This is a genomic window from Cruoricaptor ignavus, from assembly GCF_900141665.1.
Taxonomy (GTDB): Bacteria; Bacteroidota; Bacteroidia; order Flavobacteriales; family Weeksellaceae; genus Cruoricaptor; species Cruoricaptor ignavus.
Genome location: NZ_FQYI01000002.1, coordinates 114,305 through 344,990, shown reverse-complemented (window position 1 = coordinate 344,990; position 230,686 = coordinate 114,305). Strand labels below are relative to the sequence as shown.

Annotated in this window: 203 protein-coding genes, 2 tRNA genes and 1 pseudogene (2 of these 206 cut by a window edge); 115 read left to right on the top strand and 91 right to left on the bottom strand. The window is 46.0% G+C overall.

Translation table 11 applies throughout. The features are described 5' to 3' along the window. The 3 genes from purD to BUB43_RS03995 form a co-directional block, all read left to right on the top strand. Positions 1–475, top strand: the final stretch of a protein-coding gene (gene purD / locus BUB43_RS04005; RefSeq protein WP_073178536.1) for a phosphoribosylamine--glycine ligase. Its footprint begins 764 nt before the window's first position; only the last 475 of its 1,239 coding nucleotides appear in the window; its start codon lies beyond the left edge, outside the window; it ends in the stop codon at positions 473–475. A gap of 31 nt (positions 476–506) precedes the next feature. Then, complete coding sequence (gene guaA / locus BUB43_RS04000; RefSeq protein ID WP_073178534.1) at positions 507–2,036, top strand: glutamine-hydrolyzing GMP synthase; 1,530 nt, start codon at positions 507–509, stop codon at positions 2,034–2,036. A gap of 69 nt (positions 2,037–2,105) precedes the next feature. Further along, positions 2,106–3,065 (top strand): L,D-transpeptidase, encoded by a 960-nt coding sequence (locus tag BUB43_RS03995; RefSeq protein WP_083541135.1) that lies wholly within the window; start codon positions 2,106–2,108, stop codon positions 3,063–3,065. Here BUB43_RS03995 and BUB43_RS11070 read toward each other — a convergent pair whose 3' ends face one another. The 4 genes from BUB43_RS11070 to BUB43_RS03975 all read right to left on the bottom strand — a co-directional run bounded on the left by BUB43_RS11070 (position 3,066) and on the right by BUB43_RS03975 (position 5,356). Next, entirely contained in the window at positions 3,066–3,422 is a 357-nt protein-coding gene (locus BUB43_RS11070) for a hypothetical protein (protein ID WP_143154023.1), read from the bottom strand. 116 nt (positions 3,423–3,538) lie between these two features. Beyond that, complete coding sequence (gene ahcY, locus BUB43_RS03985; protein WP_073178530.1) at positions 3,539–4,852, bottom strand: adenosylhomocysteinase; 1,314 nt, start codon at positions 4,850–4,852, stop codon at positions 3,539–3,541. A 1-nt stretch (position 4,853) separates the two neighbouring features. Next, a complete protein-coding gene (locus tag BUB43_RS03980) occupies positions 4,854–5,123 on the bottom strand; it encodes a Txe/YoeB family addiction module toxin (RefSeq protein WP_073178528.1) in 270 nt (89 codons plus the stop codon). Beyond that, on the bottom strand, positions 5,120–5,356 hold the full coding sequence (locus BUB43_RS03975; protein WP_073178526.1) for a DUF2683 family protein: 237 nt from the start codon (positions 5,354–5,356) through the stop codon (positions 5,120–5,122). Before BUB43_RS03975 ends, BUB43_RS03980 begins: the two co-directional genes overlap by 4 nt. 46 nt (positions 5,357–5,402) lie before the next feature. On the opposite strand from BUB43_RS03975, the gene BUB43_RS03970 reads away from it, so the two are divergent. Further along, positions 5,403–6,011: a 4'-phosphopantetheinyl transferase superfamily protein gene (locus BUB43_RS03970; protein ID WP_073178525.1), complete on the top strand. Its 609-nt coding sequence runs from the start codon at positions 5,403–5,405 to the stop codon at positions 6,009–6,011. On the opposite strand, the gene BUB43_RS03965 is transcribed toward BUB43_RS03970, so the two are convergent. The 9 genes from BUB43_RS03965 to BUB43_RS03925 form a co-directional block, all read right to left on the bottom strand. Further along, positions 6,000–8,252 carry an FUSC family protein gene (locus BUB43_RS03965; protein ID WP_260200459.1) on the bottom strand — a complete coding sequence of 751 codons (2,253 nt, stop codon included), beginning with the start codon at positions 8,250–8,252 and terminating at the stop codon, positions 6,000–6,002. The genes BUB43_RS03970 and BUB43_RS03965 overlap by 12 nt on opposite strands. A 2-nt stretch (positions 8,253–8,254) precedes the next feature. After that, positions 8,255–9,439, bottom strand: coding sequence for a hypothetical protein (locus BUB43_RS03960; RefSeq protein ID WP_073178523.1), 1,185 nt, complete (start codon positions 9,437–9,439; stop codon positions 8,255–8,257). Continuing rightward, positions 9,432–10,268, bottom strand: coding sequence for a type 1 glutamine amidotransferase (locus BUB43_RS03955; RefSeq protein WP_073178521.1), 837 nt, complete (start codon positions 10,266–10,268; stop codon positions 9,432–9,434). Before BUB43_RS03955 ends, BUB43_RS03960 begins: the two co-directional genes overlap by 8 nt. Continuing rightward, on the bottom strand, positions 10,265–11,392 hold the full coding sequence (locus BUB43_RS03950) for a carboxylate-amine ligase (RefSeq protein WP_073178519.1): 1,128 nt from the start codon (positions 11,390–11,392) through the stop codon (positions 10,265–10,267). The genes BUB43_RS03955 and BUB43_RS03950 overlap by 4 nt, the downstream gene beginning before the upstream one ends. A 75-nt stretch (positions 11,393–11,467) precedes the next feature. Next, positions 11,468–12,472, bottom strand: coding sequence for an ATP-grasp domain-containing protein (locus tag BUB43_RS03945; RefSeq protein ID WP_073178517.1), 1,005 nt, complete (start codon positions 12,470–12,472; stop codon positions 11,468–11,470). Positions 12,473–12,495: 23 nt separating this feature from the next. Beyond that, positions 12,496–13,206 carry an alpha/beta hydrolase-fold protein gene (locus BUB43_RS03940; RefSeq protein ID WP_073178516.1) on the bottom strand — a complete coding sequence of 237 codons (711 nt, stop codon included), beginning with the start codon at positions 13,204–13,206 and terminating at the stop codon, positions 12,496–12,498. 15 nt (positions 13,207–13,221) lie between these two features. After that, entirely contained in the window at positions 13,222–14,433 is a 1,212-nt protein-coding gene (locus BUB43_RS03935) for an ATP-grasp domain-containing protein (RefSeq protein WP_073178514.1), read from the bottom strand. A 143-nt stretch (positions 14,434–14,576) separates the two neighbouring features. Further along, positions 14,577–15,992, bottom strand: coding sequence for a M17 family metallopeptidase (locus tag BUB43_RS03930; protein WP_073178512.1), 1,416 nt, complete (start codon positions 15,990–15,992; stop codon positions 14,577–14,579). A 5-nt stretch (positions 15,993–15,997) separates the two neighbouring features. Continuing rightward, the gene (locus BUB43_RS03925; protein WP_073178510.1) at positions 15,998–17,122 is read right to left on the bottom strand and encodes an alpha/beta hydrolase; all 1,125 of its coding nucleotides are present in this window, start codon (positions 17,120–17,122) and stop codon (positions 15,998–16,000) included. 138 nt (positions 17,123–17,260) lie between these two features. On the opposite strand from BUB43_RS03925, the gene BUB43_RS03920 reads away from it, so the two are divergent. From BUB43_RS03920 to odhB, 9 genes are all read left to right on the top strand, one after another. Continuing rightward, on the top strand, positions 17,261–17,518 hold the full coding sequence (locus BUB43_RS03920; protein ID WP_073178509.1) for a DUF4160 domain-containing protein: 258 nt from the start codon (positions 17,261–17,263) through the stop codon (positions 17,516–17,518). 6 nt (positions 17,519–17,524) lie between these two features. Beyond that, positions 17,525–17,761, top strand: coding sequence for a DUF2442 domain-containing protein (locus tag BUB43_RS03915; RefSeq protein ID WP_073178507.1), 237 nt, complete (start codon positions 17,525–17,527; stop codon positions 17,759–17,761). A gap of 252 nt (positions 17,762–18,013) precedes the next feature. Further along, a complete protein-coding gene (locus BUB43_RS03910) occupies positions 18,014–19,657 on the top strand; it encodes an FAD-binding protein (protein ID WP_073178624.1) in 1,644 nt (547 codons plus the stop codon). A 271-nt stretch (positions 19,658–19,928) separates the two neighbouring features. Continuing rightward, positions 19,929–21,902 (top strand): 1,4-alpha-glucan branching protein GlgB, encoded by a 1,974-nt coding sequence (gene glgB / locus BUB43_RS03905; RefSeq protein WP_073178505.1) that lies wholly within the window; start codon positions 19,929–19,931, stop codon positions 21,900–21,902. Between the two features lie 4 nt (positions 21,903–21,906). Next, positions 21,907–23,313 carry a glycogen synthase gene (locus BUB43_RS03900; RefSeq protein ID WP_073178503.1) on the top strand — a complete coding sequence of 469 codons (1,407 nt, stop codon included), beginning with the start codon at positions 21,907–21,909 and terminating at the stop codon, positions 23,311–23,313. A gap of 21 nt (positions 23,314–23,334) precedes the next feature. Continuing rightward, on the top strand, positions 23,335–24,606 hold the full coding sequence (locus tag BUB43_RS03895) for a glucose-1-phosphate adenylyltransferase (protein ID WP_073178501.1): 1,272 nt from the start codon (positions 23,335–23,337) through the stop codon (positions 24,604–24,606). 59 nt (positions 24,607–24,665) lie between these two features. Continuing rightward, positions 24,666–25,703: an SRPBCC family protein gene (locus tag BUB43_RS03890; RefSeq protein ID WP_073178499.1), complete on the top strand. Its 1,038-nt coding sequence runs from the start codon at positions 24,666–24,668 to the stop codon at positions 25,701–25,703. 94 nt (positions 25,704–25,797) lie between these two features. Continuing rightward, entirely contained in the window at positions 25,798–28,623 is a 2,826-nt protein-coding gene (locus tag BUB43_RS03885; RefSeq protein ID WP_073178498.1) for a 2-oxoglutarate dehydrogenase E1 component, read from the top strand. Between the two features lie 29 nt (positions 28,624–28,652). Then, positions 28,653–29,915: a 2-oxoglutarate dehydrogenase complex dihydrolipoyllysine-residue succinyltransferase gene (gene odhB / locus BUB43_RS03880; protein ID WP_073178496.1), complete on the top strand. Its 1,263-nt coding sequence runs from the start codon at positions 28,653–28,655 to the stop codon at positions 29,913–29,915. Between the two features lie 54 nt (positions 29,916–29,969). Here odhB and BUB43_RS03875 read toward each other — a convergent pair whose 3' ends face one another. Next, on the bottom strand, positions 29,970–31,346 hold the full coding sequence (locus BUB43_RS03875; RefSeq protein ID WP_083541134.1) for an alpha-amylase family glycosyl hydrolase: 1,377 nt from the start codon (positions 31,344–31,346) through the stop codon (positions 29,970–29,972). Positions 31,347–31,408: 62 nt separating this feature from the next. Between BUB43_RS03875 and BUB43_RS03870 the strand changes: the two genes are divergently transcribed. Further along, complete coding sequence (locus BUB43_RS03870) at positions 31,409–32,188, top strand: glycosyltransferase family 32 protein (protein WP_073178494.1); 780 nt, start codon at positions 31,409–31,411, stop codon at positions 32,186–32,188. Here BUB43_RS03870 and BUB43_RS03865 read toward each other — a convergent pair. Both BUB43_RS03865 and BUB43_RS03860 read right to left on the bottom strand, forming a co-directional pair. Next, positions 32,185–33,144, bottom strand: a complete 960-nt coding sequence (locus BUB43_RS03865) for a glycosyltransferase family 2 protein (RefSeq protein ID WP_073178492.1) — start codon at positions 33,142–33,144, stop codon at positions 32,185–32,187. The genes BUB43_RS03870 and BUB43_RS03865 overlap by 4 nt on opposite strands. Continuing rightward, positions 33,141–34,016, bottom strand: a complete 876-nt coding sequence (locus BUB43_RS03860) for a lysophospholipid acyltransferase family protein (RefSeq protein WP_073178490.1) — start codon at positions 34,014–34,016, stop codon at positions 33,141–33,143. Before BUB43_RS03860 ends, BUB43_RS03865 begins: the two co-directional genes overlap by 4 nt. Before the next feature lie 62 nt (positions 34,017–34,078). Between BUB43_RS03860 and BUB43_RS03855 the strand changes: the two genes are divergently transcribed. Next, positions 34,079–34,654 (top strand): thioredoxin family protein, encoded by a 576-nt coding sequence (locus BUB43_RS03855; protein ID WP_073178489.1) that lies wholly within the window; start codon positions 34,079–34,081, stop codon positions 34,652–34,654. Between the two features lie 46 nt (positions 34,655–34,700). Here BUB43_RS03855 and BUB43_RS03850 read toward each other — a convergent pair whose 3' ends face one another. The 4 genes from BUB43_RS03850 to BUB43_RS03835 form a co-directional block, all read right to left on the bottom strand. Next, positions 34,701–35,597, bottom strand: coding sequence for a CorA family divalent cation transporter (locus tag BUB43_RS03850; protein ID WP_073178620.1), 897 nt, complete (start codon positions 35,595–35,597; stop codon positions 34,701–34,703). 88 nt (positions 35,598–35,685) lie between these two features. Continuing rightward, positions 35,686–35,892 (bottom strand): hypothetical protein, encoded by a 207-nt coding sequence (locus BUB43_RS03845; RefSeq protein ID WP_073178487.1) that lies wholly within the window; start codon positions 35,890–35,892, stop codon positions 35,686–35,688. A gap of 15 nt (positions 35,893–35,907) precedes the next feature. Beyond that, a complete protein-coding gene (pruA, locus tag BUB43_RS03840; RefSeq protein ID WP_073178485.1) occupies positions 35,908–37,533 on the bottom strand; it encodes an L-glutamate gamma-semialdehyde dehydrogenase in 1,626 nt (541 codons plus the stop codon). 72 nt (positions 37,534–37,605) lie between these two features. Beyond that, positions 37,606–38,085 carry a YdcF family protein gene (locus BUB43_RS03835; RefSeq protein WP_073178484.1) on the bottom strand — a complete coding sequence of 160 codons (480 nt, stop codon included), beginning with the start codon at positions 38,083–38,085 and terminating at the stop codon, positions 37,606–37,608. Between the two features lie 67 nt (positions 38,086–38,152). Here BUB43_RS03835 and xth point away from each other — a divergent pair, with 67 nt between their 5' ends. After that, positions 38,153–38,929, top strand: coding sequence for an exodeoxyribonuclease III (xth, locus tag BUB43_RS03830; protein WP_073178482.1), 777 nt, complete (start codon positions 38,153–38,155; stop codon positions 38,927–38,929). On the opposite strand, the gene BUB43_RS03825 is transcribed toward xth, so the two are convergent. The 6 genes from BUB43_RS03825 to BUB43_RS03800 form a co-directional block, all read right to left on the bottom strand. Then, entirely contained in the window at positions 38,926–39,300 is a 375-nt protein-coding gene (locus BUB43_RS03825) for a hypothetical protein (protein ID WP_073178480.1), read from the bottom strand. The two genes, xth and BUB43_RS03825, sit on opposite strands and share 4 nt — an antisense overlap. Before the next feature lie 2 nt (positions 39,301–39,302). Continuing rightward, complete coding sequence (locus BUB43_RS03820; protein WP_073178478.1) at positions 39,303–40,493, bottom strand: alanine dehydrogenase; 1,191 nt, start codon at positions 40,491–40,493, stop codon at positions 39,303–39,305. A 102-nt stretch (positions 40,494–40,595) separates the two neighbouring features. Then, positions 40,596–41,003: a tRNA (adenosine(37)-N6)-threonylcarbamoyltransferase complex ATPase subunit type 1 TsaE gene (gene tsaE / locus BUB43_RS03815; RefSeq protein WP_073178476.1), complete on the bottom strand. Its 408-nt coding sequence runs from the start codon at positions 41,001–41,003 to the stop codon at positions 40,596–40,598. Continuing rightward, positions 40,993–41,670 carry a DedA family protein gene (locus BUB43_RS03810; RefSeq protein ID WP_073178474.1) on the bottom strand — a complete coding sequence of 226 codons (678 nt, stop codon included), beginning with the start codon at positions 41,668–41,670 and terminating at the stop codon, positions 40,993–40,995. The genes tsaE and BUB43_RS03810 overlap by 11 nt, the downstream gene beginning before the upstream one ends. A 91-nt stretch (positions 41,671–41,761) precedes the next feature. Further along, the gene (gene prfB, locus BUB43_RS03805; RefSeq protein WP_073178472.1) at positions 41,762–42,874 is read right to left on the bottom strand and encodes a peptide chain release factor 2; all 1,113 of its coding nucleotides are present in this window, start codon (positions 42,872–42,874) and stop codon (positions 41,762–41,764) included. Positions 42,875–42,959: 85 nt separating this feature from the next. Next, the gene (locus BUB43_RS03800) at positions 42,960–43,613 is read right to left on the bottom strand and encodes a M949_RS01915 family surface polysaccharide biosynthesis protein (RefSeq protein ID WP_073178470.1); all 654 of its coding nucleotides are present in this window, start codon (positions 43,611–43,613) and stop codon (positions 42,960–42,962) included. A gap of 139 nt (positions 43,614–43,752) precedes the next feature. On the opposite strand from BUB43_RS03800, the gene gyrB reads away from it, so the two are divergent. The 3 genes from gyrB (at position 43,753) to BUB43_RS03785 (ending at position 47,023) form a co-directional block, all read left to right on the top strand. After that, positions 43,753–45,687, top strand: coding sequence for a DNA topoisomerase (ATP-hydrolyzing) subunit B (gyrB, locus tag BUB43_RS03795; protein WP_073178469.1), 1,935 nt, complete (start codon positions 43,753–43,755; stop codon positions 45,685–45,687). Positions 45,688–45,773: 86 nt separating this feature from the next. Further along, positions 45,774–46,199: a DUF5684 domain-containing protein gene (locus tag BUB43_RS03790; protein ID WP_073178467.1), complete on the top strand. Its 426-nt coding sequence runs from the start codon at positions 45,774–45,776 to the stop codon at positions 46,197–46,199. Between the two features lie 74 nt (positions 46,200–46,273). After that, complete coding sequence (locus BUB43_RS03785; RefSeq protein WP_073178466.1) at positions 46,274–47,023, top strand: RsiV family protein; 750 nt, start codon at positions 46,274–46,276, stop codon at positions 47,021–47,023. A gap of 32 nt (positions 47,024–47,055) precedes the next feature. On the opposite strand, the gene BUB43_RS03780 is transcribed toward BUB43_RS03785, so the two are convergent. After that, complete coding sequence (locus BUB43_RS03780) at positions 47,056–47,454, bottom strand: cupin domain-containing protein (RefSeq protein ID WP_073178464.1); 399 nt, start codon at positions 47,452–47,454, stop codon at positions 47,056–47,058. A 93-nt stretch (positions 47,455–47,547) separates the two neighbouring features. After that, positions 47,548–49,239 carry a gamma-glutamyltransferase gene (gene ggt, locus BUB43_RS03775; protein WP_073178462.1) on the bottom strand — a complete coding sequence of 564 codons (1,692 nt, stop codon included), beginning with the start codon at positions 49,237–49,239 and terminating at the stop codon, positions 47,548–47,550. Between the two features lie 86 nt (positions 49,240–49,325). On the opposite strand from ggt, the gene BUB43_RS03770 reads away from it, so the two are divergent. Genes BUB43_RS03770 through BUB43_RS03760 form a run of 3 tightly spaced genes read left to right on the top strand, consistent with a single transcriptional unit; the run spans position 49,326 to position 52,891 of the window. Continuing rightward, positions 49,326–50,525, top strand: coding sequence for an MFS transporter (locus BUB43_RS03770; RefSeq protein ID WP_073178460.1), 1,200 nt, complete (start codon positions 49,326–49,328; stop codon positions 50,523–50,525). 48 nt (positions 50,526–50,573) lie between these two features. After that, complete coding sequence (locus tag BUB43_RS03765; protein WP_073178458.1) at positions 50,574–51,533, top strand: NAD-dependent epimerase/dehydratase family protein; 960 nt, start codon at positions 50,574–50,576, stop codon at positions 51,531–51,533. A gap of 11 nt (positions 51,534–51,544) precedes the next feature. Then, positions 51,545–52,891 carry a DEAD/DEAH box helicase gene (locus BUB43_RS03760; protein WP_073178456.1) on the top strand — a complete coding sequence of 449 codons (1,347 nt, stop codon included), beginning with the start codon at positions 51,545–51,547 and terminating at the stop codon, positions 52,889–52,891. A gap of 45 nt (positions 52,892–52,936) precedes the next feature. Here BUB43_RS03760 and BUB43_RS03755 read toward each other — a convergent pair whose 3' ends face one another. From BUB43_RS03755 to BUB43_RS03745, 3 genes are all read right to left on the bottom strand, one after another. After that, the gene (locus BUB43_RS03755; protein WP_073178454.1) at positions 52,937–53,119 is read right to left on the bottom strand and encodes a hypothetical protein; all 183 of its coding nucleotides are present in this window, start codon (positions 53,117–53,119) and stop codon (positions 52,937–52,939) included. Between the two features lie 121 nt (positions 53,120–53,240). Next, positions 53,241–53,576 (bottom strand): hypothetical protein, encoded by a 336-nt coding sequence (locus BUB43_RS03750; protein WP_073178453.1) that lies wholly within the window; start codon positions 53,574–53,576, stop codon positions 53,241–53,243. 59 nt (positions 53,577–53,635) lie between these two features. After that, positions 53,636–53,959: a translation initiation factor gene (locus tag BUB43_RS03745; protein WP_073178619.1), complete on the bottom strand. Its 324-nt coding sequence runs from the start codon at positions 53,957–53,959 to the stop codon at positions 53,636–53,638. 97 nt (positions 53,960–54,056) lie between these two features. On the opposite strand from BUB43_RS03745, the gene gpmI reads away from it, so the two are divergent. From gpmI to BUB43_RS03700, 9 genes are all read left to right on the top strand, one after another. Further along, positions 54,057–55,583, top strand: coding sequence for a 2,3-bisphosphoglycerate-independent phosphoglycerate mutase (gene gpmI, locus BUB43_RS03740; RefSeq protein ID WP_073178451.1), 1,527 nt, complete (start codon positions 54,057–54,059; stop codon positions 55,581–55,583). Between the two features lie 136 nt (positions 55,584–55,719). Further along, the gene (locus BUB43_RS03735) at positions 55,720–56,151 is read left to right on the top strand and encodes a BT0820 family HAD-type phosphatase (protein WP_073178449.1); all 432 of its coding nucleotides are present in this window, start codon (positions 55,720–55,722) and stop codon (positions 56,149–56,151) included. 66 nt (positions 56,152–56,217) lie between these two features. Beyond that, complete coding sequence (gene map, locus BUB43_RS03730; protein ID WP_073178446.1) at positions 56,218–57,027, top strand: type I methionyl aminopeptidase; 810 nt, start codon at positions 56,218–56,220, stop codon at positions 57,025–57,027. Then, positions 57,027–57,503, top strand: coding sequence for an IS200/IS605 family transposase (gene tnpA, locus BUB43_RS03725; protein ID WP_073178444.1), 477 nt, complete (start codon positions 57,027–57,029; stop codon positions 57,501–57,503). Before map ends, tnpA begins: the two co-directional genes overlap by 1 nt. A gap of 194 nt (positions 57,504–57,697) precedes the next feature. Beyond that, entirely contained in the window at positions 57,698–58,474 is a 777-nt protein-coding gene (locus BUB43_RS03720) for a class I SAM-dependent methyltransferase (RefSeq protein WP_073178443.1), read from the top strand. A 27-nt stretch (positions 58,475–58,501) separates the two neighbouring features. After that, positions 58,502–59,377, top strand: coding sequence for a GTPase Era (gene era / locus BUB43_RS03715; RefSeq protein ID WP_073178617.1), 876 nt, complete (start codon positions 58,502–58,504; stop codon positions 59,375–59,377). Between the two features lie 52 nt (positions 59,378–59,429). Beyond that, positions 59,430–59,924 carry a hypothetical protein gene (locus BUB43_RS03710; protein ID WP_073178441.1) on the top strand — a complete coding sequence of 165 codons (495 nt, stop codon included), beginning with the start codon at positions 59,430–59,432 and terminating at the stop codon, positions 59,922–59,924. A 76-nt stretch (positions 59,925–60,000) separates the two neighbouring features. Continuing rightward, entirely contained in the window at positions 60,001–60,429 is a 429-nt protein-coding gene (locus BUB43_RS03705) for a DoxX family protein (RefSeq protein ID WP_073178439.1), read from the top strand. Next, the gene (locus tag BUB43_RS03700) at positions 60,363–62,342 is read left to right on the top strand and encodes an alpha/beta hydrolase family protein (RefSeq protein ID WP_083541133.1); all 1,980 of its coding nucleotides are present in this window, start codon (positions 60,363–60,365) and stop codon (positions 62,340–62,342) included. Before BUB43_RS03705 ends, BUB43_RS03700 begins: the two co-directional genes overlap by 67 nt. On the opposite strand, the gene BUB43_RS03695 is transcribed toward BUB43_RS03700, so the two are convergent. The 3 genes from BUB43_RS03695 to alaS are packed head-to-tail and all read right to left on the bottom strand — an operon-like array spanning position 62,343 to position 70,025. After that, positions 62,343–64,892 (bottom strand): FtsK/SpoIIIE family DNA translocase, encoded by a 2,550-nt coding sequence (locus BUB43_RS03695; RefSeq protein ID WP_073178437.1) that lies wholly within the window; start codon positions 64,890–64,892, stop codon positions 62,343–62,345. Positions 64,893–64,929: 37 nt separating this feature from the next. Beyond that, positions 64,930–67,347: a hypothetical protein gene (locus tag BUB43_RS03690; RefSeq protein WP_073178435.1), complete on the bottom strand. Its 2,418-nt coding sequence runs from the start codon at positions 67,345–67,347 to the stop codon at positions 64,930–64,932. A 20-nt stretch (positions 67,348–67,367) separates the two neighbouring features. Continuing rightward, the gene (alaS, locus tag BUB43_RS03685; RefSeq protein ID WP_073178433.1) at positions 67,368–70,025 is read right to left on the bottom strand and encodes an alanine--tRNA ligase; all 2,658 of its coding nucleotides are present in this window, start codon (positions 70,023–70,025) and stop codon (positions 67,368–67,370) included. Between the two features lie 260 nt (positions 70,026–70,285). Between alaS and BUB43_RS03680 the strand changes: the two genes are divergently transcribed. From BUB43_RS03680 to BUB43_RS03665, 4 genes are read left to right on the top strand one after another with little or no spacing between them, the layout of a single operon-like run. Then, positions 70,286–71,641, top strand: coding sequence for an ankyrin repeat domain-containing protein (locus tag BUB43_RS03680; protein ID WP_159430225.1), 1,356 nt, complete (start codon positions 70,286–70,288; stop codon positions 71,639–71,641). Next, complete coding sequence (locus BUB43_RS03675) at positions 71,642–72,115, top strand: DUF2271 domain-containing protein (protein ID WP_073178429.1); 474 nt, start codon at positions 71,642–71,644, stop codon at positions 72,113–72,115. Next, a complete protein-coding gene (locus tag BUB43_RS03670) occupies positions 72,116–74,281 on the top strand; it encodes a PepSY domain-containing protein (protein WP_073178427.1) in 2,166 nt (721 codons plus the stop codon). A 28-nt stretch (positions 74,282–74,309) separates the two neighbouring features. Beyond that, entirely contained in the window at positions 74,310–75,266 is a 957-nt protein-coding gene (locus BUB43_RS03665; protein ID WP_083541141.1) for an FAD:protein FMN transferase, read from the top strand. Here the strand turns inward: BUB43_RS03665 and BUB43_RS03660 are convergent. From BUB43_RS03660 to porQ, 5 genes are all read right to left on the bottom strand, one after another. Continuing rightward, the gene (locus tag BUB43_RS03660; RefSeq protein ID WP_073178423.1) at positions 75,259–75,750 is read right to left on the bottom strand and encodes a hypothetical protein; all 492 of its coding nucleotides are present in this window, start codon (positions 75,748–75,750) and stop codon (positions 75,259–75,261) included. The genes BUB43_RS03665 and BUB43_RS03660 overlap by 8 nt on opposite strands. A gap of 5 nt (positions 75,751–75,755) precedes the next feature. After that, complete coding sequence (locus tag BUB43_RS03655) at positions 75,756–76,061, bottom strand: phage holin family protein (protein WP_073178422.1); 306 nt, start codon at positions 76,059–76,061, stop codon at positions 75,756–75,758. Positions 76,062–76,137: 76 nt separating this feature from the next. Beyond that, positions 76,138–76,617 (bottom strand): YtxH domain-containing protein, encoded by a 480-nt coding sequence (locus BUB43_RS03650; protein ID WP_073178420.1) that lies wholly within the window; start codon positions 76,615–76,617, stop codon positions 76,138–76,140. A gap of 92 nt (positions 76,618–76,709) precedes the next feature. Further along, complete coding sequence (cmk, locus tag BUB43_RS03645; RefSeq protein WP_073178419.1) at positions 76,710–77,378, bottom strand: (d)CMP kinase; 669 nt, start codon at positions 77,376–77,378, stop codon at positions 76,710–76,712. Positions 77,379–77,380: 2 nt separating this feature from the next. Further along, the gene (porQ, locus tag BUB43_RS03640; RefSeq protein ID WP_073178417.1) at positions 77,381–78,376 is read right to left on the bottom strand and encodes a type IX secretion system protein PorQ; all 996 of its coding nucleotides are present in this window, start codon (positions 78,374–78,376) and stop codon (positions 77,381–77,383) included. Between the two features lie 109 nt (positions 78,377–78,485). Between porQ and pyrH the strand changes: the two genes are divergently transcribed. Then, positions 78,486–79,193 carry a UMP kinase gene (gene pyrH / locus BUB43_RS03635; protein ID WP_073178415.1) on the top strand — a complete coding sequence of 236 codons (708 nt, stop codon included), beginning with the start codon at positions 78,486–78,488 and terminating at the stop codon, positions 79,191–79,193. A gap of 100 nt (positions 79,194–79,293) precedes the next feature. After that, positions 79,294–79,848 carry a ribosome recycling factor gene (gene frr, locus BUB43_RS03630; RefSeq protein ID WP_073178414.1) on the top strand — a complete coding sequence of 185 codons (555 nt, stop codon included), beginning with the start codon at positions 79,294–79,296 and terminating at the stop codon, positions 79,846–79,848. Positions 79,849–79,897: 49 nt separating this feature from the next. On the opposite strand, the gene BUB43_RS03625 is transcribed toward frr, so the two are convergent. Continuing rightward, positions 79,898–81,349 (bottom strand): LptF/LptG family permease, encoded by a 1,452-nt coding sequence (locus BUB43_RS03625; protein ID WP_073178412.1) that lies wholly within the window; start codon positions 81,347–81,349, stop codon positions 79,898–79,900. 67 nt (positions 81,350–81,416) lie between these two features. Then, positions 81,417–82,064, bottom strand: coding sequence for an outer membrane lipoprotein periplasmic chaperone LolA1 (locus BUB43_RS03620; RefSeq protein ID WP_073178615.1), 648 nt, complete (start codon positions 82,062–82,064; stop codon positions 81,417–81,419). An 89-nt stretch (positions 82,065–82,153) separates the two neighbouring features. Between BUB43_RS03620 and BUB43_RS03615 the strand changes: the two genes are divergently transcribed. Beyond that, a complete protein-coding gene (locus tag BUB43_RS03615) occupies positions 82,154–82,804 on the top strand; it encodes a protein-L-isoaspartate(D-aspartate) O-methyltransferase (RefSeq protein ID WP_073178410.1) in 651 nt (216 codons plus the stop codon). Between the two features lie 2 nt (positions 82,805–82,806). On the opposite strand, the gene aroB is transcribed toward BUB43_RS03615, so the two are convergent. Further along, positions 82,807–83,844, bottom strand: coding sequence for a 3-dehydroquinate synthase (aroB, locus tag BUB43_RS03610; protein WP_073178613.1), 1,038 nt, complete (start codon positions 83,842–83,844; stop codon positions 82,807–82,809). A gap of 82 nt (positions 83,845–83,926) precedes the next feature. Here aroB and BUB43_RS03605 point away from each other — a divergent pair, with 82 nt between their 5' ends. The 6 genes from BUB43_RS03605 to BUB43_RS03580 all read left to right on the top strand — a co-directional run bounded on the left by BUB43_RS03605 (position 83,927) and on the right by BUB43_RS03580 (position 94,528). Then, on the top strand, positions 83,927–85,180 hold the full coding sequence (locus tag BUB43_RS03605) for a proline dehydrogenase family protein (protein WP_073178408.1): 1,254 nt from the start codon (positions 83,927–83,929) through the stop codon (positions 85,178–85,180). Between the two features lie 21 nt (positions 85,181–85,201). Next, a complete protein-coding gene (gene priA, locus BUB43_RS03600; protein WP_073178406.1) occupies positions 85,202–87,646 on the top strand; it encodes a replication restart helicase PriA in 2,445 nt (814 codons plus the stop codon). Positions 87,647–87,757: 111 nt separating this feature from the next. Continuing rightward, positions 87,758–89,206: a D-alanyl-D-alanine carboxypeptidase/D-alanyl-D-alanine endopeptidase gene (gene dacB, locus BUB43_RS03595; protein WP_073178405.1), complete on the top strand. Its 1,449-nt coding sequence runs from the start codon at positions 87,758–87,760 to the stop codon at positions 89,204–89,206. 76 nt (positions 89,207–89,282) lie between these two features. Beyond that, positions 89,283–91,175 carry a M1 family metallopeptidase gene (locus BUB43_RS03590; RefSeq protein ID WP_159430224.1) on the top strand — a complete coding sequence of 631 codons (1,893 nt, stop codon included), beginning with the start codon at positions 89,283–89,285 and terminating at the stop codon, positions 91,173–91,175. A gap of 2 nt (positions 91,176–91,177) precedes the next feature. Then, the gene (rsmG, locus tag BUB43_RS03585) at positions 91,178–91,813 is read left to right on the top strand and encodes a 16S rRNA (guanine(527)-N(7))-methyltransferase RsmG (protein WP_073178403.1); all 636 of its coding nucleotides are present in this window, start codon (positions 91,178–91,180) and stop codon (positions 91,811–91,813) included. A 39-nt stretch (positions 91,814–91,852) separates the two neighbouring features. Beyond that, a complete protein-coding gene (locus BUB43_RS03580) occupies positions 91,853–94,528 on the top strand; it encodes a PD-(D/E)XK nuclease family protein (protein ID WP_073178401.1) in 2,676 nt (891 codons plus the stop codon). Between the two features lie 46 nt (positions 94,529–94,574). Here BUB43_RS03580 and BUB43_RS03575 read toward each other — a convergent pair whose 3' ends face one another. The 7 genes from BUB43_RS03575 to BUB43_RS03545 form a co-directional block, all read right to left on the bottom strand. Further along, positions 94,575–94,826, bottom strand: coding sequence for a DUF6952 family protein (locus BUB43_RS03575; protein WP_073178399.1), 252 nt, complete (start codon positions 94,824–94,826; stop codon positions 94,575–94,577). Between the two features lies 1 nt (position 94,827). Continuing rightward, positions 94,828–95,136: a thioredoxin family protein gene (locus BUB43_RS03570; protein ID WP_073178398.1), complete on the bottom strand. Its 309-nt coding sequence runs from the start codon at positions 95,134–95,136 to the stop codon at positions 94,828–94,830. A 4-nt stretch (positions 95,137–95,140) separates the two neighbouring features. Next, positions 95,141–95,773 carry a peroxiredoxin gene (locus tag BUB43_RS03565; protein ID WP_073178396.1) on the bottom strand — a complete coding sequence of 211 codons (633 nt, stop codon included), beginning with the start codon at positions 95,771–95,773 and terminating at the stop codon, positions 95,141–95,143. Positions 95,774–95,898: 125 nt separating this feature from the next. Continuing rightward, entirely contained in the window at positions 95,899–96,291 is a 393-nt protein-coding gene (locus tag BUB43_RS03560; protein WP_073178609.1) for a DUF2141 domain-containing protein, read from the bottom strand. A gap of 85 nt (positions 96,292–96,376) precedes the next feature. Further along, positions 96,377–97,189: an enoyl-ACP reductase FabI gene (locus BUB43_RS03555; protein ID WP_073178394.1), complete on the bottom strand. Its 813-nt coding sequence runs from the start codon at positions 97,187–97,189 to the stop codon at positions 96,377–96,379. Positions 97,190–97,240: 51 nt separating this feature from the next. Continuing rightward, a complete protein-coding gene (locus BUB43_RS03550; RefSeq protein WP_073178393.1) occupies positions 97,241–98,083 on the bottom strand; it encodes an isoaspartyl peptidase/L-asparaginase in 843 nt (280 codons plus the stop codon). Positions 98,084–98,087: 4 nt separating this feature from the next. Beyond that, on the bottom strand, positions 98,088–98,969 hold the full coding sequence (locus BUB43_RS03545) for a cyanophycinase (RefSeq protein ID WP_073178391.1): 882 nt from the start codon (positions 98,967–98,969) through the stop codon (positions 98,088–98,090). Positions 98,970–99,169: 200 nt separating this feature from the next. On the opposite strand from BUB43_RS03545, the gene cphA reads away from it, so the two are divergent. The 3 genes from cphA to galE all read left to right on the top strand — a co-directional run bounded on the left by cphA (position 99,170) and on the right by galE (position 104,126). Beyond that, complete coding sequence (gene cphA, locus BUB43_RS03540) at positions 99,170–101,797, top strand: cyanophycin synthetase (protein WP_073178389.1); 2,628 nt, start codon at positions 99,170–99,172, stop codon at positions 101,795–101,797. 155 nt (positions 101,798–101,952) lie between these two features. Beyond that, a complete protein-coding gene (locus BUB43_RS03535) occupies positions 101,953–103,077 on the top strand; it encodes a DegT/DnrJ/EryC1/StrS family aminotransferase (RefSeq protein WP_073178387.1) in 1,125 nt (374 codons plus the stop codon). A 32-nt stretch (positions 103,078–103,109) separates the two neighbouring features. Then, positions 103,110–104,126, top strand: a complete 1,017-nt coding sequence (gene galE, locus BUB43_RS03530) for a UDP-glucose 4-epimerase GalE (RefSeq protein ID WP_073178385.1) — start codon at positions 103,110–103,112, stop codon at positions 104,124–104,126. Positions 104,127–104,171: 45 nt separating this feature from the next. Here the strand turns inward: galE and BUB43_RS03525 are convergent, their stop codons facing one another. The 4 genes from BUB43_RS03525 to pnuC all read right to left on the bottom strand — a co-directional run bounded on the left by BUB43_RS03525 (position 104,172) and on the right by pnuC (position 109,399). Continuing rightward, complete coding sequence (locus tag BUB43_RS03525; RefSeq protein ID WP_073178383.1) at positions 104,172–106,694, bottom strand: TonB-dependent receptor domain-containing protein; 2,523 nt, start codon at positions 106,692–106,694, stop codon at positions 104,172–104,174. Between the two features lie 193 nt (positions 106,695–106,887). Beyond that, on the bottom strand, positions 106,888–107,931 hold the full coding sequence (gene mltG, locus BUB43_RS03520; RefSeq protein WP_073178381.1) for an endolytic transglycosylase MltG: 1,044 nt from the start codon (positions 107,929–107,931) through the stop codon (positions 106,888–106,890). A gap of 3 nt (positions 107,932–107,934) precedes the next feature. Continuing rightward, the gene (gene dapF, locus BUB43_RS03515; protein WP_073178380.1) at positions 107,935–108,708 is read right to left on the bottom strand and encodes a diaminopimelate epimerase; all 774 of its coding nucleotides are present in this window, start codon (positions 108,706–108,708) and stop codon (positions 107,935–107,937) included. Between the two features lie 10 nt (positions 108,709–108,718). Then, positions 108,719–109,399, bottom strand: a complete 681-nt coding sequence (gene pnuC / locus BUB43_RS03510; RefSeq protein WP_073178378.1) for a nicotinamide riboside transporter PnuC — start codon at positions 109,397–109,399, stop codon at positions 108,719–108,721. 118 nt (positions 109,400–109,517) lie between these two features. Between pnuC and BUB43_RS03505 the strand changes: the two genes are divergently transcribed. The 15 genes and pseudogenes from BUB43_RS03505 (at position 109,518) to BUB43_RS03430 (ending at position 127,524) form a co-directional block, all read left to right on the top strand. Next, positions 109,518–111,176, top strand: a complete 1,659-nt coding sequence (locus tag BUB43_RS03505) for an amino acid permease (protein ID WP_073178376.1) — start codon at positions 109,518–109,520, stop codon at positions 111,174–111,176. 175 nt (positions 111,177–111,351) lie between these two features. Further along, positions 111,352–112,725, top strand: coding sequence for an oxygen-independent coproporphyrinogen III oxidase (gene hemN, locus BUB43_RS03500; protein WP_073178375.1), 1,374 nt, complete (start codon positions 111,352–111,354; stop codon positions 112,723–112,725). A 207-nt stretch (positions 112,726–112,932) separates the two neighbouring features. Beyond that, a complete protein-coding gene (gene secD / locus BUB43_RS03495; protein WP_073178373.1) occupies positions 112,933–115,845 on the top strand; it encodes a protein translocase subunit SecD in 2,913 nt (970 codons plus the stop codon). 78 nt (positions 115,846–115,923) lie between these two features. Then, positions 115,924–116,508: a bifunctional nuclease family protein gene (locus BUB43_RS03490; protein WP_073178371.1), complete on the top strand. Its 585-nt coding sequence runs from the start codon at positions 115,924–115,926 to the stop codon at positions 116,506–116,508. Continuing rightward, positions 116,508–117,768, top strand: a pseudogene (locus BUB43_RS03485) (MFS transporter). Before BUB43_RS03490 ends, BUB43_RS03485 begins: the two are co-directional and overlap by 1 nt. A 63-nt stretch (positions 117,769–117,831) precedes the next feature. Continuing rightward, positions 117,832–119,016, top strand: a complete 1,185-nt coding sequence (locus tag BUB43_RS03480; protein ID WP_073178369.1) for a thiolase family protein — start codon at positions 117,832–117,834, stop codon at positions 119,014–119,016. 95 nt (positions 119,017–119,111) lie between these two features. Then, a complete protein-coding gene (locus BUB43_RS03475; protein WP_073178367.1) occupies positions 119,112–120,464 on the top strand; it encodes an MFS transporter in 1,353 nt (450 codons plus the stop codon). 54 nt (positions 120,465–120,518) lie between these two features. Next, a complete protein-coding gene (locus BUB43_RS03470; RefSeq protein ID WP_073178365.1) occupies positions 120,519–121,442 on the top strand; it encodes a mevalonate kinase family protein in 924 nt (307 codons plus the stop codon). Between the two features lie 28 nt (positions 121,443–121,470). Continuing rightward, positions 121,471–122,370 carry a UbiA family prenyltransferase gene (locus BUB43_RS03465; protein WP_073178363.1) on the top strand — a complete coding sequence of 300 codons (900 nt, stop codon included), beginning with the start codon at positions 121,471–121,473 and terminating at the stop codon, positions 122,368–122,370. Positions 122,371–122,395: 25 nt separating this feature from the next. Further along, complete coding sequence (locus BUB43_RS03460; protein ID WP_073178361.1) at positions 122,396–123,622, top strand: TCR/Tet family MFS transporter; 1,227 nt, start codon at positions 122,396–122,398, stop codon at positions 123,620–123,622. Positions 123,623–124,013: 391 nt separating this feature from the next. Continuing rightward, positions 124,014–124,358, top strand: a complete 345-nt coding sequence (locus BUB43_RS03450) for a Sec-independent protein translocase subunit TatA/TatB (RefSeq protein ID WP_073178357.1) — start codon at positions 124,014–124,016, stop codon at positions 124,356–124,358. Positions 124,359–124,362: 4 nt separating this feature from the next. Further along, entirely contained in the window at positions 124,363–124,926 is a 564-nt protein-coding gene (locus BUB43_RS03445; RefSeq protein ID WP_073178355.1) for a phosphatase PAP2 family protein, read from the top strand. 17 nt (positions 124,927–124,943) lie between these two features. Continuing rightward, positions 124,944–125,516 (top strand): NlpC/P60 family protein, encoded by a 573-nt coding sequence (locus tag BUB43_RS03440; protein WP_260200457.1) that lies wholly within the window; start codon positions 124,944–124,946, stop codon positions 125,514–125,516. Between the two features lie 34 nt (positions 125,517–125,550). Next, on the top strand, positions 125,551–126,363 hold the full coding sequence (locus BUB43_RS03435) for a 2,3,4,5-tetrahydropyridine-2,6-dicarboxylate N-succinyltransferase (RefSeq protein WP_073178353.1): 813 nt from the start codon (positions 125,551–125,553) through the stop codon (positions 126,361–126,363). Positions 126,364–126,426: 63 nt separating this feature from the next. After that, complete coding sequence (locus BUB43_RS03430) at positions 126,427–127,524, top strand: glycosyltransferase family 4 protein (protein ID WP_073178351.1); 1,098 nt, start codon at positions 126,427–126,429, stop codon at positions 127,522–127,524. 50 nt (positions 127,525–127,574) lie between these two features. On the opposite strand, the gene rplT is transcribed toward BUB43_RS03430, so the two are convergent. The 6 genes from rplT to BUB43_RS03400 form a co-directional block, all read right to left on the bottom strand. Then, positions 127,575–127,919, bottom strand: coding sequence for a 50S ribosomal protein L20 (rplT, locus tag BUB43_RS03425; RefSeq protein ID WP_073178350.1), 345 nt, complete (start codon positions 127,917–127,919; stop codon positions 127,575–127,577). A 112-nt stretch (positions 127,920–128,031) separates the two neighbouring features. Beyond that, positions 128,032–128,229: a 50S ribosomal protein L35 gene (rpmI, locus tag BUB43_RS03420; protein ID WP_073178605.1), complete on the bottom strand. Its 198-nt coding sequence runs from the start codon at positions 128,227–128,229 to the stop codon at positions 128,032–128,034. Positions 128,230–128,359: 130 nt separating this feature from the next. Beyond that, positions 128,360–128,890, bottom strand: coding sequence for a translation initiation factor IF-3 (infC, locus tag BUB43_RS03415; protein ID WP_073178348.1), 531 nt, complete (start codon positions 128,888–128,890; stop codon positions 128,360–128,362). A gap of 54 nt (positions 128,891–128,944) precedes the next feature. Beyond that, the gene (gene thrS, locus BUB43_RS03410; RefSeq protein ID WP_073178346.1) at positions 128,945–130,882 is read right to left on the bottom strand and encodes a threonine--tRNA ligase; all 1,938 of its coding nucleotides are present in this window, start codon (positions 130,880–130,882) and stop codon (positions 128,945–128,947) included. 77 nt (positions 130,883–130,959) lie between these two features. Further along, complete coding sequence (locus BUB43_RS03405; RefSeq protein ID WP_073178345.1) at positions 130,960–131,367, bottom strand: BlaI/MecI/CopY family transcriptional regulator; 408 nt, start codon at positions 131,365–131,367, stop codon at positions 130,960–130,962. A gap of 3 nt (positions 131,368–131,370) precedes the next feature. Continuing rightward, positions 131,371–131,937 carry a phosphatase PAP2 family protein gene (locus tag BUB43_RS03400; RefSeq protein WP_260200455.1) on the bottom strand — a complete coding sequence of 189 codons (567 nt, stop codon included), beginning with the start codon at positions 131,935–131,937 and terminating at the stop codon, positions 131,371–131,373. A gap of 141 nt (positions 131,938–132,078) precedes the next feature. Here BUB43_RS03400 and pdhA point away from each other — a divergent pair, with 141 nt between their 5' ends. The 12 genes from pdhA (at position 132,079) to BUB43_RS03335 (ending at position 142,808) form a co-directional block, all read left to right on the top strand. Further along, complete coding sequence (pdhA, locus tag BUB43_RS03395; RefSeq protein ID WP_073178342.1) at positions 132,079–133,083, top strand: pyruvate dehydrogenase (acetyl-transferring) E1 component subunit alpha; 1,005 nt, start codon at positions 132,079–132,081, stop codon at positions 133,081–133,083. A gap of 137 nt (positions 133,084–133,220) precedes the next feature. Next, positions 133,221–134,942: a 2-oxo acid dehydrogenase subunit E2 gene (locus BUB43_RS03390; RefSeq protein WP_073178340.1), complete on the top strand. Its 1,722-nt coding sequence runs from the start codon at positions 133,221–133,223 to the stop codon at positions 134,940–134,942. A gap of 105 nt (positions 134,943–135,047) precedes the next feature. Then, positions 135,048–135,713, top strand: coding sequence for an ABC transporter ATP-binding protein (locus BUB43_RS03385; protein WP_073178604.1), 666 nt, complete (start codon positions 135,048–135,050; stop codon positions 135,711–135,713). Positions 135,714–135,720: 7 nt separating this feature from the next. Beyond that, entirely contained in the window at positions 135,721–136,398 is a 678-nt protein-coding gene (radC, locus tag BUB43_RS03380; RefSeq protein WP_073178338.1) for a RadC family protein, read from the top strand. Further along, positions 136,395–137,264: a hypothetical protein gene (locus BUB43_RS03375; protein WP_073178336.1), complete on the top strand. Its 870-nt coding sequence runs from the start codon at positions 136,395–136,397 to the stop codon at positions 137,262–137,264. The genes radC and BUB43_RS03375 overlap by 4 nt, the downstream gene beginning before the upstream one ends. Positions 137,265–137,300: 36 nt before the next feature. Beyond that, a complete protein-coding gene (locus BUB43_RS03370; protein WP_073178334.1) occupies positions 137,301–137,828 on the top strand; it encodes a DUF7935 family protein in 528 nt (175 codons plus the stop codon). Next, on the top strand, positions 137,829–138,434 hold the full coding sequence (locus BUB43_RS03365) for an inorganic pyrophosphatase (protein ID WP_073178333.1): 606 nt from the start codon (positions 137,829–137,831) through the stop codon (positions 138,432–138,434). A gap of 85 nt (positions 138,435–138,519) precedes the next feature. Next, positions 138,520–139,602: a DNA polymerase III subunit gamma/tau gene (gene dnaX / locus BUB43_RS03360; protein WP_073178331.1), complete on the top strand. Its 1,083-nt coding sequence runs from the start codon at positions 138,520–138,522 to the stop codon at positions 139,600–139,602. 200 nt (positions 139,603–139,802) lie between these two features. Next, positions 139,803–140,204 (top strand): hypothetical protein, encoded by a 402-nt coding sequence (locus BUB43_RS03350; RefSeq protein WP_143154021.1) that lies wholly within the window; start codon positions 139,803–139,805, stop codon positions 140,202–140,204. A gap of 14 nt (positions 140,205–140,218) precedes the next feature. Continuing rightward, positions 140,219–141,298, top strand: a complete 1,080-nt coding sequence (locus BUB43_RS03345) for a chorismate mutase (RefSeq protein WP_073178326.1) — start codon at positions 140,219–140,221, stop codon at positions 141,296–141,298. Position 141,299: 1 nt separating this feature from the next. Then, the gene (gene rsgA, locus BUB43_RS03340; RefSeq protein WP_073178324.1) at positions 141,300–142,226 is read left to right on the top strand and encodes a ribosome small subunit-dependent GTPase A; all 927 of its coding nucleotides are present in this window, start codon (positions 141,300–141,302) and stop codon (positions 142,224–142,226) included. A gap of 162 nt (positions 142,227–142,388) precedes the next feature. Next, positions 142,389–142,808, top strand: coding sequence for a nucleoside-diphosphate kinase (locus tag BUB43_RS03335; RefSeq protein ID WP_073178322.1), 420 nt, complete (start codon positions 142,389–142,391; stop codon positions 142,806–142,808). 59 nt (positions 142,809–142,867) lie between these two features. Here the strand turns inward: BUB43_RS03335 and rpe are convergent, their stop codons facing one another. From rpe to BUB43_RS03315, 4 genes are read right to left on the bottom strand one after another with little or no spacing between them, the layout of a single operon-like run. Further along, positions 142,868–143,518 (bottom strand): ribulose-phosphate 3-epimerase, encoded by a 651-nt coding sequence (rpe, locus tag BUB43_RS03330; protein ID WP_073178321.1) that lies wholly within the window; start codon positions 143,516–143,518, stop codon positions 142,868–142,870. Continuing rightward, positions 143,515–144,594 carry a M28 family peptidase gene (locus tag BUB43_RS03325; protein WP_073178319.1) on the bottom strand — a complete coding sequence of 360 codons (1,080 nt, stop codon included), beginning with the start codon at positions 144,592–144,594 and terminating at the stop codon, positions 143,515–143,517. The genes rpe and BUB43_RS03325 overlap by 4 nt, the downstream gene beginning before the upstream one ends. Before the next feature lie 15 nt (positions 144,595–144,609). After that, positions 144,610–146,073 (bottom strand): AAA family ATPase, encoded by a 1,464-nt coding sequence (locus tag BUB43_RS03320; protein ID WP_073178317.1) that lies wholly within the window; start codon positions 146,071–146,073, stop codon positions 144,610–144,612. 21 nt (positions 146,074–146,094) lie between these two features. Next, the gene (locus BUB43_RS03315) at positions 146,095–147,219 is read right to left on the bottom strand and encodes a vWA domain-containing protein (protein ID WP_073178602.1); all 1,125 of its coding nucleotides are present in this window, start codon (positions 147,217–147,219) and stop codon (positions 146,095–146,097) included. 91 nt (positions 147,220–147,310) lie between these two features. Here BUB43_RS03315 and BUB43_RS03310 point away from each other — a divergent pair, with 91 nt between their 5' ends. Then, positions 147,311–148,033: a DUF4294 domain-containing protein gene (locus BUB43_RS03310; RefSeq protein WP_260200454.1), complete on the top strand. Its 723-nt coding sequence runs from the start codon at positions 147,311–147,313 to the stop codon at positions 148,031–148,033. Between the two features lie 9 nt (positions 148,034–148,042). Here the strand turns inward: BUB43_RS03310 and BUB43_RS03305 are convergent, their stop codons facing one another. After that, entirely contained in the window at positions 148,043–148,459 is a 417-nt protein-coding gene (locus tag BUB43_RS03305) for an NUDIX domain-containing protein (RefSeq protein WP_073178314.1), read from the bottom strand. A gap of 75 nt (positions 148,460–148,534) precedes the next feature. Continuing rightward, positions 148,535–149,218, bottom strand: a complete 684-nt coding sequence (gene mnmD, locus BUB43_RS03300; protein ID WP_073178312.1) for a tRNA (5-methylaminomethyl-2-thiouridine)(34)-methyltransferase MnmC2 — start codon at positions 149,216–149,218, stop codon at positions 148,535–148,537. Positions 149,219–149,271: 53 nt separating this feature from the next. Between mnmD and BUB43_RS03295 the strand changes: the two genes are divergently transcribed. Both BUB43_RS03295 and BUB43_RS03290 read left to right on the top strand, forming a co-directional pair. After that, a complete protein-coding gene (locus tag BUB43_RS03295; RefSeq protein ID WP_073178310.1) occupies positions 149,272–150,333 on the top strand; it encodes a branched-chain amino acid aminotransferase in 1,062 nt (353 codons plus the stop codon). 160 nt (positions 150,334–150,493) lie between these two features. Further along, entirely contained in the window at positions 150,494–151,555 is a 1,062-nt protein-coding gene (locus BUB43_RS03290; RefSeq protein ID WP_395858362.1) for a peptidylprolyl isomerase, read from the top strand. Between the two features lie 67 nt (positions 151,556–151,622). Here the strand turns inward: BUB43_RS03290 and BUB43_RS03285 are convergent, their stop codons facing one another. The 4 genes from BUB43_RS03285 to BUB43_RS03270 form a co-directional block, all read right to left on the bottom strand. Further along, entirely contained in the window at positions 151,623–152,867 is a 1,245-nt protein-coding gene (locus tag BUB43_RS03285; RefSeq protein ID WP_073178306.1) for a DUF1015 domain-containing protein, read from the bottom strand. A gap of 4 nt (positions 152,868–152,871) precedes the next feature. Beyond that, a complete protein-coding gene (locus tag BUB43_RS03280; RefSeq protein WP_073178304.1) occupies positions 152,872–153,834 on the bottom strand; it encodes a D-2-hydroxyacid dehydrogenase in 963 nt (320 codons plus the stop codon). A gap of 36 nt (positions 153,835–153,870) precedes the next feature. Further along, complete coding sequence (serC, locus tag BUB43_RS03275; protein ID WP_073178302.1) at positions 153,871–154,932, bottom strand: 3-phosphoserine/phosphohydroxythreonine transaminase; 1,062 nt, start codon at positions 154,930–154,932, stop codon at positions 153,871–153,873. A gap of 73 nt (positions 154,933–155,005) precedes the next feature. After that, a complete protein-coding gene (locus tag BUB43_RS03270; RefSeq protein WP_073178301.1) occupies positions 155,006–155,356 on the bottom strand; it encodes a 4Fe-4S binding protein in 351 nt (116 codons plus the stop codon). Positions 155,357–155,417: 61 nt separating this feature from the next. Here BUB43_RS03270 and BUB43_RS03265 point away from each other — a divergent pair, with 61 nt between their 5' ends. Then, positions 155,418–156,455, top strand: coding sequence for an acyl-CoA reductase (locus BUB43_RS03265; RefSeq protein WP_073178299.1), 1,038 nt, complete (start codon positions 155,418–155,420; stop codon positions 156,453–156,455). On the opposite strand, the gene BUB43_RS03260 is transcribed toward BUB43_RS03265, so the two are convergent. After that, positions 156,452–156,766: a DUF4286 family protein gene (locus BUB43_RS03260; protein ID WP_073178297.1), complete on the bottom strand. Its 315-nt coding sequence runs from the start codon at positions 156,764–156,766 to the stop codon at positions 156,452–156,454. The genes BUB43_RS03265 and BUB43_RS03260 overlap by 4 nt on opposite strands. A gap of 195 nt (positions 156,767–156,961) precedes the next feature. On the opposite strand from BUB43_RS03260, the gene gyrA reads away from it, so the two are divergent. Further along, entirely contained in the window at positions 156,962–159,619 is a 2,658-nt protein-coding gene (gene gyrA / locus BUB43_RS03255) for a DNA gyrase subunit A (protein ID WP_073178295.1), read from the top strand. An 18-nt stretch (positions 159,620–159,637) separates the two neighbouring features. Further along, entirely contained in the window at positions 159,638–161,008 is a 1,371-nt protein-coding gene (locus BUB43_RS03250; protein ID WP_073178293.1) for a tetratricopeptide repeat protein, read from the top strand. Positions 161,009–161,145: 137 nt separating this feature from the next. On the opposite strand, the gene dnaK is transcribed toward BUB43_RS03250, so the two are convergent. Then, a complete protein-coding gene (gene dnaK, locus BUB43_RS03245) occupies positions 161,146–163,047 on the bottom strand; it encodes a molecular chaperone DnaK (RefSeq protein WP_073178291.1) in 1,902 nt (633 codons plus the stop codon). Between the two features lie 241 nt (positions 163,048–163,288). Then, positions 163,289–163,507 carry a hypothetical protein gene (locus BUB43_RS03240; protein ID WP_073178289.1) on the bottom strand — a complete coding sequence of 73 codons (219 nt, stop codon included), beginning with the start codon at positions 163,505–163,507 and terminating at the stop codon, positions 163,289–163,291. A 313-nt stretch (positions 163,508–163,820) separates the two neighbouring features. Between BUB43_RS03240 and BUB43_RS03235 the strand changes: the two genes are divergently transcribed. The 4 genes from BUB43_RS03235 (at position 163,821) to BUB43_RS03220 (ending at position 166,745) form a co-directional block, all read left to right on the top strand. Beyond that, positions 163,821–164,300, top strand: coding sequence for a glycosyltransferase family protein (locus BUB43_RS03235; RefSeq protein WP_143154020.1), 480 nt, complete (start codon positions 163,821–163,823; stop codon positions 164,298–164,300). A 110-nt stretch (positions 164,301–164,410) separates the two neighbouring features. Continuing rightward, positions 164,411–165,262: a polyphosphate kinase 2 gene (ppk2, locus tag BUB43_RS03230; RefSeq protein WP_073178286.1), complete on the top strand. Its 852-nt coding sequence runs from the start codon at positions 164,411–164,413 to the stop codon at positions 165,260–165,262. A gap of 17 nt (positions 165,263–165,279) precedes the next feature. Further along, positions 165,280–166,083, top strand: a complete 804-nt coding sequence (gene ppk2 / locus BUB43_RS03225; RefSeq protein ID WP_073178284.1) for a polyphosphate kinase 2 — start codon at positions 165,280–165,282, stop codon at positions 166,081–166,083. A 50-nt stretch (positions 166,084–166,133) separates the two neighbouring features. Next, positions 166,134–166,745, top strand: a complete 612-nt coding sequence (locus tag BUB43_RS03220) for an HAD family hydrolase (RefSeq protein ID WP_073178282.1) — start codon at positions 166,134–166,136, stop codon at positions 166,743–166,745. Here the strand turns inward: BUB43_RS03220 and asnA are convergent. The 3 genes from asnA to uvrA form a co-directional block, all read right to left on the bottom strand. Then, positions 166,742–167,752: an aspartate--ammonia ligase gene (asnA, locus tag BUB43_RS03215; protein ID WP_073178280.1), complete on the bottom strand. Its 1,011-nt coding sequence runs from the start codon at positions 167,750–167,752 to the stop codon at positions 166,742–166,744. The two genes, BUB43_RS03220 and asnA, sit on opposite strands and share 4 nt — an antisense overlap. Positions 167,753–167,771: 19 nt before the next feature. Then, a complete protein-coding gene (ccsB, locus tag BUB43_RS03210) occupies positions 167,772–170,999 on the bottom strand; it encodes a c-type cytochrome biogenesis protein CcsB (protein WP_073178278.1) in 3,228 nt (1,075 codons plus the stop codon). A gap of 636 nt (positions 171,000–171,635) precedes the next feature. After that, positions 171,636–174,428, bottom strand: a complete 2,793-nt coding sequence (uvrA, locus tag BUB43_RS03205; RefSeq protein ID WP_073178277.1) for an excinuclease ABC subunit UvrA — start codon at positions 174,426–174,428, stop codon at positions 171,636–171,638. A 131-nt stretch (positions 174,429–174,559) separates the two neighbouring features. On the opposite strand from uvrA, the gene BUB43_RS03200 reads away from it, so the two are divergent. Further along, positions 174,560–175,252: a class I SAM-dependent methyltransferase gene (locus tag BUB43_RS03200; protein ID WP_073178600.1), complete on the top strand. Its 693-nt coding sequence runs from the start codon at positions 174,560–174,562 to the stop codon at positions 175,250–175,252. Positions 175,253–175,258: 6 nt separating this feature from the next. On the opposite strand, the gene fsa is transcribed toward BUB43_RS03200, so the two are convergent. The 3 genes from fsa to BUB43_RS03185 form a co-directional block, all read right to left on the bottom strand. Further along, positions 175,259–175,915 carry a fructose-6-phosphate aldolase gene (fsa, locus tag BUB43_RS03195; RefSeq protein ID WP_073178275.1) on the bottom strand — a complete coding sequence of 219 codons (657 nt, stop codon included), beginning with the start codon at positions 175,913–175,915 and terminating at the stop codon, positions 175,259–175,261. A 23-nt stretch (positions 175,916–175,938) separates the two neighbouring features. Continuing rightward, positions 175,939–176,598 carry a very short patch repair endonuclease gene (locus BUB43_RS03190; protein ID WP_073178273.1) on the bottom strand — a complete coding sequence of 220 codons (660 nt, stop codon included), beginning with the start codon at positions 176,596–176,598 and terminating at the stop codon, positions 175,939–175,941. A 182-nt stretch (positions 176,599–176,780) separates the two neighbouring features. Continuing rightward, positions 176,781–178,055, bottom strand: coding sequence for a replication-associated recombination protein A (locus BUB43_RS03185; RefSeq protein WP_395858360.1), 1,275 nt, complete (start codon positions 178,053–178,055; stop codon positions 176,781–176,783). Between the two features lie 160 nt (positions 178,056–178,215). Here BUB43_RS03185 and yidD point away from each other — a divergent pair, with 160 nt between their 5' ends. Both yidD and lgt read left to right on the top strand, forming a co-directional pair. Continuing rightward, the gene (yidD, locus tag BUB43_RS03180) at positions 178,216–178,446 is read left to right on the top strand and encodes a membrane protein insertion efficiency factor YidD (RefSeq protein ID WP_260200463.1); all 231 of its coding nucleotides are present in this window, start codon (positions 178,216–178,218) and stop codon (positions 178,444–178,446) included. Positions 178,447–178,864: 418 nt separating this feature from the next. Next, positions 178,865–179,755 carry a prolipoprotein diacylglyceryl transferase gene (gene lgt / locus BUB43_RS03175; protein WP_073178598.1) on the top strand — a complete coding sequence of 297 codons (891 nt, stop codon included), beginning with the start codon at positions 178,865–178,867 and terminating at the stop codon, positions 179,753–179,755. Positions 179,756–179,760: 5 nt separating this feature from the next. On the opposite strand, the gene pepE is transcribed toward lgt, so the two are convergent. Further along, complete coding sequence (gene pepE, locus BUB43_RS03170) at positions 179,761–180,453, bottom strand: dipeptidase PepE (protein ID WP_073178267.1); 693 nt, start codon at positions 180,451–180,453, stop codon at positions 179,761–179,763. A gap of 35 nt (positions 180,454–180,488) precedes the next feature. After that, positions 180,489–180,911 (bottom strand): acyl-CoA thioesterase, encoded by a 423-nt coding sequence (locus BUB43_RS03165; RefSeq protein ID WP_073178265.1) that lies wholly within the window; start codon positions 180,909–180,911, stop codon positions 180,489–180,491. Between the two features lie 133 nt (positions 180,912–181,044). Here BUB43_RS03165 and dnaA point away from each other — a divergent pair, with 133 nt between their 5' ends. The 6 genes from dnaA (at position 181,045) to BUB43_RS03135 (ending at position 186,681) form a co-directional block, all read left to right on the top strand. Further along, positions 181,045–182,493 carry a chromosomal replication initiator protein DnaA gene (gene dnaA, locus BUB43_RS03160; protein WP_073178264.1) on the top strand — a complete coding sequence of 483 codons (1,449 nt, stop codon included), beginning with the start codon at positions 181,045–181,047 and terminating at the stop codon, positions 182,491–182,493. A gap of 36 nt (positions 182,494–182,529) precedes the next feature. Next, positions 182,530–182,961, top strand: coding sequence for a low molecular weight protein-tyrosine-phosphatase (locus BUB43_RS03155; protein WP_073178262.1), 432 nt, complete (start codon positions 182,530–182,532; stop codon positions 182,959–182,961). 1 nt (position 182,962) lies between these two features. Beyond that, positions 182,963–183,661, top strand: coding sequence for an SAM-dependent methyltransferase (locus BUB43_RS03150; RefSeq protein WP_073178260.1), 699 nt, complete (start codon positions 182,963–182,965; stop codon positions 183,659–183,661). 48 nt (positions 183,662–183,709) lie between these two features. Further along, positions 183,710–184,087, top strand: a complete 378-nt coding sequence (locus tag BUB43_RS03145) for a hypothetical protein (RefSeq protein WP_073178258.1) — start codon at positions 183,710–183,712, stop codon at positions 184,085–184,087. A gap of 81 nt (positions 184,088–184,168) precedes the next feature. Further along, the gene (gene dacB / locus BUB43_RS03140; protein WP_073178257.1) at positions 184,169–185,527 is read left to right on the top strand and encodes a D-alanyl-D-alanine carboxypeptidase/D-alanyl-D-alanine endopeptidase; all 1,359 of its coding nucleotides are present in this window, start codon (positions 184,169–184,171) and stop codon (positions 185,525–185,527) included. After that, positions 185,524–186,681, top strand: coding sequence for a sensor histidine kinase (locus BUB43_RS03135; RefSeq protein ID WP_073178255.1), 1,158 nt, complete (start codon positions 185,524–185,526; stop codon positions 186,679–186,681). The genes dacB (BUB43_RS03140) and BUB43_RS03135 overlap by 4 nt, the downstream gene beginning before the upstream one ends. 50 nt (positions 186,682–186,731) lie before the next feature. On the opposite strand, the gene BUB43_RS03130 is transcribed toward BUB43_RS03135, so the two are convergent. From BUB43_RS03130 to BUB43_RS03120, 3 genes are read right to left on the bottom strand one after another with little or no spacing between them, the layout of a single operon-like run. After that, complete coding sequence (locus BUB43_RS03130; RefSeq protein WP_073178253.1) at positions 186,732–188,417, bottom strand: M1 family metallopeptidase; 1,686 nt, start codon at positions 188,415–188,417, stop codon at positions 186,732–186,734. 15 nt (positions 188,418–188,432) lie between these two features. After that, entirely contained in the window at positions 188,433–189,272 is an 840-nt protein-coding gene (gene tatC, locus BUB43_RS03125; protein WP_185113759.1) for a twin-arginine translocase subunit TatC, read from the bottom strand. A gap of 29 nt (positions 189,273–189,301) precedes the next feature. Further along, positions 189,302–190,261 (bottom strand): KpsF/GutQ family sugar-phosphate isomerase, encoded by a 960-nt coding sequence (locus BUB43_RS03120; protein ID WP_073178251.1) that lies wholly within the window; start codon positions 190,259–190,261, stop codon positions 189,302–189,304. Between the two features lie 110 nt (positions 190,262–190,371). Between BUB43_RS03120 and recQ the strand changes: the two genes are divergently transcribed. The 5 genes from recQ to BUB43_RS03095 all read left to right on the top strand — a co-directional run bounded on the left by recQ (position 190,372) and on the right by BUB43_RS03095 (position 198,677). Beyond that, a complete protein-coding gene (gene recQ / locus BUB43_RS03115; RefSeq protein WP_073178249.1) occupies positions 190,372–192,564 on the top strand; it encodes a DNA helicase RecQ in 2,193 nt (730 codons plus the stop codon). A gap of 3 nt (positions 192,565–192,567) precedes the next feature. Continuing rightward, positions 192,568–193,638 (top strand): glycosyltransferase, encoded by a 1,071-nt coding sequence (locus BUB43_RS03110; RefSeq protein WP_073178248.1) that lies wholly within the window; start codon positions 192,568–192,570, stop codon positions 193,636–193,638. A 69-nt stretch (positions 193,639–193,707) separates the two neighbouring features. Beyond that, complete coding sequence (lpdA, locus tag BUB43_RS03105; protein ID WP_073178246.1) at positions 193,708–195,111, top strand: dihydrolipoyl dehydrogenase; 1,404 nt, start codon at positions 193,708–193,710, stop codon at positions 195,109–195,111. Between the two features lie 69 nt (positions 195,112–195,180). Further along, positions 195,181–196,005 carry a CvfB family protein gene (locus BUB43_RS03100; RefSeq protein ID WP_073178244.1) on the top strand — a complete coding sequence of 275 codons (825 nt, stop codon included), beginning with the start codon at positions 195,181–195,183 and terminating at the stop codon, positions 196,003–196,005. 86 nt (positions 196,006–196,091) lie between these two features. Continuing rightward, a complete protein-coding gene (locus BUB43_RS03095; protein WP_073178242.1) occupies positions 196,092–198,677 on the top strand; it encodes a T9SS-dependent M36 family metallopeptidase in 2,586 nt (861 codons plus the stop codon). A gap of 818 nt (positions 198,678–199,495) precedes the next feature. Here the strand turns inward: BUB43_RS03095 and BUB43_RS03090 are convergent. The 5 genes from BUB43_RS03090 to BUB43_RS03070 all read right to left on the bottom strand — a co-directional run bounded on the left by BUB43_RS03090 (position 199,496) and on the right by BUB43_RS03070 (position 205,585). Beyond that, complete coding sequence (locus BUB43_RS03090; RefSeq protein WP_073178240.1) at positions 199,496–202,459, bottom strand: type III restriction-modification system endonuclease; 2,964 nt, start codon at positions 202,457–202,459, stop codon at positions 199,496–199,498. Between the two features lie 2 nt (positions 202,460–202,461). Further along, positions 202,462–204,402, bottom strand: a complete 1,941-nt coding sequence (locus BUB43_RS03085) for a site-specific DNA-methyltransferase (protein ID WP_073178238.1) — start codon at positions 204,400–204,402, stop codon at positions 202,462–202,464. 66 nt (positions 204,403–204,468) lie between these two features. Continuing rightward, a complete protein-coding gene (locus BUB43_RS03080; protein WP_073178236.1) occupies positions 204,469–204,756 on the bottom strand; it encodes a hypothetical protein in 288 nt (95 codons plus the stop codon). 250 nt (positions 204,757–205,006) lie between these two features. Next, positions 205,007–205,078 (bottom strand) — tRNA-Arg (locus BUB43_RS03075). Positions 205,079–205,111: 33 nt separating this feature from the next. Then, the gene (locus tag BUB43_RS03070; RefSeq protein ID WP_073178234.1) at positions 205,112–205,585 is read right to left on the bottom strand and encodes a 23S rRNA (pseudouridine(1915)-N(3))-methyltransferase RlmH; all 474 of its coding nucleotides are present in this window, start codon (positions 205,583–205,585) and stop codon (positions 205,112–205,114) included. Positions 205,586–205,752: 167 nt separating this feature from the next. Here BUB43_RS03070 and BUB43_RS03065 point away from each other — a divergent pair, with 167 nt between their 5' ends. Then, the gene (locus BUB43_RS03065) at positions 205,753–206,550 is read left to right on the top strand and encodes a YihY/virulence factor BrkB family protein (protein ID WP_260200452.1); all 798 of its coding nucleotides are present in this window, start codon (positions 205,753–205,755) and stop codon (positions 206,548–206,550) included. Here BUB43_RS03065 and nhaA read toward each other — a convergent pair. Genes nhaA through BUB43_RS03050 form a run of 3 tightly spaced genes read right to left on the bottom strand, consistent with a single transcriptional unit; the run spans position 206,534 to position 211,295 of the window. Then, complete coding sequence (gene nhaA / locus BUB43_RS03060) at positions 206,534–207,700, bottom strand: Na+/H+ antiporter NhaA (protein WP_073178231.1); 1,167 nt, start codon at positions 207,698–207,700, stop codon at positions 206,534–206,536. The genes BUB43_RS03065 and nhaA overlap by 17 nt on opposite strands. 14 nt (positions 207,701–207,714) lie before the next feature. Next, positions 207,715–209,934, bottom strand: coding sequence for a RelA/SpoT family protein (locus BUB43_RS03055; RefSeq protein WP_073178229.1), 2,220 nt, complete (start codon positions 209,932–209,934; stop codon positions 207,715–207,717). Positions 209,935–209,954: 20 nt separating this feature from the next. Further along, positions 209,955–211,295, bottom strand: coding sequence for a DcaP family trimeric outer membrane transporter (locus BUB43_RS03050; protein ID WP_143154019.1), 1,341 nt, complete (start codon positions 211,293–211,295; stop codon positions 209,955–209,957). A 210-nt stretch (positions 211,296–211,505) separates the two neighbouring features. Between BUB43_RS03050 and BUB43_RS03045 the strand changes: the two genes are divergently transcribed. The 16 genes from BUB43_RS03045 to BUB43_RS02970 all read left to right on the top strand — a co-directional run. Then, a complete protein-coding gene (locus tag BUB43_RS03045; protein ID WP_073178225.1) occupies positions 211,506–212,390 on the top strand; it encodes an aspartate carbamoyltransferase catalytic subunit in 885 nt (294 codons plus the stop codon). 86 nt (positions 212,391–212,476) lie between these two features. Then, positions 212,477–213,589 (top strand): carbamoyl phosphate synthase small subunit, encoded by a 1,113-nt coding sequence (locus tag BUB43_RS03040; protein WP_073178594.1) that lies wholly within the window; start codon positions 212,477–212,479, stop codon positions 213,587–213,589. Then, positions 213,582–213,932 (top strand): four helix bundle protein, encoded by a 351-nt coding sequence (locus BUB43_RS03035; RefSeq protein WP_073178223.1) that lies wholly within the window; start codon positions 213,582–213,584, stop codon positions 213,930–213,932. Before BUB43_RS03040 ends, BUB43_RS03035 begins: the two co-directional genes overlap by 8 nt. Before the next feature lie 32 nt (positions 213,933–213,964). Further along, on the top strand, positions 213,965–217,168 hold the full coding sequence (carB, locus tag BUB43_RS03030) for a carbamoyl-phosphate synthase large subunit (RefSeq protein WP_073178221.1): 3,204 nt from the start codon (positions 213,965–213,967) through the stop codon (positions 217,166–217,168). Positions 217,169–217,322: 154 nt separating this feature from the next. After that, positions 217,323–218,168: a PstS family phosphate ABC transporter substrate-binding protein gene (locus BUB43_RS03025; RefSeq protein WP_073178219.1), complete on the top strand. Its 846-nt coding sequence runs from the start codon at positions 217,323–217,325 to the stop codon at positions 218,166–218,168. A gap of 2 nt (positions 218,169–218,170) precedes the next feature. Beyond that, complete coding sequence (pstC, locus tag BUB43_RS03020) at positions 218,171–219,064, top strand: phosphate ABC transporter permease subunit PstC (RefSeq protein ID WP_073178217.1); 894 nt, start codon at positions 218,171–218,173, stop codon at positions 219,062–219,064. After that, on the top strand, positions 219,065–219,910 hold the full coding sequence (gene pstA, locus BUB43_RS03015; protein WP_073178215.1) for a phosphate ABC transporter permease PstA: 846 nt from the start codon (positions 219,065–219,067) through the stop codon (positions 219,908–219,910). Further along, entirely contained in the window at positions 219,900–220,658 is a 759-nt protein-coding gene (gene pstB / locus BUB43_RS03010) for a phosphate ABC transporter ATP-binding protein PstB (RefSeq protein WP_073178214.1), read from the top strand. The genes pstA and pstB overlap by 11 nt, the downstream gene beginning before the upstream one ends. A gap of 184 nt (positions 220,659–220,842) precedes the next feature. Continuing rightward, complete coding sequence (locus tag BUB43_RS03005; RefSeq protein WP_073178592.1) at positions 220,843–222,069, top strand: efflux RND transporter periplasmic adaptor subunit; 1,227 nt, start codon at positions 220,843–220,845, stop codon at positions 222,067–222,069. An 18-nt stretch (positions 222,070–222,087) separates the two neighbouring features. Further along, a complete protein-coding gene (locus BUB43_RS03000) occupies positions 222,088–225,231 on the top strand; it encodes an efflux RND transporter permease subunit (RefSeq protein ID WP_073178212.1) in 3,144 nt (1,047 codons plus the stop codon). A gap of 63 nt (positions 225,232–225,294) precedes the next feature. Beyond that, on the top strand, positions 225,295–226,665 hold the full coding sequence (locus BUB43_RS02995; protein WP_395858359.1) for an efflux transporter outer membrane subunit: 1,371 nt from the start codon (positions 225,295–225,297) through the stop codon (positions 226,663–226,665). Positions 226,666–226,708: 43 nt separating this feature from the next. Beyond that, positions 226,709–226,782, top strand: a tRNA-Ala gene (locus tag BUB43_RS02990). A gap of 168 nt (positions 226,783–226,950) precedes the next feature. Further along, the gene (purC, locus tag BUB43_RS02985; protein ID WP_073178590.1) at positions 226,951–227,655 is read left to right on the top strand and encodes a phosphoribosylaminoimidazolesuccinocarboxamide synthase; all 705 of its coding nucleotides are present in this window, start codon (positions 226,951–226,953) and stop codon (positions 227,653–227,655) included. Positions 227,656–227,661: 6 nt separating this feature from the next. Further along, positions 227,662–229,158: an amidophosphoribosyltransferase gene (purF, locus tag BUB43_RS02980; protein WP_073178208.1), complete on the top strand. Its 1,497-nt coding sequence runs from the start codon at positions 227,662–227,664 to the stop codon at positions 229,156–229,158. 230 nt (positions 229,159–229,388) lie between these two features. Further along, positions 229,389–229,709 carry a GNAT family N-acetyltransferase gene (locus BUB43_RS02975; protein WP_083541139.1) on the top strand — a complete coding sequence of 107 codons (321 nt, stop codon included), beginning with the start codon at positions 229,389–229,391 and terminating at the stop codon, positions 229,707–229,709. A 231-nt stretch (positions 229,710–229,940) separates the two neighbouring features. Further along, a protein-coding gene (locus BUB43_RS02970) for a carbonic anhydrase family protein (RefSeq protein WP_073178204.1) crosses the window boundary here: on the top strand, positions 229,941–230,686 show its 5' portion. It continues 4 nt past the right edge of the window; 746 of the gene's 750 nt are visible here — the first part of the coding sequence; the start codon lies at positions 229,941–229,943; its stop codon lies off the right edge, out of view.

Sequence of the window (230,686 nt, the reverse complement as noted above, 5' to 3'; positions counted from 1 at the left end):
AAAGTCCGAGCGTCTTGATTTTCAGGGTTTTATATTTTTTGGTTTGATGGTTACAGCAAGTGGCTGCCATTTGTTGGAATACAATATGCGCCTTGGCGATCCGGAAACCCAGGTGCTACTGGCGCTGATGGAGAACAATCTGCTGGATGTAATAGAGGATTGCCTCGCTGGTAAAGATCCTGGGCTAAGGTTTTCAAATGAGAAAGCTGTGTGCCTGGTAATGTGCTCCGGAGGATATCCGCAAACCATCGAGACGGGTTTTGAAATCACCGGACTGGAGAAAGTGCAGCACAGCCAGGTTCTTTTCGCAGGGGCAGAGTCTGTGCTTGGGCGTCAGTATACTACCGGCGGCCGCGTGCTCAACTTGGTAGCCACCGCTGAAAACTTTGATGAGGCAAGAAAGAAAGTCTATGCTGATGCGCTGCCGGTGCATTTTGATTATGCATTTTACCGTGAGGATATAGCTAAATTTTAACCCATCAAAAATTTATAAAAAAATATCGAAAATGACCGGCGGAATTATCATTCTGGATTTTGGCTCGCAGTATAACCAATTGATTGGCAGGAGGATACGCGAAATGCAGGTGTATGCGGAAATCTTGCCGTTCAGTACGCCGCTTCCTGAAATCCTTGCCAAAAAACCTGCCGGCATCATACTTTCCGGCGGACCGAGTTCGGTGAATTCTGCGGAAGCCCATTTAATTGAAAAAGAAATTTTCGAAGCAGGAATTCCCGTGCTTGGCATTTGCTACGGAATGCAGCTGACCGCCCATTTGCTCGGCGGAAAAGTGGCAAAAGGTGAGAAGGGGGAATACGGCCGCTCAACTTTGATCATCGAAAAATACTGCAGAATTTTTGAAGGATTGCCGGAAAATCCTACCGTTTGGATGAGCCATTTTGACGAGGTGGAAAGCGTGCCGGAAGGTTTTGAAGTGAATGCAAAATCCGGCGTGATTGCCGCGATTTCCAACGAGGCAAAGAAAATTTACGCCATACAGTTTCATCCGGAAGTTACGCACACAGAGTTTGGTGATAAGATACTTGCCAATTTTGTCTTCGGCGTTTGCGATGCGGAAAGGAATTGGCAATTAACGAATTACATCGAAAAAACCATCGAGGAAATCCGTGAGAAAGTTGGAGAGAACAAGGTAATTCTCGGGCTTTCCGGCGGAGTGGATTCTTCGGTTGCTGCGGTGCTCATCCACCGCGCCATCGGAAATCAGCTGCAGTGCATCTTCGTTGATACTGGGCTTTTGCGGAAAGACGAGGCGAAGAAAGTGATGGAAAATTACGGCAGCCATTTCGATATGAATATCGATTTGGTGGATGCTAAGGAAAGATTTTTAGGAAAATTAAAAGGAGTTTCTGAGCCGGAAGAAAAACGCAAAATCATAGGGCGGGAATTTGTTGCCGTTTTTGATGAGGAAGCCAAAAAATTCAGCGATGCCAAATTTTTAGCGCAGGGAACAATTTACCCAGATGTCATTGAATCTCAATCTGTTAAAGGGCCTTCTGCTGTCATAAAATCTCATCACAATGTCGGTGGTTTACCGGAGGAAATGAATCTTCAGTTGCTGGAGCCTTTGCGCGAACTCTTCAAGGATGAGGTGCGAAAAGTGGGGGAGGAGCTCGGCATTCCACATCACCTGGTTTACCGCCATCCGTTTCCTGGCCCTGGTTTAGGCATCAGGATTTTGGGCGAGGTGGATGCCGAAAAGGTGCGCATTCTTCAGGAGGCGGACGATATTTTCATCGAAGAACTTTACCACGACGAACTTTATGAAAAAGTTTCGCAGGCTTTCGTGGTGCTGCTTCCCGTGAAATCTGTAGGTGTGATGGGCGATGAACGCACTTACGAATACACCGCCGTTCTTCGCGCTGCCAACACGATTGACTTTATGACGGCAACCTGGAGCCATCTGCCTTATGAATTTCTCGAGAAAGTTTCCGGCAGAATTATCAACGAAGTGAAGGGCATCAACCGTGTGGCGTACGATATTTCGAGCAAGCCACCTGCAACAATTGAGTGGGAATAAATTTTCGCATAAGCCTTTCACAAAGCCTTTTTTGGTATCATTCTTGCCATTAATCCGAAAAATTTCATAATGATTTTAAGGAGGAATGTTTTGGCGGTTGCTCTAATGGCAGCCGCAGTTTTCAGTACGGTTCAGTGTAAGAAGGATGGCGTAAATTCCGATGGAAAATCTCAGACTGAAAATATTGAAAAAGGCGAAGATTTCAGCAGTTTGGAAAAAGCGAGGGAGGGAATGCAGTATTCAATTTTCGTTTTTCCTGATGGGAAAAAGGATTCTGCTATGAAGGCTTTCCAGGCGCAATTTGATACGCTTCAGCAATATAACATACTGGCAATCAATAGGTTGGATAAAAAGCACATTTCCAATGCTGATACTTTGGTGGTGCCCAATAAATTCGAGCAGGATTTCCGCGCATATTCACCGTTTCCGTTTAAAATGGAAATTCTTCGGGATGTTCCGAAATTCGTGGTTTTCTCTTATCCTGTGCAGGCTTTCGCCGTTTACGAAAAGGGCGATTTGAAAAAATGGGGGCCTACAAGTTTGGGCAGGAAAGATAAGCCGACGACTGCAGGGCTGCATTTTACCAACTGGAAAAAGGAGCTGCACCAATCCACGGTGAAGGATGAGTGGATGCTGCCATACAATTTTAATATTGAGAATGAGGAAGGCATCGGCTGGCACGAATACGATTTGCCGGGCTATCCTGCATCGCATTCGTGCTTAAGGTTGCTGCATAATGATGCTGTTTGGATGTACGATTTCGCGGAACAATGGATTTTGGATAAGGATGGCAATACGCCGATTGCAAAGGGTACACCGGTTTTGGTTTACGGCGATTACAATTGGGACGGCCCGAAAATCTGGAAGCAGCTGGCGAAAAATCCGAAGATTACGAATATTTCTGAGCAGGATTTAGCGGCGCAGATTCAGCCGTACAAAGCGGAAATTCTGAAGGAGCAGGAGAATAGGGCAACCGTTATCAAAACCACGCCAGAAAGCGAAATTGAAGGTAAGATGCCTGCAAAGTAATCAGATTTTTTCCACCGATTTTAATGCAAAACCGCGGAGCAAGTCCATCTGCGGTTTTGCTTTTTTCTGTCCGTACCTTGCGGCAAGATAAACGCCTAAAATCAGCAGCAGCGTTCCGAAAGATGCCGGCAAAGCCCATTCATACTCATTGGATTTGATTTGCTTGCCTACGAACCAAAGCGTGATGAACACCATCCAAAGCACGGCAAATGCGAAATACAGAAACATAAAGAAAGTCCACACTGCAGCGCTTGGCCCGAAAATTCCGTTCTCAGGTGTTCCTTCAGGATTTGTTCGTAATCTTTCGGCGCAATGCTGGTTTCTATCGTAAATCTTGGCCTTTTCTGATACGGTCAATATTCGTTTCGCGGATTGAATTTTCCATAAGGCTTTGGTTTTCAACAAATTTAAAATAAAAGTTGCCGGCTTTTTCAGGCGGCAACTTATTTGTTTTCGTTCAAATTAAGGCTTGGTTAATACCTATAATACTCAGGTTTGAAAGGCCCTTCCACTTCCACGCCAATGTATTTTGCCTGTTCCGGTGAAAGCGTTTCCAGCTCCACACCTATTTTGTTCAGGTGCAGCATCGCCACTTTTTCATCCAGTTTTTTCGGCAGCACATACACCTTGTTTTCGTAGGCTTCGGAATTTGTCCAAAGTTCAATCTGCGCCAGAGTTTGGTTCGAGAAGGAATTACTCATCACAAAACTTGGGTGCCCTGTTGCACAGCCCAAATTCACAAGGCGGCCTTCAGCCAGGATGATGATGTCGTTGCCTTCCACATTGTAGATGTCAACCTGCGGTTTTACTTCGGTTTTTGTGTGGCCGTAGTTGTCATTCAGCCACTTCATATCGATTTCATTATCAAAGTGCCCGATGTTGCACACAATCGTTTTATCCTTCATTCTTTGGAAATGCTCACCACGAACGATGTTGAAATTTCCAGTGGTTGTAATTACGATATCCGCATTATCCACCACGGTTTCCAGGCGTTTCACTTCGTAACCTTCCATTGCAGCCTGCAAGGCACAGATTGGGTCGATTTCAGTAACAGTTACTATTGAGCCTGCACCACGGAAAGATGCTGCCGTTCCTTTGCCCACATCACCGTAGCCGCAAACTACCACGCGTTTTCCGGCGAGCATCACATCGGTAGCACGGCGGATTGCATCCACTGCAGATTCGCGGCAACCGTATTTGTTGTCGAATTTCGATTTCGTTACCGAATCGTTTACATTAATCGCTGGCACAAGCAGCGTTCCGTTCAGCATCCTTTCGTAAAGCCTGTGCACACCTGTTGTCGTCTCTTCGGAAAGCCCGCGGATTTCCTTTGCCAGTTCAGGATATCGGTCGAAAACCATATTCGTCAAATCTCCGCCGTCATCCAAGATCATATTTAGCGGCTTGCGCTCTTCGCCGAAAAAAAGCGTCTGCTCTATGCACCAGTCGAATTCTTCTTCCGTCATACCTTTCCAGGCATACACTGGGATTCCTGCCGCTGCGATGGCTGCCGCAGCGTGATCCTGCGTGGAAAAAATGTTGCAGGATGACCAGGTAACTTCCGCACCCAGAGCCACCAGCGTTTCGATGAGCACGGCGGTTTGGATGGTCATATGCAGGCAGCCTGCGATTCTGGCGCCTTTCAGCGGCTGCTGTGGCCCGTATTCTTCACGGATGGCCATTAGCCCTGGCATTTCCGCTTCTGCTAGTTCGATTTCCTTCCGGCCCCATTCTGCCAGCGAAATATCCTTCACTTTGTAAGGGATGTATTGCGTAAGTGTTTCCATTTTAGTTTGTATAATGTCCTTTTATTGATAAAATTTCAATCGTATCGTTTTTTATTTTGTAAACAAGCCGGTATTCCTTATTAATTCTTCTCGACCCAAATCCTGACAGATTATTTTTCAAGGGCTCGGGTTTTCCTATTCCGGAGAAAGGCGTTTCGGAAATGCTTGATATTAAATCAAAAATTTTTTTGTAAAGTTTTTTATTGCCCGAATCTTTATAGAATTTCAGCTCATCAAGAGCTTCTTGTGAGAATTCAATATGAAAACTCATAATTCCAGAAATTCCTTTAATTCATCCAGCGTCATTTTCACGCCTTTTCCTTCACGAATTTCTTTTTCGCCCTGAAGAATTTTCTCAGCAAATTCCTTGGAATACTCCACCGAATCTTCTGCAACCACGGTTTCGTTACCATTTTTGCTGAAGCGGATGTTCATCCTGTTCAGGAATTCTTCCAGAAAAGTTTCGTCCTTTTTATCGATATTGATGTGGTAAACCGTTTGCATTTCCACAGATTTTTGCAAATTTACAACTTATTTCCGCTAATAAAAAATGGCATTTTTCAGAGAGTTTTCGCACCATCATTCCAGAATTTTTGTATGGAAGTTTGATGAGAATGATACATTGCCGCCTGATTTAATCGAGCCGGAAAATTTTTACCGCTTTGAAAATTATAAGGAAAAAAAACTTTCCGAAGTGCTGATGGTGCGCCAGCTTCTGCAAAATTTTCTGCCCGGAGAAAAAATTTTTTATCAAAATGATGAGCCCTTTCTTCAAAGCGGAAAGTTTCAGATTTCCATCAGCCATTCTTTTCCGTTTGCTGCTTTGGCTATTTCTGAGCGGAAAATCGGGATAGATTTGGAAAGCTTTAAACCAAAAATCATCAGGGTGAAGGATAAGTTTGTTCAGCGGGAAGAACGGCAGTTTATCCCTGAAGATCAATCAGTTGAATACCTTACCGTGGTTTGGTCTGTGAAGGAAAGCCTGTACAAAATGCACCACTCCAAACATTGGTCTTTGAAGAAGCACTACGAAGTTCGGCCGTTTGCTTTTTCGGATGATATGCAGATTTCTTGCCGTGTACACGATGCAGATTTTTCCGATGAATATTCCGCCAAGGTTTGGGTTTTTGATAATGTGGTTTTAAGCCTAACCTTTTGATTCATAGTAAGTTAGCAGTACTTTCCGTTGTTCTTTCGCTGTGTTATATATCAGCGTTAGCACTTCACGGATGTGTTTCAGCCGTGTAAGTTTCGTGGTGCGGTGGATGTTCCTATGGTCATCAATATCGTTCTTTGCAATTTCCGTTTTGCGCTTTTTCAGCAGCATTTCAACTTCATCCGCTGGCTCAGAAGTTGGAATATGTTCATCCTCAAAACCTTGATTTTCAATGAGTTGGATTGTCCGGTTCAGTTCCGCTGAAATTTTTCTGTTCCAGGCTTCCGCATCAATTTCGTGATAATCTTCCGGATTTTCATACTGCGAAAGCGAAGCGATGTAAGCCGTGAGAAGGTGTGCCGTGGTTACAAACTGGTGCAGCGTTTCCATTTTTTCCTGCCGATTTTTCGGCTCGGAAATCATCCCGCGAAAACTGTCCGATAGGTTTGCCAAATCTATCACCGCATTTTTCCGCTTCATCCGGAAATCTTGTTCTGCAGGCTTGTTCCCGAGAAATCTGCCAATTACGATTTGGAAATAATCACGGTTGCTTTTCGCGGCGCTCAGCATCAAATCCGTGCTTCGCCCGGCTTCCCAAATCGGCAGAACGAAGTACGAAACCGCCGCTGCAATGGCTGCGCCAATTGCTGTATCGAAAATTCTGTCGGAGAAAATGGCATTCACATTTCCAGGGTTGAGAAAATCGAACGACATAAAGACATACACCGTCATAAAAAACACCGCCCAATCGTATCTCGTGCGCAAAAGCGTGTAGCAGAGGATCATCGCGAAAAATAAGATGCCGAGCCGAACTTCCGTGCCGAAAGGCATCATCAGAAAAATGTAGGCTGCCAGCGCACCAAGCACCGTGCCGAAAAGCCGCTTGAAATTCCGCTGTTTCGTGGTGGCAAAGTTTGGACGCATAATGGCAATCACCGTAATCATAATCCAGTAGGCGTGGCCAAGCGGAAAAAAGCTGAGCCGCGAAATGAAGTACGCAATCAAAAGTGCGGTGGTGAGCCTTACAGCGTGGCGGAAGTTCTTGGATTTCAGCGAGATATTAGTCCGTAAAACTTTCGTGTTCAGCTTTTCCTGCTGTGGTAAAAATTTCTCATAATCCAGGCCTGTGGAAAGCGTTTTTGCTGAAGACAAATCCTGGGTGTAAATCGTGTAAATATTGTTTACCGATTCTGTTAACTCATTGATTCTCTGCAAGATTTGGCGAAGAACCATAAAGTTTTCCAGGTTTTCAGAATTCATCTCCTGGCTTCGGATTTCGAAATATTCTTCGTACAGCAGCTGCAGTTCGTCATCCAGGTTTGTGCGGCGGTGCGCCTTGCTTCCGCTCTGCAAAGCCAGCCCAATATTGCTGATTTCATCGGCAAGCATCAGCAGAAATGAATGAATCTGGTTCAGAATGGGTTTATTGCCGAAATATTCGTGAATTTGCCGGTAATCGTTTTCTGAGGTGATGAGTTTCTCGTGCAGGTCAATGGAATTTAGGAAAAGCATCATCAGTTGGCGGCTGGTGGTGGTAGCTTCCCGCACGATTTGCCGCGTTTTATACACGGTTTCGCGCGTATCTTCCTGATGATTTTTTATCCTGATGCTTCGCTGGATCGTCTCATCCGTCAATTTTTTTATGTCGGCATTTTTTCGGTAGAATTGAGCCTTAAGTCTCAGATAATCAGCAAGTTCCGTGTAATTTTCCCCAATCATCTGATAAATGAGTTTGTACGGCTGAACCCTCATCAAAATCAAAAAAATGATGAGAAACCAGATGCCGCCAAGAAAGAAGATGATGAGGTTTTTGCTGACCGGATCTGTGAGGAAATGCCCATCGATAAAGATGCTCATCACAACCAGGGACATTCCGCCAACTGCAGAAAAACGGTTGCCGTAAATTCCCAAAATGCCGAAGAATAGGCCGAATACGATGATTTCCAGCGTTACCAGAATGGGATACGGCCGGAAAACCGTAGTGATGGAGGCTACGATGGCGAAGCAGAAAATAGCCATTATCAGCATATTTCTGCGGCGGATGAACGGCCCGGGCTGATCCACATTGGCTACGAAACTTGTGGCCAAAGGGAAGAGGAACCACGCTTTCAGCAGGCCTACCTGATACAAAAAAATGGCGGGAAGCAGCACTGCAAAGGCAATGCGTACGCCACTGTACAAATATTGGCTTGTGAGAAATTTACGAAATTCCGACTGGTAATTCAAGCGCGGTTTTTCCTGCAAATTTAATCTTTCGGGAAGAATGCGATGGAGCTGCCCGTCCAGATTTCCGGTTTGCGGTTGAAATCCACATTTGCAAATTCCGACTTGGTCATCCGCACAAGATTCGTCATAAAAGTTGGCTCTTCGCCATCCTTCCAGATGTAGAGCATCCGGATTTCCGCCTTGGAAAATTCTCCGTTCACATCTTCGAAAACCGGCTCAAACTGCACCTTCCGCTGCATTATCCAGCTGGCCCTGTCACTGATTTTTTCAAGGTCGTTTTTCGTAGGGTGAAGGTTTACGCCTTGCCCTGCAAAAGAAAACAGTGGCTTCAGAACGAAGTGGCTAAGTTCTTCATTTTCAGGGAAATCCGAAAGATAGAAACTTTGCGGGATGTACTGGTGCCGCAGTTTTGGCAGGATGAATTTCGAAATCTTGAAAAACCAATTAGGGTGCGTAATCCACTCTGCATCCACATCGTCGCAGAAATTGAATTCCGTTTCTAAGTCATTGATTTTCAGTAGTTCATCGAAAATTATGCGGTTATAGATCCGCTTGATTTTCACGAGTTCTCCGCGCTCGTTTTCATAGAAAATTTCCTTGCCGCGTTTTTTCACCCTGGTAAGGCACACGGTTTTTATGCCCAGGATTTTTTCCGTGAAAACGAAGTCTATCCTCGTTTTCTGCTTTTCCGGGAAAATTTCCAGCAGCACCACATTTTCAGGATTTTCATCGCCTATGATGAGTTCCCGCAAAACCTCGCGGTATTCTTCCGGCGTCCAAAATTTGTGGAAATCATTGGTGAAGGGATACACCTCATTCATCGCCAAACGGTAAAAATACTGATAACCGAAAAGCGACGGAAAAGCCTGAAGCTCAATAAGTTGCGGTACCAATTCGCCGCCTTCGTTTTTGCAAATCCCAAAATCTATGGCGATAAAATGCGGCTGCGTGCCATCGTTCGGTACTCTGCAATTTTCCGGGATGGCCTTCTGCAGTTCGCTTTCCGGAATTTCACGGATTTGTGCGATGATGCTTTCGCAAGCCTCAGTAATTTTCCCGAAAAATTCTTTCGGCAGGAAAACAGGCGTTTCTGAAATTTTAAATTCCGGCGAAAAACCGGCATTTTCCTGGATGATGCCCATCATTTCCTGAAACTTTTGCGGCGAATATTCCGAGTTGAAGCGCGCTCTGTATTCTTTAATCATCGGTGCAAATTAAATCGTAAATTCTCATCTGGTGCGCTGCCATCCACAAAAATGCCGGCAGTATTTGGCTCCTCGTCAGCGAAATTTTATCTTCGTCAGCCAGCTGCTTTATTGTATCGATGTACTTCTGTTCGCCATAATCCCGTATCATCGCATCGCGGTTTTTCTCTTCTTCCAGATTGCGCAGCATCCCATCAGGATTGGCCTCCGGATGAAACTGCGTCCCGAATATTTCCGGCGAATAGCGTATCGCCATCACTGCTCTTTCCAGCTCAATATGCGGCCTCTCCTTTTCTATCGCCACTATTTTCATCCCGAGTTTTTCAAGCCTTTCATGATCTGGTTGGATGAATTGGTACTGCCTGGAATCCACGCCATAGAACGGCTCGTTCAGCTTGTGGAAAAGGAATTCCTTTTCGCCGGCCTCCGTTTTGTGGATGGGCATCACGCCGAAGGAGTAGGATTTCCGGCGGTTTACCGTGCCCAGCTTCCAATGGATGGCCGCCAGCTGAAACGAATGGCATATCAGGAAGAGGTATTTCTTGTCGCAGTTTTTTTTGTTAAAATTCCAGACGCCGTCCAGAAAATCCGTCCACTTCTGTTCCCAGCTGTGGCCTTCTCTTTCTGGTGTTCCCGGTCCGCCGGAAGAGATGAAGATGTCGTAATCTTCAACCTTCGGTATCTCGTCCTTCTGCCTTACATCGAAGGTCTCTATGCTTACGCTGCCAGCATTGTTCCGGAAATTTTCACATATTTCTAAGATGTTTGGGAAGCCCTGGTTTTCCTTCCCGTTGTTCATATCGAGTACAGCGATTCTGATTTCTTTCATTCTGCAAAATCGTAAGTGTTCGTGTGCGTAATGCCGTATTCCGTTTCCGCAATCATATAATCTACCACCTTGGCAAGGTCGCCGGTTTCTTCGTAGATTTTCAGCTGCCTGTCTGCACCGGTGCCGTTCTTCATTATTTCCCACACATATTCCACGGCTTCCCGGCTTCCCAGCTCATCCAGCTGATCGTCTATCAGTCTCAGCAATTCTTCCAGGTGCTTTTCTAGCGGGTAGATTTCCTTGGTTTCAAAGTTAATGAATTCTGCTTCGGCGCCCATTTTTGCAGCCCGCCATTTATTTTCGGTGATGTTCATCTTGCGGATTATCGGAAGGGATTTTCCTTCGGCGTGAAGCTGGCAGGTTTTGGCAACCAGTGCCTGCATTATTGCGGCTATGCACACCGTTTCCTCTATTTTCAGTGGCATATCGCAGATGCGGAATTCTATGGTAGGGTAGAAGGGGTGCACCCTGAGGTCCCACCAGATTTTCTTCGCGTTGTCTATCGTGCCGGCCTTTACCAGCAGGTCTATGTATTCCAGGTAATCTTCGTTGGTGTCGAAATATTCCGGAATTCCAGTTCTTGGGAATTTGGTGAAGATGTGGTGGCGGTAAGATTTGAAGCCGGTTTTCCGCCCAATCCAAAACGGTGAGTTGGTGGAAAGTGCGTAGATCAGCGGCAGAAATGTGCGTATTTCATTTTGGATTTTAATGCCATCCTTTGGGTTTGGCAATCCGATGTGGACATGCAGCCCGAAAATCAGGTTAGAGCGTGCTACATCGCCAAGGTCGCTCACGATTTTCGTGTAGCGCTCACCAGCCGTAATGTTGATTTCACGCCAGTGCGAAAACGGATGCGTCCCTCCGCCGGAAACTCTCAGGCCTTGCTCGTGCGCTGTGTGCACAAGCTTTGTACGCAGGTCGGTCAGTTCCTGCCTTGCTTGCGAAATGTCTTTGCAGATGCAGGTTTCCATCTCTATTACGGATTCGTGCATCTCGTTTTTTAGGTTTTCCTTGATGACGCAGCTTCCGCTGTCCAAAATCTTTGAAACATGCGATACCAAATCACGGGTTTCTTTGTCGATGATTTGGTATTCTTCTTCGATACCGATGGTAAATTTGCTCATCGCACAATGTTTTTGGGATTAGATAAAATAATGATAATCAGTAAGTTAAGGAATTTTAAAGGATAAAAATTTCACCTACTTTTTCTTAGCCTTAACATCAACCTCAACCTTAACCTTGTCCTCATCTTTCTCACTCATCGAATCCCGAACGAATTCTCCCCAGTCGATTTTTATTTTCCCTGGCTCAAATTCTCTCGCCTTTTCGATGGCAAGCTTTGCGGCGTGCTCTACAACCCACTGGAAATTTTCTTCGCCCACGGAATTCCGATCTGCATCTGGTGCAGGGTTGCAGAAATCGATGGCGTACGGTATACCGTCCCTTACCGCAAATTCCACCGTGTTGAAATCGTATCCCAATGCCTTGTTGATTTTCAGGGTATAATCCTCGATGGTTTTCAGCAGTTTCTTCCTTGCTTCGCCCTCGGTTTTGTGCGTGGTGGCGTACCTGAGATGGTGCGGGTTTCTCGGCTCGTACGGCATTATGTGCACATATTTTCTGCCGAGGCAGTACACGCGGTAATAATCTTCAAATTCAATATTTTCCTGAAGCATCATCACCAAAGTATGAGATTTCGAGTGCGCATCGAAAAGCTCATCCGCATTATGCACTTTGTACACATCACGCCAGCCACCGCCATCGTGCGGCTTCATAAATGCCGGGAAGCCCACATAATCGAAGATGTAATCCCAATCGTGCGGGAAGTACATATTGCGGAACGAGGTTTCCTTCGTGTTCGCCGGCCTTTCATAGGTTGGCAGGATTACGGTTTTCGGCAATGGAATCCCGATTTTGGTCATCAGGGCATTGTTGAAAAACTTCTCATCTGCAGACCACCAGAAAGGATTGTTGATGATGCAGGTGCCGTTCATTGCTGCGTTTTTCAGGTAGGCACGGTAGAAGGGCACATCCTGAGAAATCCTGTCGATAATTACGGCGTAATCCGTTGCAGCACCCTGTTCCACGCGGTGTATCATCACAGGCTCAGCCACAAATTCACCGTTGCCCAGCTCGTTTACTTTGTCGATAAATGCCCACGGAAAGGTGTCTTCCATTCCGAAAAGGATGCCGATTTTTTTCATATCATTTGTTTTTTGTTAATTTGTTAAAAAAGCGCCGCCACATATTCCGGCAAAGCCAGTCGCCAAAGAGGCCAGTCGTGCCTTATCCATTTTTTCTCGTCATACCAATGGTTGATGCCTTTGCTGCGGAGGATTCCTGCCATTTCCCTCGTTGGTTCCAGGCAGATGTCCCAGTCTGACGTGGAAAGCACGATGTGCATATGCTTGTATTTCCAAGCTTCATCGTTTTTCACGAATTCATTGGGGCAGTTCATATAAACCAGCGCATCATCATAGCCATCCATAAAGCTTCGAATGTTGAACGCGCCGGAAAGGCAGAACAGGTGCGAAACCATCCCTGGAAAACGAAAGGCAAAATCTGCGGCGTGATACCCGCCGAAACTTGCGCCGGCAACTGCAATGCGCGAAACGCCGTGCGTATGCATCAGGTAGGGCACATATTCTTGCGCGAGAAACTGTATCCAAAGCTCGTGGTTCCGGATTTTCTTCCAGGCAGGAATTGTGCGGTCGTAAAAGCTCAGTTTGTCAATGGTTTGCACATTGAAGAGTTTCAGCCGTCCGTTTTCCGTCCAGTGATGCAGGCTTCCGTTCAGCCCGAAATCCCTATTCTGCAAAAACGAACCTTGGGAAGTTGGGAACATCAGGACTGGGAAACCATAGTGGCCTGTAATTTCCACCTGAACATTTAGCCCAAGCTTGTGAGAGTAATAATCTGTAAATTCTATTTTTGGCATACCTGATTTTTAGGGTTAGGTTCTTCCGCCGGTTTTCGCCGGCATCACGCTAAGTGTGGATTGCGAAATTTTCGCCGCGGCATCATCCATTGATTTTGCCAAATCTTCATCATTTGCCGCCTGATGAACGATGACAAAATGATAATCCAGCTCAATGGTTTTCAAAATATTATCCTGGGAAAACCGGGAATAATCCTGCTTCTGCTGCGATGAAAGCGCCACGGTAAGCCCTGCCGGTTTTGGCTTTGGCTTTTTCAGTTTGTACCTTTCGCCGTGCAGCACGGCTTGTTCAATTCGCGCCCATTCTGCCCAGATGTTCACTTCCGTAGCCGCTTCCACCATATCGGCAATGTGTGCGCCGCCAACTCTGGACGAAGTTTCCAAGAAATACCACTCGCCGTTTTCTTTATTTCGGATGAATTCCGTGTGTGCGGCGCCGTGCTTCAGCCCGAAGGCTTTTAGAACTTTGGCGTTAAGTTTTTCCAGCGCCTTGTATTCATCGGTTTTTTTGTCTAAAGTCCTCGTCTGGAAGATTCCGCCGTTGTGCGAAACCTGCATCGGTGGCTCGCCGTACTGCGAAGCGCACAGGAAAGCCACGCGGTTTTTGTAAACCAGAGAATCCGTGTGGAAAACATCGCCCGGTTTGAAGGCTTCCAGCAGGAAGAGGTGCCTCTGGTTGCCCAGCTCGTTGATTGCCTGCCAAAGTTCCTCTTTGGAATGGATTTTCCGGATGCCCATCGCAGAAGCTTCTGAGCGTGGTTTCAGAACCCAGGGTGCAGGGATTTTCTCGGCAAAATCATTCACCGCATCATCGTTGAAAACGGCGGTAAATTCCGGCACAGGTATGCCTTCGTCCAGCGCCTTCATCCGCATTGCCAGTTTATCGCGGAAGTTCCGGTGCGTGCTCTGTCCCATCCCAGAAATGCGGAAAACTTCCCGAAGTTTCGCGGCTTTTTCCACATCATAATCATCCAGCGCAATGATGGCTTCCACCTTTTCCCGCCGAAGCAAATGCGCAAAACCTTCCACCAAATGCTGTAGATTCCACTTCCACGGCTCGGTTTCCTCCATATAAAACACATCTGCGATGGCGTGCCAAGGCCAAGGCTTTTCGCGCAAATGTGCGGAAGTGATGAGCAAAATCCTGTCGCCATTTTTGGCGAATTCGGTGATGAAATCACTGCCTTTGAAGGAACAGGCCAAACAAACGATGGTTTTTGTTTCCATTGCACTGATTTTAATTTTCTGTTAGAATTTCAGCAAGGAATAAAGTTTTAAATTAATTTTCATTAAACAAAAACTTTCATTCTATGAGAAAGCCGAAATATCCGTCAATGTTAAGAAATTAAAATCAGATAGAAAAATATTTTTTAAGGTTTTTTAAGAAAATTTAACAGAAGCTGCACGCCGTAGCCTGTAGCCGCTTTTTCTTTGGCGTAGTCCACTTTGCCAAAGGCCATCCCTGCAATATCGAGATGTGCCCACTTAGCGCCATTTTCCACGAAATGCTGCAGGAATTTCCCGGCAACTATGGCATCGCCAATTGGTTTCATCGAGATGTTCCGAAGGTCTGCCACATCAGATTTTATTTCCTCGTCCCAAATTTCCCAAAGCGGTAGCTGCCAAAGCCTTTGCCCGGTTTCTTCGCCGCTTTGCATCAGGCTTTTTATCAAATCATCATCGTTGCCCATTATTGCGGCGCAGGTTTCGCCGAACATTCTCACGGTGCTTCCCGTCAAAGTCGCCACATCGATGATGCAGTCCGTTTCATAGTTTTTGGTTAGGTAAGCCAGTCCGTCAGCCAGCGTCATTCTGCCTTCGGCATCGGTGTTCAGCACCTCTATCGTTTTGCCGTTGTACGCCGCCACGACATCTGATGGAAGGTAGGCGTTTTCCGAAATTGCATTGTCGGTGATTGGAAGGATGGCGATGATTTTCACCGGGAGTTTCATTTCTGCGGCAGCGATCAAGGTGCCGAGAACTGCGGTGGCGCCGCCCAAATCACTTTTCATATAGTGCATATTTTCCGGGTTTTTCAGCGAGATTCCGCCGGTATCGAAAAGCACGCATTTTCCCACAAGTCCCACGGTTTTTTCTGGATATTCGCCCTGATATTCCAGAATCGTGAAGGCGCCCTCTTCCTTGCTTCCCTGATTGACCGCCAAAAATGCACCAAGGCCTCTGGCTGCGCAGGTTTCGGAATTGTAGGCCGTGTATTTTATGCCGTATTTTTCTGAAATATTTTTAATGAATTCGGAAATTTGCGGCACCTTTTTAAAATTCGCAGGCTTGTTTAGCCAATCCATCGCTGCAAACTGGCCTTCGCAAATTGCATTGATTTCCGTGGATATTTCAGCAATTTTTTCGTCGGAAAAATTTTTCAGATTTAATGAAAAACCTTCCTTCCAGAATGGATGGCTTCTCTCAAATGGATAATGATAGGTTCCCAGGAAAAGCCCTCTGGCAAAGGATTTCAGGTTTTCTTCGGTAAAATTTTTCGCCTGAATTTCCGTTGGTTTTTCAGTGAATTTCTTCCTGTTTTGCCAGGAAAATTTTTTTGCCGATTTCTGCAAATCTGCATCGTGCGGAATGCTTTCGCCAAAGCCTAAGAGAAAAACGCTTTGCCCATTTTCATTAATGACAATAAATTCTTCGCCCTTTTTTCCGGAGAAGAATTGTTCCGATAAATTAGGGAAATCTGCCTGAAATTCTTGCCAGGTTTTTTCGGTGAACAGCTTTATAATCTGCTGATAATCAGTGTTTTGTGAATTTGAAATTTTTATCATACTATTTATTTTTGGTGCTCTGTTGCTGCGCTTTCCGCCAAATTTTTCGGGTCTTCCAAGGAATCAAAGTAGAGCCATTCCACCGCTGCAGGAAATTCCTGAGACCAGTAAAATTCGTTGTGCTTGCCCTGCGGATTGATGCTTACCTTTACATCCAGTTTGAAGAAATTTTTGTATTCCCACTGGTGCATCGTTTTCACGAAACGCTTTATCCGTGCCACCATTCTGCTGCCTTCCTTTTCTCCACCGTAGATGTACATTTTTAAATCAAACGGCTTGCGGAAGCCAACCATCGGGAAATTGTTGCGCGGCTCCACCCATAATGACGGCGAGAAGATCATCAGCTTGCTGTAAACTTCCGGGTACAGGAAGCCGCTGTAAATGCTAATGAGGCCGCCCAGCGAACTGCCGCCAATTCCCGTGAATTCCCGCTCTTTCAATGTGCGGAAGTTGGCATCTACAAAGGGTTTCAGCGTATCAGTAATGAAGCGGATGTAGCGCTTGCCTTCCGAGCCATTGCTCACCGCATCGTTATCGAAAATATACTCGCTGATTCTCGCTTCCTTGCCATGGTCCACCGCTATCACGATGATATCGCCGCGGCCATATTCCGCCAGGATGGAAAGTTTCTTATCAATTTCCCAGTTGCCATACGGCGAGCCTTCGTTGAAAAGGTTCTGCGCATCGTGCAGGTAAAGCACGGGGTACCTTTTTTCGGTTTCGTAATAATTGTGCGGGAGCAGCGCCCAAACTTTCCGCGTCCTATCAAGCTGCGGCATATAGAATTCTTCGGAAATTACTTCGCAAATCGGGAAAAATTCCTGCTTGAAAGGGCCCCAGTTGTACCGCCAGTTTTCCACCAAATCTTGCCGGAAGCCCTCTGTTTTCCGGCATTTTCGGTTGGAGGTTATTTTTCCTTCGGTATCCAGTTCCACATTTTCCCAGCCACCTCTGGAATATTTGTACTCTATTTTTTCGGGTAAATTTTCGTCGGGAACTTCGATTTTATAGCGGCCATCCGCAATTTGCAAAAGTTGGTAGGCCGGCAATCTTGGTTGCCAATCGCAGAAATTTCCGGTGATGAAAACCGGCCTGCTATCACCAGGCAAAGTCGTCAGTTCAAAAATCATAAAAGCAAAAGTAAAAAGGCAAAAGTAACAAGAGCCAAGTAAAAAGGCAAAAGTAAAAAATGCAGATTCCTGCCACGCTGAAACTCTTCAAGCGCGCAAGAGTTTTAAAGTTTTCCCTAACTTTGAAAACAAAATTTTATGCCCGAAATCTCCCGATTTTACGGAATTATCATTCAGATGTTTTTTAAGGACCACAATCCGCCGCATTTCCACGTATCTTATGGTGAGTACCGTGCAATAGTTTCCATAGAAACAGGTTTGGTGGAAGGGAAAATGCCTGCAAGAGCTTTGAAAATGGTTTTCGAATGGCTCGAAATTCATAAAGATGAACTACTGCAAAATTGGGAACTTGCACAGAATGGCCAGCTGCCGAACTCGATTGAACCCTTAAATTAATGAGAAATGCTTTGGATTACAGCAGCCGATTACCGAAATGATTTTAAAATCAACCTCACTTTTTCGGATGGCAAAAGCGGAATCGTGGATTTTGAAAATCTTTTGGACGAGAAGATTTTCCTCCCTTTGAAAAATCCTGGTGAATTTAAAAACTTCCGCCTGAACTCTTGGACTTTGGAATGGGAAAACGGCGCCGATTTTTCTCCGGAATTTCTCTATTCGAAAATGATTGAAAATCATTAATTTATCAATCTATAATGCTGAACCTCTCCAAGCGTTCTTTAAACTTTTGTCAAAAATTTCAAACTTTAATAAAGTCAAACTTTGCGGATTTAAACAAAAAGTTTTTGCGCTATTGCGTGAAATTTCTGTTTTTTAACCTCAATCTAAACCTTAACCTCAGCTCATCTTCTTAACCCTTTTTTATGAAATTTTTCAGATTTCCTTAAGGAAGTTTTGCGCAGTCTTTGCATTCCATTGGGCAAATATTTTAATATGAAAACACACAATGTGGATTTCCTGGTAGCAGGATCTGGTGGCGGCGGAATGACGGCCGCACTGAAAGCGCACAGCCTTGGGCTGGATGTGCTTATCGTGGAAAAGGCGCCGCACTACGGCGGTTCTACGGCGATGAGCGGTGGCGGAATTTGGGCGCCGAACAACTATGTGCTAAGGGAGCACGGCATATACGACGAGCCGGAAAGCGTGGTAACCTATATGAAGGAAGTGACGGAAGGAAAGGTGGCGGAGCCGAAAATCCGTGCCTATGTGCAGAAAGGCCCAGAAATGTTCGATTTTTTCCGGAAGGCCTCCACGCACCTCCGCTGGATTTATTCCGAAGGCTATAGCGATTACCACCCGGAATTTCCAGGCGGTCGCCCTGAAGGCCGCTCCATAGAAGCCGAGCCGCTGGATTTTAACGAACTTGGCGAAGATAAATATCTGGTGCAGCCATCGGACATCACGATGCCTGGCGGAATCTACCTTACCGCGCTGGAATTCAAAAATATGACGATGGCGCTGCGCACGAGAAAAGGCCTGCAGACAAGTTTTAAGGCGATGGGCAGAACGATAGCCGATGCCGTAACCAAAAAGGATATGAGGGCACTGGGCTACTCAGTAATCGGGCGGCTGAAACTGGCGCTGAATGAAAGGAATATACCGCTATGGCTAAATTCTCCTGTGAAGGAACTTGTAGTGGAAAATGACAGAGTGGTAGGCGCCATCGTGGAAAAAGACGGAGAAGAGGTAAAAGTGCTGGCCAAAAACGGCGTACTTTTCGCAACGGGCGGTTTTGACCACAACAGGAAAATGCGCCGCGAAAATTTCCCGGAAGAAGCGCAGCGAGACCTTAGCCTTGGTTCAAAACATAACACGGGTGACGGTATTCAGATGGGGCAGGAACTCGGCGCAAAGCTCGGCTTTATGGATGATGCGTGGTGGATGCCTGCCATTCAGCTGCCGAACGGAACGCTGTTCACGCTGGTTTCCGAAAGGGCAATTCCGCGAAGCATCATCGTTGGTAAAGATGGTAAGCGTTTCACGAACGAAGCTTCACCGTATGTGAATTTCGTTCACGATCAGATTGAATCCGGAAACGAAGTGGTTTACCAAATCCTCGACCAAACCGCTGTGAACCGCTATATGTACGGCGCAAAACCACCGCTGCTGCCATTCTCTGAAGACTGGTACAAAACCGGACTGGTGACGAAAGCTGATACGCTGGCTGAACTTGCGGAAAAAATCGGCATCGATAGAGATGGTTTCGTACAAGAGGTACAGGATTATAACCGCGATGCTGAAACCGGAAAAGATACGAAGTTTGGCAAGGGTGAAAGCGCTTATGATCGCTATTATGGTGACCCTACCTTGCAGAATCCTGTGATGGATGAAATCAGCAAGGCGCCTTTCTACGCGGTGAAAGTGGTGATCGGTGACCTTGGTACGAAGGGTGGCTTGGATACCAATGAATTTGCGCAAGTCATTAAGGAAAACGGCGAGGTAATCCCTGGCTTTTACGCTACCGGAAACACGATGGCAAGTGTGATGGGATACGATTATGCAGGTGCCGGTGCAACGATTGGCCCTTCTATGATATTCGGTTATATCGCCGCAGAGCACGCCGCAAAGCAGAACTAAAGTTTTAGTTGAAAGTTTATTTGATTTGTGTCACGGCTATGAAACCGTGACACAGTTTTTTTAGCTAAAAGTTGGAAGTAAAAATTAATTTTAAAACGGTGACATTAAGAAAGACAACTCTGTGTCGCAGTGTTTTTTTTACTATTTTAGAAATAAACTTCCGTGTCTCTGGGTTTAATTAAATTTTTGCAATTAAAAATTTCACAAAAAAACAACGCGCCGCATTGCCCATCAAAGCACAATATTTCTTAATTTTATCCAAAATTCCGCTATGCCTACCGTTCTGCCTCTCACGCGATTTACTGAGCTGGATGTATTCCTTTTCCGGCAGGGCAGGCATTACAAGCTTTACGACAAATTTGGTTCTCACGATGCCGAAATCGATGGGCAGAAAGGCACATACTTCGCAGTTTGGGCGCCCAATGCAAAGGAAGTTTCCGTGATTGGAGATTTCAACGGGTGGCATTCTGAGATGCACAAGCTTTCTCCGCGGTGGGACAGTTCCGGAATCTGGGAGGGCTTCATCCCAAATCTTTCCTGGGGCGAAAAGTACAAATACGCTGTGCGTGCGCAGAACGGCGTGCTGCTGGAAAAGAGTGACCCATATGCCGTGAGTTTTGAGCAGGGCATTCAGGCGGCCTCGCTCATTTCTACAACTTATTTTGACTGGGATGATGATGAGTGGATGAAAAACCGTCATCACCGAAATTCTCTCAGCGCACCTATTTCCGTTTACGAAGTGCACCTCGGTTCGTGGATGCGCGGAACGGACGACCCTGAGCGGTTTTTCAGTTATCGGGAAATCGCCGAAAGGCTTGTGCCGTATGTGAAGAAAATGGGTTTTACGCACATCGAGCTGATGCCAGTGATGGAGCACCCGTACGAACCAAGCTGGGGCTACCAGATTACCGGTTTTTTCGCCGCCAATTCGCGCTTTGGTTCCCCGCAGGATTTGATGTTCTTGATTGATGAATTCCACAAAAACGAAATCGGCGTGATACTGGATTGGGTGCCGTCGCACTTTCCGGGCGATGCCAATGGGCTGCACTTCTTCGATGGCTCATACCTTTACGAGCATCCGGATAAGCGGCGCGGTTTCCATCCGGAATGGAATTCCCACATCTTTGATTACGGCAGGAATGAAGTAAAATCCTTCCTGATTTCCAACGCGCTTTTCTGGCTGGAACGCTACCACGCTGACGGACTAAGGGTGGATGCAGTAACATCAATGCTGTACCTGGACTACGCAAGGAACGATGGTGAGTGGGAACCGAACATTTTTGGCGGGAATGTCAATCTGGAAGCCGAACGCTTCCTGCAGGAATTCAACACGGCGGTTTACAAAGATTTTCCCGATACGATGACGATTGCGGAAGAAAGTTCGGATTTCCCGAAATTAACAAAACCTGTGCACGATGGAGGCGTAGGTTTCGGGATGAAATGGATGATGGGCTGGATGCACGACACGCTGAAATACTTCAAGCTGGACCCGCTTTTCCGAAAGGACCACCATCACAAGCTGACCTTCCCCACGATGTATGTGTACAACGAAAACTATATGATGCCGCTGAGCCACGATGAGGTGGTGCACGGCAAGGCAAGCCTGATATACAAAATGCCGGGCGATGAATGGCAGAAATTCGCCAACCTGAGGGCGCTCTTCGTATATATGTACACAATGCCCGGCGCAAAGCTACTGTTTATGGGCGATGAATTTGCGCAGACTTCGGAGTGGAAATTTGCAAGCAGCCTGGATTGGCACCTTCTGCAATACCCGATACACAGGCACTTGCAGCAATTTGTAAAGAGGCTGAACCACCTGTATTCAGAAGAAAAGGCGCTGTATGAAAACCAGTTTAACCATTTCGGATTCGAATGGGTGGAGGCGGATGATGCAGCGAATTCAATCTACATCTACCTGAGGAAAGGCAGGCGGAAATCCGATGAAATGATGGTGGTACTGAATTTAACGCCGAGAACTTTCGATTACAAAATCGGGATCGAGAGGCTGAGGAAATGGAAGGTGATTCTGAACAGCGACGATGTGGAATTTTCGGGAAGCGGCGTAAAGGCTGAGATTAAAGAAATTAAACAAGAAGAATGGATGCGCCGAAAAAAATCTCTGCTGATGACTTTGCCGCCTTTATCAGGGCTGATTTTGAAGCAGGTTTTTAGTTTGGAAAAATTTAAACAAAAAAGATTACGCCAACTGAAAAATATAATTAAACCAAAAAACACAAAATAAAGCGATGAGAATTTTTCACCTTTCGATGGAATGCTATCCCGTAGCGAAAGTGGGCGGCTTAGCCGATGTGGTGGGCGCTCTGCCGAAATATCAGAACAAGAAGGATGGCGTGGAAGCCAGCGTGGTGATGCCGTGGTACAACAGACCTTTCGTTTGGGAAAATGAGTTTGATGTGGTGTTCGATGGCTTCATCCATCAGAGCCACAATATGTATCAGGTGCAGGTTTTCAGGGAAAGGCACCGCACCTTAGGCTTCGACCTTTATCTTGTGAAAATTCCCGGGCTTCTGGACAGGGAGAAACCGTATGGCTACTGGGATGAGCAGCAGCAGTTTCTGGCGTTTCAGCACGGCGCATTGCACTGGCTTTCCGCGATGCAGATTCGGCCGGATGTTCTGCATTGCCACGATTATCACACAGGCCTTGTGCCTTTTATGATTGAATATTGTGGAGAATTTTCCTTCCTGAAAGGCGTGAAAACCATCGGCACAATTCACAATGGTGAGTATCAGGGCTGGATGGATTGGAGAATGGCGAACTTTATGCCGTGGTTTGACGGGTATAAATGGGGCCTGCTGGATTGGCACGGGAAAATAAATCCGCTGGCTGCGATGATAAAGTGCTGCAACGCTTTCAACGCGGTTTCCGGCGGCTATATGCAGGAACTTTACCACAACTTCCAAAGCCTGGAGCCTTTGGTATGGCAGGAATCTCAGAAGGCTTTCGGGATTATCAACGGGATTGATACGGAGGTCTGGAACACTGAAACCGACGGCTTTTTGGAATTTAATTTCAGCAAGGAAAATTTCAAGGAAGGCAAAAGGCTGAACAAGCAGGCGCTTTGCCGGGAATATAACCTTCGTGAAGATTTACCGCTAATTGCCTTCATAGGAAGATTTGCCGGAGAAAAAGGTGCCGACCTTCTGCCAGAGATTGCGCAGCGTATCATCCGCGAAACGGAAGGCGGCGTAAATGTGATGATACTGGGTTCCGGAAATACGGAGATTGAAAACCACCTGAGATGGATGGACGGCGTTTTCGTGAATTTCGCTGTGGACCTGGGCTACAAGGAATTCCTGTCGCACCGCATTTACGCTTCGGCAGATTTCCTGCTGATGCCTTCCAGGGTGGAGCCTTGCGGCCTGAACCAAATGTATGCAATGCGATACGGCACAATTCCGGTGGTATCTTACACCGGCGGTTTACGCGATACGGTGCAGGATGTAACTTCCGGCGGTGCAGGCATCAATTTCACTAATGCTGGTGTGGATGATGCGGTGCACGCTTTGCACAGGGCGCGCGAAATTTACTACCATCACGATTATATGGACGGCCTGATCCGCACGAATATGAATTTTGATTTTTCCTGGGATAAATCTGCGGAAAATTACCTATCTTTATACCAATATTAATAACAACCAAATCTTACGAATATGAGCTATAAAGTTATATCAATTGTGCTGGGTGGCGGCCGTGGCACCCGCCTTTCGCCGCTTACCTTTACCCGCTCCAAGCCTGCAGTACCGATTGCAGGGAAATATAGACTGGTGGACATCCCGATTTCCAACTGCCTGAATTCCGGCTTCAATCAGATACTCGTTCTCACACAGTTCAACTCCGCTTCGCTGAATTCGCACATCAAAAATTCTTATCATTTTGATATTTTCAGCAAAGGCTTTGTGGACATCCTTGCCGCAGAGCAGAATATGGAGAGCGACCAGTGGTACCAAGGCACTGCCGATGCCGTGCGCCAGAGCATGAAGCACCTGCAGAAATATGACTATGATTACATTCTGATCCTCTCCGGAGACCAGCTTTACCAGATGGATTTTTGCAAGATGGTGGATTTCCATGTGAAAAACAATGCGGATATCTCCATCGCCACCATACCCGTAAATGCTAAAGACGCCACTGGCTTCGGAATATTGAAATCTGATGAGGAAAGCCACATCACCTCATTTACGGAAAAACCTTCCGCTGAAATTCTCGGCGATTGGTCCTCGGATGTTCCACTTGCGATGAAGCAGCAGGGCAGGGAATATCTTGCCTCTATGGGCATCTATGTCTTCAGCAAAGATGTGCTGAAAAGGCTATTTTCGGAAGATCCCGGCGATGATTTTGGTAAAGACCTGATCCCCAACGCCATAGAAAACGGCTATAATGTGGTAAGCTTTCAGTATGATGGCTACTGGACGGATATCGGTACTATTGAATCCTTTTTTGAGGCGAATATGGATCTCACCACGGAGCTCCCGAAATTCAATCTGTTCTCCACCAATCCTATCTACACCCGTTCGAGGATGCTGCCGCCTTCCAAGATCAACGGTTCGTATGTAAGCAAGGCAGTAATCGCTGACGGATGCATCATCCTTGCCGATAAGATCGAAAATTCCGTGATCGGAAACCGCGCCCGCGTCGACAAGGGCAGCACAGTCATCAACTCTTATATGATGGGCTCCGATTTTTATGAAGACGCCCGGCAGCTTGCCGAAAATGAGATGCAGGGCACCCATAACATCGGCATTGGCAAATACTGCTATATAGAGCGCGCAATTCTTGATAAAAACTGCCGAATTGGCAACAATGTACGCATCATTGGCGGCAGGCACCTTGCGGATGGTGATTTTGAAACCCATTCTATAAAGGACGGCATCGTGGTGGTGAAGAAAAATGCAATAATTCCTGACGGTACGCATATCGGTTAAAATCAACATTCAAACCGCAGGCCCAGGTGGCCTGCGCTTTTTTTATGTAAATTTGCCGCATGCGCTGGTTTCGCTTTTTCCTGCTGCTCGCTGGCCTGCTTGTCGGTCTTTACGCGCTGTCAATGTATTATTTCGTGGACGATAGTACGACTTTTGAGGTGGATTCCGATGTGAGATACGCCCCCGAAAAAGTTTTCCCCCAGTTCAGCAATCTGCAGAACTTCGCCGTATGGAATGAGGCCTTTTTCGGCAAGGAAAATCAATCCCTGGAATTCTACTACCCGTATGCCGGCAAGGATGCCTCTATGAGCTGGCAAGGAAGAAACGGCGAGGGGGGAGAGATCTTTATCCGAAATCTTCGCCGGGATACGATGATCAGCTATCAACTATATAAAAGTGGGGATAAATTCCCTTATCTGATAAACCTGCGCTTTAAGAATGCGGCAGAAAATTCAACCAAAATCCACTGGACGATACACACCCCGCATAAACCCCTGATGTTCCGCGCAGCCAACCTTTTCCCTGAAGATGAAATAGCAGAAGGCATCCGCAGCAGCGTGGCGAAACTTGAAAATATATTGGGCAACAAGGTGGACAGGGAGGCGCAGCTGGAAACTATAAAATACGACTCGCTGATGATTGAGGATGCCCGCGCCCAGCTGCTGGTAGGCGTAAATGTGACCAGCGTAAACCGCGGAGACGCCCTTCAGAAAAACCTGGTCGTTACGCACGGAAAGGTTCAGAACTTTGTCACCGGTGATCTGCGGAAGGGGAATGACGAGTTTGGCTACCCGGTGATGATCACCGACCCGGAAAGCTACAGGGAGCGGGAGGTATCCTACTACTACGGCATTCCGGTTTCTAAAAAGCAGAATATCACGGATAATAATTTCAGCTACCGGAAAGTGGCGCAAGGGAGGGTGTATGCCATTTTCTACGAGGGGAAATTTTCCGGAAGAAGCGCGCCCATCCGCAAGCTCCTTGAAAGAGCCAGGAAAGATTCCATGCGCGCGGGAAGCCTTAGAACGACCTTCCTGCAGCCCCCCGCGGAAGGCGCACCTTTAAGAATAAAATTAGAGCTGGAGGCGGCCCGCTGAGGTATATAGAACGCAAAAGTTTTTTATGGATTTATATGCGGCATCAGCTTATTTTTGTTAAATTTGTGAAATTTCATTTACCACTTAAAAGATAATGGACAAGTATTCATTTCTGAATGCAGCGCATTCCCAGCTGATCGCCGATTTGTATGATCAGTACTTAAAATATCCGGATTCCGTAGAGCCTTCCTGGAAGGCATTTTTCCAGGGCTTTGATTTTGCGAGAGAAAACTACGGTGAAAATTTTTTCGACGAAGAAACAACCCATCCTCAGGCTGAAGTACCGGCTAAGGCCCAGCAGGTGCAGCAAATGGCGCAGGCGGTGCAGAGCGGGGAGGTGCCAGAAGATATCCGCAAGGAATTTAATGTAATGAACCTCATCGATGCCTACAGAAGACGCGGGCATCTCTTTACCAAGACAAATCCCGTACGCGAGCGGCGCAGCTACGAGCCTACCCTGGATGTTGAAAATTTCGGGCTTAGCCAGCAGGATTTGAACAAAAAATTCTCCTGCGCTACAGAAACCGGCATGCCCGGCCCGGCTACGCTTCAGGAAATCATTAACCATCTTCAGGAGATCTATTGCGACTCCATCGGTGTGGAGTATATGCACATCCGCCATGTGGAGGAGGTTGAATTCATCCGCCAGTGGCTGCAGCAAAACGAAAACCACCCGGAACTTTCTGCGGAGGAGAAAACAGATATCCTCCACAAGCTCAACCAGGCGGTGGCATTTGAAAACTTCCTTCATACAAAGTTCGTAGGCCAGAAACGCTTCTCCCTGGAGGGAGGCGAAACCCTGATCCCCGCGCTGGACCAGCTGATCACGAGAAGCTCCCAGCACGGCGTGGATGAGGTGGTGCTCGGTATGGCACACCGCGGCCGCCTGAATGTGCTTGCCAATATTTTTGGTAAATCTTACAAACAGATTTTCTCAGAATTTGAAGGTAAAGAATTTGAAGAGGATGTATTCTCCGGCGATGTGAAATACCACCTGGGCTCCAGCCGCATCGTGGAGATGGCATCCGGAGAAGAGGTGGCTATTAACCTTACCCCAAACCCGTCTCACCTGGAGACGGTGGCGTCTTTGGTGGAAGGCATCAGCCGCGCGAAAGTGGATCATAAATATCACGATTTCTCAAAAGTCCTCCCCGTGATCATCCACGGGGACGGTGCCGCAGCAGCCCAGGGCATCGTGTATGAGGTTGCGCAGATGATGACGCTGGAAGGCTACAAAACGGGCGGCAGCATCCATATCGTGATTAATAACCAGGTGTCTTTTACCACAAATTATTTGGACGCACGCTCCTCCACCTACTGCACGGATGTGGCAAAGGTGACGGATTCTCCCATTATGCATGTGAATGCGGACGATGTGGAAGCGGTGGTGCACGCGATGCATTTCGCGGCAGATTTCCGTGCCAAGTTCGGAAAGGATGTCTACATCGACCTTCTTGGCTACAGAAAGTACGGACATAACGAGGGTGATGAGCCGAGATTCACGCAGCCACATCTCTACAAAATCATAGCGAAGCACCCCAATCCGAGGGAAATTTATAAGGAAAAACTCCTGAAGGACGAGATCGTTTCCAACGAAGTTCTAAAGAAGATGGAGAGCGATTTTAAAGCTTTGCTGAATGAAGATTTTGATGCCTCCAAAGAAATTGAGAGAAACAGGATTGACACCTTTATGGGAGATGACTGGAAGGATTTTGTCTATTCAAAATCTGGCGATGTTTTGAAAAAAGTGGACACCGGCTACGATCTTGAAAAGCTGAAAGAACTCGCCGTGGAGATGTCCACACTACCGTCCGATAAAAAATTTATCAATAAAATCACCCGCCTGTTCGACAACCGCCTGAAGATGATAAAGGAAAATACCCTCGACTGGGCACTGGGCGAGTGGCTTGCTTATGCAACGCTTTTGAAAGAAAACCACGGGGTAAGGATTTCCGGTGAAGATGTAGAGCGCGGAACATTCTCCCACCGCCACGCCGTACTAAAAACCGAGGATGCAGAGGAGGAATACATCCCGCTGCGCCATATTTCCGACAGCCAGTTCGATATCTACAACTCCCTGCTTTCTGAATATGGCGTTCTCGGTTTCGATTATGGCTATGCTATGGCATCGCCGAATACGCTCACGATTTGGGAGGCGCAGTTCGGGGATTTTGCCAATGGCGCACAAATCATCATAGACCAGTATCTCGTAGCCGCAGAAGAAAAGTGGCGCGTGCAGAACGGCATCGTGTTGCTGCTGCCTCACGGTGCGGAAGGGCAAGGGGCGGAACACTCCTCCGCAAGGCTGGAGCGTTTCCTAACGCTGTGTGCGAATGACAACATTATCGTGGGAAACTTCACGACGCCGGCGAACCTTTTCCACGCCTTCCGGCGCCAGCTGAAGTGGGGCTTCAGGAAGCCGCTGGTAGTAATGTCTCCAAAATCTTTGCTGAGACACCCGCGCGTGATTTCTACTTTCGAAGATCTCGCCAACGGAGAATTCCAGACCATTATTGATGATGAAAATGCCAATTCAGATAAAGTTGAAAAGCTGGTATTCTGCTCTGGGAAGCTTTATTATGAACTCCTTGCCAAAAAAGAGGAGCTTGGTGCAGAGAATGTTGCCCTTGTGAGAATGGAGCAGCTTTATCCGCTGGATATGGAGAAAATTCAGCAGATTTTTGATAAATATTCATCAAGAAAAGAGCTCATCTGGGCTCAGGAAGAACCAGAAAATATGGGTGCGTGGAGCTATATCCTGCGCAACTTCCGCGACGCCGGCTTCAAGGTATTTGCAGCGCCGGCCAGCGGGGTTCCGGCTCCGGGCAGCCACAAGCGGTTCGAATTTAATCAGAAAAATATCATTAACGGAGTTTTCGGCGAGGCTGGAGATTCTGATACAGAAATCATTGAAAAATAAAATCCAACCAAAAAAATAATTCGAAAGATATGGCAGTTTTAGAAATGAAAGTTCCTTCGCCGGGTGAATCCATCACGGAGGTGGAGATTGCTACCTGGCTCGTGCAGGATGGCGATTATGTAGAAAAAGATCAACCGATAGCGGAGGTAGATTCCGATAAAGCGACCCTGGAGCTCCCGGCTGAGGAGAGCGGGTTGATTACACTGAAGGCTGAAGAGGGGGACACCGTAGCCGTAGGCCAGGTGGTGTGCCTCATCGATATGGATGCGGCAAAGCCTTCCGGGGGCTCTGAACCGGAAAAAGAAGAGCCTAAGGCGGATGAAAAACCGGCCGAGCAGCCAAAAACTGAATCTCCTAAGCAAGGAGAAAAGCCTGCGCCGGCAGAGCAGCCTACCCCTGCAACCTATGCCACCGGTACACCTTCACCGGCAGCTAAGAAAATCCTGGATGAAAAGGGCATCGATCCTGCGAGCGTATCCGGGACGGGCCGGGATGGCAGAATTACGAAGGCTGATGCTACAGAGGCCTCTGTACCAGCTATGGGTTCTGTATCTTCTACCTCAGGATCGCGGAGTGTGCAGACAAAAAAACTTTCAGTGCTGCGCCGCAAACTTGCGGAACGCCTAGTTTCTGTAAAGAATGAAACTGCGATGCTTACCACTTTCAACGAGGTGGATATGTCTGAAATTTTCCGTCTAAGAAAGGAATTTAAAGATGAATTCTCTGCAAAACACGGGGTAGGCCTCGGCTTTATGTCCTTTTTCACCAAGGCAGTAACCAGGGCACTTGAGCTTTTCCCTGATGTAAATGCTTCCATTGATGGAGATTATAAAACTAACTACGATTTTGCGGACATTTCCATCGCGGTATCCGGCCCGAAGGGGCTAATGGTGCCGGTTCTTCGCAACGCTGAAAATATGACATTCCGCGGAGTGGAGGCAACGATAAAGGAGCTTTCCACGAAAGTTCGCGACGGGAAGATAACAGTGGATGAAATGACAGGCGGTACTTTTACTATCACCAACGGCGGCGTGTTTGGCTCAATGATGTCCACACCGATTATTAACCCGCCGCAGTCCGCCATCCTCGGTATGCACAACATCATCCAGCGCCCTGTAGCCGTAGATGGCAAGGTGGAAATTCGCCCGATGATGTATGTGGCACTCTCTTACGACCACAGGATCATCGACGGTAAGGAGTCGGTAGGCTTCCTCGTGGCAGTGAAAGAAGCCGTAGAAAATCCGGTGGAGCACCTGATGAACGGCGATGCCAGAAGAGCTCTGGAGCTTTAAATATCTCTATCGGCAAATGATGAATCCCGCAAAACGCGGGATTTTTTGTTTAAACTAATCTCGGGAGTTGTGAAGTACCAAATATTCCCAGGGAGCCAATTTTAGTTGGAAACTTGAGGGTAGGGCAACTATTTTGTTTGTAAATAAATTGGTATAAGTTCCCTTATCAAAATCAGTTTCAAAAATGAAATCCTGAGGTTTATCGCTGAAATTGATGAAAACCAGCACCTTGTCGCCATATTTTTCACGAACAAATGCAACCGACTGCTCCATATGATTACTTTTTATCCGCTCCATTTTTCCGCCAAAACTCCCATTCCAAAGTGCCCGGTTTTTATGTTTGAGTGCGAAAAGTTTAGTATAAATCTCCTCAAATCTATGCTTTTTCCAATCGATTGGGTCCTTTTCAAAAAACTTCAACGATCGGCTCAGCCCGGCTTCCTGCCCGCTGTACACCATCGGGATGCCGTCAAAAGTGGCTGCCAAAACTATAGCAGCCTCCAGCCCATTACCGAAATTAGACTGCATTGTGCCTTCCCAGGAGTTTTTGTCGTGGTTGTCAGTAAATGTCATCCGCATGCCTTCTTTCGGGAAAATCGCAAGATGCTCAGCGAAATAGCCCTCCGTCATCGGCGTCACAGATGATTTGTTTTTAATAACCTGGTGCATCTTATCGTAAAGTTCCCAGGCGTAGGTAGCATCGAAAGCCTTGCGGTGCAGGTCGCGGTCTGAAGCTTCAGCCAGCATAAAGACCGGCTTGATCTCTTCCAGCTCAGCGCGGGCATTTTCCCAGAAATCCAGCGGAACGAATGCCGCCACATCGCAGCGGAAGCCATCGACATCAAAATTTTTAACCCAAAACTTCATCGCGTCGGTCATATATCGGCGCAGCTCCGGATTTGAATAATCAAACTCAATAATATCATCGTAGTCCCGCCACGGCGTTGGCTGAAAGTTTCCCTCCCGATTTTTATGGTACCACTCGGGATGCGCCTTCACCAGCGGGTTGTCCCACGCGCTGTGGTTGGCAACCCAGTCTATAATCACGAACATGCCCTGCTGGTGGATTGCCTTTACCAAATCTCTGAAGTCTTTTTCAGTACCAAACTCAGGATTGATTTCGAGATAATTTTTTACGGAATAATAACTCCCGAGCGAGCCTTTTCGGTTGACCTCCCCAATGGGATTTACGGGCATCAGCCAAATGATATCAATGCCCATTTTCTTTAGCCGGGGCAGTTCTTTTTCTACAGCTTTAAAATTTCCTTCCTTGGAAAACTGCCTCACATTCAGTTCATATATCGTGGCATTTTTAGTCCAATCCGCATTTTTTATTGTCACATAATCTTGCGGCGTGTACCGCGATTGTGTATCTTGCGCAGAAAAACTGGTGGCTGCCATCATTAAAACAGATAAAATCACGGTTCTCATCGTGAATAGTTTTTACCAAAAGTAAGGAAAAGCCCGCCGCTGAGCAAATTTAATAATACCAAATGATACCAAAAAAAATCCACTACTGCTGGTTTGGGAAAAACCCAAAAACCGAAATGGCAGAGCACTGCATCGCTTCCTGGAGGCGCATCCACCCGGATTTTGAAATTATTGAATGGAATGAGGACAATTCCCCGCTGGAGGATAATGCCTATGTGCGGGATGCCTTCGGGCAGGGCAAGTGGGCCTTTGTGTCGGACTATGTGCGAAGCGCGGTGATGTACGAGCACGGCGGCGTCTATATGGATACCGATATGGAGCTGAAGATGCCTCTGGATGAATTTCTGAACGACGAAGCGGTGTGCGGTTTCGAGGTGAAGGGCGTGCCTTATTCCGCGTTCTGGATGGCGGAGCCAGGGCACAAGCTTGCCAAGGATTTTAAAGAATACTACGACCGGCAGGAAGGTTTTGAGGAAAGAATCAATACCGATATTTTTTCAGAAATGCTTGAGAATGAATATGGAGCGGACCGGATGAAGGATGAGATTCAGCACCTGAAGCACGGTGTTACGCTGTATCCGTCCGTTTATTTTTCGCAGGATTTACCGAAAAATTATGTAAGCCATTATTTCAGCGGCTCGTGGTTTGGAGGCGATGAGGCGAACACGCACAAGAATATGGTGAATGTATATGGCTTGCTCGATCGGCTTACAAAGCATCCCGGTGCGAAAAAGGCGGCAGAGGCTGTATTTAATGAGCACAAAATTATTGATCCTAAGGAAGTGCTGGCTCTTTTTCCACGGGGTATAATTGAGGATTATCTAAAGGAATCAGCTGTTTAAAAGATTTTTTTTAAAATTACTTTTTCCTCATAATAATTTTTAATCTGATGCTTTCCGCGTCGGCGCCAAGTTTCTGGCGCTGCCGCGTAGAAAGCGAGGTGCGCGCGCACGATAGCCCATGTATGAGCAAATCCCAAGGTAAATAAAAAGAAGATGCCTGCCATCCCATCCAGGCATAACCTTATGAAAATCAGTGGGATAAGCTGCGGAAAGGCTAGGTTTTTGAGCATCATTGAGAGATTGTTCCTGAAATTCAGAAAAGTTTTCTGCGGATTTTGCTTGGATAGCGTGCCTGCCCCAAGGTGATACACTGTGGAATGACCGCAGTAGAATATTTTTCTGCCGGAATTTTTCAAACGCCAGCATAGATCAATTTCTTCCTGATGAGCAAAAAACCGCTCATCAAAGCCTTCCTGCTCAAAAAAATCTTTGCTGCGGATGAACATTGCGCAGCCCGATGCCCAGAATATTTCGGCATCATCATCGTATTGTCCGCGGTCTGTTTCAGTTTTATTAAATATCCTGCCCCGGCAATACGGATAAGCAAATTTATCTATAAACCCGCCAGCCGCTCCAGCAAATTCAAATTTTTTACGATTATTGAAATCTAAAATTTTTGGCTGAATTGCTGCGATTTTCTCATTTTGCTTAAATAAATTCAATACTGGCTCTACCCATCCAGGAGTTACTTCTACATCATTGTTGAGAAGGCAGAAGATTTCGGCGTCAATTTGTTTCAGCCCTAAATTGTATCCTTCCGCGAAGCCATAATTCTTGTCGAGTTGAATATGGCGGATACCAGGAAAATTTTTTTCTAAAAACTTGGCAGTGCCATCGTCCGAGGCATTGTCGATCACACAGACTTCCGCTCCGGATGAGTGTTCAATCACACCTGGCAGAAATTTTTCGAGATAATGTTTTCCTTTCCAACTGAGAATTGCGATGGCTAGTTTCATTCTTCGTAGATTTTTATCGCGTCTGCATATTTCCATTTTCTGTGGGACCAAAGGTAATTTTCCGGCCTTTTTCGGATGGTATTTTCCAGAAGCTTATGGAATTTCCGTACGACTTCCATTGGCATAAACTGCTCATTTTCAGGGTATATTCTGTAATAATTTACCTGATAGTAGCCGCGTTTTACTTTTTTTACATCACAATAAATGAAGGCAAGATCCCGCCTCGTCGCCAGTTTATCATAACCCGTGAAAACCGGCGTTTTTTGATTGAGAAATTTCAGTCCGTACCTTACATCGTCCACATAGGGCGACTGATCCGCCACGAACATATAGGCGCTGTTGCCGTCATTCGGGGCGGAGAGCATCTGCCTGATAACCTCTTTAGCCTCCAAGGCCTTGTTATTGAATCTGTTACGGATTTTCTTTATTTCATCTTCCCAAAAATCGCTTTGCATTTTGCGGTATACAGGGTGGCAGTTTTCCTGAGGGATGATGGTCGCCAGCGCGTTCAGCCACTCCCAATTGAAAAGGTGGCCGCAGAGCAGCACTACATTTTTGCCCTCAGTTTTCGCTTCGTGGAAAAGATCCCGGTTGAGATGCTGAACCCTTACCCGAAGCTCATGGTCGCTTACAGTTAATGCCTTTGCGGTTTCCACAATATAATCAGCAAAATTTTTGTAAAATGCTTTGGCAATAGCGCTTATCTCCTCATCTGATTTATTGGGGAATGAATTTCTTAAATTTTCATAAACAACCTTTTTGCGGTAGCCGACCACGCGATACATTAGCCAATAGATGATATCCGAAAAACGGTAGAGAATCATCATCGGCAATTTCGAAAGCTGGTAAAGCAGTGCGAGCAAAATTTTCATAAAAAACAAAATTACCAAAATTACTGCACGGTTTTTGCCCTAAATTATTTTTTTTAAAATATATGAAAAAGACAATTTTGAATCTTGCTGTTTTTGGGGCGCTAAGCTTCACATCACTTGCGTGCAGCCAGACAAACGGAGCCAAGGAAAACGAAGCAAAAAGTCCACAGGTGGAGGATTCTGCTGCAATAAAGGCTGAGCGGAAAAGGAAACTCCAGGAAGAGAAAGCGGCGCTGCCCAAGCCTTATAACCCTGATGAAAATGCTGAACAGCGCATCGCCGAGCTTATAGCGCAGGCGAAAAAGGAAAACAAAAATATTATGATTCAGGCCGGAGGCAACTGGTGCATCTGGTGCCTTCGTTTTAATAATTTTTTGCAAACCACCCCGGATCTCAAACAGATTGTGGATGAAAATTACCTGTATTATCACCTCAACTATTCTCCGGAAAATAAAAACGAGAAAATTTTTGAAAAATATGGCGACCCCGGGAAGAAATTCGGCTACCCTGTATTTGTGGTTTTGGACAAAAACGGAAAGCAAATTCACACCCAAAGCAGCGAAGCCTTCGAGGAGGGAGACGGCTACAGCGTGGCGAAAGTCAAAGAATTTTTAGAGGTATGGAAACCTCGGGATTGAGGTAACATCACTTCAAAAACCTTTGTATCTGCAGAGGTTTTTTATTTCAAAACTTCTTTCGGCGCAGGTAAATATTGGTAACGATTACGATAAGCAGCATAAGGCCGAGAGCGTAAAAATATCCGTATTTGAGGTGAAGCTCTGGCATAAAATCAAAATTCATCCCATAGACGCCAGCGATGAAAGTAAGCGGAAGGAAGTATGCGGAGTATATCGCCAGTACCTTCATCACCTGGTTCGCCTTCTGGTCTGTAAGGGCGAGGAACATCGAAATAAGGTTCGTTACCTGCGCATTGAGATGGTCAAAATCTGTTACCACATCTTTGTACTTGTCCCTCAGGTCTGTGTACTGGCCTTTTGTAATATTTAGTTTTCTAAAGTTCACCATCCATTCGGAGGAGGCGTTCAGCACCCGGGCATTAAGGGAAGCGCGCCGCTTAGCCTTGTAAAGTTTACGAATTTGTTTAGAAGAATCAGGATTTTTTGTGAAAATCTCATTTTCCATTTTATCCAGCTGTGCAGTCAGTCTTTTGGATTCTTGGTCAAAAGTATCCAGAATTTCGAGCGCCAGCGCCAGAGCAACTTCGTCAGCGGATTTCAGGCCCTCTTTTTTTATTAATTTTTTAACCTTTGGAATGGTGGGCGTGTGCAGCCGATGGATGGTGATCATCGTATCTTCCAAAAGGAAAATCCCCAGCTTTGTGCTTACATCCCCAATGGTGTTCAGGGAGTTGCGCTCTTCTGTGGTGTTTTCTCTGGTAAGGAAAAATTTCACTCTGCCGGACTCCTCGAATTTCGGGAGGTGCGTAGGGTCGGTGGTATCCTCCAGAAGCAGCTCATCAATCCCGAAAGTTTTAGAAAGATGGTCCAAATCTTCCTGCAGCGGTGCTTCCACATCAAACCAGTGAAAATTATCGCCTTCAAAAATTTTTTGTATCGCCATTTTTTTCTCAAAAATTCTCAAAAATAAAAAATGATGAGGCATAAAAAATGCCTGCTCCAGTGGCAGGCAAATTTACATTTCTAAAATATTACTGCTGGGCAGCCTCGTGCACAGTAGCGCTGTCGCTAGCGGCAGGCGCCGTAGTACCGCCGGATACAGCAGCATCATCCAGCGGGGTATTCCGCATATGATCGGCGCTGAGATCGCGTTTTTCCTCGTTGCGTTCTTCCTTCGTGCCGGTGCAGCTCACTGCAGAGAGCGTCAGCACGGCCATTGCAAAAATCAGTTTTTTCATCGTTTTAATTTTAATTTAGCCTAAATATGGATATTTATAATTTCTCGCAGGAACGAAGGTTTCTTTTATGGAACGCACTGAAACCCAGCGTATTAGGTTCATTTTAGAACCAGCCTTGTCGTTCGTTCCAGATGCTCTTGCGCCGCCGAAAGGCTGCTGCCCAACCACTGCACCAGTCGGCTTATCGTTGATGTAGAAGTTGCCCGCCGCATTTTCCAAGGCCTTGTACGCTTCATCGATGATGTATCTGTCTTGCGCGAAAATCGAGCCAGTCAAAGAATACGGCGAAGTTTCGTCCACAAGTTTCAGCGTTTCCTCCCACTTTTCATCGTCGAAAATGTAGATGGATAGGATAGGGCCAAAGATTTCTTCGCAGAAGGATTCGTACTTCGGATTTTCGGTGAGAATCACGGTAGGCTCCACAAACCAACCCTTAGAATCATCGCATCTTCCGCCGAAAAGAATTTCCGCATCGCTGCTTTCCTTCGCCCTTTCGATGTAGCCTTTGCACTTTTCGAAAGAATTTTTGTCGATTACCGCATTCACAAAATTGCTCGGGTCTTCCGGCGAACCCATCTTCACGGTTTTCAGCTGGGCCTCCATCGAAGCCTTCACTTCATCCCAAATCGATTTCGAGATGTAAGCCCGGGAAGCCGCGGAACATTTCTGGCCCTGATATTCAAAAGCGCCACGCACCAAGTTGGCTGCCACAGCTTCAGGAATTGCAGTTTTGTGCGCCACTACGAAATCTTTTCCGCCGGTTTCACCCACAATTCTCGGGTAAGTTTTGTAGTTGTGAATATTATCACCAATCAGCTTCCACATCCCTTGGAAAACGCTTGTAGAGCCGGTGAAGTGCAGCCCTGCAAAATCCGGATGGGCAAGGATTTTCTCGGAAGTTTCTTTCCCGTCGGTGAAAATCATATTGATAACGCCGTCCGGCAAGCCGGCTTCACGGAAGAGCTGCATAATGATGTGTGCGGAGTAAATCTGCTTCTCGCTCGGCTTCCACACCACCACATTTCCCATCATAGCCATACAGCTAGGCAGGTTTCCGGAAATCGCGGTAAAGTTGAACGGCGTTACGGCGAAGCAGAAACCTTCCAAAGGCCGGTATTCTACACGGTTCCAGATGCCGTGGTCTGATACGGGCTGCTCGCTGTACATTTCCGTCATAAATTCCACATTGTAGCGCAGGAAGTCGATAAATTCACAAGCCGAATCAATCTCCGCCTGATGCACATTTTTGGATTGGCCAATCATCGTGGCAGCGTTCAGCCTGTCTCTGTAAGGGCCTGCCGCCAATTCTGCCGCCTTCAGGAAGATGGAGGCTCTCTGCTCCCAAGGCAGCGCGTTCCACTTCGGTTTTGCGGCAAGTGCTGCTTCTATCGCTGCATCCACATCGCTCATATCGCCTTTGAAATAGGAACCGAAATCGTGTTGGTGATCCTGCGGAGATTGCAGGCGCACCTTGTTTGCCGTGGTTACATCTTTTCCGCCTATTACCATCGGAATTTCCGGCTTCTCGTTCCACATTTGGCGGTAGGTAGCCAGGAGGCTTTCTACCTCTGCAGAGCCAGGCTCATACGAACGGACAGGCTCATTGTAAGCGTAAGGAACCTGCGAAATCGCTTTCGTCATATCTTGAAAATTTTTATTGCTAAATGATTTTCACAAATTTAATGATTTGCCACCAACTTTCAAACCACGCCTTCAATTTGCCATACGAAAATTTTCCAGGAAAAGCGAAAAAGTCCACGCCGCTCTTTCCCTATGCTCCTCAGAAGTTACGATTACAGGGTTCGGCAGGTTTTTCTTCTTGATGATTTTCGATGAATAATGCGCATTGCCAAAAGTGCTTTTTGCGCTGGTTTCCGCAAATATTTTTTCAGCGGGAATGCCTTTCTGCACGAGGTAATTCTTCATCACCACCGCTTCTTCGAACTTATTCTGCACAGCGCCACCAGTGGTGATGATGGCCACGGTTTTTTCCGGGTTGTAAATTTTCAGCGCCTTATCCAGCCGGTATTTCATCAGTACGGATGGCGTTCCGTCTGCATTGGCAGGGAAGCCCAAAATTATCAGCGTTTCCTTATCGGTCTCGCTTTGCTCGTCCGGAATTCCGCCCCTGCAATTCAGCGTGGCGAAAATCAGCAAAGCGAAAAGTGCAGATTTCAGTATGAAATTTTTCATCCGCTAAATTTAACAAAAGTCCGGCAGATTTTTCTTTCGAAAAAAATATTGTCATTATTTTTGGCTGATGAAAATCGCGACTTATAATGTAAACGGAGTCAATGGAAGATTGCCCGTTTTGCTGAAATGGCTCGCCGAAACGCAGCCAGATGTGGTGTGCCTGCAGGAACTGAAAGCGCCGCAGGAAAAATTTCCGCTATCGGCGATAAATGAAGCGGGGTACGATGCCATTTGGCACGGACAAAAATCCTGGAACGGCGTGGCAGTTTTGGCGAAGCAAGGCATTGGGATGGAAGAGCGAAGGCGCGGCTTGGACGGCGATGACGATGATTTGCAAAGCCGGTACCTCGAAGTGATGGTGCGGGAAACAGTCATCGGCTGCATATATCTTCCGAACGGAAACCCTGCACCCGGACCAAAGTTCGATTATAAAATGCGATGGTTCGAGCGGCTTGCCGCACATTCCGAAATGCTCATCACATCAGGGAAGCCTGCAATGCTCGTCGGCGATTTCAATGTGATGCCTACGGAAAAAGATGTTTACAAGCCGGAAAAATGGGTGGATGATGCGCTGTTTCGCCCGGAAGTTCGCGCCGCTTTTTTTGATTTAGTTAATCAGGGTTGGACGGATGCTTTGCGGCACCTTTATCCGGACGAAACCATCTACACTTTTTGGGATTATTTCCGGCAGGCCTTTCAACGGAATGCAGGTTTACGCATCGACCATTTTTTGCTCAGTGAAGATCTGGTGCCGAAACTAAAGGAGGTTCAGGTGGATAAATTCGTGAGAGGGTGGGAGAAAACCAGCGATCACGCACCGGTTTGGATTGAGTTGGAGGATTAATTCACTTTCCGCAAGCTCAGCACTTTCACGCTTTCCTTACATTTTTCGAAAGTTATCTGCAGGCGTGGATTTTTTTTTGGATAAGTAAGGAAGTAATCCGGGCACGGCTCCTCCTGGGCGTGGCTTTTACCGAAATCCACAGAACCTTTCGTTATGATGCTGTCCTTCAGGAATTTCTCATCAATTTGCATCTTCTGCATTGCGTTTTTTGCCTCATCTGAGTAGTGAAAGTTTTTTTTGCTCAAAGTTTCCGCAATCACGCGGCTTTCCGGCAGGTATCCAGAGCATTTTGCCCCCTTCTGATTCAAAATGAAAAATACGATGATAAGGCCGGGGATGAAGCCCATTAAAAAAAATCTTAACTTTCTCACAATTAAAACAGTAGCAGGTGGATATCGTGGTAGGGCAGCCCGAATTTATCGCAAATCATCTTCTTTACATGCCTGCCCTTGTACATATATAGGCTCTGCTTCATCTCATTGCTTTTCAGCAAATAGTTTTCGAAACCGCCTTCCTCGTCGTAATTGAGAATGTAGGAAAGGAAAAAGTTTGAAATAGCCTTCGTGGTGGTTCTCGGGATTCTCGAAGTGAGGTTCGGCACCGCGCAGTGGATTATGCCGTGTTTTACAACATACGGATCCTCCAGCGTTGTGAGTTCGGAGGTTTCAATTACCTTTCCGTTGTCAATCGTAAGGTCAATGATTACGCTGCCCTTTTTCATCTTAAGCACCATATCCTCGGTTACCAAAGGGGCAGCGCAGAATCTCGGCAGGCAGCCAATCACTACATCAGCGCGGCGCAGGCTTTTCTGAAGTTCTTTCGGGTCGATGATGGATGTCGGCACCCTGCTGTCTACAAGCGTGTGCAGCCGGCGAAGTTTGGAGAGTGAATTATCAAAAATCCTCACGCTTGCCCCAAGGCCGATAGCTGCTTTTGTGGCAAATTCCCCCACAATTCCAGCCCCTATGATCACAACCTCAGTCGGACGAACGCCCGTGATTCCGCTGAGCATCAGCCCGTTGGAGAGTGCCAGGAGCTCCGCAGCATATAGCACGGAGGCAGTTCCCGCAATTTCGCCGATGAGCCTCACGAGCGAGCGCTGGCCGTACTCATCTAAAATGAATTCAAAGGCAATGGCATTTACCTTTTTCTCCGCGAGTTTTTCGAAATAGGCCTTGTCCCGAAGGTTGATTTGCAAAGCAGAAATCAGGTAGCTGTGTGCCTTCAGCAAATCAATCTCGTCTTCAGTTGGTGGATTTATTTTTAAAACCAAATCCTGAGCGAAGGCTTCTGCGGCGTCTTTCGTGATTTTTGCGCCGGCTTCTGCATACTGCAAATCTGTGAAAAACGAGCCTTTTCCTGCGCCACTTTCTATGATGATATCGTGGCCTGCATCCGTCAGTACCTGCACGGCATCCGGCGTGATACAGGTTCTGCGCTCGTTCAGGCAGGTTTCCTTAGGGATGCCGATGCTGAATTTTTTCGATTTCCGCACTACTTCCAGAACTTCTTCCTTCGGAAGCAAATCCTGCTCGGAAAATGGCGTGAATATCGTTTGAGACATTTTTTATTGTTGATGATTGATAAGTGATAAGAGATTTTTCCCAATAAAATTTAAGCAGCAAAATTAGTGTTATTCGATCAATGCTCGGTTATGTTTTATCAATTATTTAAAAGTGATTTTCCTAAGGCTTCCATCATTATCGATCGTCATTTCGTGGCGGGGATAATTTTCGAGTTCGCCCTCGAAAACTTCTGGCCATTCAATGATGCAGAGCGCGCCGCTTTCCAAGTATTCTTCAATGCCAATGTCGAAAACTTCGGCCGCGTTTTTCAGGCGGTAAAGGTCGAAATGAAAAACCTTGCCCTGTGGCGTTTCGTATTCGTTCACGATAGAGTAGGTGGACGATGTTACTTCATCCGTGCTGCCCAGCGCTTTCAGCAGATTTTGCGTGAAGGTGGTTTTGCCGGCACCCAGGTTTCCTTTCAGAAGCAGCAGTGGATGCTTTATTTTTGCCGCTACTTCTCGGGAGATCTTCTCCCAATCGGCCTGGTGCTGTGTCTTAAACTCCATTCGGCTCATCCTTTTTACCAAAGAAAAATTTGACAATCACGGGTAGGGTAGTAATGGCTACGATGATGATGATGATCATCTCCAGGTGAGACTTCAGGTCGATCCCGAATTGAGTTAGGAAAAGTTTATCAAGGTAGTGCCCTGCAAAAACCATTGTGAATGACCACAGAATGGCACCTATCAGGTTATCACGGAGGAATTTGTTTTTATCCATCTGGACAATCCCGGCTACCACTGGCACGAAAGTCCGGATGATGGGGAGGAAGCGGGCGGCAATTACTGCAAGCGCTCCGTTTTTATCAAAGAAATCTTGTGCTTGGTAGAGGTGCTTTTTTTTGAAAAGGAAGGTGTCTTCCTTTTTGAAAAGCGCCGGTCCTGTTTTGCGGCCGAACCAATAGCCCAGTTCGTTGCCTACAAAGGCTGCAAATGCTACACAGCTGGCAAAGATCGAAGTATCGAGGAGGTCGTTGCCGGTGCTCCCGAAGGTTGCGTCAATCATTTCGTGCGCATAGATTCCCGCTACAAACAGTAGTGAATCTCCGGGGAGGAAAAAGCCTACCAGCAAGCCGGTTTCGGCAAAAACGATGAAAAGCACCATCCAAAAGCCGCCCAGCTTTATGTAAAATTCCGGATTCAGCAGGTCTTTCCAACTCTCAAAATGCTCCATAAAATTCAAATTCCGACAAAAATAAGTAAATAGTTAAAAAGTGAAAGTCAAAATATAAAATTATTTCCAGTTTTCAACTTTTCACTTTTAATTATAAATCGAGGTCCTCCTCACTCACCGCAGTACCATCTGCCATTAGAAATGCTTTCAGGAAGGGCGTAATGTTCCCGTTCATCACCGCATCCACATCGCTTGTTTCGTGGCCGCTGCGCACATCTTTCACCAACTTGTATGGGTGCATCACATAGTTTCGGATTTGGCTGCCCCATTCTATTTTCATCTTATTCGCCTCTATTTCGTTGCGCGCCTTCATCCGCTCTTCCAGCTCCATTTCGTAAAGTCGCGATTTCAAAAGTTGCAATGCTTTTTCCTTGTTCTGAAGCTGCGAACGCGATTCCGAATTTTCGATGATGATGCCAGTAGGTGCGTGGCGTAGCCTTACCGCAGTTTCCACCTTGTTCACATTCTGCCCGCCGGCTCCTGAAGAGCGCATCGTTTCGAAGGAAATATCCGCAGGATTGATGGTGATTTCAATCGTGTCGTCCACCAAAGGATAAACATAAACGGAAACGAAACTTGTGTGGCGCTTCGCATTTGAATCGAAGGGCGAAATGCGCACCAGCCTGTGCACGCCGTTTTCACCTTTCAGGTAGCCGAAGGCATATTCACCCTCAATCTCCAGCGTTACGGTTTTCACGCCTGCCACATCGCCTTCTTGAAAGTTCAGCTCGCGCACTTTGTAGCCCTGTTTATCGGCCCACATGGTGTACATCCGCATCAGCATTCCTGCCCAGTCGCAGCTTTCCGTTCCGCCGGCACCAGCAGTGATCTGCAGCACCGCAGAAAGCTCATCGCCTTCGTTGGAAAGCATATTTTTAAACTCCAGATTTTCGATTTTTTCGATAAGGTCCGGAAACTGGGCCTCCAGTTCTGCCGCAGAATCTTCATCTTCTTTTGCAAATTCCGCAAGGACCTGCAAATCTTCAAACATCGTGTGGATTTCGCTGTAATCTTCCACCCATTTCTTTTTGGAACGCAGCTGTTTCAGAAACACCTCCGCTTCCTTGGCATTGTCCCAAAAACCGGGCGCTGCCGTTTTTTCGTCATCGTTCGCAATCTCAATTGTCTTGCGCTCAATCTGCAAAAATTTATGTAAATCTTCGATGCGCGTTTTCGCATCCTTCAGTTGCTCCGCCGTAATCATTCGGCAAAAATAAGAATTTGCGGAAGAGCCAGGTAAAAGTAAAAGAGCCAAGTAGAAAATAAACTCTAAAAGGAAAATCAACAGCCTAATCAGCTTGCAGGTTTTCCACCTGAAATTCGTGCCACATCTGCTCGAAGTAAGATTTGAAGTGTGCTGGCGCATTTTGCAGCGCAGCATTCATTTTAAAACCTTCATGGCGCTCGTCTTCGCTGAGTGCAGTTTTGCCGGAAAGCTCGTATTTCACGCCGTTTTCAAACATCAGTATTTTTAAATCCACCGGATCCATACCGCCACGGCAACCGTTTTTGTAGGCAAGCCAAACTTCCGTTTCGTTGTTTTTATCAAAATCGGAAAACTGAAAAGATTCCGGCAGAAATTCAAGCGCTTTTGCCAGTGAGCAATTCGTAACTTCATCCTGAACGCTCCACAATTGTTGCACTTTATCGCCATTCTTCAAGAATTCATAAGCAAAAATATCGCCGCTTTCTTCCGTATATTGTGAGGAAAAAATCACGAAGTGCTCACCGTCCGAAGATAGCCAGGCTCTTGCTTCCACTAGATCCCCTTCAAATTTTATCTCTGCCGGGATTTGCTCTTTCGCAATTTTTTCTACCTTGCTTGTTTCCGCATCAGTTTGCGCCGCAGTTTCATCGGTATTATCTGTCTGATTTAGGTTCGGTTTCTCGTTTTGGCAAGCCAAAAGTACCAGTATCATCAGCAGGCTCAGAAGTTTTTTCATAATTAAAATTTTGGCTAAAGTTATTCAATTTCGATGACTCGGTTTTTCGGAAATCATCATACAAAATCCAAAGATTTTTACGATATTTGCTAATCTTTTTGGCGAAAAAAAATGAAAATTCGCCCAAATAAAATTTGATATGAGCGAAAAGAAATATACGGCGAGCAGCATACAATCGCTGGAAGGGATGGAGCATGTGAGGATGCGCCCTTCGATGTACATTGGTGATGTGGGTGCCCGCGGTTTGCACCACCTGGTTTACGAAGTGGTGGACAACTCGATTGACGAGGCCTTGGCTGGCTACTGCGATGAAATTACGGTGACGATAAAGGAGGGCAATGGTATAGAGGTGACGGATAATGGCCGCGGAATTCCGGTGGATTATCACGAGAAGGAGCAGAAATCTGCGCTGGAAGTGGTGATGACGAAGATTGGTGCCGGCGGAAAATTCGACAAGGACTCTTACAAAGTTTCCGGAGGCTTGCACGGTGTGGGCGTCTCCTGCGTGAATGCGCTATCTACCGAGATGGTTACCACCGTTTACCGAGACGGGAAAATTTACCAGCAAAGCTATTCCGAAGGCAAGGCTAAAACCGATGTGCAGGAAATAGGGCAGAGCGAAAAGCGCGGCACAAGGCAGTTTTTTCAGCCGGATGAGAAAATCTTTACCGAGCTGGAATACAACTATGATACCTTGGCAAACAGGCTCCGCGAACTTTCGTACCTGAACAAAGGCATCAAAATCTTGCTGACGGATGAACGCACGAAAAATGAGGACGGCAGCTTCCGCCACGATGAATTCTATTCGGAAGGCGGCCTGAAGGAATTCGTGGAATATATCGATGGCAACCGCGAAAGCATTATGCAGAATGTCATCTTTATGGAAGGCGAGCGCGATAACATCCCTGTGGAAGTGGCGATGCGCTACAACACCTCTTTCAACGAAAACCTGCACTCTTATGTCAATAACATCAATACGCACGAAGGCGGAACGCATCTGGCAGGCTTCCGCAGGGCTTTGACGAGAACGCTGAAAAGGTATGCCGATGAAAAGGGCATCCCGCAGAAAGAAAAAGTTGAGATTACGGGTGACGATTTCCGCGAAGGATTAACGGCGGTGATTTCCGTGAAGGTGATGGAGCCGCAGTTTGAAGGCCAAACGAAAACAAAGCTGGGCAACTCGGAAGTTTCCGGCGCTGTAGATAAAATCGTAGGCGAAATGCTGAGCAACTTCCTGGAAGAAAATCCTGGCGAAGCCAACCAAATCGTGCAGAAAGTGGTGCTGGCAGCCAAAGCACGGCAGGCCGCGAAAAAAGCAAGGGAGCTGGTGCAGAGAAAATCGCCGATGGGTGGTGCAGGCTTGCCGGGAAAACTTTCGGACTGCTCTTCCAAGGATCCTGAAATTTCGGAAATATTCCTTGTGGAAGGTGATTCTGCAGGTGGAACTGCAAAGCAGGGCAGAGACCGGCATTTTCAGGCGATACTTCCACTTCGCGGAAAAATTCTGAATGTGGAAAAATCTATGTTACATAAGGTTTACGAAAACGACGAGATAAAAAATATCTACACAGCACTCGGCGTTTCGGTTGGTACGGAAGAAGATTCTAAAGCATTGAACCTGAGTAAGTTACGCTATCATAAAATCGTGATTATGACGGATGCTGATATCGATGGCTCGCATATTTCCACCCTGATTCTCACCTTTTTCTTCCGCTATATGAAGGAACTCATCGAGCAGGGCTATGTTTACATCGCTCAGCCGCCGCTTTACCTTCTGAAGAAGGGCAACAAAAAAGTATATGCCTACAACGAAAAAGAGCGCGAGGAAAAAACGCTGGAAATGGCGGATGATGGGAAAGGCGTGGAAGTGCAGAGGTACAAGGGTCTTGGTGAGATGAACCCTGAGCAGCTTTGGGAAACTACGCTGAACCCGGAGAACAGAATTCTAAAACAGGTGACGATTGAAAGCCTGGCGGAAGCAGACAATATCTTCTCAATGCTGATGGGCGATGAAGTGCCGCCAAGACGGGAATTCATTGAGCGTAATGCTGTGTATGCCAACATTGATGTATGAGGATTTAAAATAAATTTAACAAAAGCTGCCGTTCTCAATTGGCGGCTTTTTTTAATTTTGAACACTAATCAATTAATTACAAAATTATGTTGACACTACTTCAGTACTCATCGCCCAATTACTATGGGGATGGTCCGGGCGCAATGTTTGGCGTTGGCGGTATGCTTTTCGGAATTCTGAGCTATCTGCTGTGCGCTTACTCGCTGTACAAGCTGTACAAGCAGGCTGGCGAAGAAAATGCCTGGTTTGCATTTATCCCGATTCTAATGTTCATCCCGCTTATTAAAATTGCGAAAAAACCATTGTGGTGGATTTTGCTAACGCTGATACCGCTTGTGAATATTGTAATCACAGTAATCCTGTATATGCGCTTGTCTCAGGCTTTCGGCAAATCTTCGGCCTACGCTATCGGCATTATTTTGCTGCCTTTCATCTTTTTGCCGATGCTGGCCTTCGGAAACCCGGTTTACAATCCTGCCGCTGTTCCGGATGAAACCGGAAGTTCATTCTAAAATTTTTTTGAAAAAATAATTTGACCGTCCTGAAATGGACGGTTTTTTGTTTTAAGAAAAAAAATTGCAACAGAATGAAAAAAATGTATTTGTGGAGCGCTATTTTGGTAATGCTAATTTCTTGTGAAAATAAAGGCAGCTCAAAGATTCATAATGAAAAGCTCACTAAAGATGTTGCTGATATTATTTACGATTCCGTGCGTTTTCAGAAAAATGAAAATGTTGGCGACATCAAAACGGAATTCAATCATAAGCTTTTGGTTTTCAAAGATTTAGATGAAAGTGTTTTGGAAGAAATATACGGGACCTCGGAAGGATATACCAAGGAAGAGCTTGAGAAAAAGCTGGCGGGAATGCAGCGTAGATTCGTGCAGGAAATGGAAAATTATGAAAGTCCTGCCGGGCAAACCCTCTCTAGCATCAAAGAAATGGATTTAGTGAACGAAATTAATAACTACTTGATTATCAGGCAGAAATCTTATACTTATGAAGGAGGTGCCCACGGGATGTCATTTATAGAATATAAAGTTATAGATTCACAGAAAAATTCCATTCTGAAGCTGCACGATGCTGTGGACGAAAACGATGAAAACTGGAATAAAATTCTTCTTATAATGCTGGATGGCAGAGCATCGGAGCTTTTTGATCCAGAGGATTTGAAGCCAAGTGAGAATTTTTATTTTGACAAAGATAGGATCATTTTCGTATATAATCAGTATGAAATCGCGCCATATTCTTCAGGAATCATAGAAATTTCAGTACCATTTTCAGAGATTTCTGATAAACTTAAACCGCAGTTTAAACGGCGTCTTGGGATTGATTAAAAAAAATGCCGCAACTATGCGGCATTCTATTTTTATTCAGTGGTATCGCCTTCGAAATCGTCGTCTTCGTCGCGCTCTGCATCGGCCTTCGTAGCGTGCACCACCTTATCCTTATGGTGCGGCGGCGAATAAATCGTGTACATTTTGAGCTCATCATCGCCGGTGTTAATCACATTGTGCTGAGAACCAGCAGGAATGATAATCGCCGAGCCGTCCTTCACCTCGTACTCATTACCGTCGATAATGCATTTACCAGTACCAGCTTCAAAGCGGAAAAACTGGTCATTCTCAGGGTGCGTTTCCATCCCGATTTCCTCGCCCTTTTTCAGCGTCATCAGCACAAGCTGAGAATGCTTCGCAGTGTAGATTACTTTTCTAAAATTCTCATTATCAAGCGTTTGCTGCTCGATGTTTCCGTGAAATCCTTTCATGTCGTTCAATTTTTTACGAGTACAAAGTTACGGATTAAATGTCTCAGTTCAAATTTTCAAGGCGAAATTCTAAAAAATTAGAAATAGAATAAATTAAGGTTCCACCGCCACCGAGTCGTCGCCTCGCCCATCAGCTACTGCAGTAATGCTGCCCCCTTCATCCAGCAAAATCAGCTCCACTCTTCCAATATTTTCCCTTGTCTGAAATATGTAGCCTTTTGCTTTCAGTGAATCGGCAACGATCTTGGGGAAATTCTTTTCCACGGAGACCTCTTCCGGAAGCCACTGATGGTGAAATTTAGGCTGATTCACCGCCTGATTTGGAGACAGTTTAAAATCAATCACATTCACAATAGTCTGGAAAACTGAGGTCGGTATCGTAGTACCGCCCGGCGTGCCTACCACCATATACGGTTTTTCATTTTTCAGGATTACGGTAGGCGCCATCGAAGAGAGCATCCGTTTCCCTGGCGCTATTTTGTTCGCCTCCCCGCCCACCGCACCGAACATATTCGGCACGCCCGGCTTTATCGAGAAATCATCCATCTCATTGTTCAGGAAAAATCCTGCCCCGCGCACCACTACTTTACTCCCATAGAGCCCGTTTAGCGTGGTGGTGATGGATGCCGCATTACCTTCCTTATCAAGAATGGAAATATGCGTAGTTTCTTTGGATTCCTTTACCGGCTGAATGATTTTTCCCACGGCGGCGCTGGCCGTCGCGTGGCTGGCATCAAAACTTTTCCAACGGTTTCTCAGGTATTCTTCCGAAATCAGGTAGTCCGTTCTATCGGTGATGAATTTCGGGTCCCCCATATATTCCGCACGGTCGGCATAGGCACGCCGCTCCGCCTCCACCATGATCTGAACCGCCTCGGGGGAATTAGCCTGATAATTTTCTAAATTTTCAAACGAAGCCATACCGAGCATCTGCGCCAGCAGCGGCCCCCCGCTGGATGGGAGCGGCATCGATACTACCTGATGACCTTTATAACTGAATTCCAAAGGTTTACGCTCTTCCACTTTGTAATTCCGCAAATCTTTCATCGTGAGGATGCCTTTGCCACGCTGCATCTCCAGAGCGATGAGCTTGGCGGTTTCACCCTCATAGAAGCCTTTCTCCCCGTCGCGCTGGATTCTCTTCAGTGTTTCCGCCAATTCTTTCTGAATTAATAAATCGCCAGCCTTCCAATCTTCTTCCTTCAGGAAGGCCATCGGCTTTTCCTTGTTATATTTTTGAAATTCCGGTTTCAGCGCGTTCAGCAATCCTGCCTCCTGTTTTGTGATGGCAAATCCCTGTTCTGCCAAATCAATCGCCGGCTGAATCAGCGTTTCCATCGGAAGTTTGCAGTGCTTCATCGTAGCGAAAAAACCAGCCACAGAACCTGGAACCCCCACAGCCAGATGTCCGTTCTGAGATTTTTCCGTGTTGGCATTTCCCTTCCTGTCGAGGTACATATCGCGAGATGCTTTGGCCGGCGCTGTTTCCCGGAAATCGAGGGCGAATTTTTCACCGTTGTTTTTCACGCCAACTAAAAAACCGCCGCCACCGATATTTCCAGCCTGAGGGTAAACCACCGCCAAAGCATATTGCGTGGCAACCGCCGCATCAAAAGCGTTTCCACCCATTGCCAAAATTTTTGCACCGGCTTCGCTTGCCAAAGGATGCGCAGAAACTACCACGCCTTTGTTCTGTACGCGAATTTCCTTCTGGAAGGAATAATCTGTAAACTGTGCCTTTATAGAAACTGCCGCGAGGACGGCGGCGAAATATAGCCTTTTCATAAAATTCTTTTGGTAAAAATAATAAAACCTATCCAACCGCGGCTAAATACCTTGATAAGGCTTAAATTTGCAATCATTTATATTAAATGTCGAAAGAGAAAAAGATACTCCCGTTTGTAAGTTTACTCGTGGTGATACTCATCTCGGCAAACCTTCGCGCGCCCATTACCTGCGTAGGTCCGGTGTTGGACGATATCAGTACCTCGCTAGGGCTTTCCGCTTTTCAGGGGAGCCTGCTTACCTCCATCCCGCTGCTAATGTTTGCGGCATTTTCCATCCCTGTGAGCCGGGTTTCTGCGGGTAGCGCGCTACGGCTGATGCTTCTTTTCTCCGTATTGCTGATGATTTTCGGTCTGCTGCTAAGGGTGCAGGGGACCACAGCCGCTCTTTTTGCGGGGTCCGTGCTGGTGGGGTTCGGCATATGCGTGGGCAATGTACTGCTGCCGCCCTATATCCGGAATAATTTTCAGAATAAAGTAGGGCTGCTCACGGGAGTATTCTCTGTCTCTATGGCAATATTCGCAGCTGCCGGGGCGGGCTTCAGTAGGGCGATAGGGGAGAAGACGGGCTACGGCTGGCGAGGCGCGCTAGGTTTTTGGGCGGTGATTTCTGTTTTTGCCGCAGCCGTTGTCATCATCGACTTTATAGTCAATAAAAAAACGGCAGATTTGGGAAAGCCAGGCTTCATTTCTCAAAAAATTAATGTTTACCAATCCCCCACCGCGTGGTACATCAGCGTGTTTATGGGTTTGCAGTCTTTGGTTTACTACTGCGCGGTTGCCTACCTCCCGAAGATTTCCATAGGCTACGGTATACCTCCGGAACATTCGGGTTATCTTGTAGCGGTTATGCAGGTGATTTCTTTGCCCTTCACTTTTTATGCACCGATTCTGGCGGGGAAAGCAAGGAGTCTTAAACCGATGATATTCTTCGTAAGTATTTTTATGGCTGCGGGCGTCTTATTGCTGCTGCTATTTCAGGGGCGCTTTATCTTTCTGGCGGCTGCGTTCATCGGGCTAAGCACTGGCACATCCTTCAGCCTCGCCATTCTATTGTTTTCGCTGAAGAGCCGCAGTATGGCGGCTACCATCCGTATGTCCGGGATGGCACAATCGCTGGGGTACCTGGTAGCCTCCGCCGGGCCGCCGCTTTTTGCAGCATTCCGCAACGGGCAGAGCTGGCTCTATTCCTATCTTTTCCTCCTTTTCACCATTGGCCTTATCGCTTTTTTTGGCTTTAAAGCTGCCAGCGGTAAGTTTATAGATGACGAAGCGGTAAAGAAATAATTTCCATTTTGCTTATTTTTGTTAAAAATTCATTATTTCAGGAAGTAAATGTCAGAAGAAAAAATTCTCATCACAGGTGCATTAGGACAGATTGGAACGGAACTCACGGAAAAACTCGTTGAGATTTACGGCCGGGAGAATGTGATTGCTTCAGATTTGGCAGAGCCTGCAGAAAACATTTCTTCCGCCGGATTTTATCAAAAACTGGATGTAACGGATTTTCAATTTTTAGAGCAATTTATTAAAGATAATGCAATTACCACGGTTTATCATTTGGCATCGCTGCTTTCTGGCACATCGGAAATGCGGCCCCTTTTTGCGTGGAAGTTGAATTTGGAGCCCCTGCTTCATCTTTGCGAATTGGCTAAGGATGGGCATTTGCAGAAAATCTTCTGGCCATCTTCCATCGCAGTTTTTGGCAAAGGTTTGCCGAAGGAAAATGTAGGGCAGGATGTGGTTTTAAATCCGTCCACAGTTTACGGAATTTCTAAGCTTGCTGGCGAAAAATGGTGCGAATATTATTTTGAGAAATTCGGTGTGGATGTGCGTTCCATCCGCTATCCCGGCTTGATTTCTTGGAAAGCGCCAGCAGGCGGCGGAACTACAGATTATGCCGTGGAAATTTTTTACGAAGCCGTAAAAAACGGCCGCTACACAAGCTTCATCGCAGAAGATACCGCAATGCCGATGCTGTATATGGACGACGCAATAAATGCCACCGTGAAGCTGATGCAAGCACCGAAGGAAAGCCTGAGCGTGCGCACTTCCTACAACTTGGGCGGCCTATCTTTTACGCCGAAACAACTTGCAGAAGAAATTCGAAGGGAAATCCCTGATTTTCAGATTAATTACGAGCCGGATTTTCGTCAGCAGATTGCGGAATCCTGGCCTGCATCCATTGATGATTCCGTTGCGAAAAAAGACTGGAACTTATCGTATGATTACGATATTTCTTCAATGACGAAAGATATGCTGAAAAATCTTCGGATAAAATTAGGCAAAAATTAATTTTTGATAAAATTCGTTTTGTGACTTTCGCTGATTTTGATTTGCCAGTAAAAATCCTCGATGCTCTCGCCGATTTGGAACTTTTCGAGCCTACGCCAATTCAGCAGAAAAGTTTCAAGCCCATCCTTTCCGGAAGGGATGTGATGGGCATCGCGCAAACCGGTACCGGTAAAACTTTGGCGTATCTTCTGCCGGTTTTAAAGCAGTGGAAATTCAGCAAAAGCGGAAATCCTACGGTTTTAATTCTTGTACCAACTCGTGAATTGGCGGTGCAGATTGAAGATGTGCTGAAATCTTTGGCGGTGAACCTAACTGCCAGGATTACAGCGGTTTACGGTGGGAAAAATATCAACACGCAAAAATTACTTTTCGACGAAGGCTGCGATATTCTGATCGGAACACCGGGCAGGGTGATGGATTTGGCGATTGACAATGCCGTTTCGCTGAAGGAAGTGCAGAAACTCATCATTGATGAATTTGACGAAATGCTGAACCTTGGCTTCAGGCCTCAGCTTACGCATATTTTTGAGATGATGAAAACGCGGCGGCAAAACATCCTGTTTTCAGCGACGATGACGGAAGCAGTGGATGAAATGCTGGGCGAGTATTTCGCATCGCCGGTTGAAATTTCCCTGGCAAAATCCGGAACGCCGCTGGAAAAAATCGAGCAAAAGGCAATTCTTGCTGAAAATTTTAACACGAAAATTAATCTGCTGAAATTTCTTCTGGATGAAAATCCTGAGATGAAAAAGGTGCTGATTTTTGCGAATAATAAGAAGCACGCCGATTTGCTTTTTACAAAAATTGATGAATGGCAGCCTGAGCAGTGCGATGTAATTCATTCCAATAAATCTCAAAACTATAGGCTTCGTGCATTGCAAAAGTTTCAGAATCAGGAGGTTAGGGTTTTAATCACGACGGATGTGATGGCCCGAGGATTGGATATTTCGGAAATTTCGGATGTCGTCAATTTTGAAGTGCCAGAAATCCCTGAGCAGTACATCCATCGTATCGGAAGAACGGGCCGTGCCGATAAGGATGGCAGGGCGCTGACCTTCTTCACCAAGAAAGAAGAGCTACCGCTGCTGGAAATTGAAATGCTGATGAACAGGGAAATTGAGAAATCGGCATTTCCTGCTGGGGTGAAAATTGACCCGAAAAAAATCGAAAGCGAGAAGGATGAAGTGCGGATGAAAATTCCGAACCGTGTGGAGCTTCAGGAAAACAGCGGTGCCTTCCACGAAAAAAAGGCGAAAAACCTGAAGGTGAATTTAGGTGGGCCATCGAAAAGAAAGCCAAAATATAACGGATCCAACCGTGCCCAGCAGAAAGCAAAATCCAGAAGAAAAGGCAAATAAAAAATCCCGAAATTTTCGGGATTAAAAACTGTTAATGAGAACGGCTTAGCCAAGCATACCTTCAGCCTTGCCTTTGATATCCGTACCTAGCTTGGTTATATTATCTTTTGCCGTATTTAGGGTATCGTTGACTTGTTTCTTCTTCTCTGGGGAAGATTTTTTGTACTGATAGTAAGCCAATGCACCCATACCAATTAGCGCGAGAAGTCCATTTCTTTTGTTGCCCATAATTTTTAAATTTAAGTTAATTGTAGTTTTCTGATAGAAAAATCTATGCCAAAAATCTATTCTGCAATTCTAAAAATATGTTAAAAAAAGCCAGGCTTACCTGGCTTTCAATATTAAAATATTAGTTCGTAGCTTTGTTGATCTCAGCCTCTGCATCAATAGCCGCTTTCTTCGTATCAGCTTTTGCATCTTCTGCCCAATCTTTGGTTTTTTCCCAAGCGTCGGAAACCGCATCCTTAGTATCCTCCCACGCATCGCCTATTGCTTTCTTTGCACGCTCAAACCAATCTTCCTGATTCGGTTCCTCGTTTCTGGCTCTTTTTTCGCGGATATAATCTTTAGCTCTTTCAGAGTACTCTTCAGCGGTCCATTTTACATCATTTGCAGTATTTCTCACTGCATTCTCTGCGTTGTTTACTCCCCTTTCCAATTCATTGTTAAGATTCGTGTTGTCCATAATAATTTATTTAATTGGTTTTATATTATTTTGAATACAAATTTCGAGCCTAAATATGTTCATCCGCCCACTCTTTTCGTTTTATAGCCCATTTCCTGGAGGATCGCCCTAATTTTATCGCGGTTATCACCCTGGATGATGATGCTGCCATCCTTTTCAGAGCCGCCGATTCCCAGCTTGGTTTTAATGCTTTTCGAAATTTTCTTAATTTCATCATCCGGCCCTTCAAATCCTTCGATGATGGTCACCGGTTTTCCGTTTCTGCCCTTTTTTTCGTAACGGCAAACCAGCGGTTCATTCTGCACAAATTTTTCTTCCGGCATTTCGAAATCCTGCTCAATGTGGTCAGGGAAAAGGTTCTTCAGTTGGTCCCGTAAATCCATTTTTCGGTTAAAAACTGTAAATTTAGCAACTTTCATTTTATTGCTGAATTTTTGAAAATTTCAGCAGAACGGCGTAAATTTGTAGAAAACTAATCTTATGTCAAAAAAAGCACTGCTGGCCATTCTGGATGGCTGGGGCCTTGGCACGGTTCCGGAAGTTTCTGCAATCGCTCAGGCCAAAACACCCTTCATCGATTCCTGCCTGGAAAAATTCCCGAACTCCAAACTGCAGGCAAGCGGAATAGCCGTAGGCTTGCCGGAAGGACAGATGGGAAATTCTGAAGTTGGGCATATGAACCTTGGTGCAGGAAGGGTAGTTTACCAAAATCTTGTCAAGCTGAATATGGCCGTTCAGGATGGAACGCTGGGCAACGAGCCGGTAATCCGCAACGCTTATGAAACGGTGAAGAATGAAGGCGTAAAGCTGCATTTCATCGGCTTGGTTTCTGATGGCGGTGTGCATTCCCACATCAATCATTTAAAAGGCCTGCTTTCCGCCGCCGCAGAATTTGGGCTGAAGGACAATGTTTTCGTGCACGCCTTTACGGACGGCAGAGATTGCGATCCGCTTTCTGGAAAGGCTTTCATCGAAGATTTGCAAAATCATTGTGTGGCAACCACAGGGAAAATTGCGAGCATTGTGGGAAGGTATTATGCGATGGACCGGGACAGAAGGTGGGAGCGCGTGAAGCTGGCGTACGATGCCATGGTAAATGCGGTGGGCGAATTTTCAGATAATGCTTTGCAGGCGGTGCAAAACTCTTACGATCAGGAAGTTACGGATGAATTCATCAGGCCGATAGTTTTAACGGAAAATAATCTTCCGGTTGCAAAAATTGAAAACGGCGATGTGGTGATTTGCTTTAATTTCCGTACAGACCGTGGCAGGGAAATTACGGAAGCCCTTACGCAGCGGGATTTTCCTGAATTTGGGATGCATACATTGCAGCTACATTATGTGACGCTAACCAATTATGACAAGGATTTCCACGGTGTGCAGGTGGTTTTTGATGATGAAATTCTGCCAGAAACTCTGGGCGAAGTGCTGGAAGGTGCTGGCAGAACGCAAATCCGTGTGGCTGAGACGGAGAAGTATCCACATGTTACATTCTTCTTTTCCGGCGGAAGAGAAAATGAGTTTTCAGGCGAGAAAAGAATCCTTTGCCCAAGCCCTAAAGATGTGCCAACCTACGATTTCAAACCGGAAATGTCGGCATACGATATCACCGAAAAAATTATTCCGGAAATTGAAAATGAAACCGCGGATTTCATCTGTCTGAATTTTGCAAATACCGATATGGTAGGGCATACCGGCGTTTTTGAAGCGGCGGTAAAAGCGGCGGAAACCGTGGATAGCTGCATCGAAAAAGTGGCAACGGCTGCCTACAATCACGGCTATGCGGTGTTCATCCTGGCAGACCACGGCAATTCTGATGTGATGATAAATCCCGATGGCACGCCCAATACGCAGCACTCCACAAACCTGGTGCCGCTGATTGTGATGGATAAAGACCGCACCTGGAAAGTGCAGGACGGAAAACTGGGCGATATGGCGCCAACCATCCTTACTGCTATGGGCATCGAAATTCCGGAAATAATGACGGGCGATGTGCTGATAAGTTGAGTTTAAATAGTTCAAGGTTTAAGGTTCAATACTGTTCAGATTGCTCAGGTTGTTTGATTTGTTTAAGTTGTTTAAACTTTAAACCTTAAACCTTGAATTTTAACCGTTTGCTTATCTTTGCAGATAATTTTCAGAAATGAGAAGCAATAAAAAGCTGGCGATTGATTTTGACGGAACGATTGTGGAAGATGCCTATCCAGGAATTGGCAAGGTGAAAACCTTCGCTTTCGAAACCCTGAAAAAGCTGCAGAGCGAAGGCTATAGGCTTATTCTCTGGACTTTCCGTGAAGGCAAAACTTTGGAGGAAGCCGTGGAATTCTGCCGGAAAAATGGCGTGGAATTCTACGCCGTGAATTCAAGTTTTGAAGGTGAGATTTTCGACCACAGCTGCCAGAGCCGGAAAATTGATGCAGACCTTTTCATAGACGATAGAAACCTGGGCGGTTTTCCTGGCTGGGGCGAAGTTTACAACATCATTAATGAGCGCATCGAATTTAGGGTTGAAGGCCGCGAAGTGCTGCCCTATTCCAAAATGAAGAAGGAAAAAAAGCGCGGACTTTTCTGGTAAATTTTCATCTAAAATCTTTCAGTTCAGGCTCGGAAATCGAGTCTGAAATTTTTATATTACAGCCGAATGATTATATTAAAAACCCTTGACGAACTTCGTTTAATGCGGGAATCTGCACAGCTGGTTTCCAAAACTTTAGGGGTGATTGCCAAGGAAATAAAGCCTGGCGTTACCACCAATCATCTCGATAAAATAGGTGCGGAATTTATTTACGATAATGGCGGCGTCCCGGGATTTCTCGGGCTATACGGCTTCCCGAAAAACCTTTGCATCTCGCCAAATGCAGAAGTGGTGCACGGCATCCCGAATGATAAACCGCTGGAAGAAGGCGATATACTTTCGGTAGATTGCGGCGTTCTGATGAACGGCTATTATGGCGACCACGCGTATTCCTTTGAAGTAGGCGAAGTAAAACCGGAAGTAAAGCAGCTGCTGAAAATCACGAAAGAATCCCTGTACAAAGGCATTGAGCAATGCGTGCGCGGAAAAAGGGTGGGGGATATTTCCAACGCCATCCAGACTTACTGCGAAGCGCACGGTTACGGCGTTGTGCGGGAACTGGTAGGCCACGGTCTCGGAAAGAAGATGCACGAAGATCCGCAGGTTCCAAACTATGGGAGGAGGGGCAGCGGAAAGGTGCTGAAAGATGGAGTTGCGCTGGCGATAGAGCCGATGATAAACCTGGGCACACACCGCGTGAAATGGCATAAGGACGGATGGACGGTGACTTCTGCGGACAATAGTCCTTCGGCGCATTTTGAGCACAATGTGTGCATCATTCAGGGCAGGCCGGTTTTGCTGTCCACCTTCAAATATGTGCACGAAGCGCTGGGCATCGAAAGCGATGAAGAGGCACCGTACACGATGGAGTTTTGATGGAAGCTTCCAATTCTGTAGGGACATTTTCTCAGGTTTATCTGCATTTTATTTTTGCGGTAAAATTCCGTGACGGTTTATTGTTGAAAACTTTTCAGGATGAAGTTTACAGGTATATTGCTGGAATTGTTCAGAACAACGGTCACAAACTGATTTCTGTAGGTGGAATGCCTGATCATATACATATTTTAGTTGGGATGAAACCTAATCAATCGGTTGCAGATTTAGTGAATAAAATCAAATCAAATTCGTCAAAATTCATCAATGAGAAGAGGTTTTTGCCGGTAAGATTTGAATGGCAGAGAGGGTATGGCGTATTTTCTTACAGCCGTTCGCAATTGAATCAAGTTGTTCATTACATTCAAAATCAGGAAGCGCACCACAAGAAGAAATCATTTCGTGCAGAGTATGTGGAATTTTTAGAAAAATTTCAAGTGGAATTCGATGAGAGGTTTTTGTTTAATGAGTTAGTTTGACGCAGAGCCGAAGGCTCGAAATATATGTAGAAATTGTGCGGAATTTTTAGTGAGCGCTGAAAGCGCGACATTTTAAACTATACCAGTGCTTCGCACCTTTTTCTTTCAGGGCTTGTCCATTCTACTCTACAAATATTTCAGCGCTTCGCGCTTTTTATTTAAACAAAATCCCTGCAATTTCCGATTTTTGCAGGATGAATTTCACCAAATTTCTGCTAAACAAAATTCCGAGACCGTGGCTCATACGGATCAGTGTGTGGCTGCGGCCATTGGTTTATCAGTTTTTCAAAGGCGATAAATTTTTTGACCCTATTGACGGCAGAAGTTACCGCAAGTTTCTTCCTTATGGCTACGGAAAGCAGCGCCAAAATGCGCTTTCGCCCGGAACTTTGTCGCTGGAAAGGCACCGGCAAATGTGGCTGTATCTGCAGCGTGAAACCGATTTTTTTACCCAAAATTACAAAGTGCTGCACATCGCACCGGAGCAGGAATTTCTTCGGCGGTTCCGGAAAATGAAAAACCTGGATTACATCTCGGCAGACCTTCTCTCACCGATTGTGGATGTGAAGGCAGATATCCTGAATTTACCCTTCGCAAACAACACCTTTGATGTGATTTTCTGCAACCATGTGCTGGAACATATTGAAGATGATGCGAAGGCTATGCAGGAACTTTTCCGCGTGATGAAGCCCGGTGGCTGGGGAATTTTTCAGGTGCCGATGAAAAATTCACTGGAAAAAACTTACGAAGATTTCACAATCACCGAGCCGAAAGAGCGGCAGAAGCATTTCGGGCAGTACGATCATGTGCGGTGGTACGGGATGGATTATTTCGAAAGGCTGAGAAATGCAGGCTTTGAAGCGGATGCCGTTTATTATTCACAAAAATTTTCTGATGAAGACATCCGAAGGTTCGGGCTGATGAAAAATGAAATTTTGCCCGTGGTGAAAAAGCCTGTGGAAAGTTTGTAATATCTTTGCAGAACTGAAAAAATGCCGATGCATAAAGCTGGATTTGTAAACATCGTAGGGAAACCGAATGCCGGAAAATCGACGCTGCTGAACAGACTGATGGGCGAAAAGCTGGCCATTGTAACGCAGAAGGCGCAGACAACCAGGCACAGAATTTTCGGAATCTACAACGAAGATGATGTGCAGATTGTGTTTTCGGATACGCCTGGCGTTCTGAACCCGAAATATGAGCTGCAGGAAAGGATGATGGATTTCGTGAAGGATTCTCTGCAGGATGCCGATGTTTTCCTGTTCATCGTGGATATTTCGGACAAAGCGGAACCCTCGCAGTTTCTCATCGAAAAACTCAACAAAATACCGGTGCCGGTCTTGATTTTAATCAACAAAATCGACCTTTCCAATCAGGAAAATCTGGAAAAGGCGATGGAATTCTGGCACGCACAAATCCCGAAAGCTGAAATCCTGCCGATTTCTGCCACAGAAGGTTTCAACACGGATGTTATTTTGCCGAAACTTATTTCCTTAATGCCGGAAAATCCGCCGTATTATGACAAAGATCAATTTACAGACAAGCCAGAAAGATTTTTCGTAAATGAAACAATCCGGGAAAAAATCTTGCTGAATTACGAAAAGGAAATCCCATATTCTGTGGAAGTGGTGACGGAACAATTCAAAGAGCACGAGAATGTAATCGTCATAGAATCAATCATTTATGTAGAGCGGGAATCTCAGAAGGGAATTTTAATCGGGCATAAAGGCGAAGCCATAAAAAAAGTGGGAACGGAAGCGCGTGAAGATTTGGAGAAATTTTTCGCCAAGAAAATTCACCTGAATCTTTTTGTAAAAGTGAAAAAAGACTGGCGCAAGAACGAACGCGATCTGAAGAATTTTGGGTACAGATAAAAGAAGTAAAGAGGCAAAAGTAAAAAGTTAGGCTGACCACAAATCACAAAATATGAACGAGTTTTTAGAATCCGAATTTCTTAGGGCAGATCAACTGATAGCGCAGGATTTGATTGAGGAAGCGAAGTCTGTGCTGATAAATATTTTGGCGGAAGACCCGAATTTTGGCAAGGCGCATAATCACCTGGGCTGGATTTTCGAGCGAAAGGAAAATAATCCGCAAAAAGCGGAAATGCATTACAAAATTGCGATTGAAACGGCGCCGGACTATGGTGCGGGCTACATCAATTATGCAATTTTGCTTAGCGGACAAAAGCGCACTCAGGAATTGCGCGATTTGCTGCAACGCGCTGAAAATATACCGGGTGTGAACCGCAGCAGTTTGGCGAGAGAGTGGGCGTATTTTTATGAAGAAACTCAGGATTTTGACAATGCGATTGCGAAGTACAAAGAGTACGCACTGACGCTTTACAACAACGCCGAAATCGAAAAAGCTAAGGCTGCCATCGAGCGCTGCAAAACGAAAAAAGAAATTTTAGGGCTGTGAAAAAGTTCCATCACAGTTGTTTCAAACTTTCACTCACTTTGTAAATTTCATTATTTTTGGATGAAAATCTGTGGGTATGAATTTTTTATTTTCCACGAATCGCAATGCCACGGCTGTTGATACGGTGCTGCTTTTGATGCGCCTATTCATCGGCGTTGCAATGATGACGCACGGTTTGCCAAAACTCGAGCAACTGATGGCAGGAAATACCGCCAATTTCCCTTCAATTTTCGGTTTGAGCATTCAGGTTAGCATGATTCTCGCCATTCTTGCGGAAGTAGGCTGCTCACTTTTCCTGATTTTAGGCCTGTTTTCGCGGCCTTCCGCCTTGATACTGTTTTTCACAATGGCTGTGGCAGCGTTTGCCATTCATAGCGCCGATTCGTTTGACATCAAGGAAAAAGCCCTGCTTTATCTCGCAATTTACGCCGTGCTGCTGTGTCTTGGTCCCGGAAGATTTTCCATAGATCAGCTTATTTCAGGCAGAAAAAAATCCGGCTGGTAAAGTTCATTTGGTACCGCGATTCTCAAAGCCTGCTCGTGAAGAAAATTCCGGCTAACCGTGCGCCATTGATTAATCAGGACAAAGAATTGCCCAAAGGCCCGATAGTTTCGGTTTCGGACGGGAAAGTTTCGCAGAACAGAACTTATGCAGACCTGCTGAAAAATCCGCAAGATGAAGCGAATTTTGAAAATTTAGCAAAATCTGAAATTCATAAAGTAGATTTGAATGGTAATTCTACACTGCTGAAAAATGCCGATCTGTATCTCGGCACAAGTTTTTCACCGGATGGTAATTACCTGATGCTCACCACTTTACAGCGGCCGTTTTCTTACATCGTGCCTTATTCAAGATATCCGATGACAAGCACGGTGTACGATTCAAAGGGCAATTTAGTAAAGGTGGTGAATGAAGTGCCGCTGAACGAAACGATGCCGAAAGGTTTTTCTTCCGTGCGAACCGGGAAGCGCAGTTTTTCCTGGCGTGATGATATGCCGGCTAATTTAGTTTTCGCGGAAGCTTTGGATGGCGGCGATCAGAATAAGCCTGCAGAATTTCGAGATGAAATTTTCCTGTGGGAAGCACCGTTCAGCGCTGCGCCGAAATCTTTCTTCAAAACGAGGCAGAGATTTAGCGGCGTAGATTGGTCAAACGCTGAATATGCCGTGGTTTCCGAAAGCTGGTACGATACGAGGAACACGAAATCATTTCTGGTAAACCTGAAAAACGGTACTTCACGAATCATCCAAGACCGCAATTATCAGGACATTTACAGCGATCCGGGAAGATTTAACGAGATCAAAAATCATTTTGGTAGAAATGTGATTGACATTAAAAACGGCAAAGCGCATTTGATAGGGCAGGGCTATAAAAAAGACGGGCAGGAACCTTTCATCGATGAAGTAGATGTGGCAAGCTTGCAGAAAAAGCGGCTTTACACCTTCAAAAATCAGAATGTGAAAGAGTCAATTATTGACATACTGGATATTCAGAAGGGCGAAATTCTGGTTTCGCAGCAATCCGCAACGCAATACCCGAACACTTTTAGGAAAAATATCAAAACCGGAAAAGCGGCGGCGGTTACCAATTTTGCCAATCCGTTCGAAAGCCTGAACAAAGTGCATAAGGAAGTGATAAAATATAAGCGGAACGATGGTGTAGAGCTTTCGGGAACGCTTTATCTGCCGGCAAACTACGATAGAAAAAATAAGCGCGAAAAACTTCCGCTATTAATCTGGGCGTACCCTACGGAATTTAAGGATAAAAATACAGCGGGACAAAGCCGCAAGAACGCGAACGATTTTACATTCCCGTCCTACGGTTCCTTTATTTACTGGGTTTCCAAGGGCTACGCTGTGCTGGATGATGCGTCTTTCCCCATCATCGGTGAAGGCAATGCTGAGCCGAACGATACCTTCCTTCCACAGCTGATTGCCAATGGAAGAGCGGCGATAGATGCGGTGGACAAATTAGGCTATATTGACAGAAATCGCGTGGCAGTAGGTGGGCATTCGTACGGTGCTTTTATGACGGCTAATCTTCTTACGCACTCCGATGATTATGCCTGCGGAATCGCAAGAAGCGGCGCCTACAACAGAACGCTAACGCCGTTCGGATTCCAAAGTGAGCAGCGCAATTACTGGGATGTTCCGCAGGTTTACAATACGATGTCGCCGTTTATGAACGCCGAAAAAATGAAGAAGCCAATGCTGCTGATTCACGGCGATGCGGATAATAATTCGGGAACTTTCACGATGCAGACGGAACGCTACTTTCAGGCGCTGAAAAATTTGGGTGCTCCGGTCAGAATGGTTCTTCTGCCGAAGGAATCCCACGGTTATCAGGCAAAGGAAAGCATCCTGCACACACTTTGGGAGCAGGAGCAGTTTTTGGATAAATGCCTGAAGAAGAAATAATTACTTCAAAGTTTCGAGATAATTTTCAAGCGCGTTAAGGTCCGTGATTAAAACCTCACGGGCTTTTGCGCCGTTGAAACTTCCTACAATTCCGCTGGCTTCCAGCTGATCGATGATGCGGCCTGCGCGGTTGTAACCCAATTTCAGCTGGCGCTGCAGCATAGATGTGGAACCTTGCTGCGTACCCACGATAATTCGCGCTGCTTCCTCAAAAAGCGCATCCCTTTCGTTCGGGTCAAAACTTCCTGCCGTAGTTTCTTCTCCTGGAACCTCCGGCAGAATGAACGCCGAAGGATAGCCTTTCTGCGCACCGATGAAATCCACGATGCGTTCCACTTCAGGCGTATCCACGAAAGCGCACTGCAGCCTCGTAATTTCGTTGCCGTTGAAATACAGCATATCGCCTTTTCCGATGAGCTGATCTGCACCCGGTGAATCGATAATCGTTCTAGAATCCACGCTGGAAATTACTCGGAAAGCTGCTCTGGCAGGAAAGTTAGCCTTAATCATCCCGGTAATCACATTCACAGAAGGCCGCTGCGTTGCCACGATTAAGTGAATTCCTACAGCCCTTGCCAATTGTGCCAAGCGAGCAATCGGGTGCTCTACTTCCTTGCCCGCCGTCATTATCAAATCGGCAAATTCATCCACCACCAAAACGATGTAAGGCAAGTAGCGGTGGCCGTTTTCCGGATTGAGTTTGCGCTCGGTAAATTTCCGGTTATATTCCTTCAGGTTTCGGCAGAAGGCGTTTTTCAGCAGTTCGTAGCGCTGGTCCATTTCCACACAAAGTGAATTCAGCGTGTTTATAACTTTCTGATTATCAGTGATTATCGCATCTTCAGCATCAGGAAGTTTCGCAAGATAGTGCCGCTCGATTTTTGAATAAAGCGTAAGTTCCACTTTTTTCGGATCAATCATTACGAATTTCAGTTCGCTCGGATGTTTTTTGTACAGCAGGGAAGTGAGTATCGCATTGATTCCTACGGATTTACCCATACCTGTAGTACCAGCCATCAGAAGGTGCGGCATCTTGGCAAGGTCTGCCATAAAGATGTCGTTGGAAATCGTTTTCCCGAAAACTACCGGCAAATCCATTTCGGTATTTTGGAATTTTTGTGAAGAAATCACAGAGCGCATCGAAACCATCGTAGGATTTTGGCGCGGCACTTCAATCCCGATGGTTCCTTTTCCTGGCATCGGTGCGATGATTCTGATGCCTAATGCCGAAAGGTTCAGCGCAATATCATCCTGCAATTTCTTGATGGCCGAAACACGGATTCCTGCCTCTGGAACGATTTCGTAAAGCGTAACTGTAGGCCCGATGGTTGCCTTGATTTGTGCGATGCCCACATTGAAATTCTTCAGCAGGCTGATAATCCGCTCCTTATTTTCTTCAAGTTCGTCCTTATTGATGTGGATTTCTTCGTTGCCGTAATCTTTCAGCAAATCAATCGGCGGCATTTGGAAATTTCCGAGTTCCAAAGTATGGTCGTAAAGCCCGTGCTTTTCCACAAGCTCTTTCGATTTTATGTCGATTTCATCGGCATCATCCTTGGTTTCCGCCACTTCTACATTGATTTCAATGTCGTCCAGATTGTTTTTCGGTGAAGAATTTCTGGAAGAAACCGCAGGCTTTATCTCACCGCCAAAACCGTTCAGGTTCAGCGTAATAGCTGAGCTATCGCCTTCATTTTCAGAAAGTTCCGAAGGGAAATCATCGGAAGAATTTCCTGTGGCAAAGGAAGTTCTGTTCGGTGTTTGTATCGTCTCAAAACCTTGCGGTTTTTCATCGTTGGAAATTTCCTGCTTAGAATTTAGGCTAATTTCAATTTGCTCAAAAGTTGGATTTTCTTTCTTAACTTCTTGATTTTCAGTTTTTTCCAAGTGTTGAATTTCGTTGCCATCGTGAAGCATATCCTTCATCTCTTCATCCGAAATGAAATCTTCTTCGGAATCAGGTTTTTGGCTCTGAAGTTTTTGCGAAATGCCCTGCCACCTAGCTTTAATCGCAGATGGTCTCATATTGAATTCCAAAATAAAATACAGCGCGATGCTTGCCAAAAGTACCATCCACAAACCAAACCAGCCAATTGCAGAGCGCAGGAAATCCATAATCTGAAAACCGTACACGCCGCTGAGAACGCCTTCGCCTTTGGTGATGGCACCCATAAAAATCGGCAGCCAGCAAATGAAAAACAGCGAATGGCCTATGGTTTTCCACGGCTTGAAATACCGCTTTTTCAGCACGATGGTTCCCACCATAATAAAGAGGAAAGGGATGATGTACGCTGCGATGCCCAGGCTTTCGAAGATAAAAACATTGCCAAGCCAATCGCCAACTTTCCCGAAAAGGTTGCTGGATTTTACGCTTTTATCCAAGATTCTTCCTGCCTGGCTTTGGTCAGCACGCCAGGACAAAAGGTAGGAAGTGAAGGCAATCACCAGCACCGCCGAGAGGAAGAGCAGGAAAAGGCCAAGGCTGATACGCCATTTGCTAAGAGATTTGGTGGTTTTCGGGTTTTTTATCTGTTGTTCAGTGTTTGTCATTCTCACAAAATGCTTTAGCGCAGTAATGCCAACGCCTCTAATAACCTAAAAATTTCAATTTGAACTGCACGGCAAAGTTCTCGGAAAATTTATCCGTTTGATAATGACCAAGCCTGTAGAAAAAGCCCAGATTAAACCGTGTGCTGAGGAAGCCCACCCATTCCAAGCCAACTTCCTGGTATAGCTTATTCATTTTTTCAAATTCAAAATCGTGATATTCCGGGTGCTTCATATCGCCGATTGTCCCGCGGTAGATCAGGTTGAAATTGGAAGTATTTCTGCCGAAGCTTTTGAAATACCACGGAATCTCGTGCTGAAAATAGTAGCCGGCAAGCTTATCGTTGTAATATTTCCCAGATTCCATCGTCGCAAAACCAAGGTAGGAAGTGAGGTTGAACTTAAATTTGTCTGGCTTTCCGGAACCCAGGCCATTCATTTGGAAATTATGCCAAATCGGCACATCGCCGGTAGACATCCCGCCAAAAAGTCTTATGCCCGTAGTCCCGATCTTAGTCTTGAAACTATGGTTGGTCATCAGGTCGATTCTTGTATAGCTCAAATCGCCGCCCAAGATTTTCTGCCCGATTTCAATGTTGAAATAATATTCCGGATTGTCCGATGAATAGGTGTATTTTCCGGAAGGCGTCATGATGTTCTTGGAGTTTGGCGCGTATTTCAGCGTGAATTTCAGCGCGGTGTTATCAAATTTATTTCCAAGATTGTTGAATTCATACGGAAATTCCGCGCGCTCTTTATCGTGGCGCACCGCAATTCTCGCCGAAAGGCTGTTCAGCAAATCGTTTTCGTACGAAATCTTGAAACCGCGGTAGTTGTAAAATCGGTCGTTGTTAAAGGAAATTCCGCCATTTAAAAGCTGCATCCGGAAATTCCAGAATTCCTCGCTGAATTTTCCCGCCGTAGAAACATCGTCATAAATTTCCGCGCGGAAAATCGAGTTTTTTTCCAGCGTAGTACGGAAATCTGCTCCCACACCATATTTAAAGCCGCGGTCTTTGAAGCCGTAGGCTATGTACGCATCCGGCGAAATGTAGCGGTGGAATTTCTCGTTGAGTTTAGCGCCAATGCCAAGCCTGAAGCCTTCATAAAGATTGTAGCCGGCAAGTTTCGCCAAATCAAAATCCACGATGCCAAGCCTGTATCTTCCGCGAAGCAAATCCGTAAGAATCCGGCTTCTCGATTCTATTTTATATTGCTTGCTCAGTGTTTCTGCAGCATCGTAAGCCATTGATTCTCTTTCAGTTAAAGGCTCCGTTCTGTATTGCTCCAGCAGTGTGCCGTCGGAGTTTTTAACTTCCACCGTGTAGCCTTTGAATTCGTTTTCCCTTTCCGCAGGAATTGGCGTTTCAAAGTCGTAATTCTTCACCGTGAGGTAAGCGTAAACGCCGAATTTCTTGTTCGGATTATTGTATTTTTTTTCATCGTTCAGGTCAATGCCAAATGCACGCATTTTAGCGTATTCCTGTTCTAGAAACCATTTCCCGTTAATTGGTTTCCAGATGCTCACCATCGTTCCTTCGCTTTTTACTTTGGAATTGGTCTCGATTTTTTTCAGCGCAAAGGTTTCCGCATCCACATAAATGTAGCCGTTAAACCGGCGGCTTTCTCTCGCTTCCTTATAATCTGTGTGGCGGAATCTTATCACGAAATTTTTCCTGCCGTCTATTTCAATCGAATCCGTCAGGAAAAATCTGTAAAGGCTGCGGTTTTCTTCGCGAATTTCCTTGGGCTGCTCTGTTCTATTGCTTCGCGCCATTATCAGTTCGTAAATCGGCTCCTGGAAGCCCGAAACTTTGTTATCAATAATATTAATTTTTTCGCCGCGCTTTTGCGAGTAAAGATATTCCTTCGCCCTTTCCCAAATGAAGAGCTGGCTTTCTGCCGACATCTTCATAATCTGCACAGAATCAAAGCGGTTCGCTTTTTTCGGCTCAGGTTTTTTCGGCAAATCTTTCAGCGAATCCAGCTTGATGTCCACCTGTTTTTGGTAAGCCTTGATGCTGTCCTCATCATAATCAAAGCTGAGTTTTTCGTAAGATTTAAAGGTGTAAGAATCCAGGCTGTTCGGCGAATTCTGCGCATAGTTTTCGTTCACTTTTTTCAGGATTGCCAAAGCTCTCGGGTCGCTTTTATCCTGCAGCACGATGCCCTTGATGCCCTTGGTTCCTTCGCTCGTTCTTGCCAGCGCAATTTCCATCATCTTGTCCGTCAGGGCTTCGTCCTCATCGTAGCCTTTCGCAGAGATATCCACCTTTTTGCACTTCGTGCGGAAGTTCGCCACGCCGTTTTCGTCAGTGGTTGCCAGCAGCGTTCTGCCACATTTTATCTGTGCGCCAGCTATCGGCTTTGCCGTGCCGGTTTCCCTCACCACGATTTTGGATTGCGCAGAAATTGCCGCAAAAATCAGAAGGAATAGGAGGATGCTTATTTTTTTCATATTTGTCGAAAGTTCTTTTGTTAAATGTTCTGCGCCTTTTTAACCGCCGCATCTATGCCCTGCAGATTTTTTCCGCCAGCAGTTGCAAAACCGGGATTTCCACCGCCACCACCATTAATTTCCTTTGCCAAATCTTTTACGATGCTGCCTGCATTGAATTGATTTTCAATGTCTTGCGAAACACCCACCGTTATCATCGGCTTATCATTGGCATCAGAAATTATCACGATTACAGATTTCGGAATTTCTTTTTTCAGCTGAAAAACGATGTCCTTCACGCTTGCTGCATCCAGTGAAGTTTTTTTCACGAGAAGTTGGTGCGAATTTTTTTCGGTAAATTCATTCTTCCAGTTTTCGGTTTCACCTTTTGCCGAAGCCTTTTTCAGCGTTTCTATCTCAGCTTTCAACGCTGCATTTTCGTTGATTAATTTTTCGACAGATCTTGCCAAATCCTTCGTTTTCAAAAGTTGCGAAAGCCCGGCAAACTGATTTTCCAGATTTTTAAAATATTCCAGAGATTTATCGCCGGAAATTGCTTCAATCCTGCGGATTCCTGCCGCCGCAGAAGATTCCGAAGAAATCCTGAAATGCCCGATTTCACCGGTGCTTTTGGCGTGCGTACCGCCGCAAAGTTCGCGCGAAGTGCCGAATTGAATCATCCTGACATTATCGCCATACTTCTCGCCGAAAAGTGCCATCGCACCTTTGTCCAGCGCTTCCTGAATCGGTATATTTCTGAACTCTTCCAGCGGAATATTCTGCCGGATTTTCTCGTTCACTTTCTGCTCCACCAAGGCAAGTTCTTCATCCGTCATTTTCGCGAAATGCGAGAAATCGAATCGAAGATAATCCGGTCCAACGAATGAGCCTTTCTGTTCCACATGGGTGCCCAAAACTTCGCGCAAAGCTTCGTGCAGAAGGTGCGTCACGGAATGGTTGCCCTGCGTATTGCGCCGTTCATCGGCATTTACCTTGGCGTAGAAAACTGCGCCGGCATCTTTCGGCAGCTCATTTATCAGGGAATATATCAGGTTGTTTTCCTTTTTTGTATCCAGGATTTCCAGCACTTCGTCGGATTTTTCCCAATTGAAAATTTCCGGGTTGGAAATGTCAAAACCTTTGGCATAGCTTGGGATCAGCACGCCTTTATCGCCGATTTGGCCGCCGCCTTCAGCATAGAAGGGCGTTTCGCTCAGCACGATTTGGAAAAACTCACCGTCCTTATTTTCAATTTTCCGGTATCTGGTGATGTAGGTTGGCGTCGCCGTCTTATCGTAACCTACAAAGCTTTCTGGCTTTTCTTCCAGAACCACCCAATCGTAAATTTTCTGCGCGGAAGATTTCTTCGAGCGATCTTTCTGCTTCTGCATTTCCTCTTCAAAACCAGCCTCATCCACGCTTAGATTTTTTTCTTCAGCGATGATTCTCGACAAATCCGCTGGGAAACCATAGGTGTCGTAAAGCTCGAAAACTTCTGCACCTGCCAATGTTTTTTCGTTTCGGGAAATCGTGTCATTTACAATAGCATCCAATCGGGAAAGCCCGTGTTCAATGGTGCGAAGGAACGCATTTTCTTCTTCCCTGATAACTTCTGTTACCAAATTTTCCTGCTTGAAAATTTCTGGGAAAAATTCTCCCATCTGATTTTTAAGAACGCTAACTAATTGATGCAGAAAGGCTTCCTTCATCCCGAGAAAACGGTAGGCATAGGAAATGGCGCGGCGAAGAATCCTGCGGATTACATAGCCTGCACCGCTGTTGGAAGGCAGCTGTCCATCGGCAATTGCAAAGGAAACCGCCCTGATGTGATCCACCACCACACGGATTGCAATGTCCCTCTCATCATCCATTTTGCCTTCATATTTCCTGCCGGAAATTTCTTCCACTTTGGCAATTAGCGGTGTGAAGACATCGGTATCGTAATTGGAGGATTTCTGCTGAAGCGCCATACAGAGCCGCTCAAAGCCCATCCCTGTATCCACATTCTGCTTCGGCAGTTTTTCCAGCGAGCCATCAGCCTTCCGGTTGAATTCCATAAAAACCAGGTTCCAGATTTCCACAACCTGTGGATGATCCTGGTTCACCAAATCTTTGCCGGGAATTTGCGCTTTCTCCGCATCAGAACGAAGGTCGATGTGAATTTCGGAGCAAGGTCCGCAAGGTCCGCTTTCACCCATTTCCCAGAAATTATCCTTCTTATTTCCGTTCAAAATCCGGTCTTCCGATATGTGCTTTTTCCAGAAATTATACGCATCATTATCTCTTTCCAAATTTTCCGAGGCATCGCCTTCAAAAATTGTAACGAACAGATTTTCAGGCTTTAAGCCGTAAACTTCCGTGAGAAGTTCCCACGCAAAAGCGATAGCCTCTTCCTTAAAATAATCGCCGAAGGACCAGTTGCCCAGCATTTCAAACATTGTGTGGTGGTAGGTATCCCTGCCCACATCATCCAGGTCGTTATGCTTTCCGGAAACGCGAAGGCATTTCTGTGTATCGGCAATCCTTGGAGATTTGGGTTCACGGTAGCCAAGGAAGTAATCCTTAAACTGCGTCATCCCTGAATTTGAAAACATCAAAGTTGGGTCGTCCTTCAGCACAATGGGAGCGGAAGGTACTATTTGGTGCTGCTTGCTTTCGAAGAATTCTAAAAACTTTCGGCGTATTTCGTTTGAAGTCATTATGGTATGCTAATCCGCAAATTTAATGAATTGAACTTTATTTTGCTGTCAATTTTTACTCAACAATTTTTAATTATAAATAAATGCTCTTTTTTGTTTGGAAAAAAATATAATTGTGTAGCTTTGCACTAATTATAATTAATCTAAATAAAATGAAACTATGGTTTCGGGCAGCTTTCTTGATGTTTGCTTCATCAGTAGGGGCTCAGAATAAGCTTTTAGACCAAAATTTCTGGAAGTCTAATCCAGATTTAGCTTCAGTGAAAGCAGTTATTAATGAAGGCAATTCGCCCTCGGAGTTATCAGATAACGGCTTCGATCCGGTAGCGGTTTCCGCGATGAATGGCGCAGCACCGGAGGTTGTGATTTTTCTGATGAGCCAGCCCGGCAACTCTGTGGATAAGATCCTGCATCATAATGCAAACTACCTGCATTGGCTCGCATTCTCCGGAAACACGCCTGCGGTGGAAGAAGCAATCCGTAAGGGTGCGGATATCCGCCTTGTAGATTCGCACGGGCTTACGCCGCTTGGCTTTGGGCTTACGGGCAGGGCAGAGGAAGCCATTGCCGAAGCCTTCTTCAAGGCTGGATACAAGCCTGCGGAAAGGGAGGAAAACGGAGCCACACTACTGATGCTGGCGGTGGCCAATGATAAAAATTTTAAGAAAACCGATTACCTGCTTTCAAAAGGCTTGAGCCTCAATGATAAAGACCATAGCGGAGCCACGGTGTTTGATTATGCAGCGCGGAGCGGTGATGTAGAATTTTTAAAAAAATTGCTGAAGAAGGGAGCAAAGCCAACAGAACACGCCATACTTTATGCAGCCGCAGGGACAAGGGCTGCGCCTGTGTCTGAAGAAGTTTTTAAGTTTTTGATTAATGATCTGAAACTTAATCCGAAAATGGCCGATAGCGATGGTAATACCGCTCTCCATTTGATTGCTTCAAAAAAAGGATCTCTGGATGCTGTGAAGTTCCTCGTTTCCAAAGGTCTAAGCCTTGATTTGCCAAATACCGCCGGAGATACGCCCGTGATATTGGCAGGCCGTGCAACCGATGCATCCGTCGCCGGGTATTTTTTTGAAAATGCCCAAAACATCAATAACCAGAGTAAAAATGGCACAACGGTGCTGCTGAATGCCGCAGCCAAAGCTTCTCCCGAAGTTCTTGAGCTTGCCCTCAGTAAAGGTGCCGATGTAAAGGCAGCCGACAACCAGGGGAAAAACGCGCTCTATTATCTTATCAATTCTTACAGCAGCAAGACTGCCGGCGATTTTGACAAGAAATTAAAAATACTTCAAAAAGCGGGACTTAACTTGGCCGCGGTACAAGGAGATGGAAGTAATGCGTACCACATCGCCATCGCGAAGAATGACCCTGCACTTTTGGGAAAAGTCAGCACTTTCGAGGCGGATATTAACCAAAAAAATAAGGAAGGTTATACGCCGCTACACCGTGCTGCAATGCTTTCCGCGGATGATACACTGATGAAATCTCTCCTGACAATGGGCGCCGATAAGTCCGCCCAGACAGAATTCGGAGAAACTCCTTACGAACTCGCTGCCGAGAACGAATCTCTTAAAAAAAACAATGTTAATCTGAATTTTTTAAAATAAATGAAACATTTTGCAAGAATTAGCTTCCTTTTTTTGTTAATTTCGGGTATCTCGGTATCCGCCCAAAAATATCGCTGCCTCATCCAGATGACGAACTACAGCGGCGAAGGCGCGTATATTGTGGCATCTGTAGTGGATGCTAAAGGCAATTACCGCAAAACACTCGCCGTGCTGGGACCTGAAAAAAAATGGTATAAAAACCTGAAAGAGTGGAATAAGGCGCAGAAGGTGAAACCTGAGCAGCTGAGCGCGATCACAGGCGCATCGGTATCAGGCGGGGACCGCGCGGTGAAAACTTTTGACATCCCGGATTCCTGGCTGAACAAGGGCTACAGGCTGCGTTTTGAAACCGCTGTGGAAGACCGGGAATACCACGCCATAGATGCTGAAATCCCGCTGGCTACCGAGGCCATAAGTACGAAAACGGAGGGCAAGGGCTACATCCGTTATGTGAAACTTTCCCGAATTCAGTAGGTGACGAAGAAAATCTGGCGCATCTCGCATCTACTGCTGGCGGTATTTTCGTCAGCTTTTTTGCTCGTGATTTCCGTGACCGGGGCAATACTTGCTGCAGATTCAGCTTGGCAGCGGATTAGAAGCGGCGCGGAAAGTTCTACAGAGGAGCCGCTTTCAGAAGTAATAGCACGGCTTCAGGAAAAATATCCCGACATTTTGGAGCTGAAAAGAAGTGATGCTGGATATACTGAGCTGCAGATTTTCGATGAGGAGGGAAATGAAGAGCGCTTTAATATAAACCCGAAAACAGGAGAAAAAATATCAGAATCCGGAGGAGAGACGCACTTCATTAGCCAAGTAAAAACGCTGCACCGATCCTTCTTCCTCCACGAAACCGGCAGAGCCATCGCCGGTATTTTTGCGTTCTTGCTGGTGCTTATAATCATCTCTGGCAGTGTACTTTTGGCGAAGCGCAATGGCGGCTGGCTGAAACCTATTTCCAAAATAAGGACAGAATTCCCTGCGCAGTTTTTACACATTCTTGCTTCCCGTATTTTTAGTATCCCACTGCTTATTTCCGCAGTTTCCGGCACTGTTCTCTGCCTATTCCGCTTTAACCTGATTCCCGAATCGGAGGTGCGGGTATCAAAAAACCCTGAAGCTGGCTCACCTGTTTCCGTAGCCGAATTTCCAGTTTTGAGAAAAATAAAACTAGGGGAGGTGCAGAAAATCCAGTTCCCGCTGGACGCGGAGGATCCCGAGGAGCATTTTAAAATCATACTCCCAGAGAAGATGTTGCTGCTCAGCCCGCGCACGGGCACCGTCCTTGAAGAGCACAGGGAACCCTTCCGAAAAAATGTTGAGGTTTTTCTAAAGATACTGCATACCGGCAATAGCAGCGCAGCCTGGTCTGTTGTTTTAGGCTTGGCATCGCTTGGAATTCCAATTTTCATTTGGTCCGGTTTTGCAATTTGGTACCGGCGCAGCTGGAAGAAAATTAAAAACGAGTTTGAGCCGTCCGTGGCGGAAATTATCATTTTAGTGGGATCTGAAAACGGGACAACATTTCAGTTTGCCCAAAAAATACATCAGCAGTTTGCCTCTAAAAAAATTAAATCAACAGTTTTAAATCTGGATGATTACGCAGAGTTCACAGCTGCGAAACATTTACTTATTTTCACAGCCACTTCCGGCGACGGCGAGGCTCCACAGAATGCGCTAAAGTTTAAAGACCGGCTGGAGCAAATCAACCAAAACCATAAAATTTTAGTTTCCGTGGTAGGCTTCGGCTCTGCATCTTACCCAAAATTTTGCGGATATGCTGAGAGCGTTTTTGGTTGGATTAAAGGCGCACATTGGGCCCAGCTGCTTCCGTTGTATAAAATTAATGAGAAAAACTATACGGAATTTTCAAAATGGGCGCAATATTGGGCTGAGCAGTCCGGTATTCCGCTTGCCCATGCCGCAGAGTATTATCGATTTGAAAATCAGAAAGTTGAGAGCTTTATGATTACAGAAAATATTCTTATTGACGAAAAGAATTCTACACATTGCATACGCTTCAAGCCTACTGCAGCATTCCGCTCTGGAGATTTGCTAGGCATTTACCCTCAGGGCAAAGAGCGGTTCTACTCCTTAGGAAGCAGCCAATCCGGGGATGCGCAGATTTTGGTAAAACATTACAAGGATGGTATAGGTTCCGGCTTACTTTGCGGCCTCCGTGCCGGTGATTATTTTTCAGGGAAAATTCTGGAAAACAAGAATTTCCGCCTCGATCCCGCCGTACCGGAAGTGGTGATGATTGCCAACGGCACGGGAGCAGCCCCTTTCCTTGGTATGCTGAATGAATCTAGCCCCCATCAAGAAATAAGCATCCTATGCGGTTTTCGTTTTGAAAGCGAGCTTTCCGAATTAATGAAAAGCCTGCCGCGTAGATTTTCAAATGTCAAAATGTCCGAAGTGGCAATATCTCGGGGCGGCAATCCGCGCCGCGTTACCGACCTGATGAATCAAAATTCTTTGATGCTTAGGCGGGTTCTTGAATCTGGCGGCGTCGTAATGCTTTGTGGCAGCCTTGCTATGTACCGCGATTCCGTGGAAGTAATGAAAGGAATATTGGAAAGTACGGGAAAAGATTTTGAATTTTATAAAAATGCTGGCCAAATTGTTTCCGACTGCTATTAAATTTAAGCTGATTTTTCTCCTCGGACTTATGATAAAAGTCCAGTTTGCTTTCGCTCAGGTTGTTTCCAAAGAAACATTGCAGCTTATGGGCAGCCATTTTGAAATTACGGTGGTAGAAAAAGATACTTCGGCGGCCAACTTGGCAATAGCCGCTGCCATTGCAGAGATCGCCCGCATCGAAAACCAGATTTCTGAATGGCGGCAGGGCACGGAAATCTCTGAGGTCAACCGTATGGCAGGCATCGCTCCGGTGCGGGTTTCGCAGGAGGTTTTTGAACTGACAAAAAGGGCGGTTTTTTTCTCAAAAATTTCGAATGGAGCCTTTGATATCAGCACTGCTGCAATGGATAAGGTTTGGAAATTTGACGGGAGTATGGAGAAACTCCCCGACGAGCGCATGATTAAAAATTCCGTAAAGAATGTGGATTATAGAAATATCATTCTGGATAGTGCTAATTCTACCATTTTCTTAAAAAAAATTGGGATGAAAATCGGTTTCGGCGCTACCGGAAAATCTTACGCTGCAGACCGTGCCCGAAATCTACTGAAGCGGATGGGCGTACCTGGAGGAATTATAAATGCCTCTGGCGATATAGCGGCGTGGGGCTCCCAGCCGAATGGTTCTCCGTGGAGCATAGGGCTCCAGAATCCTGCAAAGAACCGAAAGGTCATCAGGGTTTTCAGAGCGAATGATCTGTCCATCGCTACTTCCGGAGATTATGAAAAATTCGTAGAGTTTTCCGGGGTAAGGTATTCTCATATCATCAACCCAAAGACAGGCTGGCCGGCGAAGGGTATGGTGAGCGTTACGGTTGTAGGCCCCAGTACGGAATTTGCTAACGGCCTTTCCACTTCAGCGATGGTGCTGGGTAAGAAGGCCGGTAGCAGTTTGATCCGAAAGTATCCGGAATATTCCGCAATTTTGATTGACGAAAAAGGCAGAATTTCCAGCGTAAATAGGAAAGAAAAGGAAAAACTTAGATAAGTTTTTCCACGCTGTTCACACTTTTATTCTTCTGATACTCTTCTAGTTTGTCCAGAAGCACCTTGGCGATTTTCGGGCCGAAGTATACCAGTATGATGCCCATTATCCGGTTTTTAAAGCCTCTGCTTTTAATGATTTTCTTCGTGGCAAAACCCGCGATTGCCAGCGCCCCAAGTTTTAGTAGATTCTGTTTTGTCACTTCTTTAGTACCTGTGTTATCAAATTTTATTATCGAATTGGTCTGCGCCTTGCCTGTCACCGTATCCCCGATATGCTGCATAAGCGGCTTGGTCTGTACAGTCAGTTTTTCACCTTCCGGCGTCATCTCCTTCGTAAGGTACTGATCAGAAGCACCTCTCGTCATCACGCTGAGGCTCTGCTTGGTGTCTTTAAAAGTTATAAGATCCTGAAGATCGTCAATTTCCTTTTTCAGGAGGGCTTTTTTCTGGCGTAGTTCCTTTATGTTATTATATTTCACTGCCATAGCGTTTAATTTATAGCTTTAATGATTTTATTCGCAACCGCATTTCGGATGGCTTTATTCAGTGCGAATAGCAGAAGAATGATGAGCAGATAAATTCCGGCAAGTATTAGAAAACCATATGCAAAATTGCCTACCCAATAGCCTAGCGCAAAGCCGAGGCCTATGTTCAGGATAATGATAAAAAACAACCCGAAAAACGCAGCCGTAGCCAAAATGAGTGCCCAGCCGGCCACGGAAGACCCTTTGTCGATGCCTTCCATTTTCAAAAGTTCAAGCCTTTTGGAACCGTACTGCTTCAATAAATCCAGCATAGTTTCAAATTTTTGTAAAGTTAAAAAAAAAGGAACTTATGAACTAAGTTCCTTTAAAATATTTGGAAGAAAAATTTTAGAAGTTGTTTTTCACATCATCTTTCGCATCCTTAGCAGCATCCGCAAGTGCGTTGCCAGCCTCCTGTGCTTCGCGTTTTGCGTCTGCAAATTTGTCTTCAGCTTTATCTTTCACATCCTCAGCCGCATTTTTTACATCCTCTTTTACATTGCCGTATGCGTCTTTCGCTCTGTCTGCAAGGCCCTCAGCTTTATCCTTAGCCTCTCCGTAAGCGTTCTCAGCTCTGTCTTTCAGGTCGTCCGCGGCGTCTTCCACCTTATCTTTAGCGTTTTCGTAGCTATCTTTTACATTTCCAGCAAAATCGTTGTACTTATCAGCCGCTTGGTCTGCAAGATCCTCAGCCTTGTCGGCGATTTTTCTTCTTGTTTCAGAACCTTCTTCCGGAGCATAAAGAATTCCAAGAATTACACCTGCTGCAGCACCTGTAAGAAGTCCCGCAAGAAATCCTCCCGCCTTGTTGTTTTTTTGATGTCTCATTGTTCTATAATTTTAGGTTGTTATTGATGAATCAATTGCAATGATGATGCCATTTTAATTGATATTGTGTTAAATTTACTTTAAAAATTCTTTTAAACCAAATGTGAAATGATAAGCTCTGCCGTCTCCTCGCGCGTCAGTCCGGTATTATCTATTTCGATGGCATCCGGGGCTTTTATCAATGGCGCTGTATTACGCTCGCTGTCCAGCTTATCACGAAGGAGGAGATTTTGCTGTACTTCCTCTAGGGTTACATCGGCGCCGCCCGCCTGCAGCTCCAGATAGCGCCTCCTGGTACGCTCGGGGATGCTTGCCGTCATAAAAAATTTGTAGTCTGCATCTGGTAGCACCACGGTTCCGATGTCTCTGCCGTCCAGTATCACGCCGCCACCTTCAGCGATTTCGCGCTGAAGACCCAAAAGGAAACTGCGGATCGCGGGTTCTTTGGCCACAAGGCTTACCCAAGCTGATATTCGCGGCTCCCGGATCTCTCTGCTTACATCCCGCCCGTTGAGGTATAGATGCAGACCATCCCCAATTTTTGTAAGTTTTAAATGTATTTGAGCTAAATTTTCCGTTAATGCCAAAATATCCAGCTCGCCATTAGCAAGGTGCTGCTGCAATCCATACAGCGTAATGCCGCGGTAGAGCGCGCCGGTATCTAGGTGGAGCAGCCCGAGCCGCTGGGCTACAATTTTTGAAATGGAGCTTTTCCCGGTGGAGGAGTAGCCGTCTATGGCGATGACAGGTTTCTTTTTCATTGTTAATAATGTCTGCTGCCGGAGACATCCAGCATTAAACCAAAAAAGTTCATATTCGCAGCGTTGTGGTAGCGGACATGGGCATAGTCGAACCTGAAGCCGGCGATACGCACCCCGAACCCCGCAGAGATGCCCGCAAATGAGCGCTGGTCCTCCACCGCAAGTTCATTTCCGCGCTTAGGATTATATCCGAAGCGCATATTGAAGCCTGATTTCGGGAAGAGTTCTGCTCCAATGGAGAAATGATCTGCCAGCTTTCTGCCGAAACCTACTTTTTTCCCGTTTACATCGTACTCCGAGGAGGTATCGAATTTCTGTAAATCGTGCGCGGTAACGGTGATTGCCGCAGGAAACTCCGGGAGAATTTGCGTATACCCAAGATCCACACGCAGGGGGAGGCGCTCCCGCTTCCCGTCATAAGTTTTAAACTGATAGCCAAAATTCCTCGCTACAAGGGATATGGAGGATTGCCATTCCTTCACGCTGTAGGTGATGGCGCCGGTGCCCGCCACCGCCATAGATGTGTAGTTGTCGATTTTTGAAGTTATAAAATTTACGCTTCCGCCAATCGTCCAATCCTCCTCAAACTGATAAGCGTAGCCGATACCAGCCAGGGCATCACTGGCGGAAAATTCTCCCAGGGTATTGCCAAATTCGTCCGTGCGCGCCATCCGGCCGTAGTCCAGATAGCGCACCTGAGCAGAGATCAGGTGGCCCTGCTCCAGATCTCGCACGAAGGCTGCCGTACCATAGCTGGAACCGGCGAGGTAGGAGCCGTAGTTCATCGAGACTCTGCCATGCATTTCCAGGTTCATCAGCGAGGGATTTACTGCTGCAAAATTCACATCGTAATCCCTCACCGAGACCGCGTCCCCGCCCAGCGCAGCCTGCCTCGGAGAAACCGCGATGCCAAGGAAGGGGAATACGCGCTCGCCGGACTGAGCAAGCAGCAGGGCAGGCATTAAGACTGAAAAAAGCAGAAACGCGTTTCTGATCATTTTAAATATTCCAGGGCTACAAAATTAATTTTTTTAAACTTAAACAGCAGCACGGAATTGCTTAGATTTTTTACCTTAAATCATTATATTTGCACGAAAATCTGGAACGATGAAATACAAACGGATCCTTCTGAAACTTAGTGGTGAGGCCCTAATGGGCGAGCAGCAGTACGGCATCGATGATGCCAGGCTGAACGAGTATGCCCAGGAAATAAAGGCGGTGGTGGATGAGGGATGCGAGGTGGCAATCGTCATCGGCGGAGGGAATATTTTCCGCGGGCTTGCAGCTGCTGCCAGAGGTATGGACAGGGTGCAGGGCGACTATATGGGGATGCTGGCAACGGTAATAAACAGTATGGCGCTGCAGGGTGCGCTGGAAGATTTAGGCGTAAAAACCAGGCTGCAGTCCGCCATAGAGATGGATAAGGTGGCAGAACCCTTCATCAAAAGAAGGGCCGTGCGCCACCTGGAGAAGGGCAGGGTGGTGATCTTCGGCGCAGGCACCGGGAATCCCTATTTTACCACTGATACCGCGGCTACGCTCCGCGCCATAGAGATAGGTGCGGATGTGATCCTGAAGGGTACGCGTGTGGACGGCATCTACGACAGCGATCCGGAGAAGAATGCCTCCGCGATACGCTACCAGCTACTGAAGTTCAGCGAGGTTTTTGAAAAGAATCTGAAAGTAATGGATATGACGGCCTTTACGCTTAGCCACGAAAATAACCTGCCGATCATCGTTTTCGATATGAACAAAAAAGGCAATCTTCTCCGTGTGGTGCAGGGCGAGGATGTGGGAACTTTGGTTAACGGATGAGGTGATTTTTGATCGGGAATCATCGATTTTTATCAATTGTCAGTACTTTTGGTCTTTTTAGCCGAAATCATTTATCAGTAATCATTTATCAATTATAGCAATGGAAGATTTAGAACTTATAACGGACAGCGTGAAGCAGGAGATGGAAGCAGCGATGAAGCACTTGGAACACGCATTCCAGAAGATACGCGCAGGCAGGGCTTCCTCCGCAATGGTGCAGGATGTGATGGTGGAATACTACGGCGCGCCGACCCCGCTGAACCAGGTTGCGAATGTATCCGTACCGGATGCGATGACGCTATCCATACAGCCGTGGGACAGATCGGCGATCAACGCGATCGAGAAGGCGATTATCATTTCGAATCTAGGATTTGCACCGAGCAACAACGGCGATACCATTATCCTGAATGTGCCGCCTTTGACGGAAGAACGCAGGCGGGAGCTGGCTAAACAGGCAAAAGCAGAAACGGAGCAAACGAAGGTGACGGTACGCAACGCCCGCCAGGAAGGTATGAAGGAACTGAAAAAGCTGGATGGCGTGTCCGAAGACACAATAAAGGATGTAGAGGCTGAAATTCAGGAGCTTACGGATAAATATGTGAAACTTGCCGACGATCAGTATAAGGTAAAGGAGGCAGAAATTATGAAAGTCTGATTTAGGACAAAAACAATTTTCAATCCCGGGGCTGCCGGGATTTTTTATTTTACTGATATCTTTCGTGCTCGGGCTTCTTCCGGAATCTGCTCACCAATGGCTTGAAAACATCTTTGTATTTTTCTGCATCGAACAGTGGGGAATCTGCAAGAGCATTCCGCATCAGCCACACGGCAAATGGGAAAAGCACGAGGTTCGGCAGCCACGCCGCCAGATACGGATCCATCCTGCCCTTCCAGGAGAGGTTTTCAATCGTTAAATTCATCACATAAAAAATGATGAAGATAATGATGGCGATGACTACGGGAAGCCCCATTCCGCCCTTGCGGATGATGCTGCCAAGGCTGGAACCGATGATGAAAAAAATAATACAGGTGAGGGAATAGGCAATGATCCTCTGCTGATAAATAATGATCCTGTTGCGGCTTTTTGTAAGATCATAAATCTGCTGGCTCTGGGCTTTATGCTCTTTTTTCAGGTTTTCTATTTTCCGGTACGCGGAGAGGAGCGCGTCCAGCCTTTGCTGCCCCGTTATTTTTTGGAGATCAAACTGAGCTTTTGCAAGTTTTCCTTCATTGGCTGAGTCGGCAGGCACAGTGTAGATGCCGGTGTAGGACGCCAGATTATTGTTGAGGGAATTAAAAACCTGCTGGTTTTCTTTATTTTTTTCCGCCACAGTTCCGGAAATTTCGCGATAGGTCTGGAAACGGTAATCATTGGTGATTTGTTCCTTTTCCAAAGCCTTGTCCAGCAGTGCGCTTACATCAAAATAATAAATCAGCGTATCAAATTTCACTGCCTGGTTGGGCTGGCGGGTCCGCTGGCTGAAATTCAGATTTTTTTGCTGATCTTCGTAAACATAGCCGCTGAAGAGAAATAATTTTAGAAAGTTAGGATTTTCTGCGGGCACAAACTTTCCGTTCCTGGCAATGATGGTCTGCTGATCCTCGTAGCTTGGCGCGCTCTTGTGAAGAAAAATCCCGTCAATGTTCTCTCCGTTTTCCCCGGAGATTTTATCAAATCTGATCATAGAGCCGGGAATCTGGCCGATGAACTGCCCCGGCGAAAAATTCAGTGCCGGTTTGGTAGCTGCAATGTTGTAGAGCATATTCCTCGCCTTGCGCTGAAAATCCGGGGTTACATTATTTTGGAAATAAAACAGCAACCCCGCAAGCATTATTGATACAAAAAAAAGCGGTGCCATCACCCTTGCGAGTGAAACCCCAGCCGCCTTCATTGCCGCAAGTTCGTAGCGCTCACCGAAATCTCCGAATGCCATAATGGATGCCAGCAAGATGGTAAGCGGCAAAACCATGGATACTACGCTGGCGCTGAGGTAATAGAATAGGCGGACAAGCTCCCAGGTCGTGAGCCCCTTGCCTGTAAGCGCAGCCATCTGCGTCCAGATAATATTGACGATGAAGATGAAAAAAAGGACGCTGAAAATAAAAAGAAACGGCCCGAAAAAGGTCTTGATGATGTAGCGGTCCAGAATTTTCATAAAGGCAAAAATAATCAAAAAATGCCGCAAAACGCTGCGGCAGTGGGTAGTAATATTTTTTTAATATTTAAAGCTCAGTAATGATATAATTTTTATACTTACTCTTGTCAAAACTAAAGGTGCCGGCAGGCGCTGTAAAATTCGCCTTATACTCCTTCACCGCCAGCGTATGCACCTGATTATCAGAAGAAAATTGTTCAATTTTAATAAGCAGGTTGGTGCGGGGGTTTACGAAGAGATCCACATAGCTTATCCCGTTATTCTTTACGGGTGTCAGGCGGATGAGTTCCGTATATTGTCCGTTTACTGGCAGGCTGCCCAAATATTTGGTATTGTAATCCTTTTTATAAGATTTCAAGTATTTGGTAGGGTTCAGTGTTTGCTCCTTCCCATCGGCCTTTGCTATCGTTATTTCTTTATCCTCCGCGCTGATGTTGTAGATCTTGCTCCCGTCATATATCTGCTCCACGCCGGCAATTTTTAGCCGGTACTTATTTGGAGCCGAAATAAATGTCCCCTCCTGGCTACGCGTCACTTTTTTGCCCTCGCCGCTGCCATAAACAAATCTGAAGTAAGAATTTTTACTGCTGTCGTAGTTTCTGGCAACGGATTCCAGCAGTGATTTCGACTTGCTGTCTGCCTTCTGAGCCTGTGCCACCATTGGGAAAGCAACTACACTCAGCACTAAAAGATTCTTTGTAAAAGCTAATCTCATTTCAGGTAGTTTTTCCATATTTTAAATCATTGTTTAACAAATAATATGCCCCGCTTGGTTTTCTTGCAAAAATCCGATAATTTTGTAAAATGCGAGATTCGTTTGTGCATAAAGGGAAGCGGAAGATCCTCACAGAATACCTGAGGGATAAGGTGGGGATTACCGATGAGGGCGTACTTTCCGCTATTAATGCAGTGCCCCGCCATCTCTTTATGGAAAGCATTTTCGAGGATTTTGCCTATGAAGACCGCGCTTTCCCCATCGCGGCTCATCAGACAATTTCGCACCCGTCCACAGTGGCGGAGCAAACGGAGCTGCTGGAGGTGTCCCCGCAGGAGAAGGTGCTGGAAATCGGCACAGGCAGCGGGTACCAGACGGCTGTGCTGGTGGCTATGAATGCCAATGTATTCACGGTAGAAAGGCAGAAGGCACTCTTCGATTTCTCCCACCTCAAGCTGAGAGAAATAAATTTAAGGCCAAAATTCCAGGCGTTCGGAGATGGATTTGCAGGCCTTCCCACATTTGCACCTTTTGACAAAATTCTCGTGACCTGCGGTGCGGAAGTCCTGCCCACAGAACTCATCAAACAGCTGAAAATTGGTGGGAAAATGGTAATCCCCATCGGGAAAGCAGAGGAGCAGATCCTGTGCAGATTCAGCAAAATCTCCGAGAAAGAGCTGGTGCGGGAGGAGTTTGGCGCCTACAAATTCGTGCCGATGCTCAGTGATACCAACCAGTAAAATTAAATCACCCTGAGGAAATTCAGCGCTTTTTCTACCTGAGCATCGTCTGCCGTTACATCGTATCTGCAGCTGCCTATGCCGTCAATCAGGGAGAAACTGATTCGTCTGTCCCTGTTCTTTTTGTCATTCTGCATCAGGCGGATGAGGTCGGAGTTTTCACAAAGGGACAGATCCGGAACCGGGAAAAATTTAAGGATATTTTCAGAAACTTCATCCATCTCCGGAGTGTTTATCAGTCCTAAGTTTTCCGCCATTTTTGCCTCTGCCATCATCCCTGCCGCCACCGCCTCGCCGTGCGCCAGCGGCGTGCCGGCTGCCAGGAAAACGCTCTCCACCGCGTGCCCGATGGTGTGCCCAAAGTTCAGAATTTTCCGGATGTTTTTTTCCTGAAAATCCTGCGCTGCGATAGAGTTTTTTATCTCCATCGATCGCCTGATCAGTGGCGAAAGCGTTTCAGAATTTATGGTTTCTATTTCAATGAGCTCCTGCCAGTGGCATCGGTCGGCGATCAACCCGTGCTTCAGCATTTCTGCAAAACCGCTGCGCAGCTCGCGAAATTCCAGAGTTTTAAGAAATTCAGGATATAAAAAAACGGCTTTCGGGAGTGCGAATGTGCCAACCAGGTTTTTTACCGACCAATGATCGATGCCCGTTTTGCCGCCCAGTGCCGCATCGCACATCGCAAGCAGGGTGGTAGGTATGTGGATAAACGGGATGCCGCGCTTGTACACCGATGCCGCGAAGCCTCCCAGATCCGTAATCACCCCGCCCCCGAGATTGACGAGTAGCGAGTGCCTATCCGCCCGAAATTCCGTAAGAATTTCCCAGAGCTGTATGGCGGTGCCTATGTTTTTTGATCCCTCTCCGCTTTCAATTTCTATAATCTCGTACGGCGTGTCGGTCTCCAGACTGGCAAGAAGCAGCGGCAGGCAGTGCTGGTGCGTGTTTTCGTCCGTGAGGAAAAAAAGTTTTGTAAAATTTTTTTCTGAAAGAAATTCATTCAGGGCACGGAAATCTTTGTCCAGCTTCTGCAGCATCGCTTTTTTGTGCAAAATTAAACCAAAAAGCCTTTTAATATCCCGCCCAGTTGCGTAAATTTGTGAATTATTTTTTAAAATTATGTCCGTTTTTACTGATACTGAGATTGCATTCAAAAATAAATCTACCGCGGAACTAAGGAAATCGCAGCTGCTATTTGGCTCGCTGAAGTCGCCGTTTCTCGCCTATGCAGGTTCCCGATTTCTGAATTTTGCAGTAGAAAAAAATCTGCCTTTTGCCGAAGAAATTGTTAAAAATACACTTTTTGCCCAGTTTGTGGGCGGTGTAGATAGGGAGGAAAGCCGCGAGGTGGTGAAGGAACTCTTCCGCAACCATATCGGAAGTATTTTCGATTATTCCAAAGAAGGCATAGAAAAGGAGGAGGATTTTGATGAAACCCTTGCAGAAATTATCCAAAATATAAAATTTGCGGAGGGGAATCCTGCGGTACCCTTTGTGGTTTTTAAGCCGAGCGGCTTCGGCAGGATAGAAATTTTTGATAAAACTGCCCACAGCCCTGAAAAACTTTCCGCGGAAGAGAAAGCAGAGTGGGAGCGCGTAGTGCACCGCTTCGATAAAGCCTGCGCGGAGGCTCAGCAGCGCGATGTGCGCATAATGGTGGATGCGGAAGAAACCTGGCTTCAGGATGCTGCCGACGACCTTACCAATGAGATGATGGCGAAATACAACCGTGAAAAAGCTATCGTATGGAATACCGTGCAGATGTACCGCACCGGGAGGCAGGAATATCTGGAGGAAGATCTGCAAAGAGCGAAGGAGAAAAATTATTTCCTCGGCTATAAATTTGTCCGCGGCGCCTACATGGAAAAGGAGCGCGCGAGGGCTGCCGCGCTGGGTTATCCGGATCCGATACAGCCGGATAAGGCTGCCACGGATGCGAATTATAACTCAGCAGTTGATTTTGTGCTGAAAAATTTAAACAGGGTATCGGCCTTCTTCGGCTCCCATAATGAGTATTCTATGGAGCTGGTTATGCGGAAAATGACAGAGGCAGGCCTAGCCAATGATGACGAGCGGATGCATTTCGGGCAGCTTTACGGGATGAGCGATAATATCACATATTTCCTCGGAGCTAAAAATTACAATGCGGCAAAATATCTACCTTATGGCAGCGTAAAGGAAGTGGTACCGTATCTGGTGCGCCGCGCCATGGAAAACACTTCCGTAGCAGGGCAGACGGGGCGAGAGCTGAGCCTGATCCGCAAGGAGCTGAAACGCCGCGGCGCAGGAGACTACCGCAAAAGGATAGCCCTCGGTATTGCCGGGATCGCAGCTCTCTCGCTGCTGGTAAGCGACCGGAAAAAGAATTCCTGACCATCTGGAATCTGATAAAAATTGAATTTTGCTGAAATCATCCTGCCGCTGAATCTCGAGGGCACATTTACCTACGAAATTCCATCTGCGCTAAAGGCTGCGGTTTTGCCGGGAATGCGCGTGCTGGTGCCATTTCGAGGCAGAAAGGTGTACACGGGGGTGGTTTTCAGCGTGCACGGAAATCCTCCCGAAAATTTCAAACCGAAGGAAATCATCAGCGTTCTGGATTCCGCACCGATCCTGCCGCCGGAGCAACTTAAATTTTGGGAGTGGCTGGCAGATTATTACCTGAGCAATCTGGGGGAAATCTATCGGTTTGCATTTCCTGCCTCTCTAAAGCTGGAAAGCGAAACTTACCTGAAACTGAAGCCGGGTGCTGAAATTGATTATGCACTTCTAGATAGCAATGAAATCTATCTCCTCCAGGCACTGGAAGTAAGGCAAATGGTGAATCTTTCTGATATTGAGGCTTTTATCCCGAAGAAAGAAATCATTAAAACCATCAATTCCCTTATTGACCTGGAATATATCGAGGTGGATGAGAAAATCGCTGAGCGTTACCAGCCGAAGGAAGTGGCTTATATCGGTATTAAAAATTTACACGAAATAAAATCCCAAATCCCCGAGATCCTGCTCAGCCTGAAGCGTTCGCCCAGGCAGCAGGATTTATTTTTAAAAATCCTTGAATTCCAGACTGCTACCAACGCGCCAGCAAGGAAATCAGAAATTTTTGCAGAAGGAAATTTTGGCAATGCCCATCTTAAGGGCTTGATAGACAAAGGCTTGGCTGAGGAGTTTTACCTGGTGCAAGACAGAATAAATTCATATACCGGCGAGCTGGAGGCAGCGGAAATGCTGAGTGCCGCCCAGCAGGAAGTTTTGATGAAAATTGATGAATCATTTTCTTTGGGTAAAAATGTATTGCTTCACGGGGTGACTTCTTCAGGGAAAACACATTTATACCTAAAAAAAATTGAAGATTGCATCCATAGCGGCAAAACAGCATTACTCCTGGTTCCGGAAATCAGTCTTACCAAGCAAATATCGTCTCGCCTAGAGAAGAAATTCGGGAGCGCCCTAGCGTACTATCACTCGAAACTCTCCGATTTTGAGAAAATTGAAATTTGGAAAAAAATAAGGCATAATGATGTGAAATTGTTAATCGGAACTAGGCAATCATTATTTCTTCCTTTTCAAAATTTAGGGCTTATTATTGTAGATGAAGAACACGACGCAAGCTACCGGCCCAGGGATGTTTCTCCAAACTTTCACGCGCGGGATGCCGCGCTTGTATTGGCAGATTTGTATCGCGCTAGGGCAATTCTCGGAAGTGCTACACCTTCTGTGGAAAGCTACTATGCAGCGCAGATGGGAAAGCTGGAATATATTTTTCTCGGACAAAGATTTGGAGGTACTGCGGAGCCGAAGGTTCAGCTTATTGATTTTAAACAAGCGCTGGATACCAAGGCCGTAAGGGGGGATTTTTCAGAAAAATTGCTGGGCGCATTAGCGGAGAAAATTTCCGAGAAGAAGCAAAGCATCGTACTGCACAACCGCCGCGGCTTCGCCACTGTGGTGGAGTGTGCGCAATGCGGCTATGTGGCGTATTGCAGCAATTGCGATGTGGTGATGGCGTACCACAAAGAGGCGAACGAAATGAAATGCCACTACTGCGGACAGCGGGCGGCGAAGCCGGTGCAGTGCCCGAAATGCCTTTCTGAACAGCTTTTGGCGCGTGGAGTAGGCGTGGAGCAGATTCAGGAGAAACTCATAAAAATATTTCCCGAAGCAAGCGTGGAGCGAATGGATGTGGACAGTATGCGAAAGAAATTTGCCTACGAAAAACTTTACGAGAAAATCAGTACGGGCGAGGCGGATATTATCGTAGGCACACAGATGATAACCAAGGGACTGGATTTCGCCAATATCGACCTGGTGGGCATTCCCAGGGCAGATCACCTGCTGTATGTGCAGAACTTCCGGGCGGAGGAGCGCGCCTACCAGCTCATAACTCAGGCGGCGGGCAGGGCAGGTAGAAAGTCCGGAAAGGGGGAGGTTTTGATACAGACCTACAACCCCCAGCATTCGGTTTTCCGGCTGATTATGGAGAATAATTATTCAGAGATTTATAATTATTTCCTGACCGAACGGAAGAATTATCATTATCCTCCTTTTACGAAAATGATAATGATAGAACTGAAACACAGAAAGGAAGAAAAAAATGACCGTGCTGCTAAATTTCTTGGCTCAGTGCTAAGGAATTATCTGCCAGATGAAAGCGTTCTCGGCCCGGAGAAGGCACCGATTCCAAAAATCAATACGCTTTACCATAATCAAATCTTGCTGAAGCTGCCGCGCGGGAGAAGGTTTCATATGTACAGAAAAATGCTGCGGCGGGCTTTGGCAGAATTTCGGGAAGTTACTGCCTATCAGAGTATAAAGCTTTCACTTACTGTGGATTATTAACAAAATTTAACGCATTTTTAAAAAATCTTACCATATCCTTGAAAGATGTTTTAAACATTTGTTTATAATTTTGCTTCGTAAAAAGTCGCAGATGCGGTTACTTTAAATAAAATGAATTTTAAAAATAAATTACTCGGCGCGGCGGTGGCATTCTGCAATTTTGCCATTGCGCAAACCTCTGCGCCTACCGCGGTTTTTTACCCGCAAATGTACGCGAACCAGTCAGTCACAACTTCTGAGAAAATATCTTCTGATTTTTCCGCAAAGCAAAGGCTGGACCAGGTGATCGACAGGATGATGACCGATCCCGTACTTCGCAATGCAGACTGGGGCTATGTGGTTTATAATCCGAAGACTAAAAAAATAATATCTTCCTTCAATGAAAATGCTGCCTTCATCCCTGCATCTACTACTAAACTCCTTACCACGGATGCGGCAATGGCGCTCCTGGGGCCAAAATTTTCCTGGACCACCCAGCTGGAGTATTCCGGGGAGATAGACGAGCAAGGAGTCCTGAACGGAAATCTCTACATCGTGGGCAGCGGGGATCCTTCGCTGGGCACCGGCAAGGCGGGGGCATCCACATATGGCTCCGTGGCTACGGATTTTAAATATGCCATCCAGGAACGCGGCATACGGCGGGTGAATGGCGATATCATTTTGCAAACGGCGGTATATAAGGACAGCAAACTTTCCACACTCCCGGAAAACATCGTGTGGAGAGAGCTGCCGAAATATTACCTTCCTGCCGGAAGCACGAAAGATGTAAATCCACAAAGCGAGCGCTTGGTAGCTACAAAGGCTCTGGGGCAAAGTAAGCAGCGCTATTTTTATGTTTCGCCGTACACCGGCAAGATGGCATTTACGGATGAATATTCGGGGGGTAGCCTTTCTACCAATATAGCGCAGCCGCCTGCTTACCTTGGCAATTCGCTGAAGGCCTCCCTTGTGAAGAGCGGCATCCCTGTCTCTGGGGCGGTAAGCGTTAAAATAATTGACGCATCGCCGGAGCCTCGGAAAATTATCACGGCATACCGGTCGCCGCTTCTTGCAGATATCGTATACGACACCAATCAGCGTAGCGACAATGCCCTCGCCGAGGCCCTGATGCGGATGGTGGGCTTCCAGAAATATGGTGACCATACCTCGGAAAGCGGCAGAGCGGCAGTGGACAAGCACCTGCAGGAAGTAAATTTTGATAAAAACGGCTTCAATTATGCTGACGGCAGCGGGCTTTCCCGCAGCAATTATGTAACGCCGATGGCGCAGGTGAAATTCCTCACCGAAATTATGGAGAAGCCATATTACCAAGATTTCTACGCCTCACTACCCATTGGCGGGCAGACAGGTACTTTAAAAAGCTGGTTTAAGGACTACAACAATGGAAGGATTTTCGCCAAAACCGGCACGCTGAACAGGGTAAAAGCACTGGCAGGCTACATTCAGACATACCAGAACGAGACTTTAGTATTTTCTATGCTGATAAATAATTATTCAGGATCGGTGGACCAACTGAAAATCAGGATGCAGCAGCTGCTGGAGCCAGCCACAGAATTATAAAAACTATCGTCATAAATTTCAAAGCCTTTTCGGATTTTCCGGAAAGGTTTTTTATTTTTGGATGAATATTTTAAAGATGATGAAAAATAAATCATTTGCGCTTCTCGCCCTATTGCACTCTGCATTTCTACTGTCTCAAAACTCTTATCAGGTGCGCTCAGCGCTGAATAACATTAACCCTAATACCGAAAACTACGACCTGACCTACCAGCGGCTGGAGCTCGAGCTAGATCCTGAAATTCAAAAGGTGGCAGGGAAGGTTACCATGCATTTTGTGCCAAATCAGGAAACGACTTCGCTTTATTTCGACCTTGCTGATAAGCTCAAGGTTTCCCGGGTGAGCTATCACGGGCAGGCCTTGGAGTTTGCCCAGCTAAGCAGCAAGGAACTCAAAATCACCCTTCCGCAAACTCTGAAAGCTGGGGTGCAGGACTCTCTTTCGGTGGAATATTCCGGCGCGCCGGATAGCCGCAGCCGCGCTTTTGTAACTACCAGAACGCCCGCCGGAGCCCCCGTGCTTTACACCCTTTCGGAGCCGTACGGAGCGAGGGAATGGTTCCCCACCAAGCAAAGTATGAATGACAAGATAGACAGGTTTGATATAAAAATAATCACCGATGCAAAATACAGCGTAGCCTCCAACGGCAGGCTGGTTTCGGAAAATATCCTGCCTGATGGGAAAAAACTGACATTCTGGCGCACGGAATATCCTACTGCGGCTTACCTCATAGCCCTCGGCATCAGCAATTATGAGAAATTTTATGACAGCATCGGGCTCCAGCCGGCATTTCCATTTGTAAATTACCTCTATCCGCATACGGCGCAGAACTCCAGCGTACTTGCTTCCATAGCCTGGACGAAACCTGCTATGGTCTTATTTGAAAATCACTTCGGGCTGTACCCCTTCCGAAAGGAAAAATACGGCCATATGCAGTTCAGCGAGCGGGGCACCTGTATGGAGCACCAGACGATGTCCTCCATGAGCAGCTGGGAGCTGACCACCATAGCCCACGAGCTTGCCCACCAGTGGTTTGGCGACAAAATTACTTGTGCCAGCTGGAATGACATCTGGCTGAACGAGGGCTTCGCAACCTTTGGCGAACACCTGGTGAATGAAAAGCTCCTAATGTCGCCTGCTGATTTTAAGGCTTACCTGAAGAACCGGATCAGCTACATTACGGCGTACCCGGGGGGCAGCGTGTATGTTGCAGATGAGAATCTTAACAATGAGGGCGCGATATTCAGCGGGCGGCTGAGCTATGCAAAAGGCGGCTTTGTAGTAAGGATGCTGAAGTGGGTGTTGGGTGAGGATGAATTTTACAGAGCAATAAAAAATTATCTGGAGGATCCCGATCTTGCTTACAGCTACGCGAAAACCTCCGATCTTGCAGCTTCCCTGAAAAAATCTACCGGGCAGGATTTTACCGAGTTTTTCAATGACTGGATCTACGGCGAAGGCTACCCGATGTACAACATTAGCTGGAATCAGGTGCAGAGTAAATTTTTCTTGAATGTGAAGCAGGCACAGAGCCATCCGTCGGTTTCTTTCTTCGAAATGCCGCTGCCCGTGCGCGTTGCCGGAGCAAATGGTGAGCTGGTAGATTTGGTGTTGGACAATAAAATGAACGATGAAACCTTCATCCGCGACATTGATTTTCCTATACAGTCAGTTACATTTAATTATGATTATCAAATACTTGAAAAAAATTCTGTAGTGAAGAAGGATGCGCAGCTACAGGCAGATGCGACACGGATCCCTCAACTGAAAATTTACCCAAATCCTGCAGTTTCTAAAATATCTGTGAGCGGAATTTCCGGTTGGGAATTTTATCAGATTTTAAATACAGAAGGGAAGGTTTTAAAAAGCGGCAAAGTATCTACTGATCAGCCGATTAGCGTTACGGAACTTTCTCCTGGACTTTACTTTTTAAATGTAAACGGGCAGAATTTTAAATTTATAAAAAAATAGAAATGTCCGCTGCGCTAATTGAAAAATACTTCCCCGAACTTACTCCGCAGCAGAAGCTGCAATACGAGCAGCTACAGCCTCTTTACCTTGAATGGAATGAAAAAATTAATGTAATCTCGCGGAAGGACACCGATTCGCTTTACGAAAAACACATTCTGCACTCGCTCGGTATCGCAAAAGTGCTGCAGTTTGCGCCGGGCACCCGTGTGCTGGATGTGGGTACGGGCGGCGGTTTCCCGGGCATTCCCCTCGCGATTTTATTTCCTGAATCACACTTTACGCTCATTGATTCTATCGGAAAAAAAATTTCAGTAGTAAATGCTGTAGCGGAAGCTATTGGTCTTCAGAATGTAACGGCAATACACGGCCGTGCAGAAAAGTTGCAGGGAAAATTTCATTTCGTAGTGAGCCGAGCGGTCACCCAGATGCCGGAGTTTCTACGGTGGCTTCGGGGGAAGTTTGAAAAGGAACACTTTAATGCGAAGCAAAACGGCGTGCTGTACCTGAAGGGTGGCGATCTGGCGGAGGAGCTTGCCGGTCTCCGCTGCGAGATCTACAGCTTGAAAAGCTTTTTTGAGGAAGATTTTTTTGAAACGAAAAAAGTAGTTTACCTCTCGAAAGACAATTTTAAATCTTAATATTTCCGGCTTTTTTAGCCCGACAGCCCCTTATCTCAAATGAAATTTCTGAATAAAATTATAGATACACTTCTCGCTGAAGCTACTGATCTATCTAGCCTCAGCATCGTCCTGCCAGGGAAAAGACCGGTGATTTTCATAAAAAAAATCCTGGCAGAGAAGGAATATTCCGGTATTCTTCCAGATTTTTACACCATTTCTGAACTGGTGCTGCAGATGTCCGGATTGCAGGAAATCAGCGGGGCGCCGCTTTGGCTTTACGCTTACCGTGTGTACAGCTCCCTTTTTTCTGATGAAGAATTCGGGGATTTTATCAAATGGTTTCCCACGCTGCAGAAGGATTGGGACGATATGATGAAATTTTACGGTAATGATGAGGCGGTTCTCGCGCGGATGCTGGATGAGGAACGCATAAAAAACTGGGGAGAGAATCTGGGCGATGAAAACTCCCCGCGGCGGCGCAATCTGGATTTCTGGAAACGGATGTCTTTGTTTCTCCCAGAACTAAAAAAACGGCTTCTCCTCGATAGTCTCGCCACGGCGGGTATGCAGAGTGTGGCGGCAAAAGAAAACATTCCGGAATTTCTTGAAAATTCTGAAAAAAAATTTATATTCTGCGGTTTTAATGCGCTTACGCCATTTGAGGAAAAACTGATCAGGGGAGTGCTGCAGCGAGACCGCGGAAAATGTTTCTTCCAGGGCGACCGCTACTATCTGGATGATGAGCGGCAGGAGGCGGGTGCCTTTCTGCGGGAGTACCGCGGGTGGAGCGAGTTTAATACCCACCGCCCCTTCAGGTGGGCTGAGGATGATTTCCGGAGGGAAAAAAGCATTAAAACTTTTGAAGTTTCCGGAAGTGTTCCGCAAACGAAAATCCTTCCGGATATTTTCAAAGAAATTCCAGCGGATGAGCATTCTCAGACTGCGGTGGTACTGCTGGACGAAAACCTTCTGCCTGCGTGCCTGGACGCCCTGAGCGCACAGCCAGCAGTAAACATAACGATGGGGTTCCCGGTGAAAAATCTAGCATTCAGCATAGGGATTAAAAAATTATTCTACATCCAGAAGCAGCTGGCAAAAGGGAAAGGGAATTATTATTATTCCGATGTGCTTTCGGTGCTTGAAATTATGCCTAAATCTATTGAAGATCAGCAGATTATCTCAAAGTTTCAGGCAGAAATCAAGGAAAAAAACATAGTCTATCTCTCGCCATCAAAAATGTCGGGGATGCTTTCCGGGCTGTCATATTACCAATTATTCCTCCCTCCGGAGAGTGTCGCAAATTATCTGGAAGAGCTTCTGAACTTCTGTACTGTGGCAAAAGAAAGTGTTGCAGATGATGTGATTTATGAAAATATTTCGCACTTCGAGAAAGCTTTCCGCACCATAGGCAATCAGCTGAAAGTTTTTGGTATTTCTCTGGATATCAGCACATTAGAAGTTGTTGTAAATCAGATAATTAACACGGAAACTATCGACTTTGAGGGGGAGCCGCTGGATGGCCTTCAGATAATGGGGCTGCTGGAGACGCGACTTTTGAACTTCAAGAATATCATCCTGCTTTCGGTGAACGAAGGCAAGCTCCCTCTAGGGAATACGCAGAATACCTATCTACCGTTTGATGTCCGGAAGAGCTTCAATTTGCACACTTTCCTGGAAAACGACAGCATCTATGCTTATCATTTTTACAGATTGTTGCAGGATTCTGAGCGCGTTTTCCTGCTTTACAACGGGCTTTCTTCCGGTTTGAATACAGGCGAGAAAAGCCGATTTATAACTCAACTAGAGCTGGAAAGCCCACATAAAATTGAGCATATTGTGATCGACAACCCTACAGAGCCGTCTGCGGATGAAGTTATTTCAATTCATAAAACCCCGGCAGTTCTCGCGCAGCTTGATCTTTGGAAAGAGAGAATCTCGTCATCACACATCAGCCAATACCTCTACGACCCTGTCCAGTTTTATTTGGAACAAATTCTTGGCGCGAAGGAGCCGGAGGAAATCGAGGAAGAAGTTTCACAAAAAAATTACGGTAATCTCGTACATTATTCGCTCGAGTTTCTTTACAAAGTAATGTTGAACAAAGTGCTGAGTGCTGCAGATTTTGAAGCCGCCCTAGCAGCAGTTCCAGAAGCATTGGACCATGCTATGAAAAGGCTGAAGCATCAGCAGGAATATTATGAAACAGGCATCAACTACATTCATATGCAGATCGCGCGGGAGGTAGTTCTGTCGATACTGCATTATGATAAATCGCTGGTTGAAAATGGTCACTCGCTGGAAATCTTAGATGTAGAAAAGGCTTTCAGTAATCTTCCGTATGTACTGCCCGGTGGTACAGATGTGAAATTTAAAGGTTTCATCGATCGCATCGACCGGCTGGACGGGCAATTGAGAATCATTGACTATAAAACTGCGCCTGCATCCGAATTGACAATAAATGTAAAAGATAATTCTCTCCAAAAATACAAACACCGGCAGGCAATTCAGCTTTCTATTTACCTCTATTTCGCTGAACAATCGCCAGAATTCGCAGGGAAAGATGTGCAGGCAGGTATCTGGAGTTTTGCGCAGATAAAGCGCGGAATGCAGCCACTGTGCCTTTCCGTTTCAAATTCAGAAGCGATGAGGCTGATTGCTGCGGTAATTGAGGAAATTCTGAATCCTGAAGTATTTTTTGGCGAAACGGTAAAAGAAGAAATGGAAACAGAATAAAAAAAGTCCGCAATTTTTTGCGGACTTTTCATTTTCAATTATCAGATTACTGCTTATCGATGCTTCCCATCACTTTTTGGGCAAAGCCGTTCAGCGCATCCTTTTCGGCAACGCCGTTGGCAACGCTGCCGTGCACTTCCAGCGCACCACAGATGTTGGTAATCATCTCGCCAACTACTGTCAAATCTTCGTCGCTCGTTCCGCGAAATTCGCAAAAAGATTCCAAAACTTCCAGCGTTTTTTCCAAATCTTCCGCAGAATGATTTTGGTAAAACTGTCGTATTTGCGGTAGCTTCATCTTACTTTATTTTTTCAAAAAGTTCATTTAAGCTTGCCTGCTGGTTCGTCTGAACCTGATCCACAAGCTGCCCGTTCGTAAAGGCAGCAAAAGTAGGCAGGTTATCCACGGTTGCAAGCTTGCGGCTTTCCGGCATTTTCTCGGCATCCACATAGTAGAAAGCCACGCCTTCGTTTTCGCTCGCCAGTTTTTTGAACTTCGGTTTCATAATTCTGCAGTTGCCGCACCACGAAGCGCCGTACTGAACCATCACCTTTTCGTGCTGATTTACAAGCTCTTGCAGATTATCTTCGCTTAATTCGGTAAACATAATCTTAGTGTTTTGAAAGGTATTCCGCCGTTGAATTTCTGTTAGCGCTCATTGCATCCTTGCCTTCTTCCCAGTTTGCCGGGCAAACTTCGCCGTGCTTTTGTACATGAGTGTAAGCGTCGACGAGGCGTAGATATTCCTGAACATTTCTTCCAAGCGGCATATCGTTTACAGATTCGTGGAAAATTTTTCCATCCTCATCCACAAGGTAAGTTGCTCTGTAGGCTACATTTCCACCGGTAAAAATTTCGTTGCCGTCATCATCATACTCAAAATCCTGATCTAGAATGCCCAGGATTCCGGCAAGTTGGCGGTGCGTATCAGCAAGGATAGGGTAGGTTACGCCCTCAATTCCGCCGTTGTCTTTAGGCGTGTTTAGCCACGCAAAGTGCACTTCGTTCGTATCGCAGGATGCGCCGATTACCTTGGTATTTCTCTTCTCAAATTCGCCCAAGGCTTCCTGGAAAGCGTGAAGCTCAGTAGGGCAAACGAAAGTAAAATCCTTCGGATACCAGAACAGAAGCACCTTTTGCTTGTTCTTCGTAGCCTCTTCAAAAATGTTGATTCTCAGATCATCACCCATTTCGGACATTGCGTCCACAGTTACATTGGGAAACTGTCTTCCAACTAATGACATAATATATTGTTTAAAAATTTTCCTCTACAAATTTACGGCATTTCCATGAAAAATGCTAATTTAAATTAATTAAAAATAATGGAGCAGAAATTAACCTGCTTTAATTTTTTTTAATTTTCTGAATGTCAATAATTTAGCAGAGTAATATTAATGCTCTTATCTTGGATAAGCGTAAATTTTGTTTGAGTGAATGTTGGCGGGCTCAATTTAGGTTTCACATTATTCGAAAAACCGAAGCCCTCTTTCGGGATTCCTATCATATTTGTATCCGCCTTGCCATTGCTGTTTTCGTCCTGGTAAACGGCAACTGCATAGTTTCCCGCCGGCAGGTCGCGGAATGTATAGGAAAGCGTGGAGGCGCTCCCTACTTTTACCTTTTCCCCGATATAGACTTTATCCGGCTTCAGGAATCCTTCCGCCTTATTATAAATACCAATTTCCACCTTGCCTTTGCCTGCTTTCAGGTTGGAAATATTTACAGTGAGAGAATGTTGAGCAGCCGCGGTACCTGCTATCAATATCGGAGCTGAAAAAATTAACTTCTTAAAAATATTCATCGGATCTAAAATTTTTCCCCAATGAATTTCAATATTCACGCCAAAATTAATTTTCCCCCGTGTATCGGTCGATAACTTTTTGCGAGACACCCATTGCGCTGAAACCTCCGTCGTGATAGAGGTTTTGCATAGTGATTTTCCTTGTAAGATCACTGAACATCGCAACGCAGAAATCTGCGCACTCATCCGCAGTGGCATTGCCGAGCGGCGACATATCCTCCGCAAAGCTGATAAAACCGCCGAATCCTTTCACACCCGTCCCGGCCGTCGTAGGCGTAGGCGACTGAGAGATGGTATTCACACGCACTTTTCTTTCACCAAAATACACGCCGAAGGATCTCGCGATGCTCTCCAGATAGGCCTTGTTGTCCGCCATATCGTTATAATCCGGGAAGTTGCGCTGCGCAGCGATATAGCTCAGCGCAAGAATGGATGCCCACTCATTCATAAGATCTTTTTTCCATACGGTCTGTAGGATTTTGTGGAAGCTCCCGGCAGAAATATCCCAGCCCTTCGCAGTCCAGTCGTAATTCATGTCCGTATAGTGCCGGCCCTTCCGCACATTTACGGACATCCCGATGGAATGAAGAATGAAATCCAGCTTGCCGTATTTCTCTTCGGCGGCATCAAAAAGTTTTTCAAGATCCTCCACAGAGGTAGCATCTGCGCCGATGATTTCCGAGCCGGTTTTCTCCGCAAGCTCGTTCAGCTCGCCCATTCTGAGGCCTATGGGCGCATTGGAGAGGATGAATTCCGCCCCCTCTTCGTGGCAGCGCTCCGCAACTTTCCACGCGATGGACTGATTGTTCAGCGCACCGAATATAATTCCCTTCTTTCCTTCTAGAAGACCGTAAGACATTTTTTTCTGTTTAAAGATTTTAGCAAAAATAGCTAATTTTCTGAGAATTCGCTAATTGAAAATTTCCAAATTTTCCCCGTCGTATGTTGCGAAAACCATCGTAGGGTGAGAATCCAGATGAAAAAGCTGCCCGTTTCTGTCCACACCTATAGCGCCTGCAAATCCACCGATCTCCTTCAGTTCGTCAAAAGTTTTGGCGAAGGCTTCCCGCAAAGAAAATCCGTCCGAAACTCTCGTTACAATCTTTGCAGCAGTGGCGTTGCTCACGATGTCTTCACCAACACCCGTGCAGCTGACTGCGCAAAACTTATTGGCGAAGTTCCCCGCAACCGTTGCGGAATCAGAGATCCGCCCGGGAATTTCGAAACCCTTTCCGCCGGTGGATGTAGCAGCGGCAAGGTTTCCGTGCTTATCGAGAGCCACGCATCCCACAGTGCCCTTCCCGCCGTTTTTCAGTTTTTGCTCAAATTCCGCGCGGCGCTGCGGAATTTCCGGCGAGTAATTTTCAAAACCGTTTTTCTCGGCGAAAATATTGGCGCCTTCACCGCCCAAAATCCTGTCGTCTTCCTGCATTAATTTTTCTGCAACAAAAATGGGATTTTTTACATTTTCGATATTAATGACGCCACTCATTTTCTGCGAAGTACCATCCATTATTGAAGCGCTCATCCTTATGATGCCGTCGCTTTGAATCTGAGAGCCTGTGCCTGCGTTAAAGAGTTCGTCATCTTCCAAAAGTGAAACAGCAAATGCTACAGTTTCCGCTGCAGAATGGTTTTGCAGAAAATTATAAGCTTCAGTGATGATTCTTTTCAAAGATTCCTGCTTGGCTTTTTTCGTCTCGATGCTTTGGTCGCTTTCCGAGAAGAAGCCCCCGTGGATGGCTATTTTCATTTTTTTAAATGGAATTCAGGCTATATTGTGAATTTTCAATTTTAAGATTCTTGCTCCGGAGATCGAACACATCGTTCATACTCATCACATGCACAATCATATGGTCTATGGAGATCGGCTGCCCCAGCTCAATCATCGTTAAATTTGTATCCTTTATACCGGAACCGTCTACGATAATCACCAGCCCGGAGCCCACCGCCGTCATTTTACCTTCGTGGATGAAGAGCCCGGTATCTTCCCCAAGCCCAATGCCCAAAGTGCGCGGGTTGGTCACTACCGCTTGGAAAAGCCTGCCTATCCTGCCGCGCTGTACGAAGTGTGTATCCACAATCACATCGTCGATAAAGCCGAGCCCCTGGGTTGTTTTTATTTCACCTTTCAGCAGTGCCTCCGAGCTGCTTCCCTGATAAATCATCACCTCCGATGCCGCCGCAGCCCCTGCAGAAGTGCCTGCATAGAGGAACTGCTCGTTGCGGTATTTGGTGAGCAGCGCATCGTGGAAGCGCGTACCGCCAAGGATGGAGGTGAGGCGGAGCTGGTCCCCGCCGGTGAACATCACGGCATCAGCAGCGTTGATTCTAGCGGCTACAGCGTCGGAATTTGCCTGTTCCCGGGAAGTTATTTCCAGGATGTTTACATTTTTTGCCCCCAGATATTCAAACGCATTTTTATACTCCGGCCCTACGATCTGCGGGATTTGCGATGCGGTGGGTACAATTTCTATTACCGAATCCTCTCCATATTTGGTTTCGGTAATAATTTTGCGCATAATCCCGCGCTCAAAGAAATTAAGATTTCTTTCCACATCGGCATCGTAGCTTATCTCAGTGAAGCTGCCTTTGTTTACCGCGCCGCCGATGATTATCAGTTTACCTTTCGCATCCATAAGCTGCAAAAGTAAGAAATCTATAGTCATTTCTTTTCAAAACAGCTTTTAGGATTCAGTATGTTAAAGAAAGAAATTTTGATTAAAAATAAATAACTAAAAGCCGATGCTAATGTTTGTTCACAAGCATTGCATATTCCCGGAAAATAATTAATTATGCATCCTGGATACTTTCCGCTTTTTTTTAACGCAAATTTAAAATGAAAATAGAAAAAATACAGGTGCTGCGCGGCCCAAATATCTGGAGCATCCGCCGGCATAAACTGATACAGATGCGCCTAGACCTGGAGGAGGTGGAGCAGATGCCCACCAATAAAATTCCTGGATTCCGGGAGCGCATAGAGGCGCTGATGCCTACGCTGTACACTCATCGCTGCTCCGAGGGCGAGCCGGGCGGGCTATTCTACCGCATAGATCACGGCACCTGGATGGGGCATGTGATAGAGCACATAGCGCTGGAACTGCAGACGCTTGCCGGTATGGAAGTAGGCTTTGGGCGCACGCGCGAAACCAAGACTCCCGGGGTTTACAATGTCGTGTTTGCCTATCTTGAGGAGACTGCCGGTGTCTTTGCCGCGGAGCAGGCGGTAGAAATAGCCCAGGCGCTCATCGACGGAGATGAGTATGATATCGATGCCTGCATCTTTCAGCTGAAGGAGATCCGGGAGAAAAACATGCTCGGGCCTTCCACCAGCAGCATCGTGAAAGAAGCGGAGGCACGCAAAATCCCGTGGCTTCGGCTTGGCAGCAATTCTCTAGTGCAACTGGGCTATGGGGTCAATCAGCAGCGCTTCCAGGCTACGGTTACCGGCGGTACCAGCCACATCGCCGTAGATATTGCCGGAAATAAGAACACCACAAAAAAAATACTCTCGGATGCCGCCATCCCCGTGCCAGAGGGGGTCCTGGTATCCTCCGAAGATGAACTGAGGGCAGCGGTGGAGAGGCTTGGCTTCCCGCTGGTGATAAAGCCGCTGAACGGAAACCACGGCAGGGGGCAGACCATCAATGCTGAAGACTGGGTGACTGTGCTGAACGGTTTTGAGGAAGCGCAAAAAATTTCACAAAAAGTAATAGTAGAAAAATACATCAAAGGTTTTGATTTCCGCCTGCTGGTCATCAGCCATAAGCTTGTAGCCGCAGCACGCCGCGTACCGGCACATGTGGTGGGCGACGGGGAATGCAGCATCCGGCAGCTCATTGAAACCGAAAATGCTGACCCGAGGCGCGGCTACGGGCACGAGAATGTACTTACGGAAATCTCCGTGGATGCAGATACCGAAGCGCTGCTGGACAAACTAAACTACACGATGGAAACCGTGCCGCTGAAGGGCGAAATTGTATACCTGAAATCCACCGCAAACCTATCCACAGGAGGCACCTCCATAGATGTAACGGAGATGGTGCATCCCGAGAATATCGCGATGGCGGAGCGCATCTCGCGCATCATCGGGCTGGATATATGCGGCATAGATGTAATGGCAGACAACCTTACGCAACCGCTGAAAGAAAGCGGCGGCGCAATTCTGGAGGTAAATGCCGCGCCGGGCTTCCGCATGCACCTTTCCCCAAGCGAAGGCCTGCCGAGGAATGTAGCCGCGCCCGTGCTGGATATGCTGTACCCGCAGGATAAAGAATTCCGCATCCCAATCATTGCAGTTACCGGTACCAATGGTAAAACCACTACCACGAGGCTCATTGCGCACATTGTAAAGAACAACGGGTATCGCGTGGGCTTCACGACCTCGGATGGCATCTACATACAGAACACGATGCTCACAAAAGGCGACACCACCGGCCCTGCTTCCGCAGAATTCATTTTGAAAGACCCTACCGTGGAGTTCGCCGTGCTGGAGACCGCGCGCGGCGGGATCCTCCGCAGTGGCCTGGGCTTCGGCCAATGCGACATTGGGGTGCTTACGAATATAACCGAAGACCATCTCGGGCTGAGCGACATTCATACCCTGAAGGATTTAACCAGGGTAAAAAGAGTGGTGATAGATAGTGTAAGGAAGGACGGCTGGGCGGTGCTGAACGCGGAGGATGAGTATTCAATGAAGCTCCTCGGCGATCTGGACTGCAAGGTTGCTCTCTTCAGCCTGGATGAGAACAACCCCCACATCCAGAGGTTTGCGCGGCTAGGGCGTGTATGCTGTGTGTACGAGGAGGGCTACATTACCATAAAAAAGGGGGAGTGGAAAATCCGCATCACCAAGGCAAGCCAGGTGCCGGTAACGATGGAAGGCAAGGCAAAGTTTATGATTGCCAATGCGCTGGCAGCAAGCCTGGCGGCGTACCTGCACGGCTTCGCCATTGAGGATATTGCCAACTCGCTGCGCACCTTCATCCCGAGTGCGCACCAGACGCCTGGCAGGCTAAACATTTTTAAGTTTAAAAATTTCCAGGTGATGATAGATTTTGCCCACAACCCATCCGGCTACCGCGCGATAGAGGATTTCCTGGAAAATGTACAGGCAACCAAGAAAATCGGCATCATCTCCGGGGTGGGAGACCGCCGCGATGAGGACATTCGCGAATGCGGGAGAATCGCCGGCAGAATGTTCGACCATATCATCATCCGAAACGAGAAACACCTGCGGGGTAGAACGGAGGAGAATATCAACGGGCTGCTGCTGGACGGTATGCACTCCACCGGCAGGGATATTACTTATGAAATCATTCCCAAAGAGATTGAGGCGCTGAAACACGCGATGAGCATGGCGGAGGATGGTACATTTATCGTAGCGCTGAGCGATGTCATCAGCAATGCAATCGACCTTGTGCAGGAGTATCAGGCGAAAGAGCAGGCGGAGGAGAAGCTGAACTAAAGAGCCGAGAGCCAAGTAAAAAGGCAAAAGTTTGCGAGAGAAATCAGTGTGGCAAGAGAGAAAACATCCGTGCCGATATTTCGAAATCTCGAATACTGGCTCTTGGTTCCTTTCGTTTTTAGTCGTAATTTCGTATTTTTACCAAAAACATTTTTATGAGGAAGATCCAGATGGTGGACCTCCAGAGCCAGTATTACCGCATAAAGTCAGAGGTCGATAATGCAGTGACCAATGTGATGGATTCCGCGGCGTTTATCAACGGGCCTGAGGTAAAGAAATTTCAGGAAGAACTCGAAGGCTATCTCGGGGTAAAACATATGATCCCCTGCGCCAACGGTACCGACGCGCTTCAGATTGCCCTGATGGCGCTTGGGCTGGAGGAGGGCGATGAAGTAATCACAGCGGATTTTACTTTCGCCGCCACGGTGGAGGTGATTCATTTGCTGAAACTAAAGGCAGTACTTGTGGATGTAAATTATGACACATTTACCATCGACCCGGAGAAAATCCGCAAAGCCATTACGCCGAAAACCAAGGCGATAATCCCGGTGCATCTCTTCGGGCAATGCGCGGATATGGGGCAGATTCTGGAAATTGCTCGCGAGCACAATCTTTTTGTGATTGAGGATAATGCGCAGGCTATCGGCGCGGAATTTACTTTACCGGACGGTAGTGTGAAAAAATCCGGAACGATGGGGCACATCGGGACTACTTCCTTCTTCCCATCCAAGAACCTTGGCTGCTACGGGGACGGGGGCGCGATTTTCACCAATGACGACGATTTAGCCTATAAAATAAGGGGCATCTGCAACCACGGTATGTACGAGCGCTACTACCACGATGAGGTGGGGGTAAATTCTCGGCTGGACAGCATTCAGGCGGCGGTGCTCCGTAAGAAACTCCCACACCTGGATGGGTACAACGAGGCACGGCAGTGGGCGGCGGACTTCTACGATGATGCCTTCAGGAATTGCTCCGATATTCTGACGCCTACGCGCGCGAGAAACAGCAGCCATGTATTCCACCAGTACACGCTAAGGATTAAAAACGGAAAGAGGGATGAGCTGAAGAAATTTCTTGATGAAAAGGAAATCCCTGCGATGATCTATTATCCCGTGCCGCTTAGAAAGCAAAAAGCATATTTCCAAGAAAGTAATGATGCCGATTTTGTAAATACCGACAAATTGACGAAAGAAGTGCTGTCCCTGCCCATGCATACGGAACTTGATGAGGAGCAGCTGCGCTACATTTCTGATGCGGTGCTGGAGTTTTTCTCCTGATTTCAGGGTTTTATTAATTTTAAAAATAACAGATGACCATACTTGTAACCGGAGGTCTCGGCTACATAGGCTCGCACACCGTGGTGGAGCTGCTTGCCAATGACTTCGATGTCGTAATAGTGGACGATCTCTCCAATACCGAGAAATTTATTTTAAAAAATATAAAAGAGGTTTCTGGCAAAGAGCCGGCCTTCTACCCGTTCGATCTGAAGCGGCGGGAGCTTCTCAAGCAGGTTCTGGACGCCCATAAGATAGAGGGCTGCATAAATTTTGCCGCATTCAAGGCAGTGGGGGAAAGCCAGGTAATACCGCTGGATTATTATGAAAACAATCTCTTTTCGCTGATAAATATTCTGCAGGAATTCAAGGAAAGAAATATTTCCAACTTCATTTTCAGCTCGTCCTGCACGGTTTACGGCCAGGCCGATGAAATGCCGATTGACGAAAGTACACCGCTGAAAACGCCGGAATCTTCCTATGGAAAAACGAAGCAGATGGGCGAAGAAATTCTGATGGATTTTGCGAGGGCGCATCATAAAAAAATTTCGGTACTGCGGTATTTCAACCCGATTGGTGCGCATCCTTCAGCAAAACTCGGAGAGCTGCCGATTGGAATTCCCAACAACCTGATTCCGTATGTTACGCAAACTGCCGCAGGAATTCGCGAGCATCTGAACATCTGGGGCAACGATTATCCCACGCCGGACGGCACGGCGATCCGCGATTATATTTATGTGGGGGATTTGGCGAAAGCCCATGTAGCCGCACTGAAGAAACTTATTAACGAGAATAAAGATACGGTGATTGATATTTACAATCTCGGGACTGGCAAGGGTACCTCCGTTCTTGAAATAGTTCAGGCCTACGAAAAGGCAAATTCCGTAGCGGTGCCGTATAAAATCTGCGACAGAAGAGCCGGCGACATCACCATTGCCTATGCCAATGCCGACAAGGCGGAGCGGGAACTGGGCTGGAAGGCAGATACACCGTTGGAAGAAGCGCTGCGCACAACCTGGGAATGGCAGAAATATCTGGAAAGCCGAAAATAATATCAAAAAAACTGCACTTTCATCGGTGCAGTTTTTTTTTCAGAATTACATTCCCATTTCATCGTCCTGGAAGCTGGCTTCTTGTCTTGGGCGCCGTCTCGTATCCACCTTTTCGCCTTCTCTAAAGCGGTAGGTGAGCGAGATGCTGAAATTCCGCGGGCTGTACTTCATATAATTCCTGCTGTCGAATTCTTCCGTGAAGCTGTAGGTCGTGCGGTTTCTGCTGTTGAACACATCCTGCACGCTGAAATTAATGTTGCCATCGCCCTTCCAAATCGTCTTTGAAATTCCCAAATCCATTCCATACATCGGGTCACTTTTGGAAGTTGCCGTCTTTCTTCCGCCTCGGTAGAAGCCCATCAGCTGCAGGCTCAGCGTCTTGTCAAAGCGGAAAGTCGTATTCAGCCTTGCTCTCGTATTAAAGCCGTCGCCTTCGAAATTCCGCACCGCATTCTGCACCGTTCCGTTCGCATCGATGTATTCATAGTTCGCAATTCCCGTCGTTCTGTAGCCGTACAGATCCACGCTTCCCATCAGCCTCAGCCAGGATAATGGGTCTACACTGAAATTCAAATCAAGGCCGTAGCGCTCTTCATCACCCAAGTTGATCGGCTTTGCATAAAGAGTTTGCGGATCGTTATCCGGTGTATCGCGCAAATCTTTCCGGTAAGAAAGCACCTTCACATCGTCCACCGTTTTCTTATAGTACAGCGTAGGGTTTAGGGTGATTTTCCTTTTGCTGAAATTGTAGCCCAGCTCAAAGGAATTTACGAAAGACGGATCCAAATCGATATTTCCTTCAAAAATGTTCAGCGGGTTGCTGTACTTGCCGTTTGGAATCATAAAAAATCCGCGCGGCCTATCTATCCTTCGGGAAAAGTTGAGTAAAAACTCATTGCCTTTCGAAAGTTCATAGCTCAGATAAACGCTCGGGAAAAGGCTGTTGTAGTTTTTCTTTTTGATGATGTTTTCGTTCGCCAGGTTTCGGTAATCTATGTCCACCGAAGAATGTTCATTCCGCAAACCAAGCTGATAGCCGAACTTCTCACCGATTTTACTTTTAAACTGAAGGTACGCCGCATTGAAGGTTTCGGTGTAATCCGTTTTGTTAGTAAATCTCGGCAGCTGAAAAACAGGTGAGCCCAATTCGCTGCGGCTGATGTCGTTATCGTAATTGAAATCGTTGATGTCAATCCTGTAGCCTGCCTCCAACTTGGATTTTTCGCCAATTGGCAATTCATAATCCACCTTACCAATCAGGTTTTTCGTCTCGTTGATCTGTTTCACGAAATCTTCAAACAGGCTTTGCGTGCCATGGAATTCACCAGCTGTGGAAGGCGATTCGCTCTTGCGTTTCTGCGCACTCAGGGAAACGGAAATGTTGTGCCCATTGTTGTTAAATTTATGGTCTGCGCCAATGTCCGCCTGAAAAGCGTAGCTCTCCGTTCTTCCCACGGTGTTCCTTCTGTCCGCAGTTTCCGGCGCATTCAGCCATTGGTAAGTTCTGTCCACCGTTCCGGAATTATCCGCAAGGAAAGTTCTCGCCGAGCCAGAAAGATTCACCGAAGTACGCTCGTTAAAATCATAAACAATACCGCTGCTGATGTTGTAGAAATCCATATTGGATTCGCTTGTTCCTCTTTCATAGCGGGCTTTCAGCGAAGTCGGCACTTTGTATATCAGGTCGTTTTCAGTTGTAAATTCGCCCTCCCTGTATCCGCCGCCTCCGTTCAGGAACCAGGAAAGATTGCCCTTCTTCCAGCCAAGGTTGGCGTTCAGCGAAGTTTGCGGCAGGTAGCCCAGGCTTCCCGTCACGCTGCCGTTGAAGCCGGTTTTCTTATTTTTTTTCAGGATGATGTTCAGGATGCCGGAAGTTCCGCCGGCTTCAAATTTCGATGAAGGATTGGTAATTACCTCGATGCGCTCAATCTGCTCCGCAGAGATGGATTTCAGCGCATCTGCACCATCATCGATGCCCAGCAGGGAAGATGGTTTCCCGTTTATCAGGAATTTCACATTGGAATTTCCGCGCATCGAAACCGTGCCATCCGTTTCCACATTTACCGAAGGCACATTCTGCAGCACATCCTGCAAATTTCCGCCCTTGCTGATGACATCCTGGCTTGGATCGTAAACTTTCTTGTCGATTTCCACCCTCATCGGTTTGGCTGTGGCGGTAATCGTTACGGATTCTATCTCGGTGGTTTTGGCATTGGTGCCGATGCTTTCGCGCTCGATTTTTATCGTGCCGATGTTTCCGCGGGAAATCTGTTTTTGAATTTTAACTTTTTTATGATCGAAGGCCTCCACCGTCACGCTGTAATTTCCCGGCACAAGCTGCACGGTGAAGTTCCCTTTGTCATCCGCCAAGGCAGCATCGTTATTCGTTTTGTTCGCGCTCTCGAAAGTTACCGCTGCATAAGGCACCGGCTGATTTTGGTTGTTCACGATTCTTCCGGTTACCGTGCTTTTTTCCTGCGCAAAAGCCAGCGCTGCAGCCCCCATCGTAAAGGCCAGCCCCAGAGTTTTCCTTCGGAAGATGGCCACCGCTTCAAATTTCTCGATCATAAAAATAGTTTTATTTCCTTTGTAGATGCTATTTTCAGGATTGAGTTAAAATTTTTGGGCTTATTTGTAAATGTTAAAAATTATGCTAAAAATTTGCGAAATCTCAAAAATTCATTATGAGGAAGAATCCTCACAAGTCGCATTCAATCGGAAAAGATTTTTGCAATATGGCAAACGGCGCTCCCTGGAAAATTTACTTTTGTCTTTGCTGTATTGAAATCCATTCCTGATATACCTTCGCATTTTTCAAGTGCTCTGCACCGCTTGCCGTGAAATTGTGGTAGCCTCTTCGGTTGGGGTCTGCCGCCATGAATATATAATTGTGCTGCTCAGGATTCAGCACGGCATCCACAGAATTTTTATCCACCACACAAATCGGTCCCGGTGGAATTCCTGCATTGGCATAGGTGTTATACGGCGAAGGCATCGCCAAATGCCGGTACAGAACGCGTTTCAGCGCAGGCTTTCTGAAATCCTCCGAAAGCAGAACGGTGTAAATTACGGTTGGGTCGCTTTGCAGCTTCATCCCTTTTCGGTAGCGGTTCAGGTACAGGCCTGCAATCGTCCTCATTTCGTCGGGCATTCCGCCGGATTCCTTGTAGACGATGGATGCCAATGCATAAATTTCATCTCTCGTAAGTCTGCTAAGTCGTTCTTTTTCAGTGCGTTCCGCATTCCAAAAGGCATTGTACTGGTCTTCGAATTTTTTGAAAAATTCCTCCGGCGTTACCGTCCAGAAAAATTGATAAGTATCGATAAAAAAATATTTTTTCAAGTCTTCGGCGTTGCGAAGGCCTTTCTCCGCCGCAATTTTATCGAGGCCGTTGCAGAATTGCAGCGAATCCATCTCCGTTTTCCGGCTCACCCTGCCGGCAAGATGATACACATTGTAAAAATCGCCGATGCGGAAATTCAGCGGACTTTGCTCGCCAAGTTTTATCATTTGCACAATTTCCTTGTTTGTTTTTCCAGCCTTAATTTCGTAGCGCCCAGTGTGAAAATATTTGTCAAGATTTTCAGCTTTCGCCATTTTCTCAAAAGAGTTTGGCTCAATTAAAAATTGTGAAATAGAATCCTTAATTGTTGAAAAATCCGCATTTTTCGGAATGAGCAAAATTCCTTCCTTTGCCACATTGTTAGCGTAATTATTTTTGTAATACTTGTAGCCAAAGAATCCGCCGAGAATCAGCACAAATAAAATGATTGGGATGATTATTTTAGATGCGTTTGTTTTCATTTTTTAAAAATTGTTTAAATCAATAGTGCCAAAAAAAACCTGTGTTGCCAGGCCTTCTAACCAAATGTTTTTGAATGAGTTATGATTTTTCTTAGCATAAATTTTTAGATTTCCGCCAAGAACATTTACATTTACTTCCGATAAATTTTTATCTTTGATAAAAGCCAGTGCAGAAGCCGTAGCACCGGTACCACAGCTTAAAGTTTCGTCTTCCACACCACGCTCATAAGTTCTTACGAAAATAGAATTTTTATCGAGAATTTCCACAAAATTAACATTGATTCCATTTTCACGAAATGTCAATGAATTACGGATTTCTTTGCCTTTTTCGTAAACAGGATACTCGTGTAGATTTTCCACAAATTTCACAAAATGCGGTGAGCCTGTATCCAAAACGAAATTGCCGTTATTTTCGGTAATTTCATCTACATCGCTCATTTTTAGTTTTACATTATTTCCACTGATTTCCGCTTCGTGCAGGCCGTCTATTGCTATGAATTTACAATAATCTTCAAAAATATTCAGAAATTTTGCGAATGCCACAATGCATCTTCCGCCATTTCCACACATTGTAGATTCATTGCCGTCCGAATTAAAATACACCATTTTAAAATCGGCTTCTTCCGCATTTTCCAGCAATATTAATCCATCCCCACCAACTCCAAATCTGCGGTCGCATAGCTTCTTAATCAATTGATTATCAATGGGAAAAGTTTTATTTCGGTTGTCAATCATCACGAAATCATTTCCTGTGCCCTGGAATTTGTAGAAGTTCATAATTGCAAAATTAAGGGATTGGAACATTTTCCCTCGGTCTCAATGTTTTCTGCCATTCTTTCCAGCCGGCGAAAGCCATTATCGAAAACACGAAATATTGGAAGGATGAAATCACCAAGCCTTTGTAAATCATCATCGGAATGCAGATGATGTTGCCAATTGTCCAGAGAATCCAGCATTCAATCCGCCGTTTTGCCTGCAGCCACATCGCGATCAAGAAAAGGGAAGTGGTGAACATATCCATCCAGTTTGCCCAGTCTAAGTGGTTGATTCCCAAATCGATACTCTTCATCGAAAAGCCATTGTCGATAGCCGGTTTGAAATAATAAACCAATAGAACCAATAGGAAACTTGCGCAGAAAAGCATCGCCGAAATCTTCCATTCCCGTTTTGTAGCGCGGCTTGCTTCGATGTGGAAATTGTCCGTGGTATGCCTTGACCAAAGCACCCAACCGTATATGCTCATCACCGTATAATAAAAATTGATGAGCATATCGCCCAGCAAACCGAAACGGTAGAGCAGCACCACATAAATGCTCGTGGAAACGATGCCGATGGGATAGTACAGGATGTTTTTGCGGATGGAGAAAAAAACGCTGACGATGCCGAAAAGCGTGCCGATAACTTCCAACGCAATCTGCCAGTTTTCGTAGGTTTTGTAAGGCTCTGCAAGCAGCTCTATGAAATTCATCGTGCAAAAATAAAAATAAGGCGGCGAAGTTCTGCAGTGGGTAATTTTAGCAGAAATCTTAAAAAAATCTTAAACTTTCAGAAAAAATATTATTTTCGTGAAAAGAAAAATTGAAAATATGTCGCAGCTTTGGAAAACGAAACCGCTTGAAAGACTTTTGAATGAAGCCTCAGAAAGCGAAAAAGGCCTGAAAAGAACGCTCTCTTCCGGCGGGCTTATCGCGCTGGGGATTGGCGCCATCATTGGTGCCGGTCTGTTCTCGATTACTGGGATGGCCGCTGCCAATAATGCAGGCCCAGGCATTATGATTTCCTTCATTATTGCGGCTCTTGGCTGCGCTTTCGCAGGGCTTTGCTATGCGGAATTTGCTTCGATGATTCCTGTGGCAGGCAGTGCCTACACCTATACCTACGCTACTTTGGGCGAATTTATCGCGTGGGTTATCGGCTGGGATCTGGTGCTGGAGTATGCTGTAGCTGCGGCTACGGTAGCTTCCAGCTGGTCGGGCTATCTCGTCAAACTTTTCAGCAACTACGGCGTTGCGCTGCCGCTAGAACTGATGACCACGCCTTTCGACGGCGGCATTGTTAATCTCCCGGCGGTGTTCATCGTTATTTTAATGTCCTTAGTTTTGATAAAGGGCACTTCGGAATCTTCCAGGCTGAACGCAATTATCGTTGTAATGAAAGTTGCCGTAGTGCTGATATTCATTTTCGTTGGTTTCAAATATGTAAGGCCGGAAAACCTGACACCTTTCATCCCCGAAAACACGGGAGAATTTGGCGAGTTTGGTTGGAGCGGTGTCATCCGTGCGGCGGCAATTGTGTTCTTCGCCTATGTTGGTTTTGATGCGGTTTCCACGGCAGCGCAGGAAACGAAAAACCCGAAAAAAGCAATGCCCATCGGTATTATGGGCTCACTGCTGATTTGCACGGTGCTATATGTGCTTTTCGCCTATGTGATGGTAGGCGTAGCGCATTACAGCGAATTTGCGGGCGGCAATGCGAGCGACCATTTAGCGCCTGTAGCCATCGCCATTGATCATATGGGTGATATCGTGAACGGAAGGCCTGTTCCTGCCTATCCCTGGCTGAACAACACCATCATCATCGCCATTCTGCTTGGCTACGCATCGGTAATTTTGGTTTTGCTGATGGGGCAAAGCCGCGTTTTCTACTCGATGAGCAAGGATGGGCTTCTTCCGAAAGCCTTCTCGGAAATTCACCCGAAATTCCGCACGCCTTTCAAATCCAATTTCTTTTTTATGATTCTAGTAAGCCTTTTCGCCGCCTTCATTCCTGGAAGAGTAGTGGGCGAAATGACTTCCATCGGAACTCTGTTTGCATTCATCCTCGTATGCATCGGCGTTTTGGTAATGCGCAAAACACAGCCTAATGCACCTAGAGCGTTCAAAACGCCATTGGTGCCGCTGGTTCCGATTCTTGGGATTCTCGTTTGTTTCGGGATGATGGCGTTCCTGCCATTCGACACCTGGATTCGGCTGATAGCCTGGATGATGATAGGGCTGGATATCTACTTGTTCCGCGGCATAAAAAATTCATTTTTGGCGATTGAAAGCGGCAATGCTTCCGATGCGAAATCTTACCGCGGCGTAGCGCTCTCTGGCTTTGGGCTTACGCTGCTGCTGGGCATCCTCACCTTCTTCCACCACCAAAATCCAAATGTGGATGATACCGGCCTTGTCATCCTGGCGGCGGTTTTAGCGGTGTTCCACATTTTCTATTACGGCTATTATTTTATGAAGGGCAAAGGTTAGTTCGGCTGATGGCGTTTGGCGATTGACTTTTACCTTTTGGCGAAACGCATATATCTACCCTTTCAAGCTTTGTCAAAGTCCCCAGCTTTGACAAAGTTTTTTTTCAGCCTTCGGTCTTGAATCTCGTGTCCTGCATCTTGCCTCTCGGTTCTAAAATCTTCTCTATTTTTGCAAAATGATTTCGCTGATTGATAAGTACAACATTCCAGGCCCACGATACACATCCTATCCCACCGTTCCGTTTTGGGACTTGCATAGCTTCTCGCCCAATTTGTGGAAAAAATCCGTGGTGAAGTCCTTCAGCGAAAGCAATTCCACCGAAGGCATTTCCATCTACATACACCTGCCATTCTGCGAATCGCTGTGCACATTCTGCGCCTGTCATAAGCGCATCACGAAAAAGCACAGCGTGGAAAACCCTTACATTCAGGCGGTTTTGCAGGAATGGCAGCTTTACCTGGATTTGTTTAAGCAAAACGGAAACACTGAAAAGCCGGTAATCCGCGAACTGCATTTAGGCGGCGGAACGCCAACTTTCTTCTCGCCGGAAAATCTGAAAATTTTGCTGGAAGGCATCTTTTCCACCGCTGAAATTCCCGATGAACACGAGTTTTCCTTCGAAGGCCATCCGAATAATACGACTAAGGAACATCTGCAAACGCTGTACGATTTGGGCTTCCGAAGATGCAGTTTTGGCGTGCAGGATTATGATTTGAAAGTGCAGAAAGCCATCAACCGCGTTCAGCCTTTTGAAAATGTAAAATATGTGACGGAAGTTGCACGGGAAATAGGCTACAGCAGCATTTCGCACGATTTGGTTTTCGGGTTGCCGCATCAGGATTGGGAAAAAACCGAGAGCACCATCCGCAAAACGATGCAGCTGAAGCCGGACAGAATTGCCTTCTACTCTTACGCCCATGTTCCCTGGATAAAGGGCAACGGGCAGCGCGGCTTCGATGAAAACGACCTTCCTTCCGGCGAAGAAAAGCGCAGGCTTTATGAAAACGGCAAAAAACTTTTGGAGGATTTAGGCTATAAAGAAGTTGGGATGGACCATTTCTCGCTGGAAACCGACGAGCTATATAAAAGCCTGATTAGCGGGAAGATACACCGGAACTTTATGGGCTACTCTTCCAGCAAAACGCAGCTGATGATTGGCCTGGGCGCATCATCAATTTCGGATTCCTGGTATGCTTTTGCGCAAAATGAAAAATCGGTGGAGGAGTACCAAAAACTTGTGGCAAACGGCGAGATTCCCGTGGTGAAGGGCCATATTTTAAATGAAGAAGACTTGGTAATACGGCAGCACATTCTCAACCTGATGTGCAGGCTGGAAACTTCGTGGGATATTCAGACGGCCTTCCCTGAACTGGAAGCTTCGCTGCAGCAGCTTCGCGAAATGGAAGCCGATGGCCTTGTGGAAATTTATGATAATCAATTGAAAATCACCGAGAAGGGCAGGGCATTCACAAGGAATGTAGCGATGACCTTCGATTTGCGAATGCTACGCAACAAGCCGGAAACACGGATTTTTTCGATGACGGTGTAAGCGAAGAGCCAAGTAAAAGTAAAAAGTAAAAAGTAAGAAGGCAGAAGGAGGCTTAGGTTAAGGTTTTTAAGTGACGATATTTAACAGCCAGCCGACCCTACATTAACAAATTACCAAATTTTAAATTCCCAAATCCTGATTCTTGTATCTTGTGTCTTGGCTCTTTTTCGTTATCTTTGCCGACTAAATTTTTAATGCTTTTTTACAATGCAAGGAAAAGGGCTGGTGAAAATCGTCGCTATCGTACTGGCGCTGATTTGTATCAATGAACTGCTTCCCACCTGGTACAGCTCGAAAGTTGAGCGGCAGGCAGAGGCCATCTCTTACGGCGATCCGCAGAAGTATCAAGAGGAAATCGAACGGCTGAAGAAAGACACGCTGAACCTGGGCTTCACGAAGCTATATTACACCAGGGCGAAAGAGCGCGAAATGAAGCTAGGCCTGGATTTGAAGGGCGGCATCAATGTTTTGCTGGAAATCAACCAGCGGGATCTGGTGAACAACCTTACCAACAATTCCACCAACGGAATGCTGCAGGAGGTGCTGAACAGAACCGATAAAATCGCGGGAAATTCCGGCAGGGCATACATCGAAATCTTCTTCGACGAGTTCGACAAAATGAACAGGCAGGAAGGTCTGGATATGAAACTTGCCGACCCTGAAGTTTTCGGCAATGTCAATTTTTCCGAGATAAAATACAACACAACGGACGCTGAGGTAAAGGAAATCGTGCGCCGCAAAATAGAGCAGGCCACCGGTGCAGCCTACGAAGTCATCCGTACTAGGATTGACAAAATGGGCGTTACGCAGCCGAATGTTCAGCGTGTGCCAGGCACAGGAAGGATTTCCGTGGAAATGCCCGGCATTAAGGATATCGACAGGGTAAAGCAAATGCTGCAGACTTCGGCGAAGCTTCAATTCTGGGAAGTGCAGCAGCTGGAGGAAGTTTATCCTTATTTCGAAACCCTGAATGCCATCATCAGCACGAAAGGCGATTCCATCGGCGTTGCCAAGAACTCCAACCTTATTAATATGATGCAGCTGAACACGCTGCGTTCCAATGGCGTTGCCAATGTGAAACTTTCTGACACGGCGGCTATCAACAACATATTGCGCAGCGAATTTGCGAAAAACGCTAGGCCGGCCAATATGAAGTACACCCAGTTTATGTGGGGCTACAAGCCGGAAAGCGGCGACCCGGATAACCTGGTGCTATATGCCATCCGAGGCAATATCGCTCAGAAAGCTCCGGTGGATGGTGCGGTGGAATCTTCCCGCATAAACTACGACGAGCTTGGCAGGGTAGTGGTGGATATGCAGATGGACAGCAAAGGCGCGAAGGAATGGAAAACGCTTACCGAGAAAAATGTGGGCAAGCCTGTGGCGGTAACCTTGGACGACAGGGTGTACACCGCGCCAATTGTGGTGAACGCCATCCTAAACGGCAGAACGCAAATTTCCGGAAACTTCACGCAGGAAGAAGCCAAGGACTTAGTGGATGTATTGGCAGCAGGGAAATTGCCGGCAAGCGCGAAAATTGTGCAGGCAGATGTGGTAGGGCCGTCTCTTGGTAAGGAATCCATCCGTGCCGGTATCATCTCATTCCTTGTTGCCTTTGCCATCATCATCGCCTATATGATTTTCTACTACGGCGGTGCAGGTATCTACGCCGTAATCTCAATGATTTTCAACCTGTTCTTCATTTTTGGGATAATGGACTCCCTGGATGCCACGCTTACGCTGCCCGGCATTGCAGGTATCGTGCTTACGATGGGTATGGCCATTGATGCCAATGTGATTATCTACGAAAGAACGCGCGAAGAACTCTTCGCCGGCAAGCCCATCAGGCAGGCCTATGAAGATGGTTTCCGCCACGCGCTCTCCGCGATTATCGATGGGCAGCTTACCACGGTGCTTACCGCCATCGTTCTCTACATCTTCGGCACGGGGCCTATCCAGGGCTTTGCCGTTACGCTCATCATCGGTCTGGTAATGACTTTCTTCACATCCGTACTTCTTTCGAGGGTGATGATTTTCACAAGGCTGGAAAAAGGCAAGCCGATTACCGTTTGGACGAAGCCTACCAAGAATCTCTTCCGGAATGTATGGTTCGATTTCATTCGGAGAAGAAAAGTTTTCTACATCATCTCGGCGATTTTGATGGTGGGAAGCTTGATTTCGATTTTCACGCAAGGCTTCAAGTACGGCATTGATTTCAAGGGCGGCAGAAGTTTCGTGGTAAGGTTTGAAAATCCGGTAAGTTCTCAGCAGGCGAAGGCTTCTTTGCAGAAAGTCTTCAAGACGGAAGATAACACGGGCAGCTCTCTGGATATCAAGACTTTTGGTAATGCAGACCAGCTGAAAATCACCACCGATTATAAAATTGATGATGCCTCTCTGAAGGCCGATCAGGAAGTGGAAACCAAGCTTTTCGAAGGGCTGAAACCATTCCTTCCGCAGAATGCCACGGTGCAGAATTTCCGATCGTCGGGTAATGTGAATTATGGCATTGTTTCGTCCTCGAAAGTTGGACCGAGCGTTGCAGACGATATTAAGAAAGGCGGAATGTTCGCCGTGCTGGCTGCACTTTGCGGAATTTTCATCTACATCTTGTTCAGGTTTAATAAGTGGCAGTTCTCGCTTGGCGCTATTGCAGGCCTTGCGCACGACTCCATCATCATCCTCGGTGCCTATTCATTGCTGAAAAATGTGATGCCGTTCAATATGGAGATCAATCAGGATTTCATCGCCGCAATCCTTACCGTGCTCGGTTATTCCATCAATGATACGGTGATTGTTTTCGATAGAATTCGGGAATATTTGCGCGATAGAAAATCCACAACTTTGGAAGGCCTGTTCGATAATGCAATAAGCAGCACGCTGGGCAGAACCTTCAATACATCGATGACTACGCTACTTGTAATCCTGGCGATTTTCATCTTCGGCGGAGAGAATTTGCGTGGCTTTATGTTTGCGCTTTTGCTGGGCATCGGTTTCGGTACCTATTCGTCTATTTTCATTTCCTCGGCAATTTCCTACGATTTGCTGAGAGGCGGCAGAAAGGACGATGTAAAGCTGGAGGAAGTGAGCCCGCAGCCTCAGAAAAAAAAGAAAAAATAAGATTTCATCAACGCCTGGTTTTTTAGCCGGGCTTTTTTATATCTCATCGGTCAATTATCATTTTTCTATATTTGTTGAATGGATTACAAAAGACTCAGAATTCGCGGCATTTCCTACAGCCAAACGCAATCCGGTGCCTATGCACTTTTGCTGGAAGATGAAGAATCTCGGATGAAACTTCCGGTGGTCATCGGAAATTACGAAGCGCAATCGATTTCTCTCGGTTTGGAGAAGGATATACAGCCGCCTAGGCCGCTAACGCACGATCTCTTTACGAGTTTCGTCTCTGCCGTAAATTTTACTCTTGAGTCGGTGGTAATTTATCAGATTGTGGACGGTGTTTTCTACTCCAATATTAATTTCAGAGACAACGAATCCGGAGAGGAGCTGATTTTGGATGCCCGTACCTCCGATGCGGTGGCGATGGCGGTACGAAGCGGAGCGCCAATCTATACCACAAAAGAGGTCTTAAACGAGACGGGCATCATCCTGGATATTGAAGAAATCCCTGCAGAGCAGGACAAAGCGGAAGATGGTGACTATCAGGGAGTAACAAAAGAGGCGCTTCAGGATCTTCTGGATAAGGCCGTTCAGGAAGAGGATTTCGATACTGCCCTGGAAATTCAGGAGGAACTAAAAAAGCGCGATAAAAAAATAGACTAATGAGCATAAAGCTAAGGCTCAGCATCCTCAATTTCCTTGAGTACGCAGTTTGGGGTGCCTATCTCACCTCGATGGGCAGCTGGCTGGCAAGCATCGGCTTGGGTGATAAGATTGGCTGGTTCTACGCGATGCAGGGTTTCGTCTCGATATTCATCCCCCCGCTGATGGGTATGGTGGCAGACCGCTGGATCCCCGCGCAGCGCCTGCTCGGGATCTGCCACGCATTGGCGGCAGCCTTCCTAGCGCTTGCAGGCTATGTAGGCATGCAGTCGGGCAGTAGCGTAGATTTTGCCACCCTATTCTCCCTTTACAGCTTGAGTATGGCGTTTTATATGCCTACCATTGCGCTTTCCAACTCCGTGGCATACAGCATTTTATTGAAAAACGGCGAAGACACTGTGACTGCCTTCCCACCCATCCGCACCATAGGAACGATAGGCTTTATCCTCGCTATGCTCTTTGTAGATTTCACTGGCTTTCAAAATACTTACGCCCAGTTCTTCACCTCGGCAGCCTTGGGCATCCTGATGTTTTTCTACACATTTACCCTGCCCAACGGTACCAATCTCCTCATCTCCGGACAAAGCATCACTTTCTAAAGCCTTTAATATCGAAGCCTTCAGCCTCTTCCGAAACAGCCGGATGGCGGTATTCTTCATATTCTCAATGCTGCTCGGTGTTTCCCTCCAGATAACCAACGGATATGCCAACCCATTCATCACTTCATTTAAGGAAATTCCCGAATTTGCCGATACTTGGGGGGCCAACCACGCCAACGCGCTCATCTCGCTGTCGCAGATTTCCGAAACACTTTGCATCCTCCTGATACCATTTTTTCTGAAAAGATTCGGAATAAAAATAGTGATGCTCATCGCGATGTTCGCCTGGTTCCTCCGTTTTGCGCTCTTTGCCGCAGGAGATCCCGGCCCAGGGCTGCCATTTTTTATCCTATCAATGCTCGTGTACGGTGTAGCTTTCGATTTCTTTAATGTATCCGGTTCGCTCTATGTGGACAGGGAAACGCCGGCGAATCTACGCTCCGGTGCGCAGGGCATTTTTATGATGATGACCAACGGCTTCGGAGCCACTCTCGGTATGCTCGGGGCGCAGCTCGTGGTCAATCATTTCGTTTACTCCCAAGAAACACCGGCAGATCAGCTGGGCGGATGGCGGATCTCTTGGATGATTTTTGCTTCCTATGCTTTTGCCGTAGGGCTCCTTTTCCTGCTGGTATTTAAGGATAAACCCAAAATATCGTAGCAGGTTAACACTTTTTTTGTAATTTGCCAAAGGTTTAGCGTAAACAAAAAAATTACAATAATTATGAAAGAAATATTCATCGTTTCTGCGGCGAGAACGCCGATGGGAAGTTTTATGGGAAGCCTTTCCACAGTGCCTGCCACACAACTTGGCGCTGCGGCAGTGAAGGGCGCTTTGGAAAAAATCAATCTAGATCCTGAACTCGTAGAAGAAATTTATATGGGAAATGTGCTGCAGGCAGGCGAGGGGCAGGCCCCGGCGCGGCAGGTAGCGATAGCCGCGGGGCTGAAAAATACCACCCCGGCTACTACGATTAACAAAGTCTGCGCATCAGGGATGAAGGCAATTACGATGGCGGCTCAGGCAATTAAAGCAGGGGATGCGGACATCATAGTGGCCGGCGGGATGGAAAATATGAGTATGGTGCCGCATTACTTCCACGCGCGCCTGGCAACAAAATTTGGCGACGCGAAGCTGGTGGATGGGATGACGAAAGACGGGCTAACGGATGTGTACGACCAGGTGCCGATGGGTATCTGCGCGGAAGCCTGCGCAGCGGAGTACGGATTCAGCAGAGAGGATCAGGATAATTTTGCTGTGGAGTCTTATAGACGATCGGCCAAGGCTTGGGAGGAAGGGAAGTTTGCCGATGAAGTGGTGCCAGTTTCTGTGCCGCAAAGAAAGGGCGAGCCAGTGATAATTTCTGAGGATGAAGAATTCAAGGCAGTAAATTTTGACAAAATCCCTTCGCTGCCGCCGGCATTCCAGAAGGAGAACGGTACTGTGACAGCTGCCAATGCATCCACAATTAATGACGGAGCATCGGCAATCATCCTGATGTCCGGCGAGAAAGTGCAGGAGCTTGGCATAAAGCCCCTGGCGAAAATAATCGCTTATGCAGATGCGGCTCACGAGCCGAAATGGTTTACCACCGCGCCAGCAAAAGCCCTTCCGAAAGCACTTGAAAAAGCCGGTCTTCAGATCTCGGATATCGATTTTTTCGAGTTTAACGAAGCCTTTGCCGTAGTGGGTCTTGCCAATACCAAAATTCTTGGCCTGGATGATGAGAAAGTCAATGTAAACGGTGGCGCCGTATCGCTCGGGCATCCGCTTGGCAGCTCCGGATCGAGGATTGTGGTAACTCTTGCGCACATACTGCAGCAGCGCGGCGGAAAATTTGGCGCTGCGGCTATCTGCAACGGCGGTGGCGGCGCAACGGCAATCATCATTGAAAATCTTACGAATTAATTTTAAGTTTTTATCAGAATAACCTTTCGGATCTTCCGGAAGGTTTTTTCGTGTGTGCCATTAGCCTGAAAATTTTACTTTTGCCAAAAAATCAGATGGCAGACGAAGCGGGTTTCCAAAAGAATCAGCCAAAAGTGCTGAAAGCCTGGGCATTCTACGACTGGGCGAATTCAGTTTACTCCCTGGTAATAACTACCACGATTTTCCCGATTTATTACTCAGCGATGACTACCCTTTCGGATGGCGCGCGCATCCCCGTACGCCTTTTCGGTAGGGATTTTAATGCAGATGCAGTGTACGGGTATTCGCTTACCCTGTCCTTCCTCATCGTCGTCTTCCTCTCGCCAGTGCTTTCCGCAGTGGCAGACGGGATAGGCAATAAAAAGTTTTTTATGAAACTTTTCTGCTACCTTGGGTCGTTGTCCTGTATGGGTTTGGCGCTGTTTTCCACCCCGGAGAATGTGCTGCTTGGGCTGTTTTTCAGTGTTCTGGCAAGCGTAGGTTTTTGGGGAAGCCTGGTTTTTTACAACTCATTTCTCCCGGATATCGCCACGCACGATAGGCAAGATAGGCTCTCCGCCCGTGGCTATGTGTTTGGCTATATAGGCTCCGTAATCCTTGTAATAATCTGTATGTTCCTGATTCAGTTTGTGGCAAAGGGAGCTGGGCAAACGCAGCTATTTACGAGGCTAAGCTTCGTACTGACCGGTCTTTGGTGGATGGGTTTTGCGCAGTACAGCTTCCGCCACCTTCCAAACCTGAGCAAAGAAAATGTGAATAAAAATGAGCAGTTTTCCGGAAGATTATTCTCAAAAAGCTTCCGCGAAGTGCTGCGGGTTGGAAGGGAGCTATTCGCCGACCGGAATCTTAAATTTTTCCTTTCAAGTTTTTTCTTTTACAGCGTGGGTATGCAGACGGTTTTTTTAATGTCGACGCTTTTTGGAAAAAATGAAGTTCGGCTGGATGATGGCAAACTGATGCTCACGCTGCTGCTGATTCAGCTAGAGGCAATTCTGGGAGCGCTGTTTTTCTCCTGGCTGTCCAAAAAAATCGGAAATAAAAATGTAATAACAATTGCGGTGGCGCTCTGGATCGTGGCGTGCGTTGCCGCTTATGCTCTGGACACGGATAGCCCCGGTGCGGAGCTGTATTTCTATGCCATTGCCGGCATCATCGGCCTGGTGATGGGGGGGCTGCAGTCTATGTCCCGCTCCACTTACTCCAAGTTGCTCCCGGCAGATTCTTCCGAAACTACCACTTTTTTCAGCTTCTACGATGTTCTGGAAAAAATTGCAATCGTATTAGGGACATTTGTTTTTTCGACATTAATTGAAAAGTTCAGCCATATGAGATACGCAGCGCTGTCCATGTCGGTCTTTTTCCTCGCTGGACTAGTGCTCATTCGCTTTGTGAATGCCGATGTCCTTCGGGCGAAACCGCAGGCGTAGACGGCTTAATTTTTGCTATTATTTTTGAAATTTTATCTTTGCAAAAATTGTGTAATGGCAAACCCTTTATTCTACGCAAAAATCCTGCTTTTTGGCGAGTATGGGATTATTGAAGATTCTCAGGGGCTTACGCTGCCGTACAGTTTTTATAAAGGAACTTTAAAGTTTTCTGAACTTTCTTCGGAATTTGAAAAAAAATCAAACGAAAACCTGAAAAGTTTTTCGGATTATCTACAGAATTTAGCTTTACCTGAAAATTTCAAACTGAATGTGGATGAATTTAAAGCCGATATTTCCAACGGACTTTATTTCGATTCCAACATTCCGCAAGGCTATGGTGTGGGAAGTTCCGGAGCTTTGGTTGCCGCGATTTTTGAAAAATATTCAATAATCAAGCGAAATCCAGAGAATGTTTCAAAAGAAGAGCTGAAGGATTTGAAGAAAGTTTTCGGTCAGCTGGAAAGTTATTTCCACGGTAAAAGTTCCGGTATTGATCCGCTGATTTGCTATATGAATCTGCCGATTCTTATCGAGAACAAGGAAAATGTGGACAAGGTGGCACTTCCTGCCAATGAAGGAAAGGGTGCTATTTTCCTGATTGATTCTGGAATCACGGGTGAAACTGGCCCGATGATTCAGATTTTTTTCGAAAAGATGAAGACCGAAGGTTTCCGGAAAACGCTGAAGGAAGAATTCATCCGGTACAATAATGCGTGCATCGATACTTTTTTGAAAAAGGATCTGAACCCGTTTTTCCGAAATTTAAAAAAGCTTTCGCTTTGGGCGTATGAGCATTTCAAACCGATGATTCCAGAAAGTTTTTACAATGTCTGGAAGAAGGGACTGGAAACAAATGCGTATTACCTGAAGCTTTGCGGAAGCGGTGGTGGTGGCTATATTCTTGGTTTTGCGCCGGATTATGAGCTGGCGAGCGAAATGCTCAGCGATTTTAACAAGGAAGTGATTTACAGGTTTTAGCGCTGCCGGTTTTTTGTCGGCAAATTTTATGATGACCCGCCAAAACCCCCTTAAATACAGGCTCTCGCAGCTTCTCGGTTTTTTGCTTGGCGCAAGGATTTTCCTGCTGGTTTTCTACACTTTTGCGCTGTATGTTTCCACTTTCTTTGTGTTCAGCAGCGATGAAAGCCTGCGCGAAACCGTATTCTCCGTGAAGGTACACGGCCTGATTTGGTGCTGCATCCTGAGCATAGCGGCCGGCGGAATTATCAACCAGTTTTACGATGCGGAAAAAGACCGGTTGCAAAAGCCATTCCGCTTTTATCTGCAGAGTTTCCTGACGCAGAAATATTTCCTGTATTCCTATATTTTGCTGTGCGCATTATCGCTGTTCATCGCAGTTTTGCTTTCGCCGCGCATTTTCTTCTTCATCCTTGCTTACCAGTTTTTCATATGGCTTTACAGTCATAAGCTTAGTAAAATTTTGATAATCAATAATTTATCCTATGTCATCATTTCGCTGTATCCGTTTTTCGGAATGCTGATTTACTTCGAGCATTTTTCCAAAACGCTTCTCGTGATGGCGGCATATCTGTTCTTCGTCGTCCTGCTCATCGATGTTTTGAAGGACATTCTCACGATAAAACCTGACCGCCTTTTCGGCTACAGAACTTTGGCAACAGAATTCGGAATCAAATCCGCGAAAATTGTGGGCGCTGTTCTGCTACTGGTTTGCGCCGCAGTTTCCGCACTCACAGCCTATGCACTTTGGGAAACCGGCCTACTCAGCTGGTATTACATTTTTTCGGTGCCTATTTTCATTGGGTGCATCTTCATTTTAAAATCGGCTAAATTATCGCAGGTTGCCTGGCTCAGAAATGTGCTTCGCCTTTGGATTTTAGTAGGGGTAATTTTTATGCTGATGAACGGCCTCGTGGAAAGATTTTAAACCAAAAAACTTTTATTTTTGCCGGATGAAAAAGGAACGAAAAGCCGGCGCACTCACCTTTATTTTCATCACGCTGCTTTTGGACATCATAGGTTTTGGCATCATCATTCCGGTAATGCCACAACTAATTTCCGAGCTGATAAACGGCGATGTGGTGGATGCCGCGAAATACGGCGGCTGGCTCAGTATGTCTTACGCCGTGATGCAGTTTCTTTTCGCATCGCTTCTCGGTGGTTTGAGCGACCGCTACGGCAGAAGGCCTGTGCTGCTTTTCTCGATGCTTGGCTTTGCCGGCAATCTTCTCATTCAGGGTTTCGCGCCGAATATCACCTGGCTTTTTCTTGGCAGGATGCTCAGCGGTGCTACAGGTGCCAGCATTACCACGGCAAGTGCCTACATTGCCGATGTTTCCACGGATGAGGACCGCGCAAAAAATTTCGGGTTAATCGGTGCGGCCTTTGGCATCGGCTTTGTCATCGGGCCGCTTCTTGGCGGCGTGCTCGGCGGCTTTGGCACCAGGGTTCCGTTTTTCGTGGCTGCCGTGCTCTGCATCCTGAATGTGATTTACGGTTTCTATGCATTGCCCGAATCTCTGAAGCCGGAAAACCGCCGGCCGTTCGATTGGAAAAGGGCAAATCCTGTAGGCTCACTGCTGCAGCTAAGGCAGTACCCAAAAATTCACGGCCTAGTAGCAGCAATGGTTTTGGTAAATATCGGGCTTCATGCCACACAAACCAACTGGACTTTTTTCACGATGTATAAATTTGGTTGGGATGAAAGGATGATTGGCATTTCTCTCGGTGTAGTGGGTCTCATCGCAGCATTTGTACAGGGCTTTCTCATCCGATTTATTGAACCAAAAATCGGTGCTGAGCGAAGCATCGTTTACGGTTTAATTCTCAGTTCTTTGGCAATGCTGCTTTACGCCTTTGCTGGAAAAGAGTGGATGTTTTTCGCCATAATGCTAATTGGTGGGCTTGGTGGAATTGCCGGGCCTGCGCTGCAATCTGTAGTCACATCTCAGGTTCCACGGGATGCTCAGGGTGAATTGCAGGGTGCGCTCACAAGCCTTTCCAGTTTGACGGCTGTCGTCGGTCCACCTTTGATGACCAATACATTTTACTATTTCACGCACGATCGTGCGCCGTTCATCTTTCCCGGTGCAGCGTTTTTCCTGGGCTTCATCCTGATTTTCATTTCCGCAATCCTGGCCTACCTGAATTTTCGGAAAGATGGCAGGGCTACGCCGTGAAGATAAAGAATTGGGAAGTTGAAAATTCAGCAAGCAGCAATATCAGAAATGTGCGCCAAAGAATAAAAAGCGGGCTTGCACAGGCTGAAAACATATACCTCTATTTGCAGGATGACAAATTTCTAAATTATGCAGAAAGGCAACTGCAGAGCGCAAATAAATATCATATTAAAATAAAGAAAACCAACCCGTGAGGATTGGTTGCAGGCACGCAAGCCAGTTCTTTATATTCTCTTGCAAATATACAAACAATTTTTAAACCACAAATAAAACAGTCTTAAATCTCATATCTAATATCTCAAGTCTAATCTAATATCTCAAGTCTAACTTCTAAAACCTATCCAAAATGTCTTTAGAACAGACTTTGCTTCTTCTTTTGTAATTTTGCAGTATGGAACTTAGTATCGGTGAATTGCTGATGGTTGCGCTGGTTATCGTGGTGCTTTTCGGGCCGGATAAATTGCCGTCCATTGCCCGAGATTTAGGGCAGGGCGTGCGCAAAATGCGTGGTGCGATGGAGGATATCAAAACCGAGATTCTGAAAGAAACTGATAATCCAGTTTCGGAAATCAAGCGGGAAATTCAGCAGGTGAAAAAAGCGGCGGAAGAAAACCTGAACCCGCTGAACGATTTCTACAATAATGATCCTTTGGCGGAAAATTCCAGTGCAACACCTGAAAAACCCGCTGCAAAACCTGTGGATGATGAGAATTTTTCCGGGCCGGTAAGCCGGTAATTTTATGGAAGAAATTATCCGAACCGACAGAGAATTTTTTCTCTACCTGAACAATCTTGGCAGCACGCCGTTCGATTCCTTCTGGCTGATGGTTTCAGAAAAATGGGTTTGGGTGCCGCTTTATGTCATCTTCCTTTACCTTCTCGTGAAAAATTTCGGCTGGCGGAATGTCGCTTTTTTCCTGATATTCATCACACTTGGCGTTACCATTTCAGATCAATTGGCTGGATTGTATAAGATTGGTATTCAGAGACTTAGGCCTTGCCACGATTTAGAATTGCAGAAAATTATGCGCAGCTTGAAATGCGGTGGGCAGTTCGGTTTCTACAGCAGCCACGCTTCCAATTCCTTTTTCATCGCCAATTATATGGCGGTGCTTCTCAGGAAAAAATACCGCTTTTTCCCGTTCCTGCTATTCCTCTGGGCAGCTATGGTTTCATACAGCAGAATTTATATCGGCGTACATTTCCCTCTGGATTTGCTTATGGGTGCAGCCGCAGGCTTTTTGCTCGGCGGATTTTTTGCCACGCTTTCAAGCATCGTAGTGCAGAAGAGAATTTCGGTTTAAAATAAAATCTTATTTTTATGCCGATGAAAATCCGCAACTTCCTCCTCATACTCAGCTTCGCTGCCTTCCTTGCTTCCTGTGCCTCGCAGAAAAATGCGCACAATCAGAAAAACTGGAAGCCTGTGGAGCGCACCGTTCCCACGAAAACTGTAGAGCGCACCGCCGATTTACGCAATCTGGATTCTAAATTCAGTGGAAAAAATTCTGCGGCGATTGAGAAAATTTTACGCGATGCGGAAAAATATCTTGGTGCACCGTACAAATTTGGTGGTAATGATTCCAAGGGATTCGATTGTTCCGGCTACACGGTGAAAGTTTTTGAGGAAAATGAATACAGATTGCCGCGGCGTTCCGCTGATCAGGCTGAAACAGGGAATAGGATTGATATTGCGAAGGTTCGCCCCGGTGATTTGCTTTTCTTTGCCACCAGCTCTTCCGGGCAAGTTTCACATGTGGGCATCGTGCACGATATTGGCAGTGATGGCGAAGTGAAATTCATCCACGCTTCCACATCGAAAGGCGTTATCATTTCTTCATTGAATGAAAAATATTGGAATAAAGCCTTCCTACATGCACAAAGAATTTTTTAGATTTTAGAATTTTTCAACGGAATTTTTGTAGAAAATGAATTTACAGCAAACTATTGAAAATATTTGGGAAAACCGTGAACTTCTTCAAAATGAAGACTGCCAGAAAGCCATCCGTGATGTAATTGCAAAATTGGATTCCGGTGAACTTCGCGTGGCAGAGCCTACGGAAAATGGCTGGCAAGTGAATGAGTGGGTGAAGAAGGCAGTGGTGATGTACTTCCCGATTCAGAAGATGGAAACCGTAGAGGTAGGCCCGTTTGAATTTCACGACAAAATGCCGCTCAAGAAAAATTACGCGGAAAAAGGCGTTCGCGTTGTTCCGCACGCTGTGGCAAGGGAGGGTGCGTATATTGCAAGCGGCGTGATAATGATGCCGAGCTATGTGAACATCGGGGCTTTCGTGGATTCCGGAACGATGGTGGATACTTGGGCTACAGTGGGAAGCTGCGCGCAAATCGGGAAGAATGTGCATTTGAGCGGCGGCGTTGGAATTGGCGGCGTTCTGGAACCGCTTCAGGCAGCACCTGTCATCATCGAAGACGATTGCTTCATCGGCTCAAGATGCATCGTGGTAGAAGGCGTTCTGGTGGAAAGGGAAGCGGTGCTCGGTGCAAATGTTGTGCTTACGGCTTCAACAAAAATCATCGATGTAACAGGCGAAAAACTCGTGGAGCTGAGAGGCAGGGTGCCGGCAAGATCGGTGGTGATTCCCGGAAGCTACACGAAGAAATTCCCTGCCGGAGAATTTCAGGTGCCTTGCGCTCTGATCATCGGCAAAAGGAAGGAATCTACCGACAAGAAAACCTCCCTGAACGATGCGCTTCGCGAAAATAATGTGGCAGTTTGATGGAATAGCCGCACCAATGCAAAGCCACCAGCTCTTTCAAGACATCATCAAAACGGACGACTAATGAAAATCGCCTTTGATGCCAAGCGCTTTTTCAGCAACTCATCAGGTTTGGGAAATTATTCCAGGGATTTGGTGCGGATTTTAGCCGAGTATTATGCTGAAAATCAATACTTTCTCCTGGACAAAAAGCTGACTGAAAAAGGTGCGGAAATTCTCCAGCGGGAGAATGTGCATTACCAAAAAACTTCCGGCGGAATTTTTTCGCGCCAACTGAAAATGGGAAAGAATGCGCAGAAAATGGATGCGGAAATTTTCCACGGACTTTCGGGAGAGCTGCCTTTGAAATGGACGAGTAAACCGGTTAAAAAAATCGTCACCATTCACGATTTGATTTTTTTGAGGTATCCCAGATATTATTCGTGGTTGGATAGGAAGATTCATCTCTGGAAGTTCAAAAAAGCGGCGCAAAATGCAGATTTAATCATCGCAATTTCCGAACAGACAAAGCGGGATATCGTTGATTTCCTTAAGGTTTCGGAAGAAAAAATTCGGGTGGTTTATCAGGGCTGCCATCCTGCTTTCAAGGAGAATTTCTCGGAAGAATATCTCGAAGAAATCAGGGCGAAATACGCCTTGCCAACGAGATTTATCCTGAATGTCGGCACGATTGAAGAGCGCAAAAATCTACTGAAAATTCTGAAGGCGGTGGAAGGTTTGGAAATTCCTGTGGTAGCCATCGGAAAAAAGAAGAAGAAATATTTCGCCCGGATTGAAAATTTTTTGCGGACAAGTAAAACGGAAATTCACTTTCCGAAAAATGTTCCGATGCAGGAATTGGCGGCGGTTTACAGGCTTGCAGACATTTTCGTTTATCCCTCAGAATTTGAAGGCTTCGGCATACCGGTAATTGAAGCCCTATTTTCCAAAACGCCGGTGATTACCGGCAATGTCAGCTCGCTTCCTGAAGCCGGCGGTCCTGATTCACTTTTTGTAAATCCCAATTCTGTAGAAGATTTACGCTCCAAAATTCTCTTTCTCTGGAACAACGAAGCAGAACGGAAACGCCGCGCAGAAAAGGGTTTTGAGTATGTGCAAAAATTTCAGGATGAAAAAATTGCAGTGAGTTTGATGGCTGCGTATCACTCAGTAACTGAATAAAAATCCCTGACTTCTGCCAGGGATTTCTCAATACTGATAACGGTTTAAAATTATTTTACTTTGTCCACCACCGCTTTGAACGCATCAGGATGGTTCATTGCAAGGTCGGCAAGCACTTTTCTGTTCAGTTCGATGTTGTTCTTTTTCAGAAGGCCCATAAATTGGGAGTAGGAAAGCCCGTGCTCACGGCAGCCAGCGTTGATACGCATAATCCACAGTGCGCGGAAGTTTCTCTTCTTTTCCTTTCTGCCACGGTAGGAATACAGCATCGCCTTTTCCACCGCGTTTTTCGCTACAGTCCAAACATTCTTCCTTCTTCCGAAGTAGCCTTTGGCCTGCTTCATCACTTTTTTTCTGCGGGCTCTGCTGGCCACCGCATTTACTGATCTTGGCATAGTTAATTCTGTTTTTTTTGAATGCAGCGCTGCTTATTTCATCAGACTTCCGGTGCTGAATTCAGGGTTAAAATTTTGAATTTCAAATTCTTATAAACCGCTCGATTTATAATTACTTCAGCGCAAGCTGCTTCAGCACGCTTTTCTCATCCGATGTATGCACATAGGAAGTCTGCGTCAGGTTGCGCTTTTGCTTCGTTTCCTTTTTTGTCAGGATGTGGCTTTTGTAAGCGTTTTTCCTTTTAATCTTGCCGGTTCCGGTAAGTGCAAAACGCTTCTTAGCCCCTGATTTAGTTTTCAATTTTGGCATTGTTCTGCTGTTTTTCGTTATCAGTGAATTGAGTTTGCAAAAATAAGAATTTTCTTCAAAACCGAAAAATACTTTAAACAAATAAAGAGCCTTCAAAATTGAAAGCTCTTCAAAATTTTATTCGTGAAAATTACTTAGCTGGTTTCTTCGGGCTCATCATCATAATCATCCGCTTGCCTTCCAGCTTTGGCAGCTGATCCACTTTGCCAACATGCTCTAAATCTTGAGCCAGCTTCAGCAGAAGTATTTCGCCCTGATCTTTAAATACGATGGAGCGCCCCTTGAAGAATACATAAGTCTTCAGTTTTGAGCCTTCTTCAAGGAATTTCTCGGCGTGCTTCTTTTTGAATTCGTAATCGTGCTCGTCAGTTTGCGGCCCGAAACGAATTTCCTTCACCACCACCTTTACCTGCTTGGCTTTCAGCTCCTTCTGCTTTTTCTTCTGCTCGTAAAGGAATTTCTTGTAATCCAGAATGCGCGCAATGTAGGGTTCCTGCTTGTCAGAAATCACCACCAGGTCAAGTTCCTGTGCCTTGGCAATTTCCTGCGCTTTCGCCAATGGATAAACGCCATTTTCCACATTGTCGCCAACCAGACGAACTTCCTTCGCCTTGATTTTCTCATTGATCTGATGAAGATCTTCCTGTACAGGGCGGCGCATTGGTCCGCGTCCTTTGTTAAATCTCTGTGCTATTGTATTAAAATTTTAAATTTATCAGCTCCCAAATTCCGCATTGAATTCCGCGGCATTTTTAAAATATGCGATAAAGTCGTCCAGCGGCATCGTTCCCAAATCCCCTTCACCACGCCTTCTCACGGAAACTGTGCCACCGTTTTCTTCATTTTCACCCACTATCAGCATAAACGGATATTTCGCCAGTTCAGCATCGCGGATCTTCTTGCCGGTCTTTTCGTTGCGCTCGTCAATCAGGCCGCTAATATCGTGATTTTCCAATAATTGTGAAACTTTTTTTGCATAGTCCACATATTTTTCGGAAATCGGCAGCAGGATGTATTGGTCCGGTGCCAGCCAAAGCGGAAAATCACCGGCGGTGTTTTCTAATAGAATGGCGATGAACCTTTCCATCGAGCCGAACGGTGCCCGGTGAATCATCACAGGCCTGTGCTTTTCGCCATCGCTTCCTATGTAGCTCAGGTCAAATCTTTCAGGCAAATTGTAATCCACCTGTATTGTGCCGAGCTGCCACTTTCTGCCCAAGGCATCCTTCACCATAAAATCTAGCTTCGGCCCGTAGAATGCCGCTTCACCATATTCCACCACGGTTTTCAGGCCTTTGTTTTTCGCAGCCGTAATAATCGCATTTTCAGCCTTTTCCCAATTTTCATCGGTGCCAATGTACTTCTCGCGGTTTTCCGGATCACGAAGCGAAACCTGCGTCACGAAATCTTCAAAACCAAGATTGCGGAATACATACAGCACCAAATCAATGACGCCTTCAAACTCCGACAAAAGCTGATCCGGTGTGCAGAAAAGGTGCGCATCATCCTGCGTAAAGCAGCGCACCCTCGTCAAGCCGTGCAGTTCGCCGCTCTGTTCGTAGCGGTAAACGGTTCCAAATTCCGCGAAGCGCTTCGGCAAATCGCGGTAAGACCATTGCCCAACCTTGTAAATTTCGCAGTGATGTGGGCAGTTCATCGGCTTCAGGAAATATTCTTCGCCTTCGTTCGGCGTTTTGATCGGTTGAAAACTGTCGGCACCATATTTTTCGTAATGGCCGGAAGTTTTGTAAAGCTCGATGTTCCCAATATGTGGCGTCATCACGAATTCGTAGCCCGCTTTTTTTTGCGCTTCCGAAAGGAAGTTTTCCAATTTTTTGCGAAGTGCCGCACCTTTCGGCAACCAAAGCGGAAGACCCTGCCCAACTTTTTCCGAAAAAGCAAAAATGCCAAGTTCTTTACCCAGTTTGCGGTGATCCCTGCGTTTTGCTTCTTCCAGTTTTTCAAGATATTCGGTGAGTTCCTTTTGCTTTGGGAAGGAAATTCCGTAAACCCTTGTCAGCTGCGGATTTTTCTCGTCGCCGCGCCAATATGCGCCCGCAGCATTGAGGATTTTCACGGCTTTCACGATGCCAGTGGAAGGAATGTGACCGCCACGGCAAAGATCCGTGAAGTTATCGTGGGTGCAGAAGGTAATATCGCCGTCGTTCAGGTTTTCGATGAGCTCCGTTTTGAAAGGGTTGCCCTCATATTCCTTCAGCGCATCGGCTTTGGAAACAGGGTAAAGCTTGAAATGAGAATCCTTCTTGGCGTTTTCCAGCATCTTTTTTTCGATTTTCTCGAAATCTTTCTCGCTGAGCGTTTCATCGCCAAAATCCACATCGTAATAAAAACCATTCTCAATTGCCGGACCGATGGTGAGCTTTGCATCCGGATAAAATTCCAGAATGGCCTGCGCCAGAAGGTGTGCCGAGGAATGCCAGAAAGCCTTCTTGCCCAGATCATCATTCCAGGTCAGCAGCTGCACCGTGGCATCTTCCGTAATCGGCGTTGCGGTTTCCACCTGTTTGCCATTTACGATTGCAGAAATCGTGTTCCGCGCAAGACCGTCGCTGATTGATTTTGCGACATCCAGCGCAGAAATGCCCGCTTCAAATTCACGGGTGCTGCCGTCCGGAAGAGTGATTTTTATCATAAAAAAACCGTTATTTGTTTGCAAAAATAAAACTTTGTGGCATTATCTGCTAAGAAAATTTTTTAAAGTACCCCAACTTACTTCTTCGATTTCTTTTTCTTCTTGGTTTTGGATTTTTTTCCGGAGGTAAGTTCCTCCAGAAAATCTGATACGGCGCTGTTTTCCGTTTTTGCCAGCGGCCTTTGGTGCTGGCTGTAGCTCATCTGGATCAGGTCGAAATCTCCTCCAAAATAATTTTTTATCAGATGATCCAGCAGCTCGTTTGCGTAAATTTCGCGTGGTTTTGCCGTGGTGTATCTCATCAGCCTGCCTTCCTTTTCAGCGTGAAGGAAGCCTTTTTTCGTTAGGATTTTCAGGTAGGTGGAGACGGTATTCTGGTGGAGTTTGGGCTCAGGCAGTGCCGCCATCGCATCCTTCAGGTAGAATTCGCCTAGTTCCCAGAATAGCAGCATCAGATGTTCTTCGGCAGGGGTAAGCTTCTCCATCCTTTAGTAATTGGCATTTATATTTACAAAAAGGTACATAGCGGATACCGCCAGCCCGATTGCCGCGCCGGAGAAAACCTCTGCAGGCGTATGCCTTTTCAGGATGACCCGAGATACGGCAACGAACAAGGAAATCATAAGCCAGGCTAAGCCTGCCTGCCAGAATTCTGCAAAAAACATTGCTGCCACAAAAATATTAAACGCCGTATGCATCGAGCTTTTTATGAAATAATTGCTGATGTGCATCGCCACAAGGAGGATCATTAAAAAAAAGAATTGTATATCCGGACTTTGCCCGGAAAAATTTAAATAAAGCTGGTAAACCAGCAGCATGGCTTCCGTGAAAAAATAAAGGCTCACGCGTTGCCTGCGGTTAGACACATCCATATTAGAATACCTTCCGCGGCGCACATTCCACAAAATCCAGAATACGCAGGGCAGCAACACGATCAGCAGCACGGGCAGCAATCGCTGGGCTTCTTGGCCCGGGTAATATTTTACGGTGTGGTAAATATAAAAAAGCAGAACGGCAAGGAGCGGATTGAAAACATTGGAGATAATGCCCGCCAACCTGTGGAGTAAACTTTGATGCATCAAATCTATTTAAACAAAAATAGGAAAAAAATCATAAAAAATACTGTGTCTTTTCGAAGCACGCAGGCCTTGAACTCGCAAATATTTTGCTAAATTTGCTCAGTAAATAGCTAAGAGATGAAAGAATTTTCTAAAGAAGTCTATATGGACTGGTATCAGCAAATGACGATGTGGCGCAGGTTTGAAGACAAATGCCGCTCGCTCTATCTGAAGCAGAAAATCCGCGGCTTTCTACACCTCTATAATGGGCAGGAAGCCATCCCAGCAGGCTTCGTGCACGCTATGGATATGTCCAAAGACAGTATGATAACGGCGTACCGCTGCCACATCCATCCGATGGCGATGGGCGTAGATCCGCGCAGAATAATGGCGGAGCTTTGCGGAAAGGCTACGGGAACTTCCGGTGGTATGGGTGGCTCTATGCACATTTTCTCGCGGGAGCACCGTTTCTTCGGCGGCCACGGAATTGTGGGAGGGCAGATTCCGCTGGGTGCAGGGATTGCCTTTGCCGATAAATATTTTGACAGGGGTGCGGTGAACATTACCTTCTTTGGTGATGGCGCTGCAAGGCAGGGCTCATTGCACGAGACTTTCAATATGGCGATGAACTGGAAACTTCCGGTGGTTTTCGTGGTGGAAAATAATCAGTATGCGATGGGAACTTCCGTGAAGCGCACCGCAAACCACGAGGATGTTTACAAACTTGGCCTTGGCTACGAAATGCCTTGTATGCCTGTGGATGCGATGGATCCGGAGAAAGTGGCGGAGGTTGCCTACGAAGCGATTGAGCGGGCAAGACGAGGCGACGGCCCGACTTTCATCGAGGCGAGAACTTACCGCTACAGAGGGCACTCAATGTCTGACGCGGAGCCGTACAGAACGAAGGAGGAAGTGGAGCTGAACAAGCAGCACGACCCGATTCTTTTGGTGAAGCACCGCATCTTGGAAAACGGGTGGGCAACCGAAGAAGAGCTGGAAGCGATGGACAGCAAGTCGAAAGAGCAGGTGGAGGAGTGCGTGGATTTTATGGAAAATTCGCCTTTCCCAGACAAAGAGAAAATCTACGATTATGTGTACGCCCAAGAGGATTATCCGTTTTTGGATAAATATGAGAATGGGTAGGAATTGAGAACCTAGATGCAAGATTTAAGACATAAGATTCAAGAGCATTGAACTTTAAATCTTAAAATTTGAACTTTAATCTCAACCTTAACCTTAACCTCAATCTTAAAAATTTTTAAACCTTTGAACCAATTATAATGGCTGAAATTATTACAATGCCACGACTTTCCGACACGATGACGGACGGAAAAGTTGCCAAATGGCATAAAAATGTCGGAGATAAAGTGAGCGAAGGCGACCTGATTGCCGAGATAGAAACCGATAAGGCTGTGCAGGATTTCGAATCAGAATTCGATGGTGTGCTTCTTCACCAGGGCGTGCAGGAGGGCGGTTCTGCGCCTGTGGATGCCATCCTTGCCGTGATAGGCGAGCAGGGCGAGGATATCTCCGGGATTCTCGATGGAAATTCCGGTGCAAACCCCGGCGGCAATACGGAAGAAAATCTGGATGAAGGTGCAGCCCCGGAGCCGGAGAAAAGCATTGACCTAAAAAATGAGGGCGTGCGGGAGGATTTTAAAACCGGTGCTGATACGCCGGTGGAAAATTCCGAGCCGGTAGAATCCGATGAAGCACAGACAGGGGAAGTGCCTGATAATGTGGAGGTTATCAATATGCCGAGGCTTTCTGACACGATGACTGAAGGGAAGGTGGCAAAGTGGCATAAAAATGTGGGAGATAAAGTGAAGGAGGGCGATTTGCTCGCGGAAATCGAAACCGATAAAGCCGTTCAGGATTTTGAATCGGAGTTTGATGGCGTGTTGCTACATCAGGGCGTGGCAGAGGGTGAGCAAACCGCGGTGGATAACATTCTGGCGATAATCGGGCCGGAAGGTACGGATGTTTCTGCGCTGCTTTCCGGCGGAAAACCTGCAGCGAAAACTGAGGCTAAAAATCAGCCTGAGGAAAAATCTGAGGAGAAAGAAGATGAGCCGGCTTCCACTGAGAAAGATTCTCCAACATCTAACGATAGAATTGCGGTTTCCCCTCTCGCAAGGAAAATGGCCGAAGATAAGGGCATCGACCTCCAAGAGCTGAAAGGCAGCGGAGAAAATGGAAGAATTGTAAAGAAAGATATTGAGAATTACGAACCGTCTCAGCGACAGGCTCAGGCTGCAGCATCTAAACCTGAACAGAAAGCGGCTAAACCTGCAACACCAACATTTACAGGAATCGCTCAGGCGGATGATACGGAAACTCCAAACTCTCAGGTACGGAATGTAATCGCGAAACGCCTTTCTGAAAGCAAATTTACTGCGCCGCACTACTACCTCGTGGTTGAAATTAATATGGATAAAGCGAAGTCGCTGCGTGAGGAAATCAACGCTCTGCCGGATACCAAGGTTTCTTACAACGATATGGTAATTAAGGCTACTGCCCTGGCGCTGCGCAAGCATCCTCAGGTGAATTCTTCCTGGGCGGGTGATAAAATTGTTCACCACGGCAACATTCATGTGGGCGTGGCGGTAGCAATACCCGACGGCCTGGTGGTGCCGGTGCTGAAGAACACAGACTATATGAGCTTTTCACAAATCTCGGCAGGCGTGAAAGATATGGCGAAGCGTGCCAAGGAAAAAGGCCTGAAAGCCAACGAGATGGAGGGCTCAACATTCAGTGTATCAAACCTCGGGATGTACGGTATCGAGTTTTTCACATCCATTATTAACCAGCCGAATTCCGCGATCCTCTCAGTGGGAGCCATTGTAGAAAAGCCTATCGTGAAAGAAGGAAAAGTAAAAGTTGGTAATATGATGACTGTTTCTATGGCGTGCGACCACCGGGTGGTGGATGGAGCTACGGGAGCGGAATTCCTGCAAACACTGAAAACTTATCTGGAAAATCCTATGACTATGCTGGTTTAAGGTCTCCAAGCTTGAAGTGTAAAATTTATGTAACTTAAAATGCCGCAGATTATCTGCGGTTTTTTTTCATTAGCAGTTTCGAAAATTCCCCGTATTTTCGCAGCTATGATCCGAGCGAAAAATATTCATAAAAGCTATGGCGATGTGGAGGTACTGAAGGGTGTGGACATCCATATCCGAGAGGCGGAGGTGGTCTCCATCGTTGGCGAATCGGGCGCTGGGAAATCCACGCTGCTACAAATTCTTGGTACGCTAGATCTGCCCACTGATCCTGCGAAGTACGGCACGGAAATCACCCTCGCGGGAATGCCTTTTCTCGGGATGAAGGATGCGGAACTTTCTGCCTTCCGGAACCGGAATATTGGATTCGTTTTTCAGTTCCACCAGCTTCTGCCGGAGTTCACCGCCCTCGAAAATGTGCTGCTACCTTCTAAAATAGCGGGAGTGCCGGAGAAGCAGGTGATCGATAAGGCTATTCACCTCTTCGAAGATCTCAACATCGCTCACAGGCTGCACCACAAGCCTACACAAATGTCCGGCGGAGAGGCTCAGCGTGCGGCAGTGGCGCGTGCGCTGATCAATTCCCCCAAAATCATCTATGCCGATGAGCCTACGGGCAACCTGGATTCTAAAAATGCCGATGACCTCCACCAGCTTTTTTTTGATTTGAGGGATAAGTATCAGCAGACTTTCGTGATCGTGACCCACAACCCGAAGCTCGCAGAAATCACCGACAGGAAACTGGTGATGAAGGATGGGCTGATAATCTGATGTCGAAATGCTTATAAAACAATTAGCTGAGGACGACAGGCCGCGCGAGAAATTCCTGATGAAGGGGAGGGCTGCGCTCTCCGATGCGGAGCTGCTCGCCATCATCCTGAAAATTGGGCACCGCGAAGCATCTGCAGTAGAGCTGGCGCGGAGAATCCTGAAAACTGTGGACGGCAGCTGGCACGAACTCTCCAAAATGTCTGTGAAGGATTTAACCAAATTCAAAGGCATCGGCGAAGTAAAAGCCATAGAAATCCTTACCGCATTGGAAATTGGGCGCCGCCGGGCATCGCAGGAAATCCCGGATAAACCGGTAATCACAGGGAGCAGGATGGCTTATGAAATCTTCAAGCCACACCTGGCAGATTTGCAAAGGGAAGAGTTCTGGGCAGTTTTTCTTAATCAAAGAAACCGCGTACTGCACATTGAATGCCTTACGCGGGGGGGCATCGTAGCTTCTGTGGTGGATGTGCGCGTGCTTTTTAGGATGGCGCTGGAGCACTATGCCACGGGGATAATAGTGGCACACAACCACCCCACGGGCGTGCTGGCGCCAAGTACGCAGGATGTAGAGATCACAAGGCAGATAAAGGCGGCGGGAAGTACGCTACAGATCCAGCTGCTGGATCACCTGATAATAGGGCAGGGCGGCTTTTACAGCTTCGCAGAAGAAGGAGCGTTATGATAAGGTATCTGCGGCACAGCGATATAGATTTTGATGCTTACCGAAGGAGTTTGAATTCTTCAGACAATTACCGTATTTATGCGGAGCCCTGGTATCTGGATGCCGTGACGGGCGGCTGCTGGGACTGCCTTGCGGATGAGGGCTACAGCAGAATTATGCCGCTGCCGTATGCGAGGAAGTTGGGTGTAAAGATCATCGTACAGCCATTGTTCTGCCAGCAGCTGGGGGTATTTGGTATCGGGAAAGACTCGGTTTCGGTTAATGATTTTTACAAAAAAATAAAGCATCTGCCTCTGCGTTCGTATGCTTTCAATGAAGAAAATATGGCTGGTAATGGCAAGTTTATCACACGGAAAAATTTTGTATTAAGCCTAAACGAGAGCTATGAAGCTCTGCGGATAAATTTTAACAAAAACAGAAAGCGCGACATCAGCCGCATCGGGAGGTTAAAAACGCAAGTCAGTACAGACTTCGTCGTCCAAGATTTTGTAAATGCCGTGCAGCAGGAATATCCTGATTTGCCCTATTATCGCAGCCCGGTATTCATCAGGCTTCTGGAGGAAATTAAAAACCGCGGGCTTTACGACTTCCGTGGATTGATCTCCGATGGTAAAGAAATTGCCTCGGTTCTTTTCCTAGTTTCCGGCAGGCGGCGCATTCTTCTAATGTCGATAAAAAGTACCTTCGATGCTTACCGCGGTGCAGCGGCATTCCTCATAAGTCGCTACATTCAGGAAAATGCCCAACAGGATTTACTGCTGGATTTCGAGGGTTCGATGATCCCCGGTATTGCCCGGTTTTACGGAAGTTTCGGCGCTTCGCCAAAAAATTATCCTGTCCTCAGCCGGCCATATTTGTTTTTCTAAAATTCTCCATCCATTTTCTTATTTTTGTGCCACGAAATGAACTTAGAGGATCTTCTACCATACGCTGCCGCGCTGATAATAGCCGCGCCATTCCTGATATATTTCAGGCAATTTCTTAAAGATTTTGTCCGCCTGAAGGAGCAGGAACTCAGGTTGCTCGGCGCCGGTGTTTCTTCGCAGAGCCGCGCCGTGGCCTATGAGAAAATGACGATATTTCTGGACAGGCTCCGGCCTTCAAATCTTGTCCAGAATTTCAGTGCAGATCTCAAGCCGCACGAATTTATCTACCTTTCGGAGAAAAGCATAAATGAAGAATTCAGCTATAATGCACCGCAGCAACTGTATTTGTCAAAAAAATTGTGGAAGGAGATTACCTTTGTGAAAAATGAAATCATAAATTTGAGCCATAAAACCTACGAAGGCCTGGGGGAGAATGCGACACTCGATGATTTTAAAACCATATTTCTTATGAACTATGCCACTGAGGGTGATTTCGTGGGAGAAACGATGGACAGCCTGAAACGAGAGGCTTTGTATTTTGCTAAACAATCAAATAATTTATAAATGAAACCAGAATTTAGAGCGCATCCGTGGCACGGTATTTCCACGGGGGAGAAGGCGCCGGAGGTAGTAAATGTCTTTGTGGAAATCGTACCGTCTGATACGATAAAGTATGAAATTGATAAAGAAACCGGGCACCTGAAGGTGGACAGACCCCAGAAATTTTCAAACATCATCCCAGCGCTTTACGGGTTTATCCCAAGAACTTATTGTGCGGATGAAGTACTCCGGGTGGCTCAGGAAAATGGAAGCGAGGATGTTACAGAAGGCGACCTGGATCCGCTGGATATCCTTGTGCTGAGCTCTCATAATGTAAACCACGGCAATATAATGCTCGAGGCAAAGCCGATAGGCGGGTTTAAAATGATAGACGGAGGGGAAGCTGATGATAAAATAATCGCGGTGATGGCTGGCGATCAGGCATTTGGAGATGTAACGGATATCGAAGATCTGCCGCCTGGTATGGTGATAAGGCTGAAGCACTATTTCCTTACCTACAAAAATATGCCTGGGGAGGAGCTGCAGTGCCGCATCGATTCCATCTATGGTAGGGAGCACGCGTATGATGTAATCCGCGCTTCGCAGAAGGACTACGAAGCTCTCGGATAGTCATTTTTTTACTAAAATCTTAGCGGCAGTCTTCGGGCTGCCCTTTCTTTTTCTTCGTTATAGGAATTTTATTTAATTTTGAAGAATGGAAAATTTCGTGGTTTCGGCGAGGAAGTATCGTCCGCAGGAATTTGATACTGTGGTTGGTCAGTCGCACATTACCGATACTTTAGAGCACGCCATCGAAAGCAATCAGCTGGCGCAGGCGATGCTTTTCTGCGGACCGAGAGGTGTCGGCAAAACCACTTGTGCAAGAATTCTTGCAAGAAAAATTAACGAGAAGGACGGCTCAACTTCGGACGATGGCTTCGCCTACAACATTTTTGAGCTGGATGCTGCGAGCAACAATTTAGTGGATGATATTCGCGAACTTGTGGACCAGGTGCGTTTCGCACCGCAAGTTGGTAAGTACAAAGTCTATATCATCGATGAGGTGCATATGCTTTCTCAGTCGGCATTTAATGCCTTTCTGAAAACATTGGAAGAGCCGCCGGCTCACGCCATTTTCATTTTGGCAACCACGGAAAAACACAAGATTATCCCGACGATTCTTTCGCGCTGCCAAATCTTTGATTTTAAGCGGATTACGATTGAGGATATTCAGCAGCACCTGAGAAAAATCGCAGAAAAAGAAGGCGTAAATTATGAGGACGATGCGCTGTACCTGGTGGCGCAAAAAGCGGATGGTGCCTTGCGTGACGCCCTGTCAATTTTTGACCGGCTGGCCACCTTCACGCAGAAAAACATCACGCTGGAAAAAGCGGCGGAAGTTCTCAATATCCTGGATTACGACCAATATCTGAAAATCGCTGATTTGGCGAAGGCAGAGGATATTCCAGGAATTTTATCGGCGTTCAATGAGATTGTGCAAAAAGGTTTTGACCCGCAGATTTTCATCGCAGGCTTGGGCAATCATTTCCGAGATTTGATGATGGCGCAAAATCCGCAGACTTTAGGTTTGATAGAAGTTGGCGAGCAAACCAAGCTGAAATACGGCGAGCAAAGCAAAAACTGGTCGGCGCAGCAATTGATTGATGCGATTGAAATTTGCAATCACGCCGATATTAATTACAAAAATTCTAAAAACCCGAGGCTTACCGTGGAAATTGCGCTGATGCAGCTGGCGAGCCTACAATCTTCGCAAAATCTTAAAAAAAAAAGTTCCTGATTTTAGCACCCCACGCTGAGAGCAGTGAATTTGTATCTAAATCTTCAGAGCCTAGCGTTCTCTTATCAAAGCCTGCCAAGCAAGAAACGGCGGAAATTCCGGAACGGATTTCCCGGCAAATCACTTCTGAGAAGCCAACCGGAGTATTGCCATCTTCAAAAAAATTCAGTATAGAAGATGCGCTCTCGGAAGCACCAGCAATGAAACAAGAGATTGAGAGTGCTTCGCAGGAATTGCCGGCACAGCATTTTTCAGACACTGACTTGCAAAATGAGTGGGCGGTATTTCTTTCCGAATTAAAGACTGAAGATGTGGTGATTTTCAGCGCGATACAGAATTTCAGACTTGGCAAAAAGGACGAGGAAACGGTAGAAGTCCTCTACCCCTCGGAAGCGGCAAGGTCGGAATTCGAGAAAGTTCAAAATAGATTTTTTAATCATTTCAAAACTAAAGTAAACAATCAGAAAGTAAAAACGGAATTCCGGATGGAAGCCGCGCTGCGCAAAGAGGTAGTGACTACGAGAAAAAAATTTGAAAAATTTGCAGAAATCAACCCCCTGCTGAAGGATTTGCACGAGCTGATGCAGTTTGATTTGAGTTGATTATTTTTGCCTGAATGAATTTACATCAAATCCATAACAGCTGGATTGCTGATTTTCCCCAGCCGCTCATTATCGCAGGGCCCTGCAGCGCCGAGTACGAGGAGCAAGTGCTGCAAACAGCAGCCGGCATCCGGCAGAGCGGAGCCGCAGTGCCGGTGTTCCGCGCAGGGATCTGGAAGCCGCGTACCAAGCCCAACGGTTTTGAGGGAGTGGGCGCCATAGGATTGGAATGGCTAAAAAAGGCTAAGGAAGAATTCGGTTTCCGCACGGCAACGGAGGTGGCTACCGCCCGGCATGCGGAGGCTGCACTTGCTGCGGATATTGATTTCCTATGGATAGGCGCACGCTCGGCGGCGAATCCCTTCACAGTGCAGGAAATCGCTGACGCTCTGGCAGATACGGGAAAAATCATCCTTGTAAAAAATCCTGTGAATCCCGATCTAGCGTTGTGGATTGGCGCTTTCGAACGCCTATCGGGTAGGGGGATCACGAAGCTCGGGGCCATCCACCGCGGATTTTCTACCTACCAAAAGGTAAAATACAGGAACAATCCCAACTGGCAGATTGCGCTGGATTTCAAAAATGAATTCCCAAACATCCCGCTTTTAATAGATCCTTCGCACATTTGCGGAAACCGGGAGGGTATTGCGGAAATCACACAATCGGCAATGAACATGGGCTATCAGGGTGCGATGATCGAGACGCATTTTCAGCCAGAGAAGGCCTGGAGCGACGCAGCGCAGCAGATAACCCCCCATGCTTTGGCGGAGATCCTGGCCAACCTGCAGCTGAGAAACTCGGCTTGCGTCGGTGCCCCGGAAAGGCTGGATCAGTACCGCGCGATGATCTCCGATCTGGATTTGCAGCTTATCAACCTTTTGTCTCAAAGGTTTGATATGGTGAAAAATATAGGCGTGATAAAGCAGGAGCAAAACCTGGCGGTGTTCCAGCCAGAGCGCTGGAAAATAGTTTCTGAGTACGCTGCCCGCCGAGCAGAAGAAGCCAGGCTTTCGCCCGAGTTTGTGCAGAAGATTTTTAAAACCATCCACGAAGAGGCAGTGGATGTACAGAACAGGCTTATGAAAACCCACTGATTTGAAGGGCTTAGTCACAAAATCTACCGGCAGCTGGTACCAGGTGATGGAAGAGTCTTCCCGGGAATTTTTCGAAGCGAGGATTCGGGGGAAATTTAAACTTCAGAAAATTCGCCTCACCAACCCGCTTGCCGTGGGAGACCGTGTGGAATTTCAGATTGGGGAAGACGGTGTGGCGTGGATCACCAAAATCGAGCCGCGGGAAAACTATCTCATCCGGAAATCTGTAAATCTCTCGAAGGAGTTCCACATTATCGCTGCCAACCTGGATATAGCCTGCTTTCTTTTTACCCTGAAAAATCCGGAAACATCCACAGGCTTTCTCGACCGGTTTTTGGTTTGCTGCGAGGCATACAGCATCCCCCCGCTTATACTTTTCAATAAATGGGATCTGCTGGATGAGCAGGACATCCCTCTCGCGGAGAGCCTGATGGAGATTTATCAAAATATTGGGTATGAGGCAATTAGCTTGTCCTCAGTTTCAAACTTAAATCTTGAATCAATAAAAGCCAAGATACAGGATAAAACTTCGGTATTTTTCGGGCACTCCGGCAGCGGAAAATCCACCCTTGTAAACAGCCTTCAGCCCGGGCTCAACCTGAAAACCGGAGAGGTTTCCGCAGCCCACCTGAAGGGCAGGCACACTACCACCTTTGCCCAGATGCACTTCTGGGATTTCGGCGGCGCGGTGATAGATACGCCTGGCGTGCGAGAATTCGCACTGACCGAAGTGGAGCCGGATGAAGTCCAGCATTATTTTCCTGAAATACTGTCGGCAGCGGAGGGATGCAAATACTACAATTGTATGCATATTTCCGAGCCTCAGTGTGCCGTGGCAGCAAAGGTGGAAGCTGGGGAAATTGCGGAATTCCGTTTTGCTGATTATCTTAAACTCTTGGCTGAAGCTCAGGAAGCCCAGATTAAATAAAAACCTCCGCCATTACTGGCAGAGGTAAAAACTAATAACCATGAAAACTCAAATTAAAACATGAGAATCATTTTGTGATTATCAATTTTTATGCCAATGATTTTATTTCGGTATGGAAACCTAAAAATGCTTTTTTCGTAAATTTGCCAGAAATTTTATAAAATGGCAGGAAATATCACCTTTACGATGATCAAGCCCGATGCCGTAGCCGGCGGGCATATCGGAGCGATTCTTGGCAAAATTGCCGAGGCTGGGTTTAAATTTAAAGCGATGAAACTCACGCGCCTTACAGAAGAGGATGCAAAGAAGTTCTACGAAGTCCACTCCGAAAGGCCGTTCTATGGCGAGTTGGTGGAATTTATGTCCTCAGGCCCTATCGTGGCGGCAGTATTGGAAAAAGAAAATGCTGTGGAAGATTTCCGCAAACTTATTGGCGCTACCAACCCCGCAGAAGCGGAGGAGGGAACAATCCGCAAGTTGTACGCTAAAAATGTTGGCGAAAATGCTGTGCACGGCTCCGACTCTGATGAGAATGCTAAGATCGAGTCAGCATTTCATTTTGCAGGCCGTGAAATTTTTTAGACTAAGTATTTGTTAACATAAAGCCGGGAACTCAGCCCGGCTTTTATAATTCCTAGTACTCAGCCTAATAGTTCGCGGATCGTGTTTTCCGGATTTTCTGTGGAAAATACTGCATTACCCGCTACCAGAACATCGGCACCAGCTGCGAAAAGTTTTGAAGCGTTCTCCAAATTTACTCCGCCATCTACTTCAATCAGCGCGGATGAATTGTTTTTTTCGATAAGATTTTTTGTCTCTGCCAGTTTCCTGTAAGTATTTTCAATAAATTTCTGCCCGCCGAATCCCGGATTTACACTCATAAGCAAAACCAAATCTACCTCGGCAATTATATCCTCCAGCATCATCACCGGCGTAGCGGGGTTCAGCACCACGCCCACCTTCGCGCCTGCCTCCTGAATCTGCTTTACGGTACGGTGCAGATGTGTGCAGGCCTCCACCTGTACGGAGACAAGATCCGCGCCAGCCTGCACGAATTGCGAAGCATACTTTTCCGGTTCCACTATCATCAGATGCACATCTACAAATTTCTCCGAGTGCTGCTTTACCGCCTTCATCACTGGGAAGCCGAAGGAAATGTTCGGGACGAATCTGCCGTCCATTACATCAATGTGAATCCACTCAGCGGCAGAACGGTTCAGCATTTCGATGTCCCGCTGCAGGTTGCCGAAATCCGCCGACAGCAGCGAGGGTGCTAAGATTTTCCTTTTCATCGGTCGTGGTATTTCAGGTTAAAATCTGGTGTTATGCGCATCAGAGTTTCGTAAATCAGGCGGATCACATTCGCAACATCTTCTTTTGCCACCATCTCCACCGTGGTGTGCATATAGCGCAGCGGCAGGGAGATCAGCGCGCTCGGTATGCCGCCGTTGGCGTGTGCAAATGCATCCGTGTCCGTGCCGGTAGCCCGGCTAGAGGCCGCCCGCTGGAAGGGAATTTCTTTAGATTTTGCAGTGTCGATGATGAGCTCCCGCAAGTTGTGATGAACGGCAGGCGCAAAATATACCACCGGCCCGCCGCCGCATTTCTGGTCGCCCTCCTTCTTTTTCTCCATCATTGGTGTAGTGGTGTCGTGCGTCACATCGGTGACAATGGCGAGGTTCGGTTTAATGCGCTCCGCAATCATCTGTGCGCCATATAGCCCAACTTCTTCTTGCACAGAATTTGTGATATACAAACCAAAAGGCAATTTATTTGCATTTTCCTTAATTAGCCTGGCGACTTCTGCAATCATAAACCCGCCGATACGGTTGTCCAGAGCGCGGCAGACGAAATAGCGATCATTCAAATCAAAAAACTCGTCAGGATAAGTAATGATGCAGCCTACAGATATCCCGAGCTCTTCCGCTTCGGCTTTGGAAGTAGCGCCGCAGTCTATGAAGATATTTTCAATTTTAGGTTTTATATCTTCATCCTTACCGATTCTTGTATGAATGGCTGGCCAGCCGAAAACGCCTTTTACTACGCCCTTTTCTCCGTGGATAAGAACCGTTTTTGAAGGTGCAATTGCCTCATCTGAGCCGCCGTTGCGGATTACATAAATTAATCCGTCATCTGTTATATAATTCACATACCAGGAAATTTCGTCGGCGTGGGCTTCTATTACCACTTTGAATTCTGCTTCGGGATTGATGATTCCGTAGGCTGTGCCGTAGAAATCTGTACGCACTTCATCCACAAACTCCGAAATATAATCTATCCAGAGCTGCTGCCCGGCGCGCTCGTAGCCCGTAGGGGATGGGGTATTAAGGTATTTTTCGAGAAAATTTAAAGATTGCTCTTTGAACATTTTTTGATTTTAAAATTAAAGGTTGCGCAAAAAATTGGTCATTTCGTCAGAAAAACTTATGCTGCGTTCCATTTTGTTTCTGCTGATTTTCTGATATGAGCCAAGTGCCCAGAGGATCATCTCCGCAAGGAAATATCTTTCCTCTGCAGGTAGGCCCGGCTGGTAGTCGCTGATTAATTTCCACAGCGGTTTCGCCCGGTCGAGTTCCTGGCGATATTGGTCGTCTGTAAGTTCATTGGAAAGTTCCAGCTCATTACCGTCAGCAAACCACGCGATCAGTGGATCATACGGCGTTGTGCTGGTTTTTTTCTGAAGTTTTTCAATTTTTGGGAAACGCTCATCGAATAAGGTCTTCACTGCGTTCTCTATCAGATTTTCCGCTACAGATGCCGCACCCTCCAGCTCGCCCTCGTATACCAGCTCTACCTTTCCGGTGATTGCCGGCACCACTCCGAGAAAATCGGATAATCTTATGGTGGTCTGGTTTTCATTGCTTTTCAGGAGGCGGCGCTCTGCCGTACTCATCAGGTTTTGATAGGCGGTAATGCTCATCCTGGCACTCACGCCGGATTTCTCGTCGATATATTCATTATTCCTTGCCTCGAAGCTGATTTGCTCCAAGACATCTTTCGCAAGTTCCGGCACGGTGATTTTTTCAGAAAGCTCGGGCTCGAATTTTGCTTCCTGCGCTGTGATTTTTTTCGCAGTCTCCAAGTCGGCAGGGTAGTGCGTGAGGATCTGCGAGCCGATCCGGTCTTTCAGTGGCGTCACGATGCTCCCCCTGTTGGTATAATCTTCCGGGTTTGCGGTAAAAACGAACTGAATATCCAGCGGCATCCTCAGCTTGAAGCCCCGTATCTGTACATCGCCTTCCTGCAGAATATTGAAGAGAGATACCTGGATTTTTGCCTGCAGATCCGGCAGCTCATTTATCACGAAAATGCATCGGTTGGCGCGGGGGATCATGCCGTAGTGTAGCACGCGGTCGTCGGCATAGCTGAGTTTCAGGTTGGCTGCCTTTATCGGGTCCACATCGCCGATGAGGTCGGCCACCGTGGTATCCGGCGTGGCAAGTTTTTCTGAAAATCTCTCGCTGCGGTGCATCCAGCGGATCGGCGTGCCGTCGCCCATTTCCTCCATCAGCTCCTTTGCGAAGCGCGAAATCGGGCTGTACGGATCATCATTTATTTCGGAGCCGTCCACCACCGGGATGTACTCATCGAGGAGGTTCACCATCTGGCGTGCCATCCTGGTTTTTGCCTGCCCGCGAAGCCCCAGGAGATTAATGTTATGCCGGGAGAGTATCGCCCGCTCCAGTTCCGGGATTACGGTGTCCTCGTACCCGTATACGCCGGGGAAGGCATTTTCATTTTTCTTAATTTTTTGTATTAAATTTTCACGAAGTTCGTCTTTAATGCCTTTCGGCCTGTAGCCCGAAGCTTTCAGATCGCCGAAAGTTTTTATATTGGTAATGCTCATTTTAGGTATTGTTTCTGTTAATTATCTCGATTTCCTGCCGCGGTTTTGCTCATAATCCTGGAAAATCATTTCCCCCAAATTCCCCAGGCTGCTGTATATCGCCTTTCCTTGATTAGATTCTGTAAATTTTTCTATAAACCGCTCCAGCTCAGGATCTTGCGTGATCATAAAGGTGGTGATGGAAATGCCGAGCTTCCTCGCTTGCGCCGCGATGGTGTAGCACTGCCCGGTGATGAAGTCATCCAGCCCGAAGTGGTTGCGGTAGTAGTGTCCGTCCGGCAGGCGTATGCAGGTAGGCTTGCCGTCTGTGATCATAAAAATCTGCTTGTTGGAATTTTTTTTCCTCCGGAGGATGTCCATCGCCAGCTGCACCCCCGCCACCGTGTTGGTGTGGAAGGGCCCCACCTGGAGGTAAGGGATCTCCTGAATGCTTATCGGCCAGGCATCATCTCCGAAAACGATTACATCGAGGCTGTCTTTAGGGTATCTCGTCATTATTAGTTCGGAGAGCGCCATTGCCACTTTTTTTGCCGGCGTGATGCGGTCTTCGCCATAGAGGATCATGCTGTGGCTTATGTCGATCATCAGCACGGTGCTCATCTGCGTTTTCAGCTGCGTGTCCTTCACCACCAGATCGCTTTCTTCGAGGTAGAAATTCCCGATGCCGTGGTTTATTTGCGCATTCCTTAGGCTTTCCGTCATCGCGATGTGCTCCGGGCTATCTCCGAACTGAAATTCGCGGAGCTCGCCGCTGGTCTCATCGCCGGTGCCGCTTTTTCTGGTTTTGTGGTTGCCGGCACTGCTTTTCTTTAAATCGCCAAAAATCTGGTTGAGTGCGCGCTGCCGCAGCAGCTGCTCGGTTTTGGAGGTCAGGTTATAATCTCCGCCGTCACCATCCTTGCCGGGTTTTGTACGCTGCTGGATGTATCCCTTTTGCAGCAGATCGTTTATGAAATCATCTATTGTGTATTCCGGCGTGGTCAGCTCATATTCCTCGTCCAGCTGCCGCAGCCAGTCTATCGCCTCATCAAAATCGCCCGAGGTATAGGTGATGAGTTCCTGAAAGATATCGAAAAGCTTTTCAAAAGGAGTCTGGGATTTCGGCTCATAGTTTTTAAAAATGAAGCCGGCAGAACTTTTTTTCATACCGTCAAAATTACAAAAATCATTTTCAGCATATTGTACAGCAGCGCCCGGGAAAAAAGCGGTATAGAATTTGAAACCCGAGATATTTGAAATGATGAGTTTTTTCCCAAAATTGAAGGGCATTTTGCTGATGCAGATTTTCCTAGTCTCAGGGGGTTTTGCGAATTCGCAAACTGTGGACAGCATAACGGTTACGCCGCTTAGCCAATATCCGAAGGACCAGATAAAGACAGATGAATTTGGCCAAAAATATTATTATGATGCCGCCCAGCGGGCAAAAATTTATGAGATAGAAGGGGAGGCAGTAGTGGTGCTGGATGAAGTTTTCCTTCGGGCAAAGCCTCATTTCAATAACCAGCTGGACAGGAATTTTTACTATTTCCTTAATAAGAAGCTCAACCGCGTGTACCCGCTATTCCTCACCGCATTGGTACAGTACAGGGCCCTTGAGGAGGAGCTGGCCTCGATGAACCCTTCCGACAGGCGAAAGTACACAAGACAGAAACAGGCCGAGCTTGCCGAGCAATACGAAAAACAGCTTCGCGATCTTACCACCACCGAGGGGCGGGTTTTTGCCAAATTAATGAACCGGGCCACGGGGAAAACCGTGTATGAAATCATCAGGGATTTTCGCGGAGGGTGGAGCGCCTTCTGGTGGAATGTGAAGGGGAATGCCGCCGATGTTGATTTAAAAACGCCCTATAATCCGCGCCTACACCGCGAGGACGAGTATCTGGAATCTCTGCTGCAGACGGGCTGGGCGCTTGGCTATCTGCAGCCGTACGAAGGCTATCAGGATTTTAAAATTAAATAAAATTCTGGCTCATATTCTGCCCTCGGAAGATTCAGATTTAAGTTTTTCGAAAACGAGGCTGTCCACCGGCAGGGGGAAAGGGTTGCCCGTGGAATGCAGCGGGACCCAGCGCGCTTCGGAAATGCACGGATCCCGAAGGATCAGATCAGTATCATCGATATCTGCGAGATAATAAATCGTCAGCAGCTGCTCGTTCTCCCTGAATCGGGATTTTACATAATCCTCCTGCGTGTAGAAGTGCCGGAAATTTTCCGGAGTAAGATTCAGCTCTTCGCCCAGCTCGCGCCTTAGGCACTCCAGCGTGCCCTCGCCATACTCCAGTCCGCCCCCGGGGAATTTTAGCAGGCGGGTGCCGGCGTACTCCTCTGCAAGCGCGAGCACGGCGTGGTTTTTAATGCAGAGAGCATAAACACGAATGTTGAACATAATTGTTGTTTTGATTAGTTGAGCGTTAGCAGTAGGAATAAGCAGTGAGCAATATAGGAAAATTATCTTCAGCCATCATTCATCTAATAATCTCGCGGTGCACATTTCGCGTTTGCCTGGCGGCCCGGGGCGTTTTTGCACTTCAAAACCCAAAGATCGGAGGTTTCTCTGGAGGCTTCCTTTGGAAGCATAGGTGGTGAAGAGCCCTCCCGGACGCATTTTACCCCGAACCATTTTCAGCAGGGGTGTTTCCCAAAGATCTGGCTGAACCCGCGCCCCGAAACAATCGAAATAGACTAAATCTGCAAGAGGAATGTCCAGATTTTCAAGGTTGAAAAAATCGCACTGGAATTTTTTTAAATTTATCTCAGGTAAAATCTCTACAGTTTCCTCCCAATCGCATGCGTGGATTTTATAAAAAGTTTCCTCAAAATCTCCCTGGAATAATTGATGATAATTCAGCGATTGTGCCTCTTCTATGGTCACCGGATATTTTTCCAAAGAAAAATAGTTTATCTTCCTGATACCTTCATTTTGCAAAAATTCTTCGGCCGTTACCAAGAAGTTCAGCCCCGTACCAAAGCCCAGTTCAAGAATATTTATTTCCTCCTGGACCGTAAGTTTCAGCCCGTTTTCTATAAAAACATGCCTCGCCTCCTGAAGCGCCCCGTGTCCTGAATGGTAGTTTTCATTTAATTCATTGATATGCAGCGTGCTGCTGCCGTCCGCTGTGGTGCGGATCTCCCTGTGTAGTGCCATTTTTCAAATGTAAATGAATTATTCGTAAATTAGCATTTTATAGCTGAAAAATTATGAAAATTACAAAAACCGAAAATTCCCGCATCGGCAGTCTTGATGTTGGCAACATTACATTTGGTGAGGTATTTGGCGACCATATGCTGATAGCCAATTGGGAAAATGGAGAGTGGAGCGAACCGCAAATAATGCCTTACGGGCCGCTGCAAATTTCGCCAGCCATCATGGTAGCGCACTACGGCCAGGCAGCATTTGAAGGTATGAAAGCCTATAAAGATGCAGATGGGCAGGTGTTTCTCTTCCGTCCCGACAAGAATTTTGAAAGATTGAACAAATCTGCGGAGCGCCTCGCGATGCCGCAGATTTCTGAGGAAATGTTCATCGGCGGGCTGAAGGCCCTTGTAGATCTCGACCGCGAATGGGTGCCGCACGGGGAAGGGCTGTCGCTCTATCTGAGACCTGTACTTTTCGCATCTGAAGAAGCCCTGAAGGCGCGGATTTCAGAGAAATATATCTTCGCAATCCTTACTACGCCGGCAAAAGCCTACTACACGGCGCCGGTGTCTGTGAAGGTTTCCAAGTACTATTCCCGGGCGGCGAACGGCGGGGTAGGCTTTGCCAAGGCTGCCGGCAACTACGCTGGAGCGTTTTATCCAACAAAAGTAGCTAAAGAAGAAGGCTACGACCAAATTATATGGACGGATGATGCCACGCACACCCTGATGGAAGAGAGCGGAACGATGAATGTGATGGTGCGCATCAACGACACGATTTTCACGCCGAAGACTTCGGAGCGAATTTTGGATGGTGTGACGAGGGACAGCTTCATTCAGTTGGCGAAGCATAAGGGAATCGAGGTAATCATTGGCGATCTGAAGGTGGAAGATGTGTATAAGGCGCATAAAGACGGCAGCCTGAAAGAGGCCTGGGGCGTGGGTACCGCAGTGGTAACTTCCCAGTTTAAAGCCATCGGATACGAGGACGAAAAACTTGAACTTCCCCAGCTGGACGAATCAGAGAGCTACGCGCTGCAACTGAAAAAAGCATTGGTGGATATTCAAACCAACCAGGCTGAAGATCCTTTCGGATGGAGAGTTTTGGTGGAGAGAAAGAACTGATTTCCATAGACTATATAATAATCGGAAGTTTAGCCTTCCGATTTTTTTGTAACTTTTGCGGAAGCAATCGCAAAAGTTTGGAGTGTTAGTTTTGGAAATTATTTGAAGAAAAATCATTATTTTCGCAAATCTTAATTTGAAGAAAATGATTAAGAAACTGATGCTCTCTGCAGCTGCTGCAGCGATTTTGACAAGTTGTACACCAATTTATAAGAAAATGAATGTTGACAAACAAACTTACGAAGGGCTGAACGACGGCCTTTATGCCAACCTGCAAACTTCCCAGGGCAATATGCTGGTGAAATTTGAAGATGAAAAATCACCGGTTACCGTGGCCAATTTCATCGGGCTTGCCGAAGGAAAAATCGATAATAATAAAAAACCGAAGGGCGTTCCGTTTTACGACGGCACCATTTTCCACCGTGTCATCCAGGATTTTATGATTCAGGGTGGCGATGCCCAGGGAACTGGAATGGGTGACCCAGGTTATAAATTTGAAGATGAGAAAAATGACCTGAAACACACGGGAAAAGGCATTCTTTCTATGGCGAATTCCGGACCGAATACCAATGGCTCGCAGTTTTTCATCACGCAGGTTCCTACACCGTGGCTTGATGGGAAGCACACGGTTTTTGGCAAAGTAGTAGAAGGCGAGGAAGTTATCGACAAAATTGCAGCCGTAGAAAAAGGGCCGCAGGACAAACCGAAAACCGATGTAGTGCTGGAAAAAGTTTCCGTTTTCAGCAAAGGAAATCAATATAAAGATTACGATGCGACGAAGGTTTTTAACGAAGGAAAGGGAAAAATTCAGGAGAACAACCGTGATTTTTTGAGAAAGCAGGAAGCTGAGGCGACGAAGCAACTGGAGGAGCTGAAGCAGGGTATGGAAACTACGGCTTCCGGATTGATGTATAAAATTACGAAGAAGGGCAGCGGCCCGAAAGTTGAGCAAGGGCAGATGGTTGCCGTGCACTATGCCGGAAGGCTGACGAACGGAATGGAATTCGATAATTCCTTCAAAAGAGGTGAGCCGATTGAGTTTCCTGTGGGAACAGGCCGCGTAATAAGAGGCTGGGATGAAGGCCTGCTGCTTTTGAATGTGGGCGATGAGGCTACGCTTTTAATCCCGTCCAACTTAGGCTACGGTGAAAGAGGTGCAGGCGGAATTATCCCGCCAAATGCCTGGCTGATTTTCGATGTTCAGGTAATGGGCGCGAAGTAAAAGCTATCACACCAAAACAAAAACGGCAACTGAGAAAGTTGCCGTTTCTTTTTTGAAAATCAGAGAGTTACTTCATATCGTACATTACCAGGGCGCTGATGACTTTCGGCTCAATCAGTGTGCATTTCGGCGGCATTTCGATTGAGTTTTCCGAGATTTTCACCAAGTCATTATAGCTGATAGGGTGTACTCCGAAGCCTACTTCGTACTCGCCGGAATCCACCATATCTTTCAGCTGAAGAATACCATCCAGGGTAGAATTTCCTCGAACATAATTAATTCTGTCCGTTGTGCGGAAGTCTTCGATGTTCAGGATTTCATCAATCACATACTTTTCCAGCAGATAGTGGTCGAAATCACGCAGATTTTCCATCTCCGCCTGCCGCAGCTCGTGCTTTACATGTAGGCTATAAAATTTGCCGCCTAGGTACATGCTGATGTGGAATTTTTTTGATGGAAAATAAGGTTCGCTGCCCTTTTCATTTATCAGGAAGGTTTTTTCCAGCTTCTTCAGAAATTCCTCCTCTGTAAGGCCGTTCAGGTCTTTGATGAGTCGGTTGTAATCGTGGATTTTAATGCTGTCTTTGGAAACGATGTAAGACAGGACAAAGTTGTAGGGCTCCGAGCCGAAGGTTTTTTTTGCCTTTTCGTTCCGGCTTTGCGCCAGAAGTGCCGTGGAACCCATCCGGTGATGCCCATCCGCAATATAAAATGACTCGATAGGGTCTAATGCCTCCTTCAGCTGCTGAATTTTCAGGCGGTTGTCTATCCTCCAGAGTTTGTGCCGAATTCCGTTGGGAGATGTGTAGTTCATTACAGGCACTGTTTTCTCCTCATTGTTCATTATCAGCTCCACCTTTGGGTTAGAGTTGTAAGTCAGCAATACAGGTTCCGCCTGAATATTTACTCGGTCCAGATATTTAGCCAGCTGTTGCTTCCTCTCCGTAAGCGTAGATTCGTGTTTTTTTATTTTCCCGTTAATAAAATCCTCCACACTTATCAGCCCGAGAAGCCCGCGGTACACCGTTTTATTCGGGAGGATCTGCTCATAGAGATAATACGCAGAAACATCCTGCATAAGTACCTTATTTTCAATGAGATCCTCAAAATTTGTGCGTACTTTTTTTAGACTTTTATCCAAATCGGAAGCCTTGCCCTTTTCCGCGGGGCTCACCATATTTACATAAGTAGTCTTGTCTTCGGAAAGTGTAAGGTAATCCTGATCTGATAGGGATTCAATAGGCAGGGATGGAAAATTTCCCACATATTCTTCGCTTGGGCGTATGCCCCGGAAAGGTCTGAAAGTTGGCATTTTTTTATTTATAACTTTTGCTAAGTTCAATGATTTGCTCGGCGAGCTCTGTGCCGATTTTTTCCTGGGCATCCACCGTGTTTCCGCCAAGGTGCGGCGAAAGCGAAAGCGCAGGGTTCATCAGCAGCGAGAGCGCAGGCGTAGGCTCCTCTTCGAAAACATCCAGCGCTGCACCGGCTACCTTTCCGGCCTCAATCGCATCGATGAGAGATTTTTCGTTGATCACGCCGCCTCTTGCCGTATTTACGATGAAGATTCCGTCCTTCATCATTTTAAATTGTTCATTATCAATAAGATAGCCATCAGTTTTCGGCGTATTAATCGTAAGGAAATCCAAATCTTTCAGGAATTCTTCCATATTATCGGTGGTCTCAATTTGGAAATCCACTCTTTGCCCGTCGAAGAATTTCAGGCTAATGCTTTCCGTTCTTGCTTTGGTCGTCAGCACCTTTACCTGCATTCCGAAGGCTATCGCCATTTTCACCACCTCTTTTCCGATGCCGCCGAAACCAATCACACCCAGCGTTTTCCCGCTGAGTTCCACGGCTTTGGAATAAGATTTCTTCAAATCATTGAATTTCGATTCGCCTTCCAGAGGCATCATCCTGTTCGATTCGTGCAGAAATCTTGCGAGAGAAAGGAAGTGCGCGAAAACCATTTCTGCTACCGAGCGTGATGAAGCGGAAGGCGTATTAATCACCTTGATGCCTTTGCCTCTCGCATATTCCACATCAATGTTGTCCATTCCTACACCGCCACGCCCAATGATTTTCAGCGAAGGGCAGGCATCTATCAAATCCTGCCGAACCTTCGTTGCGCTGCGTACCAGCAGCACTTCCACATTGTTTTGGTTGATGAAATCTGCAAGCTCTTCCTGCGGAATTTTATTTTCGAGCAATTCCTGTCCGCCTTCTTCCAGCGCCTTTTTTCCAGCTTTGGAAATACCGTCGTTTGCTAAAATTTTCATAGTTTCAATTTTTAGGATTTCGCAAAAATTCAGGCTTTAATCTAAAGATTTCATAACATCCACCAAAACCTGAACGCTTTCCAAAGGAAGTGCGTTGTAAATGCTCGCCCGGTATCCACCGATGCTTCTGTGGCCGTTCAGCCCGTTAATTCCGGCATCCTTCCAGAGTTTGTCAAAGGCTTCCTTCTTGGATTGGTCAGTCAGGTCGAAGCATACATTCATCAAGGAACGGTCTTCTTTTGCCGCCATTCCGACGAAGTTTTCATTATTGTCAATTTCATCGTACAGCAGTTTCGCTTTCTGCTTGTTGCGCTCTTCCGCCGCTTCGATGCCACCGTTGTTTTCCAAATGCTGAAGCGTAAGCAAGGTGGTATAGATTGGGAAAACAGGCGGCGTGTTATACATCGAATCTTTGTCGATATGCTTCTGATAATCCAGCATTGATGGAATATCCCGTCCGCTTTTCCCGAGAATTTCCTTTTTCACGACTACTACTGTTACGCCGGCTGGTCCCATATTTTTTTGCGCACCGGCATACATCAGGTCAAATTTCGTGTAATCCCTATCATTACTAAAAATATCAGACGACATATCGCAAACCATTGGGCAATCCACCTCTGGAAACTGGTGCATTTCTGTACCGTAGATTGTGTTGTTGGATGTGCAGTGGAGGTAGTCGTATTCGCTGCCCACCTTGTAATCTTTCGGGATGAATTTATAATTGTCATCCTTGGAAGAGCCCACCACATCTACCGTTCCGAACTTTTTGGCTTCCTTTATCGCGTTGTTCGCCCAGGTTCCCGTATCCAGGTAGGCCGCCTTTCCGCCGTCCTTTTTCATCAGGTTGAAGGGCACCATACAAAATTGCATACTTGCACCGCCACCAAGGTAAAGCACCTCGTAATCATCGCCCAGCTTCATCAGGCGTTTCACGATGGCCCTCGCTTCTTCCATCACCGGTAGGAAATCTTTGCTTCTGTGAGAGATTTCCAGCAGGGATAGCCCTATGCCGTGGAAATCCAGGATGGCTTCCGCCGATTTTTGGAAAACTTCTTGCGGCAGGATGCAGGGCCCTGCGCTGAAATTGTGTTTTTTCATAATATTATAGTGTTTGGTTTTTCTTTTTGTAAAGATAATAAAAATGCCAGACGAATTTGCCGGGCAATGTAAATTATTCTGCGTGGAGGAACGCTTTTTTCTGTAGCAGTGCGTCTTCGCTCTCGATATGATTTTCGTCAGGCACGCAGCAATCCACAGGGCATACCGCCGCACATTGCGGTTCCTCGTGGAAGCCTTTGCATTCGGTGCACTTATCCGTAACGATGAAGTAGAAATCATCGCTCACCGGTTCCTGCGGAGCATCGGCATCTATCGTTTTTCCCGAAGGCATAGTCACTGTTCCCCGAAGACTTGTTCCGTCCGAAGCCTTCCAATCCACGGCACCTTCATAGATGGCGTTGTTCGGGCATTCCGGTTCGCAGGCTCCGCAATTTATGCATTCGTCAGTGATTTTAATGGCCATATTTGATTAGGATTGTTTTAAATTTGCGCAAAATTACGAAAAAATAGGCAATTTTTAAGCAATGGAAATGCAGGGGAAAGTTTCAGCCTTGGCAAAGGTGGGCGATTTTTTGGGTAAATTTTTAACGACGGATGAAGCAGGGTACAGCGCTCAGCAGAAAGATTTTGCGGAAATTCTCCAGCGTTCGGAGATTGAAAATCCGTGGTTTACTCAGCAGAATCTAAGATTTGCGCTAAATTCCTGGGCAGAACTATTGAATGAAGAAAATTTAAATAATTGGCTTGAAAATTATGAATTTCGTAATCACGGAAAAAGGGTAGGGCTCATTCTTGCCGGAAATATTCCGATGGTTGGTTTTCACGATGTGATCTGCGTCATTCTTTCGGGAAATTTTCCGCTCATAAAATTATCGTCGAAAGACCGGCTTCTGATACCTTTCCTGCTGAAGCTTTGGCAGGAATTTTCCGAAGGTGATGTTCAGTTCGAAATCGTGGAAAAGCTGCAGGATTTTGATGCGGTAATTGCCACCGGAAGTAATAATACGGCGCGCTATCTGGAATTTTATTTCAAGGATAAGCCGAGAATTATCCGCAAAAACCGCACTTCCGTTGCCGTACTTTCCGGCGAAGAAACCGATGCCGATTTGCAGAATTTAGCGGGGGATATTTTCCAATATTTTGGGATGGGCTGCAGGAATGTTACGCGGCTTTTCCTTCCTAAGTCATTCGAAATCAATAGGCTGTTCGAAAATTTTATGCCTTTTGGCCACATCATCAACCATCATAAATATGCCAATAACTACGATTACAACAAGGCGATTTTCCTGCTGAACCGCGATGATTTTTGGGATAATAATTTCGTGATGTTGCGCGAAGAGGCCGGCCTTTTCAGCCCGATTTCAGTTTTGAACTTTTCCCGCTACGAAAATTTGCAGGAGGTGGAGGAATTCATCACGGAAAACGAAACGGACATTCAGGCCGTGGTTTCCAATTTCCAACTAACAATCCCAATGGTAAAATTCGGCGAAGCCCAGCAACCATCGCTCGAAACCTACGCCGATAATGTAGATACGATGAGGTTTTTGGCGGGATTGGATTAAACCCGCATTTTCATAGCGTTCAGGAAAGTCTTGAAAATCAGCACCTGGTCGCCGAATTTGGATTCGATGCGTTCCCTGATGTTTTCAAATTCGTTCAGCATAAAATCTTCGCGCTTCTCATCGTTGGCAAACATTAGAAGCAGGTTGGTATTGCTGCCTTCGTTTATCATTTCGCTATCCACTTCGGAAAGTATGTAGCGCTCTGCATCGTACAGGTTTTCAGCGAGTTGTATCAGGGTTGTCTGCACATAATCTTTCCATTCGGCTTCTATCGATGGTATGCTGTGGAAGGTAAGGCTGATGATGGACATTCTTTTCTTTTAGGGTAGAGTTTAAAATTAAAATTCAGGGTTCAAATTTACAAATATTGAATCTCAGGTTGGAAACATCAACTCTCTATCCTCAAATTTAGAATTAATCCCACAATTTTCGTATTTTAGCGCATTAATTTGGTGAGATTTTAATCAGCGGTGTAAAGTGCTGATTCTCACATATTTACAGGATTTATGCAGAAAGAAGGAGAAAGGCTGATACCCATCAGCATTGTAGATGAAATGAAGTCGTCCTACATTGATTATTCAATGTCGGTCATTGTATCTCGGGCACTTCCCGATGTGAGGGACGGCCTGAAACCGGTGCATCGCCGCGTTTTGTACGGCATGTATGGCCTTGGCGTATTTTCCAACAGGAAATATCTGAAATCGGCGAGAATCGTGGGCGATGTGCTCGGTAAGTACCATCCTCACGGAGATTCTTCTGTCTATGATGCTATGGTGCGTATGGCCCAGCCGTGGAGCCTCCGTTATCCGCAGGTTGACGGGCAGGGTAACTTTGGCTCGATGGACGGCGATCCGCCAGCTGCAATGCGGTACACCGAGGCAAGGCTAAAGAAGATTTCCGATGAAATCCTTGCCGATCTGGATAAGGAAACGGTGGATTTCCAGAATAATTTTGACGATTCCCTTACGGAGCCCAGTGTTCTTCCCACAAAAATCCCGAACCTTCTGGTGAACGGAACTTCCGGAATTGCGGTAGGTATGGCTACCAACATGGCGCCGCACAACCTTTCGGAATCCATAGATGCCATTTGCGCATACATCGATGATCGCGAAATTTCCATCGATGATTTGATGAAGCACATCATCGCACCGGATTTCCCAACCGGCGGAATCATCTACGGTTACGATGGTGTGAGGGATGCCTTCCACACAGGGCGCGGAAGAATTGTGCTGCGCGCCAAAGTAAACTTCGAGGAAGTTCACGGCAGAAATGCCATCATCGTTACCGAAGTGCCTTACCAGGTGAACAAGGCAGAAATGATTGAGCGCACTTCCAATTTGGTAAAGGAGGAAAAAATCCCGGGCATTCACGAAATCCGTGATGAATCGGACAGGATGGGTCTGAGAATCGTGTACGAACTGAAGCACGATGCCATCCCAAATGTTGTGCTGAATCTTCTCTTTAAATACACCGCGCTGCAAACTTCGTTCAGCGTGAATAATATTGCCCTGGTAAAAGGCAGGCCACAGCAGCTGAACCTGAAGGACATTATCCATCACTTCGTGGAACACCGCCACGAAGTTGTGACGAGAAGGACGGAATTTGAACTGAAAAAAGCCAAAGAAAGAGCCCACATCCTCGAAGGATTTATGCGGGTAATAGCCACGCAGGATACTTTGGACAGGGCCATCTACATCATCCGCCACTCCGCAACGCCGCAGGAAGCGAAGGAAGGCCTGATGGCAGAGTTTGAACTTTCCGACATTCAGGCTCAGGCCATTCTGGATCTTCGCCTGGCAAGATTAACCGGAATGGAACTTGATAAAATCCGGGCGGAATATGAGGAGATTATGGCGCTCATCAAAGATCTGGAGGACATCCTTAGCAGTGAAGCAAGGCGCTACCAAATCATCAAGGATGAACTTCTGGAAATCAAGGAGAAGTATGGCGACGAAAGAAGAACGGATATTGATTTTTCCGGCGGAGATATGTCCATCGAGGATTTCATCCCGAATGAAACCGTGGTGCTCACGATTTCTCACGCAGGCTACATCAAGCGCACATCGCTTTCGGAATACAAAATCCAGAGCAGAGGTGGCGTAGGAAACCGCGCCGCAACAACGCGGGACGAAGACTTCCTGGAATACATCGTTTCCGCGACGAACCACCAGTATATGCTGTTCTTCACCGAAAAAGGGAAATGCTACTGGCTGAGAGTCTTCGAAATCCCGGAAGGCTCGAAAACTTCGAAGGGCAGGGCTATTCAGAACCTTATCAACATTGAGGCCGGCGATAAAATCAAGGCCTATATAAGGACGGACGATCTCACCAATTCAGAATATGTGAACCAAATGAATGTGGTGATGATTACCAAGAACGGCACCATCAAGAAAACTTCGCTGGAAGCCTATTCCAGACCGAGAACGAACGGAATTAACGCGATTGAAATCCGTGAGGGCGATGAACTGCTTGGCGCAAGGCTTACCAACGGAGAATCCGAAATAATGATAGCCACCCGGAAAGGAAAATGCATCCGCTTCCCTGAGGAAAAGGTGCGGGAAGTTGGCCGAGGTTCCATCGGCGTTCGCGGAATTTCGTTGGAAGATGATGATGCTGTGGTTGGTATGATTGTTGTGAAAGATGTTGAAAATGAAACCGTTCTTGTGGTTTCGGAAAAAGGCTACGGCAAGCGAACTGCGGTGGAAGACTACCGCATTACGAACCGTGGCGGAAAAGGCGTCATCACGCTGAATATTACCGATAAAACCGGCGACCTTATCGCCCTCCAGAATGTGATGGATGATGATGGGCTGATGATTATCAACAAATCTGGCGTGGCAATAAGAATGGGCGTGGAAGAACTTCGCGTGATGGGCAGAAACACCCAGGGCGTGAGGCTCATCAACCTGAAGGGTGACGATGAAATAGCGGCGATTGCCAAAGTGGAAATGGATAAGGAAGTGGAAGAAGATGCGGATGAAACCAATGCGGACGGCATCAGCAATGTGGATTCTTCCCACCCGGAATTTTCGGATTTGCCGATGACTGGGGATAATTCGATGACGAACATAGGCACCGAAAGAGAACTTCGCAAGGCGGAAAAAGAGGAAGAGCAGGAGCTGAAACGCCTTGAAAATGAACAGGATAGCAACGAAGAAAATTAACAACCAAAATATTAAACAATGAAAAAAACATTTTTAAGCCTCGCAGTTCTGGCTGCGACAACGGCTTTCGGACAAAAGAAAGAGATTCAGGCAGCTGCCAAAAGTGTGGACAGCAAGGATTTTGCTGGTGCCCGCGCGCAGATCTCCGCTGCTGAAGGATTAATGGGGGACAGGATCTATATGCTAGAACCGGCTGTACAGGAGCAGTACTACTACGCAAAGGGCTCCGCGCTGATGAATGAAGGTAAAACAGCAGAAGGTGCAAAGTACCTTTCAAAAATCAATGATTTGAGAACGAACAAAATATACGCCGGGAAATCCGGGAAGGATAGGGTGTATTTTGTGGGAAAAGATGCTGCGGACAGATCCGGAATTTCCGGGCTGAAAGAAGAAACCTACGAGCCGAAAATGAATGTAGCACCGCTAATAAACGATGCGCTCAACAAATCCAACCAGGCTGCAGTGGATGCTTACAACAATAAAAGCTATGCTGTAGCAGGAGATAAATTTAAGGAAACCTACTACTTGCTAAAAGCGGCGGGCTCCGATGATAAAACTTATCTGATGAATGCAGCAGTTTCTTACAACGCGGCGGGGAACAATAATGCAGCCATAGAGATCTACGACGACCTCATCGCGTCTGGATATACAGGAGAAAACACAATCTATACTGCAAAGAATAAGAAATCTGGGAAGGTAGAGAGCTTTGATAAGACGAATTTTGAGCTACAGAAAAAACTTGCCGACAAGAGTGATTATACAGAATTTAAAGTTGAAAAAACTCCAAACATCCAGAAAGAACTTTATCAGGCTAATGTGAAAAATCTTTACGATGCACAGCGCTTTGATGAAGCTGCAAAGCTTGCCGATGCAGGGCTAAAAAAGTTCCCGAATGACAGTGTTCTGCTGAATCTACAGGGGCTTTCCTATTACAAGAGCGGCAGATCCAGCGAGTTTATTCAAAGTCTGAAAACGCAGCTTCAAGCGGATCCGAACGATCCTGAAAAATGGTACAATCTTGGCGTGATGCAAAGCAACGATCCGGCGATGAAAAACGATGCTGAGCAGTCTTTCCAGAAGGCGTTGCAGATTAATCCGAACTATCTTCCCGCTCTGCAGAGTATGACTTTTCTTGCAATGGGCGATGACGAGAAAGCAGTAGATAATTACAACGCGCTTAAGAAAGCCGGAAAAACTGACGCGGCGAATAAAGTTTTAGACCAAAGACGGGAAAATTTCAGAAAGGCAATTCCTTATGCGGAGAAATGGTATCAACTGGAGCCGGACAACCTAGATGTTGTAACTACATTGAAAGGCCTATATCAATCAACGCGGAATGAGGCGAAGTTTGAAGAATTTAAGAAAAAAGAGGCAGCGCTAAAGAAGTAGTCCCACCAATTAAAAACATTAAAGCCGCAGAAAATCCTGCGGTTTTTTTGTAATTAACTTATCCTTTAGATCTTAATAATTAAAAATCGCTGTAAATGCTTTATTTACAGCGATTTGGTAATTATTGGTTACTTAACTTACCTAACCTCCTCAAAATCAGCATCCTGTACATCGTCTGCACCGCCGTTGTTCGGGTTTTGGTTTCCGCCCATATCGTTCATATCCGGTGCGCCCTGTGCCTGCTGACCTGCAGCGTACAGCTCCTCAGATGCTGCCATCCACGCTGCATCCAGCGCTTCGGTTTTGGCTTTTACATCGTCCGTATTCTTCGCTTCGAAGGCCGTTTTCAAATCGGCAACCGCAGCTTCAATCGCAGATTTTTTATCCGCGGAAAGCTTGTCGCCAAATTCCTTCAGCTGCTTCTCAGTCTGGAAAATCAGGCCGTCCGCTTTGTTGAAAACTTCCGCTTCCTCCTTGCGCTTCGCATCGGCAGCAGAGTTTTCCTGAGCTTCGCGCTTCATTCTTTCGATTTCATCATCGGAAAGTCCGGAGGAAGCCTGAATCTTGATAGATTGCTCTTTACCGGTGCCCTTATCTTTCGCCGAAACGGAAAGGATACCGTTTGCATCGATATCAAAAGTTACCTCAATTTGCGGTACACCTCTTGGTGCAGGCGGAATATCCGTCAAATCAAATCTGCCGATTTCCTTATTATCGTTGAACATCGGCCTTTCACCCTGGCCAACACGGATGCTTACTGCAGGCTGATTGTCGCTGGCTGTGGAGAATACTTCCGATTTTTTGGTAGGGATAGTGGTGTTCGCTTCGATGAGTTTCGTGAACACTGAGCCCATAGTTTCGATGCCGAGAGAAAGCGGCGTAACATCCAATAGCAGCACATCCTTCACATCGCCCGTCAATACGCCGCCCTGTATTGCAGCACCTATGGCCACCACTTCATCAGGGTTTACGCCTTTTGAAGGTTTTTTGCCGAAGAATTTCTCCACTTCTTCCTGAATGATCGGGATTCTTGTAGAACCGCCCACCAAAATCACCTCATCGATGTCAGAAGTTTTCAGGCCTGCATCTTCCAAGGCTTTCTTACACGGTTCCATAGAGCGGCGCACCAATTCAGCGGAAAGCTGCTCGAATTTCGCCCTCGTCAAAGTTTTCACAAGGTGCTTCGGCCCGGAAGCTGTAGCTGTGATGTACGGCAAATTAATTTCCGTTTGCGTAGAAGCCGAAAGCTCGATTTTCGCTTTCTCCGCCGCTTCTTTCAGCCTCTGTAGCGCTATGGCATCCTGCTTCAGATCCACGCCTTCTTCGGTTTGGAATTCGCCGGCAAGCCAGTTGATGATTACATCATCGAAATCATCACCGCCAAGATGCGTATCACCGTTCGTGGAAAGTACTTCGAAAACGCCATCACCCAAATCCAGGATGGAAATATCGAAAGTACCTCCACCAAGGTCGTACACTGCGATTTTCTGGTCTTTATTATTTTTGTCAAGGCCGTAGGCAAGTGCAGCGGCAGTCGGTTCGTTGATGATTCTTTCAACGGTAAGCCCCGCGATTTCGCCCGCTTCCTTCGTTGCCTGTCTCTGGCTGTCGTTAAAGTAGGCTGGCACGGTAATTACCGCTCGGCTCACTTCCTGCCCAAGGAAATCTTCCGCCGTTTTTTTCATTTTCTGCAGGATCATCGCAGAAATTTCCTGCGGCGTATATTCCCTGTCATCAACTTTCACCTTCACGGTATCGTTCGCACCTTTTTTCACTTCGTACGGCACCTTGTCCGCTTCGTTTTGGTTGAACGCCGAGCCCATAAATCTCTTTATGGAATAGATGGTGTTTTTCGGGTTGGTTACCGCCTGTCTTTTCGCAGGGTCTCCCACTTTTCTCTCACCGTCTGCCGTGAAAGCCACGATGGAAGGCGTAGTTCTCTTGCCTTCCGCATTTGGGATTACTACAGGGTCTTTGCCTTCCATTACGGAAACGCACGAGTTCGTAGTACCCAGGTCAATTCCGATTATTTTGCTCATAATATTTAGGATTTTTTGTTTTTTAAATTTTGTTTAAAACACTTTGCCGATCTATCGTTTCGACGCTATCCCAAATTACGAAAATAATACCAAGCAAAATCTTATGACAAATTGGCAGATTTTTTTATAATTAATGATTGATAAGTGAAAATTGATGAGATGGGTGCCGATAAATTTCCACGCAAAAACGCGAAGTTTTTAAATCGCACTTTGGTAAAGTTTCAAATCTTTGGTAAAGTTTCTATTTAAAAACAAATTCAGGAACGGCGTTTCTGTAATATTCCGCGGCTTTCAAATCACCATTCCTTTCTTTGGACTGAATCACTATTTCCAGAACTTCTTTGAAATCTTCCTTCAATTCTTCGACGGTGCAACCGTAAGTTGCAAGCGCATCCTCAATGTTGTCATCTTCCGCAAAACCGTAGAAACCGCTTTCAGCTTCTTCAATGATTACTTTCATATTTTCCCAAAAATTTCATTTGCTAAAATAAAACTTTCACTGAAAACTATCGGGTTTCGATTCGCTTCTACGAAGCTCATTTTTGTGGGACAATTTTCATTGCTATTAACAGTTTGCCATTCGAAGGCTATTATATTTGGCAAAGCCAATCAACCTCCACGCAAAAAGCGAAGGTTTTTCACACCGCATTTTGGCAAGTTTCTCGCTCATATAAAACTTGTGGAAAATAATAATAATTTCTACCTTTGGGCTCTCTAAAAGGGCAACTTCAGCAGGCTTAATAATTAATTTCCACATTTCTCACGAAACTTATATGATTTCCTTACTTTGTTTCAGCCACCTAGGTTGGAATTTCGTGTATCAGAGACCGCAGCATCTGCTAAGCCGGTTTACTTCTAAGTATAAACTATATTATTTCGAGGAACCAAAACCCGCAGAGCGTGAGGCTGTTTTAACAGAGGAAAAGGACGGTGTGGTAATAGTTACTCTATTTTATGCGGAAAATAAAGGTTTTGATGCTGGTAACATTGCATCTTTATTGGATAATTTTTTAGCGGAAAGAAATATAGACAGCTACGGCATTTGGTACTATACCCCGATGGCAGTGGAATACACCTCGCACCTTGTGCCGCAGTTTACAGTGTATGACAGTATGGACGAGCTCTCCAAATTCAGGTTTGCGCCACCCCAGCTAAAGGAGCTGGAAGAAGAGCTGTTCCGCATAGCAGATGTTGTATTCACGGGAGGGCATTCCCTTTATGAGGCTAAAAAGCACCGCAATAGAGGCCTTTAAAACCTGGCCGAGTCTAAAAGGTTTCGCCCTAAACTTGCGATAAATCATACTTAAGGATTTGATTTCCTGCAAGCGATTCCGTAAATTTATACATTGATTTTTTTGAATGTATGATAGATTTTAATGAACTAAAAAAAGTGCAGAATAGGCAGGATCTGCTAAATCTCCTGGAAATGCACAGCAACGAGCCCACCTACGGGGAAGTCCTGGAAAAGGTGCGCTACGAGGAAGAACTGAGGCTGCTGCAGGCTCAGCTGGTGAATTTCCAAAAATGGGCGGCGGAAAACAAGCGGAAAATCGCGATAATTTTTGAAGGGAGGGATGCCTCCGGAAAAGGCGGCACAATCAAGCGGTTTATGGAGCACCTGAATCCGCGGCAAATGCGATTGGTGGCGCTGAACAAGCCGACCGATGTGGAGCGCGGACAGTGGTACTTCAGCCGCTACATCAAAGAGCTGCCGAACGAAGGCGAAATCGTGTTTTTCGACAGAAGCTGGTACAACCGTGCCGTGGTTGAACCTGTGATGGGCTTCTGCACGCCACAGCAATACGAGAGCTTTATGGTGCAGGTTCCAGAGTTTGAGCATATGCTGTACGAATCTGGAACTACGATTATCAAATTCTGGTTTTCCGTGTCGAAAGATCAGCAGCTTTACCGTTTTAACCGGAGGCTGAAAAACCCGCTGAAACGCTGGAAATACAGCCCTGTGGATGAAAAAGGGCAGGAACTTTGGGATACCTTTACCTATTACAAAGATCAAATGTTCAGCAGAACGCACAATGCGTTTTCACCGTGGGTTATCGTGAAATCTGATGACAAGCTGGATGCCAGGCTGGAAGCCATTCGCTATGTTTTGTCACAATTTCCTTACACCGGAAAAACGGAGAGCCCGGTGAATGTAAACCCTGATCCAAATGTTGTGCAGCGGTATTTCAGGACTGTGCAGCAGATTGATTTCTAACTGATTATCAAACAATTATGAATATTACAGAAGAACAATTCAAAATATTGCATTCAAAAAAAGGACTTTATGCCTTGCTTCAGAATTCCAAACTGGATGCAGAAAAAGCCGTCCGTTTCGTGAAGTTTGAAAAGCGGCTGGGTAAGCTTCAGGAAGAAATGATCAAGCTGCTGAATTGGGTGGTGGAAAATCAGCAGAAAGTAGTCATCATCTTTGAAGGCCGAGATGCCGCCGGAAAGGGCGGAGCCATCCGAAGAATTACCGAAAACCTGAACCCAAGGCAGCACCGAACCGTAGCGCTGCCAAAACCGGACGAGGTAGAGCAGGGGCAGTGGTATTTTCAGCGGTACATCAATCAATTGCCAAAGGCTGGAGAGATTGTGTTTTTCGACCGAAGCTGGTATAACCGTGCTGTGGTAGAGCCTGTGAACGGCTTCTGCACGCAGGAAGAGTACGAAACTTTTATGGCTCAGGTGAATGATTTCGAGGCTATGCTTATCGGCTCAGGAATTTACATCCTGAAACTTTATTTTTCGATTTCCAAGGAAGAACAGGAACAGCGTTTTGCGGAAATCATCGATAGCCCGCTGAAAAAATGGAAGTATAGTGATGTGGACAGAAATGCGCTGGAACTTTGGGACAAATACACCGAGTATAAGGAGCGGATGTTTGAGCAGACGAGCACGGAAATTGCGCCGTGGAAAGTGCTGAAAGCCAATCGAAAAAGCCGTGCAAGGCTGGAGGCTATGGAATACATCCTGCAAAGTATACCGTACCAGGTGAAAGATCTGGAGGCTATAAAACATCAGCCTTTCGAGTAATATCAGCCTTCCGGAAACGGAAGGTTTTTTAATTTTGTAGAAACGAAATTATGGCAATCAAAAACATCATCTTCGATTTTGGCGGCGTTCTGATGGACTGGAATCCGCGATATTTTTTTCGGACGCATTTTAATGATGATGAAAAAATGGAGTACTTCCTTACGCAAGTTGCTCATAATGAATGGAATGCGGAGCAGGACAGGGGCCGAACGCTGAAGGAAGGCACGGAATTTCTGGTGGCGCAGCATCCTGAGTGGGAAGCGGAGATCCGGGCGTATTATGATAACTGGACTACGATGCTGAGAGCCGATATTCCGCAGAATGTGGAAGTCCTTAGAAAATTGAAACATACTGATTATCAGTTATTTGGGTTGACAAATTGGTCGAACGAGACTTTTCCGTACGCCCTTGAAAATTATGATTTTTTCAAAATTTTTGACGGGAAAATCGTGGTTTCCGGTGATGAAAAACTGATAAAGCCCGACCCGAAAATTTGGGAATTGCTTTTAAGCCGCTACAATATTTCCGCGGAAGAATCGGTGTTCATCGATGATAACGAAGCCAATATAGCTGCCGCAAAAGCCTTGGGATTCCTTACCGTTCACATTAAACCTGAAACGGACCTGGAATCAGAACTGAAAAAACTCGGTGTCCGGTTTTAAAGCAGCAAGATTCCCTTTTTTTCCAGATATTCGCGCATTTCCTCAGGCCAGTAGGATGCCTGCACTTCGCCGATGTGCGCCTTCTGAAGGAAAAACATACACAGCCGGGATTGCCCGATCCCGCCTCCGATAGTCTGCGGCAATGATCCTTGGAGGAGTTCCCTGTGGAAAGGCAGTTTCTTTCGTTCTTCGTTTCCGCCTGCTTTCAGCTGATAGCTCAAAGAATCTCCGTCTACGCGTATGCCCATAGAGGAAAGCTCCAGCACATCGTCCAGCACGGGGTTGTATACTAGAATGTCTCCGTTCAGCAGCCAATCGTCGTAGTCTGGGGCGCGGCTGCCGTGCGGCTCTCCGTGGCTGAGCGGTGCACCGATCTGCATCAGGAATACAGCCTTTTTTTCTTTTGTAATTTCCCGCTCTCGCTTTTCGGGACTAAGGTTGGGGTATTTCTGAAGTAGTTCCTCACTCGTGATGAAGTAAATCTCGTCATCAAGCAGTTTTCTCCGACCAGGCACAAAATGGTTCAGGTATTCATCCAATGCTTTCAGTGTGCGGAAAATTGCGTCCACCGTGTTTTTAAGAAAATCCAAATTGCGGTCACCTGGCAGGATGATCTTTTCCCAATCCCATTGATCCACATAAAAAGAATGGGTATTGTCCGGAATTTCGCAGCGGCGTATGGCATTCATATCGGTATAAAGCCCTTCGTACGGTTGAAAATTATAACGCTTCAGGGCGGCACGCTTCCATTTTGCTAGGGAATGAACAATCTCAAGCGACTGCTCTCCGGCATTAGGCAGTGTGAAATTTACAGGCTGCTCATTTCCGCTAAGATTGTCATTTAAACCTAAATCCGACGCCACGAAGAGCGGCGCACTCACCCTTTTCAGATTAAGATTGTGGGCGAGATTGATCTGAAAAAAATCCTTAATCAGCTTGATAAGATGCTGAGTGCGGTAAAGATCGGTGTCGCTCCTGTAGGATTCAGGAATGATGATGTGCTTCATATTCAGATCACGACAAATATTATTTGTTATTCAATCTTCTGAATTTTAACCCTGAAAAAATGGTGACCAAAATCATCCCGGCAATGCCCAGATATACCCAGAGCGGCACGGGCACTGGATCGCCTTTGGCATAGGAATGCAGCCCTGAGAGATAATAATTTACCCCAAAATAAGTCATAATGATTGAGGAAATCGCGACCATTGAGGCTACATGGAATGCCCACCTGCCGCGCAAACCGGGCACCAGCCTCATATGCAGGACGAAGGCGTAAACCATCACGGAGATAAAAGCCCAGGTTTCTTTAGGGTCCCAAGACCAATACCTTCCCCAAGATTCATTTGCCCAGATTCCGCCGAGAAAAGTACCGACCGTAAGTGCGTAAAGCCCGATGGTTAGTGACATTTCCGAAACTATCGTCAGCTCGCGGATCGTGGTGCTGTGGTGTTTTTTGAACAAATTTTTATCTGCTAAAATGTAGAAAATCAGGGAAATAATGGCAATCACAAAGGACAGTCCGAAGAAACCGTAACTTGCCGTGATTATCGCCACATGGATGATGAGCCAGTACGATTTCAGCACCGGAACGAGCGGCGTAATTTGCGGATCCAGAGCGGAGCCACCGTGCGCAAAGCCCATCATAATTACCGCTACCAAAAATCCTGCCGCAGGAATTAGCGCGTTGGAATTTCGGTAAAGCACCAGGCCTGCCGTGATGCCAACCCACGAAATGAAGATGATGGCTTCGTAACCGTTCGACCAAGGTGCGTGCCCGGAAATATACCACCGTGCGATCAGCCCCAGAAACTGCAGAACATAGCCTATGCAGCCTACGATGATGATGGTTTTAATCGCCTTATCCAAAATTTTCGACGGGTGGAATAATTCCACAAAACCGAGCACCACCAAAAGAATTGCAACAAAGGTGTAGAAAATCAGCAGTTTAAAATTAATGTTCACCTTGTTCAGGAAAACTTCCAAATCCACTTTGGATTTTGCCGGTACTACATTTTTCCCCCATTTCTGCTGATAGTCAGAGAGTTTTTTTAATTCAATGTCCGCCTGCTGCCAGCTGCCGCTTTTCTGCGCCTCAAGAATTTCAGCAAAATACGGCCCCATAATTTGCTGGGATTCCATATCCGGCTCGAATTTCTCATCAAGCCAGGAGTTCCAGCGATGGTTGGGATCGTTTTTCACAGGAACTATTCGCATTAGCTGTCCGCTGAAAAATTCATTGAAAATCTGCACACGCTCATTTAGCGCAATTACTTCCTTGTCATAATTGCTCTGCTCCGCCATCTTCTTTTGGAAAGCAGCGTTGTAATCATCTTCCAAAACATAGCGCAGATTCCCTTCCGCATCGGTAGGGAAGAGGTTCATAAGCGAGGTGTAGCCCTCCTCATTGGCGCGGGTTTTTCTCCTCAGTTCCTCGCCGCCTTTAGAGCCCACTTTTATCATCGGCACCATCGTCCAGCTCGGCGTGTCTGTATTTATAGAAAGGAACCACTGCTCTGGGGTTAATTTTTTTCCATTCGTACCTTTAAAATTATCTTTTTTGTAAAGTTTTCTCAGAACATCAATTGCCTGTGTGTTGATAGGGACGATTCTCCCTTCAATATTTTGAACGAGCAGGTAGCCAAATTTGTCCGCATGTTCTTTCGGAATTCTCACTGACTGTATAATTTCATCCGCAGAAATAGTGCGCAGCTTCGTCAGTGGTGGGGCAGTATTTGTAGGTGCGGTGTGCGTGTGTTCGCGTTCTGCGATGCGGGATGTGCCGCTGCCATCATCGGTGCCGTGCGTTTCAATTTTTTGTGCAGAAAGCTGGATGCTCATCAGCAAAGCCAGTGCTGCTGCCGCTTTTTTCCGGCTGATGTCTTTCAGCGTCTTGTTCAGTTTCCAGAATTGCGTGCCTTTCCAGAAGAAAATTAAAAACATCGAAATAAATAAAACGGCGTAGCCAATGTAGGTTATCAAAGTGCCCCAGTAATCGTGGTTTACGGAAAGCACCGTGCCTCTCCTGTCGCTGTCGAAGCTCGCCTGAAAGAAGCGGTATCCCTTGTAATCCAGCACATTGTTCATATAGACTTTGTACGGCATTTCCTTGCCTTCGTCAATGACTTTGATGTGGCTTTCAAAGGCGCTCGGCGAATTGCTGCCAGGGTAGGTTTCCATCACGAAATCGTCAAGCTTTATGGCAAATGGTGTGTGGTAAACTTTCGGCCCGAAGCCCAGCATTACATTCATCCCATCCAGGTTGATTTGCTTGAAAAGATTTGGGTTGCCCTTTTCCACAGGAAGATTTACGATTTGCTTGCTTTTCGGGCCGCTCACTTCCACCGTCAGTTGGTCGGGCAGGTTAGCATCCTTCACCTTATCGCCTTCGAAGGCTTTCACGGTTCCAGTCTTTAGGCCTTCCGGCACCACAATTCTCAAATCTCCTATGGTGTAGAGGCTTCGCAGCATCAAAGGCTGGTATTCGTCTTTCTTCGTGGCACCTTCAGTTTGCGTGGCCATCACCATATATTGCGCATCCTGCGGCGTTTTTATCATCAGGTTTTCGCCGTCCTTCCGGAATTCCACCGCACCGTCAATCGGCCTGTTGTAAGTGATGAGCATCCCGTTCACGCTTTGGCTTTCGCCGCTGCGGATGTAATGATTTTCACGGCCGTTTTCGCCGGCAATCACGAAGTGCAGGTATTCAATGCCATCCTTATCCGCCAGCAAACTGTCCTTTTTCCGCTGAACATAATCCAGCGCCTTTACGGAAATCTTTTTATCGTGGAAATTGTATTTCGCCTTGAAGTTGTGATGAAGCGGCGACATTATGTAATGTAAGTCCTTGTAATTCAGCACATCGCCGTTCTCTTCCACCTGTATTTTGAAGAAATGTTTATCGGTGATGATTTCGTTGGAAGTTTCGCCTTCACGGATATGCATAATACCTTCATAGCTGATGTACCGAGTGATGGCACCGCCAAGAAATATCAGTATGAAGGAAAGGTGGAAGGCAAGTACAGGCCATTTTTCGCGCCGCCAAAGCTGGTAGCGGCCGATGTTGCCCAGGAAATTCAGGATGAGCAGCAGCATTAGAAATTCGAACCATTTGGCTTCGTAGATGAGCGCTTTTGCAGTGGGCGTACCGTAATCGTTTTCAATGAATGTGGCCACCGCCATTGCTACGGCGTACACTACCAGAAGCACCGCCATCGTTCTTGTAGAGACAAGGATTTCCTGAATTTTTTTCATAGAACTGCAAAAATAAGAAGTTTTAGGTAAAGGCTTGGAATGAGGTTAAGGTTAAGATTAAGTTTAAGATTAAGGTTGAGTTTAAAAAAAACTGTGCCTCTGTGTTGAAAAATTTTAGGAGTTAATCGCCGTGTTCTCAGTGTTTTTACGAGGGTTAAAAAAACAAACTCTGTGTATCAGTGGTGAAATAAAAATTACAGAAGTCATTTGCAGTGTTCTTATTACGAGGATTAAAAAACAAACTCTATGGCTCTGTGGTTAAATCTAGGCTCTCAAATCTTGTATCTCTATAAAACCAGAATCCGCCCATTCAGGCGGATTCGGTAGATAAGAACATCTCATTTTTTAAAAGTTAAACACCCACGAAAAAAGGGAAGCCGACGATGCTTCCCTTAAATTTTTATGCTAAATTTAAACGCTGTTTCAAACTTAGAAATCGGAATGGCTTTCACCTTCTCAATTTTTTACATCGTAAAGGTAGGTATAAATTTCCAATCCAATATAAACGGAATGTTAAGTTTCACAGCTTTTCCACAAAAATTTGTTAATAACTGATTTTCAGGATTTTACATTAAATGATTGAAAAATGGGAAATTAAGAAATTCTTGTACAGATTTGCAACAATCTGATTTCCAACTATTTGTCTTTTAATTTCTCCAAAATATATTTTGCCGTCAGAGATTTTTTATCCTTCGCCAAATCTTCCGGCGTCCCTTCGAAAACAATTTCGCCGCCGTGCTTTCCGGCTTCAGGCCCTATGTCAATCACAAAATCTGCCGATTTAATAATATCCGGATGATGCTCAATCACCACCACTGAATGCCCTAAATCCACCAGAGCCTGCAGCGATTTCAGCAGTTTCTGAATGTCGTGAAAATGCAGCCCGGTAGAAGGCTCGTCGAAAATAAACAGCGTCTTCTCCGTCGTTACGCCTTTCACCAGGAAGGATGCCAGCTTTACGCGCTGCGCTTCACCGCCGGAAAGCGTGCTGGAACTTTGCCCTAATTTCAGGTAGCCCAACCCAACTTCCTGCAGAGGTCTCAGTTTCGTCACGATTTTTTCTTCCTGCAAATCCGCGAAAAATTCCAGCGCTTCGTTCACTGTCATATCCAAAATTTCGGCGATGTTTTTCCCGTCCAGCTTCACCTCCAGAATTTCGCTTTTAAATCTCGTACCCTTGCAGCTTTCGCATTCCAGCTCAATATCCGCCATAAACTGCATCGGTACGGTTATTACGCCTTCGCCTTTGCACTCGTCGCACCGCCCGCCGTCTACATTGAAAGAGAAATGCTTCGCCTTCAGTCCCAGAAGTTTCGCCGATTTCTGCTTTGCGAAAAGGTCCCGAATTTCATCATAGGCCTTCAGGTAAGTCACCGGGTTGGAACGCGAAGATTTCCCGATTGGGTTTTGGTCGATAACCTCCAGGTTTTTCACCAGGTTTTTCGGGAATTCCACCGAATCATAGTCCGTCTTCTTGCCGCCTAATCCCAGCTGAATTTTCACGGCATTGGTGAGCACCTCCCTTATCAGCGTAGATTTTCCTGAACCCGAAACGCCGCTTACCACGGTAAAAACCTGAAGCGGAATTTCCACGCCCACATTCTTCAGGTTGTTTTGCCGCGCGCCTTTTATCGTGATAAAATCCTTCGGTTTCCGACGCTTTTTCGGCACCTCTATTTCCAGCTCGCCGTTCAGATATTTTGAAGTGAGCGTGTCCGCTTTTTTCAGTTCAGAAAAATTTCCGGAAAAAACCAGTTCGCCGCCTAAATATCCAGCTTCCGGACCAATGTCAATGATGTAATCTGCAGCACGCATCACATCTTCATCGTGCTCCACCACAATCACCGTATTGCCCAAATCCCGCAGGCTTTTCAGCACAGAAATCAGGTTTTCTGTGTCACGGGAATGCAGCCCAATCGACGGCTCATCCAGGATGTAGATGGAACCGACGAGCGAACTTCCGAGCGAAGTGGCAAGGTTGATGCGCTGAGATTCTCCGCCGGAAAGCGTGTTGGAAGTGCGGTTCAAAGTAAGGTAGCCCAGCCCAACTTTCAGCATAAAATCAAGCCGTGTGGTGATTTCGTAGAGTAGCCTTTTCGCTATTTCCTGCTCGTGTCTTGTGAGTTTCAAATTTTGGATTACGGGCTGAAGCTCATCTAGCGGCAGTTCTATCAGGCTTTGGATGTTGTGCCCGTCCACTTTTACCCATTCGGTTTCTTTGCGCAGCCTAAGGCCTTCACAATCAGGGCATTCCGTTTTTCCGCGGTAGCGCGAAAGCATTACCCTGTATTGTATTTTGTACAAATTTTCTTCCAGCATTTTGAAGAAATTGTTCACCGAAGGGAAGTTCCTTGAATTATCGCCACGCCAAAGAAACTGTTTCTGCTCTTTTGTTAATTCGTGGTAAGGCTTATGAATAGGGAAGTCCTTAGCCTTTCGGATGAACGCCCTTTTCCATTCGCTCATTGTTTCGCCGCGCCACGCAGCCACCGCATCTTCATACACCGAAAGGTTTTTGTTCGGGATTACCAGATCCTCATCTATGCCTATCACTTTGCCGTAGCCTTCGCAGGTTGGACACGCACCGTACGGATTGTTGAACGAGAAAAAATGAACATTCGGCTCAAGAAATTCCATTCCGTCGCGCTCAAATTTGTTGGAAAATTCCGTTACTTTTCCGCTTTCCACATTTTTCAGCGAGAGAAAGCCTCTGCCTTCGTAGAACGCCATTTGGATGGAATCGGCAAGCCTTTGCAGGAAATTTTCATCCTCTTCGAAAGAAAACCGGTCAATCACCAAATGGATTTCCATCCCATCCTCTGGAACGAAGCCGAAACTTTCGAGGTCTTCAATTCCGGCAATGTTTCCCCCAATTTCCAGCCGTGTGAAACCTGACACTTTCAGCGAGTTCAGCGTGGTTTTAAAATCCTTGGCATCGTAGTTTAGCGGCGCTCTCAATAGGAAATTTTCACCCTTCGATTTTTTGATGAAATCAATCACATCGCTCACAGAATCCTTCCGAACCTCTTCACCGGAAATTGGCGAGAAAGTACGCCCAATCCTTGCGAAAAGCAGTTTCAGATAATCATAGATTTCCGTGGAAGTGCCCACCGTAGAGCGCGGATTGGAAGAAATGACCTTCTGCTGAATGGCGATGGACGGTGCCAGGCCTTTGATGTCATCTACCTTCGGTTTTTCCAGCTTGCCTAAAAACTGCCGAGCATAAGAGCTCAGGCTTTCCACATATCTGCGCTGGCCTTCGGCGTAAATGGTATCGAAAGCCAGGGAAGATTTTCCCGAACCGGAAACGCCGGTTATCACGATTAATTTGTTCTTCGGGATGCGTACATCTATGTGTTTCAGGTTGTTAAGGTGCGCATTCTTTACGAAGATTTCCTTTTTAATATCGATTGCTTTCGGTGCTGCCATTGTGTGAGTAAGACTTGCAAAATTACGCATTATCTTTGCACTTTATAATTGATAAGTGATGATTGATAATTGATCTGAGAACTTTCCTCTTAATCAAATATTGGCAACTTATCATTTATCAGCTATCACTTATGAAAACCGATCTCCCAGGAATTGCCATCAGAGATTTTTACGAAAATAATTTGCAATCCGAACTTTTCGTGCACGATAAATTTGGCGTGCCTACGGAAATGCCGGTGGAAATTTACTTCCGCAAATTCGATGAAATGCCTGAAATAGAGCAGAAGGCGCTGGAACTTTGCAGCGGCAAAATCTTGGATGTGGGTGCAGGTGCAGGCTCGCACGCTCTACATTTGCAGGAAAATTCTGCGGATGTTTCAGCGTTGGAAATTTCGCCAAATTCCTGCGAAGTGATGAGAAGGCGTGGCGTTCGGAATGTGCTTTGCGAAGATTTCTTCCGCATCAATCCCACCGAAAAATTCGGCACCATATTATTGCTGATGAACGGCATCGGAATTTGCGGTGATTTAGAAGGTTTCCGGAAATTTCTGCAAAAAGCGGAAAGCCTGCTGGAACGCGGCGGAAAAATCCTCTTTGATTCTTGCGACATTCTTTATATGTACGAAACGGCGCCGCTTCCCACGCATTATTACGGCCAGGCATCGGTGCGCTACGAATATGCCGCGCAGTTTACCGATTGGTTCAGTTGGCTCTACATCGATAAAAAAATGATGAGCCACATTGCCGAAAAATGCGGCTGGAAACCCGAAATCATTTTGGAAGATGGGAATTTCCAGTATCTCGCTTCGCTGGTACGGAAGTGATTTTCGCTAAAAATCCAGCTTCTTGGAATCTGCCACGAAAGTTGCCAAACCGTTGTCTGTAAGAGGATGGGCAAGCAATGCCAATATCGATTGCAGCGGCGATGTAATCACATCTGCACCGATTTTCGCACAGTGGATGATGTGCATCGGGTTTCTAATGGACGCTGCAAGAATCTCCGTTTCGAAATAATAATTGTCGTAAATCAGCCGGATGTCTTCAATCAGTTTCAGGCTATCCACCGAAATATCGTCCAGCCTACCCATAAACGGCGAAACATAGCTGGCACCGGCTTTCGCGGCAAGAAGTGCCTGCCCGGGCGAAAAAATCAGGGTGCAGTTCGTGCGGATGCCTTTGTCCGAAAAATATTTCAGCGCCTTAATGCCGTCCTTCACCATTGGGATTTTCACCACGATATTTTCATGAAGTGCGGCAAGTTCTTCGCCTTCACGCACCATTCCGTCGAAATCTACGGAAAGCACTTCGGCAGAAATATCGCCGTCCACAATTTCGCAAATATCTTTGTAACGCTGCAGAATGGCGGCCTTTCCCTGGATGCCCTCCTTTGCCATCAGGCTAGGATTGGTGGTTACGCCGTCCAAGATTCCCAGTTCCTGCGCTTCACGGATTTGCTCAAGATTTGCCGTATCGATAAAAAATTTCATAGCAGATTTTTTGCAAAGATAGCCTACTTTTCCTTTCGCACCGCATATTTCAGCACATCTTCCGCCACAGCCATCGTGATGTTTTCTTCCGGATATTTGTACTGCAGCAGCGTTTTCATTTTTTTCGCCGCCTTCTTTTTCAGGGCTCGTTTCTTTAATTCAGTTTCCGTGGAGAGAAATTCCTGCACCACATTTTTCTCACATTCGTTCGGTATGGAAATTTTTTTATGGTAAATTTTCGAGAGCCGTTTTTCTTCCGCTATTTTTTCTTTGGCCAAATCTATCGCGGCCTTTACTTTTCGTGCGCATTCATCAGCATCCTGCCGAATTTCCGTTTCCCAAAACCGCAGCACCGTCCATCCATTTTCGCAAAGTTGCTTCGTCACCTTGTAATCCCGCTCAATATTGCGCTCTATTTTATCGTACCAAAATCCGGCATTTGCACCTACTTTATTTCGCCTTTTTTCCCAATCTTTGCCGTGCCAGAAATCCCCGTCTGCAAACACCGCGACTTTATATTTTGCAAAAGTAAAGTCTGGCGTTCCGATTATTTTTCGGTTATTCTTCCTGTACCACAAGCCCTGCGCCCACATTGCCTTACCGAGCAGCACTTCAATCTTGGTGCCCGTCGCTTTATTGCCTTGCATCGCTTTCCGCCGCTGTTCCGGATTCAGGATGTCCATTTTAATTTAATAGCCGAAGCAAAATTACAAAGTAAAAAACAAGGCTGAGTTTTTTGGTTAAGCAGAATATTTATCAGTCATTATAATTTTCTATGTCAGAGTGTTTTACCGAATTATCTGATTAAAAAATATTGTGTCATCGTGTTTTCAAAAAACACTCATCATTTATCAATTATTCTTCCTCAATACTTACCCTTCCATTTCCTTTCCAGCATTTCTTTGATTTTCAGTTCCTTAGAATTATTTCCAGGCTCATAGAATTTCGTGCCGGAAATTTCGCCTGGCAAAAATTCCTGCTCCACGAAATTGCCTTCGTGTGCGTGGGCATACTTGTAATTTTTGCCGTAGTCTAGATCCTTCATCAGCTTGGTTGGCGCATTTCTCAGGTGCAGCGGCACTGGCAGATTTCCTGTTTTTTTCACAAATGCCAAGGCTTCGTTTATCGCAGCGTAGGTGGAATTGGATTTCGGGGAAACCGCAAGGTACACCGCCGTTTCGCTCAGGATAATCCGGGCTTCCGGATTGCCGATTACATTCACCGCCTGGAAACAGGAGTTGGCCATTACCAAAGCATCAGGATTGGCAAGCCCGATGTCTTCCGCCGCCAGAATTACCAGCCTTCTCGCAATAAATTTAATGTCTTCGCCGCCAGCAATCATCCGTGCCAGCCAGTACACCGCAGCGTTCGGATCGGAACCGCGGATGGATTTTATGAACGCCGAAATTATATCGTAGTGCATCTCGCCGTTTTTGTCATACAGCGCCATCGTTTCATGCAGCACCGCCAGCACATCATCGTTGGATATTTCCCTTTTGCTAGAATTTTTATACTGGTTCAGCACTAGTTCCACGGAATTGATGAGTTTCCGTGCATCTCCGCCGGAAGCCTGGATCAGCGCTTCTTTTTCGCTTAAAACAAACGCCGAATTTTCATTTTGGTTAAATTTTTCCAGTGCTTTTTCCGCCACCTCTTCCAGATTTTCATACGAAAGCGATTTAAGGATGTAAACCTGCGACCTCGATAAAAGTGCGGATACCATCTCAAAACTCGGGTTTTCCGTAGTGGCACCTATGAGCACGATCCAGCCCTTTTCCACGGCGTGCAGCAGGGAATCTTGCTGAGATTTGTTGAACCGATGAATTTCATCGATGAATAAAATTGGCGACTGCCCTGAGAAAAGGTTCTGCTTTTTGGCTTCCTCGATGACATCGCGAACATCCTTCACGCCGCTGGAAACCGCGGAAAGTTTGAAAAACTTCCTGCCCGATTGTTCGGAAATTATTTCCGCCAGAGTGGTTTTTCCAGTTCCCGGCGGACCCCAGAAAATCAGCGAATTCAGCGTGCCGCCTTCCAGCATTCTGCGGATGGTGCCGCTTTTCCCCGTCAAATGTTCCTGCCCGATAACTTCATCGAGAGATTTCGGCCGAAGCTGCTCTGCCAAAGGAATATTGCTCAAAACCTGAATTTAAAACTGAGCAAAATTATTGCTTTTTAAAATTTTCGGAATATTTGCCGAATGAAATTTTGAAGGCTGAATTTAAGTCAAGTTTAAAGCCCGCGAAACTCGGAATTTCCATTTCCGCCGAAAAATTTATTTTTGCAAAGCATTGGAACGACTGAATAAAATTATCGCTTTTCCGCTTATAGCCGCTGTTCGCGGTTATCAGATTTTCCTATCGCCTTTGCTCGGGAAAAACTGCCGCTTTACGCCAACCTGCTCGCAATATATGCTACAGGCTGTGGAGATTCACGGGCCTTTCCGCGGATTTTGGCTTGGGCTGAAACGCATTTCGCGCTGCCACCCCTTCGGAAAGGAAGGCTATGATCCTGTGCCTCCAAAAAATTAAACCACTGAAAATGAGAAATTTCCTCTTCAAACTTCTTTCCGCATTCTGCATTGTATTTTCCCTGAAAGTTACCGCGCAGCTTTATCCCGAAGGTGTTTCTGATGGCCGGCTCATTGTTGATAATCAGACGGTTCCGGTGAAAATTTTCTCTACAACAAATTATTCGCGCTTTAGCGATTTCCCGAATGAAGAGACGCGGAATGCGCTGGTGATCGTGAATGAGGACAATTTGTTTTTGGGAAGTGAGGAGAATTTAGCATACACTTCGCGCGTTTTTGAGAATTTCTATGTTAAAGGTTTTCAGCCTCTCTCAAAAGATTTTAATTTTCTTGGTAAAGACCTTTCAGCAGAAGGTCTTCAGCAGGTAAAATATCTGATTAATACGGACAAAGTAATTTCTCCAGGGTCGAATTTGCACTTGGAAACTGAGTACAAAATCTGGGATCCGAAAAAAAGTTTTAGCTTCGGGCCTGTCAGTATCCATTATTACAGCCTGATGTTCATCATCGCCTTTGGTCTTGGTTACTGGATTTTCAGCAGAATTTACCGCCGGGAGAATGTGAATGAAAAATATCTGGAGCCGCTTTTTACGCTCACCCTGCTCGGCACTATTTTCGGTGCTAGGCTTGGGCATGTAATTTTCTACCAGCCAGAACTTTTTAAACAAGATTTCTGGTCTGTTTTTTTGCCAATTCAAACTAAGCCCGAGTTTAAATTCACCGGGTTTTCCGGGCTTGCGAGTCACGGTGCAGCCATTGCGCTGATAGGCACTACGCTTTATTATGCATTTAAAATCATTAAGAAAAACCCGCTGTGGGTATGCGACAGGATAGGGCTTGTAGTGGCGCTAGGCGGAGGTTTTGTGCGTCTTGGGAATTTCTTCAATTCGGAAATCATCGGTAAGCCGGTGGCGGCGTCCTCACCATTTGCAGTACTTTTCCCGCAAATGAGCGACGAATACGGGCTCACGGTGCCGCGCTACCCAACGCAGCTGTTCGAAGCCTTCGGGTACTTTTGCCTGTTCCTCGTTCTCTGGCTAATTTACCGATTCACCGGGAAAAAATATCAGCAGGGCTGGCTTTTCGGTTTCTTTTTCCTCGTGCTCTGGTCTATCCGGTTCCTTATAGAATTTTTAAAGGAGCCCCAGGGCGAGGAGTTTATTACTTTTGGCGGGCTGAATACGGGGCAGGTGCTTTCCCTGCCGTTTATGCTGGCAGGCCTGGCAGTTCTGATAATGTCCAGAAAATTCCCTACCACTCCGGAGGAAACCGCTAAACCCGAATACCCGGCACAAACGCGCGAACGATAACCAGATTAAAGCCTTGTACCGCTTACAATTTCGTAAGGCGGCTTATTTTTCTCAAAAATTCTGGTAGTATGCGGGCCTTCCACGGTTAGGCTCTCCCCCCGTTGCCGCAGCCAGTTGCCTTCCCGAAGACCGATAACGGTGGTGTCGTTTTGTGTTAAAAATTCTTTGATCCTGGTCTCCCTGGTCTCGCCGTTATGTTTAAGTTCTGGGTTGGGATCGAGGTAATGCGGGTTCAGATTATAAGGAATAATCCCCATGCAATCGAAGCTTGGCGGGTACACGATGGGCATATCGTTGGTGGTTTTCATACTCACCCCCGCGAGGTTGCTGCCGGCGCTCGCCCCGAGATAGGCTTTCCCGCTCCTGATATTTTGTTTTAAAACCTCCATCAGGCCGTGTTCGTGCATCGTTTTTACCAGCAAAAAAGTATTGCCGCCGCCGGTGAAATACCCCTGCGCGGAATTGAGCGCTTCCGCAGGTTTATCAAACTCGTGAAGGCCTCTGGCACTGATGCCCAGCTCAGCGAAAAATTTCTGTGCCTTCGCGGTATATTCCTCGTGGGAGAGCCCGGAGGCGCGGGCATAGGGTATAAAGATTATTTCATCCAGTCCTTCGAAAAGGTACGCGATTTCGTTTTTAATGTATTCGAGATAATTTCCGCCAAACAGGGTAGAAGTGGAGGCAAGCAAAAAATTCATTCTGGAAAAGTTTATTCAAATTTAGATGTAAAAAATCAAAGCGTAAAATCTTTGCCCCAGTTTTCCTCAATCACATCAAAAATAAATTGCGGACAGCGGATGATTTTTTTCTTTTCCGAACTGAAGAAAAAAAGTGTGGTCTGCGCCTCGGTGATTTTTTCATTTTTTTGATTAAAAATCTCATACTCGAACTCGATTTTCACGCCGGGCTTTTTTGGTATTCTGGTATGGATGTACAGAATATCATCATAAAAAGCCGGCCTTAAATACTTGATTCTGAACTCCGAAACGGGCAGCCAGATGCCGCGCTCCTCCAGCCCCGAATAGGGTAGCCCGAGGCTCCGGAGGAGCTCCACCCGGCCAATCTCAAAATACTCGGCATAGTTGCCATAGTATACATACTTCATAGAATCTACTTCGCTGTATCTTACTCGTAATGTGGCAGTTGCGCTTATCATTTAATATTATTTTAATCCTACATACAAATATATTTTTTAAAAATCAATACCGCAAAAACTTTTTTTGATGAGATTAATCTTTCATATTTGTGGCATCGAAAAGTGAAAGTCTTTTAGCAGAATTTTGGGCGGTATGGATCAGGAATTAGATTTGATTTGGGACAGGTGTCTGGCATTTATGCGGGACAACCTGAACGCGTCCGAAGCTGACGACGACTTGCGCAGGCTTGAGAAGTCTTTCGATTTGCTTTTTGATAAAGTGAAACCCGTATCACTCGTGAACGGCAACCTCACGCTGCTGGTACCCTCTGATTTTTATAAGGAGTATATTGAGGATAATTACATTTCTCTGCTGGGCGCCGCCCTACGGAAATATATAGGCCGCGGGGTGAAGCTCTGGTATTCGGTGATGGAAAATAAGCCCTCAGGCGAGGGGCGGCCGATAACGCAGAACTTTAAGGGAATTTCTACTCCGGCGCCGAAGCTACAGGAAGTGATGCCTGTGCCAAAATCTCCTGTGAACCCCTTCGCTGCGCCCGGCATACGGAAAATACAAATAGAATCCAACCTGAACAACAGCCTGTCTTTTGAGAATTTTGTAGAAGGAGAGAGCAATAAGTTTGCCTCCACTGTTGCGAAATCGATTGCGAAAAGACCGGGGGCTACAGCGTTTAACCCGCTGTTCGTTCACGGAGGGGTGGGCGTGGGCAAGACGCACCTCGCGCATGCCATTGGGCTGGAAATCAAAAATAATTTTCCGGATAAAGTGGTGCTGTACCTGTCTTCTGAAAAATTCATCCAGCAGTTTATCTCCGCGGCGAAGGCTCAGAATAAAACGGATTTTCAGAATTTTTACCAGATGGTGGATACTCTGATCATCGATGATATTCAGTTCCTCTCCGGAAAGGCGGCTACGCAGGACAGTTTTTTCCATATTTTTGATTATCTCCACCAGAACGGCAAGCAGATCATCCTTACATCGGACAAGGCGCCGGTGGATATCCAGGACATCCAGGAGCGTATCGTCTCCCGTTTCAAGTGGGGGCTTTCCGCGGAGGTGAGGTCTCCTGATTTCGAGACCCGCCGCAAGATAATTGTCGATAAGCTCAGCCGCGACGGCATTGTATTGACCGATGACATGGTGGACTACCTAGCCGGGGAGGTGAATTCCAATGTGCGGGAGCTGGTGGGCGTCATCAATTCCGTGATCGCTTATTCCACCATTTACAAATCGGACCTGAGCCTGGAGCTGCTGAAGGATACTATCAACAAAATTACTTCCAGCCAGAAAAAGGTCATCAATATCCCTTACATCCAGGAAGTTGTGTGCGAGTATTTCGGAATCCGCAGAGAAGATCTGCTCTCGAAATCCCGGAAAAGGGATATAGCGCTGCCGCGACAGCTTGCGATGTATTTCGCGAAGGAGTACACCAACGCTACTTTTTCGAAAATCGGCGAGGAAATGGGAGGCAAAGACCACAGCACCGTGATGTACGCCTGCGACACCATCAAGGATATTTCCAAGGTAGATAAAGAGGTAAGAAAGTATGTGAAGGATTTGAATGACCGGATCAAGCGGTGATCCGCATAACAATTTAATTTATGTAAATTTTTTACTATGAAAATCCTGATGGTATGTCTTGGGAACATTTGCCGCAGCCCGCTAGCGGAAGGGCTTCTGAAGAAAAAAGTGCCGGAAAGTTTTGAGGTGGATTCCGCGGGCACGAGCGGCCAGCACGAAGGAGAAAATCCTGATAAACGCAGCGTGGAAACTGCACGGAAATATGGCCTCGATATCTCCCAGCAAAAATCAAGACCGATAAGTGCTTCTGATTTCGAGTACTTTGACAGGATATATTGTATGGACAAAAACAATTTCCGGGATGTGCTGGCACTCGCCGAGAATGATGAACAAAGGGAAAAAGTGAGCCTAATTGTCGCAGATGGGGAGGTCCCGGATCCGTATTTCGGGGGTATGGAGGGTTTTGAAAAAGTTTATGCCCAGCTGGACGAAGCTACAGATAAAATCGCCGCGGAGCTTTTGGGATAATATGCTTTACCTTCTTCCCGCCTATCTTTCGGACACATCGCCAAGAGATTTTTTTGCGCCGGTAATTTCAGAAATAATTGAAAAAACCAGTTTTTTTCTTGTTGAAAATGAGAAAACTGCAAGAAAAGTTATCAAGTTTTATTGTCCTGAAAAAAAACAGTCCGAGCTAAAGCTTTTTCTCCTTAACAAATACACTGAAACCACCGACCTAAAGGAGGCCCAACAGTTGATGTTGGAAGGCGAAGATTTCGGTTTACTTTCAGAGGCGGGTTTGCCTTGCATTGCCGATCCAGGCAGCATTATCGTAAGATGGTGCCACCAGAATTCCGTAAAGGTAGTGCCGGTAAACGGGCCATCTTCCATTATTCTTGCCTTAATTGCCAGCGGACTCAACGGGCAGAATTTCACTTTTCACGGCTACCTCCCGATAGATAGATCTGAGCGCCGAAAAATCATACAAAATATTGAAAATCAAGTGGATAAAACCGGCTATTCGCAGATATTTATGGAGACACCTTACCGAAACAACCAGCTGATAGAGGAACTAGTAAAAACTCTGGGGCCAGGAACACAGCTCTGCATAGCTGCAAATATAAATCACCCGACGGAGGAACTTATCCTTACAAAAAAAATTAGCCACTGGAAAGAGGCCAGGGCAGACTACCATAAAATTCCTGCGATATTCGTAATCGGGAAGTGATTTTTTAGCATAAAAATTGCTTAATTTGCAACACTTAAAATTTTTGATATGCAAGAAAAAAGATTGGCCGGTGTATGGCTGGATGGGCAAAAGGCTATTGTAGTAAAAAATCACGACGCGCAGAGTGCGTTCAAATTTTTCCTTTGTGATCCTGTGAAGAGGGATGTACAGCACGGAAATTCCAACGAGAATGCCGCCAACAACCACGAGCAGACATCTAAAAATAAATTTTTCAAAGAAATAGAAAAACTGCTCACCAATACTGAGGAGCTTTGGGTTACGGGTCCCGGCACTGCGCAGGAAGAATTAAAAAAACATTTGCACGAGACTGCTCAGTTTAAAAATTTGAAGGTCTCTCTCGGAACTGCCAGCAATATGAATGATCAGCAGGTTTTGGATGCCGTAAAGGAACATTTTGGAGAATAATAAGATTCAAGCCATTTAAAAAAATAATCCTTCTGCCTTTGGCGGAGGGATTTTTTGTTTGAATTTTACTATGTTTATGCTATGAAATTTTCATCGAATTTATTATTCATATTTGCTACCGCCAGTATTTCTGCACAAAATTTACCTCAGAAACTGGATCAGGCGGTAAAAACCTTTCTCTCTGCTGATGCCGCTTATGCATCGAATCTTTCATTTTATGTAAGCGATGATAGCGGGAAGATGATCTATGAATATCAGGGGAATAAAGGTCTTACCACGGCATCTACGCAGAAAATTTTCACTGCGGCAGCCGCTCTGGAAAGCCTTGGCAAAGACTACCGTTACGAGACTACCGTGAGCATAAGCGGCAGGGTGGTGCAGGGCGTGCTGAAGGGAGATTTAATTTTATCTTCCAACGGCGATCCTACGCTCGGCAGCTGGAGGTACGAGGGCTACAGACCCAAGGATTTTCAAAAAAAAATTATAGAAGCTATTAAAAATCAGGGGGTTACAAGAATTGATGGCAATATCTTTCTTGATGATTCTTTTTTTGATTTCCAGGTTGTCCCTGGAGGCTGGCCCTGGAATGATATGGGCAATTATTACGGGCCGGGCGTTTGGGGCATCAACTGGCGGGAGAACCAGTTTGACCTGAACCTACGCGGCAGCCATATTTTGGGCACGAATGTAGAGCTGCCCAATGTGGTATGGGTCAATGATTTGAAAACCGCAGGCTCCTCGGACCGCAGCATCATCTATACCGCGCCGCACTCGCCGGTGGCGCACATATCGGGCACCCTGCCGAACAAGGCGATTACCGTAGCGGGCGCCATGCCAAATCCCCCGCTTACTTTGGGGAATGAAATAAGTAATTGGTTAAAGGAGAGCAAGATAGAATTTGGCGGTGAAATTATTTCAGCAAGCGCTCAAAGGATTGCAAATCAAAAGGTTACCAAATATCCTGATGCAAAAATAATATTGACCTACCCATCGCCCCCGATGGAAAAAATTGTTTATTGGTTTTTGCGGAAAAGTGTGAATATGTATGGCGAAACCTTAGTAAAAACTTTTGGCAAGGAAAATAAAGGCGAGGGCAGTTTTTCTTCCGGGGTGGAGTGGCTTAAGGATTTCTGGAAAGCCAAAGGTATCAAACCACAGATGATCAACTTCGCTGATGGCTCTGGGCTTTCGCCGCAGAACTATGCCTCGGCAAGGGCGGAAGTACAGGCACTTCTCTGGACAAAAAAACAGCCGTGGTTCGCAACCTTTTATGAAGCATTGCCAACACACGGGATTGGCATAAAGGCCAAAAGCGGCACGATGAGGAATACTAAATCCTACGCTGGATACCACAATGGATATGTATTTTCAATCATTGTGAATAATTACCAAGGAAATGCTTCGGAATCGCTACTAAAGATTTTATATAATTTGAAATGAAACCGCGGTTTTATTCAAGAATCGGCAGTTGGCTTGTTTTCCTCGTCCTTACGGCTATCATTGGGGGCGTCATCTTGGCGAGCCAGTTTCTGATCGATTATTTACGAAAAGAAGAGACCCGGCGCATACAGCTTTTCGCCAAGGCGATGAAATATCAGCAGGAGGAAAATCTTGACCCGGCTGCCCTCGACCTTATTCTTGAAATTTCCAACAGCAATACCACCATACCGGTGATTGTTACGGATGCTTCCGGGAACCCTTTGGGGGAAGATATGATGAAAAATATACCGGCGGATGCGATGCGGGATCCACAAAAAATACAGCAGCTGCTTGCGAAAATGAAAAAGACTTATCCCCCTTTTATCATCTCTCTTCCGGAAGGTAATCAGTATGTATATTACAATAATTCCTTGCTGCTGAATGCTCTCCGATACACACCTATCTACTTGAGTATCATCGGTTTAGGATATCTAATTTTTACATTTTGGTTCCTCAGCACTGTGAAGAAAACTGATGAGGGATTTCTTTGGGCAGGCCTGGCAAAGGAGACGGCGCACCAAATCGGCACGCCATTATCATCAATGATTGGCTGGATTGAGATTCTCCGACTGGAAAGCCCTGAAAATGAAGCAGCTAACGAGATTGAGAAGGATATCGACCGGCTGACGACTATTACGGAGAGATTTTCAAAAATTGGCTCAGTACCGGAGATAAACGATTTAAATCTTTCAGAAACAATTTCGCAAAATTATGAATATTTAAAAAGGCGGATTTCGGCAAAAATTGATTTTCAACTACATATGCCCGCTGATGAAATACTTGTTCCGCATAGCAGAATTCTAATGAGTTGGGTCATTGAAAACTTGGTGAAAAATGCCGTTGACGCTATGAAAGGCAGCGGTGTTCTGAAAATTATCATATCCTCAAAAAATAATAAAATTTTTATAGATTTTACAGATTCAGGCTGCGGTATGTCGCGCCGGCAGGCGAGGTCGGTTTTTCGTCCGGGATTCACTACCAAGAAGCGGGGGTGGGGCCTCGGTTTAAGTCTGGCCCGCCGCGTTATTAATGAATATCACAAGGGCGAGCTTAAAGTCTTACAAACTGAAATTGGGAAAGGAACTACTTTTAGAATTGTGCTGAGAATCAGGTGATTGCCATTAATTATTGATACAGAATTTTATATCATTTTCCAGTTTTGACCTTATTGCTTTATCTGTTTTCCTGAATTAATACAATCATGTCCTGCTTTTAGGTTTAAAAAAACAGGTTCTTTTACCTGCCGGAATTCTACGAGATTCTCCGTGTTAAACCTTGTAGATTTTCCATCTATAATACGAATGTGCTGCCAATTTTCATTTGGGCTTATCCATTGATTTTCATTTAGTTGCAGAGGTAAATTAAATCCTTGAACCACATTCTGATAGCGGTAGTACAGTCTGCCTTCTTTAGTGAAAAATTCAAGCACGGGGATGTCGGTGGTTCTGAGATATTGATCGAAAACTTTGGAAAAATCTATGCCTGAATTTTCGCTAATGTATTTTTCAATTTCCTTTCCACTAACGGTTTTGTGATGAAATTTCTTGCTAATTCCTCGAAGAATAGTCCTGAAATTTTCATCATCATCTATTGCCGTCCTAATGGTATGCAGCATTGCGGCCCCCTTCCAGTACATATCGCTGCTGCCGGAATTTCTCACTCCGAACCGTCCCTGTATCGGCCTGTCGTTCAGAATGTTTTTCCGAATTCCGAGGATGTACTTGCGGGCATCATCTTTAGAGAAATTTTTCTCGATAAAAAGCGTTTCGGAGTAGCAGGTAAAAGCCTCGTGAATCCACATATCCGCAGGGTCGCTGGCAGTTACGCTATTGGCAAACCATTCGTGACCGCTTTCGTGAACGATGATGAAATCCCAGAGATTGCCTACCCCCGTACCGCTCCAATCCTTGCCAAGGTAGCCGTTTTTGTACCCATTTCCGTACGCCACATTGCTTTGGTGTTCCATCCCAAGAAATGGCGTCTCCACGAGTTTGTAGGAATCTTCATAAAATGGATACAGACCAAACCAGAATTCCATAGCTGCGAGCATAGGTTTCACCTGCTGAAACTGTTTTTTCGCCTTTTCTAAATTCTCGCGCAGCACCCAGAAATCTAAGTCCAGTTTTCCTTTTTCGCCAAAAAACTCATCTTTAAAGTTTACATAATCTCCCACAGAAGGCGCGATGGAATAGGCGTTGATGGGATTTTTTACCTGCCAGCTCCAGATTTTCTTATCCCTTGTCTCGGAAGTTTTTATAAGTCTTCCATTCCCTATGCCTACTAAATTTTTTGGAGTTAAAATATTAATAATCAGCCCGTTATCCGGTTCATCGCTCCAGATATCCTTTATGGGGAGCCAAAGTGATGCTCCCGCTGCTTCCTGGGCTACTCCGATAAAAGGCAACCCATTAGAATCCTGGCTAAAAACCCAGCCGCTGTCCCACGGAGCATTTTCCGAATTTTTAGGTTTTCCAGAAAATTCAATTTCGATGATAAATTTTTCTCCTTTCTTAAAATTTCCTGTACTTTCTATGAAAATAAAATCTCCCTCGCGCCGGTGGCTGAATTTTTTGTCCGCTGTTATTAGTTTGTACCTCATCGGCTGCATAAGATCGATCTGAAAGACTGGATTTTTCACATTTTTCTCAATTTCAAAAGTGATAATATTTTTCCCTTTCAGACTTTTATTCTGAAAATCAGGCTCTACGGTTACCTCGTATTTTTTCACATCCCAAAAATCCCGGAAACGCGTATTGGAGCCCTTCAGACTGTCTGTCTTCGTGAAATTTTGCGCAAAAACCAGTTTGGAGATTAATACTAAAGCTGTAAAATGCTTTTTGGTGAAATGCATTTTTTCGGATAAAAATTATTGATTAGTGGTGGAAAGCTTTGCTCTTTCTGCTATCTCCCGCTTTTGAACTTTTCTGTAAGTTCGGCTTGCCATTAAAATGCTGAACTCGTAAAGCACCAGCAGCGGGAACGCCGCCGCCAGCATGCTGAGGACATCCGCAGGCGTCACTATTGCAGCCACTACCATAATCAAGACGATGGCGTGACGGCGGTAGGTTTTGAGAAATTTTGGGGTGAGGATGCCGATGTTTACGAGGAAGTAGACCAGGATCGGGAAGAGAAACAGCAACCCCATCCCGAGCACAATCTGAAGGAAAAGCGTGGTGTAGTCCGAGAGGTCAAAAAGCTGCGTGATCCTGTCTGATACTGAGAACATTAGCCCAAAATTAATGGCAAAAGGCAGGATGAGAAAATACCCGCACAGAACGCCGCAGATAAAAAGTATCCAGACAAAGTTGATTAAAAAGGTAGAGTTTTTCCGCTCATTTTCATGCAGGGCAGGGCTTACGAAGCGCCAGATTTCCCAAACAATGTACGGAAATGCCGCCACCATTCCGCCGAAGACGGATACCGCCATCATTACATTAAACTGCTGCAGGAGCGTTTTCTGCTGTATGGCAAAGGTCCCAGGAATCGTGACGCTGTCTTGCCCCGTGAATTTCCTGGATAGCGCGTTCACAAGCCGGAATGTAGGGAAATCCTGGCGCGTAGGCCCGAAGAAAATGGAATCCATAATCCATTCAATATTGAAACCCACCAAAATACCTCCAATCACTATGGCAATAATGCAGCGGATCAGATGTCCGCGCAGCTCTCCGATATGCCCCATGAAGGACATTTCTTTATCCTCGTTCACATTCAGGAATTAGAGTGCGAATTTACAAATTAATTTATGCCCTCGTCCAGAAGGCGATGAAGGTCTATAATGCCTTTGTACTCGCCATTTTCTGTAACGAGCAACTGCCCGATGTTATATTCCTTCAGTATCCTCAGGGCGGTTTTGGCAAGCTCGCCAGACTCGATGGTTTTCGGTTTTCTGCTCATGATGTCTGATGCAGTTATATTAGTTATCTCCCTGTTATTCAGCAGCATACGGCGCAAATCTCCGTCTGTGATCACCCCAGTAATTTTCCCCTCATAGGTAACGGCGGTGATGCCGTGCCGCGAACTGCTTATTGCGATGATCACATCCCTGACGGGCGCAGATTCTTCCACCTGAGGCTTGTTTCCAGAGAGAAACTGGGCGACTTTTGCCGTTAAATTTTTCCCAAGGCTGCCCCCAGGATGGAATTTTGCAAAATCCTCATTTCCAAAATTTTTCATCTTCATCAGGACGGCTGCGAGGGCATCGCCAAGAGCCATCTGCACGGTGGTGGAGCTTGTGGGCGCAAGGCTGTTCGGGCAGGCCTCTTTTTCCACAAAAGTATCAAGGATGATGTCCGAGGCTTCCGCAAGTTTGCTCTGTAAATTGCCCGTCATACCGATCAATGCAGAAGAATAGGCCTTCAAATACGGCAAAATATTGACGATCTCCGGAGAGTTGCCGGAGTTGGAGATGCAGAGCACCACATCCTGCGGCTGGATGATGCCAAGGTCCCCGTGGATGGCTTCCGCAGCGTGCAGGAACTGGGAGGGGGTGCCGGTGGAATTGAGTGTGGCAACGATTTTCGCAGCCACATGTGCGGACTTCCCGATCCCTACCACCACGAGCTTTCCCGCGTTACCGGCGATCATCAGAGCGGCACGGGCAAAGCTGCCATCCAGTCTTTTCACTAGCTTCTCGAGTTCTGAGATTTCAGTCTGGATGGCCTTCTTTGCTTCATCTAAAATTTCATATTCTTTCATGCAATTTTTTTACATTAACCAAAATTAATATGGAAAATTTTTCTGATAATTTAATTTTTTATTAACTTTGGAATAGTGCAAATTTAGAAAATCAAATTTGCCTTCATAAGATGAAGAGTTTAGATTTAAAGAAAGAACTTAAAAGACACTTCGGGTTTTCGGCATTCAAAGGTCAGCAGGAGCAGATAATCTCCTCGCTTCTCCGCGGGAATGATGTTTTTGTATTGATGCCTACCGGCGGCGGAAAGTCCCTGTGCTACCAGCTGCCGGCACTGATATCCGAAGGTACTGCCATTGTGGTCTCGCCACTCATCGCACTTATGAAAAACCAGGTGGATGCAGTGAACGGTATTTCTGCAAATGAAGGGGTAGCGCATGTGCTAAATTCTTCTTTAAATAAAGCCCAGATCTCGCAGGTTTACAATGATATACGCTCCGGAATCACGAAATTGCTTTATGTAGCCCCAGAGTCTTTGGTAAAGGAAGAGTATGTAGATTTTCTGAAGACAGTCAATATCTCATTTGTCGCGATAGATGAGGCACACTGCATCTCTGAATGGGGGCACGACTTCCGCCCGGAATACCGCAACCTGAAGTACATCATTGAGCAGATTGCTAATGTGCCTGTAATCGCATTAACTGCCACTGCGACGCCGAAGGTGCAGGATGATATTCAAAAAACGCTGGGCATGCCGGATGCAGTGGTTTTTAAAGAAAGCTTCAACAGGCCAAATCTTTTTTATGAGGTACGGCCCAAAGTGAATGTGGACAAGGAGATTGTAAGATTCATCCACCAAAATAAGGGTAAATCCGGGATCGTGTACTGCCTGAGCCGAAGAAAGGTGGAGGAGTTTGCGCAGCTGCTGCAGGTGAACGGCATTAATGCACTGCCTTACCACGCCGGCCTTGATCAGAAGACTCGTATAGCCAATCAGGATAAATTCCTGATGGAGGAATGCGATGTAATCGTTGCCACCATTGCCTTCGGAATGGGAATAGATAAGCCGGATGTGCGCTTCGTAATTCATTATGATTTTCCAAAGTCGCTGGAGAGCTATTACCAGGAAACCGGCCGCGCAGGCAGGGATGGCGGCGAGGGCTACTGCCTTGCATTTTACGACCCTAAAGACATTGAGAAACTTGAAAAATTCCTTGCCCAGAAACCGGTATCCGAAAGAGAAATCGGGCTGCAGCTGCTGAATGAAGTCGTGGGCTATGCGGAAACCTCGATGAGCAGGCGGCAGTATATCCTTTGTTATTTTGGGGAAGAATACGATCCAAAAAACGGGGCAGGCGCGAAGATGGACGACAATTCCCTAAATCCGCCGGTGATGGAGGATGCATCTGAAGAGCTTCGCAAAGTTCTGGAAATGGTGAAAAAGCTCGACCAGAAATTCCGCACCAAGGATCTTATAAATGTCCTGGTTGGGAAGGAGAGCCCGGTGACGAAGTCTTACAAACTGGAGTCGCACAAGCTCTTCGGGAGCGGTAGCAAGCACGGGGAGAATTTCTGGAAAACCGTAATCCGCCAGGCGACGGTACAGAATTTCCTTCAGAAAGACATAGAATCCTACGGCGTTTTAAAACTCTCAGAAAAAGGAGAAAAGGTATTGCAGGGTAAAGAAAACCCTGAGTTTGCCATCGCCGAGGACAGGAAATTTGATGTGGAACAGAAAAAGGTAGAAGAGCCGACACTAATGCAGAGCAGCGGGCTGGATGAAAATCTCTTCCAACAGCTGAAAGAGCTTACGAAGTCGGTAGCAAAAAAACACGGGATACCGCCTTATACAGTCTTTATGGACCCGAGCCTGGAGGATATGACGGTACAATATCCCGTAACCGTGGAGGAAATTTCCAAAATCTATGGAGTAGGAGACGGGAAGGCAAAAAAATATGGAAAGGAATTCGCCGATTTTATAGCAAAATATGTGGCGGAAAATGATATAGAGCGTACACAGGATCTTGTTCTACGGCAGGTTGCCAACAAATCTTCCCACAAGGTTTTCATTATTCAGAATACGGATAAAAAAATAGATCTGGAAGATATAGCGCGCGCCAAGCATCTGAGTATGGATGAGCTGCTTAAGGAGATGGAACGCATTGTATATCAGGGTACTAAGCTCAATATCGACTATTATATCGAGGAAAATATAGACGAGGATCTTGTGGAGGAATTTATGGATTTTATGAAGGATAGCGAGAGCGACAGTATGAAGGTGCTCACCGCAGAATTTGGCGAAGACCTCAGTGACGAAGAACTTAGGATGCTGAGAATCAAGTTTATAAGTGATGTGGCAAACTAACAGATGAAAAAAAGCATCATTTTCATTCTGCCCGACTTGGAATCCGGCGGTGCTGAAAGGGTGGTGACGACCATCGCAAACGCCCTCCCACGAGAAAAGTTTTCACCAAAAATAATGCTGCTGCGAAAGGAAGGCGCATATCTAAAACTTTTAAAAAATGATGTAGAAGTAATAGACCTAAAAACGCAGCGAATAAGAAATGCACTCTTCCCAATATTTAGGGAAATACAGAAACGCCGTCCGGACATAGTTTTCACGGGCTTTGGAGAAGTGAATGCATACCTTTCGCTCTTCGTAAAATTTTTTCCGAAAACCAAATTTATTGCAAGAGAAACCAATGTGGTTTCAAAGCATGTAACCCGCCCCGAAATTCGTTTTTTTTATAATTTCTACAATAATTTTGATAAAATTATATGCCAGAGCGATGATATGCGGATGGATTTAATTCAGGAAATTGGGGTAAAACCTGAAAAGTTAATTAAAATTAATAATCCTGTTGATATAGATTTTATCGAGAATAAACTTGCCTGCTCAGAAAAGCCGGAAAGTTTCAAAGAGGACTATAGGAATGTAGTTGCCATCGGAAATCTATCTCCACGAAAGGGTTTCGATAATCTCTTAAAAGTTTTTACACATTTAAGAGATGAAAAAATTATGCTGCACATACTTGGTGATGGTAGGGACCGAGAAGCTCTGCTCGCATTGAAAGATGAGCTTAAGTTGGTAAATATAACTTTTCACGGCAGGCAGGAAAATCCCTACCGATATTTAAAATTTGCCGATTTATTCGTGCTGTCATCCCGCTATGAAGGTTTTCCGAATGTGCTTTTGGAAGCGGGAGCCTGCGGAATTTATTCTCTCGCTAATAATTGCCCCGGAGGTATTAATGAGATCATACAGCCGCACATTAATGGTGAAATATCTGATATTACGGATGATATAAATTTTGCAAGAAAATTAGTTGAATGTCTAAAAATTCATAAAAACCCTGAAATTATTAAAAACTCTATAAAATCCAGATTTTCTAAGGATGTGATAATGCAAAAATATGAAGATGTGCTGTCTCAATTTTAAGTACTTGCCCTTCTGAAGTTTTGCAATAAATTCCTAAATTAGCCCAAAAATTTTAATAAAAATAATACAATGAGTAAATATGATGTTGTGGTGATTGGCGCAGGCCCCGGCGGATATATTTCCGCGATCCGCTGTGCACAGCTTGGTTTTAAAACTGCAATCGTGGAGAAGCACAGCAAGCTGGGCGGCACCTGCCTGAATGTGGGCTGTATCCCGAGCAAAGCCCTTCTGGATGCATCTGAGCATTTCGAAAATGCAAAGCATAATTTTGCGGAATTCGGTATCGAAATCGGTGAGCCAAGGGCGGATTTGGCAAAAATGATTGCCAGGAAAAACAGTGTGGTGGATCAGGTAACTAAAGGCGTAGAGTTCCTGATGGATAAGAATAAAATCACGGTTTATTACGGCTTGGGCAGTTTTGAAAATTCGAATAAAATCAAAGTCAGCAAGGAAGATGGATCTTCCGAGACCATCGAAGCAAAGTATACCATCATAGCGTCCGGTTCTCAGGCTAGTTCTTTGCCCTTTGCCCAGTGCGATGGCGAGAGGATCATCACTTCTACAGAAGCACTAGAGCTGAAGGAAATCCCTAAGCATCTCATCATCATCGGCGGCGGCGTTATCGGTCTTGAACTTGGTTCTGTTTACAAAAGATTAGGGTCAGAAGTTACGGTCGTTGAATATGCTGACCGCATTATCCCGGGAATGGATGGCACGCTGTCCAAGGAACTTCAAAAAGTCCTGAAGAAACAGGGGATGAAATTTAACCTTCAGACCGCGGTTTCTTCCGTGGAGAGAAGTGGCGAAACCGTAAAGGTAACAGCGAAGGATAAAAAAGGCGAGGAGCTTAGCTTCGAGGGCGATTATGTACTTGTTGCCGTGGGCAGGAAGCCTTACACGGAAGGGCTTGGGCTGGAAAATGCCGGGGTGGAGCTGGATGAGCGCGGCAGGGTAAAGGTAAATGACCATCTGCAGACCAATGTTCAGAATATCTATGCAATTGGCGATGTGGTCCGCGGAGCAATGCTGGCCCACAAAGCATCTGAGGAAGGCGTCCTCGTCGCGGAATACCTCGCAGGACAGAAGCCGCACATAGATTACAACCTGATCCCTGGAGTAGTATATACCTGGCCGGAAGTGGCAGGAGTTGGGAAAACTGAAGAGCAGCTGAAGGAGGAAGGCATAGCTTACAAAGTGGGCTCTTTCCCAATGCGCGCACTCGGCAGGAGCCGTGCTTCGGGCGATACGGACGGACTCGTAAAAATTCTCGCAGATGAAAAAACCGACGAAATTCTCGGCTTCCATATGATTGGCGCACGCGCTGCGGATATGGTGGCAGAGGCGGTGGTAGCTATGGAGTTCCGCGCCAGCGCAGAGGATCTGGCAAGAATTTCCCACGCACACCCAACCTACGCCGAGGCGGTGATGGAGGCAGCGCTAGACGCTACCGGCAAGCGCGCTCTGAATATGTAAAAAATTTCAAATAAATAAGCAACAGGCCTGATGAGCTTCGGCTCGTTAGGTCTTTTTTAATTTTAAAAAATGGAACCGGGAAAAACACAAACTCTTAAAGTTATAGAAAAAAATAATGGCGGTTTCCTCCTTCAGGACGCTGCCGGGCAGGCGGTTTTCCTCCCAAAATTTTTTGCCGAGGTTACTCTGGAAGCCGGTGACGAAACCGAGGTATTCATTTACCAGGATGATGGTGAGCTGAAGGTAACCAACGAGAAACCCTTTGCCGAGGTAGGTGAGTTTGCGGTGATGACCTGCGTGCAGACATTACCGAGCGGGGCATTCCTCGATTGGGGGATCATAAAAGACCTCTTCGTGCCGTACACCCAGCAAAAAATGAAAATGGTAGAGGGGAGAAAGTATCTCGTGTATGTTTACCTCGACGAAGATACCGGCCTGGTAACGGGCACCGCGAAATTCAAACGAAATGCCACATACAAAAACCCAAATCTAAGACGCGGGGAAAAAGTGGAGCTCATCATAATTGGACAGGGGGATCTGGGCTGGAATGTGGTCATCAACCAGAAATATCTCGGGCTGATCTATTTCTCTGATGTCTATAAAGATCTAAGGCCGTTGTCGGAGGAGGCAGGCTACATAAAAGAGATCCGTGAGGACGGCAAGATTGATGTAACTCTGCAGCCGGCGGGTTTCGAAAATGTAGATGAATTTAAAACCAAAATCCTTAAAAAACTGGAAGAAAACTACGGCTTGCTATATCTTTCGGATAGATCCTCTCCCGAAGAAATAAAGGATGAATTACAGATGAGCAAAAAAAATTTTAAAAAAGCTGTAGGCAGTCTTTACAAAGAGAAGAAAATTGAACTATTGGAAGATAAAATCCGCCTTTTGTAAAATAAATCTTTAATGTTGTGTGATTGAAACTTTTATTTAAATTTGTATAAGAACATTTTAACGAAACTTTTAATTATTCAACAAAAATGAAGAGAAATTACAGAATTGCTGTGGCAGCCCTCTTCCTGAGTGCTGCGCTTCAAGCTCAGGATTATTCAGAAATTATTCAGAATTATCTTGATAAAAATGAGGACTTTAGGTATTCAAACCTTGAAAACAGGCAGTTTCAAATCGGTAACCAGGACAAATCTGAGAGCCTTGGCGGGACGGTGCTGTATGTGCAGCAGACATTTGGCGGAATTCCTGTTTACGGCGCCGGTGCCTCTGCCGTGGTAAAAGATGGGGAAGTGGCGCATTTTAGCGGGAATTTCAGCAAGGGCACGCCTACGGAGGCGCAGCGAAACAGGAAAATTTCCAAGGAGGCTGCCTACTCCTCCGTTTTGAATAAAATGCAGCTGCAGGAAGGAGATATTCTAAAAATTCATAATGGGAATCTTGCAGAAGAAGTGTATTTCCCCGTAAAAAACAGTCTTGTCCTTGCCTACAATTTTGAATTTGAGGAAAAAAGTGGGCAGGTGTGGAATGTTGTTGCCGATGCCTCTTCGGGGAAAATCCTCCTGAAAGACAGCCTTACTTATTCCTGCAGTTTTGCCGATGAAGATGCTCACCAGGAATTTCACAATTCTCAAAATCGCATCCTCCCGGAAAATAAGCCCTCCGGGAAATCTAATCTTTTCGCTGCTGAAAGTGCTTCCTATCGGGTATTTGCGCTACCTTTAGAGGCGCCCACCTTCGGCGGAAGAACGCTGGTGACTAATCCCTGGGATTTGGAAGCATCCCCTAAGGGCTGGCACGAGGACGGTGGGAGAAAATATACCACGGCACGCGGGAACAATGTTTTCGCTTATCTCGACCTGGATTCTGTAAACCCTACCTTGGGGCAGACTACCGCAGATGGCGGTGCAGAGCGCGTTTTTGATTTCCCGCTGGATCTTAATCAGCACCACAGCACCTATGCGGACGCAGCCATCACCAATGTGTTTTATATGACGAATATGATGCACGACATCACCTACCGCTTCGGCTTTACAGAAAGCGCGCGGAACTTCCAGTACACCAACTTCACAGGGGAAGGGAAGGGGCTGGATCATGTACTGGCGGAAGCCCGGGATGGTAACGGCGCATCTGACAAGTTAAACAATGCAAACTTTTCCTCGCCACGGGATGGCTTCAGTGGCAGAATGCAGATGTACCTCTGGTCGCCAACCAAGATAGACAGAGTGTTCTATAACAGCCCGGAGAATTTTAAAACAAGAAAGCCGGTAACCCAAACGGCAAGCTTCGGGCCTGCGCTTACTGCGGAGGGCGTTACCGCCGGCATCGTCCCTGCAGAACCGAAAAATGGCTGCGGAGAAATTACCAATGATTTATCAGGCAGCATTGCCCTAATAGAAAGGGGCTCGTGCAACTTTACGGAAAAAGTAAAAAACGCCCAGAATAAAGGAGCCGTGGCAGTGATGATCTATAACACAGCTACAGGATCCTGGGGTGGTATGGGCGGTTCTGATGATACAATAACCATCCCCGCGGTGATGGTGCAGGCCGGCGAGGGAGCGGCAATCCTGGAGCAGCTGAAAAAATCTCCGGTGAATGTAACCATTAAGGATGATAAAAGCACCTACATCTACCGCGACAGCGATTTTGACAATGGTATCATCGCCCACGAATATGCGCACGGCGTCTCCAACCGGCTTACCGGCAGCGGGGTGGGCGCGCTAAGCACCGCCTATGCCAATGAGCAGATGGGCGAGGGCTGGTCTGATTTCTTCACGCTGATGCTCACCAACCGCCCGGGCGCTACTGCTTCCGTAGCCCGCTCGGTTGGTACTTATGTCAACGGAGAAGGCGTGAACGGTGGCGGAATACGCCCCGCGAAATATTCCCCGGATTTCAGTGTTAATAATTTCACCTATGGCAAGACAAACGGTATGTATTACAAAAACGCGGCTGGAAAAACAGTGCCGGATGTGCACGCCATCGGTTTTGTATGGGGTACTATGCTTTGGGATTTACATTGGAAATATGCCGAAAAATACGGGTATCAGTCCAATGTTCTTGCCGATAAAAACTCCGGAAGCGCGCGCGTGTTTCAGCTGGTGATGGACGGTATGAAGATTCAGGGCAATTATCCGAACTTCGTATCCGGCAGGGATGCGCTTATTGCTGCGGATGAAATTGCCACAAAAGGTGAAAATAAATGTTTGATATGGGAGGTTTTTGCCAAAAGGGGCCTTGGAGTAAAAGCAGACCCGGGTGTTACCCAACCCAATTCTGATACCGCGGAGGATGTAATGGCAGCACTGAACGATCAAAAGGAAGATTTCACGCTTCCTGAAAGCTGCATATTATCAGCTGCAGATACCGCCGCTACGGCATCGTTTTCAGTTTATCCGAACCCTGCGAAGGACAAAATTTCTATTCGCTTTACAGCGGGGTATGCAGGAAAAACAGATATAAAGATCTTCGACGCATCTGGAAAACTGGTACTTCAAGACCAAACAGATCACTTGAAAGATGGGATAGATGTGGCAAGACTACAGCCAGGTGTGTATATACTGAAAGCTGAGAATCTCGCCGGGAAATACACAAAAAAAATTGTAATCACCCAATAGGGATATGCTAAAAATAAAGAACCGCCTCAGTTTTGCGGCGGTTTTTTATTTTTTGGTAGCCCCGCCAAGAATCGAAACTAACTTTGCAAAACATTGGTAGTCAATTATTTATGAATTTATAAAATAATTTTGGAACGGATTTTAGAACGTGCAACAAGATTAAACATTTTTTAGGCTGTGATTTTAGTGGGGTTTTGAACGGTTTTAGGAAGCGGTTTATTCCAAATTTTTGCCCACAAATCTGAGCAGGAAATAAACGCTTCGAACGCTTGCCATACTATCAGCGCCAAAGAAAAAAGGATAGGATCAGCATCTGCGGAAATGACGCGAAGATAAAGGGCGGAGGTTTCCTCAACTTTGGGGACATCTAATGCGCGATGCTACGAAGGATTGCGTCCGCACAAAATCGGCAATGAAATCAGGATTTCTGTTTGGCGTTTCGGGATGCCCACCACGATGCCACCGATGCGAAAAACGGCAATTTTTTCTGCACCAAAATGGCTAACTTTTGATTAACTAATGGTTAACTAATGAGTAACTTTTGGTTAACTTTTTGGCTAATTCTTGTAGTTCGTCAAGCTGTGAGGTACTTAGTTTTGAATTTCTCATATTCCTCTCACCGTCCTATCATAAATTTCATTGAACCAAAGGCACTTGAATTCTTTGTTCACGCAGTCTTCTGTGAGTTTGTTGTACAGAGACAGTTTGCCGTCTATGAAGTTTAAGAGTTCATCATCTATAGCGTCATTAAATATGGGGGCAAATAAATCAATTATTTTCATAAAAATCAACCTATAGGTTTATTTTAACACTTTTATTTAATCGTATGCAAGAACCTCATCAATGATAGATCTTATCTTTTTATTATTAAGTTGGGTGTGAAATTCTACTTTGTAACCGTCTATTGTAAGTTGATCAAAAAACTTTTTAGCGCTTTCTATTTTAGCGTGTTCTGTTCCCCGTAAATCGGTTTTATTTTCTACATCCTTTGTCTCAACTATGATATTCAAAACTTTTTGACCGTCTGCTTTTTTTACAACATACATAAAGTCCGGGCTGTAGGTTTGACCAGTAACGGTGGGAATCGAAATGCTGTTTCTCGGTATTTTACCATAAACGATAATTTCATCAATATTATCAACTAAAATATTTTCTTTTTCCAATGGAGAATCATATGCATATACATCATAAAGATATTTTGTAGTGGGTGTACCATCAATGAATTTTGTACCGATTCTTCCCTGTGCAATTTCCTCTTTTGGTGAGCCATCGCTATATGTCAAAGCAGTTTCTCTTGGTTTTATATTGCCTTTTGAATAACTGAACCTGCCTTCCAGGTGGGTGTTTTTCCATTCAACGAATGCTTTAACAAAATTAGCTGCACTAATGTCATTTATTTTGTCGTTATCAATATTGTTTGTTGAAGCGTATTCGGAAAGTGTTTCGTGCAACAGTTGGATTGGGATATTGGTTTGTCTGTTTATCCTTTTCAGAAAATCAGAATATGGTATCGGCTTTTTTATCAGATATTGCATGCCTGAATCTTCACCCACAATCATTGCACCTTCACCATTCATTCTTACATCTTCTCTTTTACTGGACATGTAAACATCCGCAAAGACACCCTGCTGAAAGATTTTAAGCAATTCGTCTTTTAAATAGCCGCAATCTTCAATACGGTCATAGTACAAAATGTATTTCTGATTAATGGCTTCCCACAATGTTTTCAGTTCTTCATAAACGTCTTTTCGGATTTTTATTTTTTTATCTGTTTTCTTATTGCGGTCTTCTACTTTTCCTGAATTTAAGCCAATGGTAAAATCCGGATATTCTTCAAAGAATTTATCTAAATTTTCTGCATTAACATTGTAATTTCTATCGATGTATTTTTTAGTAATTAACTCAATAAATAAATCATCTGCATCTACTGAAAGTTTTTTTGCCACTTCATCTAATTTATTTTCTGTTATTGCAAACCCTTTTGGAAGTTCTTTATTAATCTCATCAATGAGTTTTCTGGCAAAATCTGCCTCGGTAAAATCAATGATATAGTTGAGTTTAAATTCCTCATTGGAGATACGGTTGCCGTGCTCATCCACCGGCAGTCTTAACCCTCTGCCTACTTCCTGAATCTTGCTGCTCTCGCTGCCGCTTGAACGAAGTTTTGCAATGGTAAATACATTTGGATTATCCCAACCTTCTTTCAGTGTCCATTTTGAAAATAAAAAGCGGCGGGTATTTAAAGTGCCATCAGGATGTTTTATTGAAAGCAGTTTCTTCTTCTCAAACAATATTTCGCTGACCTCTGCCGCAATGGCTTCGTCAGAATTAGAATTGTCTTGAGCGAAATACCCAGCGTGCGAGGCTCCAGGATTTGCTTTGGTTGCTAATAGATATTCTTTATACTCATTTTCCTGTTCTGCCAATGCAGGCAGCAAACTATCAATTTTTTCAATTAACAGCCGTTCAAAGGTTTCTTTCAGATAAGGCTGCTTATCTGTTTTTTCGTCTGTTCTGTAGGAATAAATATCATCTATAAAAAACAGGGCTAATGTTTTAATCTTAAACCTTCGGTCAAAATTGCGTCTTTCTATCTCAAAATGGCGGTCTAATGCCAACCGCAGCATAGATTCCTGATAGGATTCTGAATAGATGTCTGTCGTAAATTCTTCGCCTGAAAATTTAGTCTGCCCGTTAGACAGTTCAATAAAATTAGTACCTACAGCATCAATAACAATACCTTCTAACTCCTGAGAAATGATGCCTAAACTATCGCCTTTTGATAGAGTAAAAGATCTATTTGGCCTGTCCTTTTCGATGAATTGTAATCTTGCGGAAGATTTACTTTCAACAGACAGAATCTTTATTTTGCTTTCTTTTTTGGAAATGGGTTCAAAGTGTTCTTTAGCAATTCCTTTTATCAGGTTTTGGTTGAATGATTGATACGCATTTAAGTCATACAGCAGGTTTTGATAGTCACTTTTTGTGATTTTATTTGCACCTCTGCCTGTTGTAACTTGCGGGAATGTTGCACCGAAACGAATCAGTGCCTGTGGCTGAAATTCATTCTCTATAAACTGAAATGCTTTCTGTGTTTTACTAAATCGGTGTGGTTCATCTATGATTACAAATGGCTTTGTTGCCCGTAACGCATCTACAGGACGATAGAAACCTTCCACGCCGTAATCATAATCATCACGGGTAAGCATATTGGAACCTGTGAGCAAAGACATATTCGTGAGCAGTACATAAATTTTATTGGTGTTTTGGCTGGAACCTGTTACAAATTCCCTCACCACACTTGGAAAATACTGTTTGCCTTTCTTTTTTTTGGCGGCTTCCAGGGTGAGCAATTCTATTTCCGAACCATAACCGCAAACATCTCTAAAATGCCGTTTGGCATAAGGGTCTTCTATAAACTGTTTTGTACCTGCCTTTATCGCTAAGGTTGGCACTACAATGATAAACTTGTTTATCTTAAATCTTTTGTGCAGTTCATAAATAGCAGAGGTATAAACATAGGTTTTACCTGTGCCTGTTTCCATCTTGATATCCAGATTCAGGTGATTGCCAATTCCATTTTGCGCACGGTATTCTTTCGGAATTTCATTTCTTTTCTGAACAATTTTGATGTTTTCTGCCAGTTGTTCCTTATCACGGATAAGAGAAGGATTCTCGTAATAGAAATTATTTCTGCTGAAACTATCTTCCGTAAAGACATCTGCAATAGCCGTGAAACCTTTCACCTGATGTTCTAGACCGTTTTTTAAAATCAATTCCATAACTAATATCTTACTGCGTAATTAATCTTCAGATTCTTCTCCGAATCGTTCAGTATTTTTAGATTTTTCTCCAGCATTTCGTTTACCGACCAATCCGGGAAACTGTAGCCAAACAGCACAATGTTTTCTGGGTTGAAACTGCCGTCTGTATCAAACCTGGTGATGAGTGCCTGCAAGGCTTCCTGCGTAAAGCCCGGATAGATGAAGTACAGGTGCTTGTCTTTGTAATAGGCTTTGTAGCCTGCCAGATCTGTTTCTTCAGCAGTAGCCGTAAGACCGTAGCCGTCATCATTTAGCCAGGTGGCCAGTACTGTTTCTGCGCCAAAATCATCCAGCACGGTGGTATCTGCAATTAGTGCAGACTTATCAAAACGCTCCAGTTTATCCAGGGTATTCTGCTCAGGCTCTTGTAGAGTGAAATGCTTGAAACCTAAATCCAATGCTTTGTCCGGATTTTCTTCTTTTATTTTAGCCGCTGCCCGTTTTATTCTTTCAATGCCGATATAGTCTAATGTTGTTGGGTATTTGTTTTCTTTTAGGAAATTATAAGCATTCTTTTGAGAATCATCTCTGTCGTTTAACACTTCCGGCAATTGCACGGCGATAAATTTTCTGTTACCCCCATCCTCCGCATTTAGCTTTAAAACAGCGTGGGCTGTTGAAGCGGAGCCAGAGAAAAAATCAAGAACAATATTATCGCTTGACGTAATAGCATTAAAGTTAATAAGATAACTAATGAGTGAAATTGTTTTTGGATACTCAAATATTCTTTCATTAAATAGGATATTCAATTCCTTCGCACCATCTTCATTAGTACCAACTTCGCATTCAACTTTAGAAATTACATCAGAAGGTCTTTTTATCCTTTCTCCTTCTCTCGCATATCTAATTGCAAATTTATTTGTCTTTATAAAAAATATTGTTCCTTCATTTGTTTCATTAATAACAGTTTCTTGCGACCATTTAAAAGGACCTTCTAAAACTATATCAACATCTGATTTGCCATTTTTAATTATTATATCATTTTTTAATATAACACGATCATATTTCCCTTTTTGAAACCTTCCATCAATTTTAAATATCACCGCATCTTTATTAAATTTTATTTCTTTTATAGGGTTTCCCTCATTTAATAATGGCATATCACCGCCTTCAATAATACCGCCTGAATACTTTATTGAATTTCGTTTTTTTTCAAAACATAAAATATATTCATATTTTCCTCTAACCTTATCTGAAAGTGCGGGAGGCGTGGAAGTTTTATTCCACTTATAAGTTGCTATAAAATTCTCCTCCCCAAAAATATCATCGCAAAGCAGTTTCAGGTTGGCCTGTTCGTTATCATCAATGGAAATAAAAATAACGCCGTCGTCCGTCATTAAATCCCTTGCCAAAAGCAAACGCGGGTACATAAACATGAGCCATGCAGAGTGCGAGGCAGAACCTCTCTTGGTAAGGTCCAGAATGCGCTGGGCTTCTTTTTCGCCAATGCTCAGTTTTTCCTGCAGTTCCTCCGAGGTGTAGTTAAAAGAATCGTTGTACACAAAACCATCCGAACCGGTATTGTAAGGCGGGTCTATATAGATGCATTTTATCTTCTTCTGGTAAGAGTGCAGCAGGTGTTTCAGCCCGTCAAGATTATCCCCGCTGATGTAGATGTTTTCGCTGTTTTTGTTTTCGGGCTTTTGGTTGTGTTCCTCATCCGGTACTATTACGGTGGTAGTTTCTGTAGATGCTAACAGTTTGGCGTAGGATTTTCCCAGAAATTTCAGTTCGTAGCCTTCGGCGGTGATGTCGGTTTTATCCTTTATTTCTTCCTTAAAGCGTTCTATATCAAACGCACCGTCTTTGGAGAAACAGGCTGGGAAATGCTCTTTCAGCATCGCCATCTGCTTGTCGTTGCTATGTATATTGTCGTTGTTAGCGAGTATGTCCTGTATCATAAATTCAAACTTGAAAATTTGTTAAAAATTGAAATTAGTCCTTTTTTGCGGCTCCATGGTACAATATCAGAACCTGTCTTTGTAATTACCGTGGTTTCTTTTACTAACTGTAATTAGCAATGAAATATCTTGTAAATCATCTGATTCGGGAGCAACGATAGTGGTGGATTCCAATTCTGCATAGTTATTGCTTGGATTAATAATGCTAACAGTGCCTTCAGTAATAATTTTTTTTCCTTCAACAAGACATTTGTAAAAGGTAAATTTTTCTTCAACTTCTCTAAAAAGCTGCATACCCAATGAAAATAATTCCGAAATTTCCAAAGATAATAATTTTGCCTTATATTTTTTCATAGTTTCCTATAAAAATCCATCCTTGGGCTTCTCCAAATAATCCGGTACAAGTTTGCTTAGAATGCCATCTACGGTGCGTTCGCTCCAGCCTTCGCCTCATTGCTCCTAAAGAAGCTAGTTCAAAAAAAAAAATCAAAATTTTTCGACTTAATATATTCTTTTTTATTTTCTATTTTTTTATTTTCTTTATGAATAAAGGGATTGTAATAAAAAAGACGCTATTGTTTGGTAGCGTCTTGTTGCGAGTTTGTAGCCTCACCAAGAATCGAACTTGGATCTAAAGTTTAGGAAACTTCTATTCTATCCGTTGAACTATGAGGCCTTGCGTTTGCAAAATTAAGAAATTCCGCGGAATTCAATCATTGTGATAGGGCTTGCCTCGCAAAATTTGATCGGCTCGGTATAGCTGCTCCACAAAAAAGAGCCGTATCATCTGATGCGTGAAGGTCATTTTTGAGAGCGACAATTTTTCAGCTGCCATAGCATAAATTTCGTCTGAGAAACCGTAGGCACCGCCAATCAGAAAGTTGACTTTTTTCAAAGAAGTATTCTGCCACGATAAAATCTTCTGTGAAAATTCTCGGCTTGTGTATTGCTTGCCCTTTTCATCAAGCAAGATCGTAAAGTCCGCTGAATCAATATGTTGCAGGAAAAGTTTTGCTTCTTCCTTTTTCAAATTTTCGACAGAAAGATGACCCGCATTTTTCACATCGGGAATTTCCGTGAGTTCAAAATTCCAATGGCGCGGCAGGCGGGCTGTGTAGTATGTTATCAATTCCCGGAGGCGTGGGTCATCAGTTTTGCCCACGCACAGAAGTTTGATGCGCATTTTAGTATCTTTGGCCGCAAAATTATACTTCAGGATTGAAAACTCCTCAATTTATTTCGAAAACAAAAGAATTCTTGGAAAGTACACCTGTGCCCGCCTTCGGTATTTCATTCGCAGAGTTTTTCAGAATTTATAGCGGCGGGATTTCAGATATTAAAATTGGCAAGATGGCAGCCGGGATTTCCTGGGCTTTTTTTATGAGCCTTTTTCCGCTGATTTTATTTCTTCTCTCTCTTTTGCCCTATCTTCCTCATTATGAGGAACTTCAGGAATATATCCTCACGGTTTTGCTCAGCAATATTCTCCCAGAAAATGTGTATGGACAGGTGCGCAGCTACATTGTGGAAACTTTCATCCCGAATATAGAAAACCTAAGCCCGCTTACCGTTTTGTTCTCCCTTATCTTCGCGACGAACGGGACGCACCAGCTGGTTGACGGCTTTAATCATAACCGAGTAAGGCGTTCCTTCATAAAGGACTACTCTGTGTCCCTGCTTATTACCAGCTTATTTATTGCTGCTTTAATTCTTTCGATTCTCGGGATTTATTATGCTGAGGTGGTTACAAAACTGCTAAATTCGGAAAAAAATCTTTCGTGGATTGCAGAAAACCTAACAGCGATCATAAGCTTTGTATCCTTCCCCCTGTTTTACTTCCTTCTGCTATCAGGTTTTTACTGGCTTGGGACGGAGAGGATCCATCGCTGGGTACACGCATTGCCAGGGGCGCTTCTCACCACGGTTCTCTTTATGCTTGTAACTTATCTTTTCGCAATTTTTCTCAAAAATTTCGCACGCTACAATGTACTCTACGGCTCCATCGGGACTATGATAGCGCTGATGGTCTGGGTAAATTTAAACATCATTATCATTCTCCTCGGAAACGAGCTGAACCTTTCCGTACGGAAGATGAAGAACACTAAGGTAAAAATCGAGCATTCCGATCCTGCTACTCCCGAGCCCTAGCTCCCGTCCCGGAGCGCAGGATGAGGAAACCGATAATACCGGAAAGGATTGATGCCAGCAAAACGGTAAACTTCGCCTCTTCCTGATAAAGGGGCTCGCTGAAGGAGAGTAGAGCGATGAAGATCGACATCGTAAAGCCAATCCCGGCGAGCATCCCCGCGCCAATCATATCCTTCCAGGAACTATCCGCAGGCATATCGCTGATTTTCAGTTTAATAGCAAGCCAAGAGAATAGATTTATCCCTAAAACCTTACCCACGCACAGGCCGAGAAGTATCCCGAGACCAAAACGGGTGAAGAGCGCTTCCACCATCTCTGGCTGAAGAGTAATATTGGTATTAGCAAGGGCAAAAACCGGCATTATGAAGAAATTAACAGGTTTCCCCAGTGCGTGCTCCAGTTTTTCCAGAGGGGAGGTTACCGTATCAGATTCATTTGTTGGGATGGTAAATGCGAGCAGCACACCCGCAATGGTGGCGTGGATGCCGGAGTGGTGCATAAAATACCAAAGAAAGGCACCCGGTATAAGATACAGCGCCAGGTTTTTCACTTTAAAATAGTTCAGAACCGCAAGGAGAAGCACGATTCCGAAGGCTATAAGAAGATATGTCCATTCTAGGCTGTCGGAGTAGAAGAGCGCGATCACAAGTATAGCGCCCAAATCATCCACAATGGCGAGTGCGGCAAGGAAAATCTTCACCGCCGGCGGCACACGGCTGCCGAGCATGGAAATCACCGCAAGGGAGAAGGCGATGTCCGTAGCCATCGGTATTGCCCAGCCCGAGGCATATTCAGTGCCGTGGTTTAGTGCGAAATATATTAATGCCGGGACTATTATCCCGCCCACCGCAGCAAAAACTGGAAGCGAGGCACTCTTGAACGAGGAAAGCTCGCCTTCTAAAAATTCCCGCTTTATTTCCAGACCTACCAGCAGGAAGAATATCGCCATCAGCCCGTCATTGATCCAGACTGACAGAGGGTATCTCAAATGCAGTGCCTCGGACCCAATTTCTGTATCTATCAGGTTTTGGAACGGTTCAGCAAATTGTGAGTTTGCAATGAGCATCGAGACGGCCACGCAGATCATCAATAATATGCCGCCTGCCTGGGAGCTTTTAAGGAAATTAGTAAAATATTTGGTTAAATTCATGCTTCAAATTTAAGTTAAATTCTTCTAACTTTAGAAATACCCTTGATTTTTTTCAGCTGCTGCAGCGTGTTTTCCAGCTGATCTTTACTTTTTGCCTCAAGTATGATGGTGCCGAGAAAAATGCTGTCGTCCGAATTGATGGTCATCCCTTTCATATCCATATTCATACTTCTCGAAATGATTTCGGAAATATCACTAATGATGCCGATTCTGTCAATACCTTCCACCTCTATTTTCACGCGGTTTTTAAAGCTCTCCGCATTCACCCACCTGGCGGGAATCACGCGGTAATCGTACTGCGCGCGGAGATTAATCGCGTTCGGGCAGTTGTCATTATGCACCTTAATCCCTTCGGAAATGGTAATAAATCCAAAAATCTTATCACCGGGGAGCACATTGCAGCACTTCGCGAAGCTGTAATTCAGTTTTTCCTCATCCTTCCCGAACACTATGGTATCCAATGTTGTTTTTGGCGCCAGATGTTCCTCGTCGGTTTTTATTTCCTTTTTTCGGAATCTTGAAAGGAAACGGTTCAGCCCGCTCTTACTGTCGGCATAGCGTTTCAGATCACCACTGTCGAATGTATTATTTTCAAATTTTAAAAACAATTCCTGAGAATTTTTCAATCCTAAAAACCTCTGGAGCCCGTTGATTTCTTCTTCATTAAAATTCAGCTTAGCAGAGCGCATCTTTCTCTGCAGAATATCCTTACCCTCCCTGGAAAGCCTGCTTTTTTCGTGATTCATGTAGGCTTTTATCTTGGCTTTGGCTTTGGATGTGCCCACCACCTCCAGCCAGTCCTGCTTGGGTTTCTGATTGGCGGAGGAGATGATTTCCACCTGCTCACCGTTTTTCAGAACATAGGAAATGGGCATCAGCTTCCCGTTGATTTTCGCGCCTACACACTTCATTCCCAGGTCGGTATGAACGGAGAAGGCGAAATCCAGCGCGGTGGATCCTTTCGGTAAAATTTTGATTTCTCCCTTTGGGGTAAAAACGAAAACCTCCTTGGAGTAAAGGTTCATCTTAATGTTGTCCAGAAGCTCTGAAGTGGATGTAATAGATTGATTTTCAAGAACATCCCTTATTTCTGACAGCCATTTCTCAAAGTTCTTATCATCTATATCCTGGTTGGGATTTTTGTTGTAGCCCTCCTTATATTTGTAATGCGCCGCTACGCCTTTCTCCGCAATATCATCCATCCTTTCAGAGCGGATCTGCACCTCGATCCATTTTTTATCGGGCCCCAGCACCGTAAGGTGGAGGCTTTCGTATCCCGTGGATCGCGGCTGGGAGATCCAGTCGCGCATCCGCGCAGGATTGCTGTGGTAGATGTCTGTAATAATGGAGTAGATTTTCCAGGCTAAGAATTTTTCATTTTTTTGGTCGGATTTATAAATAATCCTTATCGCATAATTATCAAAAACTTCCTCGAAACTTACGCCCTGTTTCAGCATTTTGCGATAGATTGAGGAGATAGCTTTTGCCCTTCCCTTTATCTTGAAATTCAGCCCTTCCTCCTCAAGCCTGTGGGATACTTCTGTCGTAAATTCCTGCACATACCGCTCCCGCTGCTCCTGCTCCAGTTCCAGCTTCTGGCAGATGTCATTGTAAACTTCGGGATTGTTGTACTTCAGTGAGAGGTCCTCCAGTTCGGATTTTATATTGTAAAGACCAAAGCGGTGCGCCAGCGGAGCGTAGATGTACACCGTTTCCGAGGCGATTTTCTTCTGCTTGTCCGGGCGCATACTTTCCAGCGTCCGCATATTGTGTAGCCGGTCTGCGATTTTGATAAGGATTACCCTGAAATCTTCCGAAAGTGTAAAAAGTAGTTTCCTATAGTTTTCTGATTGCGCAGAGACATTCTGCTGGTTAATCACGGAAATTTTGGTAAGCCCTTGCACTATATCCGCGATTTTTTTCCCAAAAATATTCTCGATGTCTTCGTAGGTGTACTCAGAATCTTCTATTACATCGTGCAGCAGGGCAGAGGCTATGGATGTAGCCCCGAGCCCGATCTCGTCCGCCACGATTTTCGCCACCGCGATAGGGTGGTAGATGTAGGGCTCCCCGCTCTTTCGCCGCTGTTCCTTGTGGGCATCCAGCGCCACATCAAATGCCTTGCGGATCAGGCGGTTGTGTTCCTCATTCAGCTCGCGGTAGGTATTGGTAATCAGGTCTTTATATCTGGCGGCTATCTCCTTGTTTTCTTTTTCTATGTCGATTTCTGTCATCTCTGATATTTTCCTTCTGGCTAAAATGAGTAGATGGCTCTGGCGAGTATTCTCAAGCTTCCTACGGACTTCCCGTTGCCGCCAGCCGCGCCGTTGCTGTCGGTATCTGCCCACTTTGCAGCAGTATATTCTACTTCCGGCGCTAAATTAAATTTATTTTGTTTAAATTCCACTCTGCCGGATGCCCGCCATACATTGTCAAGAACTCGCCTTGCATCCCCACCCCGCATATAAAGATTGCTGATGTCGCCGCCGGCGCCGTGGTTTTTCGTATATCCAAAAAATATTCCGGGAGTGATCTTGGCGTTGCCGGCTGAAAAATCTGTCCACAGGGAGGTCGTTCGTACTGGCTTGTAAGCCTCCGTCCCGTCATCGGAAAGGTATCCTCCAAAGCCGCTGTTCATCACATAATGGTGAAGATTTCCGCCGTGCATTCCGTAAAATTTCCCTATAAATTTACTGTCGGAATACCGGAAGTAAGCATATCCCGCACCCGCATTTACCTTGTTGCTGCTTTTCAGATTGTTGGATTCTGTTACGGGTTTTAGCGACTGATATTCACCGCCGATTCCTGTGATGATGTGCTCATTTTTGAATTGTATCTGAGCGTTAAAAATCGGGATGGAAGAATTTAAACTCGCTGAATTGGTATACGCGCCCCCAGCCGTAGCCGTCGGGAATTCCCGATCCTTGTAGGCGGTGATGCTCGCGGTGATGTTTGTGTTAAACTGATGATTTACACGGATCTGCGTGCCCCATCCGAAGGGCGTGAACATCACGCCGGCATTAAAATCGGCGACGCTTGGCATCACTTCGGGAATCACCGCCGGGTACCACGACTGCCCAACATTCAGCGAAGTTTTTTGCCAGGCAAGCGTAAAATGTGCCTGGCGCAGCCGCAGCATCCCGATGGTGCCGGAGCCGCCCGAGGCGCGGTTGATCTCCGTATTCCCCACAAAATCCGCCTCCGCCAATGCATATGATTTCGCACCCCAGATTTCCGGACCGCTCACCCTTGCGCCGAGCCGGGTGCCGATCGCGAGGAAATTGCTCCCGCCGCTGGCATTTATATCATCACCATTGGCATCTAGTTTTTCGTCCAGAGGGTAGAGGTTCATCAAGTATTCCCGCGTGTAGGCTACCTGCCGGCTGTCGTAGGAAAAATCCGTGCGGATGAAACCGTAAAAATCAACCACTGAAGTCTTCTTCGGATTCTGCTTGTTTTCAAGTTCCTCAATGCGTTTCAGCAATTCTTCGTTTACGAATTGGCGATTTTCAATGCTGTCTTTCTGCGCATAAATGACTGAACTACTGAGCGTTAGAAATCCAAGCAAAGTCTTGGTTTTATGGAGCCACATCATTACTTTAAATTTTATGTGAATTTAGACAAAAACTCAGACAGGAAGCAATTTTAAATTAATGATTTTTATTATCTTTGCATCCCAATGGAAACGCGCAAAAATTCATTGGTTTTTTTTCGGTTAATCAGCAGCGCTGATGTTTTCGGTGATGAATTGTTTCCTTGTTACGAAGTTTCAGACTTCGTTTTTTTTTGCCTAAAAACTTAGAAAATGCTCACGATACAGGATTTTAGCAAAGAAGGGCTACTGCAGATTTTGGACGAAGCCATCGCGTTTTCCGATGGAAAAACGGCGAAGGTTCAGGGTGAAGTTTTCGTGGCCAATCTTTTTTTTGAAAATTCAACGAGAACGAAGATCAGCTTTGAAGTTGCCGAAAGAAAATTGGGAATGCAGGTGGTGCCATTCGAGGTGGAGCATTCTTCAGTGAAAAAGGGCGAAACGCTGTACGATACCGTGAAAACTTTGGAAAGCATCGGGATTGATTTGGTGGTGATTCGGCACAGCGAGAATGAGTATTGGAAAAACCTGCAAGGCATTGATATTCCGATAATTAACGGTGGTGATGGCACGGGAAATCATCCATCTCAAACGATGCTGGATTTGCTTACGATTTATCAGGAATTCGGAAAATTCGAAGGGCTCAAGGTCGGAATTTGTGGCGATGTGAAACATTCCAGAGTTGCCAATTCTGCGGCGGAAGCTTTGGGAAAATTGGGTGCGGAAGTTTACTTTTCCGGTCCGGAAGAATGGTTTGCTGGCGATTTGAAAAATTTCCGGACAATAGATGAGCTGCTACCTGAAGTGGATGTGCTGATGCTGCTGAGAATACAGCACGAAAGGCATTCCGAAGCATCGGCATTTTCCGTGGAAGATTATCTGGAAAAATATGGCCTGACGAAAGCGCGCGAAAAAAGGATGAAACCAAATGCAATCATAATGCATCCTGCGCCAATAAATCGTGGCGTGGAAATCGACAGCGATTTGGTGGAATGCGAACGCTCGAGAATTTTTAAACAAATGAAAAATGGTGTGTTTGCAAGAATGGCGATTTTAAATAGAGCCAGGAAACAAGAGCCAAGAATCAAGATAAAGTAACGAAAATTACGATTTAGAATAAACTCAAAAAGTAACAAAACCAACGAAGTACTGGCTCTTGGCTCCAAAATCTTATGTCTATTAAAATGAAAAAGAAACTCATATTAGAAACGGGCGAAATCTTCCACGGTGAAGGTTTCGGTGCAGAAAATGATACGCTTGGCGAAGTGGTTTTCAATACGGGAATGACTGGTTATCAGGAAGTTGTGTCCGATCCTTCGTACTTCGGGCAAATCATTTGTATGACTTATCCGCTGATTGGAAACTACGGCATCAACCGTGATGATTACGAATCCATCGAGCCTGCCATCAAAGGCCTTGTGGTGAAGGAGCTCTGCGATTTTCCGTCCAATTTCCGTAGCCAACTGAGCGTACAGGAATTTTTTGAAAAAAAAGGCCTTAGCGGAATTTCCGGGGTGGATACAAGAAGGCTGACGAAAATTCTGCGCAGCAGCGGCACCGTGAAAGGGAAAATCGTGAATGCCGATGCCGATGAACAGCAGGTTTTAGCGGAACTGAAATCTGCAGTTTTGCCAAATAATCAAGTGGCGGCGGTTTCCACAAAAGGCACCTATGCAAGTCCTGGTCGCGGTTTCAAAGTAGTGTTGGTAGATTTCGGCTCGAAGAACGGCATCCTGCGCGAACTAAACCGCCGGGATTGCGATGTAACGGTAGTAGGCCACCAAATTTCGGCGGAAGACATCCTGCTTTTGGCACCGGATGGTGTGATGCTGACGAACGGCCCGGGAAATCCGGAAGATGTGGGAACGGCACAGGAAATGATCCGCGGAATTTTGGGCAAGGTGCCAATTTTCGGCATTTGCCTTGGTCATCAGCTGATTTCATTGGCTTGCGGCGCGAAAACTTTCAAGCTAAAATTCGGTCATCGTGGCGGCAATCATCCCGTGCTGGATTTAAGGACGAACAAGGTGATCATCACATCACAAAACCACGGCTATGCGGTGGATCAGGAAAGCCTGAAAACTACCGACCTGGAAGAAACGCACATCGCGCTGAATGACAGAACGAACGAAGGCGTGCGGCACAAGATTCACCCGTGCTTTTCCGTGCAGTACCACCCTGAAGCAAGCCCAGGCCCTGAAGATGGGAATTATTTGTTTGATGAGTTTATTGAGATGATGGCGGAGTTTAGGAACCGAGAACCGAGATTCGAGAACCAAGATTATAGATATGCATAATTTCGAGAGGTTACTTTTTTGGCAGAAATCAATCAATTTGGCAAAAGAAATTTACCTGAACTGTGACAATATTTCTGCTGAAGAAAAGTATGGGCTAATTTCTCAGATGAAGAGAAACTCGGTTTCAATACCTTCAAACATTGCAGAAGGGAGCGGCAGAAACAACAACAAGGAATTCAATCACTTTCTTGGTATTGCGATGGGCTCTGCTTTTGAACTTCAAACACAATTAATTTTAGCAAAGGAATTACAATTATTGAACGAAGATTGCGTGGATAAATTGCTTTCAGATTTAATTGAAATTCAGAAAATGATTTACAAATTTAAAAACAACCTGCTGTAAAATCTTGGTTCTCAAATCTCAAATCTAAAAAAATGAAACGCACAGACATAAAAACCATTTTGGTAATAGGTTCCGGGCCGATAATCATTGGGCAGGCTGCCGAATTTGATTATGCCGGCACGCAGGCCTGCCTTTCCCTGAAGGAAGAAGGATACCGCGTGATACTCATTAACAGCAATCCAGCAACGATAATGACTGATGTGGAAATCGCCGATAAAGTATACATCGAGCCGATTTCGTTGCCGTTCGTAAGCCAGATTATCCGCAAAGAAAGGCCCGATGCTTTGCTGCCGACACTTGGCGGACAAACCGGACTGAATATGGCGGTGGAACTGCAGAATTCCGGCATCCTGGATGAATACGGCGTGGAAGTTCTCGGCACGAAACTATCGGCGATTAATCAGGCGGAAGACCGCGATTTGTTCCGTGCGCTGATGAACGAGCTCGGCGAACCTGTGCCCGATTCTGACATCGTGAACACCGTGGAAGGTGCGCTGGAATTTGCCCAGAACATCGGCTATCCGGTGATTGTGCGCCCTGCGTTTACGATGGGGGGGACTGGCGGTGGCATAGCCTCGAACGAAGCGGAACTGCGCGAAATTGCAGAGCTTGGCCTGAAACATTCACCAGTGACACAGTGCCTTATCGAAAAATCCATCGCAGGCTACAAGGAAATAGAGTACGAAGTAATGCGGGATGCGAACGATAATGCCATCGTGGTTTGCAATATGGAAAACATCGATCCGGTGGGCATTCACACGGGAGATTCCATCGTGGTGGCGCCATCTCAAACGCTTTCGGACAGGGAATATCAGATGCTGCGCAATGCTTCGCTGAAAATCATTCGGGCACTTGGAATTCAGGGCGGCTGCAATGTTCAGCTGGCCCTGGATCCGTACTCTTTCAAATACTATGTCATCGAAGTGAACCCAAGAGTTTCGCGCTCATCAGCTTTGGCAAGCAAGGCCACCGGCTACCCGATTGCGAAAATCGCGGCGAAAATCGCTGTGGGATTAACGCTCGACGAAATCCTGAATCCTGTAACCGGAAAAACCTACGCCTGCTTTGAACCGGCGCTCGATTATGTGGTGACGAAGTTCCCGCGCTTTCCTTTCGACAAATTTGAAACGGCAGACCGCAGGCTTTCCACACAAATGAAGGCAACGGGTGAGGTGATGGCGATTGGAAGAAATTTCGAGGAATCCCTACAGAAAGCCATTCGGTCGCTAGAAACTGGGCTAAGGCATTTAGGCTTGAAATCTAAACAGGCGGAAGCCCTTTTCCAAAATCCGGAAGAAGTGGAAAGGCGCATCAAAACGGCAGATGACGAAAGGCTGTTCATCATTGGTGATGCCTTGCGCCGCGGCTTCGATTGGCAGCAAATCGTGGAATGGAGCAAGATTGACAAGTTTTTCATCTGGAAAATCAAAAAGCTGGTAGATTTTGAGCAGAAGCTTTCCGAACTTAAAAATCTTGACGAAAATGAGCAGATTGAATTAATTCGCGAAGCCAAAAAATTAGGCTTTGCCGATTTGAATATTGCGCACTTCTGGGAAGTTTCGCAAAAGGAAGTTTTCGAGTTCAGGAAGCGGCACGGCATAATGCCGGTTTACAAAATGGTGGATACCTGCGCTGCGGAATTTGAGAGCGAAACGCCTTATTTCTACGGCACTTACGAAGAGGAAAACGAGAGCATCGTTACCGACAAAGAGAAAATCATCGTGCTTGGTTCCGGGCCGATAAGAATTGGGCAGGGTGTGGAGTTTGATTATGCCACGGTGCATTGCGTCTGGGCGATCAAAGAGCTGGGCTATGAGGCGATTATCATCAACAATAATCCGGAAACCGTGTCCACCGATTTTTCGATTTCAGACAAACTTTACTTCGAGCCTTTGACGGAGGAAGATGTGATGAACATCGTGGAACTGGAGAAACCAAAGGGCGTCATCGTACAATTCGGCGGGCAGACTGCCATTAACCTTGCCGATAAACTGGCGGCACACGGTGTGCAGATTTTGGGTACATCGCTCGAAGATTTGGACAGGGCGGAAAACCGCGATAAATTCGAGAAATCTCTTCAAGAACTGGGAATTCCGCAGCCAAAGGGCAAGACTTCTTTCTCGAAAGAAGAGGCGATAAAAATTGCCAACGAAATCGGCTATCCTGTGCTGGTTCGGCCGTCTTATGTTTTGGGAGGAAGGGCGATGGAGATTGTTTACAACGAGGACGAACTGGCGTACTATATGGAGCACGCCGTGGAAGTGGACCCGGAAAAACCGGTGCTGGTGGACAAATATATGGTGGGCAAGGAAGTAGAAGTAGATGCAATCTGCGATGGAGAAACGGTGGTAATTCCTGGAATTATGGAGCACATCGAAAGAGCGGGTGTGCATTCCGGCGATTCCATCGCGGTTTATCCGCCGCAGAATATCAATGAAAAATGCCTGGCACAGCTTGTGGAATACACGGAAAAATTAGCACGCGGACTGAATGTCATCGGACTGATGAACATACAGTATGTGCTGTTTGAGAACCAGGTTTATGTGATTGAGGTGAACCCGCGAAGTTCCAGAACGGTGCCGTTTTTATCAAAAATCACGGATGTTCCGATGGCTAACTTGGCAACGAAGGCCATCCTCGGAAAAAACCTGAAAGAGCTTGGCTGGGAAAACGGACTGGTGCCGCAGAAAAGCGGCGTGTTCGTGAAAGTGCCGGTGTTCTCGTTCTCGAAATTAACGAAGGTGGATACTTCGCTCGGTCCGGAAATGAAATCCACCGGAGAAGTGATGGGTAAAGATCAGACGCTGGAGAAGGCCTTGTACAAAGGCTTCATTGCTGCCGGAAGGAAGCTGCCGCTATTTGGCTCGATACTTTTCACCGTGGCTGATAAGCACAAGGAGGAAGCCGCGGAATTTGCACAGAGGTTCCACGATGTTGGGTTTAAAATCTGGGCTACGGAAGGCACGGCGAAATTTTTCAGCGAGAAGGGCATTCCGGTGAAAATCGGCTATAAAATCACGGAAAATCCGGAGGAGAATTTGCTCAACCTCATTCAGAAGGGGAAGGTTCAATATTTGGTGAATACCACTACGAAAGGCAAGCAGGCTGAAAGGGACGGCTTCCAGATTCGGCGGATGTCCGTGGAAAACGGCGTGCCGTGCCTTACATCGATGGATACGGTGGAAGCAATTCTGAAAGTGGTGGAAAGTATGAGCTTTGAAATGCGGGCAATGTAAATCAGTGTTTAAAGTTCAAAGTTTGAAATTGAAAGCGCACTTTTTGGTGCGTTTTTTTTAAAAAATTAAATTCCGATTTTTTATTGGTGGAATTAACAATTCGTTAACATTGAATAAAAAAAGGCTTCTTATATTTGGGCACTAAAATCTCGGCATGAAAGTAAGGAAGGTTTGGCTACTTTTTTCAGCTTCGGTAATGCTGTCCTGCGGGTACGGCGAGAAGCCTGTAAAGATAAAGGGCTCCGACACAGAAGTAAACCTCACTGTAGAGCTTGCCGAAAAATTCCGGGAGAAGAATCAGGATTATAGTCTTGCGGTTTCCGGCGGCGGTTCCGGGATGGGAATAGCTTCCCTAATCAACGGCCAGACTGATATTGCAAACTCTTCCCGGCCCCTATCCGATGATGAGGAACGAATGTTTAAGGAAAAGGGTATAGAAATCGTAACCAATGTATTCGCGGAAGATGCCACCGCATTTGTAGTGAACAGCAATATCCCGCTTGAAGACATCGATGTACCCACGCTCGCGAAGATTTTTTCTGGTGAAATTACCAATTGGCAATCCATCACCGGCAGGGATATTCCGATTAATATCTATGGGCGTCAAAGCAGTTCGGGAACGCACTCTTTCGTACAGAAAAAACTAAAAATTAAGTTTACGCCGAAGGCAAAGGAAATGAACGGTAATGCGCAGATAATGGAAGGAATAAAAGTAGATCCTTCCGGGATCGGCTATGTAGGCGCGGGCTATCTGCTGAACCAGGGGGAGGCCGCTGATGCCGTGAAGCCTCTGAAAATAAAAGAGACTTCTGACGCGATGCCCGTTTCGCCGTTGGATAAAGAAGCGATTTCAAAGAAAGAATATTTTTTTCAGAGACCGCTTTACCAGTTCATCCAGAAAAACTCCTGGGAGAAAGTAAAACCTTTTATAGATTTTGAAAAAACAGATGAGGGCAAAGAAATCATCAGTAAATCAGGCTATTACACTATAGAGGATTAGATATGAGTACGACCAAGACCCAAAGCCGCGAGCGGCAGAATACCGCATTCCGATGGTTGTTTAAAATTACAGGCTTCCTTGTAATTTCCATATTGTCGGGGATTTTTTTCATGCTGATATACAATACTTTCGCATTTTTCGCCCACACTTCCCCGCTGGATTTTGTAACAGGTATGCAATGGAATCCTTCTTCGGATCTTTACGGCATCCTTCCGCTGCTGGTTTCCACACTTATAGTTACCCTGGGCTCTATGCTTATTGCCATCCCTTTGGGAATCGGAACTGCTACATTTCTCTCAGAATATTGCCCTCCAAAACTTAAAGCCTTTCTAAAGCCGGCTATCGAGATGCTCGCTGCGGTGCCGTCTGTAGCCATAGGATTTCTAGGGATAGTACTGGCAGGACCGGAGATTGCCGAACTGACAAACCAGCCCAACGGACTTAATGCAATTAACGGCTCTCTTTTGCTGGCCATAATGGCGCTGCCTACAATCATTACTGTAAGTGAAGATGCGATAAATGCCGTGCCAAAAACCTACCGGGAGGCTAGCCTCGGCATTGGCGCTGATAAATGGCAGACCGTACGCAAGATCGTAATACCTGCAGCTGCACCCGGGATCATAGCTGCAGTAATGCTTGGTGTGGGTAGGGCAATTGGCGAGACCATGACGGTACTGATGGCTACCGGGAATGCGGGCGCGTTTCCAACCAGCTTCCTGGATTCTGTGCGCACCATTACCGCTACCATCGCAATAGAAATGGGGGAGGTGCCATACAATACCACCCACTATTTTGCACTATTCGCTATTGCTGCAGTACTTTTTATTATGACTCTCGTAGTGAATGTGTTAGGAGAAAGATTTGTTCAAAAATTCAGAAAATATCAGGCAGTATAGATGAAGGCTTTCAGTAAATTTTTTGAGTGGTTTCTGCTTCTTTTCTGCACCGGAACCGTACTTTTTTTCCTCGGTATTATAGTTTGGGATTTGGTAACCAAAGGTGCTCCTGCACTGTCTTGGGAATTTATAACCGATACTCCCAAACAGGCTATGACTGCCGGCGGAATATGGCCGGCAATAATGGGTACCGTATTCCTCACCTTACTTACAGCGGTTTTCTGTATTCCCTTCGGAATTTGCTGCGCCATTTACCTTAATGAATATGCAAACGATGGCTGGCTCACCAGAATCATCCGCGCATCGATAAGGAATCTGTCCGGCGTGCCATCCATCATCTACGGACTTTTTGGTCTGGCACTTTTCGTTCAGGGGCTAAGGTTCGGCACCTCTATGCTTTCCGCAGGGCTTACGCTGGGGCTGCTGTCGTTGCCATACATCATTACTACCACGGAAGAAGCCCTGAGAAGAATCCCCAACTCAATGCGAGAAGCAGCGCTCGGCATCGGCTCCACGCAGTTTGAAAGCATCCGCGATGTTGTACTTCCCTCAGCACTGCCGGGGATTTTAACCGGTGTGGTGCTTACTCTCTCCCGCGCAGCAGGGGAGACTGCGCCGATACTTTTTACAGGTGTTGCCTTCTACATCACCGGGCATTCAGGAAATATTAACCAGGAATTTATGGCTTTGCCATATCACCTTTATATGCTTTCCACCCAGCATCAGGCAATTGAGCAGGTGCGGCCACTGGCATACGGCACCGCGCTGGTTCTTATCATCGTAGTATTCCTGCTGAGCCTTACTGCCTTTTACATCCGTCACAAATACACGAAAAATGAGCGATAAAATAAAACTTTTTGGTCATAATGTCAATCTTTGGTTTGGCGAAAAACAAGTGCTGAAAAATGCAAGCGTAGATTTCAGAGAGCATGAAGTAACGGCGCTTATCGGCCCTTCAGGTTGCGGCAAATCCACCCTTTTGCGCTGCTTCAACCGTATGCACGATCTTAATACAGAAGCCAGAGTGGAGGGAGATTTTAGACTTGACGGTACGAACATCTACGATCCGAAAGTTCCAGTTACAGAATTTCGCCGCAGAATCGGGATGGTTTTCCAAAAGGCAAACCCTTTCCCGAAAAGCATTTACGAAAACATCAATTACGGCCTGAAAATCAACGGCGTACCGGAAAAAGACCGCCCAGCAATCATCGAGCAATCTCTAAAGGAAAGCTACATTTGGGACGAGGTGAAGGACGACCTGAAAAAGCCAGCAACAAGAATGTCTGGCGGGCAGCAGCAAAGGCTCTGCATCGCAAGAACCGTGGCACTTCGCCCGGAAGTTATTCTTATGGATGAGCCGTGCTCTGCATTGGACCCGATTTCCACGATAAAGGTGGAAGACCTGATTAACGAGCTGAAAAAGGATTTCACCATCGTAATCGTAACGCACAATATGCAGCAGGCTCAGCGTGTGGCGGACAAAACGGCGTTTATGTATCTAGGGGAGGTCATCGAATTTGGCGATACCAAACAGATTTTCGAAAATCCGCAACACGAGCTCACCAAAAATTATATTCGCGGAGCTTTTGGGTAGAGTCTAGATGTAAGAACCAGAAGCTATTTCAAGACGACGCGATTCACAATACTTGGCGTAATAAATACGCCCAAAACAACCTTTAAATAGTATTAAGTTTTCTTAAAGTTGGTTAAACAGTTCGGTTTCTACCGGACTTTTTTTATTTTGCATACTTGAAATTTTTCTGTTAATGAAAATTCAAATGAAGAAAAATCTTTCCGCGCTTTTAATTGCCGCAATTTCTTTAATTTCTTGCAAAAAAGAGCAACCAAGGATGGATGCACCAAAACCGGTTTCCACGGTGGAAGTTCAGGTGCGCGATGTTACCGGCTACCAATCTTTCCCGGCGAGCATCCAGGGCAGAACGAACAATGATGTGCGCGCGAAAATTCAGGGCTACATTACCCAGGTTCTTGTGGATGAAGGTCAGTATGTGGTGAAAGGCCAGCCGCTTTTCCGCTTGGAAACCAATACTTTAAATGAAAATGCTGCTGCTGCACAGGCAGGCATAGGCTCAGCGCAATCGATGGTTTCTGCGGCGGAAGCCAATGTAAGCGCCGCCAAATCTGCGGTGAATGCTGCACAGGTAGAGGTGGATAAACTTCGGCCTTTGGTTGAGAAAAACATTATTTCCAATGTTCAGCTGCAAACTGCCCAGGCAAATCTATCCCGGGCAAAAGCACAGCTGCAGCAGGCAGAAGCTGCACGGAAACAGGCTGTAGCAGGCGTTTCTCAGGCGAGAGCCAATTTGAAAGGTGTGCAGGCGAACATTGATTATTCCGTGATTCGTGCGCCGATTTCCGGAATCGTAGGGAAGTTGCCTTTGCGTGTCGGAAGTTTGGTAGGCCCTGCAGATCCTACGCCTCTTACCACGGTTTCGGACACGAATGAAATTTACGCCTACTTTTCGATGAATGAAAAGGAATATCTGGACTTTCTGAAAAATTCCTACGGTGCCACCTTGCCGGAAAAACTTCGCAACCTTCCCAATGCAGAGCTTGTGTTGGCAAACGGCGAAACCTACCCTAAAAAGGGTAGGATAGAAGCGGTAACAGGGCAGATTGATTCGCGATCAGGAACGATTCAATTCCGTGTGTCCTTCATTAATCCGAACAAACTTTTGAGCAACGGAAACAGCGGCACGATCCGTATCCCGAAAACTTATGAAAGAGTAATGGTGGTGCCGGAAACTGCAACCTACGAACAGCAGGGCATCACCTATGTTTACACCGTGGATAAGGATACGGCGCGAAACATTTCCGTACAGCTTGCAGACCGGGTGAACAATATGGCGGTGCTGAGCGGCGGCGTAAAACCTGGGCAGAAAGTAATTGCCGAAGGCCTGGGAACGCTGCGCCCCGGAACGGCGGTGAAGTCTCAGCCTAAAAATTTCGACTCAATAATTTCGGCGATAAAGCCCGTGTTTTAATCCCGAAAATTTCCATTTATGGTAAGAAAATTCATTAATCGGCCGGTGCTTTCCACGGTGGTTTCCATCATCATCGTCGTTCTTGGTTTGCTCGGCCTTCGCAGTTTGCCCGTTACGCAGTATCCCGATATTGCGCCGCCAACTGTAAGTATTTCAGCCAATTACACTGGTGCCAATGCCAGAACGGTGATGAATTCCGTGGTAATCCCGATTGAAGAGCAGGTGAACGGCGTGGAAAATATGGACTACATTACATCTAGTGCCGGTAACGATGGCTCTGCGAGGATTCAGGTGTTTTTCAAGCAGGGAACCGACCCTGATATTGCGGCGGTGAATGTGCAGAACAAAGTGCAGCGGGCGATGCCGCTACTTCCTGCCGATGTTACAAGAGCAGGCGTGGTTGTTCAGAAGCAGCAGACCAGTGCGCTGATGTTCCTTTCGTTTTACTCCGAGGATCCGAATCTGAACGAGGTCTGGCTGCAGAACTATATGAATATCAACATTGTTCCGGCGATGCAAAGGGTAAATGGTGTGGGCGAAGCCCTGGTTTTCGGAGGGAAATCTTACTCGATGAGAATCTGGCTGGATCCTGTGAAAATGGCAGCCTACGGCCTTCAGCCTTCCGATGTGAATGCGGCAATCAACGAGCAATCCCGTGAAGCAGCTGCCGGACAGCTCGGGCAAAACAGCGGCTCGTCCTTCCAGTACATCATCAATTATAAAGGTAAGCTGAATGAAGAGCAGGATTTTGAGAACATCATCCTGAAAGCGCTGGGCAATGGGCAATTCCTTCGCCTGAAAGATGTGGCAAAAGTGGAGCTCGCTGCGCTGAATTACAACGGTGTAGGCGAAAATAACGGAAGGCGTGCAATCAGTATGGGTGTGTTTCAAACGCCGGGCTCCAACGCTCAGGTTATCATTAATGACATCAAGCAGCTGCTGAAAAATACCGAAAAAACGCTGCCGAAAGGTGTGGGCTACACTATTAATTTCGATACCAACGATTTCCTGGAAGCATCCATCAATAAAGTGACTACAACGCTGCTGGAAGCCTTTATCCTAGTTTTCGTGGTGGTGTACATCTTCCTGCAGGATTTCCGTTCCACGCTCATTCCTGCCATTGCCGTTCCCGTTTCCATCATCGGTTCATTTTTCTTCCTGAATTTAATGGGCTATTCCCTTAACTTGTTGACACTCTTTGCATTAGTGCTTGCCATCGGTATTGTGGTGGATGATGCCATAGTTGTGGTGGAAGCCGTTCACGCAAAAATGGAAAACGGCATTTCGGATGCGAAAAAAGCCACTGTGGAAGCGATGGACAAAATTACAGGTGCCATCATCTCGATTACTTTGGTAATGGCAGCCGTTTTCATTCCGGTGACATTTCTCAGCGGGCCTGCCGGGATTTTCTATCAGCAGTTTGGCATTACCCTGATTTTTGCGATATTAATTTCCGCGGTTAATGCATTGACACTCAGCCCGGTACTCTGCGCACTCTTACTGAAACCGAACGCTGCGCATCATAAAGAATACGCCGAAATGAACTGGCGGGAAAGGTTTTTCTTTAAATTCAATACGGCGTTCAACAAGGCTACGCAGCGCTATGGCAGGGCGTTCACCTATCTTCTTCGGCATAAGTGGATTACGCTGGTCATCTTCATCTTGGGAGCCATTACATTCTGGTGGGCGAGCAGCACTATGAAGTCTGGCTTTGTTCCGAAGGAAGACCGCGGCATAATTTTTACCGATGTTCAGCTTCCGCCCGGAGCTTCGATGGAGCGTACCTATGCAGTGCTGAAAGGCCTTCAGGAAGAGGCACGGAAAATTCCCGGTGTGCAAAATGTGACCTTCACGGCAAGCCGCGGCTTTATGTCCGGAAACGGACCGAATGCCGGGCAGGCATTTGTTAGGCTAAAGCCTTTCAAAGAGCGCGGCAAGTCGGAATCTGTGGATGAAATCACGAAAAAACTTTTTGCGCTTTCGGCGAAATTTCCGGATGCAAAGCTCGTATTTTTCGCGCCGCCAAGCATCCCGGGTTTTGGTGCGAGTGATGGTTTCTCCGCCGTTCTTCTGGACAGGTCTGGTGGTGAGCTTTCCAATCTTAGCATGGTTTCTCAGCAGTTCATCGGTGCGCTGATGCAGCGGCCGGAAATTCAGTTTGCCAGCACATCGTTTAACACCAATTATCCGCAGTATCTCCTCAGCATCAATGTGCCTTTAGCCAAGGAAAGCGGCGTTTCGGTGAACGATATTCTTTCTGCAATGCAGGGTTACATCGGCGGAATTTACTCATCCGACTTTACGAAATACGGCAAGCAATTCCGCGTGATGATTCAGGCTCTGCCGGAAAGCCGTGCAAATACGGAAAGCCTGAATTCTATTTTCGTGCGAACAAATTCTGGACAGATGGCGCCGGTTTCCCAGTTTGTGACGATGGAAAGAACCTACGGGCCGCAGTCTATCGAGCGTTACAACCTCTTCACTTCGGTGAGTATTTCCGGTGCGAACAATCCCGGTTTTTCCACAGGTGATGCGCTTCGTGCCATTCAGGAAACGGCGGAAACTTCCCTGCCAGCCGATTACACCGTGGAATTTACGGGTCTTTCCAAAGAAGAACAAAAGGCCGGATCGCAAACTTTCGTGGTATTTCTGCTAAGCTTCCTGTTCGTATATTTCATCCTGGCAGCGCAGTACGAAAGCTACATCATTCCGTTTGCCGTCATCCTATCATTGCCATTAGGTGTCATCGGGGCATTTTTCGGGCAGAGAGTTTTCGGCTTGGAAAACAACATCTACTTCCAAATCGCGATGATAATGCTCATCGGGCTTCTCGCGAAAAACGCCATCCTCATCGTGGAATTTGCGGTGCAGCGAAGAAGGCACGGCGAAACCCTGGCAATGTCTGCCATCAATGCTGCGAAGGCAAGGCTTCGCCCGATTTTGATGACTTCGTTTGCCTTTATTTTCGGAATGCTTCCGCTAGTTTTTGCAACGGGTACAGGTTCTGTAGGAAACCGCTCGATTGGTACCGGTGCAGCAGCCGGACTTTTAATCGGAACATTTTTCGGCTTGGTAGTAATTCCCGTGCTGTATGTGATTTTCCAATGGATTCAGGAAAAAATTTCCCCGCCGAAAAAGCAGGAAATAAACCTGACCGAATGATTTTTAAATTAATGAAAAGCAATGCTCAATAATCAATATTGCAGAATATTCGCCGCCCTTTTTTTGGCTTTGGTAATGAATTCCTGCGCCATTCGGGAAAATTACGAAAGGCCGGCAAACATCGCGGAAGCCCATCTGTACCGAACAGATCAGCTGCCGAAAGACAGCCTTGGTGCGGCACAGCTTTCCTGGCGGGAATTTTTCACCGATGATATTTTGCGCAATCACATCGCCCAAGCTTTGCAGAACAATCAGGATATCCGAATTGCAGAGCAGAACATCGTTCAGGCGGAAGCCTATCTCAACCAAAGCAAGGCTGCCTACGCACCCACGATTTCTGCAGGCGCAGATTATACGCTGAGCACGGCATCGCTAAACTCACAGCTTTCGCGGCAAATGGGGTTGGGCAGGAAGTACAGCGATATGTTCGGACTTGCGGCAAATTTAGGCTGGGAAGCGGATATTTTCGGCAGAATTCGTTCGCTGGAAAAAGCACAACAGGCGCAGTATTTTGCCGTGGTTTCGGCGCACAGCAGGGTGAAGAGCACCCTGGTTGCAAGCTTGGCTTCTGCCTATTATCATCTTCTGGCTTTGGATGAGCAAAAGCGCGTCATCAACGAAACCATCGCCATTCGCAGAAAAAATCTTGCGACAACCAAGGCGCTGAAAGAAGCTGGGATTTTAACGGAAGTTGCCGTGCAGCAGAGCGAAGCGCTGGTTTTCAGTGCAGAATCACTTTTGATAAATGTGGATTTGCAGATTTTTCAGCTGGAAAATACTTTCAATCTGCTGAAAGGTGAGCCCGGAAAAAGGGTAGACCGCGGAACGCTGGATGCGCAAAACCCACCGGTGCAGATTTCGGCGGGCTATCCTGCAGCAATGCTGAGCCACAGGCCTGATGTGATGCAGGCGGAATTTAACCTGATAAATGCCTACGAACTTCGGAATGCTGCAAAGGCGGCGTTTTACCCTACGCTTCGCCTTACAGGCTCTGGCGGAATTCAGAGCTCGCAGTTTGATGATTTTTTCAGTGTGAATTCTCTTTTCGGAAACTTGACGGCAGGGCTTACCGCACCGATTTTTCAGCGAAGGCAAATAAGAACGCAGTACGAAGTAGCTGTGGCAGAGCGTGAAAAAGCAATGCTGAATTTCCGGAAAACCGTGCTGCAAGCCGGCAAGGAAGTTTCGGATGCGATTAAAACCTATGAGATGCAAGACCCGATAATTGCGCTGAAGCAGAAGGAAGCGGAGAACTACCGCCGTTCTGTGGAATATTCCCAGGAACTCGTAAATTACGGTATGGCGAATTATTTGGAAGTGCTGAACGCCACGGTAAATTCTCTAAATGCCGAGCTGAGCATTGCTAATGCGAAATTCAGCAAACTGAACGCAAGCGTTGAACTTTACCGTGCTTTAGGCGGTGGCTGGAAGTGATTGGAGATTTGTAAAAAATTTTTAAATTAGCGGTCTGTAAATAGGGGAATTAGCGCAGTTGGCTAGCGCGTTTGACTGGCAGTCAAAAGGTCACGGGTTCGAATCCCGTATTCTCCACGAGACACCCTATAAAATGGAGTAAAGAAGTTGGCGGGACTAAATCAGGGACTAATTTGATTGTTCCTGATTTTTTTTAAGTAAAAGTTTAGTTTTTATTTTTCTAGTTTTAAATAAAAAAGTAAGAGTCTGCAATCCAAAAAGGCGCGAATTATGACTAAAGGTAAAATGCTCTACGAAGGAAAGGCGAAGCAGGTTTTTGAAACTGAGAATCCTGAAGAAGTGATTGTCCGTTTTAAGGATGACGCCACTGCCTTCAATGCGCAGAAAAAGGGGCAGTTCGACAGGAAGGGCGAGCTGAACAACGCTATTTCAACACTGATTTTCAACTACTTATCAGCTAATGGCATCCCCACACATTTTATAAAAAAACTGGACGAGAGGGAACAGCTGGTGAAAAGGGTGGAAATAATCCCCCTGGAGATGGTAGTAAGGAACTATGCCGCAGGCAGTATGGCGCAGCGCCTAGGGGTAGAGGAAGGCATAAAAGCTCCGGTGACCATTTTCGACCTTTGCTATAAAAAAGATGAGCTTGGCGACCCGCTTATCAACGATCATCACGCAGTATTTCTCGGCGCGGCAACCTACGATGAGCTGAAAGAAATGTATACGATGACTGCTAGAATCAATGACCTGCTGACGGGACTTTTTGATAAAATGAACATCATCCTTGTGGATTTTAAAATTGAATTGGGAAAAACTTCTGATGGTAAAATTGTGCTAGCCGATGAAATCTCCCCGGATACCTGCAGGCTTTGGGACAAGGATACAATGAAAAAACTCGACAAAGACCGCTTCCGCAGGGACCTGGGAGAGGTGACCGAAGCCTATGAGGAAATTTACAGCCGCCTGCAAACCGCACTGAATGCTTAAAACGAAATGAAGAATTCAGAAGATTTAAAGAAAACCTATAAATCCGTTTTTGCCGGGAGGCCATATGGAAGAAATTTATTTCGTACAAAAAGCGAGGAATTCCTCGACGCGCCTAGGGAAGAATGCGGCATTTTCGGACTCTATTCACCTGATAACATTGATACATTTTCTCTTTCGCAGTTCGGGCTGTTTGCGCTTCAGCACAGGGGGCAGGAGGCGTGCGGGATTTCCGCACTAAGGGAAGGGAAAATTTCCAACATAAAAGAAGAGGGCCTGGTGCTGGATGTCTACCGCACGATAGAGAACCCGGAGCGCTTTATGGGCAACGCCGTAATTGGCCACACGCGTTACACTACTGCAGGTGACAAGAAAAAGTATAACTTCCAGCCGTTTTTTGCTAAAAATGAGTATGATCAGATAATCTTGTCCATTGCCCACAACGGTAATCTTACCAACGCGGCTCCGCTGAGGAAGGAGATGGAGGCAGAGGGAGTAGAATTTCAGGCGACTTCGGATTCAGAAGTAATCTTAAGGCTGATTCAGAAAAATCTGGATCTTGGGCTTAGGGGAGCCATAAAGGCTACGATGGAAAAGATAACAGGGGCCTATTCTGTGGTTGGGATTACCAGAAATAAATTCTTTGCATTCCGAGATCCACACGGTATTAGGCCGCTGGTTTTGGGGAAAATCGGTGAGCAGACTTTCGTAGCCGCATCCGAAACCGCGGCGCTTGACGCTGTGGGGGCAAAGTACATCCGCGATATAAAGCCCGGGGAAATTGTTTTCACCTCTGAGAATGATGAGGGCCTGCAATCGTATCTCGTAAAAGCGGATTGCCAATTGCACATTTGCGCCTTTGAATACATCTATTTTGCAAGACCGGACAGCGATCTGGAGGGCATCAATGTACACGAAATCCGCGAAAAATCCGGTGAGAAGATCTGGGAGCAGGCACCCGTGGATGCGGATATCGTCATCGGCGTCCCAGACTCAGGGGTGCCAGCTGCGGTGGGGTTTTCCAGAGCTTCCGGTATTCCGTTCCGCCCGGTACTTATTAAAAACCGCTACATCGGAAGAAGTTTTATCATCCCCACTCAGGAAATGAGGGAGCGGATAGTAAACCTCAAACTTAACCCTATTATTTCGGAAATTAGGGGCAAAAGGGTGGTAATCATCGATGATTCCATCGTGCGCGGCACCACCTCCAAACGGCTGGTGAAAATCCTGAAAGATGCAGGCGTGAAAGAAATTCATTTCCGAAGCGTTTCGCCGCCCATTATCGCGCCCTGCTATCTCGGCATAGATACGCCCACCAAGGATGATTTGATCTCAGCGAATATGTCTCAGGATGAGCTTCGAAAATACCTTGATGTTGATAGCCTCGAGTTTTTAAGCGTTGAAAATTTGATAGAAATTTTAGGAAGCACCAACCATTGTTTTGGCTGTTTTACAGAAAAATATCCGGTTCCAAAAGGTCCGGATATAAAGTACACTGACGAGTGATTTTGGCGATAAGTGATTTTCAACAAATTAATAGTTGAAAATTATCCCCCCACCAAAACCGCTGTGGTTGTCGCAGTTCAAATTAACAGATAATATACTATAAAACAATACATTACTTAATTTATTTGATTGTTTTAAAAATAATTGGTGCTTTCAAAAATATGCGTATATTTGAGAGTTAGCGGTCATTTTAAAACGACATAGAATCAACAAACAGTAAATTATTGAAAATGGAATTTAAACTTAGACCTTGGAATATTTCAGACTTAAACTGTTTAGTTAAGTATGCTAACAATTGGAATATTGCAAAGAATATGACAGACAAATTTCCATTTCCATATACTGAGGATAGTGGAAGGGCATTCATAGAAATTGCGACAAAGGATGACCCGATTCATATTTTTGCTATTGACATAAACGGACAAGCAGTTGGTAGCATTGGAATACACCCACAAGACGACATCCACAGAAAAAATGCTGAACTTGGCTATTGGTTAGCGGAACCGCTAAAATCAGATCGCGTTGGACGTGGTCCGCCGCCAATAATTTAAAATACGCACTCCAAATATAGCTATAAAATATTAATATACAAATACTTAATAAAGATTCAAAAAAAATTAGGATTTTATGATGCTTGATTCATAAATATTCATATATTTGAGCGTTAGTGGCAATTTTTCGCAGACACCGCCAACAAAGAAGACAACTGATTTTTAAACATAAAACGGACTAGCCGAACACCGTAATAAGAAGTAGGCAAAACAAAAAAATAAATTTAAGTAATGTACACAAAAATTGTAGCAACAGCTTTAGTAACACTAACCCTATTTTCTTGTAACCAAGGAACAAAAACGGAAACAAAAAATGAAGGTTCGACAGAAACCAAAGAAGTAACAAAAAACGTTATAACAGACGTTATGACCAAAGAACAACAAGCTGCCTTGACACCTGATGCTGTTTTGCAGGAATTAGTAGAAGGCAACAAAAGATTTAACTCTGGGAATAGCACAATAAGAGACTTATCTATTCAGGCAAAAAAAACTGCCAATGGTCAATTTCCAAAAGCTGTTGTTTTAAGTTGTTTGGACAGCCGAGTACCAGTAGAAGATGTATTTGACCAAGGTTTGGGAGATATTTTTGTAGCCAGAGTAGCAGGAAACTTTATTAACGAAGACATTTTGGGTAGTATGGAATATGCTTGTAAAGTATCAGGTTCAAAATTAGTTTTGGTTTTAGGACACCAACATTGCGGAGCTGTAAAAAGTGCTATTGACGATGTAAAATTAGGTAACATTACAGCTATGCTTGCTAAAATAAAGCCAGCAGTAGCAATGAGCCAAAATTTTGCAGGTGAAAAAACTTCAAAAAACGATGAATTTGTGAAACACGTTTCTGAAAACAATGTAATTCATACTATAAATGAAATTAGAGCAAAAAGCCCAATTCTTAAAGAAATGGAAGACAAAGGTGAAATCAAAATTGTTGGTGCTTTTTATCGTTTAACAGACGGAACCCTTCAATTTGTAAA

Excerpts from the sequence above, each read along its gene's own strand:
- guaA (WP_073178534.1), top strand. The coding sequence starts at position 507 with ATGACCGGCGGAATTATCATTCTGGATTTTGGCTCGCAGTATAACCAA.
- BUB43_RS03995 (WP_083541135.1), top strand. The coding sequence starts at position 2,106 with ATGATTTTAAGGAGGAATGTTTTGGCGGTTGCTCTAATGGCAGCCGCA.
- ahcY (WP_073178530.1), bottom strand. The coding sequence starts at position 4,852 with ATGGAAACACTTACGCAATACATCCCTTACAAAGTGAAGGATATTTCG.
- BUB43_RS03980 (WP_073178528.1), bottom strand. The coding sequence starts at position 5,123 with ATGAGTTTTCATATTGAATTCTCACAAGAAGCTCTTGATGAGCTGAAA.
- BUB43_RS03975 (WP_073178526.1), bottom strand. The coding sequence starts at position 5,356 with ATGCAAACGGTTTACCACATCAATATCGATAAAAAGGACGAAACTTTT.
- BUB43_RS03970 (WP_073178525.1), top strand. The coding sequence starts at position 5,403 with ATGGCATTTTTCAGAGAGTTTTCGCACCATCATTCCAGAATTTTTGTA.
- BUB43_RS03960 (WP_073178523.1), bottom strand. The coding sequence starts at position 9,439 with ATGATTAAAGAATACAGAGCGCGCTTCAACTCGGAATATTCGCCGCAA.
- BUB43_RS03955 (WP_073178521.1), bottom strand. The coding sequence starts at position 10,268 with ATGAAAGAAATCAGAATCGCTGTACTCGATATGAACAACGGGAAGGAA.
- BUB43_RS03950 (WP_073178519.1), bottom strand. The coding sequence starts at position 11,392 with ATGAGCAAATTTACCATCGGTATCGAAGAAGAATACCAAATCATCGAC.
- BUB43_RS03945 (WP_073178517.1), bottom strand. The coding sequence starts at position 12,472 with ATGAAAAAAATCGGCATCCTTTTCGGAATGGAAGACACCTTTCCGTGG.
- BUB43_RS03940 (WP_073178516.1), bottom strand. The coding sequence starts at position 13,206 with ATGCCAAAAATAGAATTTACAGATTATTACTCTCACAAGCTTGGGCTA.
- BUB43_RS03935 (WP_073178514.1), bottom strand. The coding sequence starts at position 14,433 with ATGGAAACAAAAACCATCGTTTGTTTGGCCTGTTCCTTCAAAGGCAGT.
- BUB43_RS03930 (WP_073178512.1), bottom strand. The coding sequence starts at position 15,992 with ATGATAAAAATTTCAAATTCACAAAACACTGATTATCAGCAGATTATA.
- BUB43_RS03925 (WP_073178510.1), bottom strand. The coding sequence starts at position 17,122 with ATGATTTTTGAACTGACGACTTTGCCTGGTGATAGCAGGCCGGTTTTC.
- BUB43_RS03920 (WP_073178509.1), top strand. The coding sequence starts at position 17,261 with ATGCCCGAAATCTCCCGATTTTACGGAATTATCATTCAGATGTTTTTT.
- BUB43_RS03915 (WP_073178507.1), top strand. The coding sequence starts at position 17,525 with ATGCTTTGGATTACAGCAGCCGATTACCGAAATGATTTTAAAATCAAC.
- BUB43_RS03910 (WP_073178624.1), top strand. The coding sequence starts at position 18,014 with ATGAAAACACACAATGTGGATTTCCTGGTAGCAGGATCTGGTGGCGGC.
- glgB (WP_073178505.1), top strand. The coding sequence starts at position 19,929 with ATGCCTACCGTTCTGCCTCTCACGCGATTTACTGAGCTGGATGTATTC.
- BUB43_RS03900 (WP_073178503.1), top strand. The coding sequence starts at position 21,907 with ATGAGAATTTTTCACCTTTCGATGGAATGCTATCCCGTAGCGAAAGTG.
- BUB43_RS03895 (WP_073178501.1), top strand. The coding sequence starts at position 23,335 with ATGAGCTATAAAGTTATATCAATTGTGCTGGGTGGCGGCCGTGGCACC.
- BUB43_RS03890 (WP_073178499.1), top strand. The coding sequence starts at position 24,666 with ATGCGCTGGTTTCGCTTTTTCCTGCTGCTCGCTGGCCTGCTTGTCGGT.
- BUB43_RS03885 (WP_073178498.1), top strand. The coding sequence starts at position 25,798 with ATGGACAAGTATTCATTTCTGAATGCAGCGCATTCCCAGCTGATCGCC.
- odhB (WP_073178496.1), top strand. The coding sequence starts at position 28,653 with ATGGCAGTTTTAGAAATGAAAGTTCCTTCGCCGGGTGAATCCATCACG.
- BUB43_RS03875 (WP_083541134.1), bottom strand. The coding sequence starts at position 31,346 with ATGAGAACCGTGATTTTATCTGTTTTAATGATGGCAGCCACCAGTTTT.
- BUB43_RS03870 (WP_073178494.1), top strand. The coding sequence starts at position 31,409 with ATGATACCAAAAAAAATCCACTACTGCTGGTTTGGGAAAAACCCAAAA.
- BUB43_RS03865 (WP_073178492.1), bottom strand. The coding sequence starts at position 33,144 with ATGAAACTAGCCATCGCAATTCTCAGTTGGAAAGGAAAACATTATCTC.
- BUB43_RS03860 (WP_073178490.1), bottom strand. The coding sequence starts at position 34,016 with ATGAAAATTTTGCTCGCACTGCTTTACCAGCTTTCGAAATTGCCGATG.
- BUB43_RS03855 (WP_073178489.1), top strand. The coding sequence starts at position 34,079 with ATGAAAAAGACAATTTTGAATCTTGCTGTTTTTGGGGCGCTAAGCTTC.
- BUB43_RS03850 (WP_073178620.1), bottom strand. The coding sequence starts at position 35,597 with ATGGCGATACAAAAAATTTTTGAAGGCGATAATTTTCACTGGTTTGAT.
- BUB43_RS03845 (WP_073178487.1), bottom strand. The coding sequence starts at position 35,892 with ATGAAAAAACTGATTTTTGCAATGGCCGTGCTGACGCTCTCTGCAGTG.
- pruA (WP_073178485.1), bottom strand. The coding sequence starts at position 37,533 with ATGACGAAAGCGATTTCGCAGGTTCCTTACGCTTACAATGAGCCTGTC.
- BUB43_RS03835 (WP_073178484.1), bottom strand. The coding sequence starts at position 38,085 with ATGAAAAATTTCATACTGAAATCTGCACTTTTCGCTTTGCTGATTTTC.
- xth (WP_073178482.1), top strand. The coding sequence starts at position 38,153 with ATGAAAATCGCGACTTATAATGTAAACGGAGTCAATGGAAGATTGCCC.
- BUB43_RS03820 (WP_073178478.1), bottom strand. The coding sequence starts at position 40,493 with ATGTCTCAAACGATATTCACGCCATTTTCCGAGCAGGATTTGCTTCCG.
- tsaE (WP_073178476.1), bottom strand. The coding sequence starts at position 41,003 with ATGGAGTTTAAGACACAGCACCAGGCCGATTGGGAGAAGATCTCCCGA.
- BUB43_RS03810 (WP_073178474.1), bottom strand. The coding sequence starts at position 41,670 with ATGGAGCATTTTGAGAGTTGGAAAGACCTGCTGAATCCGGAATTTTAC.
- prfB (WP_073178472.1), bottom strand. The coding sequence starts at position 42,874 with ATGATTACGGCGGAGCAACTGAAGGATGCGAAAACGCGCATCGAAGAT.
- BUB43_RS03800 (WP_073178470.1), bottom strand. The coding sequence starts at position 43,613 with ATGAAAAAACTTCTGAGCCTGCTGATGATACTGGTACTTTTGGCTTGC.
- gyrB (WP_073178469.1), top strand. The coding sequence starts at position 43,753 with ATGAGCGAAAAGAAATATACGGCGAGCAGCATACAATCGCTGGAAGGG.
- BUB43_RS03790 (WP_073178467.1), top strand. The coding sequence starts at position 45,774 with ATGTTGACACTACTTCAGTACTCATCGCCCAATTACTATGGGGATGGT.
- BUB43_RS03785 (WP_073178466.1), top strand. The coding sequence starts at position 46,274 with ATGAAAAAAATGTATTTGTGGAGCGCTATTTTGGTAATGCTAATTTCT.
- BUB43_RS03780 (WP_073178464.1), bottom strand. The coding sequence starts at position 47,454 with ATGAAAGGATTTCACGGAAACATCGAGCAGCAAACGCTTGATAATGAG.
- ggt (WP_073178462.1), bottom strand. The coding sequence starts at position 49,239 with ATGAAAAGGCTATATTTCGCCGCCGTCCTCGCGGCAGTTTCTATAAAG.
- BUB43_RS03770 (WP_073178460.1), top strand. The coding sequence starts at position 49,326 with ATGTCGAAAGAGAAAAAGATACTCCCGTTTGTAAGTTTACTCGTGGTG.
- BUB43_RS03765 (WP_073178458.1), top strand. The coding sequence starts at position 50,574 with ATGTCAGAAGAAAAAATTCTCATCACAGGTGCATTAGGACAGATTGGA.
- BUB43_RS03755 (WP_073178454.1), bottom strand. The coding sequence starts at position 53,119 with ATGGGCAACAAAAGAAATGGACTTCTCGCGCTAATTGGTATGGGTGCA.
- BUB43_RS03750 (WP_073178453.1), bottom strand. The coding sequence starts at position 53,576 with ATGGACAACACGAATCTTAACAATGAATTGGAAAGGGGAGTAAACAAC.
- BUB43_RS03745 (WP_073178619.1), bottom strand. The coding sequence starts at position 53,959 with ATGGATTTACGGGACCAACTGAAGAACCTTTTCCCTGACCACATTGAG.
- gpmI (WP_073178451.1), top strand. The coding sequence starts at position 54,057 with ATGTCAAAAAAAGCACTGCTGGCCATTCTGGATGGCTGGGGCCTTGGC.
- BUB43_RS03735 (WP_073178449.1), top strand. The coding sequence starts at position 55,720 with ATGAGAAGCAATAAAAAGCTGGCGATTGATTTTGACGGAACGATTGTG.
- map (WP_073178446.1), top strand. The coding sequence starts at position 56,218 with ATGATTATATTAAAAACCCTTGACGAACTTCGTTTAATGCGGGAATCT.
- tnpA (WP_073178444.1), top strand. The coding sequence starts at position 57,027 with ATGGAAGCTTCCAATTCTGTAGGGACATTTTCTCAGGTTTATCTGCAT.
- BUB43_RS03720 (WP_073178443.1), top strand. The coding sequence starts at position 57,698 with ATGAATTTCACCAAATTTCTGCTAAACAAAATTCCGAGACCGTGGCTC.
- era (WP_073178617.1), top strand. The coding sequence starts at position 58,502 with ATGCATAAAGCTGGATTTGTAAACATCGTAGGGAAACCGAATGCCGGA.
- BUB43_RS03710 (WP_073178441.1), top strand. The coding sequence starts at position 59,430 with ATGAACGAGTTTTTAGAATCCGAATTTCTTAGGGCAGATCAACTGATA.
- BUB43_RS03705 (WP_073178439.1), top strand. The coding sequence starts at position 60,001 with ATGAATTTTTTATTTTCCACGAATCGCAATGCCACGGCTGTTGATACG.
- BUB43_RS03695 (WP_073178437.1), bottom strand. The coding sequence starts at position 64,892 with ATGACAAACACTGAACAACAGATAAAAAACCCGAAAACCACCAAATCT.
- BUB43_RS03690 (WP_073178435.1), bottom strand. The coding sequence starts at position 67,347 with ATGAAAAAAATAAGCATCCTCCTATTCCTTCTGATTTTTGCGGCAATT.
- alaS (WP_073178433.1), bottom strand. The coding sequence starts at position 70,025 with ATGACTTCAAACGAAATACGCCGAAAGTTTTTAGAATTCTTCGAAAGC.
- BUB43_RS03675 (WP_073178429.1), top strand. The coding sequence starts at position 71,642 with ATGAAACATTTTGCAAGAATTAGCTTCCTTTTTTTGTTAATTTCGGGT.
- BUB43_RS03665 (WP_083541141.1), top strand. The coding sequence starts at position 74,310 with ATGATAAAAGTCCAGTTTGCTTTCGCTCAGGTTGTTTCCAAAGAAACA.
- BUB43_RS03660 (WP_073178423.1), bottom strand. The coding sequence starts at position 75,750 with ATGGCAGTGAAATATAATAACATAAAGGAACTACGCCAGAAAAAAGCC.
- BUB43_RS03655 (WP_073178422.1), bottom strand. The coding sequence starts at position 76,061 with ATGCTGGATTTATTGAAGCAGTACGGTTCCAAAAGGCTTGAACTTTTG.
- BUB43_RS03650 (WP_073178420.1), bottom strand. The coding sequence starts at position 76,617 with ATGAGACATCAAAAAAACAACAAGGCGGGAGGATTTCTTGCGGGACTT.
- cmk (WP_073178419.1), bottom strand. The coding sequence starts at position 77,378 with ATGAAAAAGAAACCTGTCATCGCCATAGACGGCTACTCCTCCACCGGG.
- porQ (WP_073178417.1), bottom strand. The coding sequence starts at position 78,376 with ATGATCAGAAACGCGTTTCTGCTTTTTTCAGTCTTAATGCCTGCCCTG.
- pyrH (WP_073178415.1), top strand. The coding sequence starts at position 78,486 with ATGAAATACAAACGGATCCTTCTGAAACTTAGTGGTGAGGCCCTAATG.
- frr (WP_073178414.1), top strand. The coding sequence starts at position 79,294 with ATGGAAGATTTAGAACTTATAACGGACAGCGTGAAGCAGGAGATGGAA.
- BUB43_RS03625 (WP_073178412.1), bottom strand. The coding sequence starts at position 81,349 with ATGAAAATTCTGGACCGCTACATCATCAAGACCTTTTTCGGGCCGTTT.
- BUB43_RS03620 (WP_073178615.1), bottom strand. The coding sequence starts at position 82,064 with ATGAGATTAGCTTTTACAAAGAATCTTTTAGTGCTGAGTGTAGTTGCT.
- BUB43_RS03615 (WP_073178410.1), top strand. The coding sequence starts at position 82,154 with ATGCGAGATTCGTTTGTGCATAAAGGGAAGCGGAAGATCCTCACAGAA.
- aroB (WP_073178613.1), bottom strand. The coding sequence starts at position 83,844 with ATGCTGCAGAAGCTGGACAAAGATTTCCGTGCCCTGAATGAATTTCTT.
- BUB43_RS03605 (WP_073178408.1), top strand. The coding sequence starts at position 83,927 with ATGTCCGTTTTTACTGATACTGAGATTGCATTCAAAAATAAATCTACC.
- dacB (WP_073178405.1), top strand. The coding sequence starts at position 87,758 with ATGAATTTTAAAAATAAATTACTCGGCGCGGCGGTGGCATTCTGCAAT.
- BUB43_RS03590 (WP_159430224.1), top strand. The coding sequence starts at position 89,283 with ATGATGAAAAATAAATCATTTGCGCTTCTCGCCCTATTGCACTCTGCA.
- rsmG (WP_073178403.1), top strand. The coding sequence starts at position 91,178 with ATGTCCGCTGCGCTAATTGAAAAATACTTCCCCGAACTTACTCCGCAG.
- BUB43_RS03580 (WP_073178401.1), top strand. The coding sequence starts at position 91,853 with ATGAAATTTCTGAATAAAATTATAGATACACTTCTCGCTGAAGCTACT.
- BUB43_RS03575 (WP_073178399.1), bottom strand. The coding sequence starts at position 94,826 with ATGAAGCTACCGCAAATACGACAGTTTTACCAAAATCATTCTGCGGAA.
- BUB43_RS03570 (WP_073178398.1), bottom strand. The coding sequence starts at position 95,136 with ATGTTTACCGAATTAAGCGAAGATAATCTGCAAGAGCTTGTAAATCAG.
- BUB43_RS03565 (WP_073178396.1), bottom strand. The coding sequence starts at position 95,773 with ATGTCATTAGTTGGAAGACAGTTTCCCAATGTAACTGTGGACGCAATG.
- BUB43_RS03555 (WP_073178394.1), bottom strand. The coding sequence starts at position 97,189 with ATGTCTTACGGTCTTCTAGAAGGAAAGAAGGGAATTATATTCGGTGCG.
- BUB43_RS03550 (WP_073178393.1), bottom strand. The coding sequence starts at position 98,083 with ATGAAAATAGCCATCCACGGGGGCTTCTTCTCGGAAAGCGACCAAAGC.
- BUB43_RS03545 (WP_073178391.1), bottom strand. The coding sequence starts at position 98,969 with ATGGATGCGAAAGGTAAACTGATAATCATCGGCGGCGCGGTAAACAAA.
- cphA (WP_073178389.1), top strand. The coding sequence starts at position 99,170 with ATGAAAATAGAAAAAATACAGGTGCTGCGCGGCCCAAATATCTGGAGC.
- BUB43_RS03535 (WP_073178387.1), top strand. The coding sequence starts at position 101,953 with ATGAGGAAGATCCAGATGGTGGACCTCCAGAGCCAGTATTACCGCATA.
- galE (WP_073178385.1), top strand. The coding sequence starts at position 103,110 with ATGACCATACTTGTAACCGGAGGTCTCGGCTACATAGGCTCGCACACC.
- BUB43_RS03525 (WP_073178383.1), bottom strand. The coding sequence starts at position 106,694 with ATGATCGAGAAATTTGAAGCGGTGGCCATCTTCCGAAGGAAAACTCTG.
- mltG (WP_073178381.1), bottom strand. The coding sequence starts at position 107,931 with ATGAAAACAAACGCATCTAAAATAATCATCCCAATCATTTTATTTGTG.
- dapF (WP_073178380.1), bottom strand. The coding sequence starts at position 108,708 with ATGAACTTCTACAAATTCCAGGGCACAGGAAATGATTTCGTGATGATT.
- pnuC (WP_073178378.1), bottom strand. The coding sequence starts at position 109,399 with ATGAATTTCATAGAGCTGCTTGCAGAGCCTTACAAAACCTACGAAAAC.
- BUB43_RS03505 (WP_073178376.1), top strand. The coding sequence starts at position 109,518 with ATGTCGCAGCTTTGGAAAACGAAACCGCTTGAAAGACTTTTGAATGAA.
- hemN (WP_073178375.1), top strand. The coding sequence starts at position 111,352 with ATGATTTCGCTGATTGATAAGTACAACATTCCAGGCCCACGATACACA.
- secD (WP_073178373.1), top strand. The coding sequence starts at position 112,933 with ATGCAAGGAAAAGGGCTGGTGAAAATCGTCGCTATCGTACTGGCGCTG.
- BUB43_RS03490 (WP_073178371.1), top strand. The coding sequence starts at position 115,924 with ATGGATTACAAAAGACTCAGAATTCGCGGCATTTCCTACAGCCAAACG.
- BUB43_RS03480 (WP_073178369.1), top strand. The coding sequence starts at position 117,832 with ATGAAAGAAATATTCATCGTTTCTGCGGCGAGAACGCCGATGGGAAGT.
- BUB43_RS03475 (WP_073178367.1), top strand. The coding sequence starts at position 119,112 with ATGGCAGACGAAGCGGGTTTCCAAAAGAATCAGCCAAAAGTGCTGAAA.
- BUB43_RS03470 (WP_073178365.1), top strand. The coding sequence starts at position 120,519 with ATGGCAAACCCTTTATTCTACGCAAAAATCCTGCTTTTTGGCGAGTAT.
- BUB43_RS03465 (WP_073178363.1), top strand. The coding sequence starts at position 121,471 with ATGATGACCCGCCAAAACCCCCTTAAATACAGGCTCTCGCAGCTTCTC.
- BUB43_RS03460 (WP_073178361.1), top strand. The coding sequence starts at position 122,396 with ATGAAAAAGGAACGAAAAGCCGGCGCACTCACCTTTATTTTCATCACG.
- BUB43_RS03450 (WP_073178357.1), top strand. The coding sequence starts at position 124,014 with ATGGAACTTAGTATCGGTGAATTGCTGATGGTTGCGCTGGTTATCGTG.
- BUB43_RS03445 (WP_073178355.1), top strand. The coding sequence starts at position 124,363 with ATGGAAGAAATTATCCGAACCGACAGAGAATTTTTTCTCTACCTGAAC.
- BUB43_RS03440 (WP_260200457.1), top strand. The coding sequence starts at position 124,944 with ATGCCGATGAAAATCCGCAACTTCCTCCTCATACTCAGCTTCGCTGCC.
- BUB43_RS03435 (WP_073178353.1), top strand. The coding sequence starts at position 125,551 with ATGAATTTACAGCAAACTATTGAAAATATTTGGGAAAACCGTGAACTT.
- BUB43_RS03430 (WP_073178351.1), top strand. The coding sequence starts at position 126,427 with ATGAAAATCGCCTTTGATGCCAAGCGCTTTTTCAGCAACTCATCAGGT.
- rplT (WP_073178350.1), bottom strand. The coding sequence starts at position 127,919 with ATGCCAAGATCAGTAAATGCGGTGGCCAGCAGAGCCCGCAGAAAAAAA.
- rpmI (WP_073178605.1), bottom strand. The coding sequence starts at position 128,229 with ATGCCAAAATTGAAAACTAAATCAGGGGCTAAGAAGCGTTTTGCACTT.
- infC (WP_073178348.1), bottom strand. The coding sequence starts at position 128,890 with ATGCGCCGCCCTGTACAGGAAGATCTTCATCAGATCAATGAGAAAATC.
- thrS (WP_073178346.1), bottom strand. The coding sequence starts at position 130,882 with ATGATAAAAATCACTCTTCCGGACGGCAGCACCCGTGAATTTGAAGCG.
- BUB43_RS03405 (WP_073178345.1), bottom strand. The coding sequence starts at position 131,367 with ATGGAGAAGCTTACCCCTGCCGAAGAACATCTGATGCTGCTATTCTGG.
- pdhA (WP_073178342.1), top strand. The coding sequence starts at position 132,079 with ATGAAAGAATTTTCTAAAGAAGTCTATATGGACTGGTATCAGCAAATG.
- BUB43_RS03390 (WP_073178340.1), top strand. The coding sequence starts at position 133,221 with ATGGCTGAAATTATTACAATGCCACGACTTTCCGACACGATGACGGAC.
- BUB43_RS03385 (WP_073178604.1), top strand. The coding sequence starts at position 135,048 with ATGATCCGAGCGAAAAATATTCATAAAAGCTATGGCGATGTGGAGGTA.
- radC (WP_073178338.1), top strand. The coding sequence starts at position 135,721 with ATGCTTATAAAACAATTAGCTGAGGACGACAGGCCGCGCGAGAAATTC.
- BUB43_RS03375 (WP_073178336.1), top strand. The coding sequence starts at position 136,395 with ATGATAAGGTATCTGCGGCACAGCGATATAGATTTTGATGCTTACCGA.
- BUB43_RS03370 (WP_073178334.1), top strand. The coding sequence starts at position 137,301 with ATGAACTTAGAGGATCTTCTACCATACGCTGCCGCGCTGATAATAGCC.
- BUB43_RS03365 (WP_073178333.1), top strand. The coding sequence starts at position 137,829 with ATGAAACCAGAATTTAGAGCGCATCCGTGGCACGGTATTTCCACGGGG.
- dnaX (WP_073178331.1), top strand. The coding sequence starts at position 138,520 with ATGGAAAATTTCGTGGTTTCGGCGAGGAAGTATCGTCCGCAGGAATTT.
- BUB43_RS03350 (WP_143154021.1), top strand. The coding sequence starts at position 139,803 with ATGAAACAAGAGATTGAGAGTGCTTCGCAGGAATTGCCGGCACAGCAT.
- BUB43_RS03345 (WP_073178326.1), top strand. The coding sequence starts at position 140,219 with ATGAATTTACATCAAATCCATAACAGCTGGATTGCTGATTTTCCCCAG.
- BUB43_RS03335 (WP_073178322.1), top strand. The coding sequence starts at position 142,389 with ATGGCAGGAAATATCACCTTTACGATGATCAAGCCCGATGCCGTAGCC.
- rpe (WP_073178321.1), bottom strand. The coding sequence starts at position 143,518 with ATGAAAAGGAAAATCTTAGCACCCTCGCTGCTGTCGGCGGATTTCGGC.
- BUB43_RS03325 (WP_073178319.1), bottom strand. The coding sequence starts at position 144,594 with ATGTTCAAAGAGCAATCTTTAAATTTTCTCGAAAAATACCTTAATACC.
- BUB43_RS03320 (WP_073178317.1), bottom strand. The coding sequence starts at position 146,073 with ATGAGCATTACCAATATAAAAACTTTCGGCGATCTGAAAGCTTCGGGC.
- BUB43_RS03315 (WP_073178602.1), bottom strand. The coding sequence starts at position 147,219 with ATGAAAAAAAGTTCTGCCGGCTTCATTTTTAAAAACTATGAGCCGAAA.
- BUB43_RS03310 (WP_260200454.1), top strand. The coding sequence starts at position 147,311 with ATGATGAGTTTTTTCCCAAAATTGAAGGGCATTTTGCTGATGCAGATT.
- BUB43_RS03305 (WP_073178314.1), bottom strand. The coding sequence starts at position 148,459 with ATGTTCAACATTCGTGTTTATGCTCTCTGCATTAAAAACCACGCCGTG.
- mnmD (WP_073178312.1), bottom strand. The coding sequence starts at position 149,218 with ATGGCACTACACAGGGAGATCCGCACCACAGCGGACGGCAGCAGCACG.
- BUB43_RS03295 (WP_073178310.1), top strand. The coding sequence starts at position 149,272 with ATGAAAATTACAAAAACCGAAAATTCCCGCATCGGCAGTCTTGATGTT.
- BUB43_RS03290 (WP_395858362.1), top strand. The coding sequence starts at position 150,494 with ATGCTCTCTGCAGCTGCTGCAGCGATTTTGACAAGTTGTACACCAATT.
- BUB43_RS03285 (WP_073178306.1), bottom strand. The coding sequence starts at position 152,867 with ATGCCAACTTTCAGACCTTTCCGGGGCATACGCCCAAGCGAAGAATAT.
- BUB43_RS03280 (WP_073178304.1), bottom strand. The coding sequence starts at position 153,834 with ATGAAAATTTTAGCAAACGACGGTATTTCCAAAGCTGGAAAAAAGGCG.
- serC (WP_073178302.1), bottom strand. The coding sequence starts at position 154,932 with ATGAAAAAACACAATTTCAGCGCAGGGCCCTGCATCCTGCCGCAAGAA.
- BUB43_RS03270 (WP_073178301.1), bottom strand. The coding sequence starts at position 155,356 with ATGGCCATTAAAATCACTGACGAATGCATAAATTGCGGAGCCTGCGAA.
- BUB43_RS03265 (WP_073178299.1), top strand. The coding sequence starts at position 155,418 with ATGGAAATGCAGGGGAAAGTTTCAGCCTTGGCAAAGGTGGGCGATTTT.
- BUB43_RS03260 (WP_073178297.1), bottom strand. The coding sequence starts at position 156,766 with ATGTCCATCATCAGCCTTACCTTCCACAGCATACCATCGATAGAAGCC.
- gyrA (WP_073178295.1), top strand. The coding sequence starts at position 156,962 with ATGCAGAAAGAAGGAGAAAGGCTGATACCCATCAGCATTGTAGATGAA.
- BUB43_RS03250 (WP_073178293.1), top strand. The coding sequence starts at position 159,638 with ATGAAAAAAACATTTTTAAGCCTCGCAGTTCTGGCTGCGACAACGGCT.
- dnaK (WP_073178291.1), bottom strand. The coding sequence starts at position 163,047 with ATGAGCAAAATAATCGGAATTGACCTGGGTACTACGAACTCGTGCGTT.
- BUB43_RS03240 (WP_073178289.1), bottom strand. The coding sequence starts at position 163,507 with ATGAAAGTAATCATTGAAGAAGCTGAAAGCGGTTTCTACGGTTTTGCG.
- BUB43_RS03235 (WP_143154020.1), top strand. The coding sequence starts at position 163,821 with ATGATTTCCTTACTTTGTTTCAGCCACCTAGGTTGGAATTTCGTGTAT.
- ppk2 (WP_073178286.1), top strand. The coding sequence starts at position 164,411 with ATGATAGATTTTAATGAACTAAAAAAAGTGCAGAATAGGCAGGATCTG.
- ppk2 (WP_073178284.1), top strand. The coding sequence starts at position 165,280 with ATGAATATTACAGAAGAACAATTCAAAATATTGCATTCAAAAAAAGGA.
- BUB43_RS03220 (WP_073178282.1), top strand. The coding sequence starts at position 166,134 with ATGGCAATCAAAAACATCATCTTCGATTTTGGCGGCGTTCTGATGGAC.
- asnA (WP_073178280.1), bottom strand. The coding sequence starts at position 167,752 with ATGAAGCACATCATCATTCCTGAATCCTACAGGAGCGACACCGATCTT.
- ccsB (WP_073178278.1), bottom strand. The coding sequence starts at position 170,999 with ATGAAAAAAATTCAGGAAATCCTTGTCTCTACAAGAACGATGGCGGTG.
- uvrA (WP_073178277.1), bottom strand. The coding sequence starts at position 174,428 with ATGGCAGCACCGAAAGCAATCGATATTAAAAAGGAAATCTTCGTAAAG.
- BUB43_RS03200 (WP_073178600.1), top strand. The coding sequence starts at position 174,560 with ATGAAAACCGATCTCCCAGGAATTGCCATCAGAGATTTTTACGAAAAT.
- fsa (WP_073178275.1), bottom strand. The coding sequence starts at position 175,915 with ATGAAATTTTTTATCGATACGGCAAATCTTGAGCAAATCCGTGAAGCG.
- BUB43_RS03190 (WP_073178273.1), bottom strand. The coding sequence starts at position 176,598 with ATGGACATCCTGAATCCGGAACAGCGGCGGAAAGCGATGCAAGGCAAT.
- pepE (WP_073178267.1), bottom strand. The coding sequence starts at position 180,453 with ATGAATTTTTTGCTTGCCTCCACTTCTACCCTGTTTGGCGGAAATTAT.
- BUB43_RS03165 (WP_073178265.1), bottom strand. The coding sequence starts at position 180,911 with ATGATAAGCGCAACTGCCACATTACGAGTAAGATACAGCGAAGTAGAT.
- dnaA (WP_073178264.1), top strand. The coding sequence starts at position 181,045 with ATGGATCAGGAATTAGATTTGATTTGGGACAGGTGTCTGGCATTTATG.
- BUB43_RS03155 (WP_073178262.1), top strand. The coding sequence starts at position 182,530 with ATGAAAATCCTGATGGTATGTCTTGGGAACATTTGCCGCAGCCCGCTA.
- BUB43_RS03150 (WP_073178260.1), top strand. The coding sequence starts at position 182,963 with ATGCTTTACCTTCTTCCCGCCTATCTTTCGGACACATCGCCAAGAGAT.
- BUB43_RS03145 (WP_073178258.1), top strand. The coding sequence starts at position 183,710 with ATGCAAGAAAAAAGATTGGCCGGTGTATGGCTGGATGGGCAAAAGGCT.
- dacB (WP_073178257.1), top strand. The coding sequence starts at position 184,169 with ATGAAATTTTCATCGAATTTATTATTCATATTTGCTACCGCCAGTATT.
- BUB43_RS03135 (WP_073178255.1), top strand. The coding sequence starts at position 185,524 with ATGAAACCGCGGTTTTATTCAAGAATCGGCAGTTGGCTTGTTTTCCTC.
- BUB43_RS03130 (WP_073178253.1), bottom strand. The coding sequence starts at position 188,417 with ATGCATTTCACCAAAAAGCATTTTACAGCTTTAGTATTAATCTCCAAA.
- BUB43_RS03120 (WP_073178251.1), bottom strand. The coding sequence starts at position 190,261 with ATGAAAGAATATGAAATTTTAGATGAAGCAAAGAAGGCCATCCAGACT.
- recQ (WP_073178249.1), top strand. The coding sequence starts at position 190,372 with ATGAAGAGTTTAGATTTAAAGAAAGAACTTAAAAGACACTTCGGGTTT.
- BUB43_RS03110 (WP_073178248.1), top strand. The coding sequence starts at position 192,568 with ATGAAAAAAAGCATCATTTTCATTCTGCCCGACTTGGAATCCGGCGGT.
- lpdA (WP_073178246.1), top strand. The coding sequence starts at position 193,708 with ATGAGTAAATATGATGTTGTGGTGATTGGCGCAGGCCCCGGCGGATAT.
- BUB43_RS03100 (WP_073178244.1), top strand. The coding sequence starts at position 195,181 with ATGGAACCGGGAAAAACACAAACTCTTAAAGTTATAGAAAAAAATAAT.
- BUB43_RS03095 (WP_073178242.1), top strand. The coding sequence starts at position 196,092 with ATGAAGAGAAATTACAGAATTGCTGTGGCAGCCCTCTTCCTGAGTGCT.
- BUB43_RS03090 (WP_073178240.1), bottom strand. The coding sequence starts at position 202,459 with ATGGAATTGATTTTAAAAAACGGTCTAGAACATCAGGTGAAAGGTTTC.
- BUB43_RS03085 (WP_073178238.1), bottom strand. The coding sequence starts at position 204,402 with ATGATACAGGACATACTCGCTAACAACGACAATATACATAGCAACGAC.
- BUB43_RS03080 (WP_073178236.1), bottom strand. The coding sequence starts at position 204,756 with ATGAAAAAATATAAGGCAAAATTATTATCTTTGGAAATTTCGGAATTA.
- BUB43_RS03070 (WP_073178234.1), bottom strand. The coding sequence starts at position 205,585 with ATGCGCATCAAACTTCTGTGCGTGGGCAAAACTGATGACCCACGCCTC.
- BUB43_RS03065 (WP_260200452.1), top strand. The coding sequence starts at position 205,753 with ATGGCAGCCGGGATTTCCTGGGCTTTTTTTATGAGCCTTTTTCCGCTG.
- nhaA (WP_073178231.1), bottom strand. The coding sequence starts at position 207,700 with ATGAATTTAACCAAATATTTTACTAATTTCCTTAAAAGCTCCCAGGCA.
- BUB43_RS03055 (WP_073178229.1), bottom strand. The coding sequence starts at position 209,934 with ATGACAGAAATCGACATAGAAAAAGAAAACAAGGAGATAGCCGCCAGA.
- BUB43_RS03050 (WP_143154019.1), bottom strand. The coding sequence starts at position 211,295 with ATGATGTGGCTCCATAAAACCAAGACTTTGCTTGGATTTCTAACGCTC.
- BUB43_RS03045 (WP_073178225.1), top strand. The coding sequence starts at position 211,506 with ATGCTCACGATACAGGATTTTAGCAAAGAAGGGCTACTGCAGATTTTG.
- BUB43_RS03040 (WP_073178594.1), top strand. The coding sequence starts at position 212,477 with ATGAAAAAGAAACTCATATTAGAAACGGGCGAAATCTTCCACGGTGAA.
- BUB43_RS03035 (WP_073178223.1), top strand. The coding sequence starts at position 213,582 with ATGCATAATTTCGAGAGGTTACTTTTTTGGCAGAAATCAATCAATTTG.
- carB (WP_073178221.1), top strand. The coding sequence starts at position 213,965 with ATGAAACGCACAGACATAAAAACCATTTTGGTAATAGGTTCCGGGCCG.
- BUB43_RS03025 (WP_073178219.1), top strand. The coding sequence starts at position 217,323 with ATGAAAGTAAGGAAGGTTTGGCTACTTTTTTCAGCTTCGGTAATGCTG.
- pstC (WP_073178217.1), top strand. The coding sequence starts at position 218,171 with ATGAGTACGACCAAGACCCAAAGCCGCGAGCGGCAGAATACCGCATTC.
- pstA (WP_073178215.1), top strand. The coding sequence starts at position 219,065 with ATGAAGGCTTTCAGTAAATTTTTTGAGTGGTTTCTGCTTCTTTTCTGC.
- pstB (WP_073178214.1), top strand. The coding sequence starts at position 219,900 with ATGAGCGATAAAATAAAACTTTTTGGTCATAATGTCAATCTTTGGTTT.
- BUB43_RS03005 (WP_073178592.1), top strand. The coding sequence starts at position 220,843 with ATGAAGAAAAATCTTTCCGCGCTTTTAATTGCCGCAATTTCTTTAATT.
- BUB43_RS03000 (WP_073178212.1), top strand. The coding sequence starts at position 222,088 with ATGGTAAGAAAATTCATTAATCGGCCGGTGCTTTCCACGGTGGTTTCC.
- purC (WP_073178590.1), top strand. The coding sequence starts at position 226,951 with ATGCTCTACGAAGGAAAGGCGAAGCAGGTTTTTGAAACTGAGAATCCT.
- purF (WP_073178208.1), top strand. The coding sequence starts at position 227,662 with ATGAAGAATTCAGAAGATTTAAAGAAAACCTATAAATCCGTTTTTGCC.
- BUB43_RS02975 (WP_083541139.1), top strand. The coding sequence starts at position 229,389 with ATGGAATTTAAACTTAGACCTTGGAATATTTCAGACTTAAACTGTTTA.